Here is a 175,116-nt window from a genome sequence, read left to right on the forward strand (position 1 = left end):
GCTGACCTGGTCCTCGAACAGCTGGTGCACGCAGCGTTCGGAGGGATAGACATGATCCGTCCGGTTCCACTCCTCCAGAAGCAGCGTCCGCTCCGAGGGCGGGAGGATGTCGAGCTGGTGGAGCGGCAGGTCTGGCGTGCGTTCCAGCGCATCGGCGAGGTTCGCCAGCGCCTGCTGCATGTATCCGCAGACCCGTTCGGCGGGAACGGCTTCATCGACCTGAGCGGTCAGCCCCATCGATGTCTCGAAGTCCTCGACCGACAGCGCGACGGGGTAGTTGGTCCGCTCCTCGCCGCCTAGCCACTTGATAGCTGACAATGCAGAGGATTCCGGGCGGGAGGCGATGTGCCGGTAGTTCAGCAGTGCACTGAACAGTGGGGTTCCGGGAGCCACGCCGCTGCAGCGCTGCGCCAGCGCAAGCGAGGCATGTTCGTGCTCCAGCAGTTCTGCCAGCCGCAGATGCGCTTGCCGCACGCCCTCCTCGACGGTTCCAGCAAGGTCGAGGCGCAGCGGTAGCGTGTTGATGAACACGCCCATCGCCCGGTCAGCGCCGACACCTGCCTGCATGCGGCCGAACAGTACTGTACCAAAGACGGCCGTGTCATGTGCGGATGCTTGAGCGACCACCTGTCCCCATGCCACATGGCAAAGGACCGCCATGCTCACGCCCATTCGCCGCGCCTGGGCGCGCAGCCGTTCGTTGACCTCCTGGGGCACCTGCTGGCGGACTTCGCGAATACCGCTTCCGCCGCCATGCACTTCATCGAGCCCGAACGGCAGCACGGGGTCCCCGACATCGTGAAGGACGGAGCGGAAATATTCCTGGTGCTGTTCTTCGGTCGATCCGAGGCGCGCCTGGGCGACTACATTGCGGAACGGGTCTGCTGGCGGCAGGCTTTCTTCATCGCCATCTATGATAGCAGCCACTTCGCGGCGGAGAATAAATAGCGACGAAGCGTCGTCCACCAGATGATGCTGGAGCATGAGCGCGATCCATTGATCGCTGTGCGGATCCTTGGCGATGACGAACCGCAGAAGCGGCGCCTGGTCGAGGGCGATCCGGTAGTGGCGTGGATCGAAGCGGCGTTTTAGCTGCTCCGTCGCTGGTCCGGCTTCGGGATCCAGCACGACCTCGGTGACCATCAGTGTCGCGTTGCGCCAGACCACCTGGACTGGCGAGCGGAGGCCCTCCCACACGAAGCCGGTCCGCAGGATGTCGTGGCGATCGACAACGCGCTGCACGGCGCTGAGATAGCGGTCGAGAAGATCCCGATCCGGGAACGCCATCTGGCCGGACTGGAGATATGGGTCGCCTTCCGTTGCGAGCAGATGGTGGAAGAGGATACCGTCCTGCAGGGGCGACAGGGCATAGATGTCCTGTACGTTGGCCACCCCGCCTGGCACGGTCGAGACCACCTGGTCGATCTCGGCCTGGGTGAGTTCGGCGAGCGGCACCATATCCGGCGTGATGGTGGTGCTGTCCGGCCTGATCGTATTGGCCGGCACGATCACCTCGCGATGGCGGCCGAGCGTCGCGGCAAAGGCGGACAGCTGCGGATGTTCGAACAGACTGCGGATCTCGGCTCCCAGTTCAAGGCGCCGAAGGCGCTCCAACAGCCTGACGGCGAGGAGCGAATGTCCACCGAGAGCGAAGAAGCTGTCGTTGCGGCTGATGCGATCGACACCGAGGAGTTCGGACCAGATGGCGGCAAGCGCCGTTTCGACGGGACCTTGCGGGGCCTCGTATGCGGCATGGGCGAGGGCGTCGGCGTCCGGGAGCGGCAGGGCGCGCCGGTCAAGCTTGCCGTTTGCGGTGAGGGGCAGGGCGTCGATCTGCACATAGGCGCTCGGCACCATGTAGTCGGGCAGGCGGGTTGCGAGATGGTCGCGCAGTTCGCCGGCGAGGGACGCGCCCTCGGCGATCGGTTGATCGGGATCGGCGACGAGATAGGCGACGAGGCGCTTGTCGTTGGCCTCTCCCATGGCGACGACGACGGCGTCGCGCACGGCGGGATGCTCGGCCAGACGGGCGGCGATCTCGCCGGGCTCGATGCGGAAGCCGCGGATCTTGACCTGCTCGTCGTTGCGGCCGAGGAATTCCAGATTGCCGTCGGGCAGCCAGCGGGCCAGGTCGCCGGTGCGATAGAGGCGGGCGTCCGGGTCGGGACCGAAGCGGTCGGGTACGAAGCGCTCGGAGGTGAGATCGGGCCGATTGAGATAGCCGCGCGCCACGCCGGCGCCGCCGACCCACATCTCGCCGACAACCCCAATGGGCGCAGGTGCGCCGTGGCTGTCCAGGACGTAGATGCTCAGATCAGGGATACGTTGCCCGATCGGGCTTCCCAGAGCATAGGCATCCGCTCGCCGCAGAGGGCGATAGGTCACATGCACGGTCGTCTCGGTGATGCCATACATGTTCACCAGCTGCGGAGCCCCTTCAGCGTGCCGCTCGTACCAGGACCGCAGCATGGCCGGTTCCAGCGCCTCACCGCCGAAGACCACATAGCGCAGACTGTGCTGGAGATCGCTCTGGCGGTCCGCCTCGATGAAGGTCCGGAAAGCGCTTGGCGTCTGGTTCAGCACGGTGACGCCGGCCTTGCAAACCAGCTGATGGAAGGCCTCGGGCGATCGCGCGACGTCGCGGGGAACGATCACCAGGCGTCCGCCATAGCGCAGCGCGCCCCAGAGCTCCCAGACGGAGAAGTCGAAGGCGAAGGAGTGGAACAAGGTCCAGACGTCGTTCTCACCGAATCCGAACCAGCCATGCGTGGCCTCGAACAGCCGGACGACGGACTTGTGCTCGACCATGACGCCTTTTGGCTTTCCGGTGGAGCCGGAGGTGTAGATGACATAGGCGAGGTTCTGCGAGGAGAGGCCCGCGACGACCGGGTTGGTCTGCGGCATGTCCTGCTGGGTCTCGTCGAGATCGATCATGACACGGCCTGCAAGTGCGTCGGGCCCGAGGGCCTGGCGGCCGGCATCATCCGCCAGCACCAGCTTCGGGGCCGCATCGTCGAGCAGCCATGCGAGGCGGTCGGGTGGATAGTTCGGATCGAGGGGGACATAGGCGCCGCCGGCCTTGAGGATGGCGAGCAGGCCGACGACCATGGCGGGCGAGCGCTCGACGCAGACGGCGACGAGCGTGTCGGGTCCGACCCCCAGTTCGATCAGTCGGTGGGCGAGACGGTTGGCGCGGGTGTTGAGCTCGCCGTAGCTGAGGAGCTCGCCGTCATGCTCGAGGGCGATGGCCTCCGGGTTGGCGCTGACCTGGTCCTCGAACAGCTGGTGCACGCAGCGTTCGGAGGGATAGACATGATCCGTCCGGTTCCACTCCTCCAGAAGCAGCGTCCGCTCCGAGGGTAAAAGGACATCGATCGCGCCGACCTTGATTTCAGGATCTGTTGCGATTGTCTCCAGAAGGTGCGTAAGTCTCTTGTAGTGAAATTCCAGCTCCGCGGCGGAATAAAGCGACGAGTTGCCGAAAAGATCGATCTGAAGGTCCGAGCCAGTCGCTTTGTAAACGACGAAGGTAAGATCATCGGCAAGCCCGCGGATGAACTTGTTGACCCGTACCGGGTTGTCATCAAAGCAGAAATCGTAGTCGAACGCCATGACGTTGACGCTGCAACCCGCCGATATGCTACTGCCAGAGGTGTTGTCGACGCGTGTGTAAAGTTCGGCGCCACGATACATTTGGTGTCGAAGCAACTCGTGAATCTTCTGCGAGGTCTGGTGCATCAGCGTTTGAAAACTGCTCTCTGTGTTCACCTGCAACCGCAAAGGAAGCAGGTTCGCAGACATCCCGACCACAGAAGACCTGTTTGCCTCCTTGAGGCGGCTCCTGACGGGCAACTTCAACACGATCTCGTCAGCCTCGCCCAATCGTGCCAGATAGACGGCCATCACAGCGACAGCCAAGGACGCCGCATCCCGACCGACCTGCCCATCTTTCAGGTATGGCTCGAACATCGCCACAGACAGCATTCCGCTATGGCGAATATGATGAGTGGAGGAAGTGGCGGTTCTTCCGGTCAAGCAAACTGGCAGGGGCGCATCAGAGACCTGCTCGGCCCAATAGGTTGCGTCGCGCTCGAACTGGTCTGAGCGTCGGTAAACCGCATCGTCATCGAGCAAAAGCTGTAACGATCCGCTGCTTCCTTCGGGAGCAACTCGCCCATGTCCGATTGCTGTGTAGATCGCTGCGGCACGTCGGGCCAAAAACCCCATGCTGAGACCATCAACAACAATGTGGTGATATCGATGAAGCCACCAGAAGCGGTTCGGCGCAACACGCAGAAGGCAAAAGGCGAACAGCGGGCCTTGCTCCAGGTCCATCGGGCGGGCGAGCTCGGACTGCACAAAGTGAGTAGCAGCCTCCGCTGCATCTGCTTCGCCAATCAAGTCAACGTACTGAAGTATTGGTTTCGGAATTGGGCCAAGAACCTGGCGCGGCTCACCGTCCAAGTTGATAATGCGCAGATGAAGCGCGTCGGTTTCTGCTACGAGCTGCTCCATCGCAGATCGGAACCTGTCGATATCGACATGCCCGTCGATTTCCAGACACTCGCCAACGGTGTAGGGTAAATTTGACTCCGTTAATTGCGTCGCGAGCCAAATTTCCATCTGGGCGGTGCTGAGTGGAAGACCGGTTAGTTCGCAAGAGTTCCGAATAGTACGTTCAGCCTGAAACTGTTCGTTCATCGTAAATCCTCAGCGCTTCGGTTTTGGAGAAGCCAAAACGGGTTGATGCCTGGCTCGTCGCCGGTTTCTTGGGTGGGACGGCCTTGTGTCCCGCTGCTCCGTAACTGCATTGTCGCAGTACTCAGAGATGGTCTGAGGAGCGTGTCTTTATGCAACTGCGCGGCGCGACATCCGCTTAGTGACGTATCGACCAAACACCTCCACCGCCGTGTCAATTTGATCTGGCGTCACGGCACTGAAGGAGAGACGAACGCTTCGATTCTGTGAGCGATCAGATGAGAAGAATGCCATTGGCATAACGATGACGCCGTAATCTGTCGCGCACTCGACTACGTTGTCGGCGTCGAACTCGAATGGCAGGTCAAGTTTAAGGAAGAAGCCGCCCGCAGGTTCGTTCCATCTCACCTCGCCACTGGCGCCAAACGTAAGCTCCAACATTTGCAGCATGACATCGCGGTTTGCACGATAAACAGAGAGAGCTGGCTCAATCCAGTTGCGAAGGCTGCATTGCTGATCGAGTAGCAATCCGCCGACGATCGCCTGGCAAACCGGGCTTGTGTTGACCGTGACATAGCTTTTGCGTTGGACGACGGCTTTCCACAATGCCTGCTGTTCCTCGCGGCTTCCGAAAAGGGTTTCTGGAAGCGTTGCCGCGCCCAAGCGCACGCCGGGACATAGCGTTTTTGAATAGGTCGTCAGATGAATGACGCAGCCGGCCTCATCAAGAGCCGCCAGTGGAGGAATATCGTCGCCATCGAAACGAAAAAGGCTGTACGCGCTATCTTCGAGGATCGCGATGTGATGACGCGCGCACAATTCCAGTACCTCACGGCGCTTTGCTTCTTCGATCACGTTGCCAGTTGGATTGTCAAAATCAGGGATCAGGTAAAGTGCACGCGCGGTGCCTCCGGCTTTGCCAATTTGGCTCACTGCCATTTCTATTGCATTGGCAAGGTCGCCCGTTTCCAGCGCCCAGGTCCGAACTTGACTTGCCTGCGCGGCACCAACGGCTCCGGTGTAAGTGGGGTTAGGCAATAAAAGAACGTCGTTGGGTCCCGAGCACAATGACGCGAGACAAAGGATTAGTGCTTCCTGGCAGCCGGTGGCGACCAGCAAGTTCTCCGGACGTGCTGGCACCATTTGGTCGGTGCGAAGCTGTGCGGCAATCAGGTCGGAAACCACGCCGGCTGTGCGTCCATATTGTAGCAATTCGTCGATGCGCGATGACTGCTTGGCGGAGCGCAACTGATACTCTCCCAAAGCCTCCGCGATACGCGCTGGAGACAGCCGGTCGAAGAGCCGTTCAGTCGGTCGACCAGCTGCCAAGGATATTGCTCTCGGGAAGTCGCTAGCAATCTCATTGAGAAAGTTCATGACATCTGATTGGGCCAGTGAGACCATGACGTACCTCCACGAGAGATGGATCACCGAGTTGTCGGCTGATGTGGTCGTTAGTACCGGTTTGCTTGTTCCAGCTCGTCGAAGAGTTGCTGCACGTTAGCTTCCAGGAAGCCGCTTTCACCGCTTCGCTGGATAAATTCGAAGCTCAATCCGGTGTGTTCGCAACGCGACGAGAACGCTTGCGTTAGACCCGGTCCCTTGATCACCTTCGTATCGAATTCAAGGCCCTGACCCTTTAGCGATGACACGGTCGCCTCCACGTCATCCACCGACAGCGCAATGTGCGCAACCCCGATTCCATGGTGTTCAATCAACTGGGAGACCTGAGATGTGGGCTCCGTACCCTGGCAGAGCACGAACCGGATTCCGTTCGCTTCCATTTCAGCGCTGACCATGCCCGAGCGCTGACCCTTAATGTGGCGCCGTTCCCCGAGTTCGAAACCAAGGACGTCCCGAAACATACGGATTGCTGCATCGAGATCTTTGACGGCAATCGCAATATGATCGATTGCTTGATACGGCTTTGTGTTGGTTGCCACCGTATCGGTGGAGCTATCCTGAGCAGTTGACGATTGAGCGGTCATTAGGGTTCTCCAACAGTTGAAAGATGGTACCTCGGTAGTGCGCTGTTTCTCTCTTCAGCCCTCACCGTCGGAGGGCAAAGCATAGCCGATTTAGGCATTGCAGATTAAAGCTCGTCAACGAAGGAAAGTATGATAGCAGCTATAATCATCTGGAATAAAAGCGATGATTAAGCGCGAATCGGGGTTAATTTGCGGAGAAAATATATCACCTATACTTTAGCACTGGCGCTGTTGTGCTTGGTCGTATATGTGTTCGGGTCAATGCCGGGTGAATGAAGCCTCGTGGGGGCGACACGGTGAATTGGTAGTGTCCGGTGGACACCGAACCTACTCAGGGGCCGCCTTACTGAAGTCCTCCAACATATGCATGAGATTGAGGAGGAGTTTCAGGGCGCCAAGGGTGAGTGAAGGTCTATGATGCATTCTCACTGAGAAACTGCATACGGCATGTTGATAGCAGTGGTCTCGCCTTGTGGGATCTGCCGCTGCAGCTAAATGGATCAGAAAGTTGATCTCCGCAAGCGTGACGCCGGGAGGGCATTCGGCACGTGATTGAGGGCAGGCTTTGCGGTGAACGGAGTAGGCGCATCATGGAGAGAGTCTCCACCCCCAATCAGCACGCAAAGTTCACAAGCGGTTCCATTGTCCGGCATGTGTTCGTGATGACGGCAACGGCGTCTGTCGGTCTACTTGCGACATTCGCTGTCGACATGTTGAACTTGCTTTATATTTCCCACCTCGGGGTCCCGGAATTCACCGCGGCACTGGGTTTTGCTTCCACCTTGTTGTTCTTCGCGCTTTCTATCTCCCTTGGCCTTACCGTTCCCGTAACCGCGTTGATTGGCCATTGCCTTGGTTCCGGGGACCGCCAGAAGGCGGCGGAGACGGGCGGGGCATGCATGGTATATGTTGGTTTGGTCACTGTTGCCTTCACCGTCGCCATCTGGCCCTTTCTCGGCTCACTGCTCTTTATGTTGGGCGCGCGGGGCGATACCTTGGATCTGGCTAGAGGATTCTTAAACATCGTGATGCCCTCCATCCCGCTCGCAGGTCTAGGGATGTGTGCAACCGGCATTCTGCGAGGCGTGGGCGACGCGCGCCTCGCTATGTACGTTACGCTATTCAGTGCGGTAGCTGCCGCGATACTCGATCCCATCTTTATTTTTGCCTTTGATCTGGGTCTCAATGGCGCGGCGATTACCACCGTCTTATCTCGAGCAGTGATGCTTCTCATCGGTTGGTACGGCGCGCATAGGGTACATGGACTGGTTGCGCTCCCCGCACGCAGACGTTTAAAGGCAGCGGCGGTCCCGTTTTTCGAAATTGCTGTTCCGGCCATCCTTGCCCAATTCGCGACGCCTGTTGGCAATGCGTATTTGCTAGCCGTGCTTGCGCGGTCCGGCGATGGTGCGATCGTGGGTATGGCCGTGATCAGCCGTTTGGTCCCTTTCGTCTTTGTCGGGCTGTTCGCCCTTTCGGGTGCGGTCGGGCCGATCTTCGCCCAAAATCTGAGTGCCCAGGAGCACGGTCGCATTCTCGAAACCATACGAGGCAGCCTTGTATTGAGCGGCATCTATGTCCTTGTCGTGTGGACACTGTTGGCAATCTTTGCGCATCCTATTGCCGATTTATTTGAGGCCGAGGCGATGGCCCGCGAGGTGATCTTGTTCTTCTGCTGGTTCGTCGCCGGCACCTATCTCTTCACCGCAGCAATAATCGTCGCCAGTGCTGCTTTCAACAATCTCGGGCGCCCTCGCCTTTCGACTTTGCTGAATTGGGCCCGTTCCACAATTGGCGTCTTTCCTTTTGTTTCAACAGGCGCGGCCTACTATGGCGCCAATGGCGCTCTGGCGGGTTCCGCTATCGGTGTCGCTCTTTTCGGCATCATTGCCATTGCATGGTGCCACCGGGTGGTAAACCAGATGATGGGCAAAGGATTGGTTTATCCGACGACCGCCCTCGGCAGCTGAGGCGGCGGCTTATCATAGTGGAGAAGCGAGACCGACATTGCTTCACAATACGCCACGGGATTGGGTTGTGAGCGCTGCGCAATATTAACCTTCAGACTCACCGCGCACAATGCGATGGCCTCATCGAGACAACGTAGTCAGAGTGAAGCGCGCGGTGTCGATCGGATCCGGGCTAAGGCCGCTGAACTCACCTTCACGTCGATAGCCAGCGTGATCCGGGCGAAAGCCCGATTGAATCATACACTACCGAAAATGGTAGCTTGTACCTGATGGAAGATTTGGCTTTCGTATGCGCAACAGACACGGACGGTATCGAAACTCGGCGAGCAATCCGCCACTTCAGCGTCAAACATTCTTTAGCCTATCTGCGCTGGAAGTTCGGGAGTTGCGCCAAGGTCTGGGATGCCAGCCAGCTTACTCACCGGCAGTGCTCTTCTTATCGGACGGGTGCAGATTGAAGGCCCGCTCACGGAGGCAGAGACGGTCCTCGACGAAATACGGTGGGACAACCGCGCAGCACATGGAGTTAGCTCATGGACATGTACATAGCGCTCAAAGCGTTCGTTCGAACCGTTGAAAAGGGTACTATCACTGACGCTGCGCGCGCTTTGTCGATTTCGCAGCCAGCGGTATCGAAGCACCTGCAAAATCTGGAGCGCCATCTGAATACCCGATTACTGGAGCGGTCTTCACGTAAGGTGAGAGTGACAACACAGGGAATGCACCTGTACGAGTCAAGTCGGCATTCTCTCACGTCGATCGACGCGGCGCTGGAGGGTCTCCGCCTAAGCGCGGGAGACGTTCAGGGTGTTCTCCGAGTACACGCTCCAAGTTCAATTGGCTTTCATGAGTGGCACGACCTTCTTATGGCCTTTCAGCAGGAACATGCAGGTATCGAGGTTGAGCTCGTTCTTGATGATCGACAGGTAAATCTAATCCACGAGAACTACGACATAGCTGTTTCGTACGGGAAGATATCATCGCAGGAAATAATCGTTCGACACGTCGGCTGGGTCCGCTGTGTCCTCGTTACGACGCCGGAATTCCTTAGCAGCGTCGGCAATATTGAAACTCCCGAAAAACTGGCAAGCTTAAACGTCATTTCGTCGAGTGAGATTATAACTCATAGAAATGCCCTGAAGCTTCATGACCGAAAGGGACAGCCGATCGAAATTCGGGTCCATTCGGGTCTCAAGACAAATAACTCTCAGGTCTTGATAAACACCATATCTGCAGGGCGAGCAGTCGGTGCAGTGCCTCTAAACCTAGTCTCAAGGGAGCTTTCTAGCGGCAGCATGATACAGGTCTTGCCCGACTACTCAATCAAATCGGCGGAGATTTTTCTCACTTATCCGTCGACCAAATTCATGCGGCCAATCGTTCGAGCTTTCTCGGATTTCCTCGTGCCGAGATTGAAGAGCATCGAGGGTGTTACCTCCGGTCCAGATTGATCCGTCGGCCACGCCCGGACCATGGAGGACATGGCAAACAATTAAGATGAAGGCCGCATTCATGGACAAAATGCTGACGATCGCTGACTTGAAGAGACAGGCCGAGCGACGTGTCCCGCGGATGTTTTTTGACTATGCCGATAGCGGCGCCTGGACGGAAAGCACCTACCGCGCCAATGAGGATGATTTTGCGAAGATAAAGCTGCGCCAGCGCGTGCTGGTGGATATGACCGACCGATCGCTCGCCACCGAAATGGTCGGCGAGAAGGTTTCGATGCCGGTAGCGCTTTCCCCTACGGGCCTTACGGGCATGCAACACGCGGACGGCGAAATGCTGGCTGCCAAGGCGGCGGAGGAATTCGGCGTGCCCTTCACGCTTTCCACCATGAGCATCTGCTCCATCGAGGATGTGGCCTCCGTCACTTCGAAACCCTTCTGGTTCCAGCTTTATGTGATGAAGGACCGCGACTTCGTCAACAACCTCATTGACCGCGCCAAGGCCGCCGGGTGCTCGGCGCTGGTGCTGACGCTCGACCTGCAGATCCTTGGTCAGCGGCACAAGGATCTGCGCAACGGCCTCTCGGCCCCGCCGAAATTCACCCCGAAACACATCTGGCAGATGGCGACCCGGCCCAAATGGTGCCTGGACATGGCGCGCACCAAGCGCCGCAGCTTTGGTAACATCGTCGGCCACGCCAAGAACGTCTCCGACCTCTCGTCGCTCTCTTCCTGGACGGCCGAGCAGTTCGATCCGCGTTTATCCTGGAAAGACGTTGAATGGATCAAGAAACGCTGGGGCGGCAAACTTATCCTCAAGGGCATTCTTGACGAGGAAGACGCCCGCGCTTCACTCGATACCGGCGCCGATGCCATCATCGTCTCCAACCATGGCGGCCGCCAGCTCGACGGCGCGCACTCCTCCATCGCCATGCTGCCGAAAATCGTCGATGCTGTGGGCGACAGGATCGAGGTGCACATGGATGGCGGCATCCGCTCCGGCCAGGATGTGCTGAAGGCCGTGGCGCTTGGCGCAAAGGGCACCTATATCGGCCGGCCCTTTCTCTATGGCCTCGGTGCAGATGGCAAGCAGGGCGTGACGACAGCGCTCGAGATCATCCGCAAGGAGATGGATGTCAGCATGGCGCTCTGCGGCAAGCGGCTGATTACCGATGTGGATCGCAGCATTCTGGCGTGATCAACAGTGAGGCGGGCATATCTCCTTCGAGCCCACTCTAGGCTCTTAAATCAAGCAATGTCCGACGCGGGCGACGCCACTTGGTATCGGCGGGGATCTCGACCGTGAAAAGGGCGAGTAGGCCGTCCGCCGGGGCTAAAACCGTCTCCCTTGCGCCGGGCTCACTTGTGCCCTGTTGAATAGAGGTGGGAGGGTGAGAATTTCCAACGCGCGTGGGTCTGGCGCTGCGGACAGAAGTTTGAGTTCGCATTCCCGAAACTGTCACTTTTGCCAGATTGTTAATTTCAAGCAGATCGGGCCCTTTCGGTTGTCATCAATCGAGAGGACGCCGATGAAAATTCTGAAGAACTATGACCGAGAGCTTCATCCCGAACTTTTTGAACAAATGTTCAGGGGAAGGGCGTCAGTGTTTCACGAGCGCCTGAACTGGCCGGTAACCGTGTGTGATGGCCTTGAGATCGATTACTATGATCGCGAGCTCGAACCAGCCTACATTCTCGATGTAGACGAACGTGGCACAGTAAGAGGATCTCTTCGGCTGCTGCCAACAACGGCCGAGACGATGATCACGCGCGAGTTCCTAGATTTCTTCGATGAGCCTGTCGATATTATCGATCCACTGATGTGGGAGTGCACGAAATTCTGCGTTCATGATGGAGACGCCGGCACGTCAGTCCGCCTGCTCCTGGGACTTCACGTTCTCTGCACGTCTTGTGGGATTGAACGGATTATCGGCTTGTACGAGCTTCAGATGGAACGCGTATATGCTCGCCTTGGATGGACACCCGAGCGTTTTGCAAAAGCCAAGCCGGGGTTCGGTAATCTCGCTGTCGGAATTTGGACTGTGGACGAAGAATCCCATAGACGACTGCTTCGCAGTTTGGCGAGACGCTGCAGCACCTAGCGCACCAACGGGTGGATTCTAACCTTTTCACATCAATCGATTTACGGGCTCGAGCGCCGTTCCGCAGTTAGTGGACGGTGTCCTGCTAGCTATGGCGCAACATGATATCCCAAGAGATCATCACCTCGACTAGACCAAGGCGAACTCCCAACGGTCGTAATGAACCGAAGCGCGACGCCTCCAATTCTGCACATATGCCGCTGCGTGCACTGGCCGTGGCGGCGCCGGACCGTGTCGCGGGTCAGAAAAGCTCGCTGACCTTGGACAGCTCCGACCCAGCAAGTCTCTTCAATGCCTGCCGCATCGCTGCGGAGCGTACGCTTTCGGCTAATAGCGCGTGGGCGCGAAGCAACTGGGCTGGAGGACGCAAGGAGATAAGGAAGCACTTCGCGTTGCTTTACTCCCAGGATGACCTTCAGCATTTCACGGAGATGCTGACCCGCGTGCGGCCAAATCTGCTGCTAGTCGGGGCCATGACACTTTGCATGCCTGGAGCGGTCGAGTGTGCGAGGCGCGCACGCGAACTTCTAGGAGATGAGGTTCTCATTGTTCTCGGTGGCAGGCATGCGACGGAAACAATTTACCTTTCCTCATCCAGAAAACGAACGCCCGACAGCATCATTCATCACAGCGCTTCTCCAGTCCTGTTGGCGCGGCAAGGTCGAGTTTCGGGCTTGTTTGATGTTGTTGTGTCGGGCGAAAGCGAATACCTGATAGCCGAGGTGGGCGAGATTATCGCTAGGTGCCAGGGGCCGTGCGATGCCCGTTCGATCTTTTGTAACCTCCCACCGGAAACTCCGGGCGATTGGATCTTATCGACTGCGGACCCAAACAGTGAACTTGTGAGCAGTGGGGTTCCGATAGACCGAAACCTTCTTCCTCCGTTGGCGCCTCTGTTCGGCGTATCAGCTGCCTTCGACGTCTTTGAAGGGCGCAGGACTGCGCACGTTTTCAGCGATACTGGCCCGGGGTGCGTCTACAACTGCAGTTTCTGCAGCGAGAGAAGCGCCATCACCGGGCGCCTCGCGGACCTCGAAAACGCTCCCAAACGGCTTTACCGGCAACTTGCTGAGGCGGCAAAAGTGATTTCAGAGGATTCTCCGGGGTTCGGTGCCAGTGCCTTCGTCGAGGATTCAGTGCTGCTGGGCGGCAGCCCGCGCTCTATCGATCTCTTCTGCGATCTACTTGAGGCCAACCCAATTCCGATCCACTTTGGTGCGCAGCTCACGATAGATCAGATATTGAGGCGTGAAACGCAGATCGCGAGGCTTGCGAGTGTTGGCTTGAAATACCTCTTTATTGGACTTGAAACACTCGATCCCGATGAAATCGGAGGGATGAGCAAAGACCTAGGAACGAGCCATGGAACTTGGCATCTTCGGTTCCGCAAAGCTCTGGACATACTCGACCGCTGTGGCATTGCTTGCGGATGCGCACTGTTGTTCGGTTTGGGAGAAGCCCACGCCAGCCGGATGGCGCTGCTTGACGCGGTAAAGGCCGAGCGCGGAAAGAGGGGGAACCCGGTGGCATTAAGCGCAAACTGGGCTGTTCAGCATCCGCTTAGAGGTCAAATGGGTGATCCTGGCCTCGATTATCTGCGCTGGGGAATACCGCCAGGACCGATGTTGGATCTGTTTCACAATTTTGGTGAAGCGTCGACAGAATATTGCATTGCCGGAACCACTCCCCCGATTCTGGAGGAGGTGGAAGAGATTTGTCAAGCGCTCGAGAGCTTCGGAACGCGATGAAGACGTTCAACTAAGTGCAATGTGAGCCCAGTGTGAAGACAAGAGTGGCCTCATTTGAGCCACCGCTTTTGCAGCTCGCCCCGGTTTAATGAGACATACCAATACAAGTTGTAATAATTTACACGCGTTGCACAAATATGAGAGAACGTCTCAGGTAATTGCGGCGAACGGCCGGGCAATCGACAAACGGGCCGCATCAGGAGACGGATTTGGGCAGGATCATTGCCTAGCGTGACTTTCCGATGTGGGGGCATCCAACAGTATGCAGAGATGGCTATGTCACTCATCGACGAGACACTTGATGCACTAGGGCAAGTTATGTCCTTCAGTCACATGCAAGAGTTCGCCGCAGAAGTGTGCCGCTGGTACGATATCCAAAATCTGGCGTTTCAGATCATTTCGCCAGCTCGGCGCGACAAAGATCCCCCCATGTTCGTAACTACCTACGAACAGCACTGGGTTCAGCAATACGTTAAGCTGAACTACTTTGAGATTGACCCGGTTGTGCTTATTGGTAGGAGTAGTTTCCTTCCGCTCGATTGGGATGAGATCGATAGGACGAACCCGGTAAGACGCTTTCTGTTTGCGGAGGCTGAATCCTATGGGGTTGGAAAACGAGGGATCACCATGCCTGTGCGAGGCCCCCGCCAAGAAAGATCGATAGTCACGGTGACGACGTACGATGCGGAGGATCAATGGAAACGACGGCGCGCAGTGTTGCAGCGCGATTTTCATCTACTGGCGTATTTTCTCCATGAACGAAGTTTGCATCTCGCTGGGCTTCGCGTGACGCAGCCGCCAAAGTTGTCTGGTCGAGAGAAGCAATGTCTCGAGTTGCTCGCGCGCGGTGCTGCACCGAAGCAAATCGCAGATCGCCTTGACCTTTCAGTTCGTACGGTGAGGCTGTATCTCTCTTCTGCGCGATTAAAACTAGGTGCTGCAAACAAATACGAGGCGATTGCTCGAGCGGTGCAACACGAGCTCGTTATCGTATAGGTTCACCCAAACAATTGGCGCATAATACCACCGAGCAAACTGTTGGACGCCAAGAAGGGAGCCGCAACTCTTTTAGAAAACCGCAATGGTCGGTGCTGGAAGCGGTGCGATATTCACTGTCTCCGAGGTAACTCTGCTGCATGTAGTTCATCCGCTCCGGTAAAGACCGGTCAGCGTTGTGCAGTGTTGTGTTGATCTAAACGAGAACACAATGACGCTCAATCAGTCACGTGAGAAGGCCGGCATCACAAGCCAATCTAACGGCCTCGGAGGTGCTTTTTGCGTTCAGACGATGTCGCGCATTTTTTCGGTGAAACGACACTGCTTCTTCAGAAATTCCTAGAATGTACGCTGTCTCCTTCGCACTTTTTCCCAGCGATGCCCAGCGAAGACATTGGATTTGCCGTGGAGTCAAATTGGTCGATAAAATCGACCCTTGGCCCTCCTGTTCTTTCAAAAGGACCTGTCTGGCCAGGAAGAGTGCGAGTGCCATTGAGCCAGTATGCCCGACGAGATCGATTCCTAAGGGAGGCTTGTCCTTTGCCAAGGTAAGCATCGCGAATGTTCCGAATGGCAAATCAATGGGTATAGATATCCCAGCACGAATACCAAACTCAGAGGCCTGCTGTATGAGCCTTGCCTCGTCCTTCGATGGGAAGCGAAACGTATCTATCGACCAATTGAAAGGATTTCGCTCTCGTATCGCTTTCGTGACGACCGGATCAAACCGTGAGAGACGTCCATCCACATATTGGCGCCGCCACTCAAAAGGATAAGTCGACACGACATCGGCATCTGACGGACCTGCGATAACATATGCAAACAAGTCCACGTCGACCGAACGACAAAAGCGCCGAAATGCAAATTCCACTCCGGCCCGTGAATTGGACGCGGCAATGCAATCAACGAGCTCTGCGACACGTTTTCTCATGTGAACACTCTACGCCGACTTTCATGCGACGCAAGTTTTACGAAAGTCGATGTATAATTGATGACAACCGTACGATGCCGCCGGCTCACGGAGCCCCCAGTTCCTGATGCGCCATCCCCTACACGCTGTGCAGGCGGAAAATTCTTACTTACCATGCCACGCGCCGGCCCATGTGCCTCACGAGGCCTTTAGCAAAGACTCCGCAAGGTGCGGTGAAACGAGAAGGCTAGCAGGGACGGACACGAAGTAGTGCCGACAACGGCAGGGAAAAGAATACATTCGAAGAGTTGCGCGACGACGAGAATGCGCTGCCGTCCTCGAAACGGCGTGATTTGCAGCTGACCTGATGGAGAATGCGCAAGTCAGTCAAGTACCATAACGGCAAGATTTCATCGTCATCCACGAAGACAGAGAGTGATCTGATCCCTATCCGACGCCGCGCACCTCCTATCTAAGGGTTAGAACGGATCGCCGTATTGGTTGACTTCGCGTCGGAGGAGCCTGTCTGGTCGCAATAGGTCCAGCCGGCAAGGCAAACCATGTTCGCTTGGCGGAAGGAAGTGTCGCAATCCGCGGCTGGACGTGATGGTTGTTGCCAAATGCCGCAAATGGAGGCGTTCCTCCCCGCTCTTGATGGATGGCTTCCTGGTCCAAACCCGGGTCTCCGTCGATCAACCCACTGACGGGGTCCGCTAGCAAGCTGCGGCCGTTTCGGCTTTGCCTTCGCGGTGATCGCGACCGGTTCCGGACATTGACGGGAGCCATCGAGCGGGAATGGCCCGCTCCAAAGATGGAGCCTCAGATGAACACCGATCTTTCTCTTGCACAGAACCACGCCTTCCAGCTTTCCCGCACCCTCATGGTCCGGTCACACTGTTCAGGTCCGGCGACCAGTTCGGCGTTCTGCCGAGCGACGAACTCGACGATGGAGACGATCTGGAGATCGTGCATGAATTTCATCCCTGGCCGGCTCATTGAGCCGGCATTTTCCTCTCAGAGGTTCCGCTTGCGAGCGGTAGGCGGCAAGGGAAGCTTCGCCTCAGCTGGCACGGCCGGTCGGCGCAAGGGTGCAAATCTGCAGGTTGCCAGCCGCGCCCTTGCCCCCTTTGCTCTTCGCGGACCACCGGAAACGGTCCCGCAAATTGCGGGGGGCACGAATCTGGAGAGAAGGGCGGCGCCAAAAGCGCCGGGAAAATAATGGAGAAAGAAGAACTGGAAGAACTTCGGGACCGTGTCCCGTGCGCAGCCGTGTTGGAACAGGCTGGGTTCGCCATCGATGTCAAGGAAAGCACCCGCAAGGCGGTGAAATACCGGCGCGGCCCGGAAATCATTATCGTCATCCATGGCGGGCGGGGATGGTTCGATCCACTGTCCGACGCGAAAGGCGATATCTTCGGTCTTGCGGAGCATCTGGACAGCGTGACCTTCGTCGAGGCGCTCAACCGGGTGGCCGCTCTTGTCGGCATCGTCGCCACGGATCCTGCCTGGTCTCGTCCAGCCGGAAAGCCGGCTTACAGCACTTCCGTCCCGGAACGCTGGGCGGCGCGACGTACGCCGTGGCAGGGATCGATGACCTGGCGCTATCTTCGCACCGAGCGCTGCCTTCCGGCAACGATCATCCGGGAGGCCGTCCAAAGGAACCTCCTCCGAGAAGGCCCTTATGGCAGCATGTGGGCCGCGCATGTCAATGACGATGGTGTTGTTACTGGCTGGGAGGAGCGCGGTCCAGATTGGCGCGGCTTTTCGACAGGCGGTTCCAAAATCCTGTTTCGCCTTGGCTCTTCTGACGCCATGCGTCTCTGCGTCACCGAAGCGGCGATTGACGCCATGAGCCTTGCGGCATTCGAGGGACTTCGTCAGGGCAGCCTCTATCTCAGCACCGGCGGAGGTTGGTCACCGATGACGGACGCCGCGGTCCGCAAGCTGGCAGCACGTCCGGGTGCTGTTCTGGTCGCGGCCACCGACGCCAATAGCCAGGGCGAGACCTTTGCCGGCCGCCTCCGTGACATCGCGGATGAGGTGGGTTGTGACTGGTTGCGCCTGAAGCCGCCGGCCGAGGACTGGAATGACGCCCTGAAGGCGCGGGAAGACGAAAATCGGGAAAGGAAAACAAGGGCAGGAGGAAGAGGCCTGCCGCAGTCGCGCCGCCCGCATCAAGGGTGAAGCTGCGCCCGGCTTTGCCGGCCCTTGACCCGGGCGGAACACGTTGCGGCTTGCGGGGAGGGGTCAAGAAGGACTGAAGAGGATGGTGAGGCAGGGCAGCGCCGCGCTTCGGTTCGGACAGGGCCAAAGGAGCCGCCAATGAGCACCCCTTCCGCAATCCGTAAAGTCTACCAGGGCATCACTGAGCGCCATCAGATGTTCCGAATGTTAGATCGGCATGCACAGCGTCCTCACCGCTTCGAGGGTGACGCGAGCCCGCTTTATGCCGGCGAATGGTTCGAAATTGCCGAGCGTGAACACGACTATATGTTCGAGATCCTGCCGCCGCTGTGGATCCGCGGCTCGATGTTCGCAATGCGCGAATTCCTGACACGAACTGTTACATCCGTTTTCTTCGCGCTGCGGATCGACGGGGTTATTCGTTTCTTTCATGGCTACTGCGATCTCTCCAACGGTGGGTCGGTGGAAGCCATGCGGCTGGCGATCATCGAACGCGAAACACGCCCAGTGCGCGCGATGACGCGGGACGAGCGCCTCGAGCACATCTGGAGCGCCACGGCGGACGCCTATCGCGGCTACGCCGATGAGACCACCCCGCAGTATCTGCCGTGTCAGCGTGTCATCACTCTCTTCAGCAATGCCGGATCTGCCAGGCTGAAGCTGCTTGATGACCTGACCGATGACGAGATCGCAGCCAAACTGCCCGTTCAACTGCGCTATCTGCCCGATACGGCAGTCGCAGCGTGAGGAGGCGCTTTCCATGCTTTCTTTTCCGATTGAATCCGTGCGGGCGGTGATCGCCCGCGGTCGCGCCGACGCAGAAGCCAATGGCGGCTTTCGCAGTCCCTACTATGGCCTTCATCCCGGGCGCGACGAGCAGCCGGGTGTCTGGCTCGTGGGTGATCACGGTGTCTACTTGTGCTCGAACGGCAAATTGCCGGATGGCGAGAAGCCGTTCGTCGCTTACGCTCTCGAATGCGATCCCCGCACGAACGACGACTGGTTCGAAGTCAAGCGCAGAACCTTCGGAGGAGACGACGGTGTCGACTTCATCGATGCAGAGCAACTGGAGGCGATGATCGCCGCCACTCCGAATGCGAGGCACCTCGGCATCACCTTCGACGAGGACTCGATGGAACTTTTCATCATCGAGTGGTCGTAACGTCCCCGCCGCAGAGGATCCCCAACGTCAATCAGCGTCTCTTCGCCAGCGCGTCCCAATCGCTGGACGACGACGCGCGCCTTCACAAGGAGAATTTATCATGAGCAACGATCCCTTCACGCTCGACATGTTTGGCAATACCGCACTATCGTCCGGCCTGGGCCTTGGCGTGACCGCCTTCGGCGCCTTTTCGCCTGCGGCCGCCAATGACGACGATCCGGAACCCACGCCGCCGGCGCCGCCACCTGCCATGCCGGTCGCTGCCACCCCCATCCGGCGCACCGGCCTTCGGGCAAACTTCTATCCTGAGGGTGACCGCGGCCTGCCTTCGTCCTGGAAGGATCGTGCCCGCGCCAATGTTGCGGCAATCCTCATCGCCAATAACGTCTCCAAGCAGGACCGGCCGGCAACGCCCAAGGAGCAAGCGCAGCTGATCCGTTTCACCGGCTTCGGCGCCGGTGAGCTTGCCAACGGCATGTTCCGCCGTCCGGGGGAGGTCGATTTCAGGCAGGGCTGGGATGATCTCGGCTCATCGCTTGAGACAGCCGTCTCCGAAGCTGACTATGCGTCGCTCGCCCGCTGCACCCAATATGCACACTATACGCCGGAGTTCATTGTCCGGGCAATCTGGTCTGGCATCCAGAGAATTGGCTGGCGCGGCGGCCGGGTGCTCGAACCAGGCGTCGGCACGGGCCTGTTCCCGGCCCTGATGCCGGAGGGCTATCGCGACGCGGCCTATGTCACCGGGATCGAGCTTGACCCGGTCACCGCCCGTATCGTCGGCCTGCTTCAACCAAGGGCCAGGATCATCAATGGTGACTTTGCCCGCACAGACCTCGCGCCGATCTACGATCTAGCCATCGGCAATCCGCCCTTTTCCGATCGTACCGTCCGCTCGGACCGCGCCTACCGTTCGTTCGCCCTTCGTCTGCACGACTATTTCATTGCCCGGTCTATCGATCTCCTGAAGCCCGGGGCGCTTGCAGCCTTCGTCACCTCGTATGGCACGATGGACAAGGCCGAGACGACGGCACGGGAGCATATCGCCAGATCCGCAGACCTGATCGCGGCGATCCGCCTGCCCGAGGGCAGCTTTCGCCGGGATGCCGGCACGGATGTCGTGGTCGACATCCTGTTCTTCCGCAAGCGGAAAGCCGGCGAGCCGGAAGGTGACCAGACTTGGCTCGACGTTGACGAGGTTCGCCCGGCGACGGATGACGAAGGCGCGATCCGCGTCAACAGGTGGTTCACCCGGCATCCCGACTTCGTGCTCGGCACCCACGCGCTGACGTCAGGACCGTTCGGCGAAGCCTATACGTGCCGACCTCGGGATGGAGAGGATCTTGAGGCTGCCCTTGCCGAAACGATCGATCTCCTGCCGGCAGATCTCTACGACGGCCAGCCAACGCCGATCGATATCGATCTGGAGGACGAACTCGGCGAGATTGTCGATCTGCAGCCGAGGGACAGCGCTATCCGCGAGGGCAGCTTCTTCCTCGACCGGTCGAAGAGCCTGATGCAGATGCTCGATGGGGCGGCCGTACCTGTCACCATGCGCAAGGGTCGCTCGGGCGATGGGATTTCTGAGAAGCATATCCGGATCATCACTAAGCTGATCCCGATCCGTGACGCCGTGCGCGAGGTGCTGAAGGCCCAGGAAACCGACCGGCCCTGGCGTGATCTTCAGGTGCGGCTGCGCATCGCCTGGTCGAGCTTCGTGCGCGATTTCGGGCCGATCAACCACACGATCGTCTCGATCCAGGAGGATCCTGAAACTGGTGAGGTCAAAGAGACTCATCGCCAGCCGAATCTCGCACCCTTCCGCGACGATCCGGATTGCTGGCTGGTCGCCTCGATCGAGGATTACGATCTGGAGACCGACACGGCAAAGCCGGGTCCGATATTTTCCGAACGTGTGATTGCTCCGCCCGCTGCGCCGACCATCACATCGCCTGCAGATGCACTCGCCGTCGTCCTGAATGAGCGTGGTCATGTCGATATCGACCACATCGCCGAGCTGCTGCACAGCGATCCCGCGACTGTGCTCGACAATCTCGGTGACGAAGTGTTCCGCGATCCGGCGAATGGATCCTGGCAGACCGCCGATGCCTATCTCTCCGGGGCCGTCCGCACCAAGCTCGCCGCAGCGCAAGCAGCGGCGGAGCTCGACCCGGCCTATGAGCGCAACGTGCGGGCGCTTCAGGATGTCCAGCCGGCCGACCTGCGACCGTCGGACATTACTGCCCGTCTCGGCGCGCCTTGGATTCCGGCCGCCGATGTCGTTGCCTTCGTCAAGGAGACGATGGAAGCCGACATCCGTGTCCATCATATGCCGGAACTCGGATCCTGGACGGTGGAGGCCCGCCAACTTGGTTACAGCGCCGCCGGGACATCGGAGTGGGGAACCAGCCGCCGCCATGCCGGTGATCTCCTCGCTGACGCCCTGAACAGCCGGGTCCCTCAGATCTTCGATGTCTTCAAGGATGCCGGTGGCGAGCGCAGGGTCCTCAATGTCGTCGATACTGAAGCAGCCCGCGACAAGCTGCAAAGGATCAAGCAAGCCTTTCAGGACTGGGTCTGGACCGATCCGGATCGCACCGACCGGTTGGCCCGCGATTACAATGACCGCTTCAACAATATCGCGCCGCGCAAGTTCGACGGCTCTCATCTTAAGCTACCGGGCGCCTCAGGCGCCTTTACTTTGTACGGACACCAGAAACGCGGCATCTGGCGCATCATCGCCGATGGTTCCACCTATCTCGCCCACGCCGTGGGCGCCGGCAAGACGATGACCATGGCGGCGGCGATCATGGAGCAGCGGCGGCTCGGTCTGATTGCCAAGGCGATGCTGGTCGTGCCGGGCCATTGCCTGGCCCAGGCGGCACGCGAATTCTTAGGCCTCTATCCCAACGCGCGGATCCTCGTCGCCGACGAGACCAACTTCACCAAGGACAAGCGCGCACGCTTCCTGTCGCGGGCGGCGACCGCAACCTGGGACGCGATCATCATCACCCATTCGGCGTTTCGTTTCATTGCCGTGCCCTCGGCCTTCGAGCAACAGATGATCCAGGACGAATTAGAGCTCTACGAGGATCTGCTCACCAAGGTGGACACCGAAGACCGCGTCTCGCGCAAGCGCCTCGAACGGCTGAAGGAGGGACTGGAAGAACGTTTACTGGCTCTCACGACTCGCAAAGACGATTTGCTGACCATCTCGGAAATCGGCGTCGACCAGATCGTTGTCGACGAGGCGCAGGAATTCCGCAAGCTCTCCTTCGCCACCAACATGTCGACGCTGAAGGGGATCGATCCGAACGGCTCGCAGCGCGCCTGGGATCTCTATGTCAAATCCCGATACATCGAGACGAAGAACCCCGGCCGGGCACTGGTGCTGGCGTCGGGCACGCCGATCACCAATACGCTCGGCGAGATGTTCTCAATCCAGCGCCTGCTCGGCCATGCAGCACTTGCCGAACGCGGGCTACACGAGTTCGATGCCTGGGCGTCCTGCTTCGGCGATACGACGACCGAACTCGAAATCCAGCCCTCCGGAAAATACAAGCCGGTCAGCCGCTTTGCCTCCTTCGTCAACGTGCCCGAGCTGATTGCCATGTTCCGGTCGTTCGCCGACGTCGTCATGCCGGAGGATCTCCGGCAATATGTGAAGGTGCCCAACCTCTCGACCGGCCGCCGTCAGATCCTCACGGCCAAGCCGACGGCGCTCTTCAAGACCTATCAGCAGATGCTGGACGCGCGGATCAAGGCGATCGAGCAGCGTGAGGGGCCGGCCAAGCCCGGTGACGACATACTGCTGTCCGTCATCACCGATGGGCGCCATGCGGCCATCGATCTACGTCTCGTCATGCCATCGGCCGAGAATGAGGAGGACAACAAGCTCAATCTGCTCATCCGCAATGCACACCGGATCTGGCAAGAGACCGCCGAGACCATCTATCGACGTCCCGATGGCAAAGAGTTCGAGCTGCCGGGCGCCGCGCAGATGATCTTTTCCGATCTTGGCACGATCAATGTCGAAAAGACTCGCGGCTTCTCCGCCTATCGCTTCATTCGCAACGAGCTGATCCGGCTCGGCGTACCGGCCTCCGAGATTGCCTTCATGCAGGACTATAAGAAGACAGAGGCCAAGCAGCGGCTGTTCGGCGATGTTCGCGCGGGCAAGGTTCGTTTCCTGATCGGCTCTTCGGAAACCATGGGCACCGGTGTCAACGCTCAGCTTCGGCTGAAAGCACTCCACCATCTCGACGTCCCGTGGTTGCCGTCGCAGATCGAGCAGCGGGAGGGTCGCATCGTCCGACAGGGCAATCAGCATGACGAGGTCGATATCTTCGCCTATGCCACTGAAGGTTCGCTCGATGCGTCGATGTGGCAGAACAACGAGCGCAAGGCCCGGTTCATTGCCGCTGCGCTTGGCGGTGATACCTCGATCCGCAGGCTCGAAGACCTTAACGAAGGTGCCGCCAACCAGTTCGCCATGGCCAAGGCCATCGCCTCCGGCGACGAGCGCCTGATGCAGAAGGCCGGACTGGAAGCCGATATCGCCCGGCTTGAACGATTGCGTGCCGCCCATGAGGACGACCAGTATGCCGTCCGCCGGCAGATCCGCGACGCCGATCGCGAGATCGAAACGGCGATCCGGCGGATCGGTGAGATCGGCCAGGATATCGAACGGCTGCTTCCGACGTCAGGCGAATGCTTCGCCATGACCGTGACGGGGAAGCCATATACCGAGCGCAAGGAAGCTGGACGAGCGCTGATGAAGGAAATCCTCACTCTGGTTCAGCTACAGCAACAGGGCGAGGTCCACATCGCGAGGATAGGTGGGTTCGATCTCGTCTATATCGGAGAGAAGTTCGGCCGTAGCGACAATTACCACTACCAGACGCTGCTCCAGCGCACCGGCGCGGACTACGAGATCGAATTGCCTGTGACAGTGACGCCGCTCGGGGCGATTTCGCGCCTCGAACACGCGCTCGACGGGTTCGACGAGGAACGGGTACGTTATCGCCAGCGGCTGGAGGACTACCGACGCCGGCTGACCTCCTATCAGTCACGACAGAATGGGGAGTTTGCCTTCGGTGACGAGCTCGCCGACAAGCGCCGGCAACTGCGCGAGGTCGAGGAAGCGCTGGCTGCATCGGCGCAAGAGGACGCGGAAGCCAACAGGGCCGCCGCTTAGCCGCTCTGTTGACGCAACTCCTCGACGAGCTCCGGGTGACGGTCAAGGAGGCGCAGCAGCTGGCTCGTTGGTCCGCTCGGCTCGACCAGTCCGCGTTCGTACTTGTCAAAAGCATTCTCACCGACCTTGAGAATGCCTCCTGCCTCCCGCTGCGACAGGTTCAGTTTCTGTCGCACGCGCCGGATCGTGGTTGGTGAGGGAATACCCTCGACCTCTTCCTTCAGCGCGCGCAGCGCCGCATCCGTCACCTCCATGTCGTCGCCGACATGCACGCCGTCGTCGCCGTTTTCCGGATAATAACCAGGAAGATCGACCGTCCTGCTCTTGCCCTTATAGGTCACGACGAACGGGCGAACGTCACGGCGAAGGACCTCACCAGTCTCCGGAGAGACCATTGTGTCGGGCAGTATCTTTTCCATGCCTCAATATGCCACCTTAATGGTGGCATATCAAGATGAGGAAAAGAGGGAAAGAAAGGAAAACTCTCTCGCAGACCGGCCTGCCCGGCGACGCTTCGCTCAACCGCCCCCTGCACAACCCTGTCCGTCGTTCTCGCAAGGCTTCGCCCCGCTCGCCCTGACAGTCAGGGCCGCTCGGGCGCAGTTGCCCCGCTCCTCCCGCCCTGCGGTCCGGGAGATGTCTTCGGAAAGAACTGAAGGCAGGAAGGACCGGTGAGGTGCCGGTTCCGATATCCCGGAAGGAACAGATCCCATGCAGATCCTCAAGCTTGATCCCCGTGCTCTGAAGGACAATCCAGATGATACGCGCCGCTCGAAATCGTCTCCGCAATCCGATGCGTTGCTGCTGGCGACGGTAAAGGCTGTCGGCATCATCCAGCCTCCGGTGGTCTCGCCGGAAGTCGATGGCGGTAATGGCTATATCATCCAGGCCGGACACCGCCGCGTGAAGCAGGCAATCGCGGCCGGGCTGGAGGAAGTCACGGTTCTTGTCGTCGAAGCGGCCAACGACAATGGCGCCATGCGCTCCATGGTCGAGAACATCGCCCGCGAGCCGCTCAATCCTGTCGACCAATGGCGCGGCATCGAGCGCCTCGTCGCACTCGGCTGGACCGAGGAAGCGATCGGCCTCGCGCTCGCATTGCCGGTCCGCCAGATCAGGAAGCTCAGGCTTCTCGCCAATGTGTTGCCTGCCATGCTCGATCAGATGGGGCTGGGCGACATGCCGAACGAGCAGCAGCTTCGGACGATTGCCGCAGCCTCGCCCGACGAGCAGAAAGAAGTCTGGAAGGCGCACAAGCCCAAGAAGTCCGAGCGGGCCGACTGGTACAATATTGCGCGTGCGCTCTCCAAGACCCGGATGTTTGCCAGGGATGCGAGCTTCGGCGATGATCTCGCGCAAGCCTATGGTATCGAGTGGGTCGAGGACCTGTTCGCGCCCGCCGACCAGGACAGCCGCTATACGACCAATGTCGAAGCATTCCTTGGCGCCCAGCAGGAATGGATGACGAACAACCTTCCAAAGAAGGGTGCCATCATCGAGGTCAACAATTGGGGCCAGCCGGAACTGCCGAAGAAGGCAGAGCGTGTTTACGGCAAGCCGTCGAAGTCTGACCACGTCGGCATGTATCTCGACCGTGACGGTAAGGTGCAGTCGGTCGCTTATCGGATGCCCGAGGATAAGAAGAGGGCGAAGGGCAATTCGTCTACGACAGACAGCACCGACGGCCTCGACAATGGCGCGATCGTCGAGGCACCGAAGTCCCGGCCGGACGTGACCCAGAAGGGCCAGGACATGATCGGTGATTTCCGCACCGACGCCCTTCACGAGGCGCTCGGCCGCGCCCCGATCGAGGACGACATGCTGATGGCGTTGCTCGTTCTTGCCTTTACGGGTCTCAACGTCAGGGTCGATTCCGGTGCTAATGACAATGTGTTCGGACCGAAGCGGTTCAAGCGCCACGCGGCCCGGCTGATCGGTGAAGACGGAAGGCTCGCCTTCGACAGGGAAACGTTGCGTGTTACGACCCGTTCGATGCTGATCGACGTCCTATCTTGCCGGCGCGGCATGTCGAACAGCGGTGTCGTCTCCCGCATCGCCGGCGACGCCATCGGCGCCGACAGCTTCCTGCCGAATATGGGCTCGGAGGACTTTCTGTTGTGCCTGTCGCGTCAGGCGCTGGAAACGGCGGCGAAGGAGGCGAATGTGCTTCCACGCCAGAAGGTCAGGGAAACCCGCGCGGCGCTGGTCGAGCATTTCAAGGAAGAGCGTTTCGTCCATGCCTCCGCGCTGTTTGCGCCGGATGCGACCGAGATCGCCGATTTGCTGAAGCATGCGGAGTATCTCGACGTCGATGAGGCATCGGCCGACGTGGATACAAACGGGCCGGAGGATAACCGTGCCGACGAGGATGGCGGGGCTGTCGAAGACGGCGCCGCGGATGAAGCGCCAGCCGAGGGAGACGACAGCCGCGATCGGTCCTACGACGAAGATACCTCTTCGGAAGCTTTCGATGGCGACGCCGATGAGGTCGATCCCGATGAGCAGGACGCCTACGGGATCGCGGCGGAGTAACCGCGTCCTCCATTTCCATTCCGAATGATCCGCCGCCGCCGATGGTCTCCATCGGCGGCGGTTTCGTTTTCACAACCCCTAAAAATTCAGGGAGAATTTGCATGTCCGCACACACAATCCTTTCCACCCCCTTGGGCTCGATCATTTCCTGGTCCGACGGCACACCACGCCCGCCCGAGCGGCACAGCAAGAAGCTGGCCGTCTGGAAAACCCGGAACAGCTCTGGCCGATTGATCCGCAAGGAGGACTCTCGAACCCTTGGCAGCTACACCGCACCGGCATCATTTACGCTGCATGAGGGTGATATCGGCAGCCGTGGCACGATCGTCGTCAAAATCCTGAGAACCTTCGGCATCGACAGCACGCTGGCCTTCATCGTGATCGAGCGTCCGCCGGTCGGATCGGTCCGCATCTTCGATCGACCCGGCCCATCGCATGAACTGGTTCATCTCGCCGCTGACCGGGAAGCGGCCGAGGGATGGCTCAAACTCCACCGACATCCCTTGGCCGTTCTCGAAGAGGTGACGGCCGACGAAGCCGCGGCCGACCATGTCGAGGGGCGGGCCGCATGACAACGCCTGTTCCCGCAGACAATATCACTGCCTCTGCCCCTGAACATTCAGGGGTAGAGTTCGGCGTTAGCGCCGACGGCTTTCCGGTCGCCCGGATCGGTGAGATCACGCTTACCATGCTGCCCTTATCCGGGGGCGGCGGGTTTCTGGTGAGCGCGTGGCGCGCGCACCGCTCACTTTGCGACCTGACCCGCGCTGACTTCTACAGCCATGAGGGCCGGCTAGCCGACGATGCCGATTTCCGGGCGCGGGTGCTGGAAACGGCGGAGCACAGGCGTGAGCTTGCCTTGCTCAATCGCGTGCAGACACGGATGTCCTGCAGCACGCCATGGGGTGCTTCGCAGATGGCGACCGTCTATGCCGAGGGGATCGTCTCTCATGTCACCGCCGGTCACGGCGGTTTCAAGCTCTCGGTCGAACGCAACGCGGAGGTTCATCCCACGCTGCGCTCAAGCGACGGGTTTTACGAGGAGGACTGCCGCTGGGCCGCTGTCGCGATCGCTTTTCCCAATCTGTTCACCACATACGAGCGTCGCGTCGCGGAGAAGACGCTCAAGGACGGGGAGCCGGATGCATGGGAGGCGATGACGGGTGACGTGCTGGCGGCGGGCGAATCCCACGAGAAGGACCGCCGGGCGTTTGAAGCGGCGCATGCAGAAGACTGGATCGTCATCTCGGCGCTGCGTTCCGATCATCATCCCGGCATGACCGAGGTGATAGCCACCCGGGGCGGCAAGCGTGATCACCATGTCGATGAACGCCGCTTTCTGGTTGCGACCACCGAGTATACCGTCGGACGCTTTGGCTTCGTGATCGATAAAGCCCGTCATGCTGCCTATGACGGCCCGTCAAGCTTCGTGTCATGGGCGGGGAGGGGCGCGGTATGACATCGATCAGCCCCCAGGTACTCCTCGCCCGCATGGAGGCATCGCGCCGCGAGACCCGCCATCATCTCGATCTGGTGCAGCGACAGATCGCGGCCCGTGCCGAGCGTGTCACGGTCACCCAGAAGGCGAAGTCCAGTGGTCGTACGCACAAAAGGTCGGGGTCGCGCTGGACGCCCTCCGACGAACGGTTGTTCCAGTCTCATCTTCAGGCTCTGGAATTCCAGCGGCGGGGCGAGATCGAAGCGCTGTCGCGCAAGCTCGCCCGGCAGGATGCGGCGATTGCCGCTCTCCGCGCAAGGCTGGAACCGCATCCTGGCATCAATGAGAAGAGCGCAGCATGACCCGCCTTGTCATTGAAACCACCACCATCCGCCGATTGATCGGCAGGGTATTTATGAGGCGGCAAGCCACGGGACGAGGAGGTTGATCCGATGAGAGCAAAGCATCACGACAAGCTTCCGCCGCTTGACCCGCAGGAGGAGGCCGCACTTCAGGATTACGCGGCCCGGCACGGGCGGTCCTGGAAACGCATCCTCAATCGCGCGTGGATGGGCGAGGCGCCCTGTGACGACGGTCAAGTATTGCGCAGGCTTCGTAACACACATGGACCGACATGGCTCGACCGTTACCGCCTGCCGAAGCGCCCGGGCAATCCGAAGAGGTTTCCGGCTGAGGATCCCTGACCGCTGAATTGGCGCAAATCCGTCGCCTGCCCACGAACTCGACGCGCTGGAGAAGCCCCTTTGAGCGCATCGCGGCGGCAATCATCTCGTCGCATTGTCGGTAAACCGTATCGAGCGGGTGACAGTGCCTCGTTGCCTGGTCCATCGGCAGGAGGCAGCAGTCTGTTCGTCAAACGGGGCGGGAGGCTTCCGATTGGCGGTGTTGAAGCCGGGGTGCGTTGAGGTGGGTCCGGCGCACACCCTGCATGAGATTCCTCCCGGTGCTCACATCTGGTGTCGGCCCCTGCCGGCCTGTCCTCCGGTTTTGCTGCGGTCTGAACCAGCGCCCGTTCGGTTCAAGGCCGCGTTCCGCGCCGCGGGGCGGCCGGTCATGCCGCTCTCGACAAAACAGCCATACGGGCTTCGCAGGTCCGAAAGACCCGCTTGCCCGCATGACTGCTTCGCTCGATCTGGCCCGCCCGGACCCTGAACCGCCCGGTTTGCGCCGGTTCCTGTCGACCGCACCGAAGGACAGACCGGCAGGCGCCGGAACCGCTTCGGCGAACCGAAAGGAAACCACCATGGCAAAGTCCGCGACCTCTTCCCGCCAACCCACACACTCGGCCAACCGCCCCACCGCCCGCGTCGTGCAGCTCCGCAAGGGCGCCACGATCGACATGGTCCGCCTGACGTGCCCCGATGAGACGCAGGCGCTGCGCATCGCCGAAAGCTTCGGTACCGCCATCCTCGATAGCGACGGTATCCGCGACATGCACGAACGCCTGATCGTCGAAACCGCGACTGGCCTTTCCGACGGCCTCGGCGAACGGGCAATGCAGATCCATCTGCAGCGGATCGTCGGAGCCTATGTCGGCTCCGCTCACGGCGCCGGCCAGTTCTACAGCAAGGCTGTCACCGAAGCGCGCGACGCCACCGCCAAGGGTGCCGCCGACGCCCGCGACGAGGATCTTGACGGCCCGGTCGGCTATGACAGCGCTGCCCAGCGCAAGCGCGAGTTCGCGGCCGACATGGGCATTCAGGCCCATGCGCTCAGGATGGCTGCAGAAGGCGCCGTTTCTGCCTACGAGCAGATCGTCGGAGAAGCCTGGAAGCCCTTCGACCGCCCGGTCGACAATCCCGGCCAGACACTCGACCGCAAGGCCGCCGCCGCGCAGATGTCGGCCTTCGATTGAATCAGCAGGGCGGAGCTTCGGCTCCGCCCATTCTTCTCGACGACGGTATTTGCCTGGCCAGCGCCGTTGAGCGGGAGCGGGTTCAGGTTTCGTTGTGATATGCCCGTCATTTTCCCTTTATCCGGATCTTGTTGGGCAAAACATTTGTTTTTGCTCGCACCTTGCGACCGTGAAAGTGGCATCGACGTTGCCTTCAGCCTTCGCAGCCCCGTCCCGTCCGTCGGTCCTGCAGGAGCAGGTGGCAGGCGCAACGGCTTCGCCGTCCTCCTCTTCGTTTCGGCCGTTCCGGTGCGCCTTCCTCCGATCGCTCCTGCTTTTGGCCCTCCGCGACGGGGCCGCGATAGGCGCGGCCTCCTGACAAGGAGGTTAGGAAATGAACATGAAGAAAGAAGCCGAGCGGGCGGACGTCTACGCCCGCATCACCGACAGGATCGTTAAAGATCTGGAGCAAGGTGTCCGTCCCTGGATGAAACCCTGGAAGACGGCCAATACTGAGGGCCGTATCACGAGGCCGTTGCGCCACAACGGAACGCCGTATTCCGGTATGAACGTTCTGCTTTTATGGTCGGAGGCCGTGGCCCGCGGCTTCACCGCGCCGATGTGGATGACGTTTCGTCAGGCGCTGCAACTGGGGGCGGCTGTTCGCAAGGGCGAGACGGGTGCAACTGTCGTGTTCGCCAGCCGTTTCACCAAAGCCGAGCTGGAAGGGAACGGCGGCGAGGTCGACCGCGAAATCCCGTTCCTGAAGGCATACAGCGTATTCAACGTTGCTCAAATAGACGGTCTGCCGGAGCACTATTATCATCGGCCGGATCCCGTTCTCGATCCGGTCGAGCGCATCGACCATGCCGACCAGTTCTTCCGCAACACCGGCGCGGTCATCCGTCACGGCGGCAATCAGGCGTTCTTTTCCCCGGCCAGCGATCACATTCAGATGCCGCCATTTGAGAGTTTCCGGGATGCCGAGAGTTATTATGGTACGCTGAGTCATGAAGCCACGCACTGGACTTCAAGCTCCTCTCGCGTCGGTCGCGACCTCAGCCGCTATTCGAAGGACAAATCGGAACGAAGCAGAGAAGAGCTCATTGCCGAGCTCGGGTCATGCTTCCTCTGCGCCGATCTCGGCGTTGCACCGGAACTCGAACCGAGACCGGATCATGCCAGTTATCTGGTTTCGTGGCTATCGGTGATTTCCGGCGAGAAGCGCGCGATTTTCCAGGCGGCGGCGCATGCGCAGCGAGCGGTCAATTATCTGCATGGCCTTCAGCCGCAGGCGGATGCCGATGCGACGAGGGTGGCAGCGTCGCGGTCTCTGACCGCACGGTGATGCCCAAACTTGCGGCGATACCAACAGTCAAGCGGCTCGACATTAAGGCGCCTTGCCGCTCATTAGGAAATCGGCGTTTCCTGGCATCCCTGCCCATACGGACACGGCCCCTGGTCGGGGCCGTGGTTTTCTCATGCTGCCGTCCTATTCTACGGGCCGCTCGCATCGTCTCAAGGACGCATGGTTCCCCCAATTTTCAGCCAGCCCCTCATGGGGCGCTTTCAGAAAATCGGCTCCCCCATGCGCCGCGGAGCGGCCGCTGAAGCGGTCCCTGACCCGACGCTCGACTTGCCAGTGGGAGATCTCCGTCATCGAAGATGAAAGGAGATCGACATGAACATCCATGAAAGCATCCAGCGTCACGCCGACCGCGTCGCCCTGCTCGCGGAGTTTCGCAGGACTGTCCGAGCTATCCGCCGAGACAGGAACAACTCTATCGCGACCGAGGTGCGCCGGCGCCTGCTGTCGGTGCTCTCGGACATGATGTCCGAAGAGCGCGACATGCTCCAGGCTGACCGGCAATACCTGCGCAACACGACGGAAGACGAGCGCGCTCATGACGATGCCGCCGACCCGGCTTCGTGCGAAGATGGCGATTTCTTCGTCTCGGTGTGGGACGGCTATCCGCTCCTCGACATGGCGCTCACGGATCCGGAAACGCAGCACATCTTCGATCCCGCCTCGCAACAGTGGTTCCCGATCGCCGGCAGCTTTCCGCTCCGGCTGCCGATCTCCGACGAACGTCTGGGCGAGCTTGCGCCGATCATCCAGCAGATCGAGATCGCCTTCGAGATCCGCTTCGTCATCGAGCTCATCTTCTTCGACGCAAAGGGGCTTCTCGACACGCTGTCGACGAGGCCAAAGCCGCTCGAATGAGCGGCCCTTTTCAAGCAGCGGGAGAGGAGCACGCTGTATTGCACGGCGGGAACGCCTCTCCTCGATCAGAGGGGAAACGTCTTGGCACGATGTCGGCGAGGTTCGACAAGATCAGCGACCCTTGCCTTGTCGCACAAAGCGTTATGCTCTACGATTCATAACGCTCATGTTGACGACGGCGGATCGAAAATGGCCGACAAATCAGCGGAAGAATTCATGAAAAACCGGATCCGGCTGACCCCGGAGAGCTCGGGTGGCCACTGTTGCTCGTGCTCACCCTGGCACTCGGATGGGCTTGCGCCGAACTGGCGATAGCACACGGGATATATGATGCCGACACGATCATCCGGTCGCGCAACGTGTTCTACGCCCTGACCGTCGTGTCGTGCGTCATGTCGGTCGTCCTCAATCTGGGCGACATCGGAAACGGCCCGCTTTGCACAGTCGGCCGCTTCGTCATGCCCCTCGCGGACGCCCTCTATATCGGCAAGAGACTGCGCCGGTTCGCGCGCAAGCAAGCCCTCCGAGATCCGACCGCCGATTACCAGGCCGACATGGACCGGAAAAGGCGATACGCGGCCGACAAAGAGCGCCAAGGGATCGAAGGTCCAGCTTTCACGCTGCCATGGAACCGGGGATCCGACGCCTTCAAGCTGAGGCGATACCTTGAGATCGCAGTAACGCTCGCGTTCTGTATTCTCTACTGGCTCATGACCATCGCCATCTGGAATATCATTCCATCGTTCCTCTCGACGGTGATGATAATTCTGGGCATTGCATTTTCCCTACTGGCCGCGATCCATGTCCTCTTTCTCCTTGTGACCAACAAACCCGCCGATGCTGCTCTCACCCACGGCGACAGTCTGCTCGCGCTGCTTCGCAGAAAGCGCCGTTAGGCGCGCGTTCTGACCCTATGCATGCGCGGGTCGGAAATAATCGAACTGCGGCGAGGGGATGCGAAACCCCGCCGCTTCCGCGGTACGGCCATCGATAAGGCGAGATCAGACGTCCGACAGGATGTTTGCCACGCCGGCTGTGCCAGGCGGTACGGTCAGGCCGGTCCGTGATCAGAGGATACGATCCTATCCCCCGCTGGCGGGATCGCGTTTGAGCGGTTGGCCTCGGACGCGCTGCGTCTACACCGGACTAAATTTGTGGTGTGCACGAGCAAGCCTCAAAGGACAAGCGACCGATCTGAGCCCAGGAGCCGACCCTAGAAAGAGCCCGTCCGAGGCACGTCTAAGCCTTGGTGGTAGCGAGTTGCAGATCCGCCAGCCGATTGATGTGGCCATTATCGTCATCCATTCGGATCCGGACCACGGGCGCGGCCAGCGCGGCCTCGATTTGACATGTCTGATCGAAGAGCGGCTGCGCCTCGATCGTATTCCCGCAACGGCATCGCCAACTTTCTTCCCCTGCGAACTGCGTTCGCTTTCCTCGCGGATCAAGAAAGCCGTCTCCCGCCGCCCTCCATTGCATTTCGGTCCCTACGGGATGCGGTCCGATCGTCCCCGATCATTTGGACAGTCATCGAGGACGCGATGGTCGCGGCCCGATCAACCCGAAAGGATCACGACAATGGCAATCATCGGCGAATTCACCAGCAACGGCAACACCATCACCGGCAACGTGCGCACCCTGACCGTCTCCCTGAAGGCCCGCCTGAACCCGATCGAGCGCACCTCGCGCGACGCTCCCGACTTCCGCATCACCGCAGGCCCCGGCGTCGAAATCGGCGCAGGCTGGAACCAGGTCTCCAACGACGGCGAGCCCTACATCTCCGTAAAGCTCGACGACCCCAGCTTCAACGCCCCGATCAACGCTGCCCTGTGGCCGGCCGAGAAAGACGGCGACTACACCCTGGTCTGGAACCGCCCCAAGCGCGACGCCTGATCGAAATGATCGCCCCGTCGGAAACGGCGGGGCCTAACCTGCATTCAGATGAGAAGAAGTCGGGCTTCGAACCCGACTTCTTCTTCCGGTCGCGATACGGAGAGGTGGGGTCTGCTCAGAATGCGCGATGGTGGCGTGAGGAAGCGCCCGCCTCAAGAACTTCGCGGCCCCTCCAATTTTCAGGCGCCGCCCTGAAGGACGCCACCAGAAAATCGGCTCCTCCGCTCGCCGCCGACGGCGGTCGCTTGCGCGATCCTTGACCCCGACACTCCCTCACGCCTCGCGGCATCATCTTTCTCAAACGTCAAGGAGATGACAATGCTGCTGGAACAACACATTGAAGAACTGCGGGCCTTATCTTGACAGTCTGCACCGACTCTACCGACCTTGGCTACGTCGATGCGCATGCTGAGGAAGGCGCTTTCCAGGCCGGTCGCAGCGCTCCCAAATAGCTGGCGGAGGCCGGCCTGGAGAGTGCCGGCGGCTCTAGCACCTTCCGTAGACACGAGCTCCCGGGTTGGGGGTCTGGGGGAGGGTTGAACAAGCTGTGGATATTTTGGACACCTCATCAAAGGTCACGCTCGAAGAGCGGCGGGCCGCCGACGGCCTCGACGCCTATGTGCCGCGTATTCTACGAGGCGGTGAACTGGTTGACGCCGACGTTGATCGCTTCTTTCTCGACCTGCCGCTCAACGGCGTTCGTTCCCGTCATTCTCTGCGCGCCTACGGCTATGACATCATGGTTTGGTTGCGCTTCCTCACCGAAGTTTGTGACAAGACGGTCTGGGAAGCCGCCCACGCTGATGTCGAAGCCTTCCACCGCATTCGTAGAAGAAGCGATCCGGGAAGCCGGGTATCGGCGGCGGCGTGGAACAGATCGATTGCTGCAATCGACAAACTGTATGAGTGGGGAGTGCGCCAGGGACTTCTGCGTTCGAGCCCTTTCTCGCATCGAGAGATCTGGCGCCGCAATCGGGCGCGGACCCAAGGCAAGATAGTCGCGCGCAATGATGCATTCGAAGGCCGTGCCAATCGAAACACCATCCGCTTCGTTACGCTTGAGGATTTTCGCCAGTTCCGGGATGTAGGGCTACGCGGTCTCACTGCGGACGGAACTGAGCGGCCGGGCGCACGCGACAGGAACGGACTTCGCAACGTCTTGTTTGCGGAGTTGCTGGTTGTAACCGGCTTGAGGCTCGAAGAGGCGTCGTTTCTTCTGGCATTCGAGCTGGACGCTTTGCCTGCGGCGAATGCATCTCGTCGTCAGACATGGCTCAATCTGCCGGCAGGTCTCACCAAGGGCGAACGCGGGCGGGCAATCCTTATTCCCGATGGCCTGCTTCACCGACTCCGGACCTACATTCGTGTTGAACGGGCCCACGCCGTCACAAAATTCAAAGCTCGCCAAGACTGGAACCTCGTAGAACGGCCAATCCTTGTGCGTCGACCGACGGCTGGCTCAGGGAATCTTGTACTCGTCGATGGGCGAGCTGTTCCTGTGGAAGTTTTTTCGCCGGAAGAACGGGGCCGGTTGGTCATCTGTGCGGCGGATAATTCGCCAATCGAACCAGCGGTCTTGTGGTTGACGGAGGTCGGTCAGCCGGTGCGCCCAAATTCCTGGGAAGTCGCTTTCGCCAGGGCCTGCCAGCGCTGCCAGGCGAATGGTTTCTTGATCGACATCAGTCCACATCAGCTCCGGCACACCTTCGCAGTCCATATGCTTGCCATGCTGATTCAGCGCCAACTCGAGGGCGGATCCTCGACGAGTTCGGCTGGACCGGCGGAAAGCTACCGCAGAATCCTCGGAGATCCTCTGCAACAGGTCCAGCGACTTCTCGGCCATGCAAGTCTCGAGACCACTTCCATATATCTGGATCATATCGCCACGCGCGCAGATACAGTCGACACCGCCGTTGCGGAACTGCTTGCGCTGTTACCAAGCGGGGATCGGCTATGAGCCAACATCCTCGCAAAGGCAGAGCTGTCTCGTTCAGGCGCGAGTTGGCCATATCCCCGTGCGATGAGCCGGAGACAGTAAGCGGTTTACGGTTCACCATCGATACGCAGGATGGCGGCAAAGTCCTGATCGACTACGCTCATCTGAAGCCGCGCTGGCTGGCCCTTGCATTCGCCCGAGCACTACGACGACTTGCTGGTCTGGGTGGACGTTTGTCCGTAAAATCAAGCGTTACGGACTACGTACGTATCCTGCCGATGTTCTTAGCGTACCTGGTCGAGACAAAAAATGAACCTGATGCCGGCGAGCACCTGAGGGCAGATCATATCGATGGCTTTGAAGCCTGGGTAGCGGCAAAGGGCAAGTCGAACATCCATCTGCTATTTATTCTGACGAAGATCATTGTCGCTCTGCGAGAAGTGGCATCCGAAGGGGCTGTTACATTTTCTGAGCAGCTTCGCGATCGGCTGACCTATGTGACGCTGAGGCCGATACCACCATCGCATCCACGCGATGCATACAGCCCTTACATTGCACGGCAGCTTCGCGATGCTGCCTGTGCGGATATCATGGGGATCGTGCAGCGCCTTCGCGATCCTAAGCCGATGAACTCGCGCAGCGGGCTACTGGCTATGGAGAAAGAGATCCATGTGCACATCGAGGCCAAAGGTATTGTGCTCCACACAGATCCCAAATACCACGTTCTCAACGATGCCCGAAGGGTTCATGGCCTCTCTTCGGAAAGACTCTGCCATCAGCTTCACGAACGACACTATTTGACGTCTCACGACGTCATCCCGCTGATGGTCTTTCTGGCGCTTGAGACCGGACTGGAGCCCGAGTGCTGCAAGAGCTTGAGGGTTGATTGCCTTAGGAACCCTGCAAACGGCACGGTCGAGATTGCTTATGTCAAACGGCGGGCTCGTGGCGCTGAGCATAAGACACTTCGTGTGCGCGACGGCGGTCCGCGAACGCCGGGCGGCCTGATCCGGCGCGTAATCGCCTGGACCGCTACCGCCCGTAAACACCGGCCGACCGACTGCCTTTGGCTATACTACGGGCTCGGTGGGCTAAAATCCGGGGTCAATCATCCCCAGCATCGAATCAATGCTTGGACGGCACAGCATAACATTCGTGATGACGATGGTCGGCCGTTCCATCTAACGCTTTCGCGGCTTCGCAAGACGCATAAGGCGCTCTGGTACCTAAAGACCGAAGGACATATGACGCGTTTTGCCGTCGGTCATACCAAGGAGGTGGCGGCGCGGCACTATGCCAATGTTCCAGCACTCCTCCCTCTGCACGAAAGCACGATCGCTGATGCTTTCACCGAGGCTGTCACATCGGCTTCGTCGTCAATTGTTCTGACGCCGGAGGAAGAACAGACCTGGCGAAGCGATCCGGTTGCCGCTTTAGAGGCGGCTCCAGCGGGATGCGATCCGACCTCACTTCTCGATGGAAAGGAGGATATCTGGCTGGCAAGCTGCGGCGGATTCTTTTCCAGCCCTTATGCCGAACCCGGCTCGCCCTGTTCGCAACCTTTCTGGGGATGTCTTGAATGTCCGAATGCTGTCATCACCGTCCGCAAGCTCCCCGCCATCCTGTCATTTCTCGATTTCCTTCAAGACCAGCGCTTCTCGCTCTCCGCAAGCCACTGGGCGGCGAAGTTCGCAACCGCGCACGCTCGCATTACCACGCAGATTCTGCCAGCCTTCGGTGCGGCTACGGTCGAGGAGGCGCGGCAAACGCTCGCCAGCGAACCAGTTTCAAACTACATGCCGCCGGAGGCGTTACTGTGAAGCCCCCTCTTTTCCTTCCCATTGCCACCGAGGATTTCGATAGCCGTCCCGTACTTGCCACCGCAGCTCTGCATGTCGGCTTCGACAGGTCCAATCTGTCCCGATATGACGACGAGCGATGGGATTTGAACCCGGCGGTTTTTCGCGAGAACGTCCGAAGCTCCGACGCCACGGTGGATTTTAGTGTTGTCGACGACCCGAAGATCGCCGAGGCTCTTCGAGATTACCTTTATGTTCGCCTGAGCACTGATCTGCCGGGATACAAGATGCGAGTGACACCGGTAAATGTTCGGCGCCTTTTTCGCTCCGCGCGCAGCTTCTTCGATTTCGTCAAGGCGGCCCATGGTGTCTTCGACCTCCGCCGCGCCGATCAGGCCCTGCTTGACGGTTTCGCCAGGTTTCTTCAGCGGGGACGGCGGCCGATCATCGTCATGCAATTGTTAGGAATTGTTTTTGACCTTTACGACTTCCGCAATCACCTGACTGTTGCGAAGCTCACTTTCGAGCCATGGCATGGTCGCAAGCCCGCCCAGGTCGTCGGATATAAATTTAGGACGGAGGAGAACCGAACGCCGCGAATCCCGGAAGCGATCATCAAACCGTTGCTCGCATGGTCGCTCAAATATGTGACTGTATTCGCGCCCGACATTCTCGCCGCCCGCAATGAACTGCTTGTGCTCCAACAGCACCACAAGAGGCTCACTGCTGAAGATGCGCTCGCGCCTCGCAACGAACGACGAACGCGCCGCCAAGCTCGCTTGCATGCATATCTCGATGAACGCCGTCGGCTTGGCCGCGGCATTCCAGCCTGGCCTGTCAGGATCGGCGGGCCAGCATCATTCTCCGGATTCGAACCACCTCTAAACTGGCAACTGATCTATCTGCACGTCGGCGCTGACGCCAATCTTCAGCGATCTGCCGATGGTCAACCTGATAACGAGATGCGGCGAACCGTCGAAGCTGCGGCCGGCGAACTGGGGACCGAGATTGGTGGAATGGATACCCCAATTTCGGTCGATCCTGATACTGGCCGTCCCTGGCGGGCTCGTTTTGACGCGCGAGCGTTGGCGATAGAAGAACGGATGCTGCAAGCCGCCTGCTATGTCGTGTGCGCCTATCTGACCGGCATGGGCGACAGTGAAGTGCAGGCGATGCGTCCAGGCTGTCTGTCGATCTCTCGCAGCGAGGACGGACTGATCGACAGGCACCGCGTGAAGTCGGTCGCTTACAAAGGCAAGGAAGCGCGTGGCGAAGAAGCGGAGTGGGTCACCATCGCACCCGTGGCGACGGCGATTTCAGTCCTCGAACTGCTTAACGTCCGCTCTGTGCAGCAGCGAGGAACAGAGACGCTCTGGCCAGTCCTGTCTCTCGCACATGCTCGCAAGCAGGCGCTTGCAACGGACGTTGTTACCCGACTGAATCAGTTTCGTGATCATCTGAACGAGCGATTTGGAAACGAGGCCGAGCCGATTATACCGTCAGGTTCCGATGGACGTCCATGGCAACTGACCACACGACAATTTCGTCGAACGATTGCCTGGCACATCGCCAACAGGCCCTTTGGAACGATCGCAGGAATGATCCAGTACAAGCACGTCTCAGTCGCGACGTTTGAAGGCTATGCGGGCTCCAGTAAATCAGGGTTCCTGGCAGAGGTGGAGACTGAACGGCGCCTTGGACAGATGGACGATATCCTCACCTATTTCGACGAGAGGCAACTGGGCTCCGGGCTTTCCGGCCCAGCTGCGGTACGCATCGCCAAGTCGCTTGACGGCGCAGCGTCCGAGTTGCAACCGCTTCCCGGTATGATCGCTGATCGTGGTCGCCTCCGCGTTCTGTTGGCCGATACGGCACGCACCCTCCATGTCGGCGTGTTGGCCGATTGTTTTTTTGATCCTGCCACAGCCGTCTGTCTTCGCCATGCCGCCGGCAGCCAGTCTGCACCGATGATCTCGCTGTGCGAGCCGTCGAGATGCCCTAACGCCTGTATAAGAGCACGCCACCGCCCGGCGTGGGCAGGGGCAGCGGAGAATGCCAGAGGCATGCTGAAGGAGAAGAGATTGTCCGAACTTCAGCGCTTGGCCATTGAGCAAGACCTCCAAAGGATCGACGGGGTGATTTCCGATATCGACGTCACCAGACGATAGCTCTTTATAGAATACGGTCGCGTCCCCTGGTCGGGGCCGCGGGTTCTCTTCTTTCTGCCGTCCTACTTTACGGCTACTCAGTCCACCTCAAGGACGGGTGTGGGCCCCCGATTTTGCCTCCGCTCCGGTTCCCTGCGCTCCGACAAAACCGGCACCCCACTCGCCGCCGCTGGCGGTCGCTCCGCGCTCCTTGACCCGGGCTTCGTGCGCACGTTGCCCCGTTGACGTCATCAAAAAGGAGACGATCAACATGACTACTCTCGATCAAATCAACGAACTGCGCGCGGAGCTTCGGAGCTGCTATTTCACCAAAACCGAGCGCGCTATGGCGGAGGCCGAGCTTGCCGCCCTCGTCGCTAAGGCACAGGCCGAGAACGAGCAGTTCGCAAGCGACATCGCACTGTATATCGCTGACCTCGAATGAGGTTGCGAATGATCCGGGAGGGGTGCGCCCTCCCAGTTGTGGAACGCCTCGGGCCGCAGCTGAGCCACGGTTGCCGGTGCCTTGGCCACGCCGCCCAAAAGGGGGGCAAGATCACTGGTATTGGTCTGAGCCTGAGGGATAGAAAGTCTCCAATTTTACAAAAAATTTAGGTTAATTGTCAGTTTCCATACTGGCCCATTCCATCGCAACCGTAGATCGGTAAGTTGACTGGCACCAGCTTTTGCCATGAACCTCCGGAGCGTTGCGCATGACTATACTTGCCACCACGAACAACTCACATGCAGGCAATTTTTCCTCGCTCTCGCATACGAGCGTCGTGGCAACGGGCACTCGTATGGTTGGTCCCGATATCCTGCGTTCGCTGGCGATCTTACTGGTGATGCTTGTCCATCTTCCGCTGAACGCCACCCCAGGCGTGTTGGTGACTGTCCGGGAATATGGCTGGCTCGGCGTGGATATCTTCTTTGTGCTGAGCGGCTATCTGATTGGCACGCAATTGTTCAAAGAAGTGACGCGCACGGGGGCAGTCGATTTCAAATCGTTCTATCTCCGCCGTGCCTTCCGCATCTTTCCGGCCTTCTTCGTGGTTCTAGGCCTGTACGCCTTCATTCCGATACTTCGGGACAACCCCTCCATGCAGCCGCTCTGGAAGTTCGCCACCTTCACGGTCAATCTCGGATTTGATCCGAGGGAAGGAAACGCTTTTTCTCAGGCATGGACGCTTGCCGTCGAAGAGCAGTTTTATCTCGTTCTGCCTTTGCTGGTCCTCCTCCTGCATAAGCGCATTGGCACGGGAGGGGTTCTCGCCCTCGCAGGATTGTTGACTGTCGGCGGGATCGTGCTGCGTTACGCGATCTGGGATGTACAGGTTGGCACCCTTGTCGCAGAAGGCCAGTTCCGCCCTGCCTTTGCGACTTACCTTCGCGATGTCTACTATCCCACATACACGCGTCTCGACGGACTGTTGTTCGGCGTGGTGCTTGCGGCCGCCCGCTTCTTTAAGCCAGAGTTCTGCAGGCAGTATCTGCCGCCCAAGGTCGCCATTCCCTTAGGTCTGATCTTTGTAATTGCAGCGCTCATCTGCTTCGTTGACCGGGGACCGCTTGCAGGACAAGGCATATTTCCCGTGTTTCAGGCGCAGCTCGGCGCGGTCGCGGGCTTTCCGCTGATCTCGATCGGCATCGCACTGTTGTTTTGCGCCATGCTTGATCTTGAGCATGTTCTAAGCCGCTGGCCAGTGCCAGGTGCTGCTCTCGTGGCAACGCTGTCCTACAGCCTCTACCTCACGCACAAGTCAGTGTTTCACGTCATGCGCCTGGTCGTCGGGGAAGAGAACTTGCAAGGCAGCTCCGGCTTTGTTGCCTATCTAATCGGGAGCTTTGCCGTAGCAACCGTTCTCTGGTTTTGTGTAGAGCGGACATTCCTGCATCTTCGGGATAGAGTGCTGTCGCCGTCAAAGTAGGTTTGCGAAAGAATATTCTCTGATTTTCGGCGCGGGCATCTTAGCCGCGGAACGTAGGATTTTCAGCTCGGCAACTCATTAGTAGTTGACTGTCAGGATAACGGGCCGAGCTGCGGAACGCCGTCGAGACCGAGGAGCGCCGCTGGATCGAGGAGGAGCTGGCGATAGCGCTGGCCGAGCGTGAGGCGATCTGGGCCGAGCAGGAAGGTCTCATCAGCAGCGAGCCGCCCTTCTAGGGCGCGCTTACGCGTTTACCTTCTTGAAAAGCGCCGCCAGGCGGTGGCACTTCCAGATCATTGCGAGAATGCGGTGAATGCTGTGATTTACAGCATCGGCTCGTCGAGTCGGCGTGCGCATCGCCCGCCGTGAAGCGTTCACCGAAGTCAGCCGCTTCCGGTAGCGTCCGCGTTGAGGTAGCCGCGGCGGCGCTTCGCCCGGGCAAGACGCGCGAGTGCGTTCGTCGCTTCCTCCTGCGCGTCGAATGTCTCCATCATCGATTGGCCTTTGGTGCCGATCCGACCCCAGTTGCGAATGATCGACGCGCCGCCGAACAGCGTCGGCTGGACCGCGAGCACGTAGAAGCGCCGCATGTTCTGCGTCGGGTCGATGCGGCGAAGGTGAACGGCCTCTGTTTCATCGTCATCCATGGCCGGAGTGTCGCTCCTTGCGGAAGCGGCGTCCAACGAGTTCCTTGAATCGATACGGGCCGACCGATTCATCACGGTGATGGATCGTGGCCCTATGTGCGGGACGCTAGGCGGTTGCGGCCGCCTTCCCGTTCACTGCAAGCGCACAACTCACGGAAGCGTAGGGCAGGACACCCGACCGGATCGACCGGCCGGGTGTCCTGTGAAAGAGGGGCGAGCCCCCCTCTCGACACTCTCCCCATGAGGGAAGGGCAAGCCCCTCCCTCAAACACGCTCCCATGAGGAAAGGGGACGGTTCCCTCCTCCCTTTCCCCAAACCCCTATCCCTCTCCCGGACGCGACCCTCGGCCGCCGCCTAGGACGGCAGGTCGGGCATCGGCCCTGTTCCGATATCCCACACCGAGGCCGGCATGCTGCTTTCGCCGATCAGCTCTTCGAGCCGATCGCGATACGCGGTCCGAATCTTCACGCCGCGGAACCAAGACGTGACGCCGTCGACCACGCATTTTTCGCGGGCCGCGCCGGCGCAGCGCTCAAATCGAGCCGCGACTGCATCTGTGGCGGTCGTCAACCGGGGGCAGCTCGACGACATCGGCCGCCGGTCCAACCGGCCGGCCAAAACGACCGTCGAGCGCCAGCCAGCCAATGCCGCCCACGACGGAGACGATGAAGAGAAAGAGGAAGCGGAAGCGGCCGGGTGTCATTTCGCCTCCTCGCGGTGAAATCGGTTCTTGCCTGCGATCGACGTCATGTCGTCGCGGCGGAACCAGATTGCGCGGCCGCATCTGAGCGGCGGGTTTCCGGCTGTGAACACGATCTGTTCATCAGCCCGCATCCGCATGACCTCGTGCGGCAGGATCAGCCGGTGGCTCGACAATTGCTTCGAGCGAGAGCGCGACGATCCCCTCATTCCGCTCGAACGGTTGGTCTGGTCGACCTCGACCGTCGTGTCGCCACAGCGCTTCGAGATGTAGTCCGCTGTATCGGGATCGTTGATCGAGGCGAATGATATCCACGAGGCTGATTCGAACCATTTGGAGGTGGCGTCGCGACCGCCATAGGTTTCACGCATCTGGCCGATCGACTGGAAGATCAGCGTCAGCGTGATCCCGTATTTGCGGCCCGCGTCGCGTGCGGTTTCGAGGATGCGCATATAGCCGAGTCGCGCCACCTCATCGAGCAGCATCAGCGTGCGACCCTTGACCTCGCCATCGCGGTTGTAGATCGCGTTGAGCAGCGAGCCGACGATCACTCGCGCGAGGCCCGGATGCGCCTCGAGGACCTTAAGACCGAGCGCGATGAAGATGTCCGTTGTTCCATCAGCGAGATCGTCCGTCGAGAAGGCGTCGCCTGAAACCAGCGCGGCGTAGCTGGGATAGGAAAGCCAGTGCGTTTCCTTCACGGCATTGGCGTAGACGCCGGAGAATGTGTCCGGCGTCATGTTGACGAACACGCCGACGTTCTCGCGCACGAACTCGGAGTGCGATTGCTCGTAGATGCGTGTGAGCCCTCCGCGCAACTTTGGTTCAGGCTCGGAGAGATTAGCCCGCACGCGGCGCAGCGTCTGATCCTCCTCCTCCGTGTGCCCGGACAGGCACACGTCGGCGATCAGGGCAGTGAGGAGTTGCATGGCCGAGGCGCGAAAGAAATCGTCCCGCGCCGATGCTGTCCGCGGGTTGTCGGTCATGATCCATGTCGCGACCGCGACGATATCCTCCTCCTTCGTGTTGCCGAACCGGCCGATCCAATCGAGTGCGTTGAAGCCGTTTTTGGGATCGGCCGGATCGAGCACGATCGAGCTGCGGCCGGCCTTGCGCCGATGCTCGATCACCATCGGCGCGACCTCGGCCGACGGATCGAGCACGACGAGGCTGCCACCCCATTTTAGAGCGGTCGGGATTGTCACCGAGGTGGTCTTGAAACCGCCCGAGCCCGCAAAAACGATTCCGTGCGACGAGCCAAACGAGCCGTCGAAGCAGAGCAGCGGATTCTTCCCGCCCGCACCCCACGTCGACCGTTCGTTGGCGCGAAAGCCTACCCCCGCGACGTGGTCACGATCAACGCGGTAGCGTTCGCCGATGACGATGCCGCCGTCGTCAGGAAACAGCTTCGCCGCCTCGCCCATGCTCATCCACTCCGTTTCGCCATGGATCGCCCGCGCGCCGTGAACCCGCCGCGGGGCAGGTTTTGCGAAGGCGGCGTTTCCCTTGAGCGCGACACGCACAGCAAAGACGCCGGCCAGCAGCACGACGGCCGCACCGACAGCGGTTGCCGGGTCTGCATAAGAGAGGGCAGATCTTCCAGTCGGCACACTTCCGGCGATCCCGGCGAGCCGGACCGCTTCGCGCGTCGCCGCGATCAGGATCGCGGCCGCGCTTCCGGCCACCACGCTCCATCCGGCTGCTCGGATGTTTGCTGCGCCGTTGGCGGCAAACAGCGCGATGGTGCCGACCGCAGCCGCAGCGACGTAGGGCAGGGCGAGGCCGACGCGCCCGAACATCATCTTCGCCTGCGCTGTCCTTCCGAACGCCGCCAGCCAATGCTCGATCCCGGGCATGTTGATCGTCGCCGCCAGCATGATGGCGGCGGGCACGGTCGCGAGGAGGACCCTATTCGCCATCATCGCCGAATGCCTCCGCGCCGATCGCTGTCAGGCGCGAGCGCTCCGCGTCGCCGCCCTTGATGCGACCGGCCGCGTCGATCAGAAGCCCGAGCAGCAGCGCGCGCTTCTCGTAGCGCAGGCCGGCTTTCACGATCAGGCCGCCCAGTTCGATCTTCTCGCGCGTGTCCTTCTTGCGGGCATCCCTGGACTGTTTGCGGCGCATGCGCTCAACCCTCGCCACCAATGCCCTGAGACGCGCCAACCTCGACCGGCGCGGTTGACGTTCCGGCGCTGGTGCTCCCGGGCGGGTATCTCTTTCCGGATGCAGCGCCAGCCGCCGCTTTTTGGCTCCCGCGAAACCGGCCGGCGATCTCCTCGAACGCCGCCTGAAGCGCCGTCTCCTCGATCTCGATCTCGCCGAGCCCGGCCCTGAGCGCGATCCGGCCGATGCGCTCGGCCTCGCGGGTCTCGGCCTGTTTGAGCTGATCCTGCAGGCGGGCGATTTCTTCCCTGATCTTCGATGACGGCTTCTTCATTCCGGACGGATCTCCTGTAAGTCGTTGGCGTTGCTTTCGCGACACCAACATCCCCCAAATGCGCTCTTCGGGAAATGTGCAGATTTGCACCTCGGCAAGGCTGAGACTTTGGAGGATCATCCCGACCGTTCCGAAGGAGCGGTTCCAAGGGCGCAATTATACGTCGCGATGCGACGTGTTGCTTTCATGCCTCGGCTGGGGCGGTAGCCCCGCCCTCTTCCCGACGAACGCAGTTCGAACCAGGAGTTCTTCGCGCCGTGGCCATCGCCCATTTCTCAGCCAGCATCGTCAGCCGCGGCTCCGGCCGCAGTGTCGTGCTGTCTGCGGCCTACCGGCACTGCGCGAAGATGGAATACGAGCGTGAGGCCCGCACCATCGATTACACCCGCAAGCAGGGCTTGCTGCACGAGGAGTTTGTATTACCCGCCGGCGCCCCGAAATGGGCCCGCTCCCTGATCGCTGATCGTTCTGTCGCCGGAGCCTCGGAAGCCTTCTGGAACAAAGTCGAAGCTTTCGAGAAACGTGCGGATGCGCAGCTTGCCCGCGATCTCACCATTGCGCTTCCGCTGGAGCTTTCTACTGAACAGAACATCGCCCTGGTCCGGGATTTTGTCGCCGAGCATATTCTTGCGAAGGGGATGGTCGCCGACTGGGTTTTCCATGACAATCCCGGCAATCCGCATATCCACCTGATGACCACATTGCGGCCCCTGACCGAGGACGGGTTCGGGTCGAAGAAGGTTGCGGTGATCGGCGAGGGCGGCCACCCGGTCCGCACGAAGTCCGGCAAGATCCTCTATGAACTCTGGGCAGGATCGACCGAGGACTTCAATTTGCTGCGAGACGGCTGGTTCGAGAGACAGAACCATCATATGGCGCTTGCTGGAATCGATCTTCGCATCGACGGGCGTTCTTACCAAAAGCAGGGCATCGATCTTGAGCCCACCATCCATCTCGGTGTCGGGGTCAAGGCGATTGAGCGGAAGGCGGAGCAACAGGGCGTCCGGCCGGAGCTCGAACGGATCGAACTGAACGAGCGGCGACGCTCGGAAAACGCCCGCCGCATCCTCAAGAATCCCGCCATTGTGCTCGACCTGATCACGCGAGAAAAGAGCGTCTTCGACGAGTGCGACGTGGCCAAGGTCGTGCATCGCTACATCGACGATCCCGCTGTGTTCCAGCAGCTGATGATCAGGATCATCCTGAACCCGGACGTGCTGCGGCTGCAGCGCGACACCATCGATTTCGCCACTGGCGGGAAGCTGCGGGCGCGCTACTCGACGCGCGCGATGATCCGTATGGAAGCAACGATGGCGCGGCAGGCCCTGTGGCTGTCGGCTAAGGAGACGCATGCCGTTTCCATGGACGTTCTCGATGCGACGTTCGGGCGCCATGAGCGGCTGTCCGACGAGCAGAAAGTGGCGATCGAGCGCATTGCCGGATCCGCCCGTATAGCCGCCGTCGTGGGGCGCGCCGGGGCCGGCAAGACCACGATGATGAAGGCGGCTCGTGAGGCATGGGAACTCGCTGGATATCGTGTCGTCGGCGGCGCACTAGCGGGCAAGGCGGCCGAAGGATTGGAGAAGGAAGCGGGGATCCAGAGCCGGACGCTTGCGTCGTGGGAACTTCGCTGGAACCGCGGCCGTGACGTTCTGGACGACAAGACGATCTTCGTCATGGACGAGGCCGGCATGGTTGCCTCGAAACAGATGGCCGGGTTTGTCGATGCCGTGGTGAGAGCAGGCGCGAAGATCGTGCTGGTCGGCGATCCCGAACAGCTCCAGCCGATCGAGGCAGGGGCTGCGTTCCGCGCCATTGTCAATCGGATTGGCTATGCCGAACTCGAAACCATCTATCGCCAGCGCGAGGACTGGATGCGCAAGGCGTCCCTCGATCTTGCGCGCGGAGACGTCGGCCAAGCCCTCGCTGCGTATCAAGGTGAGGGCAGGGTACTCGGCTCGCGATTGAAGGCGGAGGCCGTCGAGAGGCTGATCGCCGACTGGAACCACGATTACGACCAGTCAAAGACGACGCTGATCCTCGCCCATCTGCGCCGCGACGTCCGCATGCTCAATGTCATGGCCCGCGAGAAACTCGTCGAGCGCGGCGTTGTCGGTGAGGGCAAGATCTTCAAGACGGCCGATGGCGAGCGCCGTTTCGATGCCGGCGACCAGATCGTCTTCCTGAAGAACGAGGGATCGCTCGGCGTCAAGAATGGCATGATCGGCCAGGTCGTTGAGGCCCAACCGAACCGCATCGTGGCCGTGGTCGGCGAGGGGGATCATCGGCGCCAGGTGATCGTTGAACAGCGGTTCTACAACAATATCGATCATGGCTATGCAACGACGATCCATAAGAGCCAGGGCGCGACGGTTGATCGCGTGAAGGTACTGGCCTCGCTCTCCCTGGATCGTCATTTGACCTATGTGGCGATGACCCGTCATCGTGAGGATCTGCAGCTCTACTATGGTACCAGATCCTTCTCCTTCAACGGCGGCCTGGGCAAGGTTCTCTCCCGGAAGAACGCCAAGGAGACGACGCTCGATTACGAACGCGGCCAGCTCTATCGCGAAGCGCTGCGTTTCGCCGAAACGCGCGGCATGCACATTGTCCAGGTCGCTCGCACGCTGGTCCGCGACCGGCTCGATTGGACATTGCGCCAGAAGGCCAAACTGACCGACCTCGGCCAGCGCCTTGCTGCTTTCGCCGCGCGCCTCGGCTTCACCCAATCCCCACATACTCAAACGCTAAAGGAGGCCGCGCCCATGGTCGCAGGCATCAAGACTTTTTCCGGCTCTGTTGCCGATACGGTCGGTGACAAGCTTGGCGAGGATCCCGGCCTGAAACGGCAATGGGAGGAAGTCTCAGCGCGTTTCCGTTACGTCTTCGCCGATCCTGAAACAGCCTTCCGGGCTATGAATTTCGATGTCGTGATCGCCGACAAGGACGCTGCCCGTCAAACGCTCGAAACGCTGGAGACGAGCGCCGCATCGATCGGCCCGCTCAAGGGCAAGTCCGGTATTCTTGCCAGCAAGGCGGAGCGAGAGGCGCGCCGCATCGCAGAGATCAATGTTCCGGCCCTGAAGCGCGACCTCGAGAAGTATTTGCGTATGCGCGAGACGGCAGCGCAACACATGACGGCTGATGAACAGGCTTGGCGCCAGCGGGTCTCGATCGATATCCCGGCGCTGTCGCCGGCGACGCGCGTGGTGCTGGAGCGAGTGCGTGATGCGATTGATCGCAACGACCTGCCAGCCGCGATGGCCTATGCGCTGAGCAATCGCGAGACCAAGCTCGAAATCGACGGCTTCAACCGGGCGGTAACCGAGCGGTTCGGGGAACGGACGCTGCTGAGCAACGCGGCGCAAGAGCCTTCGGGAACGCTGTACGAAAAGCTTTCCGAGGGTATGAGGCCGGAGCAAAAGGAACAGTTGAAACAAGCGTGGCCGGTCATGCGGACAGCGCAAGAGCTCGCGGCCCACGAGCGCACCGTCCAGTCGCTAAGACAAGCTGAGGAACAGCGTCTTACCCAGCGCCAGACGCCGGTGCTCAAGCAATGAGGCCGAGGCGCGTTCCTCTGTTTCTGGTGGCGGGCGCCGTCATCACGTCCGCGCTGGCGGCGACAGCGCTATCAGGCGGCTATCGACTGAACCTGACCCCAAGCGAGCCGCTCGGCCTTTGGCGTATCGAAGAGCTTCAGCGTCCGGTCGCGATCGGCGATCTGGTGTTTCTTTGCCCACCCACAACAGCCGTATTCGCAGAAGCTTGGCGGCGCGGATATCTGCGGCGAGGGCTTTGTGCCGGCGGGTTCGCGCCGCTGATCAAGACTGTCGCAGCACTTCCTGGGCAGCATGTCCAAATCACCGATCACGTGCTCATCGACGGTCGTTCGGTCCCTGCATCGTCCGTGTGGGGCAGGGATGGCGAGGGCAGGATGCTCTCGCCTGATCCCGGTGGTGTCGTACCGCCGCATTCTCTCTTCCTCCACTCATCCTTTGCGAGCTCCTATGATAGTCGATATTTTGGCCCGGTTCCGGATGCCGGTCTTCTCGGCCTGGCGCGACCGGTCCTCACCTTCGATCCCTGATCGCGGTGACAATCATTTGACTCATCGCCGGAAATCCATCCTTCTGATCGCCGCTTCGATCTTCTGTGGATGGATTGGCTGGAGCGGGGAGGTGCTTCTTCTTCCAGTCGCCATGATCTTTCCGTTGCTCTGGGCACTGGCACCGTCACGCTACAATGCTGCGCTTGTAGCGACCGGGTATTTCCTGGCGGCCTCTCGCGGGTTGCCGCAGGGGGTCGCCAACTTCTATGCCACTGATCGCTGGCCCGGTCTGGCGCTTTGGGTGACGGCTTCCGCATCCTTCGTTATGGTCCATGCAGTGTTCTGGAAACCTCGTGGCGGAAACGCTTCCGGGAGAAAAGGAACGGACGCGGCGAGAGGGCTACGCTATCTCGCGGTTATGGTGCTGATGGCACTGCCGCCTTTCGGCATTACCGGTTGGGCACATCCCCTGACAGCCGCTGGTGTCTTGTTTCCCGGCTGGGGATGGTGGGGGCTGTTCGCGATGGCGACCGGCCTCACCGTCATGACGACAAGGTTTTGGCCGGCCGCCGCCATCATCCTGGGAGGATTGTGGCTCTGGTCCGCCGCATCGTGGACGGGACCGAGACTACCGGATGCTTGGGTGGGCGTCGACCTGGAACAAGCCCAAAACCTCGGCCGCGATGGATCTCTTCTGTCTCACCGTGATCTGATCGCAACGGTGCGCCGAACCATCACCGCAAAGCCTGACGTGCATGTTGCGGTGCTGCCTGAAACTGCGCTCGGGCTCTGGACGCCGACCGTGGCGCGGGTCTGGCAGGAAGGCCTTCGTGGCTCGGACATCACCGTCATCGCAGGGGCTGCCGTCATCGACCCAATGGGCTATGACAACGTGATGGTAGCGATCTCAGCCGATGCGGCAAAGGTCCTCTATCGCGAGCGCATGCCGGTTCCGGGGTCGATGTGGCAACCGTGGTTGCAATGGACCGGGCGGGTCGGCGGCGCGCAGGCCGACTTCTTCGGCAACCCTGCGGTCGAGGTTGATGGTTTCAAGGTCGGGCCTCTGATCTGCTACGAGCAACTCATCGTCTGGCCGGTCCTGCAATCGATGTTTCACAATCCCGAAGTGATCGTCGCCATCGGCAATGGCTGGTGGACGAAAAACACCTCGATCGTCGCCATCCAAAAGGCGAGCTCGGTCGCTTGGGCAAGGCTCTTTGGCCTACCCGTCGTCATGGCCTTCAACACATAGGGAGTACCTGGGATGCTCGATGCCGTCCTTATCCAGCAATGCGCCGATCCTTCCCTGAAACCTGCGATCGTCGAGCAGTTCATCGCGAAGGCCGGGTCGCAGGACCCTCTCGCCATCACCGTCCGCTCCGGCAATCGGGTGGTGCTGGTGCCGAAGGCGACAACGCCGGAAGAGGCACTGGCTCTGATCCGCGATAATCTCGGTCGCAACACCGTTCGCGTTGGCATCACCCAGTATCCGGCGGGCATAGGCATCGTCGAGGCCGGTCAGTTGAAGCCGGATATGGTCGAGCTGTGCGAGAACATCCGCATGGGGACGGCGTTGTTCGCCAAGGTCTTTCGCATCGTTTTGAAATGGTATGGCAATCCGACGGCGAAGGAAGTCCTGCCACAGGTCATGGACGATGCGGTCATCGCTTGGCAGACGGGGTATTTCGAAGGAGTAGCGGTGTTTCGCGCGGAGGATCCGGGGCAGGGGGAAATCACTCAGCGTGAAAAAGTCGATTCTGGAATGCCCGAACAAGCAGCAGCTCCTACAAAAGACGACGATGCGACTGAGCCAAGCCCATCCGATCCGAACAAGGCAGATATCAGGATCGACCTTTCCGGGATCGGATCGAAACCGTAGTGCGATCCCGCTGGACGGATTCCAGTTCGTGCTGGCTGCTCAGGAGCCAAGATCCAGCTTGGTTTGCTATCGAGATCGTCAGACAACGGATGACTTTTCAGGCGATCACAGTTCCTACCTACCCAATAGGCTCATGCCGCGATCCGTTCCACGATAGCAAAGGGGCCGATCTGCCGGATTTTGACCGTCGTCAGATCCGGTGGCTCGAAAAATCATTTACGTCACTTGTTGCAGCTGCGGCATTTAATCACTATTGTTTGTGAGATTGGAGATAAGCCTATGACGATACCCGCTCATCGACAGCTACCACCATCCGCGCAGGATGCGGCGATCGCGCGCGTGTCCGGCCAGCTTCTCTCGCGCTACGCACGCCAAAAGCGGCCCCTGACGTTGCGTGTCCACGATACTGAACATGAGCGTCCAATCGAATTGCCGGCAGGCGCCGTCGAGTTGCTTATGGACATTCTAGAGGCCATGGCGGCCGGGCGTGGTGTCACCATCATTCCGGAGAATGCGGAATTCTCAACGGTAGAAGCTGCGCGCGCACTAAACATCTCGCGAACATATCTCATCAAGCTGCTTGACGAGGGCGTGATCCCCCATCGCAAGGTCGGAAAGCATCGTCGCATCAGGATTGAAGACGTAATGGCCTATCGGGCGCGCGATGATCGCGAGCGGGAGGCAATATTGGATCAACTCGTTAGCGAGGCGCAGGAGCAGGAAATGGGCTATCAACGCCCATGAGCGACTATGCAGCGCTGCTCGATGCCAATGTGCTGTATCCCGCTCCCTTGCGCGATCTGCTCATTCAACTTGCTCAGACGAATCTCTTCAGGGCCAGGTGGTCGGTGGACATTCACCGCGAATGGATCGATGCGCTGCTCAGAAACGAGCCCAGCCGCGAGCAAACAACACTTGAGCGAACGCGTGATCTGATGAACCGGGCGGTGCGTGACTGTCTGGTGACGGGCTATGATGTTTTGATTCCGGCGCTCGTCTTGCCCGATGAAGGAGACCGGCACGTACTGGCGGCGGCAATCATTGGTCGGTGCGACGTGATCGTTACGCAGAACCTCAAGGATTTCCCTGCCACAGCGCTCACCCCATACGGCATCGAAGCGCAGCATCCTGACGAATTTCTTTCGTACCACCTTGACCTGGCTCCCGGCGTGTTCTGCGAGGCCGTTCGCAAGCTTCGCGCTCGTCTCAAGAACCCACCATACACTGTCGAGGACTATCTCGGCACACTGACGCAGCAGGGCCTCGTTGCCACGGCGGCCGAGCTCGAAGCCTTCGCTGCTCTCCTTTGAAGCGTCGTGGTCCGCAACTGCGCGGATTGCGACCCGCTGCCTGGGGTCGCGCGATCCGAGTGCTACCGTTTCCACATCCATTTCAACAGCATGCCTGCAGATGTAAGGAACATCAGTAACGCGGCGCCTGCCGTGCACAAGTGAACGATCTCAAAAAGGGCCGATACGCCGCCTTCGCCACCAAATGTATCCGCAAGAGCTCGCGTTAGCAGCATCGCCGGCATGATGAGCGCGTCCGCCGCGATTTTGTAAAGGCGAGCTCGCTCGGGGCGTTGTTTATGCTCCAAGCGGTAGTACAACGCGAACGCGACATCGATGAGAAAGGCAAGCACGCCGGCATAAAAGGCATTAATTGCAAATGGCTCCTGAAGGGCGCTCCGTATTAAGCCACCGGCCAGGATGGTAATCGCATAGTATATCAGGAGAAGTGCGAGCGCGTATTTCAGAAGTACCCTAACGCTTTTTCCTGGGGCTTGCATGCTGCTCATTCCGTCACCTGAGACCAATTAGGACACTGAAAATTATCATCTGCCAGTTTGTTCATTGCAATGCCACGTTCAAAATTTCGCGGTACTGGGCCCTCAGGTGTTCGGAAAGCGGAAATTCCCCGCCAATCCCACGTAGTTTTGCTCGGGAACGCGATGTTAGCTAGCTCGTCCAATGAAAGTACAACGTCGAATTTTGCCACCTCACCCCCAGGGTCTTCTGCGAAACCGTTCGCGAGCTTCGCGCTCGTCCCAGAACGCCGCCAGACAGCGCCGAGAACTATCTCGGCACGTCGACGCAGCAGGTGCAGGATTACCACCGCAGGTGAGCTTGAGGCCTTCGCAGCCCTCCTTTCAGCCATAACGTTCCGCATTTCCCAAAGTCTATGCGCAGCGGAAATTCAGCCAACCTTACCAAGCGAAGCCACCGTGGTAAGTAACCGCTTTCCGCAGAAAAGCTGTCGAAAACAGTCAAGAAATACTAAGATTTGGTCTCTCTATCCGCTTCACCCGGTAATATTACTTGTCAACGACAATTTTTCGGTGACCACCTAGCTAGTTTTTGGGCTAGCGGCTATAAGCCGGGATGAGACGGCACGCCCCGTCTTGGGGCGTTAGAACCCCCGAACTCAGTGGCTGATGTCGGCCGGAATGACATCGGATCCTCTGGCTTTTTGCCGGGGGCCTGCGACGCATGTCCAGGCGCCTCCGGTGCTAAAGGTCGTAGGGACCGGCTGAGTTCGGTGTTCTAAACCCCCGGCTGGGGTCATGGGATTATTTGCCGGCGGAGGCGGACCGCAGGCATCCTTTTTTGGGAACGTGGTAAATGAATGATGATTGCTCGGCATTCGATGGAGAGGTAGAACTGAGGCCAACGATTGGGCTCACCAGGGGCCTTCCTAAACCTGACCTTGAATCGCTTGTGGTTGATGCGCTTATCGAACATCGGGCGTTATCGGCGCAAGCCGACAGGCTCTTCCACGATCTCCCGGAAGAAATTCGTTCTGGGCGTTCCGCTGGAGGCGCCGAGCATCTGAAATATATCAAGGCGATGCTAGCAATGCACTGTCAAATGTCGGCTTTATCAAGCCTGCTCAGTATCTTGGGCTATATCCCGGCTGTGGCAAAAAACTGACGCCTATATCAAGCGGCGCCGTATCGCGAGCGCAGCCAGCTGCGTTATATTACTTGCTTTGAATCGCTTCTTCGCATTCTCAAGATTGATCCTGACCGTATTGTACTTCACGCCCTCGATCTCAGCGATTTCTGGGGCTGTTTTTCCCGCTTCGATCCATCGAAGAAAGCGTGCCTCCTTCGGCGTGAACGTCTCGGGGTCCTCCATCGTCGGCTGTGCACTCATAAACTCAATTCGGGCGTGAAGCTGCCCCACGGCGGCGGCTGCTGCGATGGCGTCGATATCGAGGCCGATCCGGACTTTGGCGGCGTCGGAGGCAACAGTTAACATTGACATTGAGCCGTTCGGCGCGCGGATCGGTATCGTGACGCCGGAGCGGATTCCAAAATCGGACGATGCAGCGAACATATCTGCTTGCGCCTTCGTCAGCGAACCGCGATCATCCTCCCATGACCAACTGAATGCCCGCCAGAGCTTCTTTGCCTTGGAAAGGACGGGATCAATGGCCTTGAGGTCATCATCGAAATAGGTCTGCTGCCATACGGGATCGTAGTTCGAATAAACATAGCTTCGAACCCCAGCGTGGTAGAACGCAAACAGTCCGAACCCAAGCTCCGCCGACAGAGTGCCTAGTACTTCATTCAAGCCCTTCTCATCGAGCCTGATTGCCGTGACGTCGGTCAATCTCTCCAGCCAATGTTTCATACGCTGCCTCCAGTCTCTAAACGCCGAGAGAGTCGCGGCATCAGCTTCTGTGATCGATTCTCCAAGTTGAGTCGAGGCCATGATTCAACTAATAATGAAGCTGTCAAGTATCTAGCGTGCCTTGCTTTCCGGTAGCATGGAAGAGCGGTTTTGGAGCCCACCTAACGCGCAGAGGTTCTCATTGTATGATTGCAAGCTTTCGACGGCCAAGGAACTAAAAATGATAAAATCCTAAAAGTAGCGGCGCTTATTTCCAATCTAAATCACATTCCCCGTCGGCGACGTTAGCAGTGGGCTACTTGTGGCTATAACGTCCGGGAAAGACTATGTCTTGATCGACGATGACATTGAACTTGTACCCGGGACGGATCTCGAGCGTCGGCTGGACGTCCATATTGCGTTGGATTGTCCGGTCCGCCATCCGCCCAAATGTCTCGGCGAAACTGCGCCGTGCTGCATCCTCCGCAGAGTTGGCTGACCGGAATGAATCTCGGTCCTGTGGAATTGCCATGTCGGTACCTGCTCCAATCAAGGCGATTAGGATGGCTGACCCGAAGGTCTGGAACCATTTTCTATCGGCGCGGTCCCTAAAGCCACTGTATCCCTGTGCGTCGTTTCCTGCCATGCCGCCGATTTGCAGGGTCGATCCGTTCGGGAAGATAATATCAGTCCACACGACAAGAACACGTGATTGACCGAATGAGACCTTGCTGTCGTATCGGCCGAGCAGTTTCGTGCCTTGCGGGATTAACAGCAGGTGGCCCGTCGCGCTGTCATAGACATGCTGGCTGACTTGCGCGGTGATGCGGCCCGGAAGATCTGAATTGATGCCTGTGATGAGTGTTGCAGGGATGACCGAGCCGCGCTTGAGTTCGTAGGGAGATTGCTGCGGCACGACCCGGTTTGGCAGATAACCGAGCTTGGCAAGATCGGAGTTGAAAAAATCCTCCTTTGCCTTCTGCCCATTCGGATCGAGATTCTGTCCGCCGATCCCGGCGCGCAACGCCGCCGCATAGAGATCTGAAGCACCGCCCGCTGGTAGACCGTCTCGCGTGGCAAGTCCGTCGCCACTGGATTTCGTGCTTGCCTCACCGTCACGGGGATTCAGTTTGCCGCGGTCTATGGCCAAAGGCGCGTCATAAGCCGCATTGCTCGACTGGAGCCGTGCCATCTTCTGACGATGACGCTCGCGAAGATACTGTTCGCGCTGTTCCCGTTCGAGGCGGGCTCGCCAGACCTCCTCCGGCTCTAGTGTCGAATGCGCCTCCTCCTGCTGGGAAGGCTGGGACGTGAAAGGATTGGCGGAGGTTTCCCCCGTCGTTTCGGTGGGCGTCGGCTGGAAAGTCTGAGCCGGGTGCGGCTCCCCGATGATCCCGTCGGAAACGCCGCGCTTGATCTGGTCAGCAAAGGTCGAGGCCGAACTCCCCACGCCCGCGTCAGGTCCAGGATCACCGCGCTGCAGCAGACCTCGATTGATCAAGCCAAAAAAGACGATGGCAAGGAAGAGAAAGACACCGATACCCGTCGCAATGAGGGGCAGACGGTTGATCCGCCTCATGCTTGAGCCCGCCTCCTCATTGGCAGCACCGCCCAGTTTAAGAGATTGCACCATAGTCGGCCCTCCCCTAGCCGCGTTGCATGACCGAAAGCGCGCTGGCCGGCTGCGCGCCGGCGGTTGTAACGGTATACGCCCGCGCCAGTTCGACCTTGGCCGTCGACAATCTGACGAGCACCCGATCCTCGAAGGTTGCGACCGCGTAGGCCAGCGGTACGGCCGGCTTCGACGCATCCGTCTTCTCGTCAGTGACGATAGCGTATCCCCAGCCCCTCAGGGCGGCTTCAAAGGCGGGGCCAAAGGCCGAACTGTCCTGCTTTAGCGAGACGGTCCTCGTGCCCGGTCCGATTTGCTCGGCAAGGCGGCTCACCAGGTCGCCTGCGATGGCACTCGCGGCCGGCACCGAGATCTCGGCCGGCGCCTCACTCGTCGTGAGCCCTCCTGTCCCGACCGCCTGGCATCCGGCAAGTATGAGGGCAAGGGAGCAGACGGCGACGAGGCGGATGGGGCTCGCACGGAAGGATAGCATCAACGCCCACTCCGACGGATGGTCACCTTTTCCTGACGCCAGCCGACGCCTGAGACCAGAACGGCGCGGTCGACGTGGTAGTCCACGACCATCAGGTCGCCCTTCATCCGGTAGTTGACTACACGGTTTTGCCCGCCGGAGACGACAAAGAGCACCGGGGCGTCCTGTCCGGAAATCGATCGCGGGAACTGGATGTAAGTTTTATGCCCGTCCGAGTAGACGCGACTTGGCCGCCAGCCGGCGCGGCCCGAGACCGAGTAGGCGAAATTGAGCTGCTCTGCCGGAACGCCCCCGCCGGGAATGCTGTTCGCCTCGATGCGAGCGTTGATGTCGGCGAGCTTCGCCGACACGTCTTCTGGATATTCGAAGCCAACGCGCGCCATATACTGTTGGGCGTGCGATTTGAGCTGAATGTGATAGGTGCGGCGCGATGTCGTCACCACCATAGAGGTGACAAGACCGGGCTCGGTTGGCTTGACGATCAGATGGATTGCCTGTCCCCCGGCGGCGCCCGAAGTCGCGGGCTCGACCTTCCAGCGTACCGTGTCACCGACAAGCACATCGCGTACCACTTCGCCCGGCTGGAGCTCGATGTCACAGACCTGAAGGGGCGAGCAGACGACGGAGGGCTGTACCTCCCCGAACAGGAAGACGACCTTTCCATCCGCGCCTTTGGTCACAAGCCCTTTGCTCCCGCGCCACTTTCCAGAAATACCTATGCCCTTCGCTTCGTTGGCCGTCACACCGTTAGCCTGGGCTTCAGGAACGGAGAAGAAACTAGCGGAAAGAAGAGTGGCGGTGGCGAGCAGCGCGCCCGTGACTGTTGCATTTCCGGTGATCATGTCCGAGGCCATGCCTTTCATAGTTGGGCGGTCCAGTCGAAGTCGCGGACATAGAGCCCGATTGGGTTGAGACGGATGACGCCCTCATCTTGCGGCGGGGTTAATGTGACGGTGGCGATTCCGCGGAAGCGCCGAAGGGCCGTCTCCCGACCGCGGCGGTCGCGCTCGAACTCAGTCCAATCGATCTGATAGGACTGGTTCGACAAGGCCACGATGTTGTTGACCTCGACGGCCACCGTAGCGTTCTTCGCTTTCTCGAAAGGGGTGTTCGAGCGAAACCAGCTGTTGACCTTTTCGGTCGCCGGATCTGAGCTGCGCAGTAGCGCATAGGTCCGATCAATGTACTGTTTCTGGACAACGGCGTCCGGCGTCACGCTTCGGAAGTTAGACACGAAGCTGCCGAGCGTCGCCCGGACCACGCGCGGGTCGGCATATTCGATCTGCTGCGGAAATCCTGCACTAGACGCCGTGCCGAGCTTGTCAACCTCGACGATATACGGGATCAGCTTGACCTGCGTGCTCTGATAGAGCGCATAGGTGAAGCTGATCACCGCCATTGCCATGCCGGTGATGCCGACGATGCGCCAGGCCGCTGCGGCCTTGACGTAGGATCCGTAACGTTCGTTCCATTCGTTTCTCGCGGCGAGATAGGGATTGTCGGGCGGCGTACGTCCGGCCATGCGGGAGAAGTCTCCTAATCACTTGTTTGTATCGATGGGCGGAAGTGGCGGCTTGGATTCTTTGCCCGACTTTCCGGCGTGCTCGAGCTTCGCATTGGCGAGACCGAGCAGCGATCCAGCATAGGCGCCCGGCGAGGCGATGGCCTTTTCCTTGGCGGCAGACCCTGCCGCCGCTCCGGCCTGGCCAATACCTTCCGCCATACCGCGCAGTGCCGCGCTTGCGAGCGTCGAGCCCCCTGCCCTGGCCGCACTTGCCGCCTGGAGCCCCTTTGCGCCTGCGCCCCCAGCAAGAAAGGCTGCGCCGGCCGCGAAGCTTGCCGCCTGCCCACCATGGCGAATCGCCTCCATGCCGCCGGTGACCGACGCACCCTGCACCACACCCTGAATGATGGGAGGGACATACATGGCGATGATGAAAACGACTACGGAGATTCCGGCGATGGCGATTGTGGTGATGAACTGGTCAGAGGTCGCCGTCGGCGCCTCGGCCAGCCCAAGAAGGATGTCCGAGCCGATCTTGGCGATCATCACGAGCGCCATGAGTTTCATTCCGACCGAGAATGCGTAGATCAGATAACGAACGGCAAAATCCTTGGTGTAGGAGCTGCCGCCCAGCCCAAGCATGATCATCCCTGCCAGCAAACCGATATACATCTCGACCATCACCGAAACGAAGATTGCCGCCACGAGCGAAAACGCGATGACTACGATGACCATCGCGAACACGGCCGCAATCGCCAGCGCGTTATCTTCCCAGAGCCCGAACTTGGCCTGTTCTGACATCTTCGACGCGACGCGGATGCCAGCGTCGAAGATATTAGCGGGCGAGGCCGATCCCCCGGCCGCGCCGATCTGGAAGAGGCTATCGACCACTGCCTTCGCAAGCGCCGGGCCACGATCAAGGATGAAGGCGAACAGGCCGACAAACATAATTCTTCGCACCAGTTCGGCAAACCACGCGTCCATGGAGGCGGCGTTGATAGCCAGCCAGACGGCAGCAATGCCGATCTCGATGCCTGCAAGTATCCAAAACAGGGAGCGAGCCGCATCCATGATCGTCGTCTCCCATCCTCGGGCGGCGGTGACGACTTGGTTCTCCAGCGTAGTGAGGACGGAGCCCTGCTGTGCAAGAACCGGCGCTGTCGCGACGAGTAGGGTCGCGATAGCGATAAAGACCATTCCGAGCTTGCGGGAGGCGGAGACGGCTACCATCGCGGTTTCATCTCCTGTCCGCCGCGCACATCCCGATCTGGATCGCCGCCAAAGAACCGATCATGGTGCCTGTTGGTCTCGACGTCCGACCCGCGAGCCGCCCACGTCCCGTCCATGTTGGTCTGCGGATTAACGAAGACCAACAGCGTGAGGGTGCCACCGAAGGCCACGATGCCGGCGATGAGGAGACCGATGAGGAACCGTGCACTCACCACCGAGGCTCCATCGTCTGGCCGCCACGAATGTCTCGAGTCGGCGCATTGAAGAATTGTTCGCGGCGGGCCTGCGCAAGATCCTTTTGAGCCTGCTCAGACTGGAACCACGTTCCCATCATCGTCATCTGCTGGGAAACGAGCCCGCGCAGCTTCTGCATCTGCGCGACCTGTTGTGCGGCGATCTGATGGCCGACCTGAAGTGCCTTCATCTGGCCGTCCGCCGACTCGGACATCGAGCGCAGCGAGGCAACCGTGGCCTCCTCGCTCGAGAACTGCTGCGCCGTGAGATTAGCGGCCTTCAGTGTGCCACCGATCGTGTCGCGATTGGTGTCGGACCACCGCTGATACGACGAGGAAAAGCTTTCGCCATCTGGAAGATTGGATTTCATGTCGGCGAAACTCTGGAAACGCTGCTTCAGCACGTCATCGATGTTACCCATCGAAAAGGCGATGCCCTGTCCTTGGCTAACTATCCGTTGGAGCTGCTTGAGATCGTTCTCGACCTCACCCCAGGTATGGTTCGGAAGCTGTGCAGTGTTTTGCAACAGGTTATTGTAGATATTGATCTGGTTCTGGATCTGCTCGGCAAGCTGCGAGATCTGCTTGATCTGGTTGTTCACCTGCTCGGCCGATTTCCCGACCAAGCTGATGAGTTCGGCATTGTTGGCAAGCTGCGTCCATTCCGTCGCCGCGCCGGTGGCGCTTCCGGCATGAACAGGAGGCGACTGGTAAAGTGAGAGCATGAATGCCGCGACCGCCACGGTTCGTGCTGCCCTAAGCGGCAGATAGGCGCGCTTCGGCATCGGCGATCCCCCTTTGCTGGAGCCAATGGACGGGCCAGTCGGACCCGTGTTCGCGGAAAAGAGCGTGGATACGCTTTAGATCGTCTTTGCCGGAGGCGCCCACAAATGAAAGTGCCACCGGGCCGAGCGCCATGTCGAATAGCCTTCGACCGTCCGGGGAAGTCATATAGTATTCATGCTTGGGCAATGCGTTTGCGACGATCTCGATCTGGCGGGAATTGAAACCAATGCGCTCGTAGAATTCGCGCGTGCCGGGCTCCCTCGCCGCGCCGTTGGGAAGGCAGATTTTGGTCGGGCAGCTTTCCTTGAGAACGTCGATAATGCCCGAACGCTCGGCATCGGAAATCGACTGAGTGGCGAGGACTACGGCACAATTGGCCTTTCGCAACACCTTAAGCCATTCACGGATTTTGTTGCGAAAGACCGAATGGCCGAGCATCAGCCATGCCTCGTCGAGGATGATGAGACTGGGCGCCCCCGTCAACCGCTTCTCGACACGGCGGAATAGGTAGGTCAGCACCGGTACGAGATTGCGTTCGCCCATATTCATCAACTCCTCGACTTCGAAACACTGGAATGCGCCGAGTGCCAGTCCATCCTGTTCTGCGTCGAGCAACTGTCCCATTGGCCCGTCCACTGTATAGTGGTACAGGGCGTCCTTGATTTCGCGGATCTGTACCCCCGAGACGAAGTCGGATAGCGACCGTCCGCGGGATGCAGCGAGCAACCCGATCTGGCGCGAGATGGCGTTGCGATGATCAGACGTGATCGTGACGCCCTGCAGCGCCACCAGAATTTCGATCCATTCCGCCGCCCATGCGCGGTCGCTTTCGCTGGTGAGTTCGCCCAACGGGCAGAATGCAAGCCGACTCCCCTCCCCTTCTCCCGACGGGTCACCACCGATCTCGTAATGGTCGCCGCCGATGGCGCTCGTCAGCGGTAGCATTGAGCGCCCCTTGTCGAAGGCGAATACCTGCGCGTTCATATATCGGCGAAACTGGGCGGCGATCAGCGCCAGCAAGGTCGACTTCCCTGATCCGGTCGGGCCAAAGACGAGCGTGTGACCTACATCGTCGACATGGAGGTTCAAGCGAAAGGGCGAGGAACCGCTTGCCACCTGCATCAGCGGCGGCGATCCTGTGGGATAAAACGGGCACGGCGCCACCGGATTTCCCGACCAGACAGAGTTGAGTGGTATCAGATCAGCAAGGTTGCGCGTATTGACCAAGGGTTCGCGGATGTTGGCATAGGAGACCCCCGGCAGGCTGCCGAGAAAGGCGTCGGTCGCATTCAGCGTCTCGACGCGCGCACCGAAGCCCTCCGCTTGGATAAGTCGGCGAACGGCTTCGCACTTTTCTTGGAGGCGTAGCTGAACCTCGTCGAAGATGACGACGACGGACGTGTAGTATCCATAAGTGACGAGTTGCGACGAAGCCTCTGCAATCGCGTCTTCGGTCTCAGCCACCATCATCATGGCATCCTGGTCGACTGAGCGGCTTTGCGTCTGGAACAGCTGGTCGAAGAAGGGACGGACCTTCTGCTGCCACTTCTTGCGCGTGCGCTCGAGTTTTGCCCTCGCCTCTTCCGCGTCGAGAAAGACGAAACGTGACGACCAACGGTAGGTGAGCGGCATCTGATCAAGTGTGTTAAGGATACCCGGCCAGCTTTCTGCCGGAAGCCCGTCGATGGCGACGACCCCGAGATAGCGGCTCTCTATTGTCGGTGTCAGACCGTGCTGGAGTTCGGCCGTGACCAGCCAGTCCAGATACATCGGAATCTCGGGCAGGCGGATCGGGTGATTTTCCCCGGTGATACAGAATCGGATGAACTGGAAGAGCTCGTCATAGCGCGCGACTCGGTACCCACTCCGCTCTTCGACTTCCTGCGTGACCATCCGGCGAATGGAGACGACGTTGGCAAGATATTGCTCGATCTCGCGGATTGAGGTGCGAAAGCTGTTCAGCGCAGTATCTGCGTGGGATGCCGAGCGGCTGGGCGCGTCAGAATAAACGTAGCGCGTCATAGCCGATCTCCGTGGCTCCGGCGGCTGCCAAGTGAGGATCAGCGCATGTCGGCTCTCGAAATGCCCCCTGTCGCGCTCGAAATGGGCCCGGCGCTCCGCGTCGATTGCGCGTGTCACCGCGTCCGGGAAGTGGCACGCGCTTTCAGCCGGGTAGTCCGTCGTGGGGATACGTGCGGCCTCGACTTGGAGCATCCAGCCTGAGCCAAGACGTGAAAGGATTGCGTTGATTTGTCGGCTGACTTCGTTGCGCTCCGCGTCGGTTGAGCTTTCACTGTCGGGGCCTGCGAAGTACCAGCCGGCCAGGAGGCTGCCGTCCTTGAGCAGGATCACGCCGTTGTCGACGAGGCCAGCGTAAGGGACGAGATCGCTGAAGGACGGACCCGAGTGGCGGAATCGTTTCAAGGACACCATAGGGGTACCTCAGTAGCGCCGCCAAGGCGTCGAAGTGGCCCGGTAGTGGGGCCTATAGGAGACGTGTCGAATATAGACACGACGCATAAGTGGATCGGCTTTTGCCATCATGCGCAGTACCGCTACCGTAAAAGACCAGACGGCAGCGCCGAAAAGTGCTGCATACCAGGTAAGGACGACAAAAATCAGGATTACTGCCGCCAGCCCGGCCAGAAGGACGAGCTCGCGATCAGCGCCCATCAATAGGCTCGGCCGCGACAGGGCACGATGTATGCGCGAGCGGGTGAGTACTGATTCGACCTCAGCCATGGGCCCCCTCCCCCGCATGCACCAGCGACGACGTCCGGTCGGGCATTGAAGATATCGCAGCGAACTCTTCGCCGATCGAGGCGCCAGTCGCCCCGAAAAGCGCCACAATTTGTGTCGCGCCGAGAAGAACGCCGCCGACGAGGGCGATGTAGCAAAGCCTCCGCGCGAAATCGTTGAGTTCTCCGCCAAAAATCAACATGCCACCGGCAATAGCGACAGCGGCCAGAGCTATGAAGCCGGCAACCGGGCCGGTGATCGATTGCTGGATTTGTTGAAGCGGAGTTTCCCATGGTAGACCGCCACCGCCTGAGGAAGCCAGCGAGGGATCAGCAGAAACAAAAAGCACGAATATGGTCAGCGCGCCGCCGACGGAGGCGAAGTATTGCTTATGCGGCATGGGTATCCTCTTCGGTTTCGGCGTAGTGGTCGATTTGGTACTGAGTGCCGTTGTGCCCTTCGACGTGAATGACTTCGCGGACGCGCCTGGTACGGCCAGCTCGTTCGATCGACACGACAAGGTCCACCGCCTCTCCGATGACCTCCTTCATCGGCTGTTGGCTAACTTCGGAAGTCAGCTGCTCAAGGCGGCGTAGCGCGGACTTCGCGTTGTTTGAATGAATTGTGGTCACGCCCCCCGGGTGGCCCGTATTCCAAGCCTTGAGCAGAGTGAGGGCCGCGCCGTCACGGACCTCGCCGACGATTATGCGGTCGGGACGAAGGCGCATGGTGCTCTTCAGGAGCCGGGCCATGTCGACTTGATCGCTGGTGTGGAGGCAGACTGCATTTTCAGCCTCGCATCGGATCTCGGCAGTGTCTTCAAGGACGACGATACGGTCCGCAGGTGCGTTTTCGATAATTTCCGCGATAACAGCGTTGGCCAGTGTGGTCTTTCCCGACCCCGTTCCACCGGAGATGACTATATTGAGGCGAGATTCAATCGCACTGCGCAGAACGTTTGCCTGGGCCTCCGTCATGATCTTGCTCCGCACATAATCATCGAGTGGGATCAGGCGTGACGCGCGCCGCCGGATGGTGAAGGCAGGCGAAGCGACGACCGGAGGCAGCAGGCCTTCGAACCGGTGACCGCCAATAGGCAGTTCGCCAGAGATGATTGGCTTTTCGTCATCCGCCTCGGATTGCAGTGCGTGGGCAACGCTCCCAATCACGACTTCTGCCGCTGCGGCCGACAGCTCCCCTGCCGGTGCGATGCCATGCCCCAAGCGTTCGATGAACAGCCTCCCATCTGGATTGCACATGATCTCGACCACGGTCGGGTCATCCAGAGCGACGCACAATTGGTCGCCAAGCGCTTCCTGAAGCTTGCGAACGAGGCGCGAATGGGATCGCAGCTGTGTCATCGGCGTGCGTACCCCGCCCCTCTCCGGCGCTGGTTGTGGGGTTTTGCTACAGGTGTGGCCACGACCTCGTAGAGCGCGCACAGCGCGGAAGATACTGACATGAGTCTGCTCCGTGACAGGACAAATCACGGGAAATGAGCATCGAAAGCCGAGTCGTGGCTACGTGCAGATTTGCACTGATTCTGGCGGAGGAAGTCCTCAGTGGTACTTCGTGACAGCAGGAAACCTGTGGGTGCAAATTTGCACCTCGTGCTCGGCGGCGCGTCCGAGTAAGACGCAAGCTGTTGAAAGTAAACAGATATGTGTCCGACTGGGCCGTTTGCTCCCGAGTTCTATTAACCTTTTGTTAACCCTATTTCGCTTGCCAGCGTGGGAGAATCGCGGATACTGGCGCTAAATTCAGCCTAATGGACAATTTGGCGCTATTTTTGTGAAAGGGACTCAAAGTATGCCCGCCCTGCCGTCGTTCGAATTCGACGACAAAATCCTCAAGCAAGGCGCGGAAATTTCGCGCAAGCTCGATCAGCTGCGCCAAGAGAAATTTCCGCCCGACGCCAAAAAAACCTTGCGTCGCTTTTCGATGGCGGAGGCCGCACATTATCTTGGTGTCAGTCCAAACAATCTCAAGCGACTACATCTCGAGGGGAAGGGTCCGGAGCCTGAGATTGCTGCTGGAGGGCGGCGATTCTATAGTGCTGAGCAGATGATAGAAGTCCGGCAATATCTTGACAAGAACGGACGGTCGGACGCGAAAAAGTACCTTCCCTTTCGCAAAGGCAGCGAGAAGCTGCAGGTGATCGCGGTCGTAAACTTCAAGGGTGGTTCAGGGAAGACAACGACGGCGGCGCACCTGGCGCAGCATCTGGCGTTGACTGGACACCGTGTACTCGCGGTCGACCTTGACCCTCAAGCGTCGCTGTCTGCATTGCACGGGTTCCAGCCGGAATTGGACAAGAACCCGTCGCTCTATGACGCAATCCGGTATGACGACAAGAAGCAGTCGATACGGGATGTCATCCTGCCGACCAATTTCCCCCTTCTTGACATCATTCCCGCGAACCTCGAGCTTCAGGAGTATGAGTACGATACCCCGCTGGCGATGCAGGAATCGAAGGAAGGAAAGCGTTTCTACGTTCGACTTGCCTCATCACTTAGAGACGTCGATGAGAAGTATGACGTAGTGGTGATCGATTGCCCGCCAGCACTCGGCTACCTGACTCTTACGGCACTCACTGCCGCCACCTCTGTGCTAATTACCGTGCATCCCCAAATGCTCGATCTCATGTCCATGAGCCAGTTTTTGTTGATGCTTGGCAACATCACGAAGACAGTGAAAAACGTTGGCGCAAATGTGAGTATGGATTGGCTGCGCTACCTTATCACTCGATATGAGCCAACGGACATCCCACAAGCGCAGATGCTTGGATTCATGCATTCGATATTAGCAGAGGAGATTCTCAGAAATCCCATGCTGAAGTCGACCGCAATCTCTGATGCGGGTTTGACGAAGCAAACTCTTTATGAGGTAGAGCGCTCCCGCTTCAACCATCAAACATACGACCGCGCGATTGAAGCTTTGGATGCGGTCAATTTCGAAATCCAGGGCCTTATTCATCAAGCGTGGGGAAGGCTCTAGTGTGACGGCCGTAAAAAGTGGAGAAAAATGCAGTAGCATCAATAATCTAGCTGAAATTCAGGTGCGTTATGGCTCGAAAAAACCCGTTTGCTAATCTCATGGACAGTCCCGAGGTGCCGGCCTCGGAGGATGTCGCTCTCAATTACACGATAAAAGGCGCATCACGTTCCTTCATCAGCTCAATCGACGAAATGGCGGCGCGAGCTGACAGCGTTCTTCAGGGTGAGACCGTGGTGGAGCTCGATCCGGAGACTGTCGACGTCTCGTTTGTCCAGGATAGGATCGGTGCTGACGAGCATGATTTTCGAGATTTGCTCGAGGCAATACGTGACCGAGGACAAGACAGCCCGATTCTTGTGCGCCCTCACCCCCGCCAGTCGGGACGCTATATGGTCGTATTCGGCCACAGGAGATTGAGAGCTGCAAAGGAGCTCAAGCGCAAGGTCCGCGCGGTTATCCGGGAGATCAAGGATCGGGACCATGTCGTAGCTCAGGGGCAGGAGAATTCGGCTCGAGAGAATTTGACATTCATCGAGCGCGCTCGATACGCCGCCGCATTGGTCGGGCTCGGCTTTGACGAAGACAATAGTACCGTCATGGCAGCGCTTTCCATCGATCGGACCACGCTCTCGAAAATGCTGTCTGTCGCAGGTTTGCCAGAGGCCATCCTCAATTTCATGGGCGCTGCCAAGGGAGTCGGCCGCGACCGCTGGTATGAGCTGAAGCAACTACTCGATAATCCGGCGTTGCTTTCAACGGCACTGGATTATGTCGGGCAATCGCAATCCGCATCCCTCCAGGGCCCCGACGCTTTCAACGCCTTGATCACACATCTGAAAGCAGCGAAATCCAGGAAACGCTCCAAGCCCAAGCCTGTGAAACGTAGCTGGGCTCCGGCTGACGGAACGCTATCCGCCGATATCATTTCCGAGGGCAAACGTTACAGCCTTGCTCTCAAGGCCAAGGGAGCCGATGCAGGCTCCTTTGGAGACTATCTGTCCGAGCACCTCGACGAACTCTACGAGGCGTTCAGGCAGCAAGCGATGCACAAACAGTAACGGAGATTGACCAGCAAAAGAAAAAGGCCCCCGAAACGACGTCCCGGAAGCCCTTCTCTGTGTCTAGCAACCCGAGAATCGCATTTCCGAGAATCACAGTCAAGAGTCCCGTGAGGGATTAAGCGCCGTTTCGGCGAGCAAAATTCTTTTGCCGAGAAAAAGGTGAAAGAAAATGCAGACACATATCTCTACGACGCCCTTCGGGCGGCGATCGATGACGCTTGGCCAAATTTCAAGCCAAATGGCTGCCCGGGCGAGCAAGCCTGACGTCGTTATCAATAAGTGGCAGGTCTTTCACGATATCCGTGAGGCCCGTGAACTCGTTGGCGCGACTGATCGCGCGCTTGCAATATTGAATGCGCTGCTAACTTTTCATCCGGAGAGCGGGCTTGCGGGGGGCACTGAACTTGTCGTCTGGCCGTCCAACGTCAACCTCATGGCCCGTGCAAACGGTATGCCAGCAACAACGCTTCGGCGCCATCTCGCGGTCCTGGTTGATTGCGGGCTTGTCATCCGTCGTGACAGTCCGAACGGTAAGCGCTTCGCCAGGAAGGGCCGAGGCGGCGAGATCGAGCAAGCCTACGGGTTCGACCTCTCACCAATTGTGGCCCGAGCTGACGAGTTTGCTGAACTCGCTGAACAGGTCCGAAACGAGAAAAAGGCCTTACGGGTATCCAAAGAGCGTCTGACTTTGCTTCGCCGTGATGTCGCAAAGATGATTGAGACCGCGATTGAGGAGAGGGTCCCCGGCGACTGGGCGCGGGTTCACCAGGCTTACCAGGCGATTGTTGGGCGGCTCCCACGAACGGCGTCGCGGCAGATCGTGGATGATGTCTGCGTTGACCTTCACGCCCTGTACACGGAGATCCGTGAGGTATTGGAAACATTCGCAAAAACTGGGAATCCGGACGGCAATGAGTCCCATTTTGGGCGCCACATACAGAATTCAAATCCAGAACCCAATTTTGAATCAGAAAACGGCTTTAGAAATAAAAAAGAAGCGGATGGCGACAGTGAGCATTGCGACAAAGTTCGTAGCTTGCCCAAGCGGGACTTGCCTCTGGGTATCGTCGTAGACGCCTGCCCAAGCCTCGGTGAATTGGCCCGAGACGGCGAAATTCGGAACTGGCGTGATTTTTTGGCCGCCGCTGACCTCGCCCGGCCGATGTTGGGGATCAGCCCAAGCGCATGGCGCGAGGCAAGGGAGGCGCTTGGCGACCAGCACGCTGCCATTACACTGGCTGCCATCTATCAGCGGCATGAGCAGATTTCCAACGCGGGTGGGTACCTGCGCAGCCTAACCGAGCGAGCGAGAGATGGTAAATTCTCGACTTGGCCCATGGTGATGGCGCTGCTCCGGGCAAAGCTTGATACGCAAAAGCCAACTGAAGCAGGCTTTGGGCTCGTCGACAAAGCCGAGACGGCGGTATCCGGCGCTCTTCTGCGAACCCTTCAGAAGCCTAGCCCGCGATGAGTTGGCTATGAGTAAGGAGGCTCAGGAACCTTGGCCGCTCTTATGGTGCTTACGTTCGCCTTGATGGCGCCCACCATGGAAGACCCTGATGAGTTTTCGCCGCCGACTTATAGCTTGCTCGTCAGGTTTGGAGCCCAATTGTAGGATTATCCTCTCTGTCCAGCGTATCGAGGATTTGGAGGTATTGCTCATAGGCATCTGCTTCACTAGCGATGATGGCGAGCCTGCAGAGCTGACCAGGATGGGCTTGATCAAAAACCATTCGCAGAGCGTCTTCGGGACTTTGTGCTCGAGCGGCGACATGCTCGTCAGCAAGCGACGTCATCAGGTGCGTCGCGAAGTCTGAGCTTTCACTCAAGACAGCAGTTGTCGTGGGCGAATGAACTTTGGCTACATCCTTGAATAGGGGTGGGAAGGGGGCCGAGATCGTTTTAGCATCTAAGTCCTTGGTGTTGTTCTCGTAAAAAACATACGACGATCGACAGCTGTTTTGGCCAAGAAGCGCATGCTGATAACCACGAGCGTGATGTTTCTGCGACACGTCGGCGTTCGGCCGCACGTAGCGCTTCGCCTGGAAGAGCAGGGGGATGATTTTCCGGTCTGATGGCTGTGCAACGGCCCCAGGCTGGAGGCCACGTCCGTCAACATCGAGAATGATCGCGAAGTCCCCTCCTGTGGCTTGTTCGCCCCCTAGAATCGAGTGATCGATGAAATCAAGCGTGAGTGTTGTGCGCCTACGCTCCAGAGCAGCATCGACGACGTCACTCCACTGCCTACAGCTTAACTTCAGGGCTTCGAGAAGTCCGCCCGAGAGATGCGCCTCCGACCGGGGCGCCATGCAATTCATTTGCGTCGCCAGCGCTGCATCGCGAGCCGCAAAAAAAAGACACCAGGCAGTGAGATCTCTGAAGGATACGGGATCGCAGAACAGGTTCGCGGCAACAGAATTCACATCAGCCATCAAGTTCGGAGAATCGCGCTGCAGCGTTATGTACAACGCGAGCCCCGCATCGGAAAAAAGGCTGCTCCAGTGTTGTGCCAATATCGCCTGAAAGTCGGCAGCAGCACTTGGCGCCCCACGACGAAGGAAGCGATCCCCACTCAGGTGCACCAAATTCCGCTGACGTTTGGCGACCTCATCCTTGGCTTTGAGTATCTCCTCGATGGTGAACCCGAATGCGTCAAGATATGACCTGATGCCGTCCGCCACATACTTCTCCTTGGTTGTTGTGGCTTGCTCGGTATCACGTACTGGTTGCCGACCATTTAATGAGCCCCGAAAAGTGTGATGGCGTGGGTGTCATTCGGTGGACATGTAACAAAATTGTTTCTGAGCCAGGGGGCGTACGCCAAAAGATATGAAAAGGCCGGCGCCGGCATCAATCGATCTCGACGTCTGGTCGCCAGCGGCGGATAACCTCGATGATCTCCGGTTTATAGGCGTCCGGATAAACGACGTCCTCTTCACGCGCGAGCCAGGTGAAGATCGTCACCATGTCTTCGCATATCGCTGGATCAAGGTTGGTAAGATCGGCAAAGTCAAAGCCGCCATGCACATCGGCGTTCCACCACGCGAGGATAAAGTTGGCAACGCGCCGGCTCTGGCCGGTATCGCGATGTGCGACGTTAAGCAGCTTTTCGAGGGCGAAACGGACGCGGTCTTCCATGTATGGGAGCCTTTGGGCAACGTGGTCTGTGCCGGAGATTAGGGTCTTTTGCGACCCCTGTCGATTTACTATCGATACCTGAAAATTATCGTAAAAATACGTGCACCACGAAGCTCCTGTCTGTTGCTGGTAATGATGGCGACGCATTGTTGCCGACGACCAGAAAATCGTGAATCTCCTTGGCCCCTTCTTACCGCCAGAAGGGTTTTCGGCCTTCCCGCATAGCCGCGCTTCTACTGATCCCAATGTCACGAAGCTGATCGTCGTCCATATCGCGGAGCTTGCGGCGCTGACGATGCCGATCAGGCCAGATATGAAGAACTAGCCTGGAGAATTGACGTAGCCACACCATATGATCAACCTCCTGACAGGAGGATGACGCCAGCGATCAGCACCCCGCATCCGGCGAGGCGCCAAGGGCCGACCTTCTCGCGCAGGATCACCATGCCCATGAGCGCACCAACCATCATCGACATTTCGCGCATGGGGGCGACCAGGCTGAGGGGAGCGCCCGAGGTCAGCGCTGCCAGCACAAGGATGTAGGACAGCGGCGAGAGCAGGCCGACGCCGAGCGCGATCCACCAGTAGCCGCGCATAGCCCCAATGGCGCGGCGGGGATCAGCGATCACGAGCGGAGCCAGAAGAAAGAACCGCAGCAGGTTCGAGAACCAGTCCAGCACGACCGGTGCGATTCCAAGGGCTTTGACGGCGTAAGCGTCAACCACAGTGTAGGACGCGATCAGGGTGCCCGTCGCGGTGCCCCATCGTATGCCCGATTGCCCGCCCGGACGCCGGAAGGCAGACAGATCGCCCTGCGTGGCGATAAGACCGATCCCGGCCACAACCAAAAGCAGGCCCACCACGCCCTGACCCGATGGCGTTTCACCGAGGATGAGGAACGCGCCCAGCGTGGAAAGCATCGGTCCCGTTCCGCGTGCGATCGGATATACCACCGAGAGGTCCGCGACCTGATACCCCCGTTGCAGGCACAGACTGTAGGCCAGATGAATCAGGCCGCTGAGCAGCAGGAAGGCGACGCCGATCCACGTCCAGACGATGCCGTCGCCCTTCACGAGCACGTAGAGCACCCACGGCGCATAGGCGACGCAAGCAATGAGATTGTAAGCAAAGACGAATATCGTGCCGACCGATGCGGCCCGTTTGGAAAGCAGGTTCCAACTTGCATGGATGAACGATGCAAGGACAACAAGTAGCAGCGAGGCAATAGCCATCGAGACCTCCTTTTTCGCCATAGGCGCTGGTTGATCTCGACTTCTCCTCCTCTGGGATTTTGTCCCTCGGGTGCAGCCGCGGAACTCCCACGGTTTGTGCAACGCTCGGTCCAGCGACGGTGCTTCCGCCCGGAACCCTAGTTGCCACTCGGTCGATGCGAAGACCTTACGCGATCTTACCGGCAACGATCAAGCGCCTTCCCAAATCCCGAACCTGTGTGCAGTGCTACCAGACCTATTGCGACAAATGCCGGGTCAAAAACTCGGCCGCATTGTGATGAGCCGATTCGGCATTGCGGGTGCCCGATCTCAGGAAAAAGTCATGCGCACTGCCTTCGTAAACCTTAAGGACGGCAGGAGCTCCGAGCTTTTGCGCTTTCTCGTGTAATTCCCGGCCGATGGATAGGGGGAAGTTGTGTCGGCGCTGCCCCAAATCAGAAGGAGGGGCGGCAATGAGCGGATAGGCTTCGAGTAGCCGTTCGGGAAACCGCCGTCGACCAGCACCAAGGCGTCGATGTCGGATTGCCCGATCGAAGCGGCCGAAGCGATCTGCGCACCAAGAGAGATTCCAAGAACGCCGACCTTACCGCCATGACGAGGTTGACTGTCGAGATATAGGGCCACGCCTTGAACGGCGGAAATCCAGTCCTGTAATCGCTTGGCATAGTAGGTAATCCGCGCTTTTGCGCTGCCCGCAGTCGCGATGGCGTCGAGGTCGCCCGCCGACAGCACATGAACGAGATAGGCATTCAAGCCTGCCGCTTTGAACGTCTGGCCGATTTCACTGTAAACAGGCGCTCCGAAGCCTTTGCTTCCACTCAGTATCAGAACGGCCGGGCAGGTTGCGTTTGCGCAATTTCCGAAGCTCTCGATCGTTACCTCGCCGCCGGCAGTTGGCACCGTGAGTTGCTGCCTAGACGGTTGGGGGTTAGCAGCCGCGGTGCAGAAGAAAATGGTCAGGATCGCAATTATAATACGGGATATTCGCATAAAGTTTCTGTCTGCGCAGCTATGAGGTAGGAACCACCGCATATGGCGTGATTCGTGATTTTCGAGGCGAAGGCCGGATAACACGTCGAACAAAACTTGGGAATTTCGCGACTTTCGTTGTTATGGTCACGTCATGACTGACATCGACAAAGAATGGCTCTCTTCGCGGTACGGACGGCACTTTACCGATATTGATGTCGTCGTTGGTGGCGTGAACCGAACGTACCGCGTCCAGGCAGGAGCGGAGGTCTTCTATTTGCGGCTCTATCGGTCATTTGGGCGGTCCCTTGAACAAATCATAGCAGAAATAAGCCTGCTGACGCGCTTCCCTGAAAGTTCGTATGTAGGGGTGAGTCGGCCCGTTGCCGCCATTGACGGCGCTTACGTTATGAAACTCCACTGGAACGGAGAGCAGCGTCACGGTTGCCTTTTCCAAAGTGCCGAAGGTGAACCGATCGAACTGAACAATGCTACGCACATGGCGCGGTTCGGGGCCGCACTGGCGAGCTTGCATCTGGCGATGCCAGTCATCATAGCCGGTGAGGTCAGGGAACTTGACCCAATTGCGATCGTCCGCGAAGCATTATATGCGCTGAGGAGAGTGCCTCGGAGTGGGGAAGTCGTGGAGGTTATTGAAAACAAGTATCTTCCGGCCCTGCTTCGCCTCGATCTAACTGCCTTGCCCTCGGGCACTTGTCATGGCGATCCTTGGACAGGGAACGCCCGCTTTCACAAGGGCAAGGCGGTATTTTTCGATTTTGATGATTTCGGGCATGGTCCCTTCGTGCTCGACCTGAGCACCGCAGCATGGCACTTTTCGCATGAGGAAAGCGCGCAGAACGAAGCCTTGATGAGCGCGTTGATCAATGGATACGAGAGTGTGCGTCCGCTATCGGTGTATGAGTTGGAAACGCTTCCTCTGCTCATCAGACTGGACGAGGTTCGCTCCCTCCTGTTCCTGGCTCGCTACTGCACCTTGTCCGATGAAATGTGGACCAAAGCCTTAGAGGGGGCAAAATTGGTGTTCTCGTAGCCGCGCAATCGCTGATTTTTCAGAGTCAGCACACCGTATCGAGCAAATGTCGGGTTCTCTCGACAAGGAGTATGGGCAGCTTGAGACCAGAGAAGAAAAATCTCGACACTTACATTTCAGAGTTGATGAAGTCCGCCGGCGTGCCGGGCCTGTCGATTTTCATTGCCGAAGGCGGATCAGAGGACATTCGCGCCTTTGGGGTTCGCGATATAGCGACGGGTGCGCCAGTTGGCAGCGCCACCGTTTTCGAAGCCGCGTCCCTAAGCAAACCGGTCGTCGCACACGTTGCACTCCAACTCGCGGATGATGGCAAGCTTGATCTGGATGAGCCGCTATCCCGACTTGTTGGCCCACTGGTGCCTCACGATCCCGCCTCGGCAACCATCACAGCGCGGCATGTCCTCTCCCATACGACGGGACTGCCAAACTGGCGTCGCCACGATGTTCCTCTGCGAACCTATTTCCCTCCCGGCTCTCGGTTCAGCTATTCCGGTGAGGGATTAGTATATCTCCAGTCGGCCCTCGAACGCCTGGCTGGCGATACACTCGACGTCATCGTTCAAAGGCGTGTTTTCCAGCCGCTTGGGATGAGAAGCTCAAGTTTCGTCTGGCGAGACAGCTTCAATGACAATGTCGCCTTCGGCCACGATCGCGAGGGAAACATTGAGGACAAGTTCAAACCGGACCGGGCGAACGCGGCCTTCTCCCTCCACACGACAGCCGGAGACTATGGAAGGTTCGTCGTTGCAGCGATGGACGGGGCGTTGTTGTCGGAGAGGGCGGCTCATCTATGGATGGAGCCACAGCTTCCGACACCAAAGAGGCGTTTCGAAGCGTTGGAGAGCATCCCGCCGGATACGGAGACCGGAGTGTACTGGGGCTTAGGTTGGGGCTTGGAACCGGACGTGAAGACATTCTTCCACTGGGGCGCCAATCCAGGCATGACTGCTTTCGTGTTGGCAACGCCTGCAAAGCGTGCAGCCTTAGTAGCATTCATGAACGGTGACTTGGGATTGAATATCGTTCCCGGCATCGTCGAACACGTCATGCCAGGTCAGCACCCTGCGCTGTCGTGGCTCGGGCTATCGCGGTAGTCCTCCAGAAAAATCTGCAATATCGTGCTGACAGCCCCTGATTGTTTTGGTAAGCCCGGGCTGCCAATAGGAGGACATCCTTTCCAGGTTCGGATGGGAGCCGGCCGGTACCTCGCTGACCCGACAGCCATGATCCGAGTTCGATGCAGAGATTATGGGATCGTTGCGACAAGGTCCGCTTGACAATTTTTGAAAATTTGCCCTCCTTGTCGTGTCTCAATCCTCAACCGGAGAGAGACGACAATGCGCAAAACCTTCTATGCTTCCCAAAGCATCTATTCGGAACCCGGCCCGTATCGTGAAATCTTGATGCGCGGTACCAGCGAGCCGGAGTTCGTTGCCCGGTGGATTGGCTCATTCATGCAGCACCCTCGCGGGCCCGAATCCCAAAAATACGGCTTCGCATCTGAACAGGCTGCCGATCTAGAGCTTCGTTCCGTGGCCGAGATTCTGTCTGTCGCCGTCAAACGCAATTTGCTCGAAGGCGATGCCGCGTCGCCCAAGGTTGGCGGCCTATGCCGGGATTTTGCGATACTGGCTGTCAGTAGATTTCGCGAGCGCGGTACCCCGGCTCGGCTTCGCGTCGGATTTGCCGACTATCTGGTGCCTGGCCGTTGGGAGGATCATTGGCTTTGCGAATGGCATGATGGCGAATGTTGGAAGCGGCTCGATGTGGAGTTTGCGGCTATTGAGGGTACATCCTTCAATGCATTGGATGTGCCGGGTGAGCGGTTTCTAACGGCGAGTGAAGCCTGGTTTCGGATCAAAGACGAGCCGGAGATCGCTTCGCGATTTGGCGTGTCGAGCCTCGGTCTTGGCGGAGACTGGTTCGTCGCGGGAAGCCTGTTTCGAGAAGTCGCAGCCTTGCGCAAGCTGGAATTGAAACCGTGGGATTATTGGGGTCTATCAGAGAACCTTTCCCGCGTTTCAAGCGAATGGTCACAGCAGGCGCGGACAACGCTCGACCAGCTCGCGTCGCGCCTCAAGAGCGCCGATGTTGACGAGGAGGGCGAGCCAGAAACTATAGCGGACTGGCCTTTACCAAAGCAGGTTGTCAGCTTCCCGCAAGGCGAGCCTATGACTGTCGCGTTGCGTAGTTCCTGATCGCAGGGGAGGCAAAGGCACCATCGAGTCTGCGCGGACCAGTTGGCCAGCCCCCGGCGTACAGTTGACCGCGTGTGCGGGCCGGCGGATTGGAGAAAGCCTTAAGCGCGAGGGTCTTCGCCGACGTCAGGCAGGGGAGGGGCAGCTCAAAGGCCCGACGCTTTTGTGAGATTGACGCGAAAGCGGTCGCGTCGGCGCTGGTATTTACGGGTCATTTCGGCGCTGGCATGGCCAAGCTGCTTTTGAACATAACGCTCATCGACTTCGGCGGAGGAGGCAAGGCCGGCACGCAGCGAGTGGCCTGAGAACTTTTCCGCCCGCTCTGTCTCGGTAAGGTCGGGCCGCACGCCGGCAGCCGAGGCCGCCTTCTTGACGAGGCGTGCCACTTCCTGATCGAGCAGGCGGTCGGGGCCGACGTCCTTGCCTTGACCGGTGACCCGCCGGAAGAGAGGGCCGTGCGCAATCCTTGCAAGGTTCAGCCAGGTCTGCAGCGCAACGACAGGGCAGGTGGCGTCGGAGGAACCGCGTCCAATTTCCACTTCGCGCCAGCCCCGTTTTCCGCGGACCGTGACCACCATGCCCTTGTCGAGAATCTCGATCCAGCCGCGGCTATCTTTCGTCTGGTCACGACCGACATCAAGCCCGACAATTTCGGAACGCCGCAGCCCGCCGGCAAAACCGGTCAGCAGCATCGCCCGGTCACGCAGGCCGCGCAAGGTGCCGCGGGGCAGCGTCTCCAGCATGGCGATCAGGTGTTCGGGCAGGACGGCTTCCTTCTGCCGCGGCGGGGCGGCGTGGGTGTTGCGGATGCCGGCCAGTACCGTGGCGATGTGACGGTCCTTGCGGTCGAGTGGTGTGCCGCGCTGCGCATAGTTCCAGGTAATGGCAGACAGCCGTCGTTCGATCGTCGTGACCGAATTCGGCTTACGTCCGGTGATTGCCGCGCCGGAGGCGCAGGCGGTGATATAGAGGCCGACAGTGTGCGGGGCGGGCGGCAGGATCTCCAGTCCTTGCCGGCGGCACCAGCCGGAAAAATGCTTCCAGTCGGAGGCATAGGCTTTGCGCGTGTTCGCCGAGCTGGCCGCTTCGACATAGTCGCGGGCCTGATCGGCAAGTTGCTCCAAGTGAGCTGGCAAGGCGGTACGCGCGTCCGGAAGCGGGGAGGGGACCCCGGCGTTGGGCTTCGATATTTCAGCCGACACCTGCGGCTCTAAAAGATCGTCGTCGGCCGCCGTCCTGGGAGGCGGAGCAGAGCTCACTTCGACGGGATCTTTGCTGCTTTGCTCGATGATTTGCGTCATTTCTCTATAATGACAGAAATGAACGATAATGGAAGTTTATCGTTCGTTTTATCTTGCCGACGAGCTGTGCGGTTTATCGGATTATTGCTGGTCAAAACCGCGCACACAATTTATCCTCTTCCGCATGGATTCGCTCGCGCCTGCCACGCAAACCTTCTCGCCCTGGTCGACCCGCCTGCCGGCTTGGGCGCGGCCGCGCAGCGGCGACATCAGCGAATCCGACGCCGCCTTTGCCGCCGGTATTGCCCTGAAATCCCTGGATGATCTGATCCGTTCCGACCCGCCGTGGCTGGGCTGCTGGCGCGATCGCCTTGCCCTCAAATCCGCCGCTGTCGCTGCGCGGATGCTCGGTCGCAGCGAGGACGAACATGCGTTGCGTGACGCCATCCTGCTCACGACAACAGGGGATGATCCCGGGCCGGCCGGCAAGCTGTTTACGGCTACACGAATGCTGGCGCGTCGATCCGGAACAGTCACCACACCCTTCGTTAGGGAATTTGCCGAGCTGCTGGGGATGAGGTGGGACGACAGCCTTGCCTCGACCGCCGAAATGATCGATACGGCGATCCAGTCCGGGCGCGCGGCACCCCTCGCGGTCGCCGAGCTTATATCGGCGATTACGACCCTTCGCCCGGACGCCGAGGTGATGGCGCTTGGCCTGGCCGAGTTCGTGCTGGCGCAAAAGCTGAATTGGCCGAAACCCGTCCCACTGCTGCTGCGCGAACGGTATGGCCCGGCCTTCCGCACGATCGGCGGGAGAGGCCGTGTTCAGCCGGGTGAGCCGGCTTATCCAAAAGCGATCTGCCTGGCGCTGTTTGACGGCGTTGAGACGGCACTGCGGTCCGCCGTCGAGATCGATCGCCGTGCCGCGCGGCTACTGGCGGTCGCGCCAAAGGTCCGCACCAAAGGCGCCGACCCGGTGATCCGTAAACTGCTGACCGAGGATGCGGTCGCAGCCTCGGCGCCCGGCAGCGATTTGTCGCGCTGGGCGGCCAACCGACTGTTTGATCGTCTCGAAAGTTTTGAGGCGGTGCGCGAACTGTCCGGCCGATCATCCTTCCGGATTTTTGGGTTATGACGATGGCGGGAGCGAGCGCAGCCAAAACCCGCCGGAAAGCGTCCGCCGCAGACGAACGTCTGTTTGATCGGGAACTCGATGATTTGCCGCGGGAGATGCGCTGGCGGGAATGGATGCTGCGGGTCGAGGCGGTGATTTTTGCCTCGGCTGAACCGGTCTCCCGCGAGACACTGGCGCGGGTGGTGGGAAAAGATTGCAGCATCGATCTGCTGATTGATGATCTCATCGAGGAATTGCGGGATCGGCCCTACGAACTGGTGTCGGTGGCCGGCGGCTGGCAGCATCGGACCCGGCCGCGGTTCGCCGAGACGATCCGCGCTTCTGCGGCGCCAACAAGGGGAGGGGCGGCGGCACTGTCCGAGTTCGAGGCGATGGTGCTGATGGCGGTGGGATATTTCCAACCAATTACCCGCGGAGAGCTGTCGAAAATCTTTGGCAAGGAAGTGAGCCGAGATGTCATCGGCAACTTGCGTGGTGCGGGTTTCATCGGCTCGGGACCACGTAGCCCGACGCCGGGTGCGCCCTATACCTACGTGACCACGCAGCATTTCTTGTCGGCATTCGGCATGGAGACGCTGCGCGATCTGCCTGATGTCGAAGCCCTTGAGGATGCCGGGCTGCTCAGCAGAAACATTGCGCCTGACGATGACATGCCGGTTGCGGCCGATGACGGTCTCGGCGAGGACAAGGATGAGAGTGACAGTTACGTGGACGCGGTCCCTTCCGATCGATGACGTTCGGCAGGCGCATTGCAGCGGTTTGAACATGGGCCATCTTCAACCCACGATCCCTCGCTGCGACCGCAAATAGCTGGTTATTTCCGTCCAGGAGCCTTTCTTCGCTTCCTGCTTCCGGTCATCTTCATATCGGTTGGGATTCGAGGAGCACAGCAGGGGCGCCCATGGAGAAGTACCATATCAAGCTCACGGAAGAAGAAACCGAGCTGCTGTCGAAGATCGACCTGCGTTCGCATCATAGCAACCATGAGGAGGGGCACGCGGCCTATCTCGGCAACAGAGAGCCGATCCTTGCTCTCCTGACGTCGCTCAGCGCCCGGCGCGCCGTGCCCGAGGTTCGGCTGAGCTACTGGAATGATCCCAATTACCGATCAGGTCGTATCAAGGGCTCTCGCAAAGGGCTGTTCGAGCGCAACGGCTGCACCGGCGCCGATATCTATACCCATCCCCATTTTCTGGTCCACCTCAGATATTTTCTGTTCGGTTCGGAGCTACCCGACGACGTCATCAAGGCATTCGAGGCGAAGGTCGGCAATCCCGAATGGGTCAGCTCCAGCGACATCGTCCCGATCGGCAACGCCGCACGCGACCTAACGCGCAGATACGGCCTTGATATTGCCGACGCGCCCGAAGAGTTTTTCAAGCTGTGCCTGGATATGGGGTTAGGTCTCAGTACGGCCGAGAGCGTGATGCGATCGGTCAAGCAGGTGCGCTAGGCGGCCAATTGCGATGAAGGCGACGACAGCAATGGCGCCGACGATCGCGGCGACCGTCAGCGACCAGAGCACCCCGATATTTTCCATCATGAACGCCAGCACGAATGGCGCAGTCGACGAGATGACCAAGCGGATCGCCAACACCTGTCCCTGCCGTTTGCCGTAGCCTTCACTGCCGAAGAGCGCAAGCGGCAGAGTTCCCTGCACGATGCTGCTGAGGCCCGAGCCGAGACCGAAGACCACCGCGAACGCCAGTGCGCCAGATACCGACGGGGCCGTGATGATAAGAATGACCAGCGCCGCCGGGAGCAGCACGGCGGAGATGAGCGCCAGCGTCAACTGCGACAGTCCGCCCCCGAAGATCATGTTGGTAAAGCGGCTCAAAACCTGCGACGGACCAAAGAGCGTGCCGACGATCACCGCCATTGCGCCAAGCCCAAGGCCCGACAGGACGGGGACCATGTGGACGAGAAGCGCCGCGTTAACGAAGCTCTCCAGCGCAAAGCCGGTGACCATCAGGGCGAAGGCGGCTGTCCTGATCGACGGCGGAAGACTGGGTTCGACATGCTTTGCACGTTGTCCCGCGGCCTGCTTTCGGCTCTTGGCGACGCTGAGCGCCAGCCAGACGTGGATCGGCAGGCAGACCGCTAGATTGAGCGCCGCAAAGACCAGGTAGACTCCCTGCCAAGACATATTCGCGTGTATCGCCGTGGTGATCGGCCAGAATATGGTCGAGGCAAAGCCGGCGATCAGCGTCAGATAGGTGATGCTGCGCTGAGCGACTGTCGGCCTGATCTGCACCAGCAGTGCGAAGGCAGCGCCATACTGCACCAGATTGGATGCCGTCTCGATGGCGATCAACGTGGCGACAAAGGCAATTTTGCCGGATGACAGGGCACAGGCTGCAAGTGCCGCGGCGGCGATCGCCGAGCCGGCCGTCATCACGCGGCCGGCGCCGAAGCGGTCGATCCACTTTCCCATGGTCGGCGCTGCGAGACCGCCGATCAGGAGCGCCGCCGACAGCGCGCCAAAAATCCATTCCGACGACCAGTTCAAATCCTGCGCCATACTCGGCGCCAGGATGCTGAAGCTATAGTAGAGCGACCCGTAGCCGATGATCTGTGTCAGACCGAGGGCGAGGATGGCGGCGACGGGCGGTCGTTCGGCAATGGTCGCAGTCATATGGATTTGAGGCTCACGCGCTGTTCGAGTTTTTCAGCCTCTTCCTTCCGCTCGCTGTAGCGGTCGGTGAGGTAGCTGGATGCATCGCGGGTGAGCCAGGTGAACTTCACCAGTTCCTCGCAGACATCAACGACACGGTCGTAATAGGAGGAGGGCTTCATCCGTCCGTCGGCGTCGAACTCCTGGAAGGCCTTCGCCACCGACGACTGGTTTGGAATGGTGATCATCCGCATCCAGCGGCCGAGAACGCGCAGCTGATTTATGGCGTTGAACGACTGCGAGCCACCCGACACCTGCATGACGGCAAGCGTCTTGCCCTGCGTCGGCCGAACCGATCCCACCGATAGCGGAATCCAGTCGATCTGCGCCTTCATGATGCTGGTCATCGCGCCGTGGCGCTCGGGGCTAACCCAAACCTGGCCTTCTGACCATTGCGACAGTTCCCGCAACTCTTGAACCTTGGGATGGCTCACCGGTTCGGCATCTGGTAGCGGCAGGCCGGTGGGATCAAAGACCCGCACTTCGCAGCCGAAATGCTCCAGCAGGCGGCCGGCTTCGTGGGCCAGCAAGCGGCTGTAGGAAACGGCCCGCAGGGATCCGTAAAGGATCAGGATGCGGGGCTTATGGGTAGAAAACGGCGGCCGCAGCGCCGCCGGATCGATCTGGCGCAAATGCTCCTGCGAAGCGGCTGGCAGATCAGACAACGCGCTTGCCCTCCGCGTCGAGCACCTTCTCGCCGTCTTCCTTGGTGAAGACACCCTTATGCGTCTCCGGCAGGATATCGAGCACGACTTCGGAAGGTCGGGCAAGGCGGGTGCCGAGCGGCGTGATGACGAACGGGCGATTGATCAGGATTGGATCTTTCAGCATTGCATCGAGCAGTTGCTCGTCCGTCAGATCGGGGTTGTCGAGGCCGAGCTCCGCATAGGGCGTGCCCTTTTCACGGATCGCCTGGCGCACGGTCAGGCCGGCGTCGGTGATCATCGTCATAAGACGATCGCGTGAGGGCGGGTTGCTCAGGTACTCGATCACCGTGGGTTCAATGCCGGCGTTCCGGATCATCGCCAGCGTGTTGCGCGACGTGCCGCAATCCGGATTGTGATAGATGATGGCGTCCATGGTCAGACCTTTTCAATGGCTTCGGATTTGGAATGGGAAGTTGCTCGCACGGCCGCGCCGCGCTCGTACCAGCCCTTGCTGCGATTGACGATCCAGACGACCGACAACATCACCGGCACCTCGATGAGGACGCCAACGACGGTCGCAAGGGCGGCGCCCGAGTTGAAGCCGAACAGGCTGATTGCTGCCGCGACCGCCAGTTCGAAGAAGTTCGAGGCGCCGACCAAGGCCGAAGGACCGGCGACACAATGTTGCTCGCCCGATATCCGGTTGAGCAGATAGGCCAGACCAGCGTTGAAGTAGACCTGAATCAGGATGGGCACCGCTAGCAAGGCGATGATGGTTGGCTGGGCGATGATCTGCTCGCCCTGGAATCCGAACAGCAGCACCAGCGTAGCGAGGAGCGCCACCAGGGAGAGCGGCTGCAAGGTCTTCAGCAAGCGGTCGAGGGATGCCGATGATCCGGAAGCGAGCAGGCTACGGCGCAGGATCTGGGCGGCAATCACCGGCAGGATAATGTAGAGCACGACCGAGAATACCAGGGTCGCCCATGGCACGGTGATGGCGGAAAGACCAAGCAGCAGGCCGACGATCGGCGCGAATGCCACCACCATGATCGCGTCATTCAGCGCGACCTGCGAAAGCGTGAAGAGGGGCTCGCCCCTGGTCAGGTTCGACCAGACGAACACCATCGCCGTACAGGGTGCCGCGGCAAGGATGATCAACCCGGCGATATAGGAATCGATCTGCACCTCCGGCAGCATCGGCCGGAACAGATAACCGATGAACAGCCAGCCGAGCACGGCCATCGAGAAGGGTTTGACTGCCCAGTTGATGAAGAGCGTCACACCGATACCGCGCCAATGCCGGCCGACCTGGCTCAGAGCCGCAAAGTCGATCTTGACCAGCATCGGGATAATCATCAGCCAGATCAGCACGGCGACGGGGATGTTGACCTTGGCGACTTCAGCCGCGCCGATCACCTGGAAGACATCCGGCATCAGGTGGCCGAGGGCGATGCCGGCAAGGATGCACAAAAACACCCACACCGTGAGATAGCGTTCAAATGTGGACATCGTTGTTATCCCTGCAATGGCTTGGCGAGCAGCGCTGCTGACGCGGGACAAAGGCTGGTCGCCTGGCGGGTCTGAAGGATCGCCGCCGGGGCCGCCGCACGGTCGATCGGCTTGAAGCCAAGGGTTTCAAAGAAGGGAGCAGCGGTCGTCGTCAGCAGATAGCCGGTACGTGCACCGTCAGCATAAGCGCGTCGCAGCAGGAGGTCGGTAGCCCGACGACCAAGCCCTTTGTGACGGTTGGCAGGCGTGATCACCACCGATCGCAGCAGCGCGTTGTCGCCATGCAGCTCATATCCACCGTAGCCCACCGTATCGACGCCACGGGCAATCCTGAAGAATGTCCGGCCGTCCTCGTCGAGATCATGCGTCGGAAGATCAGCCGCCACGAGTGCGCTGCGGAGCTCGTCTTCATGGCCCGTGATCGGAAGGAGCGCCAGCGACGTGGCGCCTTCGGTCGCTCCGATCTGACGCAGTTGAGTTTCGAGTGCCAGCTTGTCGATCGAGGCGATCGGCAAGTTGATGAAGAGGGTAATGCGGTTCTTTAGGTAGCGCGCCGCCTGGGCGAAGGCTCGGCCCTTCTCGATATCGGAGCCCTCTACCGCAGCCGGATCCTCGACACCCCAATGGGCGGTCATCGGATGGCCAAGCCAGACCGGGCAGGCTTCGCCGGCCGCGTTGTCACAGACGGTAAAGATGAAGTCCATCTGCGGAGCGCCGGCCTCGGCGAAGACGTCCCAGCTTTTCGAGCTGAACCCGGTCGCAGGATAGCCAAGCGCGTCCAACGTTTTCAGCGCCCAGGGATGGACCTGTCCCTTCGGGTGGCTGCCGGCCGAGAAGGCGCGAAAGCGGCCTTTTCCCTCGGCATTGAGGATGGATTCCGCCAGGATCGAGCGTGCGGAATTGCCCGTGCAGAGAAAGAGCACATTATAAACGCGGTCGGCAGTCATTGCAGGTTCTCCTTGGCCGTTGGAGCGCAGCAGGCGGCGACCTCGGCGGCCGGCGCGCAGATTTCGGGATGTCCTGAGCAGCAGTCCTCCATCAGGAAGCGCACCAGTCCGCCCAGAGCTTCATAGTTCGCGGTGTAGATGATCGAGCGGGATTGTCGTTGTGCGGCGACCAGCCCGGAATGCTCGAGTTCCTTCAGATGAAAGGAGATGTTCGATGGCGAGACTTCGACTTTCTCGGCCAACGCACCGGCCGCCATACCGTCGGGACCGGCGACCACGAGCATGCGGATGATGTGTAGTCGCGTTTCCTGCGACAATGCGCCGAATGCGATGAGGGCTTGACGTTGATCCATATTTCAACAATCCTTGAATGATTGAAACGAGGATTACCGCAAATGAACGCGATCGACAACAGCAAAATGCAGAAGGACGATATTACCCTCGGCGAACTGATGGGCGTGCTCGCAGCCGCCAAAGATTCTCCCCTGGTTTTCTATTATGGCGGGGAGCCTGTGAAGCCCGGCTACCATGTCACCGAAGTCAAGGCCGGGCAGTTCTCGGCGCTGGACTGCGGCGCCAATCCGGAAGCCTGGAGCGAGATCTTCATCCAGCTCTGGGACATCGAAGAAGGCGACCGCACTCATATGGCGGCGGGCAAGTTCCATGCGATCATCCGGAAGGTGACGGAACATGTTAAGCTCGATGACGCCGCCAAGCTGACCTTCGAAGTCAGCGATGGCGTCCAGCCGATGCAACTGTATTGCGCTTCGATGCCGACGCTTCGCGCCGGCGCCGTCCATGTCGAACTTTCGCCGCGGCCTGCGAGCTGCAAGCCGCGTGATCGTTGGCTGGCGGAGCAGGCCACCGCCACGACGACATGTTGCGGTCCCCGCGCTGGCTCAGCATGCTGCGCTTGAGCTTTGTCTGAAGCCAGACACTAGGTCTTCTTCGGGCGAACCGACTGATAGATATACGGCGTTCCGGCACCCTTCGGGATTGCGAACACGTCATAAGATGCCTGCGGATCGTCGCCCATACCGAGCGATCCGGACGGCATTCCGGGCACCGCCAACCCGTCGATATCAGGCTTGTCGCGGAGCATCCGTTGCAGCGCGTCGAGCGGGACGTGTCCTTCCAGATATTTTCCGTCGACGACACCGGTATGGCAGCCCTGCATGGCGTGGGGCACTTTGTATTTCGCTTTGATCGCCGACAGATCGGTGACGTCCTCGACAGTGACCGAGAAGCCGGCCTTCTCCAACGCATCCGCCCAGGCATGGCAGCAGCCACAGTTCGGGTCCTTATAGACGGTGACTCCAACGGCCGCCTTTGCCGTCCCGCCGATCATGACGGCGGCGGATGCGACTGCAGCACTTAGAAAAGCTCGCCTGTTCATCTGTTTTTCCCTTTCTGCCAAAATGGAGGAGGGGCCTTTTGCAGGCCCTGTCCTTAGTTTATTCGGCGGCCTGCAGTTGCCGCGATTGATCGTCGCTCTCTGCAGCAACACTTTCAGACACGGCCGGCAGTCGCCAACCCTTGACCAACCCGTAGACTGCCGGAATAACGATCAGAGTCAGCAGCGTCGACGACACCATGCCGCCGATCATCGGCACGGCGATGCGCTGCATGATCTCCGAGCCCGTGCCCGTCCGCCAGAGGATCGGAACGAGACCCGCCATGATGGCGACGACCGTCATCATCTTCGGCCGGACGCGCTCCACCGCACCGACCATGATCGCCCTGTTGAGGTCCAGTCTCGAGAAGGCACGGGCTTCCTTCTCGCAGGTCTCCCGCTGCTCCTTCATCGCGTGGTCGAGGTAGATCAGCATGATCACCCCGGTCTCCGCCGCGACGCCCGCCAGGGCGATGAAGCCAACGGCGACCGCGACCGAGGCGTTGAAGCCCATCCACCACATCAGCCAGATGCCGCCGACCAGCGCAAATGGCAGGGACAGCATGACGATGACAGTCTCGGTCAGCGCCTTGAAGTTCAGATAGAGCAGCAGGAAGATCAGCGCCAGCGTCAGCGGAACGACGACGGCAAGCCGCGCCTCGGCCCGTTCGAGATATTCGAATTGGCCGCTCCAGGCGACGGAATAGCCTGGCGGCATCTGGACGCTCTTTGCCACCGCCTGTTGGGCTTCGGCGACGTAGCCGCCGAGATCTCGGTTGGCGATGTCGACATAGATGTAGACGGCGAGCTGGCCGTTCTCCGTGCGGATGGTCGTCGCCCCGCGGGTCAGCTTGACATCCGCCACCTCGCCGAGCGGAACGGTTCCGCCGCCCGGCAAAGATATCTGCACATCCCTCGCGATAGATTGCGGATCGCTTCGCGACGCCCGTGGATATCTCACGGCCACGCCATAGCGTTCCCGGCCTTCGACTGTCTGTGTTACGACCTCGGAACCCAGCGCCATGCCGACGACATCCTGAACATCGTTGATGGTCAGGCCGTATCGCCCAAGCGCTCCACGATTGGGAACGATGTCGAGATAATAGCCGCCGATCACACGCTCAGCATAGGCGCTCGATGTGCCGGGGATCGTCTTCAGCACGGTCTCGATCTGGCGGGCGATCTTCTCCATCTCGCCGAGATCGGTGCCATAGACCTTGACCCCGACGGGAGTGCGGATCCCGGTTGACAGCATGTCGATGCGCGCGCGGATCGGCATGGTCCAGGCGTTGGAGACGCCAGGAAACTGTAGCGCTGCATCCATCTCCTGCTTCAGGCTGTCGGTGGTGACCCCCGGTCGCCACTCGGACTTCGGCTTCAGGGTGATAATCGTCTCGAACATCTCGGTCGGAGCCGGGTCGGTCGCGGTCAGCGCCCGGCCGGCCTTGCCGAAGACGCTTTGTACCTCCGGGAAGGACTTGATGATCCGGTCCTGCGTCTGCATCAGCTCGGCCGCCTTGGTGACAGAGATGCCGGGCAAAGTCGTCGGCATATACATCAGCGTGCCCTCATCGAGATTGGGCATGAACTCGCTGCCGATATGCTGGACGGGCCAGACGCTAACCCCGAGGACGACGAGGGCCGCCAGGATGGTCAGCGTCTTTACCCGCAGCACGCCCGAGATGACGGGACGATAGATCCAGATGAGGAACCGGTTCAGCGGGTTCTTGTGCTCGGGGACGATGTAGCCGCGAACGAAGAGGATCATCAGCGCCGGCACCAGCGTCACCGACAGCAGCGCGGCGGCCGCCATCGAGAAGGTCTTGGTGAAGGCGAGCGGGCCGAACAGCCGTCCTTCCTGCGATTCCAGCGTGAAGATCGGCAGGAACGACACGGTGATGATCAGCAAGCTGAAGAACAGCGCCGGGCCGACTTCGCTCGCCGCCTCCACCAAGATTTCGATCCTTGGCTTGTCCGGCGGCGCCCGTTCCAGATGCTTGTGTGCGTTCTCGATCATGACGATCGCCGCGTCGATCATAGCGCCGATGGCAATCGCAATACCGCCGAGGCTCATGATGTTTGCGCCAATGCCCAACAGCTTCATGGCGATGAAGGCCATCAGGATACCGACGGGCAGCATGATAATCGCCACGAGTGCACTGCGGACATGCAGCAGAAAGGCGATCGTCACTAGGGCGACGACGATGGATTCCTCGACCAGCGTGCCCTTCAGGGTCTCGATCGCTGCCTCGATCAGCGTCGAGCGATCGTAAACGGGGACGATCTCGGTACCTGCCGGAAGACTGCTCTTTATCGAATCGAGGCTCTTCTTGGCGTTGTCGATCACGGTGAGGGCATTGGCTCCGAACCGCTGCAGCACGATGCCGCTCGCGACCTCGCCTTCGCCGTTCAGTTCGGTGATGCCGCGTCGCTCGTCGGGAACAAGTTCGACCCTGGCGACGTCGCTCAGCTTAAGTGGCACGCCGTTCTGGCTCTTCAGGACGATGCTCTCGATGTCCGGAATGCCCCTGAGATAGCCGCGCCCGCGCACCATGAACTCGAACTCCGACAGTTCGACGGTGCGGCCACCGACGTCGGTGTTGCTGGCGCGCACGGCATTGGCCACGTCGTTGAGTGTGACGCCCTGTGCCTTCAGCCGGGCCGGATCGACGACAACAGAATACTGCTTGACGAAGCCGCCGACGCTCGCAACTTCGGACACGCCTTCTGACTTAGAGACGGCAAAGCGGATCACCCAGTCCTGCAGCGAGCGCAGTTCGGCGAGCGACAATTGCTTGGCAACAACCGCATATTGATAGACCCAGCCCACGCCCGTCGCGTCAGGGCCGAGTGTCGGCGTGATGCCTTGTGGCAGACGGCTTTGCGCGGCGTTCAGATATTCAAGCACGCGGCTTCGCGCCCAATAGGGATCGGTGCCATCGTCGAAGATCACATAGACGAAGGAGACTCCGAAGAAAGAGAAGCCGCGAACAACCTTCGACTTCGGTACCGTCAACATCGACGTCGTCAGCGGATAGGTGACTTGGTCCTCGACCACTTGGGGGGCTTGGCCGGGATATTCGGTGTAGACGATGACCTGGATGTCGGAGAGATCGGGGATGGCATCGAGCGGCAGAGACCGCAGAGCATAGACACCGCCCGCGACGGCAAGTGCCGCCCCGACGAAGATCAGGATCAGATTGTGGGCGGACCAGGAGATGATGCGGGAGATCATGGCTTGGCCTCCTCGGTCATGGCGCTGAGCGCGGAATTGAGATTGCTTTCCGCATCAAGCAGGAAGTTGGCAGCAACCACCACCTTGTCACCGGCTGCCACGCCCTTGGCGATCTCCGTCTGGTCCTCGCCACGCACGCCCAGCTTGACGTCTTTCGGTTCGAATTTTCCATCGCCCTTGTCGATGAAGACCACCTGGCGGTCACCGGTATCGATGACGGCGCTGTTCGGTACAGCGACGACGGGCTTGGGCGCGCCCGCTTCGATCTCGATCTCGGTATACATATTCGACAGCAATTCGCCGTCCGGGTTGGGAAGCTCGATACGGACCTTCGTCGTCCGCGTCTGCATGTCGACCTGCGGATAGATCAGATCGACCACCCCTTTGAACGTTTTGCCCGGAAGACTGCGCACGGTCACATTGACCTCTGCCCCATTCCGGACGGAGGCGAGATCGTATTCCGGTACGTCGGCCAGCACCCATACCTTGGAGATATCTGCAATGCGGAACAGCACGTCTCCGGGCTTCGCCATCATGCCTGTTGTCGCCATGCGTTCGAGGACGATACCGTCCCGCGGGGCGACATAGGTGATGCTAGTCGGCACCTGACGGGTGTTCGCAATGGTGTCGATGACCTCCTGCGGGACGCCGAGGTTCTTCAGCCGCAGCGCCGAACCGGCGTCCCCGCTGCTACGCATATCGCCCCTGCCGGCGGCATATTCGGACGCGGCGGTCGCGATCTCTCTCGAATAGAAGCGGAAGAGCTTCTCGCCTTTGCGGATGTGGCCTCCCGTCGTGACGCCGGCGACATCGTCGACGAAGGAATCCGTCCGCATCGAGATGATGCTGACGAGCCGCTCGTCCAGGGTGACGGTTCCCGGCACCCTTATTTTGCGACTGATGCTGACCTTCTCGGCGGTCGCGGTCTTCACACCTGTGCGCTGCAGCTTGCCGAGCGAGACCTTCACCGTCGAGGCGTCACCCTGGTCGCCGTCGAACACAGGAATGTAGTCCATGCCCATCGAGTCCTTCTTCGGCACCTTGGACGTGTCGGGCAGGCCCATCGGGTTTCGATAGTAGAGGACCTTGCGCTCCGCCGGCTTCGCGCCGGTTTCGGCTGCCTCCGCCGTTTTGCTTGGTTTCGCGGCGATGTCGCTGAAGCTGACGTCCTCGCTTTCCCTCACGGCGAGGAAAGGCCGGCCATCGTCGGTATTCTTCGGCGATGCGGAGAACTGGGGCAGTCCGTCGGGATTGCGGTAGTAGATGACCGCGCCGGACGGCGCGCTCATCGGAACGTCGGGCGTGGCAAGAGCCGGCTTGCCGACATCAAGCCCGAGCCGCTCGCCAAGATCGTTCGTGCCAGCCCAATAGCCTCCCCCGCCGAGCAATACGGCGAGGGAGAGCGTGGCTGCCACACGCGATGGCGTGTTCAAGGGGCTGCCTTCAGGACGAGTTCACCCTGTACGGTGTCAGGCTCGCCCTGGACCTTGGCGGCTAGCTTGAAGCGCCAGCCGCCCGCCATGGTGAAGTTGGTCTTGAAGGCATAGACGCCGGGCTCCGTCGAAGAGGCAGCCTCGACCGGAGTGGTCATCATCTCCATGCCCTCGGGAGCCATGTCCATGCGGGTGGTGAAGATGACGGCATCGGGAACCGGCTTGCCGGTGCGTTTGTCAACCAGGCGGACGGACACGAGCGATCCCTGGCCTTGTTTCACATCGGTCGAGACGGGCTGGAATTCGTAGTCCTGCGAGGCTGCAAGGGTTACGGTGGCAGAGCCGATGATCAGCACGCCGGCGAGGAGCATCGCTCCCGCAGAAAAGGTAGTCTTGTTCATGATGTTCGATCTCGTCGGGACGGATGTCTGGATCGCGTCCTCGGGTCAAAATTGATCGCCATTGGATCTGCGCAGACGCACACACGCGTCCCGCACAATCTGCAGGCAGTTTCAAAAATGGTTTGAGATCAGGCTTTCGGAGGTCGGGCCGGAGGCTCGACGAGCGCGGACATCAGTTGCGACGTCGGCAGGAGGTCGTAGCGGTGGGACTGCCATTTAACGGCGAACGACCAACCGTGGCTGCTATCAGGGGCGTGGGCCAAGATCGAGGTCGTGCAGACCAGGGCCAGCGGGCATCCTTTGGTGCAATCCGGCTTGACGGGCTGCTCGTCCGGGCAGCAGGGCATATCTTTCGCCATCTGCATGCCGGGCATCGCGCTGGCCATACCCTTCATCGTTGCGGCACCCGAAGACGCCATAGCACTGCCGGCCAGCCCGATGCTCATCGGACCGATAACGATCGCGAGCATGGCGACAAGCAGAAACAGACGATGGACGGTCCGCAGGATGGTCATGGTGCAATTCTGGCATGCTGTCGCGACGATTGGAAGTGGGGTTCACGCAGATGTGCGCGCCCTGGGATAAGGACGCCCTTGGTCGGCCGACAGCCGCGGGCCTCGTTTCATCATTAGCTTGCAACAATCCTGCAAGAGGAGGTCCTGTTTCAGGAAATTCCGGAGACCACTGGACGGGTTGCGCTACTTGGAACGGCCCGACGTGAGGGTGTTGTGCCGGATCTTGGAATGCAACAGTTCGTTCAATGATGATCTTCTTCGCCCTCATGCTCGTGCTTCAGCCACGAGCATAGTTCGGCTGGCAGAAGCTTCTCGTAGGCGTCGTCGCCGCCGACGAACCGGCCGAGATCCTTCGCGCTCACGAAGCCGACGTTGGGAAACTCTTCGGCAGCTTCGCGCAGGAACTTGAACTCGTCGTCGCCTATCCCAATCATGACATAGTAGATCTGGGACTCGGCATGCTCGGCCTCCGACAGGAGCCGCCATGCGGCATCATGGTCAGAGTTCATCCCGTCGGTCAGGAAGTAGTTGATCGCCGGAACGCCGGATCGCGTCTCCTCGCCGAACGTGTCGCGGGTCTGGCCGAAGATCATGCCGAGAAGGCCGCCTGCGTTCCGCTCCTCGAGCAGTCCGTAGGCCATCAGGTTGGATCGGATCACGGGCTCGTAGTCCGTCCCTCCCCAGAGGATCCGCTCCAGCGCCGGGTTTTCGGTGATCTCACGGCGTACGTAGCCCTCATACGTCGAGGAAGTCACGGGCTTCAGCGAGGCCATCCGGTCATCGCTGGAGAAGACCCATGTGTCGATGCGCCCATCCTCATCGAAATAGAGGGCCACCGGCAGCACCCGCTCGAGAGCCGACTGGACTATCCCGCTGTCATAGAGGCCCTTCATGGATCCGGATACGTCGATGTTCAGGCCCACCTGTGCCGGAATCCGCTCGTGGATGCCCTGCTTTTCAAGAACGAACCCAACCCGGCGAACCTCCTCCTCCGGCTTCTCCAGTCTGAACGTGGTCATGTCGTGTTCCTCTGTTTGAGAATGTTCACAATCTTCTCGTAGTGACGGCGAACGCCAGAGAGCTCGTAGCTGCGCCCGTCGAGCCGGGCGGCAAGGGCTGCCGCGCACGCGGTCTGCCAGGCGGGGAGCTCGGCATCGACGATCTCCTCCGCGAACTTTCGTGCCGCGCCAATGGTGGAGACCAGCGTCTCCAGGATCTGCGCGCCGACGGTCACTGACGAAAGGGTGCTGGCGAGCGCCGTCAGTCTGACCTCGAGCGCATCCTTCTGGGATATCAGATGCGGGTTTCCGGGCGCGACAGATGATGCTGCGGCGTCCAGGTGCCGGATGAGAAAGCGTCCTGCAAGGAGATGGGCCTGGAGCGCGACAGTCAGCGTCGTCATTCTTCTCTTTAGCACCGCCCCCTCGCGACCCAGATCCCGATAGTCTGGAAGTCGCTCCTTCAGGGCTGCCGCATTTCTTACGACGGAGGCAGTTCCCTCTCTGAAGGCCTGCGGCGAGGCTGACCGCGACAACGCCGCCCTGATCCCGCTGATCAGGCCGCGATCCGTAGAGAAGAGCCTTTCAGGATCCAGCTCTTCGAGTTGGCGGAGTAGCTCGGCAGACAGGCGCTTCGCCTCGATCAACCGCTCGTTCCCTGCAAGCACAAGCTGCTGCTCTGCAAGCCTGCCGTGAAGCTCCTGCAGCGCCGTCCCGAAACGGACGACGTCGTCGAATTCATGGTCATCGAAGTTGATCGAGTTCACGATCCGCAGTGCCTGCGCAAGCTGTGCTTCAGGTGCGTCGGGCTCGATGGCCCGCAGGTCGGCTGTCGTGCACGGGATGCGTTGCCTGACGATGCCTCCGCCGATGATGCGGGGCTCGTCCGCGGGCGGCTCCGGACGGCGCGGCGATCCGAACAGAACCCTGGGCTGCCCGGTCGACGCGGAGGGTTCGGACACCTCCTTGCCGAACGGCACCTTCGGACCGGATCGCCAATCTTCGTCCGCTGCCGACACGCTTCTTCCTCTAGCTGAGATAGGCGTTGATGACTTCGCCAAGGCCCGCCGTCGATCCCGCGCCGACGGCGTGGAACTTCCATGAGCCGTCGGCCTGCTTGAGGAACGAGGCGACCTGGATGGTCGTCAGGCCCGCGAATTCCGATGTGAGCTGATAGCGGCAGAGTTCGTCGTCCATGGCGTCGCAGACTTCGATGTATGCATTCTTGACCTTGCCGAAGTCCTGGCGCTTGCGCTCCGCGTCATGGATCGTCGCCCAGACTGCGAGCTCCGACACATCCGCCGGGAGCCTTGCCAGGACGATCTTGAACTCCTCGCGGAAACCCTCGCCGTGATGCCCTTCATCCCCGTCGCCATCGTCCTCCTTGTGCGCCGTGCTGCCGCCGCGGCCCGTCCGGTCATCGCGCTCGTGCCACATTGAGCCGTCCTCGGTCTCGAACGAGCCGTCCGGGTTCTTCCTCAGCGAGCCTTCCGCGTTGGAGGGGCCGCGCACGAAGGCGTAGCAGAGGGCGTGGGAGCCGTCGTTGTAGAGGCGGGCCCGGGCAGGATCACCACCCGGGTGCACGAGCGCGAAACAGTGGACGTCGAGATCGAACGCCGGTCCCGAACCTTCAGGCGGATCCCAGACCAGGCCCGAATGCACCAGCTCCATCTCCTTCCGAATCTGAAACGACTGCCCCTTCGAGAGGTTGAAAGTGGCCATGCGCTGCCTGCTCCGTTTACTTCTACTGGATTGGTCTGTCGGTGACGATTGCGCGCGCCTCTTCAAGCTTCGCTCGGGCCGCCGCGTAACGCTGCTTGTTCTTCTCTCCTTCGGCGACAACTTTGTCGGCGATCGAACGAAGGCGCTTTGCGGTGCCCAGCACGAGTTCGGCATCCGCCAGACGGTTGTCGCCGGAGGCCTTGGTGGCGCTCACCGACACGTCCTCGAGAACGTCCATCCCGTACTGCTGAAGCGAAGCCCTCAGTTCGCGCCGCATCTCATTCATCTGCTGGATGGACTGCATCTGGAAGAGGACGTGCAGCCTGATCAGGACCGACTTGATGTCGTTGAACTCCGCGTTCGCCGACGAAACCGTCTCGGCAAGTGTCGCGAGCGCGGCGCCACGGGCGATGCCGATCGAGTCGAGGTCGGAAGGAGCCTTCGCGTAGGCGTTCTCGAGGACGAGCAGCCGATTGCGGAAGATGTCGAGCTTCTGTGCATGATCGCGCGCCGTCTGGACCCGGAGCGGATCCCCGCTGGCGGCCTCCTTCGTCAGACGATCGAGATCCCGTTCGCCCGTCTCAACGATCTTCCGCCCCGCCGTCACGAACACGCCAAGCGAGACGATGGACTCCCTGTACGCATCGGCGAGCTGGCTCATCCGGGAGACCTCGCCGACGAGCTTGGCGCTCTCCTCGTCGACCTTCGCCTCCATGGGCTTCACGAGATCCGAGAGCGTTTTCGCCTTGCTCTGAAGCATGCCCCGGATCTCATCCGACACCCGCTTCAGCCGCTCGGCAGGGTCCCTCAGTCCGATCGACATCAGCAGTCGTTCGATGAAGCCTCCCTTCAGTTTCTCGCGAATGTCGGCCTCGAGCGCCTGCAGATCGGCGCCCTGCACGCCGTCGCGGATTGTCCGGAACAGTTCGAAGAGGATCGGAGACTGGGCGTTGGTAATCTGGGAGAGGATCGCATCGAGCTTCGCACCGAAGCCCGAGACGGCCTCCTGTCCGAATGTCACCAGGGTGCTCGCCTCCATGGCGGCGAGGGATGTGCGCTCTGCCACAGCCTCCGCCTCCACCAGCCGTTCGGGCGCAAGCGCCACCTTGACCGTGGAAAGAGGGCCGCCTTGCGGAATTGCAAGCTGGTTCGAAGTGGCTGTCGTCGTCGCGAGTTCGTTGGATATGGCCGTACCCTCCTCCTGGCTGCGGGGCGGAATGTAGCGCTGCCGCTCCGGCGAGGCAATGGCAGGAAACGTCGCTGTTCCACTGGTCCGTCAGGTGATTTCGGCCGCATCCCGACGGGACCTTCGGAACGATTGCCCTTTGGTGACGTTTCCTGTGCCAACCACAATGAAGGAGAAATACGATGGTTTCTGCAAGCGAGATTCAAGAGCACATGGAAGTCAGATCGCTGGATGGCGAGCACGTCGGGACAGTCGATCATCTCGAGGGGAGCGACCAGATCAAGCTGACGAAGAACGACTCTCCGGATGGCGAGCACCATCATCTCATTCCCATCGACTGGGTCGACCACGTTGACGCCCACGTCCATCTCTCCAAGAATGCGTCCGATGTTCGCGCGCAGTGGACGCATGCCGCGAACTGAGAACGCATAGTCAAAGCGGATCGGCGTCATTTCCGGATCCGCGCGCCGGGAGCTTCAAGCGGTGGTCCTTGAACAGGCCGCCGCTTCTGCTTTGTTTCGGAGGCAGTCACTCGAGCTTTCTCGTCACCTCAAGCTTTGCTGCTGCAGTCTCTCGGGCACTGAACTGTGGGGCAATTTGGAACTCCCCTGATTTTTTCCTTGCACCTCTAGCAGCTAGAGGTCGTAAGGTCGCCTCGACAACGAGGACTATGCTCATGAATGAAGCGGTGAAGACAAGGTTCAGAGTCGACGGCATGGATTGCGCGTCGTGCGCGAGCAAGATCGATACGGCGGTCAGGCGCATGCCAGGCGTTGCGGATGTTTCCGTTTCCGTCACTGCAGGCACGATGACGGTTACACACGGCGCTGATGCCGACATCGGCGCGATCAGCCAGAAGGTATCCGGTCTCGGCTACGCGGCGAGTGCGATCCCGGCGAAGACGGCGAAGGTGCCGGAAGTGCCAGCGGCACACGAACACGGGCCGAACTGCTCCCATGACGACCGTGACCACTCGGGTCACGATCATCACCACGACCATTCGCACGGCGGCGAGCCACATTCACATGATCACGAAGGCCATGATCACGATCACGCAGTGCATGGAGACGATGGTCATGGCGCACCCCTGGCTTCGGCTCTCCAGTCCTCCAGACAGGCGCGCTTCCGGGTCGGTGGAATGGACTGCGCATCCTGCGCAAGCAAGATCGACACCGCGGTCCGCCGACTGCCGGGCATTGAGGATGTCGGCGTGTCCGTCACCTCCGGCACGATGACCGTCAAGCATGCGGCTACGGCCGACCTGAAGGCGATCGAGAAGCAGGTTTCCGGCCTCGGCTACACGATCGCGCCGATCATACCGACAGCGAAGGCTGCCGCCGCCACGCACTCCGCAAGGCACGATCACGCTGGTCACAGTCATGGATCGGGCTCGTCCGAAGCCGAGATCGAGGGCCTGCACGGTCACGATCATGGGCCGACCGAAGGTCCCTGGTGGCGCAGCAAGAAGGGCAGGCTGACCATCCTTGCGGGAGCCGCGCTCGTCGTCGCCTATGGCATCGGCCATCTGTTCCCGGCGATCGAGACCTACGCTTTCATCGCCGCAATGCTGGTCGGCCTCGTGCCGATCGCGCGCCGTGCGATCATGGCCGCAATGGCCGGAACCCCGTTCTCCATCGAAATGCTGATGACGATCGCCGCGGTCGGCGCGCTCATCATCAACGCCACGGAGGAGGCGGCCGCGGTCGTGTTCCTGTTCCTTGTCGGCGAATTGCTCGAAGGGGTCGCCGCGGGCAAGGCGCGCGACAGCATCAGGTCGCTGACCGCGCTCGTGCCGAAGACAGCGCTCCTCGAGGAAAACGGAAAGACCCGCGAGGTTCCGGCGGAAACGCTTGCCGTCGGATCCGTGATCCTCGTGCGGCCCGGCGACCGCATTTCAGCGGACGGCGTGATCGTGGCTGGCGAAAGCTCCATCGACGAGGCTCCGGTGACGGGTGAGAGCGTACCGGTCCGCAAGGTGGTCGATGATGCGGTGTTCGCCGGGACGGTCAACGGCGACGCGGCTCTTCGCATCCGGGTCACCGCCGCCGCCGAGGACAACACCATCGCCCGCGTCGTCCGGCTCGTCGAGGAGGCGCAGGAGTCCAAGGCTCCGACCGAGCGCTTCATCGACCGCTTCTCCCGCTACTACACCCCCGGCGTCGTTCTGGTCGCGGCCCTCGTCGCCGTCATCCCGCCGCTCCTCGCAGGCGGGGATTGGGGCGAGTGGGTCTACAAGGGTCTCGCGATCCTGCTGATCGGCTGCCCGTGCGCTCTCGTCATCTCGACTCCGGCCGCCATCGCCGCATCGCTTTCCGCAGGCGCGCGCCGCGGGCTGCTGATGAAGGGCGGCGCTGTTCTCGAAGGTCTTGGAAAGCTGACGGCGATCGCGTTCGACAAGACCGGAACGCTCACCGAAGGAAAGCCGAAGGTGACGGACATCGTACCCTTCGGTCGCGGCGGCGAGGAGGTGCTCCGGCTTGCAGCCGCCTTGGAGGGTGGCTCCAGCCATCCCCTGGCGGTCGCCATCCTGGACAAGGCCAGCGAAGACGGTATCGAAGCTCCGGCCGCCAGCGGTTCGAAGGCGCTCGGCGGCAAGGGGGTGACGGCGATCGTCGACGGCGTCGAGGTGTTCCTCGGGTCTCCGAAGGCCGCCGCGGAACGGGTCGCCATTCCGATAGCGCACTCGAAAAGGATCACCGCTCTCAACGACGAGGGAAAGACCGTTTCCGTCCTCCTCGTCGGCGACGTGCTGGCAGGTGCCATCGCCATGCGTGACGAACCACGCGCCGATGCCGTGGCGGGCCTCAAGTCCCTTACGGATGCCGGGATCAAGACCGTCATGCTGACGGGGGACAACAAGCGGACTGCGACTGCGATCGGTGCTGGTCTCGGCATCGAGGTCCGTGCGGAACTGATGCCTGAGGACAAGCAGCGCATCGTCGGCGAACTCAAGAAGGAGGGCTTCGTCGTCGGCAAGATCGGCGACGGCATCAACGACGCTCCTGCACTGGCCGCCGCCGATGTCGGCATCGCCATGGGTGGTGGCACGGATGTCGCGCTTGAAACCGCGGATGCGGCAGTTCTGCACGGGCGGGTCGGCGATGTCGCGCTAATGATCGATCTCTCGAAGCGAACGATGCGCAACATCTTCCAGAATATCACCATCGCGCTTGGCCTCAAGGCGGTATTCCTGGTAACGACCGTCATGGGCATCACCGGTCTCTGGCCGGCGATCCTTGCCGACACCGGTGCCACCGTCCTCGTCACGATGAACGCCTTGCGCCTGCTGCGGCCGATCCGCTGAGACCCGAAATGCTCAGAAAGATCGTGTTCGCAGCGATCCTGGCCATCGTCGCCATGTCGGTCGTGTTCAGCATGATCGGCGTGCTGTCTGTCTGGAACCCCATGGAGCTTTTCCAGTATGGGCGTAGGTAGCCCGCGCAATATGGAGACCGAAATGAAGAACGTCATCAGGATCGCGGCTCGAGCCGCCTTGTTCGCAGTCGCGATACCGATCGCCGGTTCGGCCTCGGCGCACGACTTCAAGGCGGGAAGCCTCGAACTCAAGCATCCTTGGTCCGCCAAGGCTCCTCCGGTAGCACCCGTGCTCGGCGGCTACGTAACGATTGTGAATTCGGGACCGGAACCTGACCGCCTCGTGGGCGGCACTTCGTCCGTGGCAGAGCGTCTCGAGGTCCATGAGTCCTCGATCGTCGATGGTGTCGCCAGGATGCGTCTCGCCAAGCAGGGGATCGAGATCCCGGCGGGCGCGACACTGAGCCTGCAGCCGGGCGGAGCGCACATCATGCTCGTCAATCCGAAGCAGCGGCCTGCCGAAGGAGAGAAGTTCAAGGCGGTCCTGCTGTTCGAGAAGGCCGGACCCGTCGAGGTGGAGTTCGTCGTGCAGAAGCCCAAGTCTGGCTCCGACGACGAACATTCCGGACATAAAACGCCGTAAGACGCTGCCGGCGTTTTCGACGGCCGGAAACGGCGGAGCGGTTCAAGTTTCGCTACTGGGAACCTGATGGATTTAGCCATCGGACCAGAAACGCCCGTTGTCGAACTCTTCTGCGGATGCGGTCGGGAGCGGTTCGTCCATGCGGTTTCGATCGTGGTCCAGAACGAACGTCCGGCGGACAAGAAGCGGCGCGGACATTCCTGTCGAGCTCCCGGGAGGCGACAGGGCCCATACGGTAAGCACGTCGTCGCGATCGAATTCGCCGTCCGGATCAACTGCGACGGTATCTATCCGGAGCCTTGCGATTGACCTGGACGGCTCCCTCAATGCGGTGCGCTTTGCTGGCAGCGATGTCTCGCGCATCGCCGAGGCGATTGCTGCACGGTCGATCGATGCAGTTTCCACGGTGGACTCGGCAACGGCCTGCGAAGGCCGGAATGCCGGGACCGGTGCAGAGATCGAAGCGAGATCGATGAAGGACGGCGTTGGAGTCAGGCCAGCTGGCTGTGGGCGGGTCTGAAACTCAAGCGCGCGCTCCGCTCTGCTCCTGGTGGTCGGAAGCATGGCAGTCAGGAGGCTGCTGCCGGACGATCCCGCGTCATCGTCGTCATCGCCTGCCGTGCTGGCTATTCGGATGGAGTTCGGGCCGACACGTCGTCGGTAGTCGGCGACCGCCTGCTCGTAGCCAGGCAGGGGACGACCATCCGCAGGCAGGTGCATCGTGTTCCCGTTCGGAAAGATCCTGGCAAGTTCCTGCCGGGACATTCGCGGCCACGCCCGGACGCTACCCACGTCGAGATGGACGAATGGCGATCCCGATGTGGGGTAGAACCCCACGCCGCCGATCTGCATCTGCATCGCAAGCGCGCGGAGCGTCGCTAGCTTCACGCCCGGGAGGTAGAAGTCCATTGCCTTGCCGAGCATGTGCTGGCTGTTCTTGGCGACGCCCGTCACGCGGGATCGGTTACGGAGCATGTTGTTGGTGGCGGGCGATCGATACGCGGACACGATGTGGATGTAGTCCTGCGCACCGCTGCGGTCGTACACCTCCCAGACAAGGTCGAGAAGGCGGGGATCCATTCGGGCTGGCTCGTTCCTCCGCCAGTCCCGCAGGAACTGGTTGATCTGCGCCAGACCTCTGGGGTCGAGCTTGCCGTCGCGCTTGAATGTGATCGTCGCCCGCTCGCCCGTGTGCGTGAAGAAAAGCTTGAGAGAGCGATCCTCCGCTGCTGCGGCATACGCCGATCCGACAAAGGCAGGCAGGGCGAGCAGAACGGCGGTTGCGGCCCGGATCGTCCAGCGCCGCGCTCCTGAGAGCAGGGCAGCCATCGACGGGCAGGATGGCTTTGGCACAGTTACAAACACAGACACAGTATCCTTCGGAAGGATTCGACGCAGAATGCGCGGGCTCGCTTGCCGAGAATTATGGTCAACAATTCGCTAACAAGCCGTTGACGGCGAGGACGGCTGAAATTTTCGCAATTCTATTGCCAGGCCGATTTCTTTATGCGAATGATTTGCAATTGCAATTATAGCCGATGCTAAGAAGTATGGAGAGGCGAATGGATCAGCATGTCTCGGGGTGGCGGCAGGCGTCTGGGGACCCTTCGCTGTCGGATGTCCACCGCACCATCAAGGTGTCGAGCGCACCCGGATCGATGAGAAGGGCGATGGCCTTCTTCGGGCCCGGCTATCTGGTCGCCGTCGGCTATATGGATCCCGGCAACTGGGCGACATCGCTCGCGGGTGGCTCAAAGTTCGGCTACGCGTTGCTGACTGTCGCACTGCTCTCGAACATCATGGCCATCGTTCTGCAATCCCTTTGCGCGCGACTGGCGATCGCCTCCGGGAGGGATCTGGCGCAGGCTTGCCGGGACGCGTTCCCGAAGCCCGTCGGGCTGATGCTCTGGCTGCTGGCGGAGACCGCCATCATCGCGACCGACATCGCTGAGGTGATCGGAACCGCGATCGGTCTGAACCTGATCTTCGGGATACCGCTCGAGCTCGGTGTCATCATCACGGCACTCGACGTGTTCCTGATCCTCTATCTTCAGAAACTGGGCTTCAGGTGGGTGGAAGCGCTCATCATCACGCTGCTCGGTGTGATCGCGGTCTGCTTCACCATCCAGATCGCTCTGGCGGATCCGGACTGGGGACAGGTGATCCTCGGCTTCGCGCCGACCACCGAAATCGTCACGAACCCCGAAATGCTGTACCTCGCCCTTGGCATTCTCGGCGCGACCGTCATGCCTCATAACCTGTATCTCCACTCGGGGATTGTGCAGACACGCGCGTACGGACACACGCTTCCCGAAAAGCGCGAGGCCTTGAAGTTCGCGACGATCGACTCGACGGTCGCCCTGATGTTCGCACTTCTCGTCAACGCCTCGATCCTGATCCTCGCGGCCGCGACCTTCCACACCAGCGGCCGCACCGAGGTCGCGGAGCTTGGCGAGGCGCATAATCTGCTGGCGCCTCTGCTGGGTCTGGCTGTCGCCCCGACCTTGTTCGGCATCGCGCTGCTGTGCTGCGGGATCAACTCGACAGTCACCGCGACGCTGGCCGGGCAGATCGTGATGGAAGGCTTCCTGAACATTCGTCTTGCGCCCTGGCTGCGCCGCCTCATCACCCGCGCGATCGCCATCATTCCCGCGGCTGGCGTGACGATCGCCTTCGGAGACAGTGGAACCGCGCAGCTCCTGATCCTGACCCAGGTGGTCCTGAGCCTGCAGCTATCCTTCGCCGTGTTTCCGCTGGTCATGTTCACGTCCGACCGCCGGAAGATGGGAGAGCTGCGCGCTCCGGTCTGGCTCACCGCGTTTGCCTGGCTGATAGCCATCGTGATCGCGGTTCTCAATGTGAAGCTGCTGGTCGACTTCGTTCTTTAGGCCTCAATACGCTGGAAGGCCGAAGCACATGAAGACGACCGAAGGACGTGCTGGATGGCGGATCGAAACCGGTCAGCGCTAGATGCCCCGTAAGGACAGATCGCCTGCACCGCGCACCATGCTGAGACTGATCTCGATCCTTTGGATCTCGCGTCGGCTAATCCTGGCGACGCTCGTCGCTGGCCTGATGACGGGAGGACTCGTCTTCGGAGCCTGACGCCGGCAAGGAAAGACCGGACCGCGATCACCTCAATCATGATCGGTCGAGCAGAGATCGTGGTTCGCGAGCGCTCGGATGACGTAGCAGTCGCGGACCTGGTTCGTATGGCAGTGGGTCGAGATCCGCTCCAGCTCGGCCTCGAGCTTCTTCAGGCGCTCGATCTTCTGGCGCACTTCGACGAGCTGCTCCGCCGCGATGCGGTCGGCTTCCGCGCAAGGCTTTTCCGGATGCTGGCTGAGGTCGATGAGTTCGCGGATCGCCTCGATCGTCAGGCCGAGCTCGCGTGCGTGCTTGATGAAGGACAGCCGCTCGCGCTCTGATTTCGAGTACCTGCGCTGATTGCCTTCCGATCTTTCCGGGTGCGACAGAAGGCCCATCTGCTCGTAGTAGCGGATGGTCGGAACCTTCACGCCCGTCGTCCTCGACAGGTCACCGATCGTCAACATGATAATTCTCCAGTCATGAGATGCAACGCCCATCCGTTGCGCGTCTTTATAGTTTTTTGAAGACTTGAATCCATCGAGAGATGCCTCCAAAAGCTCTCGGACCTTAGATGTGACCATCCCGGAGGTTAATTCAAGACTGAATTCAACAGCATTTCTGCGCTTGGAAGTCATGTGCTGGCCGGTGAATTGGTGTGCCTATCCCGGCGAAATGAGATCGCAACGAGTATGAAGGCACCGCAGACGATGAATACGTCCGCCAGATTGAAGGCTGGCCATGACCAGCCAAAGGCGTGGAAATCAAGATAGTCGGTCACGCTTAGGTTCAAGAAGCGGTCAACGACGTTGCCGCTGGCGCCGCCTGCCACTACCGTGATCGAGACGCGCTCTGCGATCTTCTTTGTCATGACTGCCCACATGACCAGTCCGAGGACTATCACACCCTGAAGCAGCGCGAACAGGCGCGGAGCGGATCCCATCGTGTCCGCGAGAAGTCCGAAGCTGACACCCGAGTTGTATGCCAGCGTAAGGTTGAAAAACGGCGTGACGGGGATAATCCGTGGTGGGTTCATCAACTCGCTGACAACCAGATGTTTGACGGTCAGGTCTATGACGCACAGGGCGACAACCCAGATCACAACAATGGCCAGCCTGGCTACGATCCTGCCGCGGGACATCTTCATTCGCTTTCCCGCCTCAAGACGACGATCCGCGCCTTTGCCGGAACCCTCTCATACAGATCCATCACATCCTGGTTCAAGAGCCGGACGCGGCCTGAAGAGACGGCATTGCCGATCGATCGCCAATCCTTTGTTCCGTGAGGGCGGTAGAGGGTGTCCATGCCGTTCTGGAAGATGTAGAGCGCCCTGGAGCCAAGCGGGTTGTCGGGGCCGGGTGCCTGTCCACCATTGCCGTAGCAGTACTTCCGCAATTCCGGCTGTCTAGCAATCATCTCCGGTGGAGGTGTCCAGCGAGGCCACTTCTGCCGCCACTGGATCACGCCTTCGCCCGCCCAAGTGAAGCCAGCACGACCAATGCCGATACCATACCTCATTGCCATGCCGGCACCCTCGGTGAGATAGAGAAACCTGCTGCGTACATCTCCGACCACTACACCCTCAGGCTCGCCAGTCAGGTTTTCAACACGCTGACGGTAATACTTCGGGTCAATCTTTCGGAAGGGAATCCCGGGAAGACGGTAGCCTTCGTCCGTTCTCGCAGCGTAGCGAGCCACTAGCTCACTTTCGCTAGGATCGGATCGGCCCCCGGAGGGCATCAGAGGGACTATTGTTCGACGTTTTACGAGTCCCGATCTGGTCATGTATGTCCTCACCCGGACGACGCGTTTGTGCCACCCGCTTTGCTGATTAGACGCGGGGTGTACGATCTCTAGCAGCTTGAGGTTCAAGCCGAAGATTTCACAGAAATCGAGATCTCAACGAATTGTGTAGGTTCGTGATCTGCCGCTGATCAGCCTCATGGACAAACCTTGGCTGTCCTGACGATGATCTTCGTGCAGATCGTCGGGTTCTGGCTGTACCTGATGAGTGATTGCCTCATCTTCGCGCGTCTCTCTTTGCAACATACGCTGTTCTTGGCGGCAATTATGCTGCCGGGCCCGCACCTGCCGATCTTTTCGATCTCAAGCTTATCGCCGTTGCGACGACGATTTTGCTCGTGTCGTCGATCACCTATGGCGTTGCGATGATCCGTGCCGAGAGCAACGCCAAGGGCGGGACACTGTTCTGGCTGGGGATAACGGGGTTGCTCGGCCTCGAAGCCTACGAATTCTACCACCTGATCGCCGAGGGCGCCGGTCCGCAGTGGTCCGCTTTCCTGCCCTCGTTGGCACGCACGGATTGCACGTCACCTCCGGGGTCGTCTGGCTCGTCGTACTCATGGTTCAGGTCTCGAAGTTTGGCCTCACTCCTGAGAACCATCGACGGCTGATGTGTCTATCGATGTTCTGGCACTTACTGGCAACTGTATTACGAGAGTTATTTTTCAAGTTGTTCTGAAGGTGGTTTTGTCTCTGAAAATGGCGTTTGCGATAACGAGCAGTTTGCGGGCGATGGCGATGATCATGACCTTGAACGGTTTGCCTTTGGCCTGCATGGTTTGAATGAGGTATGCGAATGGCGATCTCATTCTATAGGCGACAAGGGCTGCCATGTAGAGGGCATCGCGCACGCGCTTTCGACCGCCTTGGATATGGCGCTGGCCCCGATGGATGCCGCTATCGGCATTGAAGGGAGCAAGTCCTGCAAGGGCTGCCATGCCGCCAGGAGAGCTGTCGCCCAGCTCCGGCATGTGAGCCATGAGCGTGAGCGCCGTCACCTGACCGACGCCGGGGATCGAGCGAAGCCTGGCGCTTTTCTCATCCAGCGTCGCGTTTGCCCTCACGTGCAACTGGCACGCTTTTTCGATCGCTGCGATCTCGGCATCGAGCCAGCCAAGGTGGCGCTCGATGCTGTCCCGTTCCCACGGGTCTGCGGTATGAAGGCGCACACGTTCCTGCTGACGCATGGCAACGAGCTGATCACGGCGCGTATGCAGGGTCTCGAGCCGCTGACGGCCCGGGTCGGGTGTGTATTGACGGGTGGTGAAAGCGTCCTACCCATGCGCGAAAGCAGTCGCGCATCAATGCTATCGGTTTTGGCAAGCTGGCCGGTGGCTCTTGCAAAGTCGCGGGCTCTGGCTGGATTGACCCGGCAATAGGGTCGTTGCCACCTTTCCAATGCCGTGCACAGGAGCCGGTCGTAGCGTCCGGTTGCTTCCAGAATGACGCGCGCCTCACGTCCCTCAAGAGTGGCAAGCCATTCATCAATGGCTAAGACAGTGTTGGCGATGCGGATGTATTTCTGGGTTGCGGCGTCGAAAAGATCGAGATGTGCTTTTGCAACGTCGCATCCGATGTAAACAGGGTGTACCATGGCAAGCCTCATCCTGTGCTACGAGGTCCGCGCTCACGGCCTCTGTCAACTGTTCAGGTTGGGATTATCAAGAGCGGGCGGAGGCCAAAGCCAGCAAACGGTCTCAAACGACCAGGACCCCGACGGCCTTCCGCCCGCACCCTTATACCATAACTCCAATACACAGGATCTCATCTGGATCGGTGTCTTCTCCGTGGTCTATCTGATGGGAGTTGTCGCATGACTTCGAATTCTTCGCACAATGGCGCTCACGAAGAGCATTCCGGTCACCGCTCCGGTCATGGGTCCCTAAGGAGTTACATGACGGGCTTTGTCTTGTCGCTCATTCTGACAGCCATCCCGTTCTGGCTGGTGATGGGCAACGTCATCGAGAGGAAGACGTTGACGATCGCGGCGATCATGCTTCTCGGCGGCATCCAGACGGTCGTCCGATCTACTTCCTGCACATGAACAGCCGCTCAGAGGGAGGGTGGACGATGATGGCGCTAACAAACGAGAAGTCCGGAAACCGTCAGCGGGACTATCGGGGCGGATGTGATCTTGGGAAACCGCTATTCAACCACCATTGGCGAACAGATGCCGTTCTTTCTCGTAACTCACAGATCGTTCGTTGAAACCGACAGCGAGCAGAGCGCTGCCGTTAAGGCTCTCGAAAAACTGGACAGGGGACGAAAGCTTGAATTCGAAGTTAAGTTCGATGAAGCGACCACCACGCGTGTGCTTGTAGAAAGGGAAACGAATGATCCGAAACTGCGAGAGTTCGATCCGCCGTCACCTGACGTGGAGCAGACGGATCAGCGACTAAGCGAGAGCTTATCTAGGTCAACGACGCCGGAACGTCCGAGCGCTCGGACGACCATATTGGTCTCGATCTTTCTAGGTGGACTTGTTCTGGCCACGTTCCTGATTGGGGCACTGTAGTCTGGTGGCTTAGCCTCGCCAGGGGCTTGGCCGACCTCGAAGCGGCCGCTGCTGACTAGCGGATGGCACTCACGGCGACTGTGTCGCGGCCGTCATTGATCTTCACCCATTTGCCCGGATCGGCCGAGTCCTGACGCTTGATATAGGTATACTCGGTTTCAGACCATATCCTGATTTCGGCGCGAAGGTTGTCGAGAACGAAGTCTCCCAACCCTGATCGCACCGTCAGAACAGCGTGACCCGAGCCGTTCGGCTGTAGCACCACAGTGATCAGCAGGTTGGAGGCGGAGAAGCCGCGCTCGATCAGAAGCTTCCGTTTCTGAAGAACGAAGTCCTCACAGTCGGCTGCATCGACCGGATAGGTCCAGTACTCCTCCACGCCATACTGATCCATGTCCGTCATTGCCGGGATCAGGTTGACAGTGCGGTTCACGCCGACGAGGCTGCTCCAAGTTTCTGGCGTCAGCTTCATCGGTCCGCGATCGATTGCACCTGGACGGCACTCCCTGGGATAGCGCTCGCAGGACTCGAAGTGACCGATAGGCTGGGATGTCGGACCTGCGAGGGGCATGGCATCCAAGTATGCCTCTTCCGGCTTCCGGGAAACTCCCATCGAGATCGTCGCTATGGCAAGCATTGTCACTAGAAGCCTGAAGGTCATAAGTCATCCCCGTCTTGTTGGATGACTTATCGATATCGGGTGCCACCATCCGGCAAAGAAATTAGGTGCAATTTTATCGAGGTGTATCGAAATCTCTCGCTCTCCTGCGCGATCTCCAGTCACGCAGCGAAAGATAGGCTTCAAGGCCGATCCACCCGCCGAACCCTATGGAAGCGACGAAGCTGATCATTGCCACCAGACCATCATGGCCAGCGGCCCAGCAGGGCAATTCGAACACCAGCTTGATGAGGATGAACCCCATCAGCGAGAAGACAACGATGAGGCCCAAGGCCTTGAGAAAACTCGGAACTAAGGAACCCATGGGTCCGAATTTATTTGCGACGCCCCACACGGGGAAATCAACTGTTGTTGTAGCGGGTTCCCTATTGTGAAAGGGGCTTGAGGTCCGTGTTTATTCAATTTAAACCATGATCAAGTTATTGGATGACCATGCCTCCGTTCGACCGACCTCTGCGTATCGTCTGCATGGTGCTGCTGCTGGCAGTGACCGTGACGGGATCGTTCGGCTCGGTCTTGCGTTTCAGCAACTCTGATGTTGCGACGATCGCGAGTGTTGTCAGCAACGGTGTCGAGCTCGCCCTTGGCCATCAGCAATGCCAGCATCCTGTTGAGCATTCCCACGGCATCCTCCCGTCCCTGGATGATCGTACTTCCTCAAGAGAGTACGTGAATGCCGCGTACGCGGCTGCACCCGACACGAAGAACCGCGAGATGGGTAACAGTCTGGTCGATCCGCCGCCCCGGGGTTGATCTATCATATCGTGCTATGCCGAAGAGCGAGATCCGCCTGCGGTATGGCCAAGCCGCATTCGGCCTCTTGCACCTCAAGTTACTTGAGGTCTTATCTTCCGGCCACTTCTTCGGCCGTCGAGGCAGCGGATCCTCGAGATCCTGGATTGTGCGTGCGGCTTTGTGATTCGACATCCTGATATCTACGCACCGAGTGGCGAAATGAACTGGTTCCGGAATTCGAAATTTAGGGTGCGCTCGATCGCACAGAACATCCTTCTCGGAGCGGCGGCTTGTGTCGCGCTCTCTGGCTGTGTAGCCGCGGACATGGCGCTTGATAGCCTTTCGAGCGCGGCACCGCAGGTGTCTGGCAAGATGCTCGCGGAGATGTTCAAGAAGGGCATGAAGGCGGAAAGCCCGGTGCTTGTCCGCATATTCAAGCAGGAGAGCGAGCTCGAGATCTGGAAGATCAACCAGACGGGACGCTACGCACTGCTGAAGACCTATCCGATGTGCAGGTGGTCTGGAAAACTCGGCCCGAAGATAAAGAACGGTGACCGTCAGGCTCCGGAGGGCTTCTACCATGTCTCCGCAGGCATGCTGAACCCGAAATCGCAGTACTATGTCTCCTTCAATCTCGGCTACCCGAATAGGCTTGAGAGTGCGCTCGGCTACACGGGGGAGGCCCTCATGGTGCACGGCGCATGCTCCTCCTCCGGTTGCTACGCGCTCACCGACCAGGGCGTGGGCGAGATCTATGCCATCGTTGCGAAGGCTCTCTCATCCGGACAGGACCGGTTCCAGGTCCAGGCGTATCCCTTCCGCATGACCGCGGAGAACATGGCGCTTCACAAGGGCGACCCGAACATGCCGTTCTGGCGAACCCTGAAGGAGGGCTACGACGCGTTCGAGATCACCCGGCAGCAGCCCAGGGTCTCGGTCTGCGGTCGCCGCTACATGTTCAACACCGAGTTCTCCGGTGGCGAACCTCGCGATCCTCTCGCGGCCTGCCCGGCGGTCTCCACCCCGCCGGATCCGCAGCTCATGGCGCAGTTGGCCGCCGAGAAGAAGAAGGTCGACGACGCGATGGCGGACAGCGGTGACACCTCTGCAGTGTCGGCCTACGTGGACGGCGGCATGCACCCGAGCTTCCGCGCGCTTCTGCAGAAGGATGGCGCGGACAAGCTCGCCGCCCGCATATCGAGCATCAAGTATCCGGTCAGCAGGCCGGATGCGGCCCTTGCGGACCCGTTCAAGGAGATGAAGAAGCGCTCCGGGACTGGCGCGCTCGCCGACGCCCCGGCGGGAGACTAGGCGATGGCGCAGCCTGATGAACGCATGCGCAGGATCCGGCGCAACAACTGGATCGTGTTCGCGATCCTCGCCGCGTTCGTGGTCGCGGTGTTTTCCTACAGCTTCCTGCATATCGGCCGGGAGGCGAGGCCAGATCCCGCCGCTTCCGCGCCCGCGCGTCCGTAGGCGGTCTCAGACGATGTCGATCGATGCCGGGCAGGCGGGTCTCGCCGCAGCACATGCGCTGGAGGGTGCGGGGATGACGTTCCTGATCGTCGATGCCTCGCCCGCGGTCGGGGATAGCTGGCGGCAACGCTACGACGGTCTCACGCTCTTCGCCACGGAGCATCAGCGCGCTTCCCGGAATGCCGCTTGTCGGCGATCCGGACGGATACGCAACGAAGGACGAGTTCGCCGACTATCTCGCTCGCTATGCTGCGAAAAACGGCTACGAGGTCATCAGCGGCACGAAGATCGTAAGGCTGCTCCGGGTCGGCAGGCTGTTCGAGGCCTTCACGGCAGACGGCCTCATCATAACCAGCCGGGCCGTGATCGTCGCCACAGGATCCTTTCCCGTGCCTCGGATCCCTTCGCTTTCGCGCACCGTCCCCATCTCGGCCGACCATCTACACGTCGCGGACTTCCAGAATGCGGATTCCATTGCCGACGGAGCCGTCCTTGTCGTGGGTGATGGCGCGAGCGGACGCGATGTCGCCCTTTCGCTTTCTGCCACCAGCCGCGTCCTGCTTGCCGGGGGCCGGAAGCGGCGGCTGCTTCCCGAAAGGATACTCGGCCGAAGCGTCTGGTGGTGGCTGGAGCGGTCCGGTCTGCTCCGGGCTTCCGCGAGCAGCTTCATCGGCAGGCGGATGCGCGAGGCCGACCCGTTTCCACGGCGTGGCAACGATGACCAGTCCCTTGCAAGGGCAGGAGCCATCCGCAGACCGAGGCTGACAGGGTTCGACGGAGGAATGGTCGTGTTCGAAGACGGTTCCACGGAAGAGGTCCGAACGATCGTGTGGGCGACAGGGTATGTCGACGACTTCCGCTGGATAGAGATAGAAGGCGCGACCGGAGGCAATGGCGACGCGATCCATCGGGAAGGCGTCTCTCCGGTGGGCGGCCTCTACTTCGTCGGAAGAGCCTGGCAGCGTAACCGGGCATCCGGCCTCATAGCGGGTGTCGGAGACGATGCGTCCTTCGTCGTGGATCATCTCCAACGACATGGCAGACGGGAGCGGTAGCCACGCCCGGCGCTAGTCCTTGTCCACGTCGTGGCCGATGACCTTCGCATCGGGATCGCACCTGTCGTCTGCAGTCTCGATTTCCAGGGTGCAGTGCCCGATGCCGTGCTTTTCAAGGAGGAGCTTCCTGACCCTGCGCTTCATCCTCGCGACCTCGCGGTTGGAGGGGTCGGCCACGACGATGTGGGCTTCGAGCGCGTTGTGTCCTTCGTCGAGCGCCCAGACGTGGACGTGATGGACATCCTCCACCCCGTCGGCGGAACGCAGATCGAGCACGACCTGGACGACATCGACGTCCTGCGGTGTCGCCATCATCAGCACGCGGATCGAACTGCCGATCTCCGTGAACGCCTGCCAGAGGATGTAGCCGGCGATTAGAAGGGTGATGGCGGGATCGATCCAGGTCCATCCGTAGATCAGGACGACAGTGCCCGCGATGATGACCCCGACCGAGCCAAGTGCGTCGGACACGTTGTGCAGGAATGCCGCGCGGATGTTCATGCTGTTCTTCGACAGAGCGTAGGTGAGCATTGCGGTGACCACGTCGATCACCAGGGCGATGGTCGCAACGATGACGACGATCCATCCCTCGATCGGCTCCGGCGTGATGAAGCGCATCACTGCTTCATAGAGAAGGTAGAGGCCGATCACGATCAGCGTCGTGTAGTTGATCAGCGCGGCGACGATTTCGGCGCGGACGTAGCCGAAGGTCATCGTGTCGTCTGCGGGTCGGCGCGAGATCCTGCGCGCGCCATAGGCGATCACCAGCGACGCCGCGTCGCTGAAATTGTGGAGCGCATCCGCGATCAGCGACAGGCTGCCGGAGACGATGCCCCCGGCGATCTGTGCGAAGGTGAGGAGCACGTTGACGAGGATCGCCCACCAGATGTGCTTGTCGCCAGCATCTGCTCTATGATCATGATGGTGTCCGCTCATGCGGTCGCTTTCCGTGCACTTATCTTGGATGGCTCTTACGAACCCGGCTTGGTCGCATCGATTTCCGCCTTCACGAGGTTATAGAGTCCTTGTGGACTGAATTCGGTGAGTGGCTTGCCGTTCACGAAGAACGTCGGCGTCTGCTCGACATTGTTCGCGCGGACGTCGGCGATGTCCTGGGCGAGGACGGCATCCACCGACGGAGAGGCTGCGTCCTTTCGTGCCTGGTCGAGGTTCAATCCTGCCGAGGCGGCAGCCTGCCACGCCTTGTCCAGATCCGGAGCGCCATGCGCTGCCCAGACGGGCTGCTGCTCCAGCAATGCCTCCAGAACTGGCTGGAAGCGGTTCTGCCTGCGCGCGGCCTCAAGTATCCGGACAGCCTCGTCCGACCCCTTGTGAAGCGGTGTGTAGCGAAGCACCAGGCGCACGCTCGAGCCCGTCTGGCCCATCATCTGCTTCACGATCGGATAGAATGCTCGGCATGCCTCGCAGGAAGGATCGAAGAACTCAACGATCGTGACAGGGGCCGCAACGGGACCCATGACAGGCGAGTGCATCCGGACGAGCGTGTCGTTCGATGGCGTGGACGCTGGTGTCGTGGCGGGGGCGGGGGCAGGCGTCTTGCTGCCGTAGAGGGCTGCTCCGCCTGCGAAGATGGCGATGGCGACCGATGCCGTGCCGAAGACGAGGGCGCGTCTGTTCATGATGTGATTCTCCGGCGTACGATGAGAAGAAGGATGATGATCGCGGTGAAGGCCGCAAGCGAGACGAGAGGGATCGGCAGGGCTCCGAAGACGACCATGCCGTCGCCCGAGCAGGACGGTCCCTGTCCGCACGGCTTGATCGCGGTCGGGACGATCTTGAAATAGAGGAGGTTGTGGAACGCCGCGATCAGCCAGCCGATGGCGGCGAGCGGCGCGGCGTAGAACCAGGACCGTCCATCATTCCGATAGGCGGCGACTGCAAGGAGGATGGCTAGCGGAAACATGAATGCCCTCTGGTGCCAGCAGAGATCGCATGGTGCCTGCCCCATGACCTCTCCGATGAACAGCGCTCCCAGGGTCGAGCCAAGTGCGATGATCCACGCGCCGAATATGGGAAGCCATGTCCCATCGCTTGATTGCACCTCGGTCCTGACCATTCGTTCTCCTTGAGATTCCCGCCATTGTGAGACCTCTAGCAGCTTGAGGGTCAAGGGCTGGTTGCACGGTTCAGGTCACTTTTCCAATGTTCCTGCGTACTTGCAGGGGCTGTGTCACTTCGGCGCGGAAATGAAGGTTGCCGCATAATCGCCCTTGAACCTCAGGCTACTAGAGGGATTAGAGCTATGCTCGAACGATTCTAGTAACTGCGAAACAGGAGCTCGCATGAAAGGCCTTCGGATTTTCCGGATTGTCGTATGGTGCATGGTCGCAGCCGTCGGTGCGGGACTGCTCGTCTTCGGCAACGTGCTCCCATTGCGCTCCGGCAGCGATGCCACGGACACGTCGACCCCGGCGATCGGCAAACCCTTCGAGCTCCTCTCGCATCGGGGAGAGGTGATCAACAACGCCGCTCTGAAAGGCAAGCCCTACCTGGCGTTCTTCGGCTTCACCCACTGTCCGGACATCTGCCCGACAACCTTGTTCGAGCTAACCGACCTGATGAAAGAACTGGGACCCGTGGCCGACAAGTTCAATGTGGCGTTCATCACCGTCGATCCCGAGCGGGACAGCAAGGAACTGCTGGCTGAGTATATGACCGCCTTCGATCCGAGGATCATGGCGCTGCGCAGCAACCCGCATCAGACCGAGGTCGCGGTCAAGGCCTTCGCCGCGTATGCGAAGAAGGTTCCGACAGAAGGCGGCAACTACACGATGGATCATACGGCCGGGGTCTATTTGATGGACGCGAACGGGAACTTCAAGGGTACGCTCGACATGCACGAACCCCGCGAAACCCGCCTCCACAAGATCCGCAATCTCGTGGCGGGGATGGGTTGAGCAGGTCGACCCCAGTCCGTTCAGGTCAGATATCGCAGACGACTGACGAAATATATGGAGCAGAAGGATAGCCAGGTGCATTCATGATAATCGGTAGGTGCCGCGGTGACCGCTCTGGCAGGCTGCTCGACGACTGCGCGCGAAGCGGTACAGCCAGTTGCGGTTCCATCTGAAGATCCTGCACTTGCTTCGATCTATGGACCCAGCCCGATGAACAGTTTCCGCTCCCTGCGGTCCCGTACCAAAAGATCGACAGGCGACATCATCGGCAGCTCGTAAGCGACCCGACGGGCGAGCGCCGGGGAAACCCTCGTCGTCGCGAATGGCGGCATGGAGCCGGGCCCAGCAATTTGCCCGGCGCACGCGCCCTGTACATCTCCCAGAATGGCGAAGACACGTTCTACCGCATCCACGGCTCTTCGAAATGGTGGAGCATCGGAAAGGCCGTGTCGTCCGGTTGCCTTTGGATGATCAACCATGACGTCGTCGAGCTGTACGCCCGGGTGCCGGACAGGGCGACGATCATGGTCGCGAGCCTTCCACGTCGCGCGGTGGTATGAAGCAAGATGAACGGGTCGCCGACGCACACATTCACGGAAATTCTATCGCTCCGTCATCACGAGGTCGGACTTCGTTAATTTCCGTTCCGTAAACAGGTTCAACCTTAACTGTATATTTATGCAGTTTTTAATGACCGTCGCGCGACGTTTCAATTCTGCGTTGGCTGTCATCAAGGCTGTGTAAGATCCCGGATGTCCAGCCCGCAGGGGCCCTGTCGGCGAACGGTTCTCGTAGGTCGGATTGCAATGCTTTCATTCGTCGTGCGGCTCAAAAGCCGATCGCATATCAGCATGAAGAGCCGGATGGGCCGCGCTGCCGTGAGGGTCGCCGGGTCCAGCGCTCAACGCAGTAAGCAGGCGAGGCAGCGCGTTGGCATCTTGATTGCTGGATTCGCGGTGGTCTTTTCCGTCGTGGGCGGCCGCCTCGTCTGGTACGGCTTTCGCGAACCGCTCACGACCGCCTCGCTCGGCAACCCGACCCTCGTCGCCTCCCGTCCGGACATCGTCGACCGCAACGGCGAACTGCTTGCGACCGATCTCAACATGATATCGCTTTACGCGGACCCCCGCCGCATCGTGGACCCGGACGAGGTCGTCGAAAAGCTTTCCGCCGTGATCCCCAATCTCGACTGGCGGGCGACGCACCAGAAGCTGCGCTCGAAGACTGCCTTTCAGTGGCTGAAGCGCCAGCTCACCCCCAGGCAGCAGGCCGACATTCTGAACCTCGGTATTCCTGGGATCGGCTTCCGGCCCGAAAAGCGACGTTTCTATCCTGGTGCCGAGGCAGCGTCCCACATCGTCGGCCACGTCAACATTGACAACCAAGGCCTGGCTGGGATGGAGCGCTATCTCGATCAGCAGGGCCTCGCGGATCTCCGTCAGCTCGGCATGACAAGCGGCGCGTCTCTCGAACCCGTCAGGCTATCGATCGATATCCGCGTCCAGACCATCGTCCGCGACATTGCCGCCACGGCGATGGAAAAGTATCAGGCCGAAGCGGCTGGTGCGGCGATCATCGATGTCGACACGGGTGAAGTCGTCGCCATGGCGTCCGTGCCCGATTACAATCCCAACGAACCTTCACGAACCCTGCCTGATGGCAGCGTAGATAAGGAGTATGAAAAGGGCTGGTTCAACAGAATGAGCAACGCGACCTTCGAAATGGGGTCGACGTTCAAGAGCTTTACCTTGGCGATGGGACTGGATGCCGGGAAGATCAACCTGAACACCGTCGTCGACGCTTCGCGCCCGATCCGGATGGGCGGGTTCACGATCAAGGACTTCAAGGGAAAGAACAGAGCGCTTACCATCCCGGAGGTCTTCCAGTACTCCTCAAACATCGGCACGGCTGCCGTTGCCGACAGGGTCGGCGTCGAGGGCCATCAGGAATTTCTGACGAGGCTGGGTCTTCTTTCGAAGATGGACACCGAAATGCCCGGTGTTGCGACTCCGACGCAGCCGCGCCTCTGGAAGAAGATCAACTCCGTGACGATCTCGTTCGGGCACGGTGTCGCAACGACCCCGCTGCAGACCGCGGTGGCAGCCGCCTCCCTGATCAACGGCGGAAATCTCCTGCCTCCCACGTTCCTGCCGCGGACGCCGGAGACCGCCGCCAACCTCGCTAGGTCGGTCGTGAAGGAAACCACGAGCGCCGACATGCGCTATTTGTTCACCTGGAACGGGTTGAAGGGATCCGGGCGCGGCGCGCAGGTCGAGGGGTTCAACGTCGGCGGAAAGACTGGCACCGCAGACAAGGTCATCAACGGGCGCTACGCGAGCAACATCAACTTCAACGCATTCGTCGCTGCGTTTCCGATGGACAAGCCGAAGTACATCGTCCTCAGCATCATAGATGCGCCAAGGACCGGCGAACACGGCGGTCGAACCGCAGCTTCCACCGCGGCTCCCATGGTTAAGCAAATCATCTCCCGAGCCGCGCCACTGCTCGGCGTAAAACCTCGCTTCGGAACAAAAGACGGACCTTACTTGCTCGCGGACTATTAGCCGTAACCCAACGACCGGCTTCGAAGGGTCTGTAACTGCAGCTAATGCGCGAGGGAGGTGCTCACGTGGGCTGTCCCTTTTCGAGCTGATAAAACTCGCGGATCTTCCATCACTCGCAAGTAAGCCGTCAGCAACATTGAAAGCTCACTCGTCCGCTGCGGGCGTTTCGCGGGAGGGGGCTCTTGGCGTTCGCGCTGAAGCGCGTCCGCAAGGAGTCCGATCAAAGTAGCATGTCCATCGACCGACAGGATAGACCGACGCCAAAGCTTGACGACAGCATCGTCATCATCGATCAGCCAATCTTTCGGGTGCATTGCGAGCCGCTCGAAACAACGAACGCGTGCCAATGTGGACAGGCTGAGGAGAGACGCCCCCCGGTATTTGCCGCAAAAGTCAGGAATGGCCAAAAGGCTACTCACAAGTGAATTGGTAAGCAACGTCCCAGTGATCGCCTCCAACCTGCAGATATCGTGAATGCACCGGTCCAGCGATCGGATGGCCGGACTGACAAAGCTCGTTGAAGCCCGCCGCAGATCGAAGCCGCAGACGGCACAGAAATGCTGCGGTACGAGTTCCACCTGGTTGAAAACCGCAATTCGGCTGCGGCAAGACGGGCATCGGTCGCGTAATCCGCATCGATGATGCGGGCAGGAAACTTTGATCGCCAAACGCCATTGACGACGAAAATACGGTTGCGCGTCTTCGGCCAGACACTGCGGGCAGAATTGCAGCCAAGTCGAACCTCGGCGGCATCCGTCATCGCGCAGCGGAAGGAAGCAGGTGCTTCAGCGGCGAGCCCTTCAGGGACATCGCCCAAAGGCATGGCAGGGCAACGGCGGTGTGTCCGCTGAGGACACTAACGGCGTCCGTCTGAAAATTCATGTCGAGGGATGGAGACCACATTCCCCCGCTGAAGCCGAGCACCCGGCCGAATGGCCGAGGCGCAATGCCATTCGCAAATGCCAGCCGATGGACCCAGCTCGATAACAATTCGTCAGGCTGCGGTTCGACGAAAACGGGCCATTGGTTCGAAACGACCTCATGATAGCGCTCGCGTACGGCGATAGCCGGGCGATTGTCGAAGTCCGTCATAGAAGCTCCTCGCGCATGGGAGTGTTGCGCCGCTGCGAGATCGGCAGATAGTGCAATCGGTCGAGGCTCGCCTTGGTGACGCGTTCCGCGCCCGAACGGATCGCGGCGATCACCGCCTTCGTCACGATGGCGACAATCTCGCCTATCAGTCCCTCCGATAGGTTAAATATGCGTCGCGCCAACCGTTCGTCTGATAGATCGGAAGCCCGGGCAAGAGGCAAGACCGCTTCCAGACTGTCGAGGAGCATGAGATACTCCTCGTTATATTGCCAACGTGGAACGGCAAAAAGGTCAAACCGGCTCGCCATTTCGCTGGTGGTGTTGATGAAGTCGTAGATGGCCACCTCGCCAATCAGCACCGGGGAAATATCGTACTGGCGCCCGATGCGCCGCAGGAAAGCAAAGACCGCCTCGAGATCGCGGGTGCGCCCGCGGAGCGCATTGTGGAACTCGTCGAAAATCAGCATCCTCGGTTTGAGGGTGGCCAGAAGATGATCGAGTTGCTCGGCCTTGCGGTTGACGTCGTGAAGATCGCCGCCGGGGGCTCGCAGTGCCTGGAGAATGCTGCCGTAAAAGTGTCCGAGCCCAGCTCCCTCGCGGGTCTGGATCATCCATAGTCTCTGCTCGGATGATCTCCGCAAATGTTCGACGGCGAACCGCTCGGCAATCATAGTCTTGCCGTTGGCGTACGGTCCAACCAGCATCAAACCTTGGGTGCGTAAAGACGGCGGTCGCGCGAGCAGGTCTGCCAGCCGCTCATGGCCGCGCTGCGCCACCTGATGCCCGATCCATCGCGGCGCACGGACATAGGCAATGCGCTCTGCGGGATCGCGATCGAGATAAGGACGCACATGCTCGAGGAGGTGGTCCGACACGGCGATCACCAATCCTGGACCGGCAGCGTGCGTTTCTGACGGACCGGATGCTCGGCTATCGCCGGCTCTTGTGGCTGCACGGCCTGATAGGGCTTTGCCGCCGCGCCGGCATGTGCGGTACGGATGGCATCACGCAGTTGGCTCTTGGAAGGTTTTGCGGCGGTGACGATGGTGGCTATTTCTCGGCGAAACGCCACCTGTTCTGTGCTTGAGCGCCGGTTTCCCGCCCGTTGCCTCGCGCGCTCCGCCTGGAGCTCCCACAGCGTCAGCGGGTCCGATCGGCCATCGCGGCGCCCGACGGGCCGAAGCTGCCGGGTTTCCGGATCTCGAACGTAGACATGACTGAGGTCCCGGGGGTCGTATCGCACCTCCAGCTTTCCGAGCCGGTCGCGCTGCGGAACGAGGATGCCAAGCCAGGGCGCATAGTACTGCAAGGCAAACACGCTGATGCCCTGCGGCGACAGCTGCCGCTCCGTTCCGGGCAGAAACGACAGCAAAACACGGTGCGGGTCGTCGTCGAAGCGAGTGAGGTCCGCGCTGTTTCGCTGCCACTCCTTGATCGGCACCTTGAGCGTCTTGGCGTTTTCCTGGAGGTTGTGATCGACCACGGCCAGAGCGACGCAACGCTCCAGGTCTGCAAAGCTCAAGCGCGCGCGCCGCTCGGACGGATATCCGTCGCGGTCGGCCACCGATCGACCCGACGATCCCGGGTAGGTGGCAAGGACTGCATTGAGCTTGCCCAGCAGCCGCTCCACCACGCCACCCTCGTGTACTCGGCCGCGGTCGCGGTAGCGGATCCGGATGCCATAGTCGTCGCAGCCGCGTTGGAACGCATGCCCCTTGAATTCCTTTGCCGAGTCGACGACAAGCAGCCGCGGCCGGCCGAACATCGGCCATGTGTGATCAAGCTCCCGCGCGGCAAGCCAGCGTTCCTTCGGGCACATGGCCTGGGCGAGGCAAAGCGCGACCGACAGGACCGAGGGCTTTTCCAGGGTCAGGCAGAAGCCGAGGACCGAACGTGTCGCGACGTCGGTTAGGATCGTCAAATAGGGACGGCCCACGAACACGCTGCTTCCGTCGACCACTTCCACGAAGTTGATATCGGTCGGCGTGTGATCGATTTGACAGACATCCAGCGGGCGCGATGCGTGGATGTAGCCCGGACGAGGCTTCAGGCGCAGCACGTGCTTTGGATTGGCCGATCGCTTCCTGGCGATTTCTTCGGGCCCGAACAATGCTGGAATGCGCCGCGCGACGGTCACATAGGACGGCGAGGGAAGGCCGGCCTCCTCGCAGCGGGCGCGGATTTCGGCAACGACAGGTGCGAGCGGCGGCGCCTCTAATATCAGCCACTGTTCGCGCAAGGTCATGCTGATGATCCCCTCAACTTCGGCCGAAAGCCGCTTACTCCGCGTCTCGGCGGTGCGAGGCAATAAGGCCGAGACCGTCCGAGCAGTGCGATAGCGTGCGAGCAGATTATAGACTTGCCTGGTAGTCAGACGCAGCTCGGCCGCCGCTCGGGCAATGGCTACCTGCTTTGGACTATGATCGTCGAGAACCTTATCCAGCTCGCGGGCTACGCGCCGCGCCGCTGACCATTGTTCGTCCGTGACCGTGGGAGCTTCCTTGGTCGTTTGATTACGCGATCGCTTGGGCAAACAAGGGTTCTCGCTGAAATCGTTAGCGGAAAATCATCTCGTTTTTATCTGCTAAACATCACCGGCGTATGACATTTTCCCATTTGAAATAGAAAAGTAAAAGCCACACGGGCGAAGCCTTGGCGCGGCTCGACGAGCGCATCGCCCGCTCGCCGATCCGCGACGGATTTCTCGAACGGCAAAACTTTGCCGATGCCATCGCGTCGCTCTGGGTGGATGGCGAACTTGTCCACCTCGAGGACCTCGTCCTGCATGACGCCCGCCTCGACATCCGCACCCCGACCCATGAACTGACCATTGCCCACTCGATCCTGCGGGGCCGTCGCCGGATTTTTGGCCATCCACCAGAATGGGCGCTCAGCGCCGCGGGCCTCTCCCGCTTGCGGGGGAGGGGAGTGGGGGACGACAGCGATCCAGCGCGGCCTGGTCCTGCGCCTGCAGTCCGTGAGAACGACGATGGTTTTGCGCGGGACGATGACATCGACGGCGACGATTACGCCGAGATTGATGCGGTGCTAGCGCGAAGCACTGCCGTTCTCGATGGATCCTTTGTTCCGCGATCGCCGGACGAACGTGATCCGCTCGTCTACGATGTCGATTGGGACGAAGACGAACGGCTGGAACAGTGGCACGGGGTTCTAAACGACACCGATGGTTTGTCGCCCGTGTTGCGCGCCGTAATTCTGCTCGATGCCTGGAACGTAATCGAGGTGCTTCAACATCGCATCGAACTTGGCCGCCAGCTGGTCGCCGCACTCCTGCGCCGCGATGGCACGACGCCCGCCCATCTGCCGGCGATCAACGTCGGGCTACGCAGCGTCCGGCGGGAACAGCGGCATGCCGGAAATCGAATAACGCGGCTGCTGGCGATGCTCGAAGCGCTCACGGCTGCTGCTGAACTGGGGATGAAGGAGCATGATCGCATTCTCCTCGCTCGCCAGCAACTGGAGCGCCAGGCATCGCGGAAACGGACCAACTCCAATCTGTCGCGGCTGGTCGACCTGGTCGTGGCGCGGCCTGTCGTTTCGGCAAACCTGATCGCGAAGGAGCTCGGGGTCACGCCGCAGGGCGCCCGGCATCTGGCCGCACAGCTGCCGCTTAGGGAGATGACGGGGAGGGGACGGTTTCGAGCGTGGGGAATTGTATAGCCAAGGCCATAGATTGATGCTCTATGTTGTCCCTTCGTCGCGCTACGCTGAACGTTGAGCCATAGGCTACGCGGGCCGTGGTGGCTTCACGATCTAAAGCGTCTTCTGACGGTAGGTGCTATAGGAAAAGTCAGGATGCGACTCCATTCCCGCAGGCCGCTTTGCCAAACGGCCGTGGGAGTATCAGGCGCTCGAAGACGAGTTTAGACTTCAGGTTCCTGGTTGGCTGAACAGCTTGCGCACGTCGGGTGGCCTGTTCGATGACAATCCACCATCAAGGGTTTGGCTGTGCAATGATCGTCTTATCTCTGGACAACCGCTAGATACACAATCTACCTCATCTGAACTCTTTGTTTTCAGCCGGTTGGGAGGTTGTTCGATGTTTCAGGTTGAGCGAGATACGATGCGTGTCCTTAATGCGTTGGTCCGCAGCTATTCTGATGTTGCTTTCGCAATATTAACGGCCGTTCGCCAAGGGCGGACAGCAACCGCGACCGAAGAAGAAGCGGGTGGCATGGGCTACGTACCATTTTCGCTGGATGAGCAGCTCGAACTTTGCCGGGCCTATATTCAGATGTTCATCGAGACACCTTGCCGTGCCGCTCTCCGTCTTCAGAGGTTGGGGAAAGAATACGAGGGACGAATTGAATTTTCCCGTGGCAGTCAGGAACCGCTCGTCTTCGTTCCACCTGTCGACGGAGCTGAAGCCGCGCTGGATACGTTCTTAACGACCGTCAACGCCTACATCGACAATTTAATGCCGCAGCCGCCATCATCCACGCCGGCTACAGGTAGCATTATATAAGGTCCTTTCTTCCGATGGTCACAGCTGCAGACGTCATGAACGCGGGCAAAGCGCTTGCGTCCCATTTTCCGCTCTCAACAAACGGGGCAACTTCGGGCAAGCTTTATGAAGCTTGGCTCATGCTGGAGATCGGTATCACACTGCGAGGCAAGGGCTGGGCGGTCGATTGGATTGATCCGTCCCAGATCCGGCCATCCACAATGACCTTTAGAGGAGCACCAGGCTCCCTCTCTCCGCGAAGTCCCAAAAAACCTGGCTACCTGCGCCTTCGTAGTAGCGACTACGAACTTGAAATGCACAATTCTCTTCAGTACCTCGGCATCTCCGGTACTCTTCATGAAATGGATATTTCCATTTTACCCGCCGACTATGCCAACGTTTGTCGCAAGACTAATGCGAGACCGCAAGGTCTGCCATTCGTCGCCTTGGAACTCAAACACTACGCTGGTGACCTGAGCATCGGGCTGTGCCGGTCAATGTTGATGGCGCTCAATGATCTTGCGCTATGTTGGTCAAATCGGCAGGAAGCGGGACGAGTTATGCAGTGGTCGCGAGGGAAGGAATACGCCCGTATAGGTAACGTCGATTCCTCGATCACGTATCTCTTCACGACATCAGAAAAGATTGGCGCCACACAAACTATCGCATCGTTCTATGGAGCGGGCGTGCGCCCGCGTGTTGATGCGGATGGAACGCGCGTGCCGGGTCATCATCCCGAAATTGACAGGCTCTGCGACGAGATTACTGGAATGTTCCGCTGAAAGCTGAAATTGCCGTTCACGTGGGCGCACCCACTAGATGAGAAAAAATTGCGCTGGTGCCGCGATATACGCGTTGCGCACGTTCGTCGGATGACAATAGGCCATCGAAAAAGGTTGCATACGTAGCGAATATCACATCGATCACGTCGTTTCTCAAGCGGTCGGGACGGACATTGTCTGCACCGCCTCGTGCGATCCAGTCGAGCGACCAAACCAGGGTCGCTACCGAGTGACGAAAAAGAAAGGTGTTTTGTAGTTCATCATTTGTCCGAATTCGAGGCGGCGGGCTCGGATGAGTTTTCATCGCGCTATAGGTCAATTCGACGATGAACTTCATTACCTTTTCGATCAGAGTGACAGGGAAGGGGTGGTCCAATCGGATCGCTTTCAATTCCTCCTCTGAAAAAATCTTACGCAGCTCCTTGAGCGCAGCTGGAAGGATCGGCGCACTCGCAAGAATGCGATCCATTTGGCTCGTTGCTGCTCGTCCACTCTCCAGGAGCTGACCCAGCAGCAAAGAATTTCCATTCTCGGCAGCTCTGAGACGATGGCAAAAGGCCGGAAAATCGCGGGTCTGCTTCGCCTCTATCATCCGCCGCTGAAGGCCCTGGATGCGTCCAACGAGGGAACAAATTTTGCCTGTAGTCTTCAAGACGATAACTTGACGTGGAAATTCACAGACGATCTCCATCGACCGGAAAATCGACTTAAGGGTATTGCCCTTGTAAGCCTCCATAGCAGCGTAGTCGTTGAGCACCGCGAAGTTGTTTGGAGACGAACTTAAAAACAGTCGGAGCGCGTCAGATTGCATTGCATTGCTATCGACGATCTTTCTTTGCATACACTCCTCGCGCTAGCTCACGCTGAGCTGGTTACGCCCAACATGACGATAAACCTCAGCTTTTGCAGCCTCCCCGAGACTATCTGCCTTCGAGATCGTTGGAGATCGTCTTTTGAGAAACGCCAAGCCGGGCAGCAATTGCAGTTTGGGAAAGGCCCTCCTTGCGAAGTTTCTTAGCCTCAATCCGGCGTTCGCGGGGTGACAACGCTGCACAAAGGGAGACAATCTGCTCTTGAAAACCGTTACCGCCGTCACGGAGCACTATATGGACGGCCTTCTTGTCCTTTGTCACGCCTTTGAGGGTCTGCTTGCCTTTAACGATCGTAATGGTGCACTCTTCCAAACCGATTTCGGTCAGGGGATCAGGCAACTCAATCAGGAAATTGCGAGCACGCATGTGTCTTGGCGGGCGTCTGGCGATTTTCGGTTTCACCGGAACGACAAGCAGCTTGTGGTCCTTCGGCATCGAAGCCTCCTTATACCATTCTAGCATATACTAGAGGACATTCAGCATTTTGTCTAGCCTCCCTGGCGCTGCTGTAACAGGTGAGACTATAACGATAAGCTGTACCCCCTATGAATTACGGGTGAGCAAGGGGTTGGCGGAACAGCCACGAAACGTCGTGAGCCAAGTGCCATCGCGACGTAGAGGTTGCGAGCGTCGGCTTTTGCTATGTGACCATTTAAGATAAAATCTCGCTCAAACAGCGATCTGGATCTGGCACTAAACCGACCAGAGCGGGTCGTGCACCGTGTCGGGGTGATAATGGCCGACGATATGATCCGGATACAGATCGCTCGACAGGCTGAATGCGCTTCCCGTTCCGGGGCTGAGCGCGTAGGGTTGCAGGTCTTCTACCAGTTCACAGAACAAGAATTCAAGAATTAGACCGGCAAACTCTTCCAGAGTATAATCTCGGATCTGAGACATCGGGATGTCACAGATGAACATTGTTGGGCGGCCGATCTCTTTCAGAACTCGCTTTATTTCCCAGCTGCTACCTAGGCCTATACCGAGGCAGTAGAGGTATTCGCTTCCGTAGATGAGATAGTGGCCGCAGCAGCCAGAGCGGGTTATTAGGTTTCGCTCGTCGGCGCAAAAATAGAGCCTGCCCTCCCTGCCACCCGCCGCTTTTCGCGCATCAATCTCCTCGATAGCGTGCTGCAGTTTTTCCTCCGTAGCGAACCTGAGCTTGCCGTTAAGAAAAAGGGATCTTGCTCGATCCTCGATCTCGTCAGAGCGTAGAAAGCGCAGGCCGTTGTTATAGAACTGAGCCAAATCGTTCGTTCGGGTACCGTGAGCCGCGCGAAAAAAGCGGTACTTGCGCCGGAGGCGCTGTGCGGTCAGCTGTTTTATGTTCCCAAGCTCTCCCGTCACCTCAAAAATCAGGTCGTCCAGCCAGCTTAGGTCATCCGATACGACGAACTCTGGAGGCGCCTCCTTAAATGCGAGTTTGACATCGTCGGTGATCACATCGCCGAGGAGGGACCAGATTGTCTTCCGCCAGGAATTTACAAGCGGATAACAGAAAACGTCTCGGGGGACTTTGCCACGGAGTAAGGGATCTTCGGCTATCTCGCGATGTTCGTTCCCGGGCAACATTAAGCCCGTCAGCTCGCACGTAGACCATCGGTAGTTCATGCATCTCTCGCCAGTTCTGTTACCTCAAGGCTACAGCCGTGCCTTTCGAGCAAAGCTTTTAAACGCACGACACGGCTATGCGGAATGGCGACCACGAGAAGCCGTTCGGCGCGAGAGGCCGCAACGTAAATTTTTCGAGCATCTTCTTCCCATTTGACGGCCGACCCTCCCTCGAGGAAGTCGAGGATTCCACCACTGGTCTGGGTGGTCATGACCACGCAGACCGCAGGAAATTCCATGCCCTTTACCGAATGGATTGTCCTGGCTGCAGATGATTGGCGTGGCGGCCTGGAAAGAACGGAGCCGAGGTCATTATGCCTCCTCAATCTTTGGCCAATTTTCCGCGTGCCGACGAGGCCAGGGCTAAGTATAGATCGTGCACGAGCCAGCCAATCGTCTGCCGTCTCGCCCTCGCGGACACCGAGATCATTTGCTATCGCGATGACCGCAGGACGCCACTGACCATCGTCAAGGCCCGTCTCAGCGACGTGGGCATGATAACTTCCGAGCGATGGGATCCGATCTTGCACGTAGAGTATCGTGCGATGCAAATTGACAAGCGCCTCCTTGCGGTTTCCTGAAGCAAAGGCAAAGTGATATTGCATCGCCGCCTCCGCGAGAAGCAACGTCATTTCCTTGGTTCGGCCAACCGTCGGTTGGCCGATGGCGTTACTTCCGCTCGGTCGTGTAGAGGCGATGACCGGCGCGGCGTCCAATGGGATTTTGTATCGCTCGGCGATCTTCTGATAGGCGGCGCCAATCGCCGCCGTTACTTTCGTACCCGGATAGGATAGGATATGAACCGGCGTAAGGTCATGCTTGTGCTGGCCGAGCGGTTTGTCGATTGTTGCCGCACCGCCAGGTGGCTTCAGTGCCACGACTGCTGAGCAGATCGCAGGCGATGATCGAAAATTGCCTGTCATCGATAGCTGCTGATCGTCAGGGAACGTCTTCGCAAATTTCATCAGCTCATCGGTAACCCCGCCCCGAAACTGGTAGATCGATTGGTGCGGATCGCAAATGACTTTGATCGCGATACCGGCTCCTCTCAGCCAAGCGACGATGTCAAGATCCGCCGGATTACAGTCCTGAGCTTCATCGACGATTACCTCGCAAAAGCGAGCGGCCAGCGCCTTTCCTACTCGATCTCGAAAATTGCTATCACTCAATCGCTGTGACACGATCCATCGCACGTCGTCGAAGTCGATCATCCCCTTGGCCAGAGCATTCTTCTGCGTTCGGATTGCCGCCGTTTCCCACGCGGTTACATTGCGGGTCTCGACATCGAAGCCCGCTTCTTTCAACAAATCCTCATCGGCGTCTCCGGTGCCTCTGTCGAACACGCGAAAGGGCAGCGCCTGAGCGTTGGGGAACGGCACTATTTCCCACTCGGATTTGTCAGGGATGAGGCGGGGTAGAGCGGCACTGCCTGGGATTCCGAACGGTTGAATCAGGAACTGCCAGAGGAACCTGTCAAATGTTCCGATGAAACTCGGGAAGAGCGGCGTTGGCAGGACACGTAGTCCTCGCAGGCGAGCTTCGAGCTCTTCGACCGCTGCGTTTGTGAAAGAGAGAAAGGCGATGCCGCGTCGGAGTTTCCCGTCTTGCAGTACCGTCCTCGCCCGCTCGACGAGGGTGCGTGTTTTCCCGGCCCCCGGGCAGGCGGTGATGAAAGCGGACCCCGTGTGGTTGATGATCGTCCTCTGTTCATCAGTCGGTTTGAAAGACTTCTGGGTCACGAGACCACCGCCTCGATCGCGTCGCCAATGTAGCCAGGAACGTTGAAGGCTTCGCCGTCCTCGATTCGCTTGGCCAGCATCTGGGCGAAGTCGCCTTTTCGGGTCGTCTTGAAGATTTTGTGGATCGCTTTCGCTCGGGCGTCGCCCGACAAACCAACAGCGTTGTCCCACTTCCGTCGAGACCTCGGATGAAGATCGAGGTATACGTTGCGGAGAATGTCGATGTTCCCAGCCTCGATTAGTTCGGTTTCCAAGGAGTAGGTGCTGGCTATCGCCTTGAAGTGATCAATCCCCCCAAGCTCCGTCGCCAGATCGTCGAATTCTTTCTTGCGCCGCTCTCCGGGGATGACGGGATCGACAGTTTGTGCCTGCGTGACAGCTTCATCCATTTCCCCGTCGAGCGCTTGCGCGACCCCTTCATGGACTAAGGCACTCTCAGCGGTGTCATCCGATCCAAGTGTTGGGCCGACCCCAGCGCTCTCATCGATCTCGTCCTGAGCATGACCGTCGTCTTGCTCACTTTCCTCGGCGGCTCTGTCGCCATCCGTCATAACGACAAGTCGATCGGCAATGCGGGCGTCGTTTATCGACGTCAGCAGCAACTTTATATATGGCGCGAAGTCGACGCCGTCGATGGGCACGAAGACGGTCGACATGAATAGCCGCAGCTTTTCCCGGTGACCCTTCAAAGTGTGGTGTTTCGCGATAATGGGAAGCAACAAAGCCTCCGCGATCCCCTCGACGAGGAGCACGCGACCGCCAAAGAGGAGTGCGGCTTTGGTGACGTCGAGATAGCGATCGATTTTCCGGCGTTCGCCGTCGTCAAGGGGGAGCTTGCAAAGCGGAATGACACGCGTCGATCTGCGCATTGCTGCGGCTGTCACCGTCGCTACGACAACGCCTTCGTTCACTTCCTCTGAGGGGGAGGTCTCGGACGTTGCGCTGCTCTCGATCACAGCCGCATCGGCCAACTGTGGATCGGGGTCCGCTTTGTGATTGTCCGAGAGAGGTACTGGCACTGCGACCGACTTGAACAAGACTAGTCTCTCGTTAGCCACCCATGCGGATAGGTTCGGCGAGTGTGTCGCGACGACAACTTGAAGCTCGCCGGCAAAGGATCCATCGTCAGGCGGTGTCGACCGAGAGAGGGCGGCCTGATCGCGAAGAAACGACAGGACGGCCGCCTGGAGCTGAGGGTGCAAGTGTGCTTCTGGCTCCTCCACCAGAAAAAGGGTTAGGTCGGCCGACCGAACTTTTTCGAGTTCGACCGCAATGGTCGCCATGAACAACAGGTTGGCGTAACCATGTCCGGAATATCGCAGATCTTCTGGATCCACACCATGATCGGCCAGCTTGAAGCGAAGGTCGCGAGCGATATCGACCAGGGCTTCATCCGATGCAAACCCAAGGGATGCGGCCTGCCGCCGCACGCCCGAGGTAAGGGCTTGTAGCCCCTTGTCGACGGCACCGTCGACCTTTTGAAGTATGTCGTGTGAGCGAGTGCGTGCCAGATCCTTGGCTAGTTGCGCTGGCGACGATCCGTCGAGGAAATGCGTGAGGAGAGCCATGATCCGGGTCGGATTTCCGGACGCGAGCGATCGCTTCGCATCTCTCAAGGTGGGAAGATAGACGTGGCGTATCACGTCATGGCAACCTGGCTCCGGCGTGTTGCCATCTTTTCCTGCCCACAACGTCGGCCTGGCGCCGACGCGGCTCGCGTCGAAGTGCAAACCGAACGCGGCACGCGTGAGGGAGGTGTCCGTAGCCGCTGAAATTAGCCGGCCTTGCTGACCGGTGGACAGTTCCTCGAATTCGCCAATAATCTCGAAATCCGGTCGCGTGCTTTGAAAGCGGACATCAGTCCCCTCGCAGTAGATCTCCCGGCGGCCACTAAGAGGAACCGTCAAAAGCCGCATGGCATCGATCGCGTTACTCTTGCCGCCGTTATTTTCCCCAACGAAAACTGTAAGGTCCTTTTGAAGCTCGACCTCGGCCTCATGGAACGAACGAAAGTTCGCAAGCTTGATTTTTTTTAAGTACATCGAATCCCCCCGGTGCCAGGACTATACCCGATCAAAAGCAGTTCCTCGACATCACGCGTTCGCAATCCACGAACGAATTTCATTTATCGGGTGTGGTCTTGAGGTTGCATTTGCTGTTGAGGCTTTTCAAAGCCTACGTATGTCGCGTGATACTCGACCCTCGCACGCATAACCGTATCCACGTTCGCCGGCTGTCATCTCGCCAATAGACTTGCAAGAACGCTAGTCGGACCTTTTGAGGTCTGTCGGGATGCCGTAGCCGGCCCCCTGAAAGCGCAGATGTCGTTTGCTCGCGACCGTTCTTTTGGTATCTACGCACGTTCCATCCGGAGCTAGTGAGCTGATGGTCTTTGTCATCTTCTCCGCGACCAGAATGTCGGAATAGCCACCTGGCATGGGGCGTCCCATGGCGAGCGTGCGTTCGGTCGCGTGGAATTCCCCAGCGCAGTTGGTATCCCATTCTCCCTGACTCTCGGCAACGACGAGGTTGTCGAGCACGGGCCTCAAGCCGCTGTCGTCGATGACAAAGAGCCACAGAGTGGTCTCTCCAAAAGGATTCGGCCTTGAGCTTCCCCGACGCTCGATACGCAACCCGAACGCGGTGTCGTCGCGTGAAAGGCGATAGCGCGCTGTGTCGAAGGCGACGTTTGAGACGAAGATGGCGTCGTCGGTGAGAAGGTTTGGAAGCAGCAGCCGCGCCCTGGGCTTGAGACTGTCGCTATCGGCAACGAGGAGTTCGATATCGCCCTCGTTTCCATTATCCGACTGGCTCGTCATGAGAGGAGTCGCGACGAGCATGAGCTCGGGGCGAGCCGGCCAGATCCGGCAGGTCAATCCATGAGGGTTGTCGCCGCCGTCGGCCGGCAAGGCGATGGTTTCTCCTCCGACCTTAAACTCCCGCTCGGAAATTTTTTGCGCCGCAGGGTAGGCTTTGAGGATTATGTCGGGGCCTCGACCTTCACACTCCGTTTCCGCTGGGAGAACCGTCGATGCGGTGAAGGCCAGAACCGCTGACGCGGCCGCGACCGGACCCAGTAGCCGATGCAGGCGAATTGAACGTGACGTCATGATCTACCCCGAACAACCGGCTGGCTGCGGCTGAGATAAAATGCTGAAACAAGCGATGAGTAAATGCCAGTGTCGCTCGGGTCTGAATGAGGTCCTCAATCTTGCTGTCAAGCACTCCGTTCTCCCGGTGTACGTCGTTTTGCCCTTCGTCCAGCCGTCGATCGAAAGATCTCGCATCCTCCGACTCATTTACCGCCCGCTCGGCGGTCAAGGTTTGAATCCGGGAAGCTTTGTTATGTTTGGTCGCGTCCTTGCCTCCCTTCCTGCCAGTTTCAGCTTTGACCAATGCCACCTCAGCCGTTTGTTCATATTGGCTTCGGCGCCCCGAGCAGAACCGATGGCACGATCATGCCTATCCTGGGTAAAGCATCGCTCCGGGTCTCTTTCTTGCCCGTTTCAACGTCTTCCAATTCCGGCGCCGGGTCCGCAGTCATCCAGCGCCCCACCTCCGATGCTACTCCTCCGCAGGTAAATTTCAGTACGACTTGCAACTTTCCGCTGAGATAATATGGTTAACGCGGGTGGGGGGATTCAAATGAGTAGAAGTTCATTTCGAGCTGTGGGGATGCTGGTCTTGTCGTCTGCGCTGAGCGCGTGCGGGACGACCTTGCCCGTTATGGACTACAGTCACAAAAGCGATGAAGATTTCGCACTTTTCGTTCGCTCGATCGCTCAGCATGTCCGGTGCGAACTTCGCCACGCAGTGGCCACGGAATATGCTCCTGAAGACCCCAATAGGAAGCAGCTATACGACTGGGCTGCAAAGATCGCGCTGACTATCAGAGCGTATGACAAGGGCAACTTTAACCCTAATATTTCATGGCTGAATGGCCCCGAAATCTTAAAGACCACAGTCGGCGTTCAGACCGAGGCCAACGGCACTCGCGAAATGACGATGACCTACTACCTGCCGTTCAAGGAGCTTCTCACCTCTCGTGACAGCATCGATGAGGCAGGCAAAAAAATTGATTGCTCGAAGCTGAACGACGAGGTCGAACCGATCGCGGGCAATCTTGGGATCGCCAGCAGTCTCCAGGCTTCCCTTCAGGCATGGGATGGTTTCCGGACGCTGTCCGAGAACCTCGAGGGCGGTCCCTTCGAAACGATCACGCATAAAGTGTCCTTTCAGGTGACAGGCGGCATGTCGGCGACCCCGACATGGACGTTCACCGATGTCACCGTCAATCCGAATCCAAGTATACTGGGCGCGACCCGCACGCGCACCGATGAATTGCTGATCACCATGGGGCCGACCGTGCTGGGGGCGAAGAAGGAGCGCATACCGTCGCCGGCGCTCAACGAAGCGTTTGGCGTCGAGCGGATCAATACACGCAACCGTCAATAGGAGGCTGGGAATGTCCGTGCGAAAAACATGTATGCAGAGCAAGACACAGGCGCTGTCCAGGATTGTGCCTCTCGACGTTCAATCTGGGGGCGGAACAAGAACTGTTCCATCAGACACGCTAAGGCCGAACGAAGTAAGAACATCAAGCGGCAAGTACAAGTCGACGGGGGTGTCTCAAGGGCCTGAACCCTTCTGACATCTGCTGCTCGGCGTCCCAGGAATAGATGCCGGTGAGGTTGATGTGTTCCCAACTCAGCGGGGAGATGTGTTTCAGCAGTTCGTTGGGAATAATTCGGCCTTGCTGGCGCAAATGGGCAGTAGCCCGGCTGAGATAAACGGTGTTCCAGTATACGATGGCGCTCACGACGAGATTGAGGCCGGAAGCTCGGAAGGCCTGACTATCGTAGGAGCGATCGCGGATTTCACCGCGTTCGTGGAAAAAGACGGCGCGCTTGAGCTTGTGGGCGGCTTCGCCCTTGTTCAGCCCGGCTTGGCACCGCCGGCGTAACGCCGGGCTGGAATACCATTCAATCATGAACAGTGTGCGCTCGATGCGGCCGAGTTCGCGAAGCGCTTTGGCCAAATCGCTGGATTTCGATGACGCGGAGAACTTCTTGAGGATCGTTGATGGTGCAACTGTGCGCGTCGTGATCGAAGCGGCAAGATGCAGCAGGTCGTCCCAATGCTCAAGGATGATGCCGGTGTTGATCGGCGCGCCGATATGCTGGGTCAACGCTGGATAGGCATCGGCCTTCTCGAAGGTGTGGAATTTCCGGTCCTTGATATTGCGTAGCCGAGGAGCGAAGCGCTTGCCGATCAGGGAGAACAGCGCAAAGACATGATCGCTGGCGCCACCGGTATCGGTAAAATGCTCTTCGATCTCCAGAATCGTGTCATGGTCGAACAGGCCATCGAGGACATAGACGGCCTCGCTCTCGGTCGGGCTGATCGGCAATATGCCGAAGTAACCGTACTGGTCGGAGAGATGACTGTAGAATTTTGATCCCGGCTCGCTGCCATAGTGCAGGTTGACATCGCCGCGCTTGGCAGCCCGGTCGCTGGCCCGGAAGAATTGCCCATCAGACGATCCCGCTGTCCCATCGCCCCATAACTGCGAATGCGGATGGCGCGTATGCGCATCGGTCACGCAGGCTTGCGCGGCGCGATAGGTCTCGGAGCGGGCGTGGAAACTGCGCATCCAGCCGATCTGGTGCGCGCTGATCCCTTTCGAGGCTCCCGCCATGCGTTTCGGGCCGAGATTCGTGCCATCCGCCAACACCCCGGCGAGCATCGCGGAGATGTTCTGTGGTGCATCGCCCGTCCGGACATGAGTGAACTGGTCGGCAAATCCAGTCCACTCATGCACCTCTCGAAGAAGGTCGGGGACTTCGACCAGAGGATACATATCGCTGATTTCGTCATTTAGATCCTCGACCGCGGCAGGAACGTCGCTCGCCCGCGGCGTCAAGATCAGGGTTCCGGCCTCCAGCCGGACACCCTCAAGCTTTCCGTTGCGAGCACGGTAAGCAAGGCGCTTGAGGTTGAAGTCCATCATTTGCCGGACATCAGCCAGCCATGCAGTACCGTCAGCCTGGACGCCAAGACCAAGCTTGCCTTCTTCTGTCAGCGCGACGAAGGCAGGTTTAGGCATGAGATGTTCGTCTATCGGGCGGAATGAACGGCTGCCGTCTACCCAGATATCGCCCGAGCGCAGCCGTTCGCGCAAAAGAGCGAGTGTCGCAATTTCATAGAGCCGTCGATCTGGCTTGCTTGCTTCGAAGACCAGTTTCCGCTCGGACGGCCCCAAATGGCCGATAGGCAGACGATCGGGCAGCACACGCCGCCCTTCGACATAAAGCATTTTCAGGGTGGCGATCGCCGCAATCAGTGGATCGTGCCGACGGCGCGCGTGGAACGTGAACGCCTGAAGGAAGGCCCCCGCGAACTTGCGGACGTTTGCATGTTGCTCGGCGGCCACCAACAAAGGTGAGGCATTCCCGTCCTCCACCATGGCTTCAAGGCCGGGTTTGATCTGCAGCAGCCGATGCCAGCCGACTTTCCGGTTTATCGTCTCGATCGCATCTTCGTCGGCATCATTGGCAGCCTGCAGAGCTAGAATCGTGTCGAGGAACAGTCGCAGGGCTTTGGATGTTTCCATGCGAGCGTTCATGTGACGCTGCTTTTTCCGGTTGCTGGCCTGCGAGAACAGCCGGCCGATCAGCTTGATGAACATCATCACCGCATCGTCGGTGAGTTTTTGGCCCAGCTTGATGAGTTGCGCCACGATTGTCGCGCGCCTTCGGCTGGCGTTGAAATCACTGGCGAGCCAAGCCGGTGTAGCGTCACCCTCCCGGATCATCTGGTCCCACCGTCCCAAAGGGATTCGGGCCTGCAAACGAGGATCGATTCCGAGTGCGCGCACGAACGCGATGCGCTCTGTCAATCCGACCAGGTTCATTGCTCCCGGAGCGTCCGGAGCCGATCGCAGCCAATGAAAGCGTGTGTGGCCTATCGCCGGATCGACTTCCAAGAGCCGGTCGAGGGCTTCCAGTTTTTTCGCATCAAGGTCCGAGATCAGGGCAGTCTCGGCGCGGCGGCGAGCAATGGCGCGTGCGGCAATACCGATCTTCTCGATGGAATGCTGAGAGGGTAGCAGCGCCTTCCGCTCCCGAAACGCAGTAGTGACAGCCGTGGCGATGGGCAATCCTTTGTCACCCGAGGCGGCAGCTTCGGTCGCGGCAAGAAGGGCCGCTCGACGATCATCTCGGTTCGCGGCATGCAGGCCGAGATAATCCGTCAGGTATCGACTATGGTCAAAACGGGTCTGCGCACGGTGGGCATAGATGGAGTATGAGCCCGGCTCGATACCCAGCTGATCTGCCACATATAGAACGACAGCTGATGGCGGCTCTTCATTTTCACCCAGGAGCCGGCCGGTCTGTCGCATGACGCAGAGCTGGACAGCGAAACCAAGCTTGTTGTGCGGGCGTCGGCGCAATTCGCATTCGAGGCGATCGGCAGCATCGAGTGTGTAGTACCGAATGAGACTATCTTCATCGATGGTGAGACCGAGTAGATTTTGCGCCTCCGTCGCATTGATCAGCTTCCTTCGTCCCACACACCTACTCCTTTTACATTTACGCCGCCCTGAACGGGCCAAGGGTTCCTGTCCGAAAACGAGCGATTCCGTACAGGGGCAAAATGACCTGTCCACAAATTATCTTGACAGGCTTTCGAACAGGCCAGATATTTCGGACAGCCTATTCGGACAAAATTGACCCATGCCACGCACCTTTGCCTATGTCCGCGTCTCCACGACCGGGCAGACCACCGAAAATCAGATTCAGGAAATCGAAGCCGCCGGCTTCCATGTCGAACCACGCCGTATTGTCACCGAAACCGTCTCCGGCAGTGTTGCCATAGCCAAGCGCCGGGGATTTGCCCGGCTGATGGATAAACTCGAAGCCGGGGACGTACTCCTCGTCACCAAACTCGATCGACTCGGCCGCGATGCGATCGACGTGAGCACAACCGTCAAGAAGCTGGAGGAACTCGGCGTGCGGGTGCACTGCCTTGCCCTTGGCGGCGTTGACCTGGCGAGTTCGGCCGGCAAGATGACGATGAACGTCATCAATGCCGTCGCTCAGTTTGAGCGGGATCTGCTCATCGAGCGCACCCAATCTGGCCTCAAGCGTGCGAAGTCCGAAGGAAAGGCCCTCGGCCGACCCGCCCGGCTCAATGAGAAGCAGAAGCGTGATGTGCTTTCTGACCTGGCCGGCGGCATGAGCATCTCAGCCGCCGCCAGAAAATTCGAAACCAGCCGGCAGACCATCATGCGTGTCCGGGATGATGGCTCGCGGTCAGTTTGACGAGAGCGCGAGTAGAGGCGGCCTGTTCCCTATCCGGCGCAGCAGGACAGTTTCTTCACGTCCCGGTCGAAGGTCTGCGCCGCGAGCTTCAGCCCTTCAACGGTCGTCAAATAGGGAAAGATCGTCTCCGCCAGATCGTCGATCGTCAGGCCGCAGCGGATGGCCAATGCAGCCGTCTGAATGCTGTCGGCCCCCTCCGGCGCGAGAATGTGCGCACCAAGAAGTTTCCGGGTCGCCCCGTCCGCCACCAGTTTGACCAGGCCGCGCGTGTCGCGCGCCGCCAGCGCCCGCGGCACGTTGTCGAGTGAGAGGACGGACGTTCGGGCAGCATATCCGGCGGCCTGCGCCTGCGCTTCGGTCAGGCCGACGCTCGCCACCTGTGGGTCGGAGAACACGACGGCAGGCATCGCTGCATTGTCGTAGCGCAGGCTATTGCCGTTCAGCGCGTTCTTGGCCGCAATCTTCGCGCCATAGGCAGCCATATAGACGAACTGATCCCTGCCGGTCACGTCACCGGCCGCATAGACGCCAGCCTTCGATGTGCGCATGCGGTCGTCAACGATGATGGCGCCAGTCGGAGCAAGGTCTACACCGGCCTCGGCAAGACCGAGGCTTTCGGTGTTGGGGTTGCGGCCGGTTGCCACCAGAATCCTCTCGGCCGTCAAGATTTCGGATTGGCCGTTCCGGGAAATGCCGAGCGCAACGCTCCCCTCAGTCGTCTTTCGGACAGACTCGTAGGCGATCCCGCTGACGATCCTGATCCCTTCCTCGGCGAGATAGCCCGCTAGTGCTGAGCCGATTTCGGGTTCGGCCTCAGGCAGAAGCCGACTGCGGAACACGAGGGTAACTTCGACACCAGCCCGTGCAAAGGTCTGTGCGAGCTCCACGCCAATATAGCCGCCGCCGAGCACGATCATCGAGTGCGGCAGCTTGTTCAATGCGAGCGCCGTCGTGCTGTCGAGCGGCGACACATCGGCAATCCCCGGTATGTCCGGCAGCGACGGCCGTGCCCCGGTTGCAATAATGATGCGCTCCGAGGTGAGGCGCTGGCCCGCGACCTCGACACCGCCGTCAACGAGACGCGCCTGACCTTCCCGGTAGACAACATTGTTGTATTCGGGCAGGAGGTCCGCGTACTTCGCCTGACGCAGACTGGAAACCAGAGCGTCTTTCTGCGCGACCTGAGCCGCCCAATCGACCACGCGCGCGCCGCTTTCGATACCATCGAACCGGGCTGCCGCGTCGTTGGCATGCCGCACGGCCTCCGTCGCCCGGATCAGGGCCTTTGAGGGCACACAGCCAATGTTGACGCAGGTGCCGCCGATCGTGCCATGGCCGACGAGAGCCACCTGCGCGCCCTGTTCGGCGGCCGTGATCGCGGCGGAGAACCCGGCTGAGCCGGCGCCGACCACTATAAGATCATAACGGCCGTTGCCCTTCCTGGACGATGGGATGTCGCAAGCTTCACACATTCAATTCACCTTTGTTGTCTTGTCGTTGATCGAACAGCCACCGTTATCGGCCGATGAGGCGGAACGGCTGCGCCGGTAGAAATAGAATCCCGCCACCCCGATCACAGCGAGAACGATCGGGACGACGACGTAGCCGGTCGCTGCCAACCATGCGGAAATTCCAAAGGAGCCCACGGCGACTAAAACAAATGGGGCGGCGCAGCAGAGGACGGCGAGAAGCCCGACATCGCCAAGGCCGATGAACCTTCCATCCGTCATGCTGGGCCTCCCTACGGCGAAACGCTGGAGGGATAGCCAGCATTGGTGGTTGCGGCGATCAGCGCGGCAACATTCGCCTGGCTGTCGTCAAAGCGCACTTTGGCAATTGCCCCGCTGGCCGCCTCCGACACGTCAACCGCAAGCACGCCCGGCACCTTGCCGAGGGCCCGCTTCACGATCGGGCCGCACAGTTCGCAGGTGGCATTGGCGACATTCAAGGTCACGGTCTGCTCAGCGGCAAAAGCAAGGTCACTGGTCAGCAAGGAAGCAGTGAGGGCAATAAGAGGGAACAGTTTCATGGGGCTCTCCGTGGGATCAGGCATCGAGGACAAGGCGGGCGGCGTAGGGAAAACCCACGGCGATGATGATCAGAACCGTTGCGATCCAAAGACCGATCTTGGCGTTGCGATGAGATGACGGGCGCGCGCAGTAGGAGCCCTCGACGCAATCGGCCGCTTCCGGCTTGTGATAAACGAGATAGAAGCCATAGCCTAGGCAGGCGAGCGCGAGCGTGATGAACACAGGCTGGTAGGGTTCGAACGCAGTCAGATTGCCGATCCACGCACCGCTGATGCCGGCGAAGAACAAGGCAAAAGGCACCACGCAACAGGTTGCCGCGCCCAGTGCTGCCACGATGCCGCCAACCGACAGCAGTGCTGCCGGATCAAAGCCTTTTTCGACGGGCTCTGCGGCTGTATTTGCCAGCGTCTGCGTTTCGTCCTGCGCCATCGTTCACATGCTCCCGCAATTGATCTATCGTGACCCTAGCGCCTGTAGCGACTACAGGGTCAAGCGGGAAATTTTGATGAATTTTGCGGGGTTGCGATGAAACAGCTTGAGGACTTTTCGATCGGCGTGCTGTCCGAACGCAGCGGCGTCAACATAGAGACCATCCGCTATTACGAGAAAATCGGCGTCATGCCGAAGCCCGCACGCAGCGCCGCCGGCTATCGCGTTTACGGCAACGACCACACCAGGCGGCTGCATTTCGTGCGGCGCGGCCGGGAGCTCGGCTTCAGCCTCGACGAATTGCGTGGCCTGCTTCGCCTAGTCGATGGGCATGCTTATACCTGCCGGGAGGTTCACGCACTGACCATCGAGCATCTGAAGGATATCCGCCAGAAAATCGCCGATCTGCGGCGCCTGGAGCGGGCCATGTCGGATATGGCGGCCAAATGTACCGGCGACCAGGTTCCCGAGTGCCCAATCATCGACGCTCTTTTTGAGGTGCGCTTAGTAAAGCGGTCTCGCGTAGTTCAAGCTTAGCGTACGATTTCGAGCCGATCCGCGAACGCATACGCGTCGCGGATCGGCTGTGTATCAGCCCTTCTTCTCGGGCGCGGGCGATGCGTCTTTGGGGACGCCAGTGCCATGATCCTTGTCCATGGAGGTCTGCATCATCTTGTTGCAGTTCTCCATCATCTGGTTCATTTGCGTCATCATCCCCATCATGTCGCCGCTGCCCATCATCTCGTTGCCTTTGGGCTGACTGGATGGCGAAGAATTGTCTTGGGCATAGAGAGGTATGGCAAAACCAAGGCCACCGGCAATGGTCGATGCCAGGACAAAGATTTGTAAGGACTTACGCATGGGACTTCTCCTTTCAGTGTTTGCAGCAGCTTTTTCCAGCGACGCGGCTTGGCCCGATAGCTGCTTCGGACGCGGCCTGTGGCTCAGGTAAGCCATTTGAATCGGTCGCGAGTTGAAGTGGGGCAGAACCGGTGATCGATGACGCTGAGGACGCGTCTGCATTGGCCGATCCACTCGACATTTTGTGCATGCAAAGACCAAGTGCACACATGGCCAGACATGGCAACGCGGCCAGAAGCAGCGGCGCGATACCTGCCGCGACCAGCCAATTCCACTTGAAGGCCAGTCCGAGGATGAGGACAAGTGCGCCGAGGGCGAGCAGAAACCGGCGATTGCTGAGCAATGAACGCAGGGTATTTGACCCGACGGGTGGTCTGAGGATTTGTGCAGTTTTGATTGGTAGGGTCATCGAGGATCTCCTCTTAGAAGTCACAAGTTATTCGACGGCGTAGACCGTCGGGGCTTTGCCGTCTTTGGTGAAGGCGTAGATGGTGAACGCTTCCGTCTTTGTGCCACCCATGCCGGGCGAGCCCATCGGCATGCCAGCGAGCGCAATGCCGGTGATGGCCGGGCGTTCGGTCAGCATTTTCTTAACGACATCGACAGGAACGAAACCGTCGACGACATAACCGTCGACCATGATGGTGTGGCAGCCCTGCAATTGTTCAGGCACGCCTGCTGCCGTGCTGACTTGCGTCAGGTCGTTGGTTGGCTTGAGCTCGATCTTGAATCCGCTCTGTTCAAGATAGGCCGCGTAGGTCTCACAGCAGCTACAAGTCGGGTTTTTATACATCACCGCCTGGATCGGCGCGGCAAGAGCTGGCAGCGGCAACGCAATTAAGGTGGCGAGGGTTGCAAGGCGAAGGGTGAGTTTCATGTCAGTCTCCATCGGTGAAGGGTTCAAGAATCAGGCGATGCGAAGGACGGTCATCAAACCGGCCATCTGGTGGTCCATGACGTGGCAATGCAGCATCCAGTCGCCAGGATTGTCGGCGACGAAAGCGCATTCCACGATGTCCTTGGGCGCAAACAGGATCGTGTCTTTCCATTGACGATGTGGGACCGGCGAGCCATTGCGTGTCAGGACCTTGAGGCTGTGACCGTGAAAATGCATTGGATGCCACCATGCGGTTTCGTTGCGGATGGTGAGGACGACGCTACGACCACGCTGGATCGTGAACAGAGGTGGCATGCCGGCCTGTCCGTCCCCGGTCATCGACATGCCATCAATGGCCCACGCGGCCGGGCCATCCATGCCGGACATGCCACCTACGCCGCTAAGTTTGCCGCCGCCCATCATGCCGCCTTGCAGCGTGATCTCGTGGTGCTCCGCAGTTGCAAGATCCGGCTCAGGCAGAGGGTTTGGTGGCAGACGAAACGCGACATCGAAGGGATGGGCGCGGACCGGCGCTCCTTCGGCATAGCCAAGCATCGTCAAGGTGTAACCGAGACCGTCATAAAAATCGTCGGTCACTGCGTAACTGCGTCCGGGTTCGCCCTGCATGTCGAGCAACACATCGACACGCATGGCCGGACCGAGGAGGACACGTCCATTCTCCGGTTCATGCGGATCGCAGGGCTGTCCGTCGACCGCTACGACAACGGGGCGGTGCCCCTCGAAACGCAGCGCCATCAATCGGGCGAGCGATCCGTTGACGAGGCGCAGCCGTACCCGCTCGCCGGCTCTGACCGGCTGGTCGGCCGGTACGGCTCCATTCAACGTCACTATATTGCCGACCCGACCGGACATCGCCGCTTCCATGTGGTTCCCGAAACCAGCCGCAATCTGGCCGTCCGAGTTCAGTCTCCAATCCGAGAGCATCCATAAAATGTCGCGGTCTACCGGGACAGGAACCTGCTCTTCAACGATCAGGACACCGGCAAGTCCACGGCCGAGCTGTTCCAGGCTGTTGGCATGCGGGTGATACCAGAACGTGCCGGCGTCGGGCGGCGTGAACTCGTAGGTGAAACGTTCAGCAGGTTTGATTGGCGCCTGGCTGAGGCCCGGCACGCCGTCCATGGCTATCGGCAGTCTGATGCCGTGCCAATGCACCGTGGTCTCCTGCGTAAGCTGGTTCTCGACGACGATGCGGACAGGGTCGCCCTGGCGCAAGCGCAACACGGGACCAGGCACCTTGGTGTCATAAGCCCACACTTCGGTGTATGGGTGGGTTTCGCCGGTTAACGGCACCCGCGCCGGAACTGCGGCAATCCGAAGCTCCCGGATGTCCGCCGAGCGCGCCGGCCACGAGTGCAAAAGGCCCGCAGCGGCAAGTCCGCCGCCCGCGAGGAGAAAGCTCCTGCGCGAGATATGGAAATTGGTATTGGTAAACACTTTCGATCCTTCCGCGATCTTCGATAGGGAACGAGACGCGTCGGCCGATGATTGCCTGAGGACCCTTCAAAAGGTCCCTGCGCACTGAAGCGCCCGAACGCGTTCAGACGCTCGCATCAACCGTCAAATCGGTCGCTGCAGCGTCAGCCGAGATCGATGGATCGAGGGGGATAAGGATCAGGAGGAGCTGTGCTCCCGAACAGCAAAGCAATTTTTGGGGGGAGAAGCTTGGTGCCGACCAAGGAAATCGTTGTCTGCCCGACATGCGGGAACACGACGGATACGGGTGAGACGCAACCGACCGTGCACACCATCGGCTTGCTCTTGTCGGAATGGCCACCGTCACAATCATGGCAATCGCCGTAAACAGCGGCGCTCATATGAGATGAGGTCGCCATCTTCACCGCCATGTCACTTGCGCCAACCACAGACGCGCTTAGACCCAGCGTCACGAAGACCGCCAGCATCACCGCAAATATCCGTCGTATCGACCAGTTGTTCATAGCAAGTATAGAATGGTGCCAAATCTGGTCAAAATCAAGGAGGTCAGTGATGGCCCCTGCAAGTTTCGCGGAATAGGAACATTATCCATTTTAGCTGCGGCCAACACAATTATTTGATCTCGAATTGCCTGTGATCGCCTCTTGACCTTACCCTCGTTGGAAGCCTTATCTTTTCTTGCGATCAACCGGATTGGAGTGAATCCCATGGTCTCCCTGATCGCATCCAACGAGAGAAGTTCGACCGACGGCGCTAGGCCCCGCTCCTTCTCCCTTTTTATCAAAGGCATGAATTGCGCGTCCTGCGTCAACCGGGTGGAGAAGGCCCTCTCCATCGTTCCAGGGGTGCGTTCCGCGACCGTCAATCTCGCGACCGAGCATGCAAACGTCACCTTTTCCGAACCGGCCGACGTGAATGCTGTTGTTCGGGCCATCAAGGATGTTGGCTATGAGGTCGGAACCGAGAACATCGATCTTTCGATCGAAGGGATGAGTTGCGCCTCCTGCGTCAACCGGATCGAGACGGCTCTTAAGACCGTTCCAGGCGTTTCCGACGCTGCGGTGAACCTCGCGACCGGAAAGGCCACGGTGAAGGCCGTATCCGGCACGATTGTCATTGCCGATCTCGAAACAGCTGTCGCCGGCGCTGGCTATACCGCTCACCGTGTGGTCCTGGATGAAACGGTCGATCAGGAGGCCGACGCCCGCGAACGCGAAGCGCGCGGTCTGAGGCGGGCCGTTCTGCTTGCCGCTCTCCTGACCGTGCCCGTCGTTGCTCTGGAAATGGGCGCATATCTCATCCCGGCGATCGAGGCCTTTGTCCTCAGTTATCTCGGCCTGCAGGCAAGTTGGTATCTCCAGTTCGTGCTGACGACGATCATTCTGTTCGGGCCGGGTCTGCGCTTCTTCCAGAAAGGCCTTCCTGCGCTTTTGCGCCGTGCACCCGACATGAATTCCCTGGTCGCGCTTGGTACAGGGGCGGCTTGGCTGTATTCGGTCGTGGCCACGTTCGTGCCAGGCCTGCTGCCTGAGGGCACGCGGCATGTCTATTTCGAGGCGGCGGCGGTAATCACCACCCTGATTCTGCTCGGGCGCTATCTGGAAGCGCACGCCAAGGGCCGCACCAGCGAGGCGATCAAACGGCTGATGGGCTTGCAGGCCAGGACAGCGAGGATTCAGCGCGACGGCGAAACACTCGAAGTGCCGCTCGAGGAGGTCAGGGTCGGCGATCTCGTTCTGGTTCGGCCAGGCGAAAAGATCGCTGTCGACGGCGAAGTGACAGAGGGGGCGTCCTTCGTCGACGAGTCGATGATCACTGGCGAACCAATGCCTGTCGGCAAAAAGCCCAACGATACGGTCGTTGGCGCGACGATCAACAAGACAGGGTCGTTCTCCTTCCGCGCTACAAGGGTCGGCAGGGACACCGTGCTGGCCCAGATCATCCAGATGGTGGAGCGTGCACAGGCGGCGAAACTACCGATTCAGGCCTTGGTCGACAAGGTCACGGCCTGGTTCGTGCCGGCGGTGATGGCTATCGCGGTGATTACCTTCCTCGTCTGGTTCGGCTTTGGCCCCGACCCGGCGCTGACCTTTGCTCTGGCGGCGGCGGTGACCGTACTGATCATCGCCTGCCCCTGCGCCATGGGGTTGGCGACGCCAACCTCTATCATGGTCGGTATCGGCCGTGGTGCGGAAATGGGTATCCTCTTCCGCAACGGCGAAGCGCTGCAGACGCTGCGCCAGGTGGAGGTAATTGCGCTTGACAAGACCGGCACGCTGACCAAGGGCCGGCCGGAACTGACCGACCTTGTGACTGCGAACGGTTTTGAGCGTGACACGGTTCTGGAACTGGTCGCCGCCGTTGAGACCCGCTCGGAACATCCGATCGGCGAAGCCATCGTGGACGCGGCCAAGGAGGCTGGCCTTGCGGTTGGCACGCCCGAAGCGTTCGAAGCGATTCCAGGGTTTGGGGTCAGCGCCACAATCGGCGGCCGCGCGATCGCGGTCGGGGCAGACCGGCTGATGGTCCGGCTCGGGATTGGTATCGAGCATCTTTCAAGTGTCGCGGCGCGGCTTGGCGATGAGGGTAAGTCGCCACTTTATGCGGCAATCGACGGACAATTGGCGGCGATCCTGGCGGTGGCCGATCCGATCAAGCCCACAACGCCAGCGGCGATCGAAGCGTTGCATCGGCTCGGTCTGAAGATCGCGATGATCACCGGTGACAACCGGCGCACGGCCGAAGCCATTGCCCGACGGCTCGGGATCGATGAGGTCGTGGCCGAAGTCCTGCCGGACGGCAAGGTGACAGCGCTGCACCGGTTCAGGGAACACGGACGCAAGGTGGCGTTCGTCGGTGATGGCATCAACGACGCACCGGCTCTTGCCGAGGCCGATGTGGGCGTTGCCATTGGCACCGGTACGGACGTGGCGATAGAGAGCGCGGATGTGGTCCTGATGTCAGGCGAACTGACTGGAGTGCCCAATGCGATCGGCCTTAGCCGGAGCACGATGAGCAATATCAAGCAGAACCTGTTTTGGGCCTTCGCCTACAATACGGCATTGATTCCGGTTGCGGCCGGCGTTCTTTATCCACCCTTCGGCGTACTGCTGTCCCCCATGCTCGCCGCTGCGGCGATGGCATTTTCGAGCGTCTTCGTCGTCACCAACGCACTGCGGCTCAAGCGATTCCGCCCGACCATCGAGACCGGCGCAATAAACAATGACATCAAGTCGATCGAGGCTAAGCCCATAGGAGGCTGACATGAACATCGGACAAGCAGCAACCGCTTCGGGCATACCGGCCAAGATGATCCGGTATTACGAAGAGACTGGCCTTATCCCGGCCGCCAGCCGCACCGAATGCGGCTACCGTGCCTACGACACGAAGGATGTGCAAACGCTACGTTTCATTCACCGCGCCCGTCACCTGGGGTTTTCGATGGAAGATATCCGTCAACTCCTCTCCTTGTGGCAGGACCGCCACCGGACAAGCGCGGACGTGAGAGCGCTGGCCTTAGCACACATAACCGGCCTGGATCTGAAGCTCGAAAATCTTCAAACCATGCAGCGAACCCTCAAGCACCTTATCGCGCATTGTGAGGGCGATGATCGTCCGGATTGTCCGATCCTGGATGATCTGGCGAAAAAGGCACGGCATTGAAATGCAAATTCGCTGAATCGCTGCCCTTTTTCCTGCTGAAGCAATTTTAACCGGGGCCGCAGCTCTACAGCGAGAGCTGCGGCCCCTGATTTGTATCAGGCTGAGGTCGAAGCAGCAGTCCTCCGCCTTCAGCGGAAGAACAGGTATTTGACAAGAGCCGCAATCAGCAGGCCGATCACGATCAGCCCGAGGACACCCACGAGCCCCATTCCCTACATCATGCCTCTGCCCATCATATCGTCCATCATGGTATCCTCCCTTATTCCGCTGCCTTGAGAAGAGTGAGCTCGGATTCGATCTTGGACGATAGGCTGTTGGAATTCTCCGACAGCCGCCGGCCCTTGACCAATCCGTAGATAGCGGGGATCACCGCGAGCGTCAGGATCGTCGACGAGATCATACCGCCGATCATTGGCACGGCGATCCGCTGCATGATTTCCGATCCAGCTCCGGTGCTCCAGAGGATCGGCACCAGTCCAGCCATAATCGCAACGACGGTCATCATCTTCGGCCGGACGCGCTCGACCGCCCCGACCATGATCGCCTCTCGCAGGTCGGCGCGCGTGAACACCTGCCTTTCCTCCTCGCAGACGGCCCGCTGCTCTCTCAGTGCCTGGTCGAGATAGATCAACATGATCACGCCTGTCTCGGCGGCAACGCCTGCAAGGGCGATGAACCCCACGACGACGGCCACCGAGGCATTGAAGCCCAGCCACCACATCAGCCAGATGCCGCCCACGAGCGCAAACGGCAACGACAACATGACGATCAGCGTTTCGGTGAGCCGTTTGAAGTTCAGATAGAGCAGCAGGAAGATCAGTGCCAGCGTGAGCGGGACGACGATCGCCAGCCTTGCCTTCGCCCGTTCCAGATACTCGTACTGGCCGCTCCAGCCGACCGAATATCCGGCAGGCATCGTCACGCTCTTCGCAACCGCTTCCTTCGCTTCAGCGACATAACCGCCGAGATCACGATTGGCGATATCGACGAAGACATAGACGGCAAGCTGGCCATTCTCCGTTCGAATGGTCGTCGCGCCGCGCGTCAGCTTCACCTCAGCCACTTCACCGAGCGGCACGGCGCCGCCGCCCGGAAGCGCAACCTGGACGTCGCGGGCGATCGACTGCGGATCACTGCGCAAGGCCCGCGGATAACGCACCGCCACGCCGTATCGTTCGCGGCCCTCGACCGTCGAGGTGACCACCTCCGAGCCAAGCGCCGTGCCCACTACATCCTGAACGTCACTGACACTCAAGCCGTAGCGGCCAAGCGCCACCCGGTCTGGAACGATATCGAGGTAATAGCCGCCGATCACGCGCTCCGCATAAGCACTCGATGTGCCTTGTACGGTTTTAAGGACCGTCTCGATATCGCGAGCGATCCGCTCCATCTCTTTCAGGTCCGCGCCGTAGACCTTGACGCCGACCGGCGTGCGGATGCCCGTTGACAGCATGTCGATGCGGGCGCGGATAGGCATCGTCCAGGCGTTCGAAACACCGGGAAACTGCAAGGCTGCATCCATCTCCTGTTTCAGGCTGTCGATCGTCACGCCCGGTCGCCATTCGGACTTCGGTTTCAGGGTGATGATCGTCTCGAACATCTCCGTCGGCGCGGGATCGGTGGCGGTCAGTGCCCGGCCTGCCTTGCCAAACACTGTCTCGACCTCGGGGAACGACTTGATGATGCGGTCCTGCGTCTGCATCAGTTCCGCTGCCTTGGTCACCGACAGGCCGGGCAACGTCGTCGGCATATACGTGAGTGTGCCTTCATTCAGGCTCGGCATGAATTCACTGCCGATATGGCGTGCGGGCCAGACGGTGGCGGCGAGCGCCGCCACAGCAAGCAGAATTGTCACTGTCTTCGCCCGAAGAACGACCGAGATGACCGGCCGGTAAATCCATATCAGAAAACGGTTGAGCGGGTTTTTATGCTCCGGTACGATTTTGCCGCGGACGAACACGACCATCAGCGCGGGCACGAGTGTGACCGACAGAAGTGCAGCCGCCGCCATGGCAAAGGTCTTGGTGAAGGCGAGTGGTCCGAACAGCCGGCCCTCCTGCGATTCCAGCGTGAAGATCGGCAAGAACGATACGGTGATGATCAGCAGGCTGAAGAACAGAGCCGGGCCGACCTCGCTTGCTGCCTTGATCAGCACTTCCGTGCGGGATTTGTCAGGCGGCGCGCGCTCCAGGTGCTTGTGGGCGTTCTCGATCATGACGATCGCAGCGTCGATCATCGCACCGATGGCGATCGCAATGCCGCCAAGGCTCATGATGTTGGCTCCAATCCCAAGCGTGCGCATGGCGACAAAGGACATCAGGATACCGATCGGTAGCATGATGATGGCGACAAGCGCACTTCTGACATGGAGGAGAAAGGCGATCGTGACGAGCGCAACGACGATCGACTCCTCGATGAGCGTGCCCTTCAGCGTTTCGATCGCGGCCTCTATCAGTTCGGAGCGGTCGTAGACCGGCACGATCTCTGTGCCTGCGGGCAGGCTGTCCTTGATCGCCTCGAGGCTCCTTTTGGCATTCTCGATCACGGTCAGCGCATTGGCGCCGAAACGCTGCAGCACGATGCCGCTTGCAACCTCGCCCTCGCCGTTAAGCTCAGTGATGCCGCGCCGCTCATCGGGAACGACCTCGACCCGTGCGACGTCGCCGAGGCGGAGCGGCGCGCCGCCTTCAGTCATCAGCACGATGTTCTCGATATCCTTGATGCCCTGCAGATAGCCCTTGCCCCGGACCATGAACTCGAACTCGGAGATCTCGACGGTTCGGCCACCGACATCGCGGTTGCTGGCGCGGACCGCCTCAGTGATCTGCTTCAGCGTCACGTTCTGGGCCTTGAGCCGGGCAGGATCGACGACGACGGAATATTGCTTGACGAAGCCGCCGACGCTCGCGACCTCCGCAACGCCTTCTGATTTGGACGCCGCGAACCGCACCACCCAGTCCTGCAGCGAGCGCAGTTCGGCAAGTGACAGTTCCCTGGCGACGAGGGCATACTGGTAGACCCAGCCCACCCCGGTCGCGTCTGGGCCGAGGCTTGGCGACACACCCTGCGGCAGGCGGCTTGTGGCGGCATTCAGATATTCGAGCACGCGGCTGCGCGCCCAATAGGGATCGGTGCCATCTTCGAAGATCACGTAAACGAACGAGACGCCGAAGAAGGAAAAGCCACGCACGACCCTTGATCGTGGCACCGTCAGCATCGAGGTGGTCAGCGGATAGGTGACCTGGTCCTCGACCACCTGTGGTGCCTGACCGGGATAATCGGTGAAGACGATGACCTGCACGTCGGAGAGGTCGGGGATGGCATCGAGCGGAAGCGTGCGCAGGGAATAGATGCCCGCCGCGATCACGAGTGCAGCTCCGACGAAGATCAGCACGAGATTTCTGGCAGACCAGGCAATAAGATTGGAGATCATGGCTGCCCCTCACTGGCGGTCAGCGTATTGAGCGCTGCGTTGAGGTTGCTTTCGGCGTCGAGCAGGAAGTTTGCAGCAACGACGATCTTCTCACCCACTTCTATTCCCCTGGTGATTTCCGTTCGATCATCACCGCGAACACCAAGAGCGACGTCACGCGGCTCGAAGCGGCCTTCGCCCTTGTCGATGAAGACGATCTGGCGGTCGCCGGTGTCGATGACAGCGCTGTTCGGCACAGAGACGACGGGGTTCGGCTCGCCGGCCGCAATCTCGACTTCGGCATACATATTGGAGAGGAGCAGCCCCTCCGGATTGGGAAGTTCGATCCGCACCCTGGTCGTCCGCGTCTGGGCCTGAAGCTCTGGGTAAATTAGGTCGACTGTGCCCTCGAACGCCTTGCCAGACAGGTTTCGCACCCGGACGGTCGCTTGAGCGCCTTTACGGATGGCGGCGGCATCATATTCCGGGACGTCGGCGATCACCCAAATCCTGGACGTGTCAGCAATCCGGAACAGCACGTTGCCGGCTTCCGCCATCATGCCGGCGGTGGCGCTACGTTCAAGCACGACGCCGTCACTGGGTGACAGATAGGTTATGCTCCGGGGCACGGATCGATCCTTGCCGATTGCCTGGATCGTTTCTTCCGGTACGCCGAGATTGCGCAACTGCAGCGCCGCGCCACTACCGAGATCCGGTCTGCTACCGCTGCGCAGTTCCGTGATATACTCGGCTCCTGCCCTGGCGATCTCTTTCGAGTAGAAATGGAAAAGGTCATCCCCTTTTTCCACACGGTCTCCGGTTGTGACGCTGGAGACGCTATCAATAAAGGCATCCACCCGCATGGAAACGACCTGAGTCCGCCGTTCGTCGAAGGCTACCGTGCCGGGCACACGCACCTTGCGCTCAATCGCAATACGCTCTGCCGTTGCGGTTCGCACTCCGGTTGTTTGCAGCCTGCCCAACGAGACCTTAACGATACCGCTGTCGGCCTCGTCGCCCTCGAAGACTGGAATGTAATCCATGCCCATCGAGTCCTTCTTCGGCACTTTGGATGTGTCCGGTAATCCCATAGGGTTGCGATAATAGAGGATTTTGCGCTCGCCAGTGCCCGGGGCGGTGGCCGTTTTCCCGGAGGCCGTCTCGAACGATATGTCCTCGCTTTGTCGCACTGCCACGAAAGCGCGCCCGTCGGCGGTCTCCTTCGGCGTCATCGAATAAGCCTGGCGGCCATCCGGGTCGCGATAGTAAATGATCGACCCTGTGCCCGCCGGCGTCTCGGCTTTCGCCGCGACACGTTCGACACCGATGACGGCACGGAGCCATGAAAGGTCAGGCAGCGCGACACCGCGCTGCCCGGCCCACAGGCCTCCAGCCCCCGCCGCCATGATGGCGACGAGGGTGAGGCCGGTTCGACCGGCTCTTCTCATTCGACGGCCTTGAACTCGAGTTTGTTTTCGAGTGTGTCGGTCTCGCCCTGGACCTTGGCGCCAAGCGACAGACGCCAGCCGCCTGCCATCGAAATCTGCGCCTTGAAACGGTAGATGCCCGGCTCGACCGATGGCAGAGCCTCGATCGGCGCGGCCATCATCTCCATGCTGTCGGGCGCCATGTCCACGCGCTGCGCGAAGATGACGGCGTCCGGGACAAGCTGACCGGACCGTTTGTCGACAAGGCGCACGGCGATCTCGGCCGCATTTCCCGGCTTGATCTCGTTTTTGACGAGCTGGAACTCATAATCCTGGATTTTAGCCCAGGCTTGGGAGGAGAGGCCCGCGAAGGTCAGGCCGATCAGCGCTGCGGCAACCGCAGGCCTAAAAGTGAAAAGCGTCATTGTTGATTTTCCTGAATTCATCGTTTGTTCGTGCGCAAGCACGGGATGGCTATGGCGCAAAGCCACGCATTAACCGCCCGGCCGGGCCAAGCAGTTTGAAGTCCCAAAAGGACACGATGAATTCAGGCTCTTGGTGGACGATCCGGCGGGTAGCCGGTTGCAGGGTCTCGATATGGATCGCTATATGGATTCACACTGGAGCGCGTTTCTAGACGCAGCATCCCAAACTCCCGCTGCGCAATACCCGGGAAGCACTTGGCCATGCAAATGGTCGCCAGCGGACAGGATTTTTGGCAGTCCGGCACAGATTGTTTCTGATCCGGGCAGCAGGACATGTCGTCCGGCATCGCCGCCATATCCGTTTGCGCCATCGGCTCAACCATCATCGCTGCCGCTACCGATGGCAGCGCCATGGGTGCAGTCAACAGGCCCATGATCGCAAAGACCGAGAGCAGACAGGTGATGAAAGACCAGTGTCTCATGGTCGGTGACCATTGCATATTATGTGTCACAGCAAAAGAGGAACAACATCATATCTGCGTTAGAACGGTGACGATATGACATCGAGGATTTCACATTGGCTTAAGTAACTGGTCTGGATTGAAGATCGCAGATGTTCAGGTCATGTGACACGCCTAAGAATCGTGCAGTATATTTCAGCGATAATTGTTCAACTCTGGATAATCTTGCGAGGCCTGGCGTAAGATTCAGCCCCCTTCGGCAAACAAGCCCCAGTCAGAAGGAATTCGTCCGGCTGATCCTCTGCGACAAGTAGCAGGACGTATGCGACGATCTCGCTACGGATTGAATGTTCCAGCCGTCGCAGCGAATCTGATGGCTACCATGTGGGTTAGCAACGAGAGTTCATGATATGTTCTGCCTTAGCGTGTCTGAAAGAACAGTTCTTGTTCTGACCCCAATCTGCCCAGGCTATGGGCTGGGATCTCGTCGCAGGCATCCTCGACAATGCGCAGCCCATGATAGCCCCTGACGTTCCGGACAATCGAAACGGAACTCCCTTCCAGTTCCGGTTGGCGTATTTCTATACTGACAAAACCATCGCCCGTTACACCAACGATGTCGATGGCCAGGCTTCGATCGAATTTAAAGGGCCGGCGCTCGCGTGCGGCGGGGTGGCCGAATAGCGTGCTTCCCTGGTTGGGCGCGCTGGCTAAGGCGCAACTTCGGTCGACCCAAGATCGTTTCTTGCCATGGACGACGAACATGATGAAGATCACGAAGACAGCCCGGCGTCGGAAACGGTGTCGTTTCCCTTCGACCGCATGACTGTGGCGCGGTTTCGCGAGACCTTCCCAAAGGCGCGGTGGAGCGACCGCCTTCAGGCCTGGATGGTTCCTGGCAAAATGGCGCGGCGCCGCGTCGACCGGTGGCTTGCCTCGGAAGCCGACCGCAAAACTCCGTTCGAGGAGGCGAAGGGACGCGATGCTTTCGAGTTTGAGCCGATCCTCAGTCCATATCTTGAAGTCCACGACCGCGGGCTGCGCGTCCGGACGCCGTATTCCCGCACCGTCGTCGACGAACTTCGGCAGATTCCATTCGCCCGCTGGAACGGAGACGACAAGGTCTGGGAGGTTCCTTATTCGTCGTATGACGAGTTGCAGCAACGATGGGAAGCCATCGAGGATGCTGCCAAGTGGGCCGAACCTTCGGAGCGACGCAAAAGGGCCGAAGCGAGGAGGGGCACCGAGGAAGAAGCCAAGGCGAAACGCCGAACGCTGGAGCGGAGGAAGAAAAGGCTTCCGGTCCCGAGCGATGATCTACCGCCTCTCGGTCGGCCGATTGGCACAACCGCCTATGGGGTCGTGGTCATCACCGAAATCACGGGTGAGCTCGTCGATCAGAATGAAGTTTCCGAGCACCATCCTGACGTCAGCGCTGAGCACGTGTGGGCGGGATGGCGTCTACCGACGCTGGAGGAGTTGGTTCACACGTGGCCCGCGCGCCACGAGCCGTCCGAATACGAGAAAGACCGCGGATGGTGGCAGCCGACATTGATCGAACTGCGGGAGGCAAGAAGGCAGGCAAAATCCCGCGAAAAGCGCAAAGGTAGAAATCAAGAACCGGTTCGTGGGGTGTAGGGCCGGCAAAAATGACGTCGTCTTGAGGGCGGCACCCTTATGGAAACAGCAACAAGGACGGAGAGGTAACATGCATATCGATGGCGCATGCCAATGCCAAAAGATCACTTATGAAGCCGAGATCGATCCACAAGACGTGGCCATTTGCCACTGCACCGACTGCCAGAGATTGACGGGAACCGCCTACAGGGTGACCGTCAGCACGCAACGCAGCCAGTTTCAGATAACGTCCGGCGAGCCCAGACTTTATGTCAAAACTGCGGATAACGGTCGCCGGCGCTTGCAGTTCTTCTGTGCTGATTGCGGATCGCCCATCTATACGACGGGAGAGGATGAAGACGCCGAAGAGGTCGGGATCAGACTGGGAACGATTAATCAGCGCCAGGAGCTTAGGCCCCGCTCCCAGATCTGGTGCTCCTCGGCTTTGGGATGGGCTCAGGACCTGACCGATCTTCCAGGGAGAGCGGGGGATTGACCCTCGTTGTCGAAAATGAAGCAGGCTCGCCTTAAGAGAAATGTGATGAGGTTGCTGCGCCGGCGGGTGCCCAGCGGCTCTCAGCAACGCGCTCGTATGAGAATCACGCGCAACAGATAGAATGGAACTTCTTGAATCAGCGTTCGTTTTCCGGTGACCGAAACCATAAGGAGAACGACGATGGCAACCACATCGCGAGGCAGAGCTCAGGATCGGGCCAAGGTCGCAGCCGGACAGGATCATGAAGTCCGCTACGAGGCGAAGAAGGAAGGTGTCTCGAAGGACACGGTCAAGAAGGCCGTGAAGAGCGCCGGTAATTCTCGCAAAAAGGTGGAAGCGGAAATCGGTCGGCACTGATCGGTGAAGCTCGCAACCTATAACGTCAACGGCGTGAACGGCCGGCTCGAAGTTCTTCTCCGATGGTTGAATGAGGCCGAGCCGGACGTCGTTTGCCTGCAGGAACTAAAGGCGCCGCAGAATAAGTTCCCGATCAAGGCGATCGAAGCCGCTGGCTATGGTGCCGTCTGGCAGGGTCAGAAGTCCTGGAACGGCGTCGCAATCCTTGCCAAGGGTCAGGAGCCTCACCTTACGAGAAAAGGTCTGCCCGGTGAGCCGGAAGACGAACACAGCCGCTATATCGAGGCAATCGTCAATGGCATCGTCATCGGAGGGCTCTATCTGCCGAACGGCAATCCTTATCCCGGACCGAAATTCGATTACAAAATCCGTTGGTTCAAGAGGCTGCATGACTATGCGGCGGAGCTGCTCGAACTGGAAGTTCCGGTCGTGCTCGCAGGTGACTACAACGTCATGCCGACGGAGATCGATGTCTACAAGCCGGACCGCTGGACAAACGACGCGTTGTTCCGGGTGGAAGTCCGGGAAGCCTATAGGGGGCTGGTCAATCAAGGCTGGACCGATGCGCTGCGTCATCTTCATCCGAACGAACGCATCTATACGTTCTGGGACTATTTCCGCAATGCCTACGCACGCGATGCGGGGTTGCGGATAGACCACGTCCTCCTGAGTTCCGAAGCTGCGGCAATGCTCTCTAAGGCAGAGGTCGACAGGCATGTGCGCGGATGGGAACACACCAGCGATCATGCGCCCGTCTGGATAGAGCTGCAGGACGGAGGGTTGAAGAAGCGGAAGGCGAGGTAATCGATCCCTTTGGGGCGCGCAGGCGGGTTACAGCAGGCTGCCTTGCTCCACCGGCTCGCCAGATTTCGACACGATCGATGACCCGTAAGGTTCACGTGACAGGACGATGAGCGCGTCATTGGGTAGTGGGCGGGCGAGGTGCTTTGCCTCGTCCCAGGGCGCCCGCATCCAGACGTCGGTTTCTTCCTTCGTCAGCAGCAGTACAGGCATGGCCTTTTCGTGGATTGGCTTGACGAGATCATTGGGATCCGTGGTCAGGAAGCCATAGAGATCATCCGTGGTCATTCCATCTTTCACCTTACGTACGCTCTTCCATTGCGGCACGTGGATACCGGCGAAGAACATCAGCGACTTTGCCTCGTCGCGAGCGAACCAGGCATTAGGCACATTGCCACCTGCCTGTTTGCTCGCCGGGTCCGGTTCGGCAAAGCTGGTGACGGGCACTAGGCACCTGTGCTCGACGCCGAACCATCGGGTCCAGTGCGCGAAATTAAGCTTGCGGACATTGGTCGTGCCGCGATCCGGCATCCATGCGGATCAGTTCTTCAAGATCGTAGGGCTTACCCTTGGCCGCGAGCTTCTCGGCCCTGGCTTTGGCCGTCTTCTCAAGGGCGAAGCGAGGGGAGGGCAGGCCCCATCGCGCATGCACGAGCTGCTTCTTTTCGTCAGTGGTGTTGCGGACGATTGGCCCCATCTGGTCGGGGTTCATCTGATAGGCGGGCATCAGGTTGATAAAGCTTTCGGCGTCCTGGGCCCATTTCGAGACCCAGTCCTTGTCTTCCATGCGATAAAGATTGCACATGCTGGTAAGCCCTCCGCCTCCACCAAATGCAGTTCGTCACCGCATCTGGTCTGTCTCTCTAATCGAGCTTGTAAACGTCGGCATTGTCCTGCCGTTCCCGCAGGCCCTTGTAGGAAGCATGCCGCAATTTATCGTCCCCCGTCCACGCCCTGAACTCGATCTCGGCGATCAAGGGCGGCGCGACCCAGACGATATCTGACTTTCCGACAAACGGCACAGGCGGCTGCTTTCGTTTCCAGCGCAGCTTGTCGAGCATCTTGCGCAGCCTGATCATCTCGGCTTCCTTAAAGCCCGTGCCAACGTTCCCGACATGGACGAGCTGGTCGCCTCGATAGGCAGCAAGCACCAGCGATGCGAAGCCGGTAGGCGATGCGGTGGATGGCTCATAGCCAACAACCATGAACGCTTCGCTCTCAATGCATTTCACCTTGACCCAATCGCCGGTGCGGCCGGAACGATAGGGCTGATCGAGGTGCTTGCCGACGATGCCCTCGAGGCCAAGGCCGCACACATGTTTGAGGAGGACGTCTGGTTCGGCGTCGATGGTTTCCGACAGGCGGATGGCGCCATCTTTGCCGTTCAGCGTGTCCTCAAGAAGATGGCGGCGCGAGCGGTACTCGACGCTGCGCAAATCGTGACCGTCGAGGTAGATAAGATCGAAGGCGTAGAGGATGGCATCAGATGCTCGACGGCCAGCGGCCTTGCCGGAAGCACCCAACGATTTCTGCAGCAGCCCGAAGTCCGGCCGCCCTTCCTCGTCAAGCACCACCGCCTCGCCATCGATGATCATCGTGGCCGGCCCGAGGGCCCGGGCCGCCTCTGCGATATCAGGAAAGCGATGTGTCCAGTCATGGCCGCCACGAGTGAGGATACGGACGCCTGTGGGCTCGATATGCACGGCGAGCCGGTAGCCATCCCACTTCAGCTCCCAGCTCCACTGGTCACCTCTGGGCGGATGCGCCTTCAGCTCAGCGAGCGCCGGCTCGACGCGATCAGGCATCGGATCGAACAGCAGCTGTGGCTGTGCGGGATTGCGCTTCCGACGCGGCTTTGAGCGGATCGGAGCTTCGGTATCACGAAGGAGCGGTTTTGATCTCGGGGACTTCGTCATTGGGAGACTTCAGCACAAAACTCTTAAAAACATTGCCACGCCGTGCATTCATCCCCGCTATTCACCGAGCGCGTGCACCATCATCCGACAGGGCTGCAAAATTCTTTTACCCATACGCCCTTGATTCTTCTTCGAATCTTCAGAATCGCTAATGCTGGGATAATATTCCTCGCTTGACTCTTGTACGCCATGAGAACAAACAATGAACAGATAGCTACGCGACATCACGTCGAAACCGCCAACACGACCTTGAAGGGAGCCGTGAACGATGACCGCTGCCCGCCCCAAGGGGGTATCCGATGTGATCTGCGAGTTGCGAGATCGCATCGCAGCGATGGAGGGCGTGGCGGCCAAACGCGCCGGCTGTCTGCCCTTCGGTGTGCCCGAGATCGATGCGGCCCTGCCGGGCGGTGGCCTTGCCTATGGGGCGCTGCATGAGTTCGCGGGCGGGGGTTCGGGTACCGTCGATGGCGCGGCGGCCGCGCTTTTTGTTGCCGGAATTGCCGCCCGGACGAAGGGGCAGGTGGCATGGTGTCTGACACGGCCCGACCTCTTCATGCCGGCGCTGGCGCAGGTTGGCCTTCATCCCGACCGCGTCGTATTCGTCGAGGGAGACAAGGAGGAGGACGTCCTGTCGAGCATGGAGGAGTGCCTCTCATTCGGGGGCCTCGGCGTCGTCGTCGGCGAACTGGTGCGGCTGCCGATGACGGCGTCGCGACGTCTCCAGCTCGTCGCCGAAAAGACCGGAACCATGGCCATCGCCGTCCGGCGCTGGAGACGGCAGACGGAGGCGAACGATTTCGGCCAGCCGACGGCGTCAACAACCAGATGGCGGGTCAGTGTGATGCCATCGGAAGAGCTGCCGGTACCGGGGATAGGCAGGCCTCAATGGTTTCTCGAATTGATGCGCGTGAAAGCGGGTGAGTGTGCTGAGTTTCTCGTGAGAGCGTGTGATGACGAGGGTCGTATCCATCTATCTTCCGGATCTGCCGACGGATCGCATTCGTCGGGCCGATCCCTCCATTCCGCCTGAGCATGCCATTGCCGTGATTGCCAGGTCAGGGTCGAAGCGATGGGTCTCTGCCGCCGATGCGGCCGCGCGGAAGGCGGGCGTGAGGCCAGGAATGCCGGCTGCGAAGGCCCAGGCGATCTTCCGCGACTTGATGATGGTCGAGGCCGACCCTTTGGCCGACGCCGCCGCGCTGCAACGGATCGCCCTTTGGGCATTGACCGTCTATTCGCCGATCGTCGCCGTCGACGGGATCGATGGCATCGTCATGGATACCGAGGGCGCCGACCACCTGAAGGGCGGCGAGCTGCCAATGGTGACGAAAATAGCCAACCAGTTCCGGGCAAAGAAGCTCAATGCCCGCGTCGCCGTTGCCGACACCTGGGGCGCGGCCCATGCCTGCGCGCGGGCGATCAACAGGGAGACCGTTATCGTCCCGAGGGGCGGGACGGTTCAGGCAGTCGAGAGGCTTCCGCTTTCGCTATTGCGCCTTCCTGAAAAGATCGTCTCTGATTTGAGGACGCTGGGCTTCCAGACGATCGGTGAACTGGCGAATACGGCCCGCGCACCGCTGGCGCTGCGCTTTGGCCCCGAGATCGGTCGCCGCCTCGGCCAGATGTTCGGTCATACGTCCGAACCGATCGAGCCGATGCGGGCGCCAGAATGGATCGAGGTATCACGGTCGTTCGCCGAGCCTATCGGTGCGGCCGAGACGATCAACAAATATGTTGGAAGGCTCGTCACTCAGCTTGTCGGAGAACTCCAGCGCCGCGGGCTTGGCGTGCGCCGCACGGACCTGATCGTCGACAAGGTTGATGGCACAAGACAAGCAATCCGTGCCGGGACTGCCAAGCCTGCCCGCGATGTCGCATGGTTGACCAAGCTGTTTCGGGACAGAACGGAAAAGATCGAGCCGGGCTTTGGCATCGAGAAGCTGACGCTCGTCGCCGTCATGTCCGAGACACTGGACGAGGAACAGCGGTCGTCTTCATTGATAGCGGAAGAGACGACGGACATTACGCCCCTTATCGACGTCCTTGGAAACCGCGGTCAGCGGGTCTACCGCCTGGCGCCCGTCGCATCGGATGTCCCTGAGCGCAGCGTGCGGCGTGTCGCCGCCACCTCCGAGGCGGTCGGCGAGATCTGGACGCATCACTGGCAACGGCCCGTTCGACTGCTCGACAGGCCAGACCCAATCTCGGCGATCGCCCTGATTCCCGACTATCCGCCCCGAAGCATCACCTGGCGCGGCCGCCGGCACAATGTGGTGCGCGCTGATGGACCGGAGCGCATATTCGGGGAGTGGTGGATGCGCGACAGCGAGTTCGACGCTGTCCGGGATTATTACGTCGTCGAAAATCAGGCGGGCGAACGCTTCTGGATTTTTCGTTCGGGTGACGGCGTCGATCCCGAGACGGGCGACCGGCAATGGTACCTGCATGGGATCTTCGCATGAGCTACGCCGAGCTGCAGGTCACGACGCACTTTTCCTTTCTGCGCGGCGCCTCCTCGGCACAGGAGTTGTTTGAGACCGCGAAACAGCTCGGTATCGAGGCAATCGGCGTCGTCGACTGCAATTCGCTGGCCGGGATCGTTCGGGCGCTGGAAGCATCCCGCGCCACCGGTCTGCGCCTGGTTGTTGGGTGTCGTCTCGATCTGGCGGATGGCATGTCGGTGCTGGTCTATCCAATGGATCGCGCTGCCTACTCACGTTTGACACGGCTGATCACGCTCGGCAAATCGCGTGGCGGCAAAAACAACTGCATCCTGCATTGGGACGACATCGTGGCTTACTCCGAGGGCATGATCGGCATTCTGGTGCCGGATCTGCCTGATGCCACCTGTGCCGCGCAGCTTCGAAAAATGGCTGAGCTGTTTGGTGATCGCGCTTACGTGTCTCTCTGCCTGCGCCGGCGCCCCAACGATCAGCTGCGTCTGCATGAGATTTCCAACATGGCGGCGCGGTTCAAGGTCAGAACCGTCGTCACCAATGATGTGCTGTTTCATGAGCCGGGCCGGCGGCAATTGCAGGACATCGTCACCTGCATCAGGCACAACACCACGATCGACGATGTCGGTTTCGAGCGCGAACGCCACGCCGACCGCTACCTCAAGCCACCGGAGGAAATGGCGCGCCTGTTTCCACGCTACGCGCAGGCACTCGCGCGAACCCTGGAGATCGTGCGTCGCTGCAAATTCTCGCTTGAGGAACTGACCTACCAGTACCCGGAGGAAGCCATCGTGCCGGGCAAGGATGCTCAAGGATCACTCGAGCATTATGTCTGGGAATGTGCGCCCGACCGGTATCCGGAAGGCCTGCCACCGGATGTGTTGAAGACCGTTCGCCACGAGCTCGATCTCATCCGCACCATGAAATACGCGCCGTACTTCCTGACGGTGTTTTCGATCGTGCGCTTTGCCAGAAGCCAGGGCATTCTCTGTCAGGGCAGGGGGTCCGCCGCCAACAGTGCTGTTTGCTATATTCTCGGCATCACCTCAATCGATCCCTCGACCAATGATCTGCTCTTCGAGCGTTTCGTCAGTCAGGAGCGCGACGAGCCGCCGGACATTGATGTCGACTTTGAGCATGAACGGCGCGAGGAGGTCATCCAGTGGATCTACAAGACCTACACCAAGGATAAGGCGGCCCTCTGCGCCACCGTTACGCGGTACCGCGCCAAGGGCGCGATCCGCGATGTCGGTAAGGCACTTGGCTTGCCGAAGGATGTCATCAAGGCGCTATCGTCAGGCATGTGGTCGTGGTCGGAAGAAGTACCCGACAGAAACATCCGTGAGCTCAATCTCAACCCCGACGACCGGCGCTTAGCGCTCACCCTGAAACTCGCGCAGCAGCTGATGGGTGCTCCGCGGCATCTGGGGCAGCACCCCGGCGGCTTTGTCCTCACCCATGACCGGCTGGACGATCTCGTGCCGATCGAGCCGGCGACGATGAAAGACCGGCAGATCATCGAATGGGACAAGGACGATGTCGAGGCACTGAAGTTCATGAAGGTGGACGTGTTGGCGCTCGGGATGCTCACCTGCATGGCCAAGGCCTTCGATCTGATCCGCGAACACAAGGGCGAGAATCTCGATCTGTCGAAGATCGAGCAGGAAGATGCCGCGACCTATGCGATGATCCGTAAGGCCGATACGCTCGGCACCTTCCAGATCGAAAGCCGCGCGCAGATGGCGATGCTGCCGCGCCTCAAACCCCGCACCTTCTATGATCTCGTCGTCCAGGTGGCGATTGTCCGGCCGGGCCCGATCCAGGGCGATATGGTGCATCCGTATCTTCGCCGCCGTGAAGGCAAGGAGCCGGTAGAGTACCCCACACCTGAGCTTGAGGCGGTGCTCGGCAAAACACTGGGCGTGCCATTGTTTCAGGAGAGCGCCATGCGTGTTGCCATGGTCTGTGCCGGCTTTACCGGTGGTGAGGCCGACCAGCTGCGCAAATCCATGGCGACCTTCAAGTTCACTGGCGGCGTCTCGCGCTTCAAGGACAAGCTGGTGTCAGGCATGGTCAAGAACGGATATTCGCCCGACTTCGCCGAAAAGACCTTTTCGCAGCTGGAAGGCTTCGGCTCCTACGGTTTCCCCGAAAGCCATGCCGCCTCCTTTGCGCTGATCGCCTATGCTTCGAACTACATCAAGTGCCATTACCCGGACGTGTTTTGCGCGGCACTGCTCAACAGTCAGCCTATGGGTTTTTATGCTCCGGCCCAGATCGTCGGGGACGCGATCAAGCATGGCGTCGAGGTGCGGCCGGTCTGCGTCAACCGCTCGCGATGGGACTGCACGCTGGAAAGGATTGGAGGCAGCGATCGTCATGCTGTGCGCCTCGGGTTTCGGCAGGTGAAAGGGCTGGCTGTCGCGGACGCCGCACGGATCGTTGCAGCGCGCATGAACAACCCGTTCGCCTCAGTCGATGACATGTGGCGCCGGTCTAGCGTGCCGACCGAAGCGCTTGTTCAACTCGCGGAGGCCGACGCCTTTCTGCCATCGCTGAAACTCGAACGACGCGATGCGCTTTGGGCGATCAAGGCGCTGCGCGACGAGCCCTTACCGTTGTTTGCAGCCGCAGCCGAACGCGAGGCGACGGCGATTGCCGAGCAGCAGGAGCCGGAGGTAGCGCTTCGGCAGATGACAGGCGGCCATAACGTTATCGAGGACTACAGCCACATCGGGCTGACTTTGCGCCAGCATCCGGTCGCCTTTCTGCGCGAGGACCTGTCGGCACGCAACATCATCACCTGTGCCGAGGCGATGAATGCCCGGGATGGCCGATGGGTTTACACCGCTGGACTCGTGCTGGTGCGGCAAAAGCCGGGATCTGCCAAGGGTGTGATGTTTATCACCATCGAGGACGAGACTGGACCGGCCAACGTCGTTGTCTGGCCCACCCTGTTCGAGAAGCGCAGGCGCATCGTGCTGGGATCTTCGATGATGGCGATCAACGGGCGGATCCAGCGGGAAGGGGAGGTCGTCCATCTTGTCGCCCAGCAGCTCTTCGATCTCTCAGGCCATCTGGTTGGACTTGCCGATCGCGATACGGAGTTCAGGCTGCCGGCTGGTCGCGGCGATGAGTTTGCCCATGGCGGCGGCGGGCCGGATTCACGCGATCGGCCGAAGCCGGTCGTCCCAAGGGATATGTTCGTTCCTGATCTTCACATCGATACGCTGAAGGTGAAAAGCCGGAACTTTCATTGAAGCTTCCTTGCAAATCTGCCCTCTCCTCGGCATGTCACGAGGCAGGCGCTCTTTGATCATATCGCGGCGCGAGCAGTACTTTTGTGCTGAAAGCTCTGCGTCGCTGATGCACAGCGACTATTGCGGCGGCCAAAAAAGCGAGTATCTTCAGGCAAAGGGGGGGCGTCTGCGTGACTGCCGGCTAACATTCCACGTTCGTAATTGAGTATCTGTGAAATGGAAGAGTATCCACGTGCCGGTGAAGGCGAAACGATCAAGGAACGTCCACAACGGCTGCAGGGTCAGGGATGCGCAGCCAGGACATGAAGCTGCGGCTTTCCTCGCCGCAATCGTCGAATCTTCCGACGACGCCATTATCAGTAAATCCCTGCAGGGGATCATCACCACCTGGAACCTCAGCGCGGAACGGCTCTTTGGCTATACCGCGGCCGAGGCCGTCGGTCGACCGGTTACCATTCTTATCCCGGAAGACCGACTGGACGAAGAGCCTGCGATCCTGGCAAGGATCAATGCAGGAGAGCGGGTCGATCATTTCGAGACGGTGCGCGGCCGTAAAGACGGCACGTTCATCGACATTTCCCTGACGATCTCGCCCATCCGGAGCAGCGACGGCACGATCATCGGCGCGTCCAAGATCGCCCGTGACATATCCGAGCGGAAACGTGCGGCGGAACGTCAGGATATGCTGCTTCGGGAGATGCATCATCGGGTCAAAAACCTGTTCGCGATTACCGGCAGCATCATTTCGCTGGCGGCACGCACGGCGAAGACACCACTCGAACTCGCCGACAGCATGAAGAACCGCTTGGTTGCTTTATCGCGCGCCCACCAGTTGACGCTGCCCAGCTTCAGCGGCGAGGAGGCCTCAACGGAAAACCCCACGACGTTTCACACTCTCCTGGAAAATCTTCTGTCTCCGTTTGAAGAGAAAGGCGCCGGGCAATGGCGGTTTCACGGCGAGAACCCGCACATCAGTGCTGGCCAGGCAACAAGCCTTGCGTTGCTGTTTCACGAATATGCCACGAACGCCGTGAAATACGGTGCTCTATCCGTGGCGGACGGTCGGCTGGATGTGACGGTGACGTCAGAGCCGGGGCATCTCGAGATCGTGTGGCAGGAATCGCGCGCGAGCGCCACGATACCAGGGCCGCCCGAGAAAACCGGCTTCGGAACAACCCTTGAAAAGATGATGGTCCAGAGCCTGAATGCTGACGTATCCAGAGAGTGGAGGTCTCAAGAGCTGCTGATCAAGCTGACCCTTCCGCGAAATGCGTTAGCCAAAGCCTGACAAACACCTGGTTGCCTCCACGCGCAGTTTACTCGGCCGCGTCCTTCATGTGGCCAGAGTCGTTTATGACATCGGACCCTGCGACAGCACGTACAAGATCGAGGACTTTCCGCCGAAGACGAGGATCGTTTATCTGAAGGAAAGCCTCTGTCAATAAGACGGTTTCGCGCGTGACGCGGAGGTCCTCCGGTTTGATGTCGTCGACCAGCTCTTTGCTATTCCGTGCTTCCAAGCCTTCGAAAAAGCTTACCACGTCGACATGAAGGACCCGGGCAATTTCGGTAAGCATGCTCGCGGAGACCCGGTTGGTTCCTTTCTCGTATTTCTGCACCTGCTGGAAGCTGACACCGATACCTGCGCCAAGCTCGGTTTGCGAAATTCCGTTGAGGATACGTCTTTTCCGGATGGCTCCACCGACAGCGATGTCGACGGCGTGAGGCTGATTTTTCATAGGCGTGTTCTCTCATACCTGAGGCTCGGCGTGCATCAGCGAATATCGCCGAGTAGGACGACGGTTTCTAGGCCCCGATTCATCGATTGCAGGCTTTTTAATAGTTCCCTTTTGGTCCGAAGTAAGTACGCGTAATTCTTACCAGTCCCATGGTGCATGCCGACTTCCCAATCATGTTACTTCAATTGCAACGCATGTCATGCAAGGGGTCGTTGTGGAAGCTGGCCGGGAAGCGCAATCGACGGGCCAGTGACATAAACAGGGTCCGTCAGATTTAGATGTCGCGCATAATGTCAGGTTGCAAAAATACCATCATTGTTCACTACCACTGAGTTAACTACATCTGGACAAGGGAAATTGAGTCGATGCGCATACAATTTGGTCTCCTAGGCTTATTTCTCTCGATTGCGTCACACGCGTACGCATTGGAAACGACGCCTCCGGTTCTGGAGCCGCTGCAACGGCAGGAGCAAGCCGCCAATGTGAGCGCACAATTCCTGACGCGGTATGCTTATAGGGCTGTCCCGCTCGACGATGCCTTGTCAGCCAAGATTATGAACAATTTCGTCAAGTCCCTGGACCCGGACCGGATGCTGTTTATGCAGGCAGACATCGATAGATTCATGACCGAAAATACAAAGGTTGATGATGCAATTCTCGGTGAAGACCTCAGGATTCCCTTCTCGGTTTTCAACACCTATTCCGAACGGCTTGTAGATCGTATGACCTATGCGCGGAGCTTGCTCGAGCAGAGCTTCGATTTCACGGTGCAGGAAGACTACGCTGTACTGCGTGACGAGGCGCCATGGGCGCAATCAACGGCGGAAAGCAACGAACTTTGGCGCAAGCGAGTAAAAAACGACTGGCTCCGGTTAAAGCTCGCCGGCAAGACCGACGCAGCAATTCGCGATACGCTCGACAAACGCTATAAGAACATTCTTGAGCGCGTCTATTCGTCCAATAGCGACGATGTTTTTCAGTCGTTCATGGACGCGTACACAACCTCCGTTGATCCACATACGGATTACTTCGGCGCCGCGGCCTCCGCGGAGTTCGACATCTCGATGAAACTATCACTCGTCGGGATTGGTGCTGTATTGCAAGAGCGCGACGGATACACGACGATCCGCGAGCTGGTGCCCGGAGGGCCTGCGCAACTATCCGGCAAATTGATGGTCGGCGATCGTATCATTGGTGTCGGACAAGGCGAGAGTGGCGCACTCAAGGAGGTCGTGGGCACCCGTCTAAGCGAGGTCGTCCAGATGATTCGCGGCACGGAAGACTCTGTTGTCAGACTCGAGATCTTACCGGCGGACGCCGGAGAGAGCGATAGCCATCGCGTCATTAGTCTGGTCCGAGACAAGGTCAGTCTCGAAAAGCAGGCTGCAAAGAAGACTATCCTTGACGTCAACGACAGCGGAACGACGCGCAAGATTGGAGTGATCACCCTCCCGGCGTTTTACGAGGACTTCGAGGCGCGGCGAAACGGTGACAAGGACTATAAAGGGGCAAGCCGTGACGTCGCCAAGCTACTGCGCGAGCTGAAGCAGGAAGGGGTTCACGGCGTTCTCATCGATCTGCGCGGTAACGGCGGAGGCTCATTGGCCGAGGCGATAAATCTCACGGGCCTCTTTGTCGGGAAAGGCCCCGTGGTTCAGCAACGTAACGCTGAAGGCAAGATCGAGGTGGAAAGCTATGACCAGCACAAGCCTCTTTGGGCCGGCCCCTTAGGGGTACTGATCAACCGCGGCTCAGCGTCCGCTTCCGAGATCTTTGCTGCTGCGATACAGGATTACGGTCGCGGCGTAATTATCGGCGAGCCCAGCTTTGGTAAGGGTAGCGTACAGACCGTGGTCAATCTTGACCGGATGGTTCGCAACAACGAGCCAAAACTCGGTGAACTGAAATTTACAGTCGCGCAATTTTTCCGAGTAGACGGCGGGACAACGCAGATTCGGGGGGTTACCCCTGACGTGAGCCTGCCTGGGCTTTTTGATCCCAAGACATCCGGTGAAGCAAGTTTCGACAATGCATTACCGTGGACTCAAATCAAACCAGTGAAGCACAAGGTCACCGGTGATATCACGTCGCTGCTTCAAAAATTACAGGGGCGTCATGATGCTCGTGTCAAAAACGAGCCAGATTTCCAGCAGTTTGCCGAAGACATCGAAGAGCTTAAGGCGCTACGCGACAAGCGCACCATCTCCCTCAATGAACAGGAGAGGCGCATGGAAATGGCCGCGCAGGCCAAACGTAGCAAAGTGCGCGAGCAGACGGGTGGCGGAATGGTCAGCCGTGACGATGACGGCTTGCAAGCAAATGAGCGTAGCCTAACCGATGATATTGCCATCGAGAACGCTCGTAAGAACGCTAAGGACGTCTTGAGGCAAGAAGCTGCGGCCATCGTCGCCGATACGGCGGATTTGCAAGGCGGAGCCGAGAAGCCCGTCGCAGGCTCTTCAAAAAGCGCCATGCGAGAGTGATCTCTTCCGGTGGCACTTGTAACATGAGGCCGCATGGTGACCACCTGCACCCGCCGGATCACGGCGTCATGCGCTGGAAAACCGACAGCAATGTGGCGTCTCACGGCCTTGGTAAGCCGCTGGAATCCTCCGCATCCGCGCTCTCTTCGTGCAAACGCGGGCATACCCGTCCTCACGGCATCAGAGCACAGTCTCTGCTATCAGTCCGGATGAGCCCGCTACCTTGCTGACAGCTTCGTGATCTGATCGATGGCTAGAGCGGCGGCGGTTTCCTGAGCATCGTCTGATTTCGCCGGAACGTCGGGTTGTACACCGGCTCCACCCCAGTTGCTGCGCGTGATGGGGTTCTCTGCTCTACCTGGAGGCACGACAACGAAGAGGTCGGACCCAAGTTCATTCAGGCCGCCTGGATTGGCACCACCGCGTGTTTTTTCACCTACTAAGGTCGCGCGCTTGAGCACCTGCAGGTCATAGGCAAATTCCTCGCCAGCCGAATAAGTTTTGGGACCAACCAAGACATAGACCGGCTTACCGAGATATCGAACCGGCGTCTCCGAACTCCAAAACGACTCTGTTCTGAATGTCGAGGTTCCACGATTACGCCAGATGAGATCGTTGATATGAACCGGTCTGGCTGGATCCAGGAAAAAACTGACAAGGTAGGCAACAGAGGCCGGGTGCCCGCCACCGTTGTCGCGCATGTCGATAATAAGGGCGGCGGTATCCGACACCTCCCGCATTGCGCTATCGGCTGCCGGATTAAAGGCCTCGGGCGGCACGAAACGCGCCAAACGGATATATCCGACATTGCCATTCAGCCGTTTGACCTCGAAACCAGCGTCTTGGGGCGTTCCCGGCGGAGGCTGATTGCGGAACGGTGAGCCAAAGATCACCCTCAAATGGCTGTCATTCGTAATCGCCCGGAGCTGTTCGGTGAGACGCAGTGCAAACTGGGCTGGGTCGGTTAAACCCGTGTAGGCGTTCTCGTTGTATGCCTTTTCCAGTGCGTCGGCTGCCTGCATTCCCTTGTCGGGGAACACGTAGCCCTCCCGCAACTGAACAGCGATACCCCCGATCAACTTGCCGACCGTCCCATGATCCAGCTCGGTTTGTGCAGGTGCACCGGCCGACTCGGCTCGCGGAGCGGAAGGGAGGGCTATGAGGGTGGCGATCGTTGCCAGGCAAGTGGCCATCAACGAGGAACGACGGTGTAGCATAGAGCTCTCAGTTACAGTTCGAAGCGCAACGGGACTGATAAGCAAACTATCCCGCAAGCTGCAATACGTGCCCGTTGTCTGAGCGCCGCGACAATTCAAAGTTTGCACCTTGCATCAATAGTCAACTTAGCAACGCACCTATTGCACAGATCGCCGATGAATGAAAGCGATGACAACCGAGCGGCTGCGGAGGTGCCGAATCGGCATCGAGCAGCATTGTAGCGAATTGGATCGAGATCAAACCTGCGAAACGACGTGCTGCTGCTATCCCTACCGGCAACCGAAGACAGCGCGTACGGCAATACAATTGTCAACCGCGTCAGGTTCAATAGACTTGCGCGGTATCGGTAAAACTCAGCATCCTTTCAATGAAGTCAGGTCGCCCCAGCGCGTAAGAAAATTAACAGTCGCAGATCTCCCAACCACAAACGGATTCAATCATGATTGAATACTTAGGGTGTCGAAATTCACGGCTTCTTGCAGGCGTTCGCACCATTCTGCAAACAGACGATGATGCCTTGCTGCCGTCCGAAGCGGCCTCATTTGGAGGAGTGGTCAGCAAAGTCCGCCGCCAAAGCGGGGCTGCTAGGCTCGTCGCGCGTACGTTATTGGGCAGCGTGGGTTTCCCGAGCGTGCCGATCGTGAAATCGTCGGACGGCGACCCGGTTTGGCCTTCAGGCATTGTTGGATCTCTGGCACACCATGACACAGTTGCTGCCGCAGCAATTGCCCGCAGAACATGGGTTGCGGCCCTCGGGATCGACATCGAACCGAACGAGCCACTACCTGAAGACTTGGTAGACCTAATTGCGACACCCCGAGAGAAGGCAAGATACGACAGCGCCTTTCTGCGGGAGAGATATATCTTCGTTCTGAAAGAAGCGGTTTATAAAGCTTACTTTCCAGTGTTTAAAAGGATGGTCGACTTCCAGGACATTGATGTAGATTTAAGCACTGGGATTGCGCGCGTCGCAGATACCGATCAGGACTTTTCGATAGAGTTGCTCGTAAATAAAGACATCATAGGCGTGGCATATTATTCGTAGCGACCGCGGACAGCGGGCCCTTTCAACTGTTGCGCGACATGCTCTTTGACGCCTTTGGTCTGGAATGGGCGAGCATGGTAGTCTCGCCAGATCCGCGTGGCACTGTTCGCCAGGCCTCCAGATAGGACGTGAGAGGGGAAGGCATCTCGTGATATCGAGATCATCGAGACCGCGAGGGCCCCGCAGAGCCGTCACAGATCGCTCAGAGCCTCAGTGGCCGATAGGCTTTCCTCCAGTAAACCAGCGCGTCATCTGTTTCGCGCATGCGCGCAGCGACGACCGTCCCGATCACGATCGAATGCGTACCCCGATCAATCATCTCGTCAAGCGCACAATCGAGAATGACGTTGGCATCCTGAAGTAGCGATGCTCCCGTTTCAAGGGTCGTCCACTCCGCGCCAACGAAACGATCAGCGCCCTTGGTACCGTCGAACCCGGAGAATCTCTCCGCGATCGCCTTGTGACGTGCGGCCAGGGAACTTACGCCTAAATGGCGATACTGGTCGATAAGAGGCCAAGTTGATGAGGAGCGATTGATACAAGCGATTATCTTTGGCGGGTCTGCAGAGAGAGAAACCACTGAGGACGCAACCATCCCCGACCGATCGTTCTTAACACCCGCTGTTATTATACTGACATTCCCAACCACCATGCCCATCGCGCCGCGAAACAGATCGGGCCCGATTTGCCTGTGTCTCTCCTGGATTCCACCCTCATCCATTGCGAGTTCCCTTCTGCTCTGCCTCTATTGAAGAGCAATGAGCAACAGCGCTTGCCTTTACCTCACTGAGCACACCCAAGGCCGATCCGCTTTCACGATTGTACGGTTAAACGCTAAGGGTCACGAGGCGCCCATCCCATATGCAGCGCGGCTGTCCGCGTCGTCCTTGCGGTCCGGCACACGAGCCGCCAGGCGGTGAGCGGGTATCTCCAAGCCAAGGTTTTCACGCAAGGTGGCCCCCTCGTACTCGGAGCGGAACAGGCCACGACGCCGCAAAACAGGCAGGACCTCGTCAACGAAGACCTGCAAGTCACCTGGCAAGACCGGTGGCATAATGTTGAATCCATCGGCAGCGCCTTCCTTAAACCACTCGCTCATCGTGTCCGCGATCTGCTCGGGTGTGCCAATCGTTGTGCGATGCCCCCGCGCGGTCGCCAACGCCAAATAGAGCTGGCGAAACGTCATTCCTCCCGAGGCCAGATCTGAGACCAGTTTGTGCCTGCTCTGAAACTCGGATTGTGGCGGCAACGGAGGTGCGTTGTCGTCCAATGAGTAACGAGACAAATCAAGGCCGACATAGAATTCTTTCAAAATCGCCCAAGCAATTTTAGGATGAACCAGGGACTGAAGCTCCTCGTAGTTCCGATGAGCCTCGGCCTCGGTTCCACCGATGATCGGAAACAGGCCAGGCATAATGAGCAGATCATTCGGCTTACGATTGAATTTTCTCAGTCGGCTCTTCAGATCTCCATAAAAGGCTCTTCCCTCCGTTAAAGATCGCGCGGCCGTAAATACCACTTCCGCAGTGCGCGCCGCCAACTCCCGACCTGGTTCCGACGAACCGGCTTGCACCACTACGGGCCGGCCTTGCGGCGATCTGGCGACGTTCAGCGGACCGGCGACCGAAAAGAACTCGCCCCTATGTTCAACACGGTGAACCTTCGATTGATCGGAGTACAGACCGCTTCGCTTGTCGCGGGGGAATGCATCGTCTTCGTAAGAATCCCATAGATCGAGCACCAGCTCGACAAACTCTTCTGCTCGCCGGTAACGCTCGGCGTGTGCCGGATGACCCGCGACCGTGAAATTCCGGGAAACGTCGCCAGCGGTAGTCACGACATTCCACGCCGCTCTCCCCTTGCTGATGTGGTCCAACGAGAGGAAGCGCCGCGCCATCAGATAGGGATCTTCATACGTCGTGGACGCGGTGGCGACGAAGCCGAGACGTTGTGTCACCTGAGAGAGCGCGGACCAAAGGGTGATCGGTTCGAAACGTGCTGCGCCCGCGACTCGCGCTCTCACCTCCGGATCCCCATCGAGATCAGCTGGACTGTCGGCGACAAAAACCAGATCAAACTTGCCGCGTTCGGCTGTCTTCACCAGTTCGCGGTAATGATCGATATTGTGATCGGCGTCAGCTTGTGCAGCCGGGTGACGCCAGGCGGCGATGTGATTGCCCGTGGCCATCACAAAAGCCCCCAGATGCAGCTGCCTTTTTCCATTCATATCGTGACGCTCCGTTACGGAATTTTTTGCAAACAGATGCACCACTTCCGGGCCGCACGCATCGCATCCTCGACAGGAGTTGCTCAATGAGTTCATGCAACAAAGAAAAGTATTCCGCGATCCACCTGTGCTTTCAACGACTACGACACTAGGAAGACGGCATAGCACCGCATCGTCAAGGCATCACCTAGTTATGCCAAGTATAGCCATGTCTTATCGATGAGACGAGATTCATATAGCGCACCAACAGAAAGCTACATTTTCTCTGTCGATACTTGGGGACAGCGTCTTCGTTAAACTGGCTCGAAGGTGTCCACGGGCGCGCTCCAAGCTAATCGGAGCAATTGCTGGCGCTCATCGGGCTCTCTGCGATTATGGAAGGTAGGGCTTTGACAGCAACGAGTTCGCCTTATCCTCTCGCTTTATATGATTAGCTTTCCGCGCGGAGCGCGACACCAGCGGCTCTCGTTCAGCTGCCGACAGCCTCGAGGTGCGCACCTCAACGCAAGTTGCTAGGTCCGTACCGCAATTCTTCGTTTTCGCGTGTTGCGGCTCTACTTCGTGAGTTGCGTATATGTCTTAGGGTCAGGCGGGAAAAAATCATTTGTCTCCTCGCCGCGCAACAACCGCATTGCTGCATTGAGTTGTGTATCGTCTTTCTCATCCGCCGGAATATATGCTGACAAAGTCTCTTGACCGGCGTCCTTTGCAGCGTCCTGCTGTGGATTTGAGAGGTGACCTTTCAGGCTGCTCTCGCCAGAGATCTGGTCTCGAACCTCCAACTCCTTCGGAACCTTTTCGTCGACGCGAATGTCGGGATCGATACCTTTCGCCTGAATTGAACGTCCCGAGGGCGTAAAATACCTTGATGTGGTGAGGAACAAAGCGCCATTGCCGGACAACGGTATGATACCCTGAACCGTGCCTTTTCCAAAGGAGCGGGTTCCCAAAACGGTCGCGCGCCTGTGGTCCTGAAGAGCGCCAGCGACGATTTCAGATGCCGATGCCGAACCTCCATTGATAAGAACGATCATCGGCTTGCCGTTCACAAGGTCGCCGCTGGTTGCGAAATAGCTTCGGTCTTCTTGACTGTTCCGTCCCCGAGTGGAAACGATCTCGCCGCGATCGATGAAGCTGTCAGTTACGTTGATGGCCTGATCAAGGAGGCCGCCAGGATTACTGCGGAGATCCAGGATATAACCCTTGAGCTTGTCTTCTTTGCCCCCGGCATTGAGAGCGGCTATTCCCTTCTCAAGGCCCGGAAAGGTCTGTTGAGTGAATTGGGAAATGCGAATGTAACCGATATCGTCGCCCTTGAGCTGTACCCGAACAGACTGAACTTTTATGACTTCGCGGACCAGCCTCACATCTTCTTTAGGTATGGTTTTATCGCGCAGTATCGTAAGCGTGATAGGGGTATCCACCGGCCCGCGCATCTTCTCGACTGCCTGACTGAGCGTCAACCCTTGCACGGGCTCGTTGTTGATGGCGGTGATGACGTCGTTCGCGCGAAGTCCCGCTCTGGACGCCGGCGTATCGTCTATCGACGATACGATCTTCAGTTCGTCGTTCTCCATCGTCACCTCGACGCCGAGGCCACCGAACTCGCCTTTGAACTGGCTCTCGGAGTCTTCGTAATCCTGTGCGTTGGCGTAGCGCGAATGCGGGTCAAGCGACGATAACATGCCATTAATGGCCCCTTCGATGAGCTTGTTGTCATCTGGTTCCTCGACATAACGCTCTCGAACGCGTTCAAAAACATCACCGAATATCGCGAGCTGGCGATAGGTTTCGGCACTTGCGGCCCGGGCATCAGGAATGAAGACTCCGTTCGAAAACCCAAAGGCAACCGTCACCAATGTGCCAGCTGCTGCGCCACACAGGAATCCAGAGAACTTACGACGCATGGATTTCGCCTTTCGTGAATGGTAGTGATGGACGTGTCGGCTCGGGGCTCTCGACGATATCGACTTGCGGCGACTATCTCACTTCAACCGACCCAACCAGTCAACATCAAACTCTTTGATTTACAACAACTCAGCGTTACGCGCCTTTGACTGTCCGCGGGAAGAGCATATATATTCCAAGGTATTCAATCCGATGCAGGCCTTATTATATCGCTGCGTCGAGCCTAGCCGACACGTTTTGCGTGTGGCCGCTCCCTATGTACGGCGGTGTTGTCCATGTCCGCGGCAGTGCCTCCATCACCCACCAGGGTATCCAAGGCAGTCGCGGCCGCGATAAATTTCGCACGGCTCGCGGCCGAATATGGGTTTGTACGCTGTATCGCCATAAAGACGGCATTCGAATCGTAACGGACCATATCCGCGGCACGCATGAGCAAATCAAAACTTGCGGTCCGTAGCCGATCCGGCAGTGGTTCCATATCGATCAAAACTCTCCCAATTAGATGCGTCAGGCCCTGCGTGATCGCCGTCTCGATGTCATGCTCCTCCGGTGTGACCACGACTACTTTCAGGCCAAACGACCGGCGGAGAAACGCCGCGACGCGCCGAAACTGGGAGGAGCGGATGGGGCAAAGCGCGATTTTCAGCCCAGTGATTCCCGAACGCGCGCTTTGAGGACCGAACAACGGGTGCGTCCCTATGATATCGACATAAGGGGGCAACTCGTTTTGCATTATCATTGCTGGAGTTGCCTTTACGGATCCGACGTCGAAAACAATCGTCCCTGGCTGCAAATATGGCTTTATGTCCGCCACGGCAGCAGAAATCGCATTGACCGGGACCGCAAGTACAACCGCATCGCACCTCGCCACTGTCCTTATGTCCGCTGCGACAACGTCGAACAATCGATAACCTGCAAACGCACGGTCAGATATATCGTATGCGTAGACCTGAAAGTGCCCGCGCAGGTAAGTCGCAATCAGCTTGCCAAAGGCGCCAAACCCAACAATGCCCACTGAAGATATTTGCATGGTGATCGGCCTATATCTGACACAAGTTGCTCGTGTCCCGGAATCGTTTCGTTAATGGGTCTTGGACGCTGTTGAGACTTGCATTTCGTAGCGTCCGTTGCAGCGAACGAATGTGTTCATCCGTTTCGCTCCATCAGGTCTCGGTTGCGAGCTCCAACCACTCCACCAATGACAAGACATGCGGTTTGCGAAGAATGGAAAAATGGTCTCCCGGTCCTTGCCAGACGTCGACCTCGGTGGCGAACCGGGACCACTGCTCAGCAAAAGCCGAATTCCGACGCGCATCCGTCGTCGGCGCGAGCTTCGAGTCGCGCAGTTGGACAAGTCGAAGCCTTCCGCCATATTTTACTGACGGATGATATTTGGCCCGTAGGGCCGTCACGAACGTCGCGAACGGGCCGAACAAGTCCTCGGGGCGACTTCGAGCAGGCAGCAACCCCAATCTGGTCATAGCTGCGTGCAAAGACCCTAGCCGAGATTTGATATCCACCCCGGAAATCGCCGCTTCCTCTCGGACAAGCTGACAATCGAAGGTTAGCGCGATCGCTTCTACGAACTCGGTGAACGCCTCCAAGTCGGTTAGATCGCGCTCGAGGCCGGGTGGTTCGCTGTCGATGATCGTTAGCGACGCGACTATTCGTCCTTGGGCTTGCAGTCGGCACGCCATTTCAAATGCAACGGCACCACCAAATGAATGGCCTAAAAGATGAACAGGCCCGGAACTGGACAGTTTATCGATTGCGTTCAGATAGTAGTTGGCCGCAGCCTCTACCGTTGCATGCGGCTGTTGGCCGCGGCAAATCCCGCGGGGCTGTAAGCCGTAGATGGGTAGTGCCCTGGTCAATTCGCAGACGAGCTCTACGAATCCTGTGACGCTCGAGCCTGCGCCGGGAATACAGAACATTGGCGCACTGCGAAAGTTGGGAGCTGTAAGTGGTATCAACGGGTCGAAGTCGTCAGGCTTCTTTCGTGCGATTGATATCGAGGCAGAGATTGCGTTCGACAACTCTTCGCCGAGGGTCTTGCGATTCGTGGCATCGGTCATCATTGTCAGATGGTCGCCGGGGATGGCCACGAGTGTGATTGAAGAGGTACCGAGGACATTCTCCCAGCCACCAAACGGTGAGGTCCTCCGATGTTCTTCACCATGCTCGATGGTAGAGTCTTGCGAAGACTGGGGCGCCTCCAGCGCATGGAACTGGAACACATCGACGGACATTTCCGGTACGTTATAGGCGCGGATCAGCCGATCAAATTGCTGTCGTCGTTGCCAGATCAAGCACTCAGTCGAGGGGTCGCGGTCAGCTGGCAACAGTCCGAACACTTGCGCTTGGGCGATCAACTGCTGCAGTGTCAGTTGATGGGATGCCTGCCGGAGCGCCGCGACGAGATCTGCGTTATCAGGTGTGCTCCGATCCGCAACGTAGTTCACCAACATGTCTTTGACGTCGATCGGCTCTTCCGTATTTCCGGAGGGAAGCCTGCAATCGATAAGCCCGATGAACGAAACGGTTTCATCGATGCCACCTAGGTGGTTTGCAATCGCGTAAGCTAAAATTCCTCCATATGAATAGCCGGCGAGGCGATAAGGTCCATTCGGCTGAACTTGCCGCATCATCGCGGCCATTTGTTTTGCCATCGCCTCGATCGTCCTCGGCAAGGTGTCGAGACCAGGAGGCCAGGGCAGGACGTAGATTGGCAGACGCCCGTCGAGATTACGTGCCAACTCAAAAACGTAGGAGTGATCGCCAAATCCGGTCGGCACAAAGAATAGCGGCAGGCTGCCATCGCCCGAATGTACGACGATCGCGGAATTATCATTTTGAGGTTTGTCACCTTCGATGCGCTCTGCAAGAATTTTGAGCGATAGATTGCGAAACAAGTCCTCCAATGTGACTTGGAACCCACCACCGCGGATCTTGCTCAACAGCCTGACGGCGAGGAGCGAGTGTCCACCGAGAGCGAAGAAGCTGTCGTTGCGGCTGATGCGATCGACACCGAGGAGTTCGGACCAGATGGCGGCAAGCGCCGTTTCGACGGGACCTTGCGGGGCCTCGTATGCGGCATGGGCGAGGG

The 175,116-nt window shown here is 59.5% G+C and carries 162 protein-coding genes and 5 pseudogenes; 75 read left to right on the plus strand and 92 right to left on the minus strand.

Annotated features, from left to right (window positions below):
* The 3 genes from ACIK7D_RS25390 to ACIK7D_RS25400 form a co-directional block, all read right to left on the minus strand.
* Positions 1-4,701: amino acid adenylation domain-containing protein (locus tag ACIK7D_RS25390; RefSeq protein ID WP_400157819.1), on the minus strand; the 4,701-nt coding region annotated here is incomplete at its 3' end.
* A 147-nt stretch (positions 4,702-4,848) separates the two neighbouring features.
* The gene (locus ACIK7D_RS25395; RefSeq protein WP_400157820.1) at positions 4,849-6,102 is read right to left on the minus strand and encodes a PLP-dependent aminotransferase family protein; all 1,254 of its coding nucleotides are present in this window, start codon (positions 6,100-6,102) and stop codon (positions 4,849-4,851) included.
* Positions 6,103-6,152: 50 nt separating this feature from the next.
* Positions 6,153-6,686, minus strand: coding sequence for a VOC family protein (locus ACIK7D_RS25400; protein ID WP_400157821.1), 534 nt, complete (start codon positions 6,684-6,686; stop codon positions 6,153-6,155).
* 590 nt (positions 6,687-7,276) lie between these two features.
* Between ACIK7D_RS25400 and ACIK7D_RS25405 the strand changes: the two genes are divergently transcribed.
* The 6 genes from ACIK7D_RS25405 to ACIK7D_RS25430 all read left to right on the plus strand — a co-directional run bounded on the left by ACIK7D_RS25405 (position 7,277) and on the right by ACIK7D_RS25430 (position 14,950).
* Positions 7,277-8,656 (plus strand): MATE family efflux transporter, encoded by a 1,380-nt coding sequence (locus tag ACIK7D_RS25405; RefSeq protein WP_400157822.1) that lies wholly within the window; start codon positions 7,277-7,279, stop codon positions 8,654-8,656.
* Between the two features lie 533 nt (positions 8,657-9,189).
* Entirely contained in the window at positions 9,190-10,107 is a 918-nt protein-coding gene (locus ACIK7D_RS25410; protein WP_400157823.1) for a LysR family transcriptional regulator, read from the plus strand.
* Between the two features lie 61 nt (positions 10,108-10,168).
* Complete coding sequence (locus ACIK7D_RS25415; protein ID WP_400157824.1) at positions 10,169-11,302, plus strand: L-lactate dehydrogenase; 1,134 nt, start codon at positions 10,169-10,171, stop codon at positions 11,300-11,302.
* A 331-nt stretch (positions 11,303-11,633) separates the two neighbouring features.
* Positions 11,634-12,206, plus strand: coding sequence for an acyl-homoserine-lactone synthase (locus ACIK7D_RS25420; protein ID WP_400157825.1), 573 nt, complete (start codon positions 11,634-11,636; stop codon positions 12,204-12,206).
* A gap of 194 nt (positions 12,207-12,400) precedes the next feature.
* Positions 12,401-13,954 carry a B12-binding domain/radical SAM domain-containing protein gene (locus ACIK7D_RS25425; RefSeq protein ID WP_400157826.1) on the plus strand — a complete coding sequence of 518 codons (1,554 nt, stop codon included), beginning with the start codon at positions 12,401-12,403 and terminating at the stop codon, positions 13,952-13,954.
* A 276-nt stretch (positions 13,955-14,230) separates the two neighbouring features.
* Positions 14,231-14,950 carry an autoinducer binding domain-containing protein gene (locus tag ACIK7D_RS25430; protein ID WP_400157827.1) on the plus strand — a complete coding sequence of 240 codons (720 nt, stop codon included), beginning with the start codon at positions 14,231-14,233 and terminating at the stop codon, positions 14,948-14,950.
* A 226-nt stretch (positions 14,951-15,176) separates the two neighbouring features.
* Here ACIK7D_RS25430 and ACIK7D_RS25435 read toward each other — a convergent pair whose 3' ends face one another.
* Together ACIK7D_RS25435 and ACIK7D_RS25440 are read right to left on the minus strand one after the other, a co-directional pair.
* Positions 15,177-15,881 carry an autoinducer binding domain-containing protein gene (locus ACIK7D_RS25435; RefSeq protein WP_400157828.1) on the minus strand — a complete coding sequence of 235 codons (705 nt, stop codon included), beginning with the start codon at positions 15,879-15,881 and terminating at the stop codon, positions 15,177-15,179.
* Positions 15,882-16,679: 798 nt separating this feature from the next.
* Positions 16,680-16,832, minus strand: coding sequence for a hypothetical protein (locus ACIK7D_RS25440; protein WP_400157979.1), 153 nt, complete (start codon positions 16,830-16,832; stop codon positions 16,680-16,682).
* 246 nt (positions 16,833-17,078) lie between these two features.
* Between ACIK7D_RS25440 and ACIK7D_RS25445 the strand changes: the two genes are divergently transcribed.
* The 4 genes from ACIK7D_RS25445 to ACIK7D_RS25460 all read left to right on the plus strand — a co-directional run bounded on the left by ACIK7D_RS25445 (position 17,079) and on the right by ACIK7D_RS25460 (position 24,403).
* On the plus strand, positions 17,079-18,044 hold the full coding sequence (locus tag ACIK7D_RS25445; protein WP_400157829.1) for a DUF3991 and toprim domain-containing protein: 966 nt from the start codon (positions 17,079-17,081) through the stop codon (positions 18,042-18,044).
* 138 nt (positions 18,045-18,182) lie between these two features.
* On the plus strand, positions 18,183-18,791 hold the full coding sequence (locus tag ACIK7D_RS25450) for a DUF1419 domain-containing protein (RefSeq protein ID WP_400157830.1): 609 nt from the start codon (positions 18,183-18,185) through the stop codon (positions 18,789-18,791).
* A 13-nt stretch (positions 18,792-18,804) separates the two neighbouring features.
* Positions 18,805-19,206, plus strand: coding sequence for a DUF3085 domain-containing protein (locus tag ACIK7D_RS25455; RefSeq protein WP_400157831.1), 402 nt, complete (start codon positions 18,805-18,807; stop codon positions 19,204-19,206).
* A gap of 100 nt (positions 19,207-19,306) precedes the next feature.
* The gene (locus ACIK7D_RS25460) at positions 19,307-24,403 is read left to right on the plus strand and encodes a DEAD/DEAH box helicase family protein (RefSeq protein ID WP_400157832.1); all 5,097 of its coding nucleotides are present in this window, start codon (positions 19,307-19,309) and stop codon (positions 24,401-24,403) included.
* Here ACIK7D_RS25460 and ACIK7D_RS25465 read toward each other — a convergent pair.
* Positions 24,400-24,822: a type II toxin-antitoxin system MqsA family antitoxin gene (locus ACIK7D_RS25465; RefSeq protein WP_400157833.1), complete on the minus strand. Its 423-nt coding sequence runs from the start codon at positions 24,820-24,822 to the stop codon at positions 24,400-24,402. The genes ACIK7D_RS25460 and ACIK7D_RS25465 overlap by 4 nt on opposite strands.
* 292 nt (positions 24,823-25,114) lie before the next feature.
* Between ACIK7D_RS25465 and ACIK7D_RS25470 the strand changes: the two genes are divergently transcribed.
* The 15 genes from ACIK7D_RS25470 to ACIK7D_RS25540 all read left to right on the plus strand — a co-directional run bounded on the left by ACIK7D_RS25470 (position 25,115) and on the right by ACIK7D_RS25540 (position 42,155).
* On the plus strand, positions 25,115-26,935 hold the full coding sequence (locus tag ACIK7D_RS25470) for a ParB N-terminal domain-containing protein (protein ID WP_400157834.1): 1,821 nt from the start codon (positions 25,115-25,117) through the stop codon (positions 26,933-26,935).
* 101 nt (positions 26,936-27,036) lie between these two features.
* Positions 27,037-27,507: a hypothetical protein gene (locus ACIK7D_RS25475; RefSeq protein ID WP_400157835.1), complete on the plus strand. Its 471-nt coding sequence runs from the start codon at positions 27,037-27,039 to the stop codon at positions 27,505-27,507.
* On the plus strand, positions 27,504-28,394 hold the full coding sequence (locus ACIK7D_RS25480; protein WP_400157836.1) for a DUF7007 domain-containing protein: 891 nt from the start codon (positions 27,504-27,506) through the stop codon (positions 28,392-28,394). Before ACIK7D_RS25475 ends, ACIK7D_RS25480 begins: the two co-directional genes overlap by 4 nt.
* Positions 28,391-28,735, plus strand: a complete 345-nt coding sequence (locus ACIK7D_RS25485) for a hypothetical protein (RefSeq protein ID WP_400157837.1) — start codon at positions 28,391-28,393, stop codon at positions 28,733-28,735. The genes ACIK7D_RS25480 and ACIK7D_RS25485 overlap by 4 nt, the downstream gene beginning before the upstream one ends.
* A 90-nt stretch (positions 28,736-28,825) precedes the next feature.
* On the plus strand, positions 28,826-29,077 hold the full coding sequence (locus ACIK7D_RS25490; protein WP_400157838.1) for a hypothetical protein: 252 nt from the start codon (positions 28,826-28,828) through the stop codon (positions 29,075-29,077).
* Positions 29,078-29,637: 560 nt separating this feature from the next.
* Positions 29,638-30,249: a hypothetical protein gene (locus ACIK7D_RS25495; RefSeq protein ID WP_400157839.1), complete on the plus strand. Its 612-nt coding sequence runs from the start codon at positions 29,638-29,640 to the stop codon at positions 30,247-30,249.
* A 373-nt stretch (positions 30,250-30,622) separates the two neighbouring features.
* Positions 30,623-31,576: an ArdC family protein gene (locus ACIK7D_RS25500; protein WP_400157840.1), complete on the plus strand. Its 954-nt coding sequence runs from the start codon at positions 30,623-30,625 to the stop codon at positions 31,574-31,576.
* 333 nt (positions 31,577-31,909) lie between these two features.
* Positions 31,910-32,452: a hypothetical protein gene (locus tag ACIK7D_RS25505; RefSeq protein ID WP_400157841.1), complete on the plus strand. Its 543-nt coding sequence runs from the start codon at positions 31,910-31,912 to the stop codon at positions 32,450-32,452.
* Positions 32,453-32,715: 263 nt separating this feature from the next.
* A complete protein-coding gene (locus ACIK7D_RS25510; protein WP_400157842.1) occupies positions 32,716-33,348 on the plus strand; it encodes a hypothetical protein in 633 nt (210 codons plus the stop codon).
* Positions 33,349-34,030: 682 nt separating this feature from the next.
* Positions 34,031-34,345, plus strand: a complete 315-nt coding sequence (locus ACIK7D_RS25515; RefSeq protein ID WP_400157971.1) for a DUF736 domain-containing protein — start codon at positions 34,031-34,033, stop codon at positions 34,343-34,345.
* 547 nt (positions 34,346-34,892) lie between these two features.
* Positions 34,893-36,302 (plus strand): tyrosine-type recombinase/integrase, encoded by a 1,410-nt coding sequence (locus tag ACIK7D_RS25520; protein WP_400157843.1) that lies wholly within the window; start codon positions 34,893-34,895, stop codon positions 36,300-36,302.
* On the plus strand, positions 36,299-38,101 hold the full coding sequence (locus tag ACIK7D_RS25525; protein ID WP_400157844.1) for a hypothetical protein: 1,803 nt from the start codon (positions 36,299-36,301) through the stop codon (positions 38,099-38,101). Before ACIK7D_RS25520 ends, ACIK7D_RS25525 begins: the two co-directional genes overlap by 4 nt.
* On the plus strand, positions 38,098-40,248 hold the full coding sequence (locus ACIK7D_RS25530; protein ID WP_400157845.1) for an integrase: 2,151 nt from the start codon (positions 38,098-38,100) through the stop codon (positions 40,246-40,248). The genes ACIK7D_RS25525 and ACIK7D_RS25530 overlap by 4 nt, the downstream gene beginning before the upstream one ends.
* Before the next feature lie 250 nt (positions 40,249-40,498).
* Positions 40,499-40,672 (plus strand): hypothetical protein, encoded by a 174-nt coding sequence (locus tag ACIK7D_RS25535; protein ID WP_400157846.1) that lies wholly within the window; start codon positions 40,499-40,501, stop codon positions 40,670-40,672.
* A 268-nt stretch (positions 40,673-40,940) separates the two neighbouring features.
* Positions 40,941-42,155: an acyltransferase family protein gene (locus ACIK7D_RS25540; protein WP_400157847.1), complete on the plus strand. Its 1,215-nt coding sequence runs from the start codon at positions 40,941-40,943 to the stop codon at positions 42,153-42,155.
* 383 nt (positions 42,156-42,538) lie between these two features.
* Here ACIK7D_RS25540 and ACIK7D_RS25545 read toward each other — a convergent pair whose 3' ends face one another.
* The 6 genes from ACIK7D_RS25545 to traC all read right to left on the minus strand — a co-directional run bounded on the left by ACIK7D_RS25545 (position 42,539) and on the right by traC (position 45,940).
* Positions 42,539-42,802, minus strand: a complete 264-nt coding sequence (locus tag ACIK7D_RS25545; RefSeq protein ID WP_400157848.1) for a WGR domain-containing protein — start codon at positions 42,800-42,802, stop codon at positions 42,539-42,541.
* Between the two features lie 355 nt (positions 42,803-43,157).
* Positions 43,158-43,304 carry a hypothetical protein gene (locus tag ACIK7D_RS25550; protein ID WP_400157849.1) on the minus strand — a complete coding sequence of 49 codons (147 nt, stop codon included), beginning with the start codon at positions 43,302-43,304 and terminating at the stop codon, positions 43,158-43,160.
* Between the two features lie 31 nt (positions 43,305-43,335).
* On the minus strand, positions 43,336-43,506 hold the full coding sequence (locus ACIK7D_RS25555; RefSeq protein WP_400157850.1) for a hypothetical protein: 171 nt from the start codon (positions 43,504-43,506) through the stop codon (positions 43,336-43,338).
* A complete protein-coding gene (traG, locus tag ACIK7D_RS25560; RefSeq protein WP_400157851.1) occupies positions 43,503-45,425 on the minus strand; it encodes a Ti-type conjugative transfer system protein TraG in 1,923 nt (640 codons plus the stop codon). The genes ACIK7D_RS25555 and traG overlap by 4 nt, the downstream gene beginning before the upstream one ends.
* Positions 45,412-45,627, minus strand: a complete 216-nt coding sequence (gene traD / locus ACIK7D_RS25565) for a type IV conjugative transfer system coupling protein TraD (RefSeq protein ID WP_400157852.1) — start codon at positions 45,625-45,627, stop codon at positions 45,412-45,414. The genes traG and traD overlap by 14 nt, the downstream gene beginning before the upstream one ends.
* Before the next feature lie 4 nt (positions 45,628-45,631).
* The gene (traC, locus tag ACIK7D_RS25570) at positions 45,632-45,940 is read right to left on the minus strand and encodes a conjugal transfer protein TraC (RefSeq protein ID WP_400157853.1); all 309 of its coding nucleotides are present in this window, start codon (positions 45,938-45,940) and stop codon (positions 45,632-45,634) included.
* Positions 45,941-46,197: 257 nt separating this feature from the next.
* Between traC and traA the strand changes: the two genes are divergently transcribed.
* The 6 genes from traA (at position 46,198) to ACIK7D_RS25600 (ending at position 53,177) form a co-directional block, all read left to right on the plus strand.
* Entirely contained in the window at positions 46,198-49,500 is a 3,303-nt protein-coding gene (traA, locus tag ACIK7D_RS25575; protein ID WP_400157854.1) for a Ti-type conjugative transfer relaxase TraA, read from the plus strand.
* Complete coding sequence (traF, locus tag ACIK7D_RS25580) at positions 49,497-50,027, plus strand: conjugative transfer signal peptidase TraF (protein WP_400157855.1); 531 nt, start codon at positions 49,497-49,499, stop codon at positions 50,025-50,027. Before traA ends, traF begins: the two co-directional genes overlap by 4 nt.
* A complete protein-coding gene (locus ACIK7D_RS25585; RefSeq protein ID WP_400157856.1) occupies positions 49,948-51,240 on the plus strand; it encodes a conjugal transfer protein TraB in 1,293 nt (430 codons plus the stop codon). Before traF ends, ACIK7D_RS25585 begins: the two co-directional genes overlap by 80 nt.
* A gap of 12 nt (positions 51,241-51,252) precedes the next feature.
* Positions 51,253-51,867, plus strand: a complete 615-nt coding sequence (locus ACIK7D_RS25590; protein WP_400157857.1) for a TraH family protein — start codon at positions 51,253-51,255, stop codon at positions 51,865-51,867.
* Positions 51,868-52,146: 279 nt separating this feature from the next.
* Positions 52,147-52,611: an excisionase family DNA-binding protein gene (locus ACIK7D_RS25595; protein ID WP_400157858.1), complete on the plus strand. Its 465-nt coding sequence runs from the start codon at positions 52,147-52,149 to the stop codon at positions 52,609-52,611.
* Positions 52,608-53,177 (plus strand): PIN domain-containing protein, encoded by a 570-nt coding sequence (locus tag ACIK7D_RS25600; protein ID WP_400157859.1) that lies wholly within the window; start codon positions 52,608-52,610, stop codon positions 53,175-53,177. The genes ACIK7D_RS25595 and ACIK7D_RS25600 overlap by 4 nt, the downstream gene beginning before the upstream one ends.
* 62 nt (positions 53,178-53,239) lie before the next feature.
* On the opposite strand, the gene ACIK7D_RS25605 is transcribed toward ACIK7D_RS25600, so the two are convergent.
* The gene (locus ACIK7D_RS25605; protein ID WP_400157860.1) at positions 53,240-53,665 is read right to left on the minus strand and encodes a hypothetical protein; all 426 of its coding nucleotides are present in this window, start codon (positions 53,663-53,665) and stop codon (positions 53,240-53,242) included.
* A gap of 823 nt (positions 53,666-54,488) precedes the next feature.
* On the opposite strand from ACIK7D_RS25605, the gene ACIK7D_RS25610 reads away from it, so the two are divergent.
* Positions 54,489-54,797 carry a transcriptional repressor TraM gene (locus ACIK7D_RS25610; RefSeq protein ID WP_400157861.1) on the plus strand — a complete coding sequence of 103 codons (309 nt, stop codon included), beginning with the start codon at positions 54,489-54,491 and terminating at the stop codon, positions 54,795-54,797.
* A 3-nt stretch (positions 54,798-54,800) separates the two neighbouring features.
* On the opposite strand, the gene traR is transcribed toward ACIK7D_RS25610, so the two are convergent.
* From traR to trbB, 12 genes are all read right to left on the minus strand, one after another.
* Positions 54,801-55,502 carry a transcriptional regulator TraR gene (traR, locus tag ACIK7D_RS25615; protein ID WP_400157862.1) on the minus strand — a complete coding sequence of 234 codons (702 nt, stop codon included), beginning with the start codon at positions 55,500-55,502 and terminating at the stop codon, positions 54,801-54,803.
* Between the two features lie 295 nt (positions 55,503-55,797).
* A complete protein-coding gene (gene trbI / locus ACIK7D_RS25620; protein WP_400157863.1) occupies positions 55,798-57,114 on the minus strand; it encodes an IncP-type conjugal transfer protein TrbI in 1,317 nt (438 codons plus the stop codon).
* Positions 57,115-57,127: 13 nt separating this feature from the next.
* Entirely contained in the window at positions 57,128-57,586 is a 459-nt protein-coding gene (gene trbH / locus ACIK7D_RS25625; protein WP_400157972.1) for a conjugal transfer protein TrbH, read from the minus strand.
* The gene (gene trbG, locus ACIK7D_RS25630; protein WP_400157864.1) at positions 57,586-58,449 is read right to left on the minus strand and encodes a P-type conjugative transfer protein TrbG; all 864 of its coding nucleotides are present in this window, start codon (positions 58,447-58,449) and stop codon (positions 57,586-57,588) included. The genes trbH and trbG overlap by 1 nt, the downstream gene beginning before the upstream one ends.
* Positions 58,446-59,108 (minus strand): conjugal transfer protein TrbF, encoded by a 663-nt coding sequence (locus ACIK7D_RS25635; RefSeq protein ID WP_400157865.1) that lies wholly within the window; start codon positions 59,106-59,108, stop codon positions 58,446-58,448. Before ACIK7D_RS25635 ends, trbG begins: the two co-directional genes overlap by 4 nt.
* Before the next feature lie 18 nt (positions 59,109-59,126).
* Entirely contained in the window at positions 59,127-60,320 is a 1,194-nt protein-coding gene (gene trbL / locus ACIK7D_RS25640) for a P-type conjugative transfer protein TrbL (protein WP_400157866.1), read from the minus strand.
* Positions 60,314-60,532, minus strand: coding sequence for an entry exclusion protein TrbK (gene trbK, locus ACIK7D_RS25645; protein WP_400157867.1), 219 nt, complete (start codon positions 60,530-60,532; stop codon positions 60,314-60,316). Before trbK ends, trbL begins: the two co-directional genes overlap by 7 nt.
* Positions 60,529-61,338 carry a P-type conjugative transfer protein TrbJ gene (gene trbJ, locus ACIK7D_RS25650; RefSeq protein WP_400157868.1) on the minus strand — a complete coding sequence of 270 codons (810 nt, stop codon included), beginning with the start codon at positions 61,336-61,338 and terminating at the stop codon, positions 60,529-60,531. Before trbJ ends, trbK begins: the two co-directional genes overlap by 4 nt.
* On the minus strand, positions 61,310-63,772 hold the full coding sequence (locus tag ACIK7D_RS25655; protein ID WP_400157869.1) for a conjugal transfer protein TrbE: 2,463 nt from the start codon (positions 63,770-63,772) through the stop codon (positions 61,310-61,312). The genes trbJ and ACIK7D_RS25655 overlap by 29 nt, the downstream gene beginning before the upstream one ends.
* A 9-nt stretch (positions 63,773-63,781) precedes the next feature.
* Positions 63,782-64,081 (minus strand): conjugal transfer protein TrbD, encoded by a 300-nt coding sequence (locus ACIK7D_RS25660; protein ID WP_400157870.1) that lies wholly within the window; start codon positions 64,079-64,081, stop codon positions 63,782-63,784.
* On the minus strand, positions 64,074-64,478 hold the full coding sequence (locus tag ACIK7D_RS25665; RefSeq protein WP_400157871.1) for a TrbC/VirB2 family protein: 405 nt from the start codon (positions 64,476-64,478) through the stop codon (positions 64,074-64,076). Before ACIK7D_RS25665 ends, ACIK7D_RS25660 begins: the two co-directional genes overlap by 8 nt.
* Positions 64,468-65,439 carry a P-type conjugative transfer ATPase TrbB gene (gene trbB, locus ACIK7D_RS25670; RefSeq protein WP_400157872.1) on the minus strand — a complete coding sequence of 324 codons (972 nt, stop codon included), beginning with the start codon at positions 65,437-65,439 and terminating at the stop codon, positions 64,468-64,470. The genes ACIK7D_RS25665 and trbB overlap by 11 nt, the downstream gene beginning before the upstream one ends.
* A 448-nt stretch (positions 65,440-65,887) precedes the next feature.
* On the opposite strand from trbB, the gene repA reads away from it, so the two are divergent.
* The 3 genes from repA to repC all read left to right on the plus strand — a co-directional run bounded on the left by repA (position 65,888) and on the right by repC (position 69,607).
* Positions 65,888-67,075, plus strand: a complete 1,188-nt coding sequence (gene repA / locus ACIK7D_RS25675; protein ID WP_400157873.1) for a plasmid partitioning protein RepA — start codon at positions 65,888-65,890, stop codon at positions 67,073-67,075.
* Positions 67,076-67,173: 98 nt separating this feature from the next.
* A complete protein-coding gene (gene repB / locus ACIK7D_RS25680) occupies positions 67,174-68,133 on the plus strand; it encodes a plasmid partitioning protein RepB (protein ID WP_400157874.1) in 960 nt (319 codons plus the stop codon).
* Between the two features lie 172 nt (positions 68,134-68,305).
* On the plus strand, positions 68,306-69,607 hold the full coding sequence (gene repC / locus ACIK7D_RS25685) for a plasmid replication protein RepC (RefSeq protein WP_400157875.1): 1,302 nt from the start codon (positions 68,306-68,308) through the stop codon (positions 69,605-69,607).
* A 121-nt stretch (positions 69,608-69,728) separates the two neighbouring features.
* Here repC and ACIK7D_RS25690 read toward each other — a convergent pair whose 3' ends face one another.
* The 5 genes from ACIK7D_RS25690 to ACIK7D_RS25710 all read right to left on the minus strand — a co-directional run bounded on the left by ACIK7D_RS25690 (position 69,729) and on the right by ACIK7D_RS25710 (position 73,406).
* A complete protein-coding gene (locus tag ACIK7D_RS25690; RefSeq protein WP_400157876.1) occupies positions 69,729-70,817 on the minus strand; it encodes a hypothetical protein in 1,089 nt (362 codons plus the stop codon).
* Between the two features lie 169 nt (positions 70,818-70,986).
* Entirely contained in the window at positions 70,987-71,274 is a 288-nt protein-coding gene (locus ACIK7D_RS25695) for a hypothetical protein (protein WP_400157877.1), read from the minus strand.
* A gap of 190 nt (positions 71,275-71,464) precedes the next feature.
* Positions 71,465-71,626 (minus strand): DUF1127 domain-containing protein, encoded by a 162-nt coding sequence (locus tag ACIK7D_RS25700; RefSeq protein WP_400157878.1) that lies wholly within the window; start codon positions 71,624-71,626, stop codon positions 71,465-71,467.
* Between the two features lie 4 nt (positions 71,627-71,630).
* Positions 71,631-72,506 (minus strand): EamA family transporter, encoded by an 876-nt coding sequence (locus ACIK7D_RS25705; RefSeq protein ID WP_400157879.1) that lies wholly within the window; start codon positions 72,504-72,506, stop codon positions 71,631-71,633.
* A gap of 309 nt (positions 72,507-72,815) precedes the next feature.
* Positions 72,816-73,406, minus strand: a complete 591-nt coding sequence (locus tag ACIK7D_RS25710; protein WP_400157880.1) for a dienelactone hydrolase family protein — start codon at positions 73,404-73,406, stop codon at positions 72,816-72,818.
* A gap of 223 nt (positions 73,407-73,629) precedes the next feature.
* Here ACIK7D_RS25710 and ACIK7D_RS25715 point away from each other — a divergent pair, with 223 nt between their 5' ends.
* The 3 genes from ACIK7D_RS25715 to ACIK7D_RS25725 all read left to right on the plus strand — a co-directional run bounded on the left by ACIK7D_RS25715 (position 73,630) and on the right by ACIK7D_RS25725 (position 76,727).
* A complete protein-coding gene (locus tag ACIK7D_RS25715) occupies positions 73,630-74,529 on the plus strand; it encodes a phosphotransferase (RefSeq protein WP_400157881.1) in 900 nt (299 codons plus the stop codon).
* Positions 74,530-74,609: 80 nt separating this feature from the next.
* Positions 74,610-75,623, plus strand: a complete 1,014-nt coding sequence (locus tag ACIK7D_RS25720) for a serine hydrolase domain-containing protein (RefSeq protein ID WP_400157882.1) — start codon at positions 74,610-74,612, stop codon at positions 75,621-75,623.
* A gap of 243 nt (positions 75,624-75,866) precedes the next feature.
* The gene (locus tag ACIK7D_RS25725) at positions 75,867-76,727 is read left to right on the plus strand and encodes a transglutaminase domain-containing protein (protein ID WP_400157883.1); all 861 of its coding nucleotides are present in this window, start codon (positions 75,867-75,869) and stop codon (positions 76,725-76,727) included.
* A gap of 146 nt (positions 76,728-76,873) precedes the next feature.
* On the opposite strand, the gene ACIK7D_RS25730 is transcribed toward ACIK7D_RS25725, so the two are convergent.
* Positions 76,874-78,028, minus strand: coding sequence for a tyrosine-type recombinase/integrase (locus tag ACIK7D_RS25730; RefSeq protein WP_400157884.1), 1,155 nt, complete (start codon positions 78,026-78,028; stop codon positions 76,874-76,876).
* Between the two features lie 124 nt (positions 78,029-78,152).
* Here ACIK7D_RS25730 and ACIK7D_RS25735 point away from each other — a divergent pair, with 124 nt between their 5' ends.
* The 3 genes from ACIK7D_RS25735 (at position 78,153) to ACIK7D_RS25745 (ending at position 80,559) form a co-directional block, all read left to right on the plus strand.
* Entirely contained in the window at positions 78,153-79,106 is a 954-nt protein-coding gene (locus ACIK7D_RS25735; protein WP_400157973.1) for a DUF1403 family protein, read from the plus strand.
* A complete protein-coding gene (locus ACIK7D_RS25740) occupies positions 79,103-79,840 on the plus strand; it encodes an SMC-Scp complex subunit ScpB (protein ID WP_400157885.1) in 738 nt (245 codons plus the stop codon). Before ACIK7D_RS25735 ends, ACIK7D_RS25740 begins: the two co-directional genes overlap by 4 nt.
* Positions 79,841-80,007: 167 nt before the next feature.
* Positions 80,008-80,559 carry a hypothetical protein gene (locus ACIK7D_RS25745; RefSeq protein ID WP_400157886.1) on the plus strand — a complete coding sequence of 184 codons (552 nt, stop codon included), beginning with the start codon at positions 80,008-80,010 and terminating at the stop codon, positions 80,557-80,559.
* On the opposite strand, the gene arsK is transcribed toward ACIK7D_RS25745, so the two are convergent.
* The 7 genes and pseudogenes from arsK to ACIK7D_RS25780 all read right to left on the minus strand — a co-directional run bounded on the left by arsK (position 80,506) and on the right by ACIK7D_RS25780 (position 85,236).
* Positions 80,506-81,741: an arsenite efflux MFS transporter ArsK gene (gene arsK / locus ACIK7D_RS25750; protein ID WP_400157887.1), complete on the minus strand. Its 1,236-nt coding sequence runs from the start codon at positions 81,739-81,741 to the stop codon at positions 80,506-80,508. The genes ACIK7D_RS25745 and arsK overlap by 54 nt on opposite strands.
* On the minus strand, positions 81,738-82,445 hold the full coding sequence (arsH, locus tag ACIK7D_RS25755; protein WP_400157888.1) for an arsenical resistance protein ArsH: 708 nt from the start codon (positions 82,443-82,445) through the stop codon (positions 81,738-81,740). Before arsH ends, arsK begins: the two co-directional genes overlap by 4 nt.
* Complete coding sequence (arsC, locus tag ACIK7D_RS25760; protein ID WP_400157974.1) at positions 82,438-82,866, minus strand: arsenate reductase (glutaredoxin); 429 nt, start codon at positions 82,864-82,866, stop codon at positions 82,438-82,440. Before arsC ends, arsH begins: the two co-directional genes overlap by 8 nt.
* Positions 82,863-83,936: an ACR3 family arsenite efflux transporter gene (gene arsB / locus ACIK7D_RS25765; protein ID WP_400157889.1), complete on the minus strand. Its 1,074-nt coding sequence runs from the start codon at positions 83,934-83,936 to the stop codon at positions 82,863-82,865. The genes arsC and arsB overlap by 4 nt, the downstream gene beginning before the upstream one ends.
* A 5-nt stretch (positions 83,937-83,941) precedes the next feature.
* Positions 83,942-84,400: an arsenic resistance N-acetyltransferase ArsN2 gene (gene arsN2 / locus ACIK7D_RS25770; protein WP_400157975.1), complete on the minus strand. Its 459-nt coding sequence runs from the start codon at positions 84,398-84,400 to the stop codon at positions 83,942-83,944.
* Positions 84,374-84,883 (minus strand): annotated as a pseudogene (locus tag ACIK7D_RS25775) (arsenate reductase ArsC); the annotation flags it as partial. The pseudogene ACIK7D_RS25775 and the gene arsN2, both read right to left, overlap by 27 nt.
* Positions 84,880-85,236, minus strand: coding sequence for an ArsR/SmtB family transcription factor (locus tag ACIK7D_RS25780; RefSeq protein ID WP_400157890.1), 357 nt, complete (start codon positions 85,234-85,236; stop codon positions 84,880-84,882). The pseudogene ACIK7D_RS25775 and the gene ACIK7D_RS25780, both read right to left, overlap by 4 nt.
* Positions 85,237-85,278: 42 nt before the next feature.
* On the opposite strand from ACIK7D_RS25780, the gene ACIK7D_RS25785 reads away from it, so the two are divergent.
* Positions 85,279-85,800, plus strand: a complete 522-nt coding sequence (locus ACIK7D_RS25785; protein WP_400157891.1) for a DUF6428 family protein — start codon at positions 85,279-85,281, stop codon at positions 85,798-85,800.
* A gap of 20 nt (positions 85,801-85,820) precedes the next feature.
* Here ACIK7D_RS25785 and ACIK7D_RS25790 read toward each other — a convergent pair whose 3' ends face one another.
* The 9 genes from ACIK7D_RS25790 to ACIK7D_RS25830 form a co-directional block, all read right to left on the minus strand.
* Positions 85,821-86,279, minus strand: a complete 459-nt coding sequence (locus tag ACIK7D_RS25790) for a DUF411 domain-containing protein (protein ID WP_400157892.1) — start codon at positions 86,277-86,279, stop codon at positions 85,821-85,823.
* A gap of 58 nt (positions 86,280-86,337) precedes the next feature.
* The gene (locus tag ACIK7D_RS25795; RefSeq protein WP_400157893.1) at positions 86,338-89,511 is read right to left on the minus strand and encodes an efflux RND transporter permease subunit; all 3,174 of its coding nucleotides are present in this window, start codon (positions 89,509-89,511) and stop codon (positions 86,338-86,340) included.
* Positions 89,508-90,944: an efflux RND transporter periplasmic adaptor subunit gene (locus ACIK7D_RS25800; RefSeq protein WP_400157894.1), complete on the minus strand. Its 1,437-nt coding sequence runs from the start codon at positions 90,942-90,944 to the stop codon at positions 89,508-89,510. The genes ACIK7D_RS25795 and ACIK7D_RS25800 overlap by 4 nt, the downstream gene beginning before the upstream one ends.
* Entirely contained in the window at positions 90,941-91,345 is a 405-nt protein-coding gene (locus ACIK7D_RS25805; RefSeq protein WP_400157895.1) for a FixH family protein, read from the minus strand. The genes ACIK7D_RS25800 and ACIK7D_RS25805 overlap by 4 nt, the downstream gene beginning before the upstream one ends.
* Positions 91,346-91,473: 128 nt before the next feature.
* Positions 91,474-91,860, minus strand: a complete 387-nt coding sequence (locus tag ACIK7D_RS25810) for a hypothetical protein (protein WP_400157896.1) — start codon at positions 91,858-91,860, stop codon at positions 91,474-91,476.
* 242 nt (positions 91,861-92,102) lie between these two features.
* Complete coding sequence (locus tag ACIK7D_RS25815; protein WP_400157897.1) at positions 92,103-92,879, minus strand: VWA domain-containing protein; 777 nt, start codon at positions 92,877-92,879, stop codon at positions 92,103-92,105.
* Positions 92,876-93,877, minus strand: coding sequence for a hypothetical protein (locus tag ACIK7D_RS25820; RefSeq protein WP_400157898.1), 1,002 nt, complete (start codon positions 93,875-93,877; stop codon positions 92,876-92,878). Before ACIK7D_RS25820 ends, ACIK7D_RS25815 begins: the two co-directional genes overlap by 4 nt.
* Before the next feature lie 10 nt (positions 93,878-93,887).
* Positions 93,888-94,580, minus strand: coding sequence for a TerD family protein (locus ACIK7D_RS25825; RefSeq protein WP_400157899.1), 693 nt, complete (start codon positions 94,578-94,580; stop codon positions 93,888-93,890).
* A gap of 22 nt (positions 94,581-94,602) precedes the next feature.
* Positions 94,603-95,646: a toxic anion resistance protein gene (locus ACIK7D_RS25830; RefSeq protein ID WP_400157900.1), complete on the minus strand. Its 1,044-nt coding sequence runs from the start codon at positions 95,644-95,646 to the stop codon at positions 94,603-94,605.
* 302 nt (positions 95,647-95,948) lie between these two features.
* Between ACIK7D_RS25830 and ACIK7D_RS25835 the strand changes: the two genes are divergently transcribed.
* The 4 genes from ACIK7D_RS25835 (at position 95,949) to ACIK7D_RS25850 (ending at position 99,724) form a co-directional block, all read left to right on the plus strand.
* Positions 95,949-96,188, plus strand: coding sequence for a DUF2171 domain-containing protein (locus tag ACIK7D_RS25835; protein ID WP_400157901.1), 240 nt, complete (start codon positions 95,949-95,951; stop codon positions 96,186-96,188).
* Positions 96,189-96,442: 254 nt separating this feature from the next.
* Entirely contained in the window at positions 96,443-99,070 is a 2,628-nt protein-coding gene (locus ACIK7D_RS25840) for a heavy metal translocating P-type ATPase (RefSeq protein WP_400157902.1), read from the plus strand.
* Positions 99,071-99,078: 8 nt separating this feature from the next.
* Positions 99,079-99,201: a hypothetical protein gene (locus ACIK7D_RS25845; RefSeq protein WP_400157903.1), complete on the plus strand. Its 123-nt coding sequence runs from the start codon at positions 99,079-99,081 to the stop codon at positions 99,199-99,201.
* A gap of 22 nt (positions 99,202-99,223) precedes the next feature.
* The gene (locus ACIK7D_RS25850; RefSeq protein ID WP_400157904.1) at positions 99,224-99,724 is read left to right on the plus strand and encodes a copper chaperone PCu(A)C; all 501 of its coding nucleotides are present in this window, start codon (positions 99,224-99,226) and stop codon (positions 99,722-99,724) included.
* A 72-nt stretch (positions 99,725-99,796) separates the two neighbouring features.
* Here the strand turns inward: ACIK7D_RS25850 and ACIK7D_RS25855 are convergent, their stop codons facing one another.
* Positions 99,797-101,053, minus strand: coding sequence for a DUF882 domain-containing protein (locus tag ACIK7D_RS25855; protein WP_400157905.1), 1,257 nt, complete (start codon positions 101,051-101,053; stop codon positions 99,797-99,799).
* Between the two features lie 233 nt (positions 101,054-101,286).
* On the opposite strand from ACIK7D_RS25855, the gene ACIK7D_RS25860 reads away from it, so the two are divergent.
* Positions 101,287-102,612 carry an Nramp family divalent metal transporter gene (locus tag ACIK7D_RS25860; RefSeq protein WP_400157906.1) on the plus strand — a complete coding sequence of 442 codons (1,326 nt, stop codon included), beginning with the start codon at positions 101,287-101,289 and terminating at the stop codon, positions 102,610-102,612.
* Between the two features lie 249 nt (positions 102,613-102,861).
* Here the strand turns inward: ACIK7D_RS25860 and ACIK7D_RS25865 are convergent, their stop codons facing one another.
* The 3 genes from ACIK7D_RS25865 to ACIK7D_RS25875 all read right to left on the minus strand — a co-directional run bounded on the left by ACIK7D_RS25865 (position 102,862) and on the right by ACIK7D_RS25875 (position 104,551).
* Positions 102,862-103,278 (minus strand): helix-turn-helix domain-containing protein, encoded by a 417-nt coding sequence (locus ACIK7D_RS25865; protein ID WP_400157907.1) that lies wholly within the window; start codon positions 103,276-103,278, stop codon positions 102,862-102,864.
* A gap of 167 nt (positions 103,279-103,445) precedes the next feature.
* Positions 103,446-103,958 (minus strand): signal peptidase II, encoded by a 513-nt coding sequence (lspA, locus tag ACIK7D_RS25870; RefSeq protein ID WP_400157908.1) that lies wholly within the window; start codon positions 103,956-103,958, stop codon positions 103,446-103,448.
* Positions 103,955-104,551 carry a L,D-transpeptidase gene (locus ACIK7D_RS25875; RefSeq protein WP_400157976.1) on the minus strand — a complete coding sequence of 199 codons (597 nt, stop codon included), beginning with the start codon at positions 104,549-104,551 and terminating at the stop codon, positions 103,955-103,957. Before ACIK7D_RS25875 ends, lspA begins: the two co-directional genes overlap by 4 nt.
* A gap of 228 nt (positions 104,552-104,779) precedes the next feature.
* On the opposite strand from ACIK7D_RS25875, the pseudogene ACIK7D_RS25880 reads away from it, so the two are divergent.
* Positions 104,780-105,293 (plus strand): annotated as a pseudogene (locus ACIK7D_RS25880) (cytochrome c oxidase subunit 3).
* Here ACIK7D_RS25880 and ACIK7D_RS25885 read toward each other — a convergent pair.
* Together ACIK7D_RS25885 and ACIK7D_RS25890 are read right to left on the minus strand one after the other, a co-directional pair.
* The gene (locus tag ACIK7D_RS25885) at positions 105,280-105,801 is read right to left on the minus strand and encodes a transposase (protein ID WP_400157909.1); all 522 of its coding nucleotides are present in this window, start codon (positions 105,799-105,801) and stop codon (positions 105,280-105,282) included. The pseudogene ACIK7D_RS25880 and the gene ACIK7D_RS25885 sit on opposite strands and share 14 nt — an antisense overlap.
* Positions 105,802-105,947: 146 nt before the next feature.
* Positions 105,948-106,220, minus strand: a pseudogene (locus ACIK7D_RS25890) (IS110 family transposase); the annotation flags it as partial.
* A 207-nt stretch (positions 106,221-106,427) separates the two neighbouring features.
* Between ACIK7D_RS25890 and ACIK7D_RS25895 the strand changes: the two are divergent.
* A pseudogene (locus ACIK7D_RS25895) lies at positions 106,428-106,696 on the plus strand (cytochrome o ubiquinol/quinol oxidase subunit IV); the annotation flags it as partial.
* A gap of 52 nt (positions 106,697-106,748) precedes the next feature.
* Positions 106,749-107,129, plus strand: a complete 381-nt coding sequence (locus tag ACIK7D_RS25900; protein ID WP_400157910.1) for a hypothetical protein — start codon at positions 106,749-106,751, stop codon at positions 107,127-107,129.
* A gap of 55 nt (positions 107,130-107,184) precedes the next feature.
* On the opposite strand, the gene ACIK7D_RS25905 is transcribed toward ACIK7D_RS25900, so the two are convergent.
* Together ACIK7D_RS25905 and ACIK7D_RS25910 are read right to left on the minus strand one after the other, a co-directional pair.
* Complete coding sequence (locus ACIK7D_RS25905) at positions 107,185-107,790, minus strand: transglutaminase-like cysteine peptidase (RefSeq protein ID WP_400157911.1); 606 nt, start codon at positions 107,788-107,790, stop codon at positions 107,185-107,187.
* A gap of 73 nt (positions 107,791-107,863) precedes the next feature.
* On the minus strand, positions 107,864-108,112 hold the full coding sequence (locus tag ACIK7D_RS25910) for a hypothetical protein (RefSeq protein ID WP_400157912.1): 249 nt from the start codon (positions 108,110-108,112) through the stop codon (positions 107,864-107,866).
* A gap of 164 nt (positions 108,113-108,276) precedes the next feature.
* Here ACIK7D_RS25910 and ACIK7D_RS25915 point away from each other — a divergent pair, with 164 nt between their 5' ends.
* From ACIK7D_RS25915 to ACIK7D_RS25930, 4 genes are all read left to right on the plus strand, one after another.
* On the plus strand, positions 108,277-108,561 hold the full coding sequence (locus ACIK7D_RS25915) for a hypothetical protein (protein WP_400157913.1): 285 nt from the start codon (positions 108,277-108,279) through the stop codon (positions 108,559-108,561).
* A 201-nt stretch (positions 108,562-108,762) separates the two neighbouring features.
* Complete coding sequence (locus ACIK7D_RS25920; protein WP_400157914.1) at positions 108,763-109,854, plus strand: hypothetical protein; 1,092 nt, start codon at positions 108,763-108,765, stop codon at positions 109,852-109,854.
* A 3-nt stretch (positions 109,855-109,857) separates the two neighbouring features.
* The gene (locus ACIK7D_RS25925; protein WP_400157915.1) at positions 109,858-110,019 is read left to right on the plus strand and encodes a hypothetical protein; all 162 of its coding nucleotides are present in this window, start codon (positions 109,858-109,860) and stop codon (positions 110,017-110,019) included.
* A gap of 179 nt (positions 110,020-110,198) precedes the next feature.
* Complete coding sequence (locus tag ACIK7D_RS25930) at positions 110,199-111,074, plus strand: FAD-dependent oxidoreductase (protein WP_400157916.1); 876 nt, start codon at positions 110,199-110,201, stop codon at positions 111,072-111,074.
* 12 nt (positions 111,075-111,086) lie between these two features.
* Here ACIK7D_RS25930 and ACIK7D_RS25935 read toward each other — a convergent pair whose 3' ends face one another.
* The 3 genes from ACIK7D_RS25935 to ACIK7D_RS25945 are packed head-to-tail and all read right to left on the minus strand — an operon-like array spanning position 111,087 to position 113,151.
* Positions 111,087-112,010 carry a cation diffusion facilitator family transporter gene (locus tag ACIK7D_RS25935; protein ID WP_400157917.1) on the minus strand — a complete coding sequence of 308 codons (924 nt, stop codon included), beginning with the start codon at positions 112,008-112,010 and terminating at the stop codon, positions 111,087-111,089.
* A gap of 35 nt (positions 112,011-112,045) precedes the next feature.
* A complete protein-coding gene (locus tag ACIK7D_RS25940) occupies positions 112,046-112,714 on the minus strand; it encodes a DsbA family protein (RefSeq protein WP_400157918.1) in 669 nt (222 codons plus the stop codon).
* Positions 112,711-113,151: a disulfide bond formation protein B gene (locus tag ACIK7D_RS25945; protein WP_400157919.1), complete on the minus strand. Its 441-nt coding sequence runs from the start codon at positions 113,149-113,151 to the stop codon at positions 112,711-112,713. The genes ACIK7D_RS25940 and ACIK7D_RS25945 overlap by 4 nt, the downstream gene beginning before the upstream one ends.
* A 265-nt stretch (positions 113,152-113,416) precedes the next feature.
* On the opposite strand from ACIK7D_RS25945, the gene ACIK7D_RS25950 reads away from it, so the two are divergent.
* From ACIK7D_RS25950 to ACIK7D_RS25960, 3 genes are all read left to right on the plus strand, one after another.
* Positions 113,417-113,992, plus strand: a complete 576-nt coding sequence (locus tag ACIK7D_RS25950; protein ID WP_400157920.1) for an SCO family protein — start codon at positions 113,417-113,419, stop codon at positions 113,990-113,992.
* A 248-nt stretch (positions 113,993-114,240) separates the two neighbouring features.
* Positions 114,241-114,552, plus strand: a complete 312-nt coding sequence (locus ACIK7D_RS25955) for a L,D-transpeptidase (RefSeq protein ID WP_400157977.1) — start codon at positions 114,241-114,243, stop codon at positions 114,550-114,552.
* 246 nt (positions 114,553-114,798) lie between these two features.
* A complete protein-coding gene (locus ACIK7D_RS25960) occupies positions 114,799-116,556 on the plus strand; it encodes a peptidoglycan D,D-transpeptidase FtsI family protein (protein WP_400157921.1) in 1,758 nt (585 codons plus the stop codon).
* Positions 116,557-116,597: 41 nt separating this feature from the next.
* On the opposite strand, the gene ACIK7D_RS25965 is transcribed toward ACIK7D_RS25960, so the two are convergent.
* The 4 genes from ACIK7D_RS25965 to ACIK7D_RS25980 are packed head-to-tail and all read right to left on the minus strand — an operon-like array spanning position 116,598 to position 119,893.
* Positions 116,598-117,323 carry a TniQ family protein gene (locus tag ACIK7D_RS25965; protein ID WP_400157978.1) on the minus strand — a complete coding sequence of 242 codons (726 nt, stop codon included), beginning with the start codon at positions 117,321-117,323 and terminating at the stop codon, positions 116,598-116,600.
* Positions 117,313-117,648 carry a TniQ family protein gene (locus tag ACIK7D_RS25970; RefSeq protein ID WP_400157922.1) on the minus strand — a complete coding sequence of 112 codons (336 nt, stop codon included), beginning with the start codon at positions 117,646-117,648 and terminating at the stop codon, positions 117,313-117,315. Before ACIK7D_RS25970 ends, ACIK7D_RS25965 begins: the two co-directional genes overlap by 11 nt.
* Entirely contained in the window at positions 117,645-118,523 is an 879-nt protein-coding gene (locus ACIK7D_RS25975) for a TniB family NTP-binding protein (protein ID WP_400157923.1), read from the minus strand. Before ACIK7D_RS25975 ends, ACIK7D_RS25970 begins: the two co-directional genes overlap by 4 nt.
* 5 nt (positions 118,524-118,528) lie before the next feature.
* Positions 118,529-119,893, minus strand: coding sequence for a Mu transposase C-terminal domain-containing protein (locus ACIK7D_RS25980; RefSeq protein WP_400157924.1), 1,365 nt, complete (start codon positions 119,891-119,893; stop codon positions 118,529-118,531).
* Between the two features lie 407 nt (positions 119,894-120,300).
* Between ACIK7D_RS25980 and ACIK7D_RS25985 the strand changes: the two genes are divergently transcribed.
* The 3 genes from ACIK7D_RS25985 (at position 120,301) to ACIK7D_RS25995 (ending at position 122,895) form a co-directional block, all read left to right on the plus strand.
* Positions 120,301-121,329: an RHE_PE00001 family protein gene (locus ACIK7D_RS25985; protein ID WP_400157925.1), complete on the plus strand. Its 1,029-nt coding sequence runs from the start codon at positions 120,301-120,303 to the stop codon at positions 121,327-121,329.
* 379 nt (positions 121,330-121,708) lie between these two features.
* Positions 121,709-122,134: a hypothetical protein gene (locus ACIK7D_RS25990; protein ID WP_400157926.1), complete on the plus strand. Its 426-nt coding sequence runs from the start codon at positions 121,709-121,711 to the stop codon at positions 122,132-122,134.
* A gap of 35 nt (positions 122,135-122,169) precedes the next feature.
* Complete coding sequence (locus ACIK7D_RS25995) at positions 122,170-122,895, plus strand: hypothetical protein (protein WP_400157927.1); 726 nt, start codon at positions 122,170-122,172, stop codon at positions 122,893-122,895.
* 16 nt (positions 122,896-122,911) lie between these two features.
* On the opposite strand, the gene ACIK7D_RS26000 is transcribed toward ACIK7D_RS25995, so the two are convergent.
* From ACIK7D_RS26000 to ACIK7D_RS26025, 6 genes are all read right to left on the minus strand, one after another.
* Complete coding sequence (locus ACIK7D_RS26000) at positions 122,912-123,736, minus strand: hypothetical protein (protein ID WP_400157928.1); 825 nt, start codon at positions 123,734-123,736, stop codon at positions 122,912-122,914.
* A gap of 79 nt (positions 123,737-123,815) precedes the next feature.
* Positions 123,816-124,202, minus strand: a complete 387-nt coding sequence (locus ACIK7D_RS26005) for a helix-turn-helix domain-containing protein (RefSeq protein ID WP_400157929.1) — start codon at positions 124,200-124,202, stop codon at positions 123,816-123,818.
* Positions 124,203-124,460: 258 nt separating this feature from the next.
* The gene (locus ACIK7D_RS26010; RefSeq protein ID WP_400157930.1) at positions 124,461-125,210 is read right to left on the minus strand and encodes a hypothetical protein; all 750 of its coding nucleotides are present in this window, start codon (positions 125,208-125,210) and stop codon (positions 124,461-124,463) included.
* A gap of 164 nt (positions 125,211-125,374) precedes the next feature.
* Positions 125,375-127,117: a UvrD-helicase domain-containing protein gene (locus ACIK7D_RS26015; RefSeq protein WP_400157931.1), complete on the minus strand. Its 1,743-nt coding sequence runs from the start codon at positions 127,115-127,117 to the stop codon at positions 125,375-125,377.
* The gene (locus ACIK7D_RS26020) at positions 127,114-129,159 is read right to left on the minus strand and encodes an ATP-dependent nuclease (RefSeq protein ID WP_400157932.1); all 2,046 of its coding nucleotides are present in this window, start codon (positions 129,157-129,159) and stop codon (positions 127,114-127,116) included. The genes ACIK7D_RS26015 and ACIK7D_RS26020 overlap by 4 nt, the downstream gene beginning before the upstream one ends.
* Positions 129,160-129,381: 222 nt before the next feature.
* Complete coding sequence (locus tag ACIK7D_RS26025; protein ID WP_400157933.1) at positions 129,382-130,227, minus strand: hypothetical protein; 846 nt, start codon at positions 130,225-130,227, stop codon at positions 129,382-129,384.
* Between the two features lie 535 nt (positions 130,228-130,762).
* On the opposite strand from ACIK7D_RS26025, the gene ACIK7D_RS26030 reads away from it, so the two are divergent.
* Complete coding sequence (locus ACIK7D_RS26030; protein ID WP_400157934.1) at positions 130,763-131,572, plus strand: hypothetical protein; 810 nt, start codon at positions 130,763-130,765, stop codon at positions 131,570-131,572.
* 142 nt (positions 131,573-131,714) lie between these two features.
* Here ACIK7D_RS26030 and ACIK7D_RS26035 read toward each other — a convergent pair whose 3' ends face one another.
* On the minus strand, positions 131,715-134,690 hold the full coding sequence (locus ACIK7D_RS26035) for a Tn3 family transposase (protein WP_400157935.1): 2,976 nt from the start codon (positions 134,688-134,690) through the stop codon (positions 131,715-131,717).
* 163 nt (positions 134,691-134,853) lie between these two features.
* Between ACIK7D_RS26035 and ACIK7D_RS26040 the strand changes: the two genes are divergently transcribed.
* Positions 134,854-135,441 (plus strand): recombinase family protein, encoded by a 588-nt coding sequence (locus ACIK7D_RS26040; RefSeq protein ID WP_400157936.1) that lies wholly within the window; start codon positions 134,854-134,856, stop codon positions 135,439-135,441.
* Positions 135,442-135,470: 29 nt separating this feature from the next.
* Here the strand turns inward: ACIK7D_RS26040 and merA are convergent, their stop codons facing one another.
* Genes merA through ACIK7D_RS26060 form a run of 4 tightly spaced genes read right to left on the minus strand, consistent with a single transcriptional unit; the run spans position 135,471 to position 137,900 of the window.
* Positions 135,471-136,913, minus strand: coding sequence for a mercury(II) reductase (gene merA / locus ACIK7D_RS26045; RefSeq protein ID WP_400157937.1), 1,443 nt, complete (start codon positions 136,911-136,913; stop codon positions 135,471-135,473).
* Positions 136,914-137,171, minus strand: a complete 258-nt coding sequence (locus ACIK7D_RS26050) for a hypothetical protein (protein ID WP_400157938.1) — start codon at positions 137,169-137,171, stop codon at positions 136,914-136,916.
* Between the two features lie 11 nt (positions 137,172-137,182).
* Positions 137,183-137,470 (minus strand): cation transporter, encoded by a 288-nt coding sequence (locus ACIK7D_RS26055; protein WP_400157939.1) that lies wholly within the window; start codon positions 137,468-137,470, stop codon positions 137,183-137,185.
* Between the two features lie 16 nt (positions 137,471-137,486).
* Entirely contained in the window at positions 137,487-137,900 is a 414-nt protein-coding gene (locus ACIK7D_RS26060; protein WP_400157940.1) for a mercuric transporter MerT family protein, read from the minus strand.
* A 96-nt stretch (positions 137,901-137,996) separates the two neighbouring features.
* Here ACIK7D_RS26060 and ACIK7D_RS26065 point away from each other — a divergent pair, with 96 nt between their 5' ends.
* Complete coding sequence (locus ACIK7D_RS26065; RefSeq protein WP_400157941.1) at positions 137,997-138,437, plus strand: helix-turn-helix domain-containing protein; 441 nt, start codon at positions 137,997-137,999, stop codon at positions 138,435-138,437.
* Between the two features lie 54 nt (positions 138,438-138,491).
* Here ACIK7D_RS26065 and ACIK7D_RS26070 read toward each other — a convergent pair whose 3' ends face one another.
* The 5 genes from ACIK7D_RS26070 to ACIK7D_RS26090 form a co-directional block, all read right to left on the minus strand.
* Complete coding sequence (locus ACIK7D_RS26070; protein ID WP_400157942.1) at positions 138,492-138,761, minus strand: hypothetical protein; 270 nt, start codon at positions 138,759-138,761, stop codon at positions 138,492-138,494.
* Positions 138,762-138,774: 13 nt separating this feature from the next.
* Positions 138,775-139,170: a hypothetical protein gene (locus tag ACIK7D_RS26075; protein ID WP_400157943.1), complete on the minus strand. Its 396-nt coding sequence runs from the start codon at positions 139,168-139,170 to the stop codon at positions 138,775-138,777.
* Positions 139,171-139,197: 27 nt separating this feature from the next.
* Positions 139,198-139,638, minus strand: a complete 441-nt coding sequence (locus ACIK7D_RS26080) for a DUF411 domain-containing protein (protein WP_400157944.1) — start codon at positions 139,636-139,638, stop codon at positions 139,198-139,200.
* A 30-nt stretch (positions 139,639-139,668) separates the two neighbouring features.
* Positions 139,669-141,096 carry a multicopper oxidase family protein gene (locus ACIK7D_RS26085; RefSeq protein ID WP_400157945.1) on the minus strand — a complete coding sequence of 476 codons (1,428 nt, stop codon included), beginning with the start codon at positions 141,094-141,096 and terminating at the stop codon, positions 139,669-139,671.
* A 143-nt stretch (positions 141,097-141,239) separates the two neighbouring features.
* Positions 141,240-141,563 carry a hypothetical protein gene (locus tag ACIK7D_RS26090; RefSeq protein WP_400157946.1) on the minus strand — a complete coding sequence of 108 codons (324 nt, stop codon included), beginning with the start codon at positions 141,561-141,563 and terminating at the stop codon, positions 141,240-141,242.
* 240 nt (positions 141,564-141,803) lie between these two features.
* On the opposite strand from ACIK7D_RS26090, the gene ACIK7D_RS26095 reads away from it, so the two are divergent.
* Together ACIK7D_RS26095 and cueR are read left to right on the plus strand one after the other, a co-directional pair.
* A complete protein-coding gene (locus tag ACIK7D_RS26095) occupies positions 141,804-144,359 on the plus strand; it encodes a heavy metal translocating P-type ATPase (RefSeq protein WP_400157947.1) in 2,556 nt (851 codons plus the stop codon).
* A 1-nt stretch (position 144,360) separates the two neighbouring features.
* A complete protein-coding gene (cueR, locus tag ACIK7D_RS26100) occupies positions 144,361-144,759 on the plus strand; it encodes a Cu(I)-responsive transcriptional regulator (protein WP_400157948.1) in 399 nt (132 codons plus the stop codon).
* A gap of 259 nt (positions 144,760-145,018) precedes the next feature.
* On the opposite strand, the gene ACIK7D_RS26105 is transcribed toward cueR, so the two are convergent.
* The 5 genes from ACIK7D_RS26105 to ACIK7D_RS26125 all read right to left on the minus strand — a co-directional run bounded on the left by ACIK7D_RS26105 (position 145,019) and on the right by ACIK7D_RS26125 (position 151,249).
* Positions 145,019-148,192, minus strand: a complete 3,174-nt coding sequence (locus ACIK7D_RS26105) for an efflux RND transporter permease subunit (RefSeq protein WP_400157949.1) — start codon at positions 148,190-148,192, stop codon at positions 145,019-145,021.
* Positions 148,189-149,619, minus strand: coding sequence for an efflux RND transporter periplasmic adaptor subunit (locus ACIK7D_RS26110; RefSeq protein ID WP_400157950.1), 1,431 nt, complete (start codon positions 149,617-149,619; stop codon positions 148,189-148,191). Before ACIK7D_RS26110 ends, ACIK7D_RS26105 begins: the two co-directional genes overlap by 4 nt.
* A complete protein-coding gene (locus ACIK7D_RS26115; RefSeq protein ID WP_400157951.1) occupies positions 149,616-150,023 on the minus strand; it encodes a FixH family protein in 408 nt (135 codons plus the stop codon). Before ACIK7D_RS26115 ends, ACIK7D_RS26110 begins: the two co-directional genes overlap by 4 nt.
* Positions 150,024-150,145: 122 nt before the next feature.
* Positions 150,146-150,505, minus strand: a complete 360-nt coding sequence (locus ACIK7D_RS26120; RefSeq protein WP_400157952.1) for a hypothetical protein — start codon at positions 150,503-150,505, stop codon at positions 150,146-150,148.
* A 399-nt stretch (positions 150,506-150,904) separates the two neighbouring features.
* Positions 150,905-151,249, minus strand: a complete 345-nt coding sequence (locus tag ACIK7D_RS26125; RefSeq protein ID WP_400157953.1) for a hypothetical protein — start codon at positions 151,247-151,249, stop codon at positions 150,905-150,907.
* On the opposite strand from ACIK7D_RS26125, the gene ACIK7D_RS26130 reads away from it, so the two are divergent.
* The 4 genes from ACIK7D_RS26130 to xth all read left to right on the plus strand — a co-directional run bounded on the left by ACIK7D_RS26130 (position 151,235) and on the right by xth (position 153,758).
* On the plus strand, positions 151,235-152,122 hold the full coding sequence (locus tag ACIK7D_RS26130) for a hypothetical protein (protein WP_400157954.1): 888 nt from the start codon (positions 151,235-151,237) through the stop codon (positions 152,120-152,122). The two genes, ACIK7D_RS26125 and ACIK7D_RS26130, sit on opposite strands and share 15 nt — an antisense overlap.
* A 70-nt stretch (positions 152,123-152,192) precedes the next feature.
* A complete protein-coding gene (locus ACIK7D_RS26135) occupies positions 152,193-152,597 on the plus strand; it encodes a GFA family protein (protein WP_400157955.1) in 405 nt (134 codons plus the stop codon).
* A 180-nt stretch (positions 152,598-152,777) separates the two neighbouring features.
* Entirely contained in the window at positions 152,778-152,954 is a 177-nt protein-coding gene (locus tag ACIK7D_RS26140) for a DUF3606 domain-containing protein (protein WP_018099080.1), read from the plus strand.
* Between the two features lie 3 nt (positions 152,955-152,957).
* A complete protein-coding gene (gene xth / locus ACIK7D_RS26145) occupies positions 152,958-153,758 on the plus strand; it encodes an exodeoxyribonuclease III (protein WP_400157956.1) in 801 nt (266 codons plus the stop codon).
* 27 nt (positions 153,759-153,785) lie between these two features.
* Here xth and ACIK7D_RS26150 read toward each other — a convergent pair.
* Positions 153,786-154,560: pseudogene (locus ACIK7D_RS26150) on the minus strand (SOS response-associated peptidase family protein).
* 58 nt (positions 154,561-154,618) lie between these two features.
* Complete coding sequence (gene ligD, locus ACIK7D_RS26155) at positions 154,619-155,671, minus strand: non-homologous end-joining DNA ligase (RefSeq protein ID WP_400157957.1); 1,053 nt, start codon at positions 155,669-155,671, stop codon at positions 154,619-154,621.
* 268 nt (positions 155,672-155,939) lie between these two features.
* On the opposite strand from ligD, the gene ACIK7D_RS26160 reads away from it, so the two are divergent.
* From ACIK7D_RS26160 to ACIK7D_RS26175, 4 genes are all read left to right on the plus strand, one after another.
* The gene (locus tag ACIK7D_RS26160) at positions 155,940-156,704 is read left to right on the plus strand and encodes an ImuA family protein (RefSeq protein ID WP_400157958.1); all 765 of its coding nucleotides are present in this window, start codon (positions 155,940-155,942) and stop codon (positions 156,702-156,704) included.
* Positions 156,625-158,136: a Y-family DNA polymerase gene (locus ACIK7D_RS26165; protein ID WP_400157959.1), complete on the plus strand. Its 1,512-nt coding sequence runs from the start codon at positions 156,625-156,627 to the stop codon at positions 158,134-158,136. The genes ACIK7D_RS26160 and ACIK7D_RS26165 overlap by 80 nt, the downstream gene beginning before the upstream one ends.
* Positions 158,133-161,390, plus strand: a complete 3,258-nt coding sequence (locus tag ACIK7D_RS26170; protein ID WP_400157960.1) for an error-prone DNA polymerase — start codon at positions 158,133-158,135, stop codon at positions 161,388-161,390. The genes ACIK7D_RS26165 and ACIK7D_RS26170 overlap by 4 nt, the downstream gene beginning before the upstream one ends.
* Positions 161,391-161,622: 232 nt before the next feature.
* The gene (locus ACIK7D_RS26175; protein ID WP_400157961.1) at positions 161,623-162,678 is read left to right on the plus strand and encodes a sensor histidine kinase; all 1,056 of its coding nucleotides are present in this window, start codon (positions 161,623-161,625) and stop codon (positions 162,676-162,678) included.
* A 28-nt stretch (positions 162,679-162,706) separates the two neighbouring features.
* Here the strand turns inward: ACIK7D_RS26175 and ACIK7D_RS26180 are convergent, their stop codons facing one another.
* Positions 162,707-163,129, minus strand: coding sequence for a helix-turn-helix domain-containing protein (locus tag ACIK7D_RS26180; RefSeq protein WP_400157962.1), 423 nt, complete (start codon positions 163,127-163,129; stop codon positions 162,707-162,709).
* Between the two features lie 365 nt (positions 163,130-163,494).
* Between ACIK7D_RS26180 and ACIK7D_RS26185 the strand changes: the two genes are divergently transcribed.
* The gene (locus ACIK7D_RS26185; RefSeq protein ID WP_400157963.1) at positions 163,495-165,612 is read left to right on the plus strand and encodes a carboxy terminal-processing peptidase; all 2,118 of its coding nucleotides are present in this window, start codon (positions 163,495-163,497) and stop codon (positions 165,610-165,612) included.
* Between the two features lie 218 nt (positions 165,613-165,830).
* Here ACIK7D_RS26185 and ACIK7D_RS26190 read toward each other — a convergent pair whose 3' ends face one another.
* Complete coding sequence (locus ACIK7D_RS26190; RefSeq protein ID WP_400157964.1) at positions 165,831-166,652, minus strand: S41 family peptidase; 822 nt, start codon at positions 166,650-166,652, stop codon at positions 165,831-165,833.
* 617 nt (positions 166,653-167,269) lie between these two features.
* On the opposite strand from ACIK7D_RS26190, the gene ACIK7D_RS26195 reads away from it, so the two are divergent.
* Entirely contained in the window at positions 167,270-167,875 is a 606-nt protein-coding gene (locus ACIK7D_RS26195) for a 4'-phosphopantetheinyl transferase (protein ID WP_400157965.1), read from the plus strand.
* A 202-nt stretch (positions 167,876-168,077) separates the two neighbouring features.
* Here ACIK7D_RS26195 and ACIK7D_RS26200 read toward each other — a convergent pair whose 3' ends face one another.
* The 5 genes from ACIK7D_RS26200 to ACIK7D_RS26220 all read right to left on the minus strand — a co-directional run.
* A complete protein-coding gene (locus ACIK7D_RS26200) occupies positions 168,078-168,596 on the minus strand; it encodes a flavin reductase family protein (protein ID WP_400157966.1) in 519 nt (172 codons plus the stop codon).
* Positions 168,597-168,716: 120 nt separating this feature from the next.
* Positions 168,717-170,102 (minus strand): LLM class flavin-dependent oxidoreductase, encoded by a 1,386-nt coding sequence (locus ACIK7D_RS26205; protein ID WP_400157967.1) that lies wholly within the window; start codon positions 170,100-170,102, stop codon positions 168,717-168,719.
* Between the two features lie 554 nt (positions 170,103-170,656).
* Positions 170,657-172,009: a S41 family peptidase gene (locus tag ACIK7D_RS26210; RefSeq protein ID WP_400157968.1), complete on the minus strand. Its 1,353-nt coding sequence runs from the start codon at positions 172,007-172,009 to the stop codon at positions 170,657-170,659.
* Positions 172,010-172,233: 224 nt separating this feature from the next.
* Complete coding sequence (locus ACIK7D_RS26215; protein WP_400157969.1) at positions 172,234-173,040, minus strand: prephenate dehydrogenase/arogenate dehydrogenase family protein; 807 nt, start codon at positions 173,038-173,040, stop codon at positions 172,234-172,236.
* A 133-nt stretch (positions 173,041-173,173) separates the two neighbouring features.
* The coding region (locus tag ACIK7D_RS26220; RefSeq protein WP_400157970.1) for an alpha/beta fold hydrolase at positions 173,174-175,116 on the minus strand (1,943 nt) is incomplete at its 5' end.

This window comes from Agrobacterium sp. P15N1-A (assembly GCF_044626815.1).
In the GTDB taxonomy this organism is placed as follows: Bacteria; Pseudomonadota; Alphaproteobacteria; order Rhizobiales; family Rhizobiaceae; genus Agrobacterium; species Agrobacterium leguminum.

Excerpts from the sequence above, each read along its gene's own strand:
- ACIK7D_RS25395 (WP_400157820.1), bottom strand. The coding sequence starts at position 6,102 with ATGGTCTCACTGGCCCAATCAGATGTCATGAACTTTCTCAATGAGATT.
- ACIK7D_RS25400 (WP_400157821.1), bottom strand. The coding sequence starts at position 6,686 with ATGACCGCTCAATCGTCAACTGCTCAGGATAGCTCCACCGATACGGTG.
- ACIK7D_RS25405 (WP_400157822.1), top strand. The coding sequence starts at position 7,277 with ATGGAGAGAGTCTCCACCCCCAATCAGCACGCAAAGTTCACAAGCGGT.
- ACIK7D_RS25410 (WP_400157823.1), top strand. The coding sequence starts at position 9,190 with ATGGACATGTACATAGCGCTCAAAGCGTTCGTTCGAACCGTTGAAAAG.
- ACIK7D_RS25415 (WP_400157824.1), top strand. The coding sequence starts at position 10,169 with ATGGACAAAATGCTGACGATCGCTGACTTGAAGAGACAGGCCGAGCGA.
- ACIK7D_RS25420 (WP_400157825.1), top strand. The coding sequence starts at position 11,634 with ATGAAAATTCTGAAGAACTATGACCGAGAGCTTCATCCCGAACTTTTT.
- ACIK7D_RS25425 (WP_400157826.1), top strand. The coding sequence starts at position 12,401 with ATGCCGCTGCGTGCACTGGCCGTGGCGGCGCCGGACCGTGTCGCGGGT.
- ACIK7D_RS25430 (WP_400157827.1), top strand. The coding sequence starts at position 14,231 with ATGTCACTCATCGACGAGACACTTGATGCACTAGGGCAAGTTATGTCC.
- ACIK7D_RS25435 (WP_400157828.1), bottom strand. The coding sequence starts at position 15,881 with ATGAGAAAACGTGTCGCAGAGCTCGTTGATTGCATTGCCGCGTCCAAT.
- ACIK7D_RS25440 (WP_400157979.1), bottom strand. The coding sequence starts at position 16,832 with ATGCACGATCTCCAGATCGTCTCCATCGTCGAGTTCGTCGCTCGGCAG.
- ACIK7D_RS25445 (WP_400157829.1), top strand. The coding sequence starts at position 17,079 with ATGGAGAAAGAAGAACTGGAAGAACTTCGGGACCGTGTCCCGTGCGCA.
- ACIK7D_RS25450 (WP_400157830.1), top strand. The coding sequence starts at position 18,183 with ATGAGCACCCCTTCCGCAATCCGTAAAGTCTACCAGGGCATCACTGAG.
- ACIK7D_RS25455 (WP_400157831.1), top strand. The coding sequence starts at position 18,805 with ATGCTTTCTTTTCCGATTGAATCCGTGCGGGCGGTGATCGCCCGCGGT.
- ACIK7D_RS25460 (WP_400157832.1), top strand. The coding sequence starts at position 19,307 with ATGAGCAACGATCCCTTCACGCTCGACATGTTTGGCAATACCGCACTA.
- ACIK7D_RS25465 (WP_400157833.1), bottom strand. The coding sequence starts at position 24,822 with ATGGAAAAGATACTGCCCGACACAATGGTCTCTCCGGAGACTGGTGAG.
- ACIK7D_RS25470 (WP_400157834.1), top strand. The coding sequence starts at position 25,115 with ATGCAGATCCTCAAGCTTGATCCCCGTGCTCTGAAGGACAATCCAGAT.
- ACIK7D_RS25475 (WP_400157835.1), top strand. The coding sequence starts at position 27,037 with ATGTCCGCACACACAATCCTTTCCACCCCCTTGGGCTCGATCATTTCC.
- ACIK7D_RS25480 (WP_400157836.1), top strand. The coding sequence starts at position 27,504 with ATGACAACGCCTGTTCCCGCAGACAATATCACTGCCTCTGCCCCTGAA.
- ACIK7D_RS25485 (WP_400157837.1), top strand. The coding sequence starts at position 28,391 with ATGACATCGATCAGCCCCCAGGTACTCCTCGCCCGCATGGAGGCATCG.
- ACIK7D_RS25490 (WP_400157838.1), top strand. The coding sequence starts at position 28,826 with ATGAGAGCAAAGCATCACGACAAGCTTCCGCCGCTTGACCCGCAGGAG.
- ACIK7D_RS25495 (WP_400157839.1), top strand. The coding sequence starts at position 29,638 with ATGGCAAAGTCCGCGACCTCTTCCCGCCAACCCACACACTCGGCCAAC.
- ACIK7D_RS25500 (WP_400157840.1), top strand. The coding sequence starts at position 30,623 with ATGAACATGAAGAAAGAAGCCGAGCGGGCGGACGTCTACGCCCGCATC.
- ACIK7D_RS25505 (WP_400157841.1), top strand. The coding sequence starts at position 31,910 with ATGAACATCCATGAAAGCATCCAGCGTCACGCCGACCGCGTCGCCCTG.
- ACIK7D_RS25515 (WP_400157971.1), top strand. The coding sequence starts at position 34,031 with ATGGCAATCATCGGCGAATTCACCAGCAACGGCAACACCATCACCGGC.
- ACIK7D_RS25525 (WP_400157844.1), top strand. The coding sequence starts at position 36,299 with ATGAGCCAACATCCTCGCAAAGGCAGAGCTGTCTCGTTCAGGCGCGAG.
- ACIK7D_RS25535 (WP_400157846.1), top strand. The coding sequence starts at position 40,499 with ATGACTACTCTCGATCAAATCAACGAACTGCGCGCGGAGCTTCGGAGC.
- ACIK7D_RS25540 (WP_400157847.1), top strand. The coding sequence starts at position 40,941 with ATGACTATACTTGCCACCACGAACAACTCACATGCAGGCAATTTTTCC.
- ACIK7D_RS25545 (WP_400157848.1), bottom strand. The coding sequence starts at position 42,802 with ATGGATGACGATGAAACAGAGGCCGTTCACCTTCGCCGCATCGACCCG.
- ACIK7D_RS25555 (WP_400157850.1), bottom strand. The coding sequence starts at position 43,506 with ATGACACCCGGCCGCTTCCGCTTCCTCTTTCTCTTCATCGTCTCCGTC.
- traG (WP_400157851.1), bottom strand. The coding sequence starts at position 45,425 with ATGATGGCGAATAGGGTCCTCCTCGCGACCGTGCCCGCCGCCATCATG.
- traD (WP_400157852.1), bottom strand. The coding sequence starts at position 45,627 with ATGCGCCGCAAACAGTCCAGGGATGCCCGCAAGAAGGACACGCGCGAG.
- traC (WP_400157853.1), bottom strand. The coding sequence starts at position 45,940 with ATGAAGAAGCCGTCATCGAAGATCAGGGAAGAAATCGCCCGCCTGCAG.
- traF (WP_400157855.1), top strand. The coding sequence starts at position 49,497 with ATGAGGCCGAGGCGCGTTCCTCTGTTTCTGGTGGCGGGCGCCGTCATC.
- ACIK7D_RS25585 (WP_400157856.1), top strand. The coding sequence starts at position 49,948 with ATGATAGTCGATATTTTGGCCCGGTTCCGGATGCCGGTCTTCTCGGCC.
- ACIK7D_RS25590 (WP_400157857.1), top strand. The coding sequence starts at position 51,253 with ATGCTCGATGCCGTCCTTATCCAGCAATGCGCCGATCCTTCCCTGAAA.
- ACIK7D_RS25595 (WP_400157858.1), top strand. The coding sequence starts at position 52,147 with ATGACGATACCCGCTCATCGACAGCTACCACCATCCGCGCAGGATGCG.
- ACIK7D_RS25600 (WP_400157859.1), top strand. The coding sequence starts at position 52,608 with ATGAGCGACTATGCAGCGCTGCTCGATGCCAATGTGCTGTATCCCGCT.
- ACIK7D_RS25605 (WP_400157860.1), bottom strand. The coding sequence starts at position 53,665 with ATGAGCAGCATGCAAGCCCCAGGAAAAAGCGTTAGGGTACTTCTGAAA.
- ACIK7D_RS25610 (WP_400157861.1), top strand. The coding sequence starts at position 54,489 with ATGAATGATGATTGCTCGGCATTCGATGGAGAGGTAGAACTGAGGCCA.
- traR (WP_400157862.1), bottom strand. The coding sequence starts at position 55,502 with ATGAAACATTGGCTGGAGAGATTGACCGACGTCACGGCAATCAGGCTC.
- trbI (WP_400157863.1), bottom strand. The coding sequence starts at position 57,114 with ATGGTGCAATCTCTTAAACTGGGCGGTGCTGCCAATGAGGAGGCGGGC.
- trbH (WP_400157972.1), bottom strand. The coding sequence starts at position 57,586 with ATGCTATCCTTCCGTGCGAGCCCCATCCGCCTCGTCGCCGTCTGCTCC.
- trbG (WP_400157864.1), bottom strand. The coding sequence starts at position 58,449 with ATGAAAGGCATGGCCTCGGACATGATCACCGGAAATGCAACAGTCACG.
- ACIK7D_RS25635 (WP_400157865.1), bottom strand. The coding sequence starts at position 59,108 with ATGGCCGGACGTACGCCGCCCGACAATCCCTATCTCGCCGCGAGAAAC.
- trbL (WP_400157866.1), bottom strand. The coding sequence starts at position 60,320 with ATGGTAGCCGTCTCCGCCTCCCGCAAGCTCGGAATGGTCTTTATCGCT.
- trbJ (WP_400157868.1), bottom strand. The coding sequence starts at position 61,338 with ATGCCGAAGCGCGCCTATCTGCCGCTTAGGGCAGCACGAACCGTGGCG.
- ACIK7D_RS25655 (WP_400157869.1), bottom strand. The coding sequence starts at position 63,772 with ATGGTGTCCTTGAAACGATTCCGCCACTCGGGTCCGTCCTTCAGCGAT.
- ACIK7D_RS25660 (WP_400157870.1), bottom strand. The coding sequence starts at position 64,081 with ATGGCTGAGGTCGAATCAGTACTCACCCGCTCGCGCATACATCGTGCC.
- ACIK7D_RS25665 (WP_400157871.1), bottom strand. The coding sequence starts at position 64,478 with ATGCCGCATAAGCAATACTTCGCCTCCGTCGGCGGCGCGCTGACCATA.
- trbB (WP_400157872.1), bottom strand. The coding sequence starts at position 65,439 with ATGACACAGCTGCGATCCCATTCGCGCCTCGTTCGCAAGCTTCAGGAA.
- repA (WP_400157873.1), top strand. The coding sequence starts at position 65,888 with ATGCCCGCCCTGCCGTCGTTCGAATTCGACGACAAAATCCTCAAGCAA.
- repB (WP_400157874.1), top strand. The coding sequence starts at position 67,174 with ATGGACAGTCCCGAGGTGCCGGCCTCGGAGGATGTCGCTCTCAATTAC.
- repC (WP_400157875.1), top strand. The coding sequence starts at position 68,306 with ATGCAGACACATATCTCTACGACGCCCTTCGGGCGGCGATCGATGACG.
- ACIK7D_RS25695 (WP_400157877.1), bottom strand. The coding sequence starts at position 71,274 with ATGGAAGACCGCGTCCGTTTCGCCCTCGAAAAGCTGCTTAACGTCGCA.
- ACIK7D_RS25700 (WP_400157878.1), bottom strand. The coding sequence starts at position 71,626 with ATGGTGTGGCTACGTCAATTCTCCAGGCTAGTTCTTCATATCTGGCCT.
- ACIK7D_RS25705 (WP_400157879.1), bottom strand. The coding sequence starts at position 72,506 with ATGGCTATTGCCTCGCTGCTACTTGTTGTCCTTGCATCGTTCATCCAT.
- ACIK7D_RS25715 (WP_400157881.1), top strand. The coding sequence starts at position 73,630 with ATGACTGACATCGACAAAGAATGGCTCTCTTCGCGGTACGGACGGCAC.
- ACIK7D_RS25725 (WP_400157883.1), top strand. The coding sequence starts at position 75,867 with ATGCGCAAAACCTTCTATGCTTCCCAAAGCATCTATTCGGAACCCGGC.
- ACIK7D_RS25730 (WP_400157884.1), bottom strand. The coding sequence starts at position 78,028 with ATGACGCAAATCATCGAGCAAAGCAGCAAAGATCCCGTCGAAGTGAGC.
- ACIK7D_RS25735 (WP_400157973.1), top strand. The coding sequence starts at position 78,153 with ATGGATTCGCTCGCGCCTGCCACGCAAACCTTCTCGCCCTGGTCGACC.
- ACIK7D_RS25740 (WP_400157885.1), top strand. The coding sequence starts at position 79,103 with ATGACGATGGCGGGAGCGAGCGCAGCCAAAACCCGCCGGAAAGCGTCC.
- ACIK7D_RS25745 (WP_400157886.1), top strand. The coding sequence starts at position 80,008 with ATGGAGAAGTACCATATCAAGCTCACGGAAGAAGAAACCGAGCTGCTG.
- arsK (WP_400157887.1), bottom strand. The coding sequence starts at position 81,741 with ATGACTGCGACCATTGCCGAACGACCGCCCGTCGCCGCCATCCTCGCC.
- arsB (WP_400157889.1), bottom strand. The coding sequence starts at position 83,936 with ATGTCCACATTTGAACGCTATCTCACGGTGTGGGTGTTTTTGTGCATC.
- ACIK7D_RS25780 (WP_400157890.1), bottom strand. The coding sequence starts at position 85,236 with ATGGATCAACGTCAAGCCCTCATCGCATTCGGCGCATTGTCGCAGGAA.
- ACIK7D_RS25785 (WP_400157891.1), top strand. The coding sequence starts at position 85,279 with ATGAACGCGATCGACAACAGCAAAATGCAGAAGGACGATATTACCCTC.
- ACIK7D_RS25790 (WP_400157892.1), bottom strand. The coding sequence starts at position 86,279 with ATGAACAGGCGAGCTTTTCTAAGTGCTGCAGTCGCATCCGCCGCCGTC.
- ACIK7D_RS25795 (WP_400157893.1), bottom strand. The coding sequence starts at position 89,511 with ATGATCTCCCGCATCATCTCCTGGTCCGCCCACAATCTGATCCTGATC.
- ACIK7D_RS25805 (WP_400157895.1), bottom strand. The coding sequence starts at position 91,345 with ATGAACAAGACTACCTTTTCTGCGGGAGCGATGCTCCTCGCCGGCGTG.
- ACIK7D_RS25810 (WP_400157896.1), bottom strand. The coding sequence starts at position 91,860 with ATGACCATCCTGCGGACCGTCCATCGTCTGTTTCTGCTTGTCGCCATG.
- ACIK7D_RS25815 (WP_400157897.1), bottom strand. The coding sequence starts at position 92,879 with ATGACCACGTTCAGACTGGAGAAGCCGGAGGAGGAGGTTCGCCGGGTT.
- ACIK7D_RS25825 (WP_400157899.1), bottom strand. The coding sequence starts at position 94,580 with ATGGCCACTTTCAACCTCTCGAAGGGGCAGTCGTTTCAGATTCGGAAG.
- ACIK7D_RS25835 (WP_400157901.1), top strand. The coding sequence starts at position 95,949 with ATGGTTTCTGCAAGCGAGATTCAAGAGCACATGGAAGTCAGATCGCTG.
- ACIK7D_RS25840 (WP_400157902.1), top strand. The coding sequence starts at position 96,443 with ATGAATGAAGCGGTGAAGACAAGGTTCAGAGTCGACGGCATGGATTGC.
- ACIK7D_RS25845 (WP_400157903.1), top strand. The coding sequence starts at position 99,079 with ATGCTCAGAAAGATCGTGTTCGCAGCGATCCTGGCCATCGTCGCCATG.
- ACIK7D_RS25850 (WP_400157904.1), top strand. The coding sequence starts at position 99,224 with ATGAAGAACGTCATCAGGATCGCGGCTCGAGCCGCCTTGTTCGCAGTC.
- ACIK7D_RS25855 (WP_400157905.1), bottom strand. The coding sequence starts at position 101,053 with ATGGCTGCCCTGCTCTCAGGAGCGCGGCGCTGGACGATCCGGGCCGCA.
- ACIK7D_RS25860 (WP_400157906.1), top strand. The coding sequence starts at position 101,287 with ATGGATCAGCATGTCTCGGGGTGGCGGCAGGCGTCTGGGGACCCTTCG.
- ACIK7D_RS25865 (WP_400157907.1), bottom strand. The coding sequence starts at position 103,278 with ATGTTGACGATCGGTGACCTGTCGAGGACGACGGGCGTGAAGGTTCCG.
- lspA (WP_400157908.1), bottom strand. The coding sequence starts at position 103,958 with ATGAAGATGTCCCGCGGCAGGATCGTAGCCAGGCTGGCCATTGTTGTG.
- ACIK7D_RS25875 (WP_400157976.1), bottom strand. The coding sequence starts at position 104,551 with ATGCCCTCCGGGGGCCGATCCGATCCTAGCGAAAGTGAGCTAGTGGCT.
- ACIK7D_RS25885 (WP_400157909.1), bottom strand. The coding sequence starts at position 105,801 with ATGCGTCAGCAGGAACGTGTGCGCCTTCATACCGCAGACCCGTGGGAA.
- ACIK7D_RS25905 (WP_400157911.1), bottom strand. The coding sequence starts at position 107,790 with ATGACCTTCAGGCTTCTAGTGACAATGCTTGCCATAGCGACGATCTCG.
- ACIK7D_RS25910 (WP_400157912.1), bottom strand. The coding sequence starts at position 108,112 with ATGGGTTCCTTAGTTCCGAGTTTTCTCAAGGCCTTGGGCCTCATCGTT.
- ACIK7D_RS25915 (WP_400157913.1), top strand. The coding sequence starts at position 108,277 with ATGGTGCTGCTGCTGGCAGTGACCGTGACGGGATCGTTCGGCTCGGTC.
- ACIK7D_RS25920 (WP_400157914.1), top strand. The coding sequence starts at position 108,763 with ATGAACTGGTTCCGGAATTCGAAATTTAGGGTGCGCTCGATCGCACAG.
- ACIK7D_RS25925 (WP_400157915.1), top strand. The coding sequence starts at position 109,858 with ATGGCGCAGCCTGATGAACGCATGCGCAGGATCCGGCGCAACAACTGG.
- ACIK7D_RS25930 (WP_400157916.1), top strand. The coding sequence starts at position 110,199 with ATGCCGCTTGTCGGCGATCCGGACGGATACGCAACGAAGGACGAGTTC.
- ACIK7D_RS25935 (WP_400157917.1), bottom strand. The coding sequence starts at position 112,010 with ATGAGCGGACACCATCATGATCATAGAGCAGATGCTGGCGACAAGCAC.
- ACIK7D_RS25940 (WP_400157918.1), bottom strand. The coding sequence starts at position 112,714 with ATGAACAGACGCGCCCTCGTCTTCGGCACGGCATCGGTCGCCATCGCC.
- ACIK7D_RS25945 (WP_400157919.1), bottom strand. The coding sequence starts at position 113,151 with ATGGTCAGGACCGAGGTGCAATCAAGCGATGGGACATGGCTTCCCATA.
- ACIK7D_RS25950 (WP_400157920.1), top strand. The coding sequence starts at position 113,417 with ATGGTCGCAGCCGTCGGTGCGGGACTGCTCGTCTTCGGCAACGTGCTC.
- ACIK7D_RS25960 (WP_400157921.1), top strand. The coding sequence starts at position 114,799 with ATGCTTTCATTCGTCGTGCGGCTCAAAAGCCGATCGCATATCAGCATG.
- ACIK7D_RS25970 (WP_400157922.1), bottom strand. The coding sequence starts at position 117,648 with ATGACGGACTTCGACAATCGCCCGGCTATCGCCGTACGCGAGCGCTAT.
- ACIK7D_RS25980 (WP_400157924.1), bottom strand. The coding sequence starts at position 119,893 with ATGACCTTGCGCGAACAGTGGCTGATATTAGAGGCGCCGCCGCTCGCA.
- ACIK7D_RS25990 (WP_400157926.1), top strand. The coding sequence starts at position 121,709 with ATGTTTCAGGTTGAGCGAGATACGATGCGTGTCCTTAATGCGTTGGTC.
- ACIK7D_RS25995 (WP_400157927.1), top strand. The coding sequence starts at position 122,170 with ATGAACGCGGGCAAAGCGCTTGCGTCCCATTTTCCGCTCTCAACAAAC.
- ACIK7D_RS26000 (WP_400157928.1), bottom strand. The coding sequence starts at position 123,736 with ATGCAAAGAAAGATCGTCGATAGCAATGCAATGCAATCTGACGCGCTC.
- ACIK7D_RS26005 (WP_400157929.1), bottom strand. The coding sequence starts at position 124,202 with ATGCCGAAGGACCACAAGCTGCTTGTCGTTCCGGTGAAACCGAAAATC.
- ACIK7D_RS26020 (WP_400157932.1), bottom strand. The coding sequence starts at position 129,159 with ATGTACTTAAAAAAAATCAAGCTTGCGAACTTTCGTTCGTTCCATGAG.
- ACIK7D_RS26025 (WP_400157933.1), bottom strand. The coding sequence starts at position 130,227 with ATGACGTCACGTTCAATTCGCCTGCATCGGCTACTGGGTCCGGTCGCG.
- ACIK7D_RS26030 (WP_400157934.1), top strand. The coding sequence starts at position 130,763 with ATGAGTAGAAGTTCATTTCGAGCTGTGGGGATGCTGGTCTTGTCGTCT.
- ACIK7D_RS26040 (WP_400157936.1), top strand. The coding sequence starts at position 134,854 with ATGCCACGCACCTTTGCCTATGTCCGCGTCTCCACGACCGGGCAGACC.
- merA (WP_400157937.1), bottom strand. The coding sequence starts at position 136,913 with ATGTGTGAAGCTTGCGACATCCCATCGTCCAGGAAGGGCAACGGCCGT.
- ACIK7D_RS26050 (WP_400157938.1), bottom strand. The coding sequence starts at position 137,171 with ATGACGGATGGAAGGTTCATCGGCCTTGGCGATGTCGGGCTTCTCGCC.
- ACIK7D_RS26055 (WP_400157939.1), bottom strand. The coding sequence starts at position 137,470 with ATGAAACTGTTCCCTCTTATTGCCCTCACTGCTTCCTTGCTGACCAGT.
- ACIK7D_RS26060 (WP_400157940.1), bottom strand. The coding sequence starts at position 137,900 with ATGGCGCAGGACGAAACGCAGACGCTGGCAAATACAGCCGCAGAGCCC.
- ACIK7D_RS26065 (WP_400157941.1), top strand. The coding sequence starts at position 137,997 with ATGAAACAGCTTGAGGACTTTTCGATCGGCGTGCTGTCCGAACGCAGC.
- ACIK7D_RS26070 (WP_400157942.1), bottom strand. The coding sequence starts at position 138,761 with ATGCGTAAGTCCTTACAAATCTTTGTCCTGGCATCGACCATTGCCGGT.
- ACIK7D_RS26075 (WP_400157943.1), bottom strand. The coding sequence starts at position 139,170 with ATGACCCTACCAATCAAAACTGCACAAATCCTCAGACCACCCGTCGGG.
- ACIK7D_RS26080 (WP_400157944.1), bottom strand. The coding sequence starts at position 139,638 with ATGAAACTCACCCTTCGCCTTGCAACCCTCGCCACCTTAATTGCGTTG.
- ACIK7D_RS26090 (WP_400157946.1), bottom strand. The coding sequence starts at position 141,563 with ATGCTGGCGGTCTTCGTGACGCTGGGTCTAAGCGCGTCTGTGGTTGGC.
- ACIK7D_RS26095 (WP_400157947.1), top strand. The coding sequence starts at position 141,804 with ATGGTCTCCCTGATCGCATCCAACGAGAGAAGTTCGACCGACGGCGCT.
- cueR (WP_400157948.1), top strand. The coding sequence starts at position 144,361 with ATGAACATCGGACAAGCAGCAACCGCTTCGGGCATACCGGCCAAGATG.
- ACIK7D_RS26105 (WP_400157949.1), bottom strand. The coding sequence starts at position 148,192 with ATGATCTCCAATCTTATTGCCTGGTCTGCCAGAAATCTCGTGCTGATC.
- ACIK7D_RS26110 (WP_400157950.1), bottom strand. The coding sequence starts at position 149,619 with ATGAGAAGAGCCGGTCGAACCGGCCTCACCCTCGTCGCCATCATGGCG.
- ACIK7D_RS26115 (WP_400157951.1), bottom strand. The coding sequence starts at position 150,023 with ATGACGCTTTTCACTTTTAGGCCTGCGGTTGCCGCAGCGCTGATCGGC.
- ACIK7D_RS26120 (WP_400157952.1), bottom strand. The coding sequence starts at position 150,505 with ATGAGACACTGGTCTTTCATCACCTGTCTGCTCTCGGTCTTTGCGATC.
- ACIK7D_RS26130 (WP_400157954.1), top strand. The coding sequence starts at position 151,235 with ATGGACGACGAACATGATGAAGATCACGAAGACAGCCCGGCGTCGGAA.
- ACIK7D_RS26125 (WP_400157953.1), bottom strand. The coding sequence starts at position 151,249 with ATGTTCGTCGTCCATGGCAAGAAACGATCTTGGGTCGACCGAAGTTGC.
- ACIK7D_RS26135 (WP_400157955.1), top strand. The coding sequence starts at position 152,193 with ATGCATATCGATGGCGCATGCCAATGCCAAAAGATCACTTATGAAGCC.
- ACIK7D_RS26140 (WP_018099080.1), top strand. The coding sequence starts at position 152,778 with ATGGCAACCACATCGCGAGGCAGAGCTCAGGATCGGGCCAAGGTCGCA.
- ligD (WP_400157957.1), bottom strand. The coding sequence starts at position 155,671 with ATGACGAAGTCCCCGAGATCAAAACCGCTCCTTCGTGATACCGAAGCT.
- ACIK7D_RS26160 (WP_400157958.1), top strand. The coding sequence starts at position 155,940 with ATGACCGCTGCCCGCCCCAAGGGGGTATCCGATGTGATCTGCGAGTTG.
- ACIK7D_RS26165 (WP_400157959.1), top strand. The coding sequence starts at position 156,625 with ATGACGAGGGTCGTATCCATCTATCTTCCGGATCTGCCGACGGATCGC.
- ACIK7D_RS26170 (WP_400157960.1), top strand. The coding sequence starts at position 158,133 with ATGAGCTACGCCGAGCTGCAGGTCACGACGCACTTTTCCTTTCTGCGC.
- ACIK7D_RS26180 (WP_400157962.1), bottom strand. The coding sequence starts at position 163,129 with ATGAAAAATCAGCCTCACGCCGTCGACATCGCTGTCGGTGGAGCCATC.
- ACIK7D_RS26185 (WP_400157963.1), top strand. The coding sequence starts at position 163,495 with ATGCGCATACAATTTGGTCTCCTAGGCTTATTTCTCTCGATTGCGTCA.
- ACIK7D_RS26195 (WP_400157965.1), top strand. The coding sequence starts at position 167,270 with ATGATTGAATACTTAGGGTGTCGAAATTCACGGCTTCTTGCAGGCGTT.
- ACIK7D_RS26200 (WP_400157966.1), bottom strand. The coding sequence starts at position 168,596 with ATGGATGAGGGTGGAATCCAGGAGAGACACAGGCAAATCGGGCCCGAT.
- ACIK7D_RS26205 (WP_400157967.1), bottom strand. The coding sequence starts at position 170,102 with ATGAATGGAAAAAGGCAGCTGCATCTGGGGGCTTTTGTGATGGCCACG.
- ACIK7D_RS26210 (WP_400157968.1), bottom strand. The coding sequence starts at position 172,009 with ATGCGTCGTAAGTTCTCTGGATTCCTGTGTGGCGCAGCAGCTGGCACA.
- ACIK7D_RS26215 (WP_400157969.1), bottom strand. The coding sequence starts at position 173,040 with ATGCAAATATCTTCAGTGGGCATTGTTGGGTTTGGCGCCTTTGGCAAG.